The organism is Sphingomonas sp. GW821-FHT03E12, from assembly GCF_059420685.1.
In genome coordinates, this window is sequence record NZ_JBWKUF010000001.1 from 785,216 (window position 1) to 1,006,090 (window position 220,875).

At 66.8% G+C, this 220,875-nt stretch carries 225 protein-coding genes and 6 tRNA genes (2 of these 231 only partly in view); 117 read left to right on the forward strand and 114 right to left on the reverse strand.

Annotation, left to right across the window (positions count from 1 at the left end):
• The 5 genes in view from lepB (AC07TU_RS03805) to pyrE are tightly spaced (at most 25 nt apart) and all read right to left on the reverse strand, a layout consistent with a single transcriptional unit that may run on beyond the window.
• On the reverse strand, positions 1-369 hold the start of the coding sequence (gene lepB / locus AC07TU_RS03805; RefSeq protein WP_495186575.1) for a signal peptidase I. Its footprint begins 513 nt before the window's first position; only the first 369 of its 882 coding nucleotides appear in the window; it begins with the start codon at positions 367-369; its stop codon lies off the left edge, out of view.
• A 3-nt stretch (positions 370-372) separates the two neighbouring features.
• Positions 373-777 (reverse strand): holo-ACP synthase, encoded by a 405-nt coding sequence (gene acpS / locus AC07TU_RS03810; protein WP_495186886.1) that lies wholly within the window; start codon positions 775-777, stop codon positions 373-375.
• Between the two features lie 10 nt (positions 778-787).
• Positions 788-1,510 carry a pyridoxine 5'-phosphate synthase gene (locus AC07TU_RS03815; RefSeq protein ID WP_495186576.1) on the reverse strand — a complete coding sequence of 241 codons (723 nt, stop codon included), beginning with the start codon at positions 1,508-1,510 and terminating at the stop codon, positions 788-790.
• On the reverse strand, positions 1,507-2,577 hold the full coding sequence (locus tag AC07TU_RS03820; RefSeq protein WP_495186577.1) for a serine hydrolase domain-containing protein: 1,071 nt from the start codon (positions 2,575-2,577) through the stop codon (positions 1,507-1,509). Before AC07TU_RS03820 ends, AC07TU_RS03815 begins: the two co-directional genes overlap by 4 nt.
• Before the next feature lie 25 nt (positions 2,578-2,602).
• Positions 2,603-3,187, reverse strand: coding sequence for an orotate phosphoribosyltransferase (gene pyrE / locus AC07TU_RS03825; RefSeq protein WP_495186578.1), 585 nt, complete (start codon positions 3,185-3,187; stop codon positions 2,603-2,605).
• A gap of 207 nt (positions 3,188-3,394) precedes the next feature.
• On the opposite strand from pyrE, the gene coxB reads away from it, so the two are divergent.
• On the forward strand, positions 3,395-4,537 hold the full coding sequence (gene coxB / locus AC07TU_RS03830; RefSeq protein WP_495186887.1) for a cytochrome c oxidase subunit II: 1,143 nt from the start codon (positions 3,395-3,397) through the stop codon (positions 4,535-4,537).
• A 3-nt stretch (positions 4,538-4,540) separates the two neighbouring features.
• Complete coding sequence (ctaD, locus tag AC07TU_RS03835) at positions 4,541-6,217, forward strand: cytochrome c oxidase subunit I (protein WP_495186579.1); 1,677 nt, start codon at positions 4,541-4,543, stop codon at positions 6,215-6,217.
• A gap of 60 nt (positions 6,218-6,277) precedes the next feature.
• Here the strand turns inward: ctaD and AC07TU_RS03840 are convergent, their stop codons facing one another.
• Entirely contained in the window at positions 6,278-6,610 is a 333-nt protein-coding gene (locus tag AC07TU_RS03840) for a winged helix-turn-helix transcriptional regulator (RefSeq protein WP_495186580.1), read from the reverse strand.
• A 95-nt stretch (positions 6,611-6,705) separates the two neighbouring features.
• Between AC07TU_RS03840 and AC07TU_RS03845 the strand changes: the two genes are divergently transcribed.
• The 11 genes from AC07TU_RS03845 (at position 6,706) to AC07TU_RS03895 (ending at position 14,307) form a co-directional block, all read left to right on the forward strand.
• Complete coding sequence (locus AC07TU_RS03845; RefSeq protein ID WP_495186581.1) at positions 6,706-7,134, forward strand: GFA family protein; 429 nt, start codon at positions 6,706-6,708, stop codon at positions 7,132-7,134.
• A gap of 56 nt (positions 7,135-7,190) precedes the next feature.
• Positions 7,191-7,874, forward strand: a complete 684-nt coding sequence (locus AC07TU_RS03850; protein ID WP_495186582.1) for a YoaK family protein — start codon at positions 7,191-7,193, stop codon at positions 7,872-7,874.
• A gap of 10 nt (positions 7,875-7,884) precedes the next feature.
• Positions 7,885-8,787 (forward strand): heme o synthase, encoded by a 903-nt coding sequence (locus tag AC07TU_RS03855; protein ID WP_495186583.1) that lies wholly within the window; start codon positions 7,885-7,887, stop codon positions 8,785-8,787.
• Complete coding sequence (locus AC07TU_RS03860; protein WP_164513670.1) at positions 8,784-8,930, forward strand: cytochrome c oxidase system small membrane protein; 147 nt, start codon at positions 8,784-8,786, stop codon at positions 8,928-8,930. The genes AC07TU_RS03855 and AC07TU_RS03860 overlap by 4 nt, the downstream gene beginning before the upstream one ends.
• Positions 8,927-9,466, forward strand: a complete 540-nt coding sequence (locus AC07TU_RS03865) for a cytochrome c oxidase assembly protein (protein WP_495186584.1) — start codon at positions 8,927-8,929, stop codon at positions 9,464-9,466. The genes AC07TU_RS03860 and AC07TU_RS03865 overlap by 4 nt, the downstream gene beginning before the upstream one ends.
• An 80-nt stretch (positions 9,467-9,546) precedes the next feature.
• Positions 9,547-10,452 (forward strand): cytochrome c oxidase subunit 3, encoded by a 906-nt coding sequence (locus AC07TU_RS03870; RefSeq protein WP_495186585.1) that lies wholly within the window; start codon positions 9,547-9,549, stop codon positions 10,450-10,452.
• Positions 10,449-10,952, forward strand: a complete 504-nt coding sequence (locus AC07TU_RS03875; RefSeq protein ID WP_495186586.1) for a DUF3291 domain-containing protein — start codon at positions 10,449-10,451, stop codon at positions 10,950-10,952. Before AC07TU_RS03870 ends, AC07TU_RS03875 begins: the two co-directional genes overlap by 4 nt.
• Complete coding sequence (locus tag AC07TU_RS03880) at positions 10,945-11,331, forward strand: DUF983 domain-containing protein (protein WP_495186587.1); 387 nt, start codon at positions 10,945-10,947, stop codon at positions 11,329-11,331. Before AC07TU_RS03875 ends, AC07TU_RS03880 begins: the two co-directional genes overlap by 8 nt.
• Complete coding sequence (locus AC07TU_RS03885) at positions 11,328-11,972, forward strand: SURF1 family cytochrome oxidase biogenesis protein (RefSeq protein WP_495186588.1); 645 nt, start codon at positions 11,328-11,330, stop codon at positions 11,970-11,972. The genes AC07TU_RS03880 and AC07TU_RS03885 overlap by 4 nt, the downstream gene beginning before the upstream one ends.
• A gap of 43 nt (positions 11,973-12,015) precedes the next feature.
• Positions 12,016-13,413: a threonine synthase gene (thrC, locus tag AC07TU_RS03890; protein WP_495186589.1), complete on the forward strand. Its 1,398-nt coding sequence runs from the start codon at positions 12,016-12,018 to the stop codon at positions 13,411-13,413.
• A 9-nt stretch (positions 13,414-13,422) separates the two neighbouring features.
• Positions 13,423-14,307, forward strand: coding sequence for a class I SAM-dependent methyltransferase (locus AC07TU_RS03895; protein WP_495186590.1), 885 nt, complete (start codon positions 13,423-13,425; stop codon positions 14,305-14,307).
• A gap of 130 nt (positions 14,308-14,437) precedes the next feature.
• Here AC07TU_RS03895 and AC07TU_RS03900 read toward each other — a convergent pair whose 3' ends face one another.
• The 3 genes from AC07TU_RS03900 to AC07TU_RS03910 are packed head-to-tail and all read right to left on the reverse strand — an operon-like array spanning position 14,438 to position 16,067.
• Positions 14,438-15,082, reverse strand: a complete 645-nt coding sequence (locus AC07TU_RS03900) for a heme exporter protein CcmB (protein ID WP_495186591.1) — start codon at positions 15,080-15,082, stop codon at positions 14,438-14,440.
• Positions 15,079-15,663 (reverse strand): heme ABC exporter ATP-binding protein CcmA, encoded by a 585-nt coding sequence (gene ccmA, locus AC07TU_RS03905; RefSeq protein WP_495186592.1) that lies wholly within the window; start codon positions 15,661-15,663, stop codon positions 15,079-15,081. The genes AC07TU_RS03900 and ccmA overlap by 4 nt, the downstream gene beginning before the upstream one ends.
• Positions 15,660-16,067, reverse strand: coding sequence for a metallopeptidase family protein (locus AC07TU_RS03910; RefSeq protein WP_495186593.1), 408 nt, complete (start codon positions 16,065-16,067; stop codon positions 15,660-15,662). Before AC07TU_RS03910 ends, ccmA begins: the two co-directional genes overlap by 4 nt.
• Positions 16,068-16,106: 39 nt before the next feature.
• Between AC07TU_RS03910 and AC07TU_RS03915 the strand changes: the two genes are divergently transcribed.
• From AC07TU_RS03915 to AC07TU_RS03925, 3 genes are all read left to right on the forward strand, one after another.
• Positions 16,107-16,397, forward strand: a complete 291-nt coding sequence (locus tag AC07TU_RS03915) for a 4a-hydroxytetrahydrobiopterin dehydratase (protein WP_066581323.1) — start codon at positions 16,107-16,109, stop codon at positions 16,395-16,397.
• A gap of 89 nt (positions 16,398-16,486) precedes the next feature.
• Positions 16,487-17,263, forward strand: a complete 777-nt coding sequence (locus AC07TU_RS03920) for an SDR family oxidoreductase (RefSeq protein WP_495186594.1) — start codon at positions 16,487-16,489, stop codon at positions 17,261-17,263.
• A gap of 8 nt (positions 17,264-17,271) precedes the next feature.
• Complete coding sequence (locus tag AC07TU_RS03925; protein WP_495186595.1) at positions 17,272-17,847, forward strand: hypothetical protein; 576 nt, start codon at positions 17,272-17,274, stop codon at positions 17,845-17,847.
• Here the strand turns inward: AC07TU_RS03925 and AC07TU_RS03930 are convergent.
• From AC07TU_RS03930 to AC07TU_RS03940, 3 genes are all read right to left on the reverse strand, one after another.
• The gene (locus AC07TU_RS03930) at positions 17,844-18,467 is read right to left on the reverse strand and encodes a class I SAM-dependent methyltransferase (protein ID WP_495186888.1); all 624 of its coding nucleotides are present in this window, start codon (positions 18,465-18,467) and stop codon (positions 17,844-17,846) included. The genes AC07TU_RS03925 and AC07TU_RS03930 overlap by 4 nt on opposite strands.
• Positions 18,468-18,490: 23 nt before the next feature.
• Positions 18,491-19,726 carry a BtaA family protein gene (locus tag AC07TU_RS03935; RefSeq protein WP_495186596.1) on the reverse strand — a complete coding sequence of 412 codons (1,236 nt, stop codon included), beginning with the start codon at positions 19,724-19,726 and terminating at the stop codon, positions 18,491-18,493.
• Positions 19,727-19,811: 85 nt separating this feature from the next.
• On the reverse strand, positions 19,812-20,279 hold the full coding sequence (locus AC07TU_RS03940; RefSeq protein WP_495186597.1) for a hypothetical protein: 468 nt from the start codon (positions 20,277-20,279) through the stop codon (positions 19,812-19,814).
• 107 nt (positions 20,280-20,386) lie between these two features.
• Between AC07TU_RS03940 and rpiB the strand changes: the two genes are divergently transcribed.
• The 10 genes from rpiB to aguB all read left to right on the forward strand — a co-directional run bounded on the left by rpiB (position 20,387) and on the right by aguB (position 28,538).
• A complete protein-coding gene (gene rpiB / locus AC07TU_RS03945) occupies positions 20,387-20,824 on the forward strand; it encodes a ribose 5-phosphate isomerase B (protein WP_495186598.1) in 438 nt (145 codons plus the stop codon).
• Between the two features lie 13 nt (positions 20,825-20,837).
• A complete protein-coding gene (gene glyA, locus AC07TU_RS03950; RefSeq protein WP_495186599.1) occupies positions 20,838-22,145 on the forward strand; it encodes a serine hydroxymethyltransferase in 1,308 nt (435 codons plus the stop codon).
• Between the two features lie 125 nt (positions 22,146-22,270).
• Positions 22,271-22,747, forward strand: coding sequence for a transcriptional regulator NrdR (gene nrdR / locus AC07TU_RS03955; protein ID WP_495186600.1), 477 nt, complete (start codon positions 22,271-22,273; stop codon positions 22,745-22,747).
• A complete protein-coding gene (locus AC07TU_RS03960) occupies positions 22,744-23,469 on the forward strand; it encodes an RNA methyltransferase (RefSeq protein ID WP_495186601.1) in 726 nt (241 codons plus the stop codon). The genes nrdR and AC07TU_RS03960 overlap by 4 nt, the downstream gene beginning before the upstream one ends.
• A 70-nt stretch (positions 23,470-23,539) precedes the next feature.
• Entirely contained in the window at positions 23,540-23,770 is a 231-nt protein-coding gene (locus tag AC07TU_RS03965) for a hypothetical protein (protein WP_495186602.1), read from the forward strand.
• Between the two features lie 154 nt (positions 23,771-23,924).
• Positions 23,925-24,539, forward strand: a complete 615-nt coding sequence (gene rpsD / locus AC07TU_RS03970) for a 30S ribosomal protein S4 (protein ID WP_495186603.1) — start codon at positions 23,925-23,927, stop codon at positions 24,537-24,539.
• 127 nt (positions 24,540-24,666) lie between these two features.
• Positions 24,667-26,319, forward strand: coding sequence for a M28 family metallopeptidase (locus AC07TU_RS03975; RefSeq protein ID WP_495186604.1), 1,653 nt, complete (start codon positions 24,667-24,669; stop codon positions 26,317-26,319).
• 6 nt (positions 26,320-26,325) lie between these two features.
• The gene (locus tag AC07TU_RS03980) at positions 26,326-27,291 is read left to right on the forward strand and encodes an agmatine deiminase family protein (RefSeq protein WP_495186605.1); all 966 of its coding nucleotides are present in this window, start codon (positions 26,326-26,328) and stop codon (positions 27,289-27,291) included.
• A gap of 5 nt (positions 27,292-27,296) precedes the next feature.
• Positions 27,297-27,533 (forward strand): hypothetical protein, encoded by a 237-nt coding sequence (locus AC07TU_RS03985; RefSeq protein ID WP_495186606.1) that lies wholly within the window; start codon positions 27,297-27,299, stop codon positions 27,531-27,533.
• A 150-nt stretch (positions 27,534-27,683) separates the two neighbouring features.
• Entirely contained in the window at positions 27,684-28,538 is an 855-nt protein-coding gene (aguB, locus tag AC07TU_RS03990; protein WP_495186607.1) for an N-carbamoylputrescine amidase, read from the forward strand.
• A gap of 139 nt (positions 28,539-28,677) precedes the next feature.
• Here aguB and AC07TU_RS03995 read toward each other — a convergent pair whose 3' ends face one another.
• Positions 28,678-29,334, reverse strand: a complete 657-nt coding sequence (locus tag AC07TU_RS03995; protein ID WP_495186608.1) for a uracil-DNA glycosylase — start codon at positions 29,332-29,334, stop codon at positions 28,678-28,680.
• A gap of 23 nt (positions 29,335-29,357) precedes the next feature.
• Between AC07TU_RS03995 and folK the strand changes: the two genes are divergently transcribed.
• From folK to AC07TU_RS04010, 3 genes are all read left to right on the forward strand, one after another.
• On the forward strand, positions 29,358-29,831 hold the full coding sequence (folK, locus tag AC07TU_RS04000) for a 2-amino-4-hydroxy-6-hydroxymethyldihydropteridine diphosphokinase (RefSeq protein ID WP_495186609.1): 474 nt from the start codon (positions 29,358-29,360) through the stop codon (positions 29,829-29,831).
• A gap of 10 nt (positions 29,832-29,841) precedes the next feature.
• Positions 29,842-30,486: a M23 family metallopeptidase gene (locus tag AC07TU_RS04005; RefSeq protein ID WP_495186610.1), complete on the forward strand. Its 645-nt coding sequence runs from the start codon at positions 29,842-29,844 to the stop codon at positions 30,484-30,486.
• A 21-nt stretch (positions 30,487-30,507) separates the two neighbouring features.
• Positions 30,508-30,583 (forward strand) — tRNA-Lys (locus AC07TU_RS04010).
• Positions 30,584-30,603: 20 nt separating this feature from the next.
• Here AC07TU_RS04010 and AC07TU_RS04015 read toward each other — a convergent pair.
• The 7 genes from AC07TU_RS04015 to AC07TU_RS04045 all read right to left on the reverse strand — a co-directional run bounded on the left by AC07TU_RS04015 (position 30,604) and on the right by AC07TU_RS04045 (position 36,444).
• On the reverse strand, positions 30,604-31,530 hold the full coding sequence (locus AC07TU_RS04015) for a hypothetical protein (protein WP_495186611.1): 927 nt from the start codon (positions 31,528-31,530) through the stop codon (positions 30,604-30,606).
• Positions 31,531-31,662: 132 nt separating this feature from the next.
• Positions 31,663-32,544 carry a hypothetical protein gene (locus AC07TU_RS04020; protein ID WP_495186612.1) on the reverse strand — a complete coding sequence of 294 codons (882 nt, stop codon included), beginning with the start codon at positions 32,542-32,544 and terminating at the stop codon, positions 31,663-31,665.
• 37 nt (positions 32,545-32,581) lie between these two features.
• Entirely contained in the window at positions 32,582-34,015 is a 1,434-nt protein-coding gene (locus tag AC07TU_RS04025) for an NAD(P)(+) transhydrogenase (Re/Si-specific) subunit beta (RefSeq protein WP_495186613.1), read from the reverse strand.
• Between the two features lie 4 nt (positions 34,016-34,019).
• Positions 34,020-34,298: an NAD(P) transhydrogenase subunit alpha part 2 gene (locus tag AC07TU_RS04030; RefSeq protein WP_300497114.1), complete on the reverse strand. Its 279-nt coding sequence runs from the start codon at positions 34,296-34,298 to the stop codon at positions 34,020-34,022.
• Between the two features lie 19 nt (positions 34,299-34,317).
• Positions 34,318-35,100 carry a hypothetical protein gene (locus tag AC07TU_RS04035; protein WP_495186614.1) on the reverse strand — a complete coding sequence of 261 codons (783 nt, stop codon included), beginning with the start codon at positions 35,098-35,100 and terminating at the stop codon, positions 34,318-34,320.
• Between the two features lie 32 nt (positions 35,101-35,132).
• Positions 35,133-36,254 (reverse strand): Re/Si-specific NAD(P)(+) transhydrogenase subunit alpha, encoded by a 1,122-nt coding sequence (locus AC07TU_RS04040; RefSeq protein WP_495186615.1) that lies wholly within the window; start codon positions 36,252-36,254, stop codon positions 35,133-35,135.
• Position 36,255: 1 nt separating this feature from the next.
• The gene (locus AC07TU_RS04045) at positions 36,256-36,444 is read right to left on the reverse strand and encodes an aa3-type cytochrome c oxidase subunit IV (protein ID WP_495186616.1); all 189 of its coding nucleotides are present in this window, start codon (positions 36,442-36,444) and stop codon (positions 36,256-36,258) included.
• Positions 36,445-36,530: 86 nt separating this feature from the next.
• On the opposite strand from AC07TU_RS04045, the gene AC07TU_RS04050 reads away from it, so the two are divergent.
• Positions 36,531-37,961 (forward strand): sigma-54-dependent transcriptional regulator, encoded by a 1,431-nt coding sequence (locus tag AC07TU_RS04050; RefSeq protein WP_495186617.1) that lies wholly within the window; start codon positions 36,531-36,533, stop codon positions 37,959-37,961.
• 31 nt (positions 37,962-37,992) lie between these two features.
• Complete coding sequence (locus tag AC07TU_RS04055) at positions 37,993-38,760, forward strand: SDR family NAD(P)-dependent oxidoreductase (RefSeq protein ID WP_495186618.1); 768 nt, start codon at positions 37,993-37,995, stop codon at positions 38,758-38,760.
• 13 nt (positions 38,761-38,773) lie between these two features.
• Here the strand turns inward: AC07TU_RS04055 and AC07TU_RS04060 are convergent, their stop codons facing one another.
• Positions 38,774-39,325 (reverse strand): cytochrome b, encoded by a 552-nt coding sequence (locus AC07TU_RS04060; RefSeq protein ID WP_495186619.1) that lies wholly within the window; start codon positions 39,323-39,325, stop codon positions 38,774-38,776.
• Positions 39,326-39,436: 111 nt separating this feature from the next.
• On the opposite strand from AC07TU_RS04060, the gene AC07TU_RS04065 reads away from it, so the two are divergent.
• Complete coding sequence (locus AC07TU_RS04065) at positions 39,437-39,979, forward strand: hypothetical protein (protein ID WP_495186620.1); 543 nt, start codon at positions 39,437-39,439, stop codon at positions 39,977-39,979.
• On the opposite strand, the gene folP is transcribed toward AC07TU_RS04065, so the two are convergent.
• A complete protein-coding gene (gene folP, locus AC07TU_RS04070) occupies positions 39,976-41,061 on the reverse strand; it encodes a dihydropteroate synthase (RefSeq protein ID WP_495186889.1) in 1,086 nt (361 codons plus the stop codon). The genes AC07TU_RS04065 and folP overlap by 4 nt on opposite strands.
• 116 nt (positions 41,062-41,177) lie before the next feature.
• Positions 41,178-42,308, reverse strand: coding sequence for a site-specific DNA-methyltransferase (locus AC07TU_RS04075; RefSeq protein WP_495186621.1), 1,131 nt, complete (start codon positions 42,306-42,308; stop codon positions 41,178-41,180).
• 343 nt (positions 42,309-42,651) lie between these two features.
• Here AC07TU_RS04075 and AC07TU_RS04080 point away from each other — a divergent pair, with 343 nt between their 5' ends.
• On the forward strand, positions 42,652-44,247 hold the full coding sequence (locus AC07TU_RS04080; RefSeq protein ID WP_495186622.1) for an isocitrate lyase: 1,596 nt from the start codon (positions 42,652-42,654) through the stop codon (positions 44,245-44,247).
• Between the two features lie 191 nt (positions 44,248-44,438).
• Here the strand turns inward: AC07TU_RS04080 and AC07TU_RS04085 are convergent, their stop codons facing one another.
• From AC07TU_RS04085 to AC07TU_RS04105, 5 genes are read right to left on the reverse strand one after another with little or no spacing between them, the layout of a single operon-like run.
• The gene (locus tag AC07TU_RS04085) at positions 44,439-44,873 is read right to left on the reverse strand and encodes a VOC family protein (protein ID WP_495186623.1); all 435 of its coding nucleotides are present in this window, start codon (positions 44,871-44,873) and stop codon (positions 44,439-44,441) included.
• A gap of 40 nt (positions 44,874-44,913) precedes the next feature.
• Positions 44,914-45,543: a ribonuclease HII gene (rnhB, locus tag AC07TU_RS04090; RefSeq protein WP_495186624.1), complete on the reverse strand. Its 630-nt coding sequence runs from the start codon at positions 45,541-45,543 to the stop codon at positions 44,914-44,916.
• Positions 45,536-46,336 (reverse strand): bifunctional hydroxymethylpyrimidine kinase/phosphomethylpyrimidine kinase, encoded by an 801-nt coding sequence (gene thiD, locus AC07TU_RS04095; RefSeq protein WP_495186625.1) that lies wholly within the window; start codon positions 46,334-46,336, stop codon positions 45,536-45,538. Before thiD ends, rnhB begins: the two co-directional genes overlap by 8 nt.
• 42 nt (positions 46,337-46,378) lie before the next feature.
• Complete coding sequence (locus AC07TU_RS04100; protein WP_495186626.1) at positions 46,379-46,999, reverse strand: FMN-binding negative transcriptional regulator; 621 nt, start codon at positions 46,997-46,999, stop codon at positions 46,379-46,381.
• Between the two features lie 58 nt (positions 47,000-47,057).
• On the reverse strand, positions 47,058-47,948 hold the full coding sequence (locus AC07TU_RS04105) for an EamA family transporter (RefSeq protein ID WP_495186627.1): 891 nt from the start codon (positions 47,946-47,948) through the stop codon (positions 47,058-47,060).
• A 103-nt stretch (positions 47,949-48,051) separates the two neighbouring features.
• Here AC07TU_RS04105 and AC07TU_RS04110 point away from each other — a divergent pair, with 103 nt between their 5' ends.
• A complete protein-coding gene (locus AC07TU_RS04110; RefSeq protein WP_495186628.1) occupies positions 48,052-48,534 on the forward strand; it encodes an Lrp/AsnC family transcriptional regulator in 483 nt (160 codons plus the stop codon).
• Positions 48,535-48,536: 2 nt separating this feature from the next.
• Here AC07TU_RS04110 and AC07TU_RS04115 read toward each other — a convergent pair whose 3' ends face one another.
• Together AC07TU_RS04115 and AC07TU_RS04120 are read right to left on the reverse strand one after the other, a co-directional pair.
• Positions 48,537-48,905, reverse strand: coding sequence for a DUF6463 family protein (locus tag AC07TU_RS04115; RefSeq protein ID WP_495186629.1), 369 nt, complete (start codon positions 48,903-48,905; stop codon positions 48,537-48,539).
• 4 nt (positions 48,906-48,909) lie between these two features.
• Positions 48,910-49,134 (reverse strand): DUF1272 domain-containing protein, encoded by a 225-nt coding sequence (locus tag AC07TU_RS04120; protein WP_495186630.1) that lies wholly within the window; start codon positions 49,132-49,134, stop codon positions 48,910-48,912.
• Between the two features lie 95 nt (positions 49,135-49,229).
• Here AC07TU_RS04120 and AC07TU_RS04125 point away from each other — a divergent pair, with 95 nt between their 5' ends.
• Complete coding sequence (locus tag AC07TU_RS04125; protein ID WP_495186631.1) at positions 49,230-49,802, forward strand: hypothetical protein; 573 nt, start codon at positions 49,230-49,232, stop codon at positions 49,800-49,802.
• A gap of 32 nt (positions 49,803-49,834) precedes the next feature.
• Here the strand turns inward: AC07TU_RS04125 and glmM are convergent, their stop codons facing one another.
• Positions 49,835-51,175, reverse strand: coding sequence for a phosphoglucosamine mutase (gene glmM / locus AC07TU_RS04130; protein ID WP_495186632.1), 1,341 nt, complete (start codon positions 51,173-51,175; stop codon positions 49,835-49,837).
• Positions 51,176-51,246: 71 nt separating this feature from the next.
• Between glmM and AC07TU_RS04135 the strand changes: the two genes are divergently transcribed.
• On the forward strand, positions 51,247-52,584 hold the full coding sequence (locus tag AC07TU_RS04135) for a dicarboxylate/amino acid:cation symporter (RefSeq protein WP_495186633.1): 1,338 nt from the start codon (positions 51,247-51,249) through the stop codon (positions 52,582-52,584).
• A 33-nt stretch (positions 52,585-52,617) separates the two neighbouring features.
• On the opposite strand, the gene gor is transcribed toward AC07TU_RS04135, so the two are convergent.
• From gor to pgi, 3 genes are all read right to left on the reverse strand, one after another.
• A complete protein-coding gene (gor, locus tag AC07TU_RS04140; RefSeq protein ID WP_495186634.1) occupies positions 52,618-53,964 on the reverse strand; it encodes a glutathione-disulfide reductase in 1,347 nt (448 codons plus the stop codon).
• A gap of 694 nt (positions 53,965-54,658) precedes the next feature.
• Positions 54,659-54,958, reverse strand: coding sequence for an alkylphosphonate utilization protein (locus AC07TU_RS04145; protein WP_495186635.1), 300 nt, complete (start codon positions 54,956-54,958; stop codon positions 54,659-54,661).
• Positions 54,955-56,448, reverse strand: a complete 1,494-nt coding sequence (gene pgi, locus AC07TU_RS04150) for a glucose-6-phosphate isomerase (RefSeq protein WP_495186636.1) — start codon at positions 56,446-56,448, stop codon at positions 54,955-54,957. Before pgi ends, AC07TU_RS04145 begins: the two co-directional genes overlap by 4 nt.
• A 114-nt stretch (positions 56,449-56,562) precedes the next feature.
• Between pgi and lepB (AC07TU_RS04155) the strand changes: the two genes are divergently transcribed.
• From lepB (AC07TU_RS04155) to era, 3 genes are read left to right on the forward strand one after another with little or no spacing between them, the layout of a single operon-like run.
• The gene (gene lepB / locus AC07TU_RS04155; protein WP_495186637.1) at positions 56,563-57,429 is read left to right on the forward strand and encodes a signal peptidase I; all 867 of its coding nucleotides are present in this window, start codon (positions 56,563-56,565) and stop codon (positions 57,427-57,429) included.
• Positions 57,426-58,091 carry a ribonuclease III gene (gene rnc, locus AC07TU_RS04160; protein ID WP_495186638.1) on the forward strand — a complete coding sequence of 222 codons (666 nt, stop codon included), beginning with the start codon at positions 57,426-57,428 and terminating at the stop codon, positions 58,089-58,091. Before lepB (AC07TU_RS04155) ends, rnc begins: the two co-directional genes overlap by 4 nt.
• An 18-nt stretch (positions 58,092-58,109) precedes the next feature.
• On the forward strand, positions 58,110-59,015 hold the full coding sequence (gene era, locus AC07TU_RS04165) for a GTPase Era (RefSeq protein WP_495186639.1): 906 nt from the start codon (positions 58,110-58,112) through the stop codon (positions 59,013-59,015).
• 163 nt (positions 59,016-59,178) lie between these two features.
• Here the strand turns inward: era and AC07TU_RS04170 are convergent, their stop codons facing one another.
• On the reverse strand, positions 59,179-59,877 hold the full coding sequence (locus AC07TU_RS04170) for an NAD-dependent deacylase (RefSeq protein ID WP_495186640.1): 699 nt from the start codon (positions 59,875-59,877) through the stop codon (positions 59,179-59,181).
• Positions 59,870-60,199 carry a YnfA family protein gene (locus AC07TU_RS04175; protein ID WP_495186641.1) on the reverse strand — a complete coding sequence of 110 codons (330 nt, stop codon included), beginning with the start codon at positions 60,197-60,199 and terminating at the stop codon, positions 59,870-59,872. Before AC07TU_RS04175 ends, AC07TU_RS04170 begins: the two co-directional genes overlap by 8 nt.
• A gap of 62 nt (positions 60,200-60,261) precedes the next feature.
• On the opposite strand from AC07TU_RS04175, the gene AC07TU_RS04180 reads away from it, so the two are divergent.
• From AC07TU_RS04180 to pdeM, 3 genes are all read left to right on the forward strand, one after another.
• On the forward strand, positions 60,262-62,670 hold the full coding sequence (locus tag AC07TU_RS04180; RefSeq protein WP_495186642.1) for a ligase-associated DNA damage response DEXH box helicase: 2,409 nt from the start codon (positions 60,262-60,264) through the stop codon (positions 62,668-62,670).
• Between the two features lie 92 nt (positions 62,671-62,762).
• Positions 62,763-63,698: an aspartyl protease family protein gene (locus tag AC07TU_RS04185; RefSeq protein WP_495186643.1), complete on the forward strand. Its 936-nt coding sequence runs from the start codon at positions 62,763-62,765 to the stop codon at positions 63,696-63,698.
• 31 nt (positions 63,699-63,729) lie between these two features.
• Positions 63,730-64,392: a ligase-associated DNA damage response endonuclease PdeM gene (gene pdeM, locus AC07TU_RS04190; protein WP_495186644.1), complete on the forward strand. Its 663-nt coding sequence runs from the start codon at positions 63,730-63,732 to the stop codon at positions 64,390-64,392.
• A 20-nt stretch (positions 64,393-64,412) separates the two neighbouring features.
• On the opposite strand, the gene AC07TU_RS04195 is transcribed toward pdeM, so the two are convergent.
• From AC07TU_RS04195 to AC07TU_RS04220, 6 genes are all read right to left on the reverse strand, one after another.
• A complete protein-coding gene (locus tag AC07TU_RS04195; protein WP_495186645.1) occupies positions 64,413-65,114 on the reverse strand; it encodes a head GIN domain-containing protein in 702 nt (233 codons plus the stop codon).
• A gap of 104 nt (positions 65,115-65,218) precedes the next feature.
• Entirely contained in the window at positions 65,219-65,944 is a 726-nt protein-coding gene (locus tag AC07TU_RS04200; protein WP_495186646.1) for a head GIN domain-containing protein, read from the reverse strand.
• A 109-nt stretch (positions 65,945-66,053) separates the two neighbouring features.
• The gene (locus tag AC07TU_RS04205) at positions 66,054-66,587 is read right to left on the reverse strand and encodes a CarD family transcriptional regulator (RefSeq protein ID WP_495186647.1); all 534 of its coding nucleotides are present in this window, start codon (positions 66,585-66,587) and stop codon (positions 66,054-66,056) included.
• Positions 66,588-66,841: 254 nt separating this feature from the next.
• Positions 66,842-67,183 carry a ferredoxin FdxA gene (gene fdxA, locus AC07TU_RS04210; RefSeq protein ID WP_495186648.1) on the reverse strand — a complete coding sequence of 114 codons (342 nt, stop codon included), beginning with the start codon at positions 67,181-67,183 and terminating at the stop codon, positions 66,842-66,844.
• A 103-nt stretch (positions 67,184-67,286) separates the two neighbouring features.
• Positions 67,287-67,592, reverse strand: coding sequence for an RNA-binding S4 domain-containing protein (locus AC07TU_RS04215; RefSeq protein WP_495186649.1), 306 nt, complete (start codon positions 67,590-67,592; stop codon positions 67,287-67,289).
• Positions 67,585-70,071, reverse strand: coding sequence for a helicase-related protein (locus tag AC07TU_RS04220; protein ID WP_495186650.1), 2,487 nt, complete (start codon positions 70,069-70,071; stop codon positions 67,585-67,587). The genes AC07TU_RS04215 and AC07TU_RS04220 overlap by 8 nt, the downstream gene beginning before the upstream one ends.
• 233 nt (positions 70,072-70,304) lie before the next feature.
• On the opposite strand from AC07TU_RS04220, the gene AC07TU_RS04225 reads away from it, so the two are divergent.
• Both AC07TU_RS04225 and AC07TU_RS04230 read left to right on the forward strand, forming a co-directional pair.
• On the forward strand, positions 70,305-71,792 hold the full coding sequence (locus tag AC07TU_RS04225; protein WP_495186651.1) for a M23 family metallopeptidase: 1,488 nt from the start codon (positions 70,305-70,307) through the stop codon (positions 71,790-71,792).
• A gap of 10 nt (positions 71,793-71,802) precedes the next feature.
• The gene (locus tag AC07TU_RS04230) at positions 71,803-72,498 is read left to right on the forward strand and encodes a LamG-like jellyroll fold domain-containing protein (protein WP_495186652.1); all 696 of its coding nucleotides are present in this window, start codon (positions 71,803-71,805) and stop codon (positions 72,496-72,498) included.
• Here AC07TU_RS04230 and AC07TU_RS04235 read toward each other — a convergent pair whose 3' ends face one another.
• The 6 genes from AC07TU_RS04235 to rpoZ form a co-directional block, all read right to left on the reverse strand.
• Positions 72,499-74,082: an ATP-binding protein gene (locus AC07TU_RS04235; RefSeq protein WP_495186890.1), complete on the reverse strand. Its 1,584-nt coding sequence runs from the start codon at positions 74,080-74,082 to the stop codon at positions 72,499-72,501.
• Between the two features lie 158 nt (positions 74,083-74,240).
• Positions 74,241-75,008, reverse strand: a complete 768-nt coding sequence (locus tag AC07TU_RS04240; protein ID WP_495186653.1) for a TIGR02186 family protein — start codon at positions 75,006-75,008, stop codon at positions 74,241-74,243.
• Positions 75,005-75,919 (reverse strand): sulfite exporter TauE/SafE family protein, encoded by a 915-nt coding sequence (locus AC07TU_RS04245; protein ID WP_495186654.1) that lies wholly within the window; start codon positions 75,917-75,919, stop codon positions 75,005-75,007. The genes AC07TU_RS04240 and AC07TU_RS04245 overlap by 4 nt, the downstream gene beginning before the upstream one ends.
• A gap of 61 nt (positions 75,920-75,980) precedes the next feature.
• Positions 75,981-76,982 carry a hypothetical protein gene (locus AC07TU_RS04250; protein WP_495186655.1) on the reverse strand — a complete coding sequence of 334 codons (1,002 nt, stop codon included), beginning with the start codon at positions 76,980-76,982 and terminating at the stop codon, positions 75,981-75,983.
• Complete coding sequence (locus tag AC07TU_RS04255; protein ID WP_495186656.1) at positions 76,979-78,352, reverse strand: glycosyl transferase family protein; 1,374 nt, start codon at positions 78,350-78,352, stop codon at positions 76,979-76,981. The genes AC07TU_RS04250 and AC07TU_RS04255 overlap by 4 nt, the downstream gene beginning before the upstream one ends.
• Before the next feature lie 144 nt (positions 78,353-78,496).
• Positions 78,497-78,841, reverse strand: coding sequence for a DNA-directed RNA polymerase subunit omega (gene rpoZ, locus AC07TU_RS04260; protein WP_066578961.1), 345 nt, complete (start codon positions 78,839-78,841; stop codon positions 78,497-78,499).
• 124 nt (positions 78,842-78,965) lie between these two features.
• Between rpoZ and AC07TU_RS04265 the strand changes: the two genes are divergently transcribed.
• The gene (locus AC07TU_RS04265) at positions 78,966-80,186 is read left to right on the forward strand and encodes a phospholipase D-like domain-containing protein (protein ID WP_495186657.1); all 1,221 of its coding nucleotides are present in this window, start codon (positions 78,966-78,968) and stop codon (positions 80,184-80,186) included.
• Between the two features lie 45 nt (positions 80,187-80,231).
• On the opposite strand, the gene AC07TU_RS04270 is transcribed toward AC07TU_RS04265, so the two are convergent.
• The 4 genes from AC07TU_RS04270 to AC07TU_RS04285 form a co-directional block, all read right to left on the reverse strand.
• Positions 80,232-80,552, reverse strand: coding sequence for a hypothetical protein (locus AC07TU_RS04270; RefSeq protein WP_495186658.1), 321 nt, complete (start codon positions 80,550-80,552; stop codon positions 80,232-80,234).
• 61 nt (positions 80,553-80,613) lie between these two features.
• Entirely contained in the window at positions 80,614-81,459 is an 846-nt protein-coding gene (locus AC07TU_RS04275) for a metallophosphoesterase (protein WP_495186659.1), read from the reverse strand.
• A gap of 49 nt (positions 81,460-81,508) precedes the next feature.
• A complete protein-coding gene (locus tag AC07TU_RS04280) occupies positions 81,509-83,557 on the reverse strand; it encodes an NAD(+) synthase (protein WP_495186660.1) in 2,049 nt (682 codons plus the stop codon).
• A gap of 43 nt (positions 83,558-83,600) precedes the next feature.
• Entirely contained in the window at positions 83,601-84,320 is a 720-nt protein-coding gene (locus AC07TU_RS04285; RefSeq protein WP_495186661.1) for a murein L,D-transpeptidase catalytic domain-containing protein, read from the reverse strand.
• Between the two features lie 248 nt (positions 84,321-84,568).
• Here AC07TU_RS04285 and AC07TU_RS04290 point away from each other — a divergent pair, with 248 nt between their 5' ends.
• Positions 84,569-85,336, forward strand: a complete 768-nt coding sequence (locus tag AC07TU_RS04290) for a L,D-transpeptidase family protein (protein WP_495186662.1) — start codon at positions 84,569-84,571, stop codon at positions 85,334-85,336.
• A gap of 17 nt (positions 85,337-85,353) precedes the next feature.
• Here AC07TU_RS04290 and AC07TU_RS04295 read toward each other — a convergent pair whose 3' ends face one another.
• The 7 genes from AC07TU_RS04295 to AC07TU_RS04325 all read right to left on the reverse strand — a co-directional run bounded on the left by AC07TU_RS04295 (position 85,354) and on the right by AC07TU_RS04325 (position 89,792).
• Entirely contained in the window at positions 85,354-86,259 is a 906-nt protein-coding gene (locus AC07TU_RS04295) for a lysophospholipid acyltransferase family protein (protein WP_495186663.1), read from the reverse strand.
• A gap of 41 nt (positions 86,260-86,300) precedes the next feature.
• Entirely contained in the window at positions 86,301-86,723 is a 423-nt protein-coding gene (locus AC07TU_RS04300) for a Fur family transcriptional regulator (RefSeq protein ID WP_066578943.1), read from the reverse strand.
• Between the two features lie 254 nt (positions 86,724-86,977).
• Positions 86,978-87,394, reverse strand: coding sequence for a Ros/MucR family transcriptional regulator (locus AC07TU_RS04305; protein ID WP_066578940.1), 417 nt, complete (start codon positions 87,392-87,394; stop codon positions 86,978-86,980).
• Between the two features lie 110 nt (positions 87,395-87,504).
• Complete coding sequence (gene rimI, locus AC07TU_RS04310) at positions 87,505-87,981, reverse strand: ribosomal protein S18-alanine N-acetyltransferase (protein ID WP_495186664.1); 477 nt, start codon at positions 87,979-87,981, stop codon at positions 87,505-87,507.
• Positions 87,978-88,637 (reverse strand): tRNA (adenosine(37)-N6)-threonylcarbamoyltransferase complex dimerization subunit type 1 TsaB, encoded by a 660-nt coding sequence (gene tsaB, locus AC07TU_RS04315; protein ID WP_495186665.1) that lies wholly within the window; start codon positions 88,635-88,637, stop codon positions 87,978-87,980. The genes rimI and tsaB overlap by 4 nt, the downstream gene beginning before the upstream one ends.
• Complete coding sequence (locus tag AC07TU_RS04320; RefSeq protein ID WP_495186666.1) at positions 88,630-89,220, reverse strand: malonic semialdehyde reductase; 591 nt, start codon at positions 89,218-89,220, stop codon at positions 88,630-88,632. Before AC07TU_RS04320 ends, tsaB begins: the two co-directional genes overlap by 8 nt.
• Positions 89,220-89,792, reverse strand: coding sequence for a NifU family protein (locus AC07TU_RS04325; RefSeq protein WP_495186891.1), 573 nt, complete (start codon positions 89,790-89,792; stop codon positions 89,220-89,222). The genes AC07TU_RS04320 and AC07TU_RS04325 overlap by 1 nt, the downstream gene beginning before the upstream one ends.
• A gap of 153 nt (positions 89,793-89,945) precedes the next feature.
• On the opposite strand from AC07TU_RS04325, the gene infA reads away from it, so the two are divergent.
• The 5 genes from infA (at position 89,946) to AC07TU_RS04350 (ending at position 92,007) form a co-directional block, all read left to right on the forward strand.
• Positions 89,946-90,164: a translation initiation factor IF-1 gene (gene infA / locus AC07TU_RS04330; protein ID WP_066578926.1), complete on the forward strand. Its 219-nt coding sequence runs from the start codon at positions 89,946-89,948 to the stop codon at positions 90,162-90,164.
• Between the two features lie 42 nt (positions 90,165-90,206).
• Positions 90,207-90,776, forward strand: a complete 570-nt coding sequence (locus tag AC07TU_RS04335; RefSeq protein WP_495186667.1) for a Maf family protein — start codon at positions 90,207-90,209, stop codon at positions 90,774-90,776.
• On the forward strand, positions 90,769-91,707 hold the full coding sequence (locus tag AC07TU_RS04340) for a ribonuclease (RefSeq protein ID WP_495186668.1): 939 nt from the start codon (positions 90,769-90,771) through the stop codon (positions 91,705-91,707). Before AC07TU_RS04335 ends, AC07TU_RS04340 begins: the two co-directional genes overlap by 8 nt.
• Entirely contained in the window at positions 91,704-91,898 is a 195-nt protein-coding gene (locus AC07TU_RS04345) for a DNA gyrase inhibitor YacG (RefSeq protein ID WP_495186669.1), read from the forward strand. Before AC07TU_RS04340 ends, AC07TU_RS04345 begins: the two co-directional genes overlap by 4 nt.
• A gap of 33 nt (positions 91,899-91,931) precedes the next feature.
• Positions 91,932-92,007, forward strand: a tRNA-Phe gene (locus AC07TU_RS04350).
• A 56-nt stretch (positions 92,008-92,063) separates the two neighbouring features.
• Here the strand turns inward: AC07TU_RS04350 and AC07TU_RS04355 are convergent.
• From AC07TU_RS04355 to AC07TU_RS04375, 5 genes are all read right to left on the reverse strand, one after another.
• A complete protein-coding gene (locus tag AC07TU_RS04355) occupies positions 92,064-92,636 on the reverse strand; it encodes a hypothetical protein (RefSeq protein ID WP_495186670.1) in 573 nt (190 codons plus the stop codon).
• Positions 92,633-92,917, reverse strand: coding sequence for a hypothetical protein (locus AC07TU_RS04360; protein WP_495186671.1), 285 nt, complete (start codon positions 92,915-92,917; stop codon positions 92,633-92,635). Before AC07TU_RS04360 ends, AC07TU_RS04355 begins: the two co-directional genes overlap by 4 nt.
• Complete coding sequence (locus tag AC07TU_RS04365; protein ID WP_495186672.1) at positions 92,914-93,090, reverse strand: hypothetical protein; 177 nt, start codon at positions 93,088-93,090, stop codon at positions 92,914-92,916. The genes AC07TU_RS04360 and AC07TU_RS04365 overlap by 4 nt, the downstream gene beginning before the upstream one ends.
• Before the next feature lie 170 nt (positions 93,091-93,260).
• Positions 93,261-94,184: a serine O-acetyltransferase EpsC gene (epsC, locus tag AC07TU_RS04370; RefSeq protein ID WP_495186673.1), complete on the reverse strand. Its 924-nt coding sequence runs from the start codon at positions 94,182-94,184 to the stop codon at positions 93,261-93,263.
• A 167-nt stretch (positions 94,185-94,351) separates the two neighbouring features.
• A complete protein-coding gene (locus AC07TU_RS04375; protein ID WP_495186674.1) occupies positions 94,352-97,141 on the reverse strand; it encodes a TonB-dependent receptor in 2,790 nt (929 codons plus the stop codon).
• A 282-nt stretch (positions 97,142-97,423) separates the two neighbouring features.
• On the opposite strand from AC07TU_RS04375, the gene AC07TU_RS04380 reads away from it, so the two are divergent.
• Positions 97,424-98,755, forward strand: coding sequence for an MFS transporter (locus AC07TU_RS04380; RefSeq protein WP_495186675.1), 1,332 nt, complete (start codon positions 97,424-97,426; stop codon positions 98,753-98,755).
• Positions 98,752-100,581, forward strand: coding sequence for a DUF8034 domain-containing protein (locus tag AC07TU_RS04385; RefSeq protein ID WP_495186676.1), 1,830 nt, complete (start codon positions 98,752-98,754; stop codon positions 100,579-100,581). The genes AC07TU_RS04380 and AC07TU_RS04385 overlap by 4 nt, the downstream gene beginning before the upstream one ends.
• Before the next feature lie 133 nt (positions 100,582-100,714).
• Here the strand turns inward: AC07TU_RS04385 and AC07TU_RS04390 are convergent, their stop codons facing one another.
• From AC07TU_RS04390 to AC07TU_RS04410, 5 genes are all read right to left on the reverse strand, one after another.
• The gene (locus AC07TU_RS04390; RefSeq protein WP_495186677.1) at positions 100,715-102,259 is read right to left on the reverse strand and encodes a carboxylesterase/lipase family protein; all 1,545 of its coding nucleotides are present in this window, start codon (positions 102,257-102,259) and stop codon (positions 100,715-100,717) included.
• Positions 102,256-103,182 (reverse strand): LysR substrate-binding domain-containing protein, encoded by a 927-nt coding sequence (locus tag AC07TU_RS04395; RefSeq protein WP_495186678.1) that lies wholly within the window; start codon positions 103,180-103,182, stop codon positions 102,256-102,258. The genes AC07TU_RS04390 and AC07TU_RS04395 overlap by 4 nt, the downstream gene beginning before the upstream one ends.
• 20 nt (positions 103,183-103,202) lie before the next feature.
• Entirely contained in the window at positions 103,203-104,129 is a 927-nt protein-coding gene (kdgD, locus tag AC07TU_RS04400) for a 5-dehydro-4-deoxyglucarate dehydratase (RefSeq protein WP_495186892.1), read from the reverse strand.
• A gap of 143 nt (positions 104,130-104,272) precedes the next feature.
• The gene (locus AC07TU_RS04405; RefSeq protein ID WP_495186679.1) at positions 104,273-104,761 is read right to left on the reverse strand and encodes an asparaginase domain-containing protein; all 489 of its coding nucleotides are present in this window, start codon (positions 104,759-104,761) and stop codon (positions 104,273-104,275) included.
• Positions 104,762-104,943: 182 nt separating this feature from the next.
• Positions 104,944-105,855, reverse strand: coding sequence for an SH3 domain-containing protein (locus AC07TU_RS04410; protein WP_495186680.1), 912 nt, complete (start codon positions 105,853-105,855; stop codon positions 104,944-104,946).
• 191 nt (positions 105,856-106,046) lie between these two features.
• On the opposite strand from AC07TU_RS04410, the gene AC07TU_RS04415 reads away from it, so the two are divergent.
• The 12 genes from AC07TU_RS04415 to AC07TU_RS04470 all read left to right on the forward strand — a co-directional run bounded on the left by AC07TU_RS04415 (position 106,047) and on the right by AC07TU_RS04470 (position 122,533).
• Positions 106,047-108,206, forward strand: coding sequence for a chondroitinase-B domain-containing protein (locus AC07TU_RS04415; RefSeq protein WP_495186681.1), 2,160 nt, complete (start codon positions 106,047-106,049; stop codon positions 108,204-108,206).
• On the forward strand, positions 108,203-110,377 hold the full coding sequence (locus AC07TU_RS04420) for an alginate lyase family protein (RefSeq protein WP_495186682.1): 2,175 nt from the start codon (positions 108,203-108,205) through the stop codon (positions 110,375-110,377). The genes AC07TU_RS04415 and AC07TU_RS04420 overlap by 4 nt, the downstream gene beginning before the upstream one ends.
• On the forward strand, positions 110,374-111,645 hold the full coding sequence (locus tag AC07TU_RS04425; protein WP_495186683.1) for an MFS transporter: 1,272 nt from the start codon (positions 110,374-110,376) through the stop codon (positions 111,643-111,645). The genes AC07TU_RS04420 and AC07TU_RS04425 overlap by 4 nt, the downstream gene beginning before the upstream one ends.
• A gap of 9 nt (positions 111,646-111,654) precedes the next feature.
• On the forward strand, positions 111,655-112,407 hold the full coding sequence (locus AC07TU_RS04430; protein ID WP_495186684.1) for an SDR family NAD(P)-dependent oxidoreductase: 753 nt from the start codon (positions 111,655-111,657) through the stop codon (positions 112,405-112,407).
• The gene (locus tag AC07TU_RS04435; RefSeq protein ID WP_495186685.1) at positions 112,407-113,255 is read left to right on the forward strand and encodes a rhamnogalacturonan acetylesterase; all 849 of its coding nucleotides are present in this window, start codon (positions 112,407-112,409) and stop codon (positions 113,253-113,255) included. Before AC07TU_RS04430 ends, AC07TU_RS04435 begins: the two co-directional genes overlap by 1 nt.
• 103 nt (positions 113,256-113,358) lie before the next feature.
• A complete protein-coding gene (locus tag AC07TU_RS04440) occupies positions 113,359-116,235 on the forward strand; it encodes a TonB-dependent receptor (RefSeq protein ID WP_495186686.1) in 2,877 nt (958 codons plus the stop codon).
• A 92-nt stretch (positions 116,236-116,327) separates the two neighbouring features.
• Positions 116,328-117,074 (forward strand): FadR/GntR family transcriptional regulator, encoded by a 747-nt coding sequence (locus AC07TU_RS04445; protein ID WP_495186687.1) that lies wholly within the window; start codon positions 116,328-116,330, stop codon positions 117,072-117,074.
• A gap of 177 nt (positions 117,075-117,251) precedes the next feature.
• A complete protein-coding gene (locus tag AC07TU_RS04450; RefSeq protein WP_495186688.1) occupies positions 117,252-118,826 on the forward strand; it encodes an aldehyde dehydrogenase (NADP(+)) in 1,575 nt (524 codons plus the stop codon).
• A gap of 148 nt (positions 118,827-118,974) precedes the next feature.
• A complete protein-coding gene (locus AC07TU_RS04455; RefSeq protein ID WP_495186893.1) occupies positions 118,975-120,039 on the forward strand; it encodes a fumarylacetoacetate hydrolase family protein in 1,065 nt (354 codons plus the stop codon).
• Positions 120,040-120,819 (forward strand): D-xylose 1-dehydrogenase, encoded by a 780-nt coding sequence (gene xylB, locus AC07TU_RS04460; RefSeq protein ID WP_495186689.1) that lies wholly within the window; start codon positions 120,040-120,042, stop codon positions 120,817-120,819.
• Positions 120,819-121,706, forward strand: a complete 888-nt coding sequence (locus AC07TU_RS04465) for an SMP-30/gluconolactonase/LRE family protein (protein ID WP_495186690.1) — start codon at positions 120,819-120,821, stop codon at positions 121,704-121,706. The genes xylB and AC07TU_RS04465 overlap by 1 nt, the downstream gene beginning before the upstream one ends.
• Complete coding sequence (locus AC07TU_RS04470; protein WP_495186691.1) at positions 121,703-122,533, forward strand: aldose 1-epimerase; 831 nt, start codon at positions 121,703-121,705, stop codon at positions 122,531-122,533. The genes AC07TU_RS04465 and AC07TU_RS04470 overlap by 4 nt, the downstream gene beginning before the upstream one ends.
• Here the strand turns inward: AC07TU_RS04470 and AC07TU_RS04475 are convergent.
• The 3 genes from AC07TU_RS04475 to AC07TU_RS04485 all read right to left on the reverse strand — a co-directional run bounded on the left by AC07TU_RS04475 (position 122,530) and on the right by AC07TU_RS04485 (position 126,834).
• On the reverse strand, positions 122,530-124,308 hold the full coding sequence (locus tag AC07TU_RS04475) for an IlvD/Edd family dehydratase (RefSeq protein ID WP_495186692.1): 1,779 nt from the start codon (positions 124,306-124,308) through the stop codon (positions 122,530-122,532). The two genes, AC07TU_RS04470 and AC07TU_RS04475, sit on opposite strands and share 4 nt — an antisense overlap.
• A complete protein-coding gene (locus AC07TU_RS04480) occupies positions 124,305-125,705 on the reverse strand; it encodes a sugar porter family MFS transporter (RefSeq protein WP_495186693.1) in 1,401 nt (466 codons plus the stop codon). The genes AC07TU_RS04475 and AC07TU_RS04480 overlap by 4 nt, the downstream gene beginning before the upstream one ends.
• Positions 125,706-125,784: 79 nt before the next feature.
• Positions 125,785-126,834: a LacI family DNA-binding transcriptional regulator gene (locus AC07TU_RS04485; protein ID WP_495186694.1), complete on the reverse strand. Its 1,050-nt coding sequence runs from the start codon at positions 126,832-126,834 to the stop codon at positions 125,785-125,787.
• Positions 126,835-126,968: 134 nt separating this feature from the next.
• Between AC07TU_RS04485 and AC07TU_RS04490 the strand changes: the two genes are divergently transcribed.
• Entirely contained in the window at positions 126,969-128,087 is a 1,119-nt protein-coding gene (locus AC07TU_RS04490) for a glycoside hydrolase family 130 protein (protein ID WP_495186695.1), read from the forward strand.
• Here the strand turns inward: AC07TU_RS04490 and pelA are convergent.
• Genes pelA through AC07TU_RS04515 form a run of 5 tightly spaced genes read right to left on the reverse strand, consistent with a single transcriptional unit; the run spans position 128,084 to position 134,664 of the window.
• Positions 128,084-129,355 carry a pectate lyase gene (gene pelA, locus AC07TU_RS04495; protein ID WP_495186696.1) on the reverse strand — a complete coding sequence of 424 codons (1,272 nt, stop codon included), beginning with the start codon at positions 129,353-129,355 and terminating at the stop codon, positions 128,084-128,086. The two genes, AC07TU_RS04490 and pelA, sit on opposite strands and share 4 nt — an antisense overlap.
• A 2-nt stretch (positions 129,356-129,357) precedes the next feature.
• Positions 129,358-130,551: a sialidase family protein gene (locus tag AC07TU_RS04500; protein ID WP_495186697.1), complete on the reverse strand. Its 1,194-nt coding sequence runs from the start codon at positions 130,549-130,551 to the stop codon at positions 129,358-129,360.
• Entirely contained in the window at positions 130,551-131,357 is an 807-nt protein-coding gene (locus AC07TU_RS04505) for a rhamnogalacturonan acetylesterase (RefSeq protein WP_495186698.1), read from the reverse strand. The genes AC07TU_RS04500 and AC07TU_RS04505 overlap by 1 nt, the downstream gene beginning before the upstream one ends.
• A complete protein-coding gene (locus AC07TU_RS04510; protein ID WP_495186699.1) occupies positions 131,354-132,415 on the reverse strand; it encodes a pectinesterase family protein in 1,062 nt (353 codons plus the stop codon). The genes AC07TU_RS04505 and AC07TU_RS04510 overlap by 4 nt, the downstream gene beginning before the upstream one ends.
• Positions 132,412-134,664 (reverse strand): glycoside hydrolase family 95 protein, encoded by a 2,253-nt coding sequence (locus tag AC07TU_RS04515; protein WP_495186700.1) that lies wholly within the window; start codon positions 134,662-134,664, stop codon positions 132,412-132,414. Before AC07TU_RS04515 ends, AC07TU_RS04510 begins: the two co-directional genes overlap by 4 nt.
• A 405-nt stretch (positions 134,665-135,069) precedes the next feature.
• Between AC07TU_RS04515 and AC07TU_RS04520 the strand changes: the two genes are divergently transcribed.
• From AC07TU_RS04520 to AC07TU_RS04540, 5 genes are all read left to right on the forward strand, one after another.
• Positions 135,070-138,498: a TonB-dependent receptor domain-containing protein gene (locus tag AC07TU_RS04520; RefSeq protein WP_495186701.1), complete on the forward strand. Its 3,429-nt coding sequence runs from the start codon at positions 135,070-135,072 to the stop codon at positions 138,496-138,498.
• A gap of 110 nt (positions 138,499-138,608) precedes the next feature.
• Complete coding sequence (pdxH, locus tag AC07TU_RS04525; protein ID WP_495186702.1) at positions 138,609-139,187, forward strand: pyridoxamine 5'-phosphate oxidase; 579 nt, start codon at positions 138,609-138,611, stop codon at positions 139,185-139,187.
• A complete protein-coding gene (locus tag AC07TU_RS04530) occupies positions 139,184-140,101 on the forward strand; it encodes a cation diffusion facilitator family transporter (RefSeq protein WP_495186703.1) in 918 nt (305 codons plus the stop codon). The genes pdxH and AC07TU_RS04530 overlap by 4 nt, the downstream gene beginning before the upstream one ends.
• Positions 140,102-140,103: 2 nt before the next feature.
• Complete coding sequence (locus AC07TU_RS04535; protein ID WP_495186704.1) at positions 140,104-140,895, forward strand: PhzF family phenazine biosynthesis protein; 792 nt, start codon at positions 140,104-140,106, stop codon at positions 140,893-140,895.
• Positions 140,892-141,569, forward strand: a complete 678-nt coding sequence (locus AC07TU_RS04540) for a GNAT family N-acetyltransferase (protein WP_495186705.1) — start codon at positions 140,892-140,894, stop codon at positions 141,567-141,569. The genes AC07TU_RS04535 and AC07TU_RS04540 overlap by 4 nt, the downstream gene beginning before the upstream one ends.
• A 9-nt stretch (positions 141,570-141,578) precedes the next feature.
• On the opposite strand, the gene AC07TU_RS04545 is transcribed toward AC07TU_RS04540, so the two are convergent.
• Together AC07TU_RS04545 and mnmA are read right to left on the reverse strand one after the other, a co-directional pair.
• Entirely contained in the window at positions 141,579-142,502 is a 924-nt protein-coding gene (locus AC07TU_RS04545) for a bifunctional helix-turn-helix transcriptional regulator/GNAT family N-acetyltransferase (protein WP_495186706.1), read from the reverse strand.
• A gap of 75 nt (positions 142,503-142,577) precedes the next feature.
• Positions 142,578-143,687 carry a tRNA 2-thiouridine(34) synthase MnmA gene (gene mnmA / locus AC07TU_RS04550; protein WP_495186707.1) on the reverse strand — a complete coding sequence of 370 codons (1,110 nt, stop codon included), beginning with the start codon at positions 143,685-143,687 and terminating at the stop codon, positions 142,578-142,580.
• A gap of 109 nt (positions 143,688-143,796) precedes the next feature.
• Between mnmA and AC07TU_RS04555 the strand changes: the two genes are divergently transcribed.
• The 3 genes from AC07TU_RS04555 (at position 143,797) to AC07TU_RS04565 (ending at position 144,827) form a co-directional block, all read left to right on the forward strand.
• Entirely contained in the window at positions 143,797-144,033 is a 237-nt protein-coding gene (locus tag AC07TU_RS04555) for a hypothetical protein (RefSeq protein ID WP_495186708.1), read from the forward strand.
• Positions 144,034-144,133: 100 nt separating this feature from the next.
• Positions 144,134-144,433, forward strand: a complete 300-nt coding sequence (sciP, locus tag AC07TU_RS04560) for a CtrA inhibitor SciP (protein WP_066578869.1) — start codon at positions 144,134-144,136, stop codon at positions 144,431-144,433.
• A gap of 130 nt (positions 144,434-144,563) precedes the next feature.
• A complete protein-coding gene (locus AC07TU_RS04565; RefSeq protein WP_495186709.1) occupies positions 144,564-144,827 on the forward strand; it encodes a GlsB/YeaQ/YmgE family stress response membrane protein in 264 nt (87 codons plus the stop codon).
• Positions 144,828-144,888: 61 nt separating this feature from the next.
• Here the strand turns inward: AC07TU_RS04565 and AC07TU_RS04570 are convergent, their stop codons facing one another.
• Complete coding sequence (locus tag AC07TU_RS04570; protein ID WP_495186710.1) at positions 144,889-145,602, reverse strand: SIMPL domain-containing protein; 714 nt, start codon at positions 145,600-145,602, stop codon at positions 144,889-144,891.
• Between the two features lie 90 nt (positions 145,603-145,692).
• Positions 145,693-146,082, reverse strand: coding sequence for a GlsB/YeaQ/YmgE family stress response membrane protein (locus AC07TU_RS04575; protein ID WP_495186711.1), 390 nt, complete (start codon positions 146,080-146,082; stop codon positions 145,693-145,695).
• 136 nt (positions 146,083-146,218) lie between these two features.
• On the opposite strand from AC07TU_RS04575, the gene AC07TU_RS04580 reads away from it, so the two are divergent.
• The 3 genes from AC07TU_RS04580 to AC07TU_RS04590 all read left to right on the forward strand — a co-directional run bounded on the left by AC07TU_RS04580 (position 146,219) and on the right by AC07TU_RS04590 (position 151,919).
• Positions 146,219-147,427 (forward strand): efflux RND transporter periplasmic adaptor subunit, encoded by a 1,209-nt coding sequence (locus AC07TU_RS04580; RefSeq protein ID WP_495186712.1) that lies wholly within the window; start codon positions 146,219-146,221, stop codon positions 147,425-147,427.
• Positions 147,428-147,448: 21 nt separating this feature from the next.
• On the forward strand, positions 147,449-150,583 hold the full coding sequence (locus AC07TU_RS04585; RefSeq protein ID WP_495186713.1) for an efflux RND transporter permease subunit: 3,135 nt from the start codon (positions 147,449-147,451) through the stop codon (positions 150,581-150,583).
• 130 nt (positions 150,584-150,713) lie between these two features.
• Complete coding sequence (locus tag AC07TU_RS04590) at positions 150,714-151,919, forward strand: DUF445 domain-containing protein (protein WP_495186714.1); 1,206 nt, start codon at positions 150,714-150,716, stop codon at positions 151,917-151,919.
• Positions 151,920-151,926: 7 nt separating this feature from the next.
• On the opposite strand, the gene AC07TU_RS04595 is transcribed toward AC07TU_RS04590, so the two are convergent.
• Positions 151,927-152,385 carry an ASCH domain-containing protein gene (locus tag AC07TU_RS04595; protein WP_495186715.1) on the reverse strand — a complete coding sequence of 153 codons (459 nt, stop codon included), beginning with the start codon at positions 152,383-152,385 and terminating at the stop codon, positions 151,927-151,929.
• A 48-nt stretch (positions 152,386-152,433) separates the two neighbouring features.
• A complete protein-coding gene (locus AC07TU_RS04600) occupies positions 152,434-153,153 on the reverse strand; it encodes an HAD family hydrolase (protein WP_495186716.1) in 720 nt (239 codons plus the stop codon).
• 52 nt (positions 153,154-153,205) lie between these two features.
• On the opposite strand from AC07TU_RS04600, the gene AC07TU_RS04605 reads away from it, so the two are divergent.
• From AC07TU_RS04605 to AC07TU_RS04625, 5 genes are read left to right on the forward strand one after another with little or no spacing between them, the layout of a single operon-like run.
• Positions 153,206-154,312 (forward strand): ABC transporter permease, encoded by a 1,107-nt coding sequence (locus tag AC07TU_RS04605; protein WP_495186717.1) that lies wholly within the window; start codon positions 153,206-153,208, stop codon positions 154,310-154,312.
• Positions 154,312-155,121 carry an ABC transporter ATP-binding protein gene (locus AC07TU_RS04610; protein WP_495186718.1) on the forward strand — a complete coding sequence of 270 codons (810 nt, stop codon included), beginning with the start codon at positions 154,312-154,314 and terminating at the stop codon, positions 155,119-155,121. Before AC07TU_RS04605 ends, AC07TU_RS04610 begins: the two co-directional genes overlap by 1 nt.
• 8 nt (positions 155,122-155,129) lie before the next feature.
• The gene (locus AC07TU_RS04615) at positions 155,130-156,101 is read left to right on the forward strand and encodes an MlaD family protein (protein ID WP_495186719.1); all 972 of its coding nucleotides are present in this window, start codon (positions 155,130-155,132) and stop codon (positions 156,099-156,101) included.
• Between the two features lie 8 nt (positions 156,102-156,109).
• Entirely contained in the window at positions 156,110-156,718 is a 609-nt protein-coding gene (locus AC07TU_RS04620) for an ABC-type transport auxiliary lipoprotein family protein (RefSeq protein WP_495186720.1), read from the forward strand.
• Positions 156,719-156,725: 7 nt separating this feature from the next.
• Complete coding sequence (locus AC07TU_RS04625) at positions 156,726-157,214, forward strand: GNAT family N-acetyltransferase (RefSeq protein ID WP_495186721.1); 489 nt, start codon at positions 156,726-156,728, stop codon at positions 157,212-157,214.
• A 5-nt stretch (positions 157,215-157,219) separates the two neighbouring features.
• On the opposite strand, the gene AC07TU_RS04630 is transcribed toward AC07TU_RS04625, so the two are convergent.
• The gene (locus AC07TU_RS04630; RefSeq protein WP_495186722.1) at positions 157,220-158,074 is read right to left on the reverse strand and encodes a peptidylprolyl isomerase; all 855 of its coding nucleotides are present in this window, start codon (positions 158,072-158,074) and stop codon (positions 157,220-157,222) included.
• Between the two features lie 85 nt (positions 158,075-158,159).
• On the opposite strand from AC07TU_RS04630, the gene AC07TU_RS04635 reads away from it, so the two are divergent.
• Positions 158,160-158,250, forward strand: a tRNA-Ser gene (locus AC07TU_RS04635).
• Between the two features lie 58 nt (positions 158,251-158,308).
• Here the strand turns inward: AC07TU_RS04635 and AC07TU_RS04640 are convergent.
• Positions 158,309-158,812, reverse strand: a complete 504-nt coding sequence (locus AC07TU_RS04640) for an SRPBCC family protein (protein WP_495186723.1) — start codon at positions 158,810-158,812, stop codon at positions 158,309-158,311.
• Positions 158,796-159,149: an ArsR/SmtB family transcription factor gene (locus AC07TU_RS04645; protein WP_495186724.1), complete on the reverse strand. Its 354-nt coding sequence runs from the start codon at positions 159,147-159,149 to the stop codon at positions 158,796-158,798. Before AC07TU_RS04645 ends, AC07TU_RS04640 begins: the two co-directional genes overlap by 17 nt.
• A 202-nt stretch (positions 159,150-159,351) precedes the next feature.
• Between AC07TU_RS04645 and AC07TU_RS04650 the strand changes: the two genes are divergently transcribed.
• The 4 genes from AC07TU_RS04650 to AC07TU_RS04665 all read left to right on the forward strand — a co-directional run bounded on the left by AC07TU_RS04650 (position 159,352) and on the right by AC07TU_RS04665 (position 165,899).
• Positions 159,352-161,301, forward strand: a complete 1,950-nt coding sequence (locus AC07TU_RS04650; RefSeq protein ID WP_495186725.1) for a TonB-dependent receptor domain-containing protein — start codon at positions 159,352-159,354, stop codon at positions 161,299-161,301.
• Positions 161,302-161,352: 51 nt separating this feature from the next.
• Complete coding sequence (locus AC07TU_RS04655; RefSeq protein ID WP_495186726.1) at positions 161,353-162,090, forward strand: LytTR family DNA-binding domain-containing protein; 738 nt, start codon at positions 161,353-161,355, stop codon at positions 162,088-162,090.
• A gap of 111 nt (positions 162,091-162,201) precedes the next feature.
• Positions 162,202-164,577 (forward strand): TonB-dependent receptor plug domain-containing protein, encoded by a 2,376-nt coding sequence (locus tag AC07TU_RS04660; RefSeq protein ID WP_495186727.1) that lies wholly within the window; start codon positions 162,202-162,204, stop codon positions 164,575-164,577.
• Positions 164,578-164,579: 2 nt separating this feature from the next.
• Positions 164,580-165,899, forward strand: a complete 1,320-nt coding sequence (locus tag AC07TU_RS04665; protein WP_495186728.1) for a dicarboxylate/amino acid:cation symporter — start codon at positions 164,580-164,582, stop codon at positions 165,897-165,899.
• A gap of 37 nt (positions 165,900-165,936) precedes the next feature.
• On the opposite strand, the gene AC07TU_RS04670 is transcribed toward AC07TU_RS04665, so the two are convergent.
• Positions 165,937-167,160, reverse strand: coding sequence for a dipeptidase (locus AC07TU_RS04670; protein ID WP_495186729.1), 1,224 nt, complete (start codon positions 167,158-167,160; stop codon positions 165,937-165,939).
• A 169-nt stretch (positions 167,161-167,329) separates the two neighbouring features.
• On the opposite strand from AC07TU_RS04670, the gene AC07TU_RS04675 reads away from it, so the two are divergent.
• The 6 genes from AC07TU_RS04675 (at position 167,330) to AC07TU_RS04700 (ending at position 175,617) form a co-directional block, all read left to right on the forward strand.
• Complete coding sequence (locus AC07TU_RS04675; RefSeq protein ID WP_495186730.1) at positions 167,330-167,941, forward strand: TetR/AcrR family transcriptional regulator; 612 nt, start codon at positions 167,330-167,332, stop codon at positions 167,939-167,941.
• 335 nt (positions 167,942-168,276) lie between these two features.
• Positions 168,277-168,684 (forward strand): hypothetical protein, encoded by a 408-nt coding sequence (locus AC07TU_RS04680; protein ID WP_495186731.1) that lies wholly within the window; start codon positions 168,277-168,279, stop codon positions 168,682-168,684.
• Entirely contained in the window at positions 168,681-169,952 is a 1,272-nt protein-coding gene (locus AC07TU_RS04685; protein ID WP_495186732.1) for an efflux RND transporter periplasmic adaptor subunit, read from the forward strand. The genes AC07TU_RS04680 and AC07TU_RS04685 overlap by 4 nt, the downstream gene beginning before the upstream one ends.
• Before the next feature lie 162 nt (positions 169,953-170,114).
• A complete protein-coding gene (locus AC07TU_RS04690) occupies positions 170,115-173,288 on the forward strand; it encodes an efflux RND transporter permease subunit (protein WP_495186733.1) in 3,174 nt (1,057 codons plus the stop codon).
• Positions 173,289-173,472: 184 nt separating this feature from the next.
• Positions 173,473-174,888, forward strand: coding sequence for an efflux transporter outer membrane subunit (locus tag AC07TU_RS04695; protein ID WP_495186734.1), 1,416 nt, complete (start codon positions 173,473-173,475; stop codon positions 174,886-174,888).
• Between the two features lie 123 nt (positions 174,889-175,011).
• Positions 175,012-175,617, forward strand: a complete 606-nt coding sequence (locus AC07TU_RS04700) for an aspartyl/asparaginyl beta-hydroxylase domain-containing protein (RefSeq protein ID WP_495186735.1) — start codon at positions 175,012-175,014, stop codon at positions 175,615-175,617.
• Between the two features lie 69 nt (positions 175,618-175,686).
• On the opposite strand, the gene AC07TU_RS04705 is transcribed toward AC07TU_RS04700, so the two are convergent.
• Positions 175,687-175,761: transfer RNA gene (locus AC07TU_RS04705), tRNA-Thr, on the reverse strand.
• Between the two features lie 103 nt (positions 175,762-175,864).
• Between AC07TU_RS04705 and AC07TU_RS04710 the strand changes: the two genes are divergently transcribed.
• Positions 175,865-175,999 carry a hypothetical protein gene (locus tag AC07TU_RS04710; RefSeq protein WP_495186736.1) on the forward strand — a complete coding sequence of 45 codons (135 nt, stop codon included), beginning with the start codon at positions 175,865-175,867 and terminating at the stop codon, positions 175,997-175,999.
• 57 nt (positions 176,000-176,056) lie between these two features.
• Here AC07TU_RS04710 and AC07TU_RS04715 read toward each other — a convergent pair whose 3' ends face one another.
• A complete protein-coding gene (locus AC07TU_RS04715) occupies positions 176,057-177,859 on the reverse strand; it encodes an aminopeptidase P family protein (protein ID WP_495186737.1) in 1,803 nt (600 codons plus the stop codon).
• A 245-nt stretch (positions 177,860-178,104) separates the two neighbouring features.
• On the opposite strand from AC07TU_RS04715, the gene AC07TU_RS04720 reads away from it, so the two are divergent.
• The gene (locus tag AC07TU_RS04720) at positions 178,105-178,767 is read left to right on the forward strand and encodes a L,D-transpeptidase family protein (protein WP_495186738.1); all 663 of its coding nucleotides are present in this window, start codon (positions 178,105-178,107) and stop codon (positions 178,765-178,767) included.
• A gap of 79 nt (positions 178,768-178,846) precedes the next feature.
• Positions 178,847-179,326: a methylated-DNA--[protein]-cysteine S-methyltransferase gene (locus AC07TU_RS04725; RefSeq protein ID WP_495186739.1), complete on the forward strand. Its 480-nt coding sequence runs from the start codon at positions 178,847-178,849 to the stop codon at positions 179,324-179,326.
• Positions 179,327-179,332: 6 nt separating this feature from the next.
• Here AC07TU_RS04725 and AC07TU_RS04730 read toward each other — a convergent pair whose 3' ends face one another.
• Positions 179,333-181,588, reverse strand: a complete 2,256-nt coding sequence (locus AC07TU_RS04730; protein WP_495186740.1) for a penicillin acylase family protein — start codon at positions 181,586-181,588, stop codon at positions 179,333-179,335.
• 208 nt (positions 181,589-181,796) lie between these two features.
• On the opposite strand from AC07TU_RS04730, the gene AC07TU_RS04735 reads away from it, so the two are divergent.
• From AC07TU_RS04735 to AC07TU_RS04745, 3 genes are read left to right on the forward strand one after another with little or no spacing between them, the layout of a single operon-like run.
• Complete coding sequence (locus AC07TU_RS04735; RefSeq protein ID WP_495186741.1) at positions 181,797-183,395, forward strand: hypothetical protein; 1,599 nt, start codon at positions 181,797-181,799, stop codon at positions 183,393-183,395.
• Positions 183,396-183,451: 56 nt separating this feature from the next.
• On the forward strand, positions 183,452-185,518 hold the full coding sequence (locus AC07TU_RS04740) for a S9 family peptidase (RefSeq protein WP_495186742.1): 2,067 nt from the start codon (positions 183,452-183,454) through the stop codon (positions 185,516-185,518).
• Between the two features lie 2 nt (positions 185,519-185,520).
• Positions 185,521-186,141, forward strand: coding sequence for a DJ-1/PfpI family protein (locus AC07TU_RS04745; RefSeq protein WP_495186743.1), 621 nt, complete (start codon positions 185,521-185,523; stop codon positions 186,139-186,141).
• Positions 186,142-186,165: 24 nt separating this feature from the next.
• Here the strand turns inward: AC07TU_RS04745 and AC07TU_RS04750 are convergent, their stop codons facing one another.
• Together AC07TU_RS04750 and AC07TU_RS04755 are read right to left on the reverse strand one after the other, a co-directional pair.
• The gene (locus AC07TU_RS04750; protein WP_495186744.1) at positions 186,166-186,867 is read right to left on the reverse strand and encodes a SecDF P1 head subdomain-containing protein; all 702 of its coding nucleotides are present in this window, start codon (positions 186,865-186,867) and stop codon (positions 186,166-186,168) included.
• A gap of 1 nt (position 186,868) precedes the next feature.
• Complete coding sequence (locus AC07TU_RS04755; RefSeq protein ID WP_495186745.1) at positions 186,869-187,051, reverse strand: hypothetical protein; 183 nt, start codon at positions 187,049-187,051, stop codon at positions 186,869-186,871.
• 150 nt (positions 187,052-187,201) lie between these two features.
• Between AC07TU_RS04755 and AC07TU_RS04760 the strand changes: the two genes are divergently transcribed.
• Complete coding sequence (locus tag AC07TU_RS04760) at positions 187,202-187,765, forward strand: thermonuclease family protein (protein ID WP_495186746.1); 564 nt, start codon at positions 187,202-187,204, stop codon at positions 187,763-187,765.
• Between the two features lie 106 nt (positions 187,766-187,871).
• Here the strand turns inward: AC07TU_RS04760 and AC07TU_RS04765 are convergent, their stop codons facing one another.
• From AC07TU_RS04765 to AC07TU_RS04780, 4 genes are all read right to left on the reverse strand, one after another.
• On the reverse strand, positions 187,872-188,213 hold the full coding sequence (locus tag AC07TU_RS04765; RefSeq protein WP_495186747.1) for a hypothetical protein: 342 nt from the start codon (positions 188,211-188,213) through the stop codon (positions 187,872-187,874).
• 222 nt (positions 188,214-188,435) lie between these two features.
• Positions 188,436-189,077 carry a dihydrofolate reductase family protein gene (locus tag AC07TU_RS04770; protein ID WP_495186748.1) on the reverse strand — a complete coding sequence of 214 codons (642 nt, stop codon included), beginning with the start codon at positions 189,075-189,077 and terminating at the stop codon, positions 188,436-188,438.
• Positions 189,078-189,129: 52 nt separating this feature from the next.
• Positions 189,130-190,656, reverse strand: a complete 1,527-nt coding sequence (locus AC07TU_RS04775; protein WP_495186749.1) for a M20/M25/M40 family metallo-hydrolase — start codon at positions 190,654-190,656, stop codon at positions 189,130-189,132.
• A gap of 107 nt (positions 190,657-190,763) precedes the next feature.
• Positions 190,764-191,105: a hypothetical protein gene (locus tag AC07TU_RS04780; protein WP_495186750.1), complete on the reverse strand. Its 342-nt coding sequence runs from the start codon at positions 191,103-191,105 to the stop codon at positions 190,764-190,766.
• 489 nt (positions 191,106-191,594) lie between these two features.
• Here AC07TU_RS04780 and AC07TU_RS04785 point away from each other — a divergent pair, with 489 nt between their 5' ends.
• The 9 genes from AC07TU_RS04785 (at position 191,595) to AC07TU_RS04825 (ending at position 198,708) form a co-directional block, all read left to right on the forward strand.
• On the forward strand, positions 191,595-193,529 hold the full coding sequence (locus tag AC07TU_RS04785) for a ribonucleoside-diphosphate reductase subunit alpha (protein WP_495186751.1): 1,935 nt from the start codon (positions 191,595-191,597) through the stop codon (positions 193,527-193,529).
• Positions 193,530-193,589: 60 nt separating this feature from the next.
• Positions 193,590-193,895 (forward strand): hypothetical protein, encoded by a 306-nt coding sequence (locus AC07TU_RS04790; RefSeq protein ID WP_495186752.1) that lies wholly within the window; start codon positions 193,590-193,592, stop codon positions 193,893-193,895.
• A complete protein-coding gene (locus tag AC07TU_RS04795; protein WP_495186753.1) occupies positions 193,895-194,440 on the forward strand; it encodes a hypothetical protein in 546 nt (181 codons plus the stop codon). The genes AC07TU_RS04790 and AC07TU_RS04795 overlap by 1 nt, the downstream gene beginning before the upstream one ends.
• Before the next feature lie 13 nt (positions 194,441-194,453).
• Positions 194,454-194,645, forward strand: coding sequence for a hypothetical protein (locus AC07TU_RS04800; RefSeq protein ID WP_495186754.1), 192 nt, complete (start codon positions 194,454-194,456; stop codon positions 194,643-194,645).
• Complete coding sequence (locus AC07TU_RS04805; protein ID WP_495186755.1) at positions 194,642-194,908, forward strand: hypothetical protein; 267 nt, start codon at positions 194,642-194,644, stop codon at positions 194,906-194,908. Before AC07TU_RS04800 ends, AC07TU_RS04805 begins: the two co-directional genes overlap by 4 nt.
• 16 nt (positions 194,909-194,924) lie before the next feature.
• Positions 194,925-195,977, forward strand: a complete 1,053-nt coding sequence (locus AC07TU_RS04810) for a ribonucleotide-diphosphate reductase subunit beta (RefSeq protein ID WP_495186756.1) — start codon at positions 194,925-194,927, stop codon at positions 195,975-195,977.
• Between the two features lie 3 nt (positions 195,978-195,980).
• Positions 195,981-197,606 carry a hypothetical protein gene (locus AC07TU_RS04815; protein ID WP_495186757.1) on the forward strand — a complete coding sequence of 542 codons (1,626 nt, stop codon included), beginning with the start codon at positions 195,981-195,983 and terminating at the stop codon, positions 197,604-197,606.
• Between the two features lie 73 nt (positions 197,607-197,679).
• The gene (locus AC07TU_RS04820) at positions 197,680-198,309 is read left to right on the forward strand and encodes a hypothetical protein (protein WP_495186758.1); all 630 of its coding nucleotides are present in this window, start codon (positions 197,680-197,682) and stop codon (positions 198,307-198,309) included.
• 36 nt (positions 198,310-198,345) lie between these two features.
• Positions 198,346-198,708 (forward strand): hypothetical protein, encoded by a 363-nt coding sequence (locus tag AC07TU_RS04825; protein ID WP_495186759.1) that lies wholly within the window; start codon positions 198,346-198,348, stop codon positions 198,706-198,708.
• A gap of 57 nt (positions 198,709-198,765) precedes the next feature.
• Here the strand turns inward: AC07TU_RS04825 and AC07TU_RS04830 are convergent, their stop codons facing one another.
• The 8 genes from AC07TU_RS04830 to AC07TU_RS04865 form a co-directional block, all read right to left on the reverse strand.
• Positions 198,766-199,098 (reverse strand): DUF1905 domain-containing protein, encoded by a 333-nt coding sequence (locus AC07TU_RS04830; RefSeq protein ID WP_495186760.1) that lies wholly within the window; start codon positions 199,096-199,098, stop codon positions 198,766-198,768.
• Between the two features lies 1 nt (position 199,099).
• Positions 199,100-200,707 (reverse strand): phytoene desaturase family protein, encoded by a 1,608-nt coding sequence (locus tag AC07TU_RS04835; RefSeq protein ID WP_495186761.1) that lies wholly within the window; start codon positions 200,705-200,707, stop codon positions 199,100-199,102.
• Positions 200,708-200,716: 9 nt separating this feature from the next.
• A complete protein-coding gene (locus AC07TU_RS04840; protein ID WP_495186762.1) occupies positions 200,717-202,108 on the reverse strand; it encodes a M20/M25/M40 family metallo-hydrolase in 1,392 nt (463 codons plus the stop codon).
• Between the two features lie 69 nt (positions 202,109-202,177).
• A complete protein-coding gene (gene fghA, locus AC07TU_RS04845; protein WP_495186763.1) occupies positions 202,178-203,017 on the reverse strand; it encodes an S-formylglutathione hydrolase in 840 nt (279 codons plus the stop codon).
• Positions 203,014-203,877 carry a formyltetrahydrofolate deformylase gene (purU, locus tag AC07TU_RS04850; protein ID WP_495186764.1) on the reverse strand — a complete coding sequence of 288 codons (864 nt, stop codon included), beginning with the start codon at positions 203,875-203,877 and terminating at the stop codon, positions 203,014-203,016. Before purU ends, fghA begins: the two co-directional genes overlap by 4 nt.
• Positions 203,874-204,272, reverse strand: a complete 399-nt coding sequence (locus tag AC07TU_RS04855; RefSeq protein WP_495186765.1) for a VOC family protein — start codon at positions 204,270-204,272, stop codon at positions 203,874-203,876. The genes purU and AC07TU_RS04855 overlap by 4 nt, the downstream gene beginning before the upstream one ends.
• Before the next feature lie 18 nt (positions 204,273-204,290).
• On the reverse strand, positions 204,291-205,403 hold the full coding sequence (locus AC07TU_RS04860) for an S-(hydroxymethyl)glutathione dehydrogenase/class III alcohol dehydrogenase (protein WP_495186766.1): 1,113 nt from the start codon (positions 205,401-205,403) through the stop codon (positions 204,291-204,293).
• A gap of 69 nt (positions 205,404-205,472) precedes the next feature.
• A complete protein-coding gene (locus AC07TU_RS04865; protein ID WP_495186767.1) occupies positions 205,473-206,096 on the reverse strand; it encodes a DNA-3-methyladenine glycosylase family protein in 624 nt (207 codons plus the stop codon).
• 78 nt (positions 206,097-206,174) lie between these two features.
• Between AC07TU_RS04865 and AC07TU_RS04870 the strand changes: the two genes are divergently transcribed.
• Entirely contained in the window at positions 206,175-206,492 is a 318-nt protein-coding gene (locus AC07TU_RS04870) for a 2Fe-2S iron-sulfur cluster-binding protein (RefSeq protein WP_495186768.1), read from the forward strand.
• A 34-nt stretch (positions 206,493-206,526) separates the two neighbouring features.
• On the opposite strand, the gene AC07TU_RS04875 is transcribed toward AC07TU_RS04870, so the two are convergent.
• Positions 206,527-207,201 (reverse strand): winged helix-turn-helix transcriptional regulator, encoded by a 675-nt coding sequence (locus AC07TU_RS04875; protein ID WP_495186769.1) that lies wholly within the window; start codon positions 207,199-207,201, stop codon positions 206,527-206,529.
• 150 nt (positions 207,202-207,351) lie between these two features.
• Here AC07TU_RS04875 and AC07TU_RS04880 point away from each other — a divergent pair, with 150 nt between their 5' ends.
• Positions 207,352-207,567 (forward strand): tautomerase family protein, encoded by a 216-nt coding sequence (locus AC07TU_RS04880; RefSeq protein ID WP_495186770.1) that lies wholly within the window; start codon positions 207,352-207,354, stop codon positions 207,565-207,567.
• 76 nt (positions 207,568-207,643) lie between these two features.
• Here the strand turns inward: AC07TU_RS04880 and AC07TU_RS04885 are convergent, their stop codons facing one another.
• From AC07TU_RS04885 to rlmB, 3 genes are all read right to left on the reverse strand, one after another.
• On the reverse strand, positions 207,644-208,849 hold the full coding sequence (locus tag AC07TU_RS04885; RefSeq protein WP_495186771.1) for a serine hydrolase domain-containing protein: 1,206 nt from the start codon (positions 208,847-208,849) through the stop codon (positions 207,644-207,646).
• 103 nt (positions 208,850-208,952) lie between these two features.
• Positions 208,953-209,720: a hypothetical protein gene (locus tag AC07TU_RS04890; protein WP_495186772.1), complete on the reverse strand. Its 768-nt coding sequence runs from the start codon at positions 209,718-209,720 to the stop codon at positions 208,953-208,955.
• A gap of 12 nt (positions 209,721-209,732) precedes the next feature.
• On the reverse strand, positions 209,733-210,491 hold the full coding sequence (gene rlmB / locus AC07TU_RS04895; RefSeq protein ID WP_495186773.1) for a 23S rRNA (guanosine(2251)-2'-O)-methyltransferase RlmB: 759 nt from the start codon (positions 210,489-210,491) through the stop codon (positions 209,733-209,735).
• Positions 210,492-210,585: 94 nt separating this feature from the next.
• Between rlmB and AC07TU_RS04900 the strand changes: the two genes are divergently transcribed.
• Positions 210,586-210,671: transfer RNA gene (locus AC07TU_RS04900), tRNA-Tyr, on the forward strand.
• An 18-nt stretch (positions 210,672-210,689) separates the two neighbouring features.
• On the opposite strand, the gene AC07TU_RS04905 is transcribed toward AC07TU_RS04900, so the two are convergent.
• From AC07TU_RS04905 to gluQRS, 5 genes are all read right to left on the reverse strand, one after another.
• Positions 210,690-210,914, reverse strand: a complete 225-nt coding sequence (locus tag AC07TU_RS04905; protein WP_495186774.1) for a hypothetical protein — start codon at positions 210,912-210,914, stop codon at positions 210,690-210,692.
• Between the two features lie 55 nt (positions 210,915-210,969).
• A tRNA-Gly gene (locus AC07TU_RS04910) sits at positions 210,970-211,043 on the reverse strand.
• Positions 211,044-211,112: 69 nt separating this feature from the next.
• Positions 211,113-211,682: a cob(I)yrinic acid a,c-diamide adenosyltransferase gene (locus tag AC07TU_RS04915; RefSeq protein ID WP_495186775.1), complete on the reverse strand. Its 570-nt coding sequence runs from the start codon at positions 211,680-211,682 to the stop codon at positions 211,113-211,115.
• A 123-nt stretch (positions 211,683-211,805) separates the two neighbouring features.
• Positions 211,806-212,036: a twin transmembrane helix small protein gene (locus AC07TU_RS04920; RefSeq protein ID WP_495186776.1), complete on the reverse strand. Its 231-nt coding sequence runs from the start codon at positions 212,034-212,036 to the stop codon at positions 211,806-211,808.
• Positions 212,037-212,046: 10 nt separating this feature from the next.
• Positions 212,047-212,889, reverse strand: a complete 843-nt coding sequence (gluQRS, locus tag AC07TU_RS04925) for a tRNA glutamyl-Q(34) synthetase GluQRS (RefSeq protein ID WP_495186777.1) — start codon at positions 212,887-212,889, stop codon at positions 212,047-212,049.
• Between the two features lie 98 nt (positions 212,890-212,987).
• On the opposite strand from gluQRS, the gene AC07TU_RS04930 reads away from it, so the two are divergent.
• The 4 genes from AC07TU_RS04930 to AC07TU_RS04945 all read left to right on the forward strand — a co-directional run bounded on the left by AC07TU_RS04930 (position 212,988) and on the right by AC07TU_RS04945 (position 219,586).
• On the forward strand, positions 212,988-213,554 hold the full coding sequence (locus tag AC07TU_RS04930) for an HNH endonuclease (protein WP_495186778.1): 567 nt from the start codon (positions 212,988-212,990) through the stop codon (positions 213,552-213,554).
• A 141-nt stretch (positions 213,555-213,695) separates the two neighbouring features.
• Complete coding sequence (locus tag AC07TU_RS04935) at positions 213,696-215,282, forward strand: serine hydrolase (RefSeq protein WP_495186779.1); 1,587 nt, start codon at positions 213,696-213,698, stop codon at positions 215,280-215,282.
• Positions 215,283-215,344: 62 nt separating this feature from the next.
• A complete protein-coding gene (locus tag AC07TU_RS04940; protein WP_495186780.1) occupies positions 215,345-217,402 on the forward strand; it encodes a S9 family peptidase in 2,058 nt (685 codons plus the stop codon).
• Positions 217,403-217,486: 84 nt separating this feature from the next.
• Positions 217,487-219,586 (forward strand): transglycosylase domain-containing protein, encoded by a 2,100-nt coding sequence (locus AC07TU_RS04945; RefSeq protein WP_495186781.1) that lies wholly within the window; start codon positions 217,487-217,489, stop codon positions 219,584-219,586.
• Here AC07TU_RS04945 and AC07TU_RS04950 read toward each other — a convergent pair.
• Positions 219,583-220,458 (reverse strand): bifunctional helix-turn-helix transcriptional regulator/GNAT family N-acetyltransferase, encoded by an 876-nt coding sequence (locus AC07TU_RS04950; protein ID WP_495186782.1) that lies wholly within the window; start codon positions 220,456-220,458, stop codon positions 219,583-219,585. The genes AC07TU_RS04945 and AC07TU_RS04950 overlap by 4 nt on opposite strands.
• Before the next feature lie 108 nt (positions 220,459-220,566).
• Between AC07TU_RS04950 and AC07TU_RS04955 the strand changes: the two genes are divergently transcribed.
• A protein-coding gene (locus AC07TU_RS04955) for a hypothetical protein (RefSeq protein ID WP_495186783.1) crosses the window boundary here: on the forward strand, positions 220,567-220,875 show its 5' portion. The gene runs 240 nt beyond the window's last position; 309 of the gene's 549 nt are visible here — the first part of the coding sequence; the start codon lies at positions 220,567-220,569; the stop codon falls past the right edge of the window.

Here is a 220,875-nt window from a genome sequence, read left to right on the forward strand (position 1 = left end):
CAGCTCGCCGGGCAGGCCGATCACCCGCTTGATATAGTCGGTGCGCGCGTCGGTCGGCGTCACGATCACGATGTCGCCGCGCCTGGGCACGCTTCCGAACAGTCGCCCCTTGATGAAGGGCAGGACGTGGAAGGTCGGGGTGACGTAGGAATAGCCATAGGGATATTTGGTCACCACCAGCCGGTCGCCGATCAGCAGTGACGGCATCATCGATTCGGACGGGATGTAGAAGGGCTTGGCGACCAGGCTGTGAAAGCCGAGCACCGCGACCACCAGCCAGAAGATGCCCTTGATCTCGCCCCACCAGTCGGTGCGGCTCTTGTCCGTCTTCAGATCCGCCTTCGCCGTCAACGCCAACTCCTCGGCCATTCCCTACGCCTCCGGCAGCGCTTCGATCACCACCAGTGCCTGCGCCCAGGGATGATCGTCGGTCAGCGTCAGATGCACCTTCGCGACGTGACCGGCAGGCGTCATGGCGTCAAGCCGGGCCTTCGCGCCGCCGGTCAGGGCCAGCGTCGGCGCGCCGCTCGGCGCGTTGACCACGCCGATGTCGCGCATGAACACGCCGGCCTTGAACCCGGTGCCGACCGCCTTGGAGAAGGCCTCTTTCGCCGCGAAGCGCTTGGCCAGCGTCGCGGCATAGTTGAGCGGGCGCTTCGCCGCCTTGCGCAGCTCGACATCGGTAAAGACGCGATTCTCGAACCGCATCCCGAACCGGTCGAGCGTCGACTGTATCCGCTCGATATTGCAGAGGTCGGAGCCGATACCGATGATCAAGGTGCCCACCTCATCTAGCTTCATCCATCAGCGCGCGCATCCGCTTCACCACCGGAGCCAACCCGTCGAAGATCGCTTCGCCGATCAGGAAATGGCCGATGTTGAGCTCGGCGAGTTGGGGGATCGCGGCGATCGGCACGACATTGTCGAAGGTCAGGCCATGCCCGGCATGGACCTCGATCCCGTTCTTGGCGGCCAGCGCGGCAGCGTCGGCGATGCGGCGCAGCTCGGCGGTCTGCGCCTCGCCCTCCAGCTCGCAATAGCGGCCGGTGTGGAGCTCGACCACCGGCGCGCCGAGCCGCAGCGCGGCCTCGATCTGCGCGGGATCGGGCTCGATGAACAGCGAGACGCGGATATTGGCGTTGCGCAATTCGGTCACCATCGGTGCGAGCAAATTGTGCTGCCCGCGCGCATCCAGCCCGCCCTCGGTCGTGCGCTCCTCGCGCTTCTCCGGCACGATGCAGGCTGCGTGCGGCTTGTGGCGCAGCGCGATCCCCAGCATCTCGTCGGTCGCTGCCATCTCCAGATTGAGCGGCACCGGCAGCTCGGCGGAGAGCCGGGCGATATCCTCGTCGGTGATGTGCCGCCGGTCCTCGCGCAGATGCGCGGTGATGCCGTCCGCGCCGGCCTGGGCAGCGAGCAGCGCCGCGCGGACCGGATCGGGATAGCCGCTGCCGCGCGCGTTCCGCACGGTCGCGACATGATCGATATTGACGCCAAGACGAAGTTTCATGACCGGCACGCTATTGCTGACAAAACATCATAGGCAAAGCCCTTGCCTTCCCAGGGATCGCCATAGTTGGCCGGGCGATGGCGGCCGAACAGGATCACGGCCTGCCCGGTGGCGGGGAGGAGATAGTTCCGCAGCTCGATCCCGCCGATCAGGCCCTGGCGCTCGACCACCTGCATCTCGCCCGCGCAGCCGGCCAGCTTCGCGGGGAAGATCCATTGCTGGAAACCGTAGAAGCCGTTGCTGCGGCTGCTCTGCCACATCTGGTCGCGCTGGACGGCGGGGAGGAGCTTGCCGGACAGTAGCGCGCGGTCGAACCGCCACAGATCGCCGATCGTGCCATAGGCGCCGCCCGACGCGCCATAGACGCCCAAATTGAGCAGCGGATCGAGGTTGGCGAATTCGCCATTGGGTGCGACCTGCGGATGCGGCCTGGCGAGTGTGAAGAAGCCGAAGCTCTTCATGCCGAGCGGCCTGGCGATCCGGTCGCGGACCAGCGTCTCGAACGGCTTGCCGGTGATGCGCGCCAGCAGCTGCGCCAGCACGATCGTATCGCAGTTGTTGTATTCGTACTTGGCCGGCGCAGCGGCGCGGGCGGGGCCGGCGCAATAGCCCGCGGCGGCCTGTGCGGGTGCGACCGCGGCGGAACGATAGAAGCCCGGAACCCCGTCCGCGTCGGCGCCGCTCTCGTCGGGCTGGGGCAGGCCGCTATTGTGCAGCAACAGGTCGCGGATGCGGATCGTGGCGGCGTTGGGCGCGTTCCATTCGGGCCAGTAGCGGGCGACCGGCGAGTCGAGGTCGAGTCTGCCCTTCGCCACTTCCTGCATCGTGATCACCGCGGCGATCTGCTTGGTGATCGACGCCCAGCGCCAGACCGCATCCGGCGTCACCGGATCAGGACCGGCGGTCAGGATGCGGGAGCTGCCGTCCTTCTCGCCTATCAGGATCGTGCCCTGAAACTTCGCTGTTTCGGCGTGGACGCGAATCGCTGTGATCGCCTGCTCCGGCGTGCCTGCGGCGGCCGGCGCGGCGGCAAGCAGCGTCAGCGCGAGGCAGGCAGCGCGGATCACGCTGGCCCCGGGGGCAGGGCCCCGTTCATGCCAGTGCGCGGCTCCCGGGCTTGATCGCGGGGATCGCCGCGAGCTCGGGCGGCAGCGAATCGGCTTCGTAGCTCGGCACGTCGAGCCGGATCAGCGGGAAGAAAGGGACGCCGAGATCGGCGGTGCCGTTGGAGCGATCGACCAGGGAGGCTGCGGCGATGACCTCGCCGCCGGCTTCGGCGATCGCCTTCATTGCTTCGCGCGACGACAGGCCGGTGGTGACGACGTCCTCCATCATCAGCACCTTCTGGCCCGGCTCGAGGCGAAAGCCGCGGCGCAGCTCGAAGGTGCCGGTCGGGCGCTCGACGAACATCGCGTCGACATTGAGCGCGCGCGCTACCTCTTGTCCGGCGATCACCCCGCCCATCGCGGGGGAGACGACCGCGCTGATTTCGCGGCGCAGCTCAGCGGGGATCTTCGCCGCCACCGCCTGCGCCAGCCGCCCGGCGCGCGCCGGGCTCATCAGCACGCGCGCGCATTGCAGATAGCGCGAGCTGCGCAGGCCTGAGGACAGGATGAAATGTCCTTCGAGCAGCGCTTCTGCAGCGCGAAATTCGTCCAGAACCTCTTCGTCGGTCATTCGTCTTCCCACCTAATTTTCGCGCCGTCCGCATCTAGGCGCGGCTCGCCTGCGCCGCAACCACGGCTAAAAAGAGGCGTGACAAGCTTGAGGACCGCGATCTTGCTGCTATAGGCCTGCGCCAACGGGCGAGTTGCGCCCGCACGACCGGAGACCCGGCGTGCCCCTAAAAAGGGGGGTGAAGGAAACATGGGGTTGAACGACAAGATGCGCATGCATGGATTGAAGGCGATCGTCCTGGCCGCCGGCCTCGCGCTCGCCGGCGGCATTGCCCAGGCCCAGACGGCTCCGGCCGCGGCGCCGGTTGCGCCTGCCGCCGAAGCGCCCAAGGCGCCCGCGCCGGTCGCGGTCGAATCGCCGGCACCGGCACCGGCTGCAGCCACCACTGAGGCTGCCGCGCCCGCCGCCGCGACGCCTGCGGACCCGACACTCAATCCGGACGGTACGCACAAGAACGGCCCGACCCCGGGCATCGGCCAGCCGGTCGACAAGCGTATCGGCATCCAGCCGCAGGTGACCAAGCTCGGCGAGAGCGCGGCGCATTTCCATAACTGGATCCTGCTGCCGATCATCACGATCATCTCGGTCTTCGTGCTGGTCCTGCTCGGCTGGACGATGCTGCGCTACCGCCGCAAGGCGAACCCCAATCCCTCCAAGACCAGCCACAACACGCTGATCGAGATCATCTGGACCGTCGTTCCGGTGCTGATCCTCGCGGTCATCGCCTGGCCGTCGATCTCGCTGCTCGCCAAGCAGTTCAAGCCGGCGCCCGATAACGCCGTGACGATCAAGGCGATCGGCAACCAGTGGTACTGGAGCTACGAATATCCCGACCATGGCGGCATCTCGATCACCGCCAACATGCTCAAGGAAAAGGGCGATCCGGCGCTGGCCAAGGGCGCACGCTTCCGCACCGATGTCGATGGTCCGCGCCTGCTCGCGGTCGACAACCGCATCGTCGTGCCGGTCGGCACCCCGATCCGCCTGATCGCCACCGCCAACGACGTGATCCACAGCTGGGCGATCCCGGCTTTCTGGATCAAGATCGATGCGGTCCCCGGCCGTCTCAACGAGACCAGCTTCATCGTCGACAAGCCCGGCGTCTATTTCGGCCAGTGCTCCGAACTGTGCGGCGCGCGCCATGCGTACATGCCGATCGTGGTCGAGGCGGTCGAGCCTGCCGTGTTCGCGCAGTGGATCGCGGCCAAGGGCGGCAAGATGCCCGAAGCGGCCAAGCCCGCCGCTGCGGCACCCGCTGCCCCGGCAGCCGCGGCCGCCGGCAACACGGCGGAAGCGCCTGCCGACAATGCGGCCGAAGCGGCCGCCACCACCAATCAAGCGGACCAGTAAGCCATGACCGACGTAGCCCGCGACGCCCACGCCTTCACGGCGCATGACGACCACCACCATGACGCGGATCACAAGCCCGGTTTCTTTGCGCGCTGGTTCCTGTCGACCAACCACAAGGATATCGGCACGCTGTATCTGATCTTCGCGATTCTCGCGGGGATCATCGGCGGCGGCATCTCGGGCCTGATGCGCCTCGAACTCGCCGAGCCCGGCATCCAGTATCTTCAGGGCTGGGCCAGCATCGTCCATCAGGGTCCGCAGACCTTCGACGAATCGCTCCACTTCTGGAACGTGCTGATCACCGCGCACGGCCTGATCATGGTGTTCTTCATGGTCATGCCCGCGATGATCGGTGGCTTCGGCAACTGGTTCGTTCCGATCATGATCGGTGCGCCGGACATGGCGTTCCCGCGCATGAACAACCTGTCGTTCTGGCTGCTCTGCCCGGCCTTCATCCTGCTGCTGGCCTCGCCCTTTGTCGGCGGCGGCGCGGGTACTGGCTGGACCGTCTATGCGCCGCTCTCGACCTATGGCGAGCCCGGACCGTCGGTGGATATGGCGATCCTCTCGCTCCACCTTGCCGGTGCGTCGTCGATCCTCGGCGCGATCAACTTCATCACCACCATCTTCAACATGCGCGCGCCGGGCATGACCCTGCACAAGATGCCGCTGTTCGTGTGGTCGGTGCTGATCACCGCCTTCCTGCTGCTGCTCGCGCTGCCGGTTCTGGCCGCCGCGATCACCATGCTGCTGACCGATCGTAACTTCGGCACCACCTTCTACGATCCCGCCGGCGGTGGCGATCCGGTGCTCTATCAGCATCTGTTCTGGTTCTTCGGCCACCCCGAAGTGTACATCATGATCCTGCCGGGCTTCGGCATCGTCAGCCAGATCGTTGCGACCTTCAGCCGCAAGCCGGTGTTCGGCTATCTCGGCATGGCCTATGCCATGGTCGCGATCGGCGTGGTCGGGTTCGTCGTGTGGGCGCACCACATGTTCACCACCGGCATGAGCGTGAACGTGAAGATGTACTTCACCGCCGCGACCATGATCATCGCGGTGCCGACGGGTGTGAAGATCTTCTCGTGGATCGCGACGATGTGGGGTGGCTCGATGAGCTTCAAGACCCCGATGGTCTGGGCGATCGGCTTCATCTTCATGTTCACCGTGGGCGGCGTCACCGGCGTGGTGCTCGCGAACGGCGGCGTCGACGATTACATGCACGACACCTATTATGTCGTCGCGCACTTCCACTATGTGCTCTCGCTGGGCGCGGTGTTCGGCCTGTTCGCCGGCTTCTACTACTGGTTCCCGAAGATGTCGGGCCGGATGTACAGCGAGTTCCTCGGCCAGCTGCACTTCTGGGTGTTCTTCATCGGCGTGAACGTGCTGTTCTTCCCGATGCACTTCCTGGGCCTGCAGGGCATGCCGCGCCGCTATCCGGATTATCCGGACGCCTTCGCCCACTATAACTGGATCGCGAGCTGGGGTTACGCCATCATGCTCGTCGGCATGGTGATCTTCTTCATCAACCTGTTCTGGTCGCTGTTCGCGGGCAAGAAGGCGGAAGGAAATCCGTGGGGCGAGGGCGCGACGACGCTGGAATGGACCCTGTCCAGCCCGCCGCCGTTCCACCAGTTCGAAACGTTGCCTGTCATCGACGACGACAAGCACCACTGAGTTTTCAGCGACGGCTGAAACGAAGCGCCCCGGGGGAAACTCCGGGGCGTTTTCGTTGGGTCAGGCGGCTGCCGCCACGCGCGCGCTGTGCGCCTTGCCCCAGGACGCCATCGTGCCGATCGCCTCGTTGAGCGACAGGCCGATATCGGTGGCGGAATATTCGACGCGCTGTACGGCTTCCGCATAGACGGTGCGGGCAATCAGACCGTCCGCCTCCATCTGACGCAGCTGCTCGGTCAATACCTTCTCGCTGATACCCGGCAGCAGGCGGCGCAGCTCGCCGAAGCGGCGCGGCTGGTCATGGATCTCCCACAGGATCGCCATCTTCCATTTGCCGCCGACCACGTTGAACGCGGTGGCAAAACCGCAATCGTCGGGCGGTAGGCGTTTCATCTCCGGAAGGTCCTTACTTCAAAGTGCGTAATTTCGGGGACGGGAGCGGAACGGTATCCGCCGCATCCAATATTCCAGCAACTTGGGAACCGAGAATGCCGATTGCCAGCCCCGAAACGAATCTGACCGAGTCCGGCCGCATCGCGCGTTGCAGCTGCGGCGCCCTGTCGCTGCGTCTTTCGGGGGAGCCGCGCCGCGTCTATGGCTGCGCCTGTATCGAGTGCCAACGCGCAACCGGCACCGCCTTCGCCTATCGCGTGATCTTCGCCGACGAAGCGGTGCGGGAGATTGTGGGCGAAGTACGCAGCTGGCGGCGCATCAGTGATGTGGGCCGCTGGATCGACCAGCATTTCTGTCCTGGCTGCGGCACCCTGCTCTACATGAGCGCCGAAGCGCTGCCCGGGGCGATCTCGGTGTCGATGGGCTGTTTCATCGAACGCGATTTCCCGGCGCCCGCAGCGATCCACAATCTGCATCGCGCGCCGCAATGGCTCGATCTGGAGGCATTCGCGCCGGCGGCGTGAGCGGCCGGGACTCCGCATCTCTCGCGTCCGAGTCGTTGACGGGCTAGAGCGGGCGCATGACCCGCCTCGATCGCCAGCGCCAGCGCGTTGCCATCGCCCTCTCCTTTCTGGCGGGCTATGTCGATGCGATCGCGTTCATTGCTTCGGGCGGGTATTTCGTGTCGTTCATGAGCGGGAACTCGACACGTCTCGGGGTTTCTGTCGCGGGTGGTGAGATCATCGGGATCGTCACGCTGCTGATCGCGGCATTCGTGGCCGGTGTCATCGCCGCGACGCTGGCTACGGGGCGGCGCCCGGGGCGCAGGCGACGGGTGATGCTGCTGGTCTGCGGCCTGCTTGCGGCGGCGGCGGGCAGTATCGGTTTCGTTCCCGCTCCGGTCACGCTCGCACTTGCTGCCGCGGCGATGGGCGCGGAGAATGGCGTGTTCGCCGAGGGCGGTGACACGATCGGCCTCACCTACATGACCGGTGCGCTGGTCAAGATGGGCCAGCGGATCGCGCAGGCGATGACCGGTGGCTCGCGATTCGGATGGCTGCCCTATGCGCTGCTCTGGAGCGGCCTGATCGCCGGCGGAATCGTCGGCGGCCTCGCTCATGCCGGCATCGGCCTTCATGCCCTGTGGCCGGCGGCCGCATATGCACTGCTGCTCCTTCCGTTCGTGGGGGAAGGCGCCGCCGAGTCTGCTCCGCAAACGGGGGCAGGTCAGCACCCTTCCCCCCAGCGTCAACCCGGCTTATAGGCCGCCGCAAATGTCTGTCGCCAACCATGCCCTGATCCTGCCCGCCGACTGGCGCGACTTCCTCGCGCTGACCAAGCCGCGGGTGATGACTCTGGTCGTGTTCACGGGTCTCTGCGGCATGCTCGCGGCCCCGGCCCCGATCCATCCGGTGATCGGCTTCACCGCGATTCTCTGCATCGCGCTTGGTGCTGGCGCGGCGGGGGCGCTCAACCAATGGTATGAAGCGGACCTCGATTCGAAGATGAAGCGGACCCAGAGCCGCCCGCTCCCCGCGGGCCGCATGGACCGCCAGTCGGCGCTGCATTTCGGCGTCGGTGTCGCGGCGCTCTCGGTCATCCTGATGGGGCTTGCGGTCAACTATGTCGCGGCGGGCATCCTGCTGCTGTCGATCCTGTTCTACGTCCTCGTCTACACCGTCTGGCTCAAGCGCCGCACGCCGCAGAACATCGTCATCGGCGGCGCGGCGGGCGCCTTCCCGCCGCTGATCGGCTGGGCGGCGGCGACCGGCGATGTCGCCTTGCTTCCGGTGCTGCTGTTCGGCCTCGTCTTCCTGTGGACCCCGCCGCATTTCTGGGCGCTCGCGCTGTTCGTGAAGACCGACTACGCCAATGCCGGGGTGCCGATGCTTCCGGTGGTCGCGGGCGAGAAGGCGACGCGCGTGCAGATCGGCCTCTACACCATCCCGATGGCGGTCGCTGCGATCGCACCCTGGCCGCTCGGCCTGACCGGCGCGCTCTACGGCGTGACTGCAGTGGCGACGACCGCGCTGTTCGCGCTCTTTGCGCTTCAGGTCGCGACGCGCATGGCGGGTGAGGGCGATGCGATGAAGCCCGAAAAGCGGCTCTTCGCCTATTCGATCTCCTATCTGTTCATCCTGTTCGCGGCAGTCGCGGCAGACCGGTGGCTGGCATGACTCCCGAAGAAGAAGAAATCGTCCGCGCGCGGCAGAAGTCGCGCGCCCGTGTGATGGCGCTGCTGCTGCTCGCCTTCGTGGTGCTGGTCTTCGCGATCAGCATCGTGAAGATCAGTCAGGGCATCCCGTTGAGAGCGACATGAGGATCGACCGCAAGCTGCGGACCGCCCTGCTCGCGGTGCTGGGCGTCTGCACCATGACCGGCGTCGCCTTTGCCAGCGTGCCGCTCTACCGGCTGTTCTGTCAGGTCACGGGCTTCGGCGGCACGACGATGCGCGCGGAGGCCGCGCCGGGTGCGGTGGATGCCAAGATCACCGTCGCGTTCGACAGCAATGTCAGCCCCGCGCTGACCTGGAAGTTCAAGCCCGAAATGGCGTCGGACACGATCGCGATCGGCGCGCGCGACATGGCCTTCTACACCGCGACCAATACCGGCACTGTGCCGGTGACCGGCACCGCGACCTACAATGTGACGCCCGAGGCCGCAGGCAAATACTTCAGCAAGATCCAGTGCTTCTGCTTCACCGAGCAGACGCTGAAGCCCGGCGAGACGGTGCGGATGCCGGTGATCTACTTCGTGGATCCCAAGATCCTGACCGATCCGGACACCAAGGATATCGAGAAGATCACCCTCTCCTACACCTTCTATCCGACCGACAAGTCCAAGCCGAAGGGCTGAGGGCGCTCAACCACCATTGCACCCGCCCAGCTCACCCCTTAGGGGAGGCTGGAAACACGCCATTAGAACAGGGACGGAAAATGGCCGGCGCCAAGAACCACGATTACCATATTCTCCCGCCCAGCCCGTGGCCGATGCTCAGCTCGCTCGCCGCATTGTGGCTGGCGACCGGCGGCCTGATGTGGATGAAGGCGCATCCGCACGGCATGTGGGTGTTCCTCACGGGCCTCGCCGCCGTCGTGTTCTGCATGGCGTCCTGGTGGGTCGACGTGATCAAGGAAGCCAATTCCGGCGATCACACCCCCGTCGTCCAGCTTCATCTGCGCTACGGCATGATCCTGTTCATCGCTTCGGAAGTGATGTTCTTCGTCGGCTGGTTCTGGGCGTGGTTCGATTTCGCGCTCTTCCCCGCGGCGATCGCGGTGAGCGGTGAGCATGCCAGCGTCGTCGAGATTCTCGAGGGTGCAGTCGCGACCTTCCCGCCCAAGGGCATGGAAGTGCTCAATGCCTTCCACCTGCCGCTGCTCAACACCTTCATCCTGCTGCTGTCGGGCACCACCATCACCTGGGCGCACCATGGCCTGATCCACAATCAGCGCGGCGGCGAGATGAAGGGTCTGTGGGGCTTCATCGGCGTCGGCGAGAACGACGTGGTGAAGAAGGGCCTGTGGCTCACCATCATCCTGGGTCTGATCTTCTCGACCATCCAGGCGTACGAATATGCCCATGCGCCGTTCGTGTTCGGCAAGTCGAACTATTCGTCGGCCTTCTACATGGCGACCGGCTTCCACGGCTTCCACGTCATCGTCGGCACGCTGTTCCTGATGGTCTGCCTGCTGCGCGCCTATAAGGGCGACTTCACCCCGCGCCAGCATTTCGGCTTCGAAGCGGCGGCGTGGTACTGGCACTTCGTCGACGTGGTGTGGCTGTTCCTGTTCGTCGTCGTGTACGTCTGGGGCAGCGCGGGCGCACCGGTCCACGGGTGACGGGCTGGCATCTAGCCCAGGCCAATATCGGGCGGCTGCTGGCGCCGCCCGAACACCCGCAGGTCGCCGGCTTCTTTGCCGAGCTCGATTCCGTCAATGCCCTCGCCGAAACCAGCCCAGGCTTTGTCTGGCGGCTGACGGGCGAGGGCAATGACGCCACCGACCTGCAGCCCACCCCTGACCCGCTGCTAATCGTCAACCTGTCGGTGTGGGAAAGCGCCGAGGCGCTGTTCGACTATGTCTATCGCAGCCAGCACACCCAGGTGATGGCGCAGCGCAAGCAGTGGTTCGCACGCTTTGACGGCCACTACCAGGTGATGTGGTGGATCCCTGCGGGCGAGCTTCCGGCTGTGACCGACATCTTCGCCCGGCTGTGGATGCTCGAACGTTTCGGGCCAAGCGCGCATGCCTTTACCTTCAAGGCGCGTTTTCCCGCGCCCGGCCTGTCCGGTGCCCCGATCGACATGCAGCCCGACCCCTGGTGCGAAGGCCGTGCCTGAGCCTGTGGCCGCCACCGGGTCATCGGTGATCGATTCGGCGGTACGAGGGGCCTGCCCGCGTTGCGGCGCGCGCACGCTGTTCGCCGGCTGGGTCCGCTTCGCTCCACGCTGCGGCCAGTGCGGGCTCGACTATGCCGCATTCAATGTCGGGGATGGACCGGCGGCCTTCCTCACCCTGATCGTCGGCACGATCATCGTCGTGCTCTCGATCTGGCTCGAACTCACCGTCGGTCCGCCGGTCTGGGTCCATCTGTTGCTGTGGATTCCGCTGACGACGATCCTTGTCATCGTTTCCCTGCGCTGGGCCAAGGGCGCGCTGCTCGCGCTCGAATACCGCAACGGCGCGCGTGAGGGACGCATCAGGGAGCCGGACGCATGAAGCTGCCCATTATCCCCACCCTCATCGTCGCGCTTGCCGTTGCTGCGATGATCGGCCTTGGCATCTGGCAGCTCGACCGCCGCGGTCAGAAGGAAGCGATGATTGCGCACTATGCGGGCAATAATGCGCTGCCCGTCATGGCCTTCCCGCGCCCGCCGGTCGGCGACGAGTACCTGTTCCGCCGTGCCAGCGCGATGTGCCTGGAGGTTGTCGGCTGGAGCGAACAGGCTGGCCGCGCCGAGAATGGCGCAAAGGGCTGGCGTCATATCGCCGAGTGCCGCACCGGCGTCGAAGCGCTCACCACCCGGTTCGACATGGGTGTCAGCACCGTCCCCGGCGTGGTCCCGGTGTGGAAGGGCGGGGAAGTGACCGGCAGCATCACCCAAGCCCCCGACGCCACCCCGCTGATTGCTTCGCTGTTCGGAAAGCGCGGTCCGCGAGCGCTGATGCTTGTCGCAGAGGCCCCGGCGCCGGGCCTTGCGGAGAGCGCGCGGCCCGATCCGTCGAGCGTTCCCAACAACCATCTCGCTTATGCCGTGCAATGGTTCCTGTTCGCGCTGGCGGCGGCGGTGATCTATTTCCTCGCGCTGCGCTGGCGCGAACGGAAAGCCGCTTCGCCATCCACCCCGCCGCAAAGCTAGACTTTCTTGCCGCCCGGCGCCCGCGCGGCTAGTCCGCGCAGCCATGCGCTACCAGAGCACGCGCGGCACCGCGCCCGAACTCGATTTCCGTGATGTCACCCTTGCCGGGCTGGCCAAGGATGGCGGCCTCTATGTCCCGGTCGAATGGCCGCGATTCACGCCGGATCAGATCGCCGGCCTGGCCGGTCTTTCCTATGTCGAGACCGCTGTCCGGGTGATGGCGCCCTTCACCGCGGGTAGCCTCAGCGAGGCCGAACTGCGCGAGCTGTGCACCGCCGCCTATGGCCGCTTCAGCCACGACGCGGTCACCCCGCTCGTCCAGCTCGATCACCGCCATTTCCTGCTCGAGCTGTTCCATGGGCCGACGCTCGCCTTCAAGGACGTTGCGCTCCAGTTGCTCGGCCTGTTCTTCGAGCGCTTCCTCAAGGGCACCGACCAGCACCTCACCATCGTCGGCGCGACCAGCGGGGACACCGGCTCTGCCGCGATTGATGCGGTGGCGGGGCGTGAGGGCATCGACATCTTCATGCTCCACCCGAACAAGCGGGTGAGCGACGTCCAGCGCCGCCAGATGACCACGGTGCTGTCGCCCAACGTCCACAACATCGCCATCGAAGGGAGCTTCGACGACGCCCAGGCGATGGTGAAGGCGATGTTCAACGACGCCGACTTCGCCGGGCGGTTCCAGGTGACCGCGGTCAACTCGATCAACTGGGCACGGCTGATGGCGCAGGTGGTCTATTATTTCTACGCCGCCGTCCGCCTTGGCGCCCCGAATCGCGAAGTCGCGTTCAGCGTGCCGACGGGCAATTTCGGCGACGTGTTCGCGGGCTATGTCGCGGCGCGCATGGGGCTTCCGGTGGCAAAGCTGATCGTTGCCACCAACGTCAACGACATCCTCCACCGCGCGCTCTCCGCCGGTGACTATTCGACCGGCACGGTCACGCCCACCGCCGCGCCGAGCATGGACATCCAGGTCAGCTCGAACTTCGAACGGCTGTTGTTCGACCTCGCCGGCCGCGACGGCGCCGCGCTCGCCGAGCAGATGCGCGGGTTCGAGGCAAGCAAGGCGATGCGCCTGACGAACGCGCAACAGGAAGGTGCCGCCAAGCTGTTCGCCAGCGACCGGATCGACGCGGCGGAGATGGCGCAGGCCATGGCCTGGGCCGCTAGCCGCGCCGACGAGATCCTCGACCCGCACACCGCGATCGGTCTTGCCGCCGCGCGCCGGGCGGACGTCGCCGCGGACGTGCCGATCGTCACCCTCGCCACCGCGCATCCTGCCAAGTTCGGCGATGCGGTCGAGCGCGCCACCGGTATCCGCCCGACGCTCCCGCCGCGCATCGGCGACCTGTTCGACCGCGAGGAGCGCTATGATGTGCTTGCGGCGACGTTCGATGCGGTGACGGGATATATCGCGGAACGCGCGCGTCCCCGCTAAGGGGGGCAAATGAACCTCGTCACCCTTACCGGCGAACCCTGGGCCGATTACGGCCTTGTGGATTCGGGCCATGGCCGCAAGCTCGAACGCTATGGCGACTATCGCTTCATCCGCCCCGAGCCTCAGGCGATGTGGGCACCCGCGTCCGAGGACTGGGAGGCACATGGCGAGTTCATGCCTGCCTCCGATGACGAAGGCGGCGGTCGTTGGGTGTTCGGCCATAGCGGCCTCGATCAGCCGGTCCCGCGTGAGGGCTGGCCGCTGGCGTGGAACGAGGCGAAGTTCACCGCCCAGACTACGCCGTTCCGCCATCTCGGCTTCTTCCCCGACATGGCGCCGGTGTGGAGCTGGATGCGCGAGCAGGTCGCGGGCGTCGAGGCGCCGACAGTGATGAACCTGTTCGGCTATACCGGCGTCGGCACGCTGGCGATGGCCGCATCGGGCGCGCAGATGGTGCATGTCGACGCGTCCAAGAAATCGGTCGAGGCCGCCAAAGGCAACGCCGCGCTCTCGGGCATGGCCGACAAGCCGATCCGCTGGATCATCGACGATGCCGGCAAGTTCGTCGCGCGCGAGGTGCGCCGCGGCCGCCGCTACGACGGCATATTGCTCGATCCGCCCAAATATGGCCGCGGCCCGACCGGGGAAGTGTGGCAGCTCGAACAGGATCTGCCCGGCCTGATCGCCAATTGCCGCCAACTCTTGGACGGCGATTCGCGCTTCCTGTTCCTCACCGTCTACGCGATCCGCATGTCGGCGCTGGCGATCGGCGAACTGCTCAACCAGCATTTCGCGGACCTCGGCGGCAAGATCGAATGCGGCGAACTCGCGGTGCGTGAGGAGGCGAGGGGGCTGCTGCTGCCGACCGCGATTTTCGCGCGATGGAGCCGGTAGCCTGACCCGTCATCCCGGCCTTGTGCCGGGATCCACAGTGCCGCACGCGATGCGATCGAACCTCTAGCTCATAGCTCGCATCGCAGTGGATCCCGGCACAGGGCCGGGATGACGAGAAATGGTAGAGGTTCTAGCCCCGCCCCATCCGCATCGCCGCGCCCGCCACGAACGGGCATCCCGCCACTAGCACCAGGCTCACCGCCCCCAGCAGCTTCATCGCGCTCGCGTCGCCCGTCATCGCGCCCGCGCCGAAGATCAGCAGCGGTACCGCGAAGGGCAGCATCACCAGCCCCGCCACCGCGCCCGCGCCGCGCAACCCTGCGGTCAGCGCCGCAGTCGCCACACCCAAGGCCGCCAGCCCCGGCGTGCCGATCAGCAGCGCGATCAGCGCCGCGCACGTCTGATCGAGTGAGAGGTTGAGCAATGCCGCCGCGATCACCGTCGCCATCAGCAAGGTCGGCGCAAAACCCAGCCAATGCCCCAGCGTCTTCGCTGCCGCCACGCTCGCATCCGTCCAGCCGCGCACCGCCAGCTGATCGAGCACGCCGCTCTCCAGGTCCGGGTTCACCAGCCGCTCGACCGGCAGCAGCGCCGCGAGCAAGGCTGCCGCCCAGATCACTCCGCCGCCGACGCGCGCGAGCAGCTTGCCCTCCGGCCCGATCGCGAAGGGGAACAGGATGGCGACGAGCAGGAAGAAGGCGACCGGCAGCGTCAGGCCGCCAGCCGCCCATGCCCGCCGCAGCTCGCGCCAGACGAGGGAGGCGAAGCCGCTCATGCCGCTTCCCCGATCACCACGCCATGCGCGCCGGGGATGTGGATCGGCAGATGCGTCGCGACCACGACGATCCCGCCATTCAGCCGATGCTCGGAAATCAAATGACCCAGCATCGCGACCGCCGCCTGATCCAGCCCGTTGGCCGGCTCGTCGAGCAGCCACACCGGCGCCCCGCTTGCCACCACGCGCGCGATGCCGACGCGCCGCCGCTGCCCGGTCGACAGCAGCCGCACCGGCACCGGTGCCAGCTCCGTCAGCCCGACCGCCTCCAGCGCCGCCTCGGCTGCATCGCGCCGTCCGTCCAGCCCCGCCCAGAACCCCAGCGCCTTGACCACGGACAATTCGGGATCGAGCGCCGCCGCCTCGGTCAGCAACGCGCGCTCACCCTCGACCGTCACCACGCCCGCCGCCGGCTTGAGCAACCCGGCCGCGACCCGGATCAGGCTCGACTTGCCCGCGCCGTTCGGCCCGGTCACCAGCGCCGCGCCGCCTTCCTCGAGCGTGAAGCTCAGCCCTTCGAACAGCAGCCGCCCGCCGCGCAGGCACGCCACGTCCTCAAAGGCGAGCCGGGGACCGGTCACCCGACGCTGTCCTCCAGCGCGTGCATGTCGTCGTCCGACAGCCCGAAATGATGCCCCACCTCATGCACCACGACATGCGTCACCAGCGCCTCCAGGCTCACGCCGGTCTCGACCCATTCGTCGAGCAGCGGGCGGCGATAGAGGTGGATCGTGTCGGGCTGGGGCAGCTCGCCCATGAACCCGTCCTTCTCGCCCACCGGCCGCCCGGAATAGAGGCCGGTCAGTTCGAACGGATCCTCCATCCCCATGTCGCGCAGCGTCTGCTCGTCGGCAAACTCCTCGATCACCAGCACCACATCGGCCAGATAGGCCGCGAAGGGCTCGGGAATCCGTGCCAGCGCGGCGCGGGCCAGCGCTTCCATCTGCGCGGCGCTGGGGGCGAAGGTCTCGGTTTGACTGGTCATTGCCCTGCGCTATGCCCCACCCAACGAAGGAGTGGAAGAATGGTCGAGCAACTGAGCCAGGCGGAACGTGAAGAAGCGCTGGAGGGGCTGCCCGAATGGGATCACCAGGCTGAGCGCGACGCAATCACGCGCAGCTTCACCTTCGACGATTTCAGCCAGGCCTTCGCCTTCATGACTCAGGTCGCGCTGCTGGCGGAGAAGTCGGACCATCATCCCGAATGGTCGAATGTATGGAACCGGGTCGACATCCTGCTCACCACCCACGACGCCGGCGGCCTGTCGGGCCGCGATATCGACATGGCGCAGGCGATCGACGCGCTGGTGGAGTAACGTCTGCTTGCAAAAGCCGGTTGGCTCTGCTCCCCTGTATCTGAAGCCGATTTCGATAGAGCGGTACGGCGAATCTTAGGGGAGGGGTCATGCAGTCGATCTTCATCACCGGCGGCGGATCGGGCATCGGGCGGGCGGTCGCAGTGCTGTTTGCGTCGCGCGGCTGGCGCGTCGGTCTTGCCGACATCAACGACGCCGGCATGGCGGAGACCGCGCGGCTGCTCGGCGGGGCGCCGGTCACGGTCCACAAGCTCGACGTGCGCGATCGCGCGGCCTGGGACGTCGCGCTGGCGGAGTTCGTCGGCGAGAGCGGCGGGCGGCTTGATGTGCTGTTCAACAATGCCGGGGTCGGGGTCGGCGGCAATTTCGCGCAGACCACGGTCGAGGAACTCGACCGCTGCGTCGACATCAACCTGATGGGCGTCGTCTATGGCGCGCATGCCGGCTACCGCTATTTGAAGGCATCGGGCGGCTGCCTGCTCAACACCGCGTCGGCCGCCGGTATCTATGGCACGATGGGGGTCGCGATCTATTCGGCGACCAAGTTCGCGGTGCGCGGCTTTACCGAAGCGCTCGACGCCGAATGGCATGGCGAGGGCATCCGGGTCCGCGCGCTGCTGCCCAGCTTCATCGATACCGCGATCCTCGACGGCACGCCGGTGGGCAGCAACGAGACGATGCGCGATCGCGTCCGTTCGGCGCAGCTAGAATTCACGCCCGTCGAACAAGCGGCGCAGGCGGCATGGGACGCGGTGCATGGCGATACGCTCCACACCCTGGTGGGCAAGACTGCACGCCGCATGTGGTTTGCCGCGCGCTTCCTGCGCGGATCGATGCGCAAACAGGCACGCGGCGCCGCGAAGTGAGGAATGGAATGAAGCCTCTTGTTGCGGTCGTCGCGTTTGCGGCATTGTCCGGTTTCGCACCAGAGCCCGCCAAACCCGCCGATACCTTCATGGCGCGGCTCGCGCCGCTGTGCGGCAAGGCGTTCGCGGGCCGGGTCGTCACCAACGATCCCGCCGACTCCGCCTTTGCCGACAAGACGCTGGTGATGCATGTCGCGTCGTGTGAGCCGGGCCGGGTGCGCGTCCCTTTCCATGTCGGCGAGGATCGTTCGCGGACCTGGGTGGTGACCCGCACCGCGACCGGCGTCCGCCTCAAGCATGATCACCGGCATGAGGACGGCACCTCCGACAAGCTGACCATGTATGGTGGCGACACCAAGGCTCCGGGCACCGCGACGCGCCAGGAATTCCCGGTCGATGCCGAATCGATTGCGCTGTTCCGGTCGCTGAATGCCGAGCGGTCGGTGACCAATGTCTGGGCGATCGAAGCCGACGGCGCTCGCTTTGCCTATGAGCTGCGCCGCCCCGGCCGTCATTTCCGCGTTGAGTTCGATCTCACCCAGCCGATCGTGCCGCCGCCGCTGCCCTGGGGCTGGCAGGGTTAGGCGCGCCGCAGGCTCCCGCTCCACGCATAACCGCGGAGCAAGGGCTCAAAGCCGAGTTCCAGTCCGTTCGCCATCGCGGTGTGTCTGAGCGCTACCGGCAGCTCGCGCCGCGGGGTGACGTGGAAGCGTTCAAGCCAGGCGAACAACGCGCGCCGCCACCAGCCCGGCAGCTTCTCCTGCTGCCCGAAATCGACGACGCGCAGCGCCCCGCCCGGCGCCACCGCCTTGGCCGCCCGCTCGATCGCCGCGGTCCAATCGGGGATCATCGAAAGGGTATAGCTCAGGAATACCCGGTCGAACCCGTCGATGCCGAACAGATCGCGCGCGCTGAACTTCGCCGCGTCGCCCTGTGCCAGTGTGATGCGATCCGACAGTCCGGCAGCCGCCACCTTGGCGCGCGCCGTCGTAAGCATCGCCTCGGAAATATCGAGCCCGTAGAAATGCGCTTCGGGCCAGCGCCGCGCCGCAGCGATCAGGTTGCGCGCGGTGCCGCAGCCGACCTCGAGCACGGTCCCGCCTGTCGGCGGTGCCAGCTCGGCGATCAGCCGGTCGCGCCCGAGCAGATAATATTTGCGGGTGAGGTCATAGATGTGGCGCTGCGCCGCATAGACGCCGTCCATTCGCGCGGCGTGGGACTCTCCGCTCACGGCTTCAGGCGATAGAGGTGGACGCCGCCATAGATGGCCGACCGGTCGCGCGCGGTGAAGTCGAGCGACTCGGCTTCGGCATAGTCCCAGCGATCGAGAATCGCATCGGCGACGCGACCCGGGAGCAGTGTCGGTGCCGCCGCGGTACGGAACAGCACGCGCGCCTCGGGCTTGGCGGTGCGGGTGATCTCGCCCCAAAGGCGATTGAGCTGCGCGTCGGTCATCCAGTCCTGCGCGTCGAGCAGAATGTAGCGGTCGAGCGAGGCGGCGGGCATCGACTCGAGATACTCGACGAAATTCTGGTGGCGCACCTCGACCCGCTCGGCGCGCTCGCGCACTATCGGGTGGTTCGCGGCCTGCAGATAGGGCGGCAGCGGGGCGTCCATGCCTTCGCCATAGCCACGCCCGAACGCCTGCCAGGCGAAGTAATTGTCGGAAAGATCGAAGTCGCAGGCGAGCTTTTCGAGCCGGCGGCGCAGCACCGCACCGATCCCGCGCGGATCGTCGGCGGCCAGCGCCTCATATTGCGCAGGTGGAATGCCGAGCCCGAACAGCGAAGCGGGCTGATCGATCAGCCAGCGCACGAACTTCTTGTCGAACACCGGGGCGAGGCGCCGTTCGAAGATTTCGCGCTGCTCCTCGGGCGTCTTCGCCGCGAGCAGTTCGCGCGGGTCGATGCGGTAGAGCTTGGCGAGCAGATGCGCCGCGCCGATGAACCCGCCGAGGAGCCCGCGCTTGTAGAAGCCCCCGGCAAAGCCCTTGATCCGGCGGCGTCCGGCCAGATCGCGGCCCTCCCAGTAGCGCCGCGTCGTCTCGTCGAGGTGCGGGGCGAGCAGGTTGCGATACGCGGCGACATTCTCGGCGCGGTTCGCCTGGCCGAAGAAGCGATGGAACGCGGCGTGATCGGGCATATGCCGCGCCGCCGCCACCTTCAGCTTGTTGAGCGCGATATGCGCGGTGTTGAGGTCGACCGCGATGATCTTGGCCGGATCGGCGGTGAGGTAGGAGAGGACGTTGCACCCGCCGCTCGCGATCGTCACGACATGGCAGTCGGGCGTGATCGCCAGCGCTTCCATATCGACCGCGGGGTCTTCCCAGATCTGGGCATAGACCAGGCCACGGAACGCGAAGGTGAAGGCACGCTCAAGCAGGCCTTCCTTCGAAAGATGTTCGTGGCGATGTACGGCGGTGCGCACCGCGCGGTTGCGCGGCTGGCTGGCAATCGAACCCATGGTGATGGCTCCCGGGAATTTCCCGGCCCGTAGGTCGCTCGCATGTCAGTCGCGTGACGCCCGGCGTCACGCAACGGTCACATCTTCAATCCCGGCAATAGCCCTCGCCGACGCTCACCGTCAGGCAGTCCTTCTTGCCGTCGAGATATTTGAGGCCGGTCGCTGCACCATCGGTCGCGCGCAGCACCTTCGCGCCGTCGGGGCGCGTAAAGGCGATGCCTTCCTCGGATGCCACCCCGGCAAAGGTGCCGGTCGCGCCCTCGTCCAGGCTATAGGTGTTGATCAGCCGATAGCGGCCCGGCCCCGACGGATCCTTCTCGATCGTCAGCACCAGACCCTCGACACCCACCCATTTGCCGACCCAGGAATCGCGGCTGGGCGCTTCCGCCGCCTTCTCGGCCTTCTCCGCCTCGGCGGTGACATTCTCCGCGATCGCCTGCGCATTGGCGACCGCATTCTCGACCAGCGCCGCCTGTGTTTCGTTGCTCATCTCACCGCACGCCGAAAGCGCCGCCGCGCCTGCCAGCATCGTTCCAACTGCCCAAAGCCGCATGATGGCCTCCCCCAAGAGAAGTTTCGTGCATCCGGTGTAGCCTTTGCCGCGCCAAGCGCCTAGAGAGCCGGGCATCCGCTCATCTCAAGGAATGAACCGCTCTTCCAATGCGAATCGCCATCGCTTCGGATCACGCCGCCTGGGAACTCAAGTCCGCGCTCGCCGAATGGCTGCGCGGCGAAGGACACGAGGTGCTCGATCTGGGCACCGATGGCCCGGCGAGCGTCGATTACCCCGACTTCGGCCTTGCCCTGGGCAAGGCGATTGCGGAAAACCAGGCCGAGCGCGGCATCGCGCTGTGCGGCTCCGGCATCGGTATCTCGATCGCGGTCAACCGCGTGCGCCAGGCCCGTTGCGCGCTGGTTTCGGAACCGCTCTCCGCCCGGCTCGCGCGCGAGCATAATGATGCGAACGTCATCGCCATGGGCGCCCGGCTGATCGGCCCCGAAATGGCCAAGGCCTGCATCACCGAATTTCTCGCCACCGGCTTCGGCGGCGATCGTCATCAGCGCCGGGTGGACAAGCTGACCAACCCGGCCCTCTGAAGGACCAGAGACCATGAGCACCAATCCGATTTCCGCCGTCCAGCCCGACGGCTTCTTCACCAACGATCTCGCCGCCGCCGACCCCGCCGTGTTCGCGGGCGTCCGTCACGAGCTGGAGCGCGAGCGCTACCAGATCGAACTGATCGCTTCGGAGAACATCGTCTCCAAGGCCGTGCTCGAAGCACAGGGCAGCGTCTTCACCAACAAATACGCCGAAGGCTATCCCGGCAAGCGCTACTATCAGGGCTGCCATCCCTCGGATGAGGTCGAGACGCTCGCGATCGACCGCGCCAAGGAACTGTTCGGCTGTGACTTCGCCAACGTCCAGCCGCACTCGGGCGCGCAGGCCAATGGCGCGGTGATGCTCGCGCTCGCCAAGCCCGGCGACACGATCCTCGGCCTCAGCCTCGATTCGGGTGGCCACCTGACGCACGGCGCCAAGGCGGCGATGTCGGGCAAGTGGTTCAACGCGGTCCAATATGGCGTGAAGCCCGACACCCATCTGATCGACTATGATCAGGTCGCGGAGCTCGCCCGCGCGAACAACCCGCGCATCATCATCGCGGGCGGCTCGGCCTATCCGCGCCACATCGATTTCGCGAAGTTCCGCGAGATCGCCGACGAAGTGGGCGCGATCTTCATGGTCGACATGGCGCATTTCGCGGGCCTCGTTGCCGGCGGCGTGCACCCGACTCCGTTCGGCCACGCCCATGTCGTCACCACCACCACGCACAAGACGCTGCGCGGCCCGCGCGGCGGCGCGGTGTTCACCAATGACGAGGCGATCGCCAAGAAGATCAACTCGGCGGTGTTCCCCGGCCTTCAGGGCGGCCCGCTGATGCACGTCATCGCGGCCAAGGCGGTTGCGTTCGGCGAAGCGCTGCGTCCCGACTTCAAGGCCTATGCCGCCGCGATCGTCGAGAATGCCAAGGTGCTGGCGGCGACGCTGACCGAGCGCGGCGCGGCCGTGGTCTCGGGCGGCACCGACACGCACCTCGCGCTGATCGACCTGACCCCGCTGGGCGTCACCGGCAAGGACGCCGATGAGGCGCTCGAGCGGGCGGCGATCACCTGCAACAAGAACGGCATCCCCAACGATCCGCTTCCGCCGGTCAAGACCAGCGGCATCCGCGTCGGTTCGCCCGCCGGCACGACGCGCGGTTTCGGCCCGGCCGAGTTCCGCGAGATCGGCAACATGGTCGCCGACGTGCTCGACGGGCTGCGCAAGAATGGCGAGCAGGGCGACGCCCAGGTCGAGGCGAACGTCCGCGAGCGCGTCCGCGCGCTGTGCGAACGCTTCCCGATCTACCCGGAGGCGTGATGTCCGATCTCCCTCTCCCCTCAGGGGAGAGGGCCGGGGAGAGGGGGAGTCGTCTCACCGAGACCGGCCTCTCTGCGAGCCCTCGGCCCCTCACCCAACCCTCTCCCCTCAGGGGAGAGGGCTAAATGCGCTGCCCGTTCTGCGGCCATGAGGCCAGTCAGGTAAAGGACAGCCGCCCCACCGAAGACGGGGCGGCGATCCGTCGCCGCCGCCAGTGCGAGGCGTGCGCGGCGCGCTTCACCACCTTCGAGCGGATCCAGCTGCGTGAGCTCACGGTGCTCAAGAGCGAGGACAAGCGCGAGCCGTTCGATCGCGACAAGCTGATCCGCTCGGTCTCGCTCGCCTGCCGCAAGCGGCCGATCGACGCGACCCAGATCGAAAAGCTCGTCTCGGGCATCCAGCGCCAGCTCGAAACGCTCGGCGATGGCGAGATTCCCTCGAAGCGCATCGGCGAGATGGTGATGGAGGGGCTCAAGGGCCTCGACTCGGTCGCCTATATCCGCTTCGCCAGCGTCTATCGCGATTTCCGCGAAGCCAAGGATTTCGAGGCGTTCGCGAGCAGCGTGAACGCGGTGGGCCATGAAAGGGCGCGGGGCGAGTGAGCGCGCCGTCGCCCGTCATCGTCTTGGTTCGCCCGCAGCTTGGCGAGAATATCGGCAAGGCGGCGCGCGCGATGCTCAATTTCGGGCTGACCGAAATGCGGCTGGTTTCTCCACGCGACGGCTGGCCCAACCCCAATGCCGGCCCGGCGGCGAGCGGCGCGGACATCGTCCTTGAACAGGCGCGGGTGTTCGACAGCGTCGCCGATGCCGTCGCCGATTGCGAACATGTCTATGCCACCACGGTACGCAAGCGCGGCGTGACCAAGCCGGTGGTAACCCCGGTCGAGGCCGCGAGCGCGATCCACACCGCGCCGGGCCGCAGCGCGATCCTGTTCGGGCCGGAGCGTTCGGGGCTGGAGACCGAGGATGTGGCGCTCGCCCGCGCAATCCTGACCGTGCCGATCAACCCCGAATTCGGCTCGCTCAACCTCGCTCAGGCAGTGATCCTCGTCGCGTATGAATGGTCGAAGGGCCGTGAGCTTGCCCAGCCGCCGCGGGTCGACCTCGATCCTCCCGCGCCGCAGGTCGAACTTGAAGGGCTGATCGGCCATCTCGAGGCATTGCTCGAGGAAAGCGGCTATTTCTATCCGCCCGCGCGCGTACCCACGACCAAGCTGACGCTGCGCAACCTGCTGACCAAGCCCGGCTGGACCGAGCAGGAACTGCGCACGATGCGCGGGGTGCTTTCGGCGCTGGAAGGCAAGAAGCGCGCGCGGCGATAGATGTGGGCGATTGCCCGCCCTGCGAACTCCGATTAGACTTTGGTCCGCAAAAGGTAATCAAGGAGCTCATATGTTGTTGACGTCAGCGTTCCTGCTTTCGCTCGCCGCGGCGCCTGCCGTGTCGGAGCAGCCCGCCAAGCCGGAGAGCGAGAAGAAGATCTGCAAGGTCGCGGTCTCGACCGGCTCGCGCATGGCGCGTGCCAAGGTCTGCAAGACCCAGGCGCAGTGGGATGAAGACCGCGAGAACAATCTGGAAGACGCGCGTCGGCGCAGCAACACGGTCGAGTCGACCGGCCGTTGACTTGACGGGCGTGTTCCGTTAGGCGCGCGCCTTCGCAATCGGCCCCGCACTCCGGTGAAGCGGCGGCCCTGTGCCTCGTGCACAGGCGATACCGGAATCGCGATCAGGCAGGAAACTGCCGGGTCAACGTCGTAGCAATTGTAAGGAAGTTCACATGTCGAAGCGCTCCAGCGCCAAGTACAAGCTCGATCGCCGCATGGGCGAGAACATCTGGGGTCGTCCCAAGTCGCCCGTCAACAAGCGTGAATATGGCCCCGGTCAGCACGGCCAGCGCCGCAAGGGCAAGATGTCGGACTTCGGCATCCAGCTGCGCGCCAAGCAGAAGCTCAAGGGCTATTACGGCGACATCACCGAGAAGCAGTTCAAGCGCTCGTACGAAGACGCTTCGAAGATGAAGGGCGACACCGGTCAGAACCTGATCGGCCTGCTCGAAATGCGCCTCGATATGATCGTCTATCGCGCCAAGTTCGCGCCGACGATCTTCGCCGCCCGCCAGCTGGTCAACCATGGCCACGTCAAGGTGAATGGCGAGAAGTGCAACATCGGTTCGCGCCGCATCAAGCCGGGCGAGACCGTCGAGCTGGGTTCGAAGGCGCAGGAAATGGCGCTGGTGATGGAGGCGCAGAGCCTCGCCGAGCGTGACATCCCCGATTACGTCGCTCCGGACGGTGCGTCGAAGGTCACCTTCACCCGCGTGCCGACCCTCGACGAGGTGCCGTACCCGGTGAAGATGGAACCGAACCTCGTCGTCGAATTCTATTCGCGCTAAGGTCCGGCTTCAGCCGAAACAGCAAAGGGCGGTCCTCCGGGGCCGCCCTTTTCGTTTGCGCGCCGCTTGCCCCCCGCGCCGCCCGCTGCCACAAGTCGCGCAACGAAATTACCCGGAGACGATGTCGATGCGTTTCGCCCTTCTTGCCCTGCTGGGCCTTGCCGCGTGCAGCGGCGGCCAGTCGTCAGCGCCCGAGCCGGCGCTGCCCGCAATGCCGATGGAGACGTTCAAGGAGGCGACGCGCGTCCTGTCTTCCGACGAATTCGAAGGCCGTGCGCCCGGCACTGCGGGTGAGAAGAAGACGCTCGACTACCTCGTCCAGCAGTTCCAGAAGGCGGGGCTCCAGCCGGGCAACAATGGCAGCTGGTTCCAGGACGTGCCGCTGGTCGCGATCACCGCGAAGAATGTCTCCGATCTTTCCTTCACCGGCGGCAGTCAGCCGATCAGCCTGAAATATGGTCCGGAATTCGTCGCCGGCACCTATCGCGTGACTCCGAAGATTGCGGTCAAGGACAGCCCGGTCGTCTTTGTCGGCTACGGCATCAACGCGCCCGAAAAGGGTTGGAACGACTATGCCGGGGTGGATGTGAAGGGGAAGACGGTGGTCATCCTCGTCAACGATCCCGACTGGCAGACGGCGGAGGCCAAGGGCGAGTTCAATGGCCGCGCGATGACCTATTACGGCCGTTGGACCTACAAGTTCGAGGAAGCTGCGCGTCAGGGTGCCGCCGCCGCGATCATCGTCCACCAGACCGAACCCGCCGCCTATGGCTGGAACGTCGTCCAGTCGAGCTGGACCGGCGAGCAGCAGGTGGCCGATGCCGCCAATGGCCATGCCGACCAGTCGGCAGCGATCGGCTGGATGCAGCTCGACAAGGCGAAGCAGCTGTTCGCGTCGGGCGGGCAGGATTTCGACAAGCTCGCTGCCGCCGCCAAGGTGAAGGGCTTCAAGCCCGTCGCGCTCGGTGCCGTGAAGGCGTCGATCAGCTTCGACAACGACATCCGCAAACATGCCTCGAAGAATGTGATCGGCATTCTGCCCGGTAAGGCGCGCCCGGACGAATATGTCCTCTACACCGCGCATTGGGACCATCTTGGCCGCTGCGAGGCGGCGCCCGACGGTGACGACATCTGCAACGGCGCGGTCGACAACGCCACCGGCACCGCGGCCCTGGTCGCGCTCGCCGAAGCACAGGCCAAGGCCGGTGCGCCCGACCGCAGCCTCGTCTTCCTTGCGGTAACCGCCGAGGAATCGGGCCTGCTCGGCTCGAAATATTATGGCGACAACCCGGTCTACCCGCTCGCGAAGACCGTGGGCGGCGTGAATATGGATGCGCTCAACATGACGCCCCCGGCGAAGAACGTCATCGTGATGGGCAAGGGCAAGTCGCAGCTCGACGCCTATCTTGAGCGCGCGCTGACCAGGCAGGGCCGTGTCGCGAGCAACGAGCCGACGCCGGAGAAGGGCTTCTACTACCGCTCCGACCACTTCATGCTCGCCAAGCACGGCGTGCCGATGCTCTATTTCGACGCGGGCGACGATCTGGTCGAGGGCGGCACTGCGGCGGGCAAGGCTGCAGCGCAGGACTATGAGAAGAACAAGTACCACGGCCCCAAGGACGAGTTCGATCCGAACTGGAACTGGGCGGGCGTGGAGAAGGACCTCCAGGTCTATTACGCCGTCGGCCGCGCGCTTGCATCGACCACCGACTGGCCCAACTGGAACGAGGGCGACGAATTCCGCGCTGCCCGCGACAAGAGCCGCCAGGGAGCGAAATAAGCATCTATGAAGCCGACGCCGCCGCCCGAATGGGCCAAGCACAAGGCCGTGTGGATCGGCTTCCCCAGCCATCCCGAGCTTTGGGAATCGCTGAATGCCGCCCGGGCGGAGGTCGCCGCCTTTGCCCGCGCGGTCCATGCCGACGGCGCGGGCGAGCAGGTGCTGCTCGTCGCTGCGGATGAGGAAGCGGCCGCCGCCGCGCGCCTGCTCGCGGGCGATGCGGCCAAGGTGGTCGTTGCGCCCTTTGGCGATATCTGGCTGCGCGACACAGGCGTGATCGTCGATAGTGACGGCGTCGGCCACGACTTTGAATTCAACGGCTGGGGCGGCAAATATCACTACGAGGGCGATGTCGAGGTCGGCGCGCTGCTCGCCGAGAAGCGCCGCATGGAGGTGCAGCCGCACGACTGGGTGCTCGAAGGCGGCTCGATCGACTGGGACGGCACCGGGCTGGTCGTCACCACCGAGCAATGCCTGCTCAACCGCAACCGCAACCCCACCCTCTCGCAGCGCGAGGCGGAAGAGCGGCTGTACAATGATCTGGGGTTCGACCGCGTGCTCTGGCTGGGCAATGGTCTGGCGATGGATCACACCGACGGCCATGTCGACAATCTCGCCCGTTTCGTCGGCGAGAACCGCCTCGCGATCCCCATGCCGGAAGAGAACGACCCCAACTGGCTCGTCTATGCCGATGCGAAGCGCCGCGCCGAGGCATTCGGGGTCGAGGTCGTTCCGATCCCCTCGCCCGGCCGCGTGATCCATGGCGACGAAGTGGTCCCGGCAAGCTACATGAATTTCTACATCGGCAATGCCGCGGTGGTGGTGCCGGTCTATGGCCAGCCCAACGACCGCAAGGCGGTCGAGGTCATCGGCGCGCTCTTCCCCGGCCGCGAGGCCGTGGGCCTGCGCGCGGACCATATCCTGACCGGCGGCGGCAGCTTCCACTGCATCAGCCAGCAGATTCCGAAGTAGGGATGATGACGACGCCCTCCTTCTTCACTGTCGCACCGGCGAATGAAGTCGAGGCTGTTGCACATCTGACCGCGAAGGGATTTCCACCCTCCCGAATCGAGAAAGATGCGGACGGCATGCTCGTCCTCGTCTTCGCAGATATCCCGGAGGAGCGGATGTATGAGTTGGCACAAGCGCTGCCGGTTCACCTTAGCGCGAAGGTCGGTATCGTGATGGGCGATCAGCCACCGTTCGGCGCCTGACCTCCTCTTCTACCGTCACCCCGGCCTTGTGCCGGGGTCCACCGCGCCGTCAGCTTTGTCTTCACCCTCATGCCGCGCCACCCGTCGCTCCGTGGACCCCGGCACAAGGCCGGGGTGACGAAGAGGGACGGGCCGTCTAAATACGCCGCCATGACCCAGATCACCGTCGCCGCGCTCCAGCTCGCCTTCACCAACGACATGGCGGGCAACATCGCCAACGTCACCGACCTCGTCCGTGAGGCGGCGGGAAAGGGCGCACAGGTCGTTCTTCCGCCCGAATTGTTCGAGGGCGAATATTTCTGCCGCGTCGAGGATGAGGCGCTGTTCGCTCAGGCCAGGCCGCTTGCGAGCCATCCCGCGGTCACCGCGATGCAGGCGCTCGCCGCCGAGCTCAAGATCCACATCCCGACCAGCTTCTTCGAGGCGGACGGCCCGCATTTCTACAACAGCCTCGCGATGATCGGCCCCGACGGCAAGGTCGCCGGGGTCTACCGCAAGAGCCACATCCCCGACGGGCCGGGCTATGAGGAGAAATATTATTTCCGCCCCGGCAACACCGGGTTCAAGGTGTGGGATGGCCCCGCGGCGGACGCGACGCTCGGTGTCGGCATCTGCTGGGACCAATGGTATCCCGAAACCGCGCGCACGATGATGCTGATGGGGGCGGAGCTGCTCTTCTATCCTACTGCGATCGGCTCGGAGCCCTATGACGCCGATCTCGACACCAGCCGCATGTGGCGCCGCGCGATGATCGGCCATGCCGTGTCGAACGTCGTCCCTGTCATCGCCTCGAACCGCATCGGTACCGAGGGCGATCAGCGCTTCTACGGCCACAGCTTCATCTGCGACGAATGGGGCGACATCGTCGCAGAGTTCGGCGCGACCGAAACCGGCGTGCTCACGGCGACACTCGACCTCGACCGCGCGCGGAAACACCGCGCCGGCATGGGCTTCTTCCGCGACCGCCGGCCGGAGCTGTACAAGCGGATGGTCGAGGATGTCTGAGCGTCTCGTGGCCTTGAAATGTAGGAGTTGATTTGCTCCATCCTGATCGATGGAACAGAGACTCCCCGAAGGCGCACCGAACTGCCCTCGCGCGCGTGGCAGTGTGACTTTTGGGACTTTCCGCAGCTCAGGCCGCGACTCAGACCATGCCGCGCAGTTCCAGCGCCCGTTCGAATACCGCCTCGAACATCGCCGCCGTCAGCCGCCCGGTATTCTGGTTGTAGCGCGAGCAGTGATAGCTATCGATCAGCACACGCCCGTCGGGCATGCGGTGTTCGGCGAGATGCGCGAAGCGGCATTTGGGCAGCTTGCCGCCCAGCACCTTCACCGCGCTCTGGTGCGCGATCTGGCCGAGCGCGATGAAGATACGCGCAGGGATCGCATTGGCCTGCGCGCCGGCAAAGGGGCGGCAGTTGCGCGCCTCCTCCGGCGTCGGCTTGTTCTCGGGCGGCAGGCATTTGACCGAATTGATGATGATCGTGCCCTTGAGCTGAAGCCCGTCATCGGCTCGCGATTCATAGCTGCCCTCGGTGAAGCCGAATTTGGCGAGCGTCGCGAACATGAGGTCGCCCGCAAAGTCGCCGGTGAAGGGCCGTCCCGTCCGGTTCGCGCCGTGCTTGCCCGGGGCGAGACCGATGATGCCCAGCCAGGCCTGCGGATCGCCGAATGCTGGAACCGGCGCGTTCCACCAGTCCGGGTGCCCGGCGCGCAATTCGGTGCGCAGTCCCACCAACCGCGGACAGCGCGGGCAATCATGGGGAGGTTCGGTTTCGGGAAGCGGGCTTGGCGGAACCATGCGCCAGCGATAGGCCGTGCAGCGTGACGCGCTCAACCCCTGTCTGCCATTACGTCATTGCTCTCGGTTCCAACCGCCGTGGCCGTCACGGTGCGCCGGAGGCGGAGGTTCGTGCCGCGCTTGAGGCGATCGGCGGCGTGGCACATGCCTCTCCGATCATCGCCACCGCCCCGCTCGGCCCGTCGCGCCGCCGCTTCGCCAATGCCGCCGCACTAATCGAGAGCGATGAGGCGCCTCCCGAACTGCTGCGGCGTCTCAAGCGGATCGAGCGTGATTTCGGCCGCCGCCGCGGGCGCCGCTGGGACAGCCGGGTGATCGATCTCGACATCATCCTGTGGTCGGGCGGGGCGTGGGCGAGTCCCGGCCTTATCGTCCCACACCCCCAGTTCCGCCACCGAGGGTTCGTGCTTCAACCGCTGAACGCGATCGTGCCCGACTGGCGCGACCCGCTTACCGGCCGTACGGTCCGGCAGCTCGCGGCGCTGGCTGACGGGTAGGGAGATAGCGATGCCGATGATGATGTTGCCGCTCGTGCTGGTTGCGTTTCAGACCACCCCGGCACCTCCGCCACCCAGCACCGGCGTCTACCGCCTGCCCTATGGCGACGGGACGCAGGTGAAGGTGTTCGACGACACGCGCACCCATCGGCCGCGCGCGCGAATCGACCTGTTCGCGGTCGGCGGCCCGAAGCCCTACCGGATCGTCGCCGCCGCGTCCGGCCGGGTGATGGCGATCCAGGACAGCTATGGCGAGCGGCAGACCGGCCGACCCGCGAGTGAGTGCCGCAACAACTTCGTCTGGATCGCGCATCCCAATGGCGAATGGACCGGCTATTCGCACGTTGCGAAGGGCTCGGCGACCGGCACGGCAAAACTCAAGGTCGGTCAGAAGGTGCGTGCCGGGCAACTGATCGGGATCGAGGGCGATGTCGGCTGCTCGATGCTGAACCACCTCCATTTCGAGGTGGCGGTGCCCGATCCGGCGAACCCGGTCGATGCGGGCGGGTTCCTGACCGACAACGAAGGCGGCAAACGTAACCGCGAGCCACGCTTCTGCGACGTCAAAGGGACCGTCAACAAGGATGAGGAGCATGCCGCCCGACGTTGTCTTCCCTCGCTCTCGCCGGTTGACCGCGGCGGATCACGCCCTTAGGTGCACCCCACCCTCAAGTGCGGGCTCGTAGCTCAGTTGGTAGAGCAACGGACTTTTAATCTGTAGGTCTCGGGTTCGAGCCCCGACGAGCCCACCACTTGAGGCCTGTCCTTCAGATCAGGCCGGAACAAGCCCAGCCCGCCCCGCGGCGCCGAAATAGCCGCGCATCGCTACCGCTGCCCGATCGGTCAGCGTGATATGCGCGCGGCGCTTGTCCGTTGGATCGGCCTCGCGGCCAAACAGGTCGGCGTCGTGCATCGTTCCGATCCAGCGCAGCGCGGTGGTCGGCGGCACCGCTGCGGCGATGCACAGGCTGGAGACCGAGACGCGGCGCCCCTCGAGCCGCGCTGCATAGAGGTCGAGCAACATGTCCCAGGCGGGATCGGCAAACAGCTCCGACGCGAAATGCTGGTCGCGCAATCGCCGCGCCCGGATCGTGGCGCGGATGGCGCGCGGGTCGGGATCGGGCTCCGCCGCCTCGCTGCGATAGCCGGGCGTCCGGTCGCGCACGCCGCCCCCGCCGGGCGGAGCGGAGGTGAGCTGGCTCAGCACTTCGGCCAGTCGGGCGACTTCCTCATTGAGCAGGCGCAACCGCTCGGCCTCACGCTCCCGCGCGGCGTCGTGCAGCCGCGCCGTGCCACCCGGCAGCGCTCCGGCCAGTGCCGCTAGGGCTTCGGCCGGGCCGGCATCGCAGAGCAGAATGGCGTCCGCCGCCAGCATCGGCCCGGCAACCGCATCGATCGACGCGGTATCGAACAGGGCGATCGTCCGGCAGTCGCGCTTCGCCGCCATCCCGGCGATCTGCGCCGCACTATCCGCCGCCTGCTCGATCGAAAGCCCGGCCGCATCGAACACCAGCAGATCCAGGCTGATCTGGTCGGCCAGCCGCGTCGCCGCCTGCTCGGGCGCCACCGCGCCGAGCAGGCGCACGCCTGACGCCTCGACCAGTTGCTGAAGCGCTACCATCCGCTCCGGCATGGCAACGATCAGTGCGCCGCCATCCAGAGCAGCGGAATAGAGGGCAGGAGCGATCGTCTCATGCATCGAAACCTCCGCTTTGCATTGCATTGCGGATGTTTCACCGGTTCGTGCCGCCGACGTAAGCATAAATGCCTCCGTTCCCAATCCGTTTCGGATGAACTATCTCCGGAACGGATCAAGAACGCAAGCGGTAAGTCAGCCGAACACGTCCTCCGCGTCGCTGAACTCGTCCTCGACCAGCAACCGGGCGGCGGTTGCGGCGCTGCCGCCGCTCAGCGCGATCCAGACCGATACGACCGCACCGCCTCCGATCGACTGGAGAAAGAAGCGCATGTCGAAGCTGCCCGCTCCCGCCCTTTGCGGCAGGACGATCTGCACGGGTGTTCCGTTGTCCGCTGCCGACGTGTCGCCGAGCATCGCCAGCAGATCGGCGAAATGGCTGCCCGCAGTGACGAGGTTGACGGCTACGGACGCGACCAGTCCGATCAGTGTGACCGCCAGCGCGGCGGCGAACAGCTTCCAGAAATGCCCGCGGCTCCGCTTCCAGGCCTCGCCGATCGCAAAGGCGCCGCGATGGAGCGTCAGCGGAAAGGCGAGCGAGAAGCGGATGACGAGAAAGGCCACGATGCCGAACAGGACGAGCCCGACGAGCAGCGACAGGAATGGCCTGAGCAGCACGGAGTCGGTGCTTTCCGCCAGCCTGCCGCCAGCCAGGCCGATTGCAAGCAACAGCACGAAGCCCGCGATGCCGAAGATCAGGCACAACGCCAGCATGCGCAGTTCGTCCGGGCCGAACCGCAGAAAGGCGATGCCGCTGGTATCGGGCCGCAGCACCGATCGCATCGACGCAGTGTAGAGGATGACCCCGACGATTCCGAACAACAGGCCGATCAGCCATACCGGTCCCATCGCCGTGACCGACCAGCGCGGATCGGTATCGGAGATTACCACCGGCTGCATCGCCAGCGCGACGGCGATGTTGAAGGCGCAATAGATGCCGCCCCAGATCGCCACAGCGACGAGATTCTCGCGGAAGGCGCCGAACGCGCCCTCCAAGATCCGCCCGACACTGATCATCGCCCCGGCCCCAGAACTGGCCGGCCGGGGCGCCCGATCAGTCGAGCGATTTCACGATCTCTTCGACCATCTTCTTGGCGTCGGCCAGCAGCATCATCGTGTTGTCCTGGTAGAAGACATCATTGTCCACCCCGGCATAGCCGACGCCGCCCATGCTGCGCTTGATGAACAGCACGGTCTTGGCCTTGTTCACGTCGAACACGGGCATGCCGTAGATGGGCGAGGACTTGTCGGTCTTGGCCGCCGGATTGACCACGTCGTTGGCGCCGATGATGAAGGCGACGTCGGTCTGGCTGAACTCGCTGTTGATGTCCTCCAGCTCGAACACCTCGTCATAGGGGACGTTGGCTTCGGCCAGCAGCACGTTCATGTGCCCGGGCATGCGCCCCGCAACCGGATGGATCGCGTACTTCACGCGAACGCCATGCTCCTTGAGCTTGTCGGCCATCTCGCGCAGCACGTGCTGCGCCTGCGCTACCGCCATGCCGTAGCCGGGAACGATGATGACCTGCTCGGCCTGGCTCATCAGGAACGCCGCATCCTCGGCCGATCCGCGCTTCCACGGGCGATCGGTTGCTGCGGCAGCCGCGCCGCCGCCGCTGTCGCCGCCAAAGCCGCCCGCGATCACGCTGATGAAGCTGCGGTTCATCGCACGGCACATGATGTAGCTGAGAATCGCGCCCGAGCTGCCGACCAGCGCGCCGGTGATGATCATTGCGGTGTTGCCGAGCGTGAAGCCCATCGCGGCTGCTGCCCAGCCCGAATAGCTGTTGAGCATCGACACCACGACCGGCATGTCCGCGCCGCCGATCGGGATGATCAGCAGGAAGCCGATGGCGAAGGACAGCGCCAGCACCGTCCAGAACACCCATACCGGTGCCTGAAGCTCGATCGTGTAGAAGGCGATCAGACCGAGGATCGCGGCCAGCGTGCCGAGGTTGATGACGTGGCGTCCCGGCAGCATGATCGGCTTGCCGCCCATATTGCCGTTGAGCTTGAGGAAGGCGATGACCGAGCCCGAGAAGGTGATTGCGCCGATCGCGACGCCCAGGCCCAGTTCGATCCGGCTGACCGGAAGGATCAGGCCGGCGAACTTCGAGGTCTCGGGAAAGACGATCCCGAACGCTTGCGGGTTGAGATAGGCAGCGACACCGACCAGGACGGCGGCGAGACCGACGAGCGAGTGGAAACCCGCCACCAGCTGCGGCATATCGGTCATCGCGATCTTGCGAGCGACGATCCAGCCGATGCCGCCGCCGATGGCGATGGCGCCGACAATCTCGGGCAGCGATGCGATCTCATGCGTGACGAGCGTCGTCACCACGGCGATCAGCATGCCAACCATGCCGAAGCGGTTGCCACGACGGCTGGTCGCGGGTGAGGACAGGCCACGCAGCGCGACGATGAAACAGACGCCCGCGATCAGATAGGCGAGTGCAACCCAGGGGTTGACGGGAGCAGCCTCGTGCATCGGCTCAGCCCTTCTTCTTGTACATGGCGAGCATGCGCTCGGTGACGGCGAAGCCGCCGAAGATGTTCACGCTGGCGAGCGCAACCGCGATCAGCCCCAGCCATTTGGCGGTCTCGCTGCCGGCTGCGGCCGACGCGATCAGCGCGCCGACGATGATGACCGAGGAGATGGCGTTGGTGACGGCCATCAGCGGCGTGTGCAGCGCCGGCGTGACCGACCACACGACATAATAGCCGACGAAACACGCCAGCACGAAGATCGACAGGATCGAGATAAAGTCCATGTGCGAGTCCTTCCGCGACTCAATAGAAACTGTAGCTGGTGGTTTTCACGATGCCGAACGGCTGCTGCGGCATCGCTGCCGAAATACGGACCAGCATCTTGCCGCCGCTTTCGGAGATTGCGGTGAATTTGGCGCCCATCACGCTCAATTCCCGCGGCATCTCCGATGATTTGAACGCGATCGGCGCGGTCAGCCGCTCGAGCTGCCCCTCACGCCCGAAGACGATCATGAAGCTTTCGCGGCTGTAGATGTTGAAATAATTCCGGCGCTCGATGGCGACGAAATAGGTGTCGCGCATGGTGCCCGGCGGAACCTCGCGATAGCCGGTTTCGGCGATCGGCTTGGGTTTCTTCGGATATCGCCCGGAGAGCGTGAGCAGGCCCTTGGTCTGGCTGTAGCCATTGAACCATCCGTCGAAGTCGCCGTCGCTGTCCGAATCGATCAGGCAGGGCTGAGACGACGCGCCCAGCAGCTTCTGCTTGGCGACATCGGTCACGCAGAAGATCTTCACACCCTCCGCGGTCGCCGCGACGAGTTGCGTGCCTGCGGCGAATGTCGTCGTGCCGAGCGCTACGTCGGCGCCGAGCTCAGCCAATCCAGTCGGCAACAAGCGTTGCTTGAGCACGAAATCGCCGCCCGCCAGCAGGCGATCGCCTTCAGGCACGGCGATCGGCTGAACGACCCACAGGCTCTGCAGGTCCCGCGACTGGGCGATTGCCGCCGGGGACGCTGCCAGAGCCGTCGCAGCAATGCACAGCTGCGTGACCGTTGTGGCCCGCCTTTTGGTCCGATTTCCGTTCACTGGCATGCTCCCCCTGCCACGCGCCGGCCGCTTCAGCCGTTCAGCCTCTCGTTCACCACCTTGCCCTCGCGGGTCAGCCGGATCGCGTCGCCGATCTCCTCGTCGAGGATCGGCTTGCCCGTTTCCTTGTCCCAGAAGGCGGAGAGGAAATTGTAGAGGTTGCGCGCGAACAGCGCCGAGGCGTCCGCAGCGAGGCGCGAGGGCACGTTCCTGTGCCCGACGATCTTCACCCCGTGCTTCTCGACCACTTCGCCCGCGACCGCGCCCTCGACATTGCCGCCGCTTTCGACCGCGAGGTCGACGATGACCGATCCCGGCCGCATCGACGCGATCTGCGTGTCGCTGATCAGGCGCGGGGCAGGGCGCCCCGGGATCAGCGCGGTGGTGATGACGATGTCCTGCTTGGCGATGTGCGAGGAGACGAGCTCGGCCTGCGCGGCCTTGTACTCGTCGCTCATCTCGGTCGCGTAGCCGCCTGAGCCTTCGCCCTCGATCCCCGCGACGGTCTCGACAAAGATCGGTTTGGCGCCGAGCGACTGGATCTGTTCCTTGGTCGCCGAACGCACGTCGGTTGCCGAGACCTGCGCGCCCAGGCGCCGCGCGGTCGCGATCGCCTGAAGTCCGGCGACGCCGACGCCCATCACGAACACCTTGGCGGCCGAAACCGTGCCCGCCGCGGTCATCATCATCGGGAAGGCGCGGCCATATTCGGCGGCGGCGTCGAGCACGGCCTTGTAGCCGGACAGGTTCGATTGCGAGGACAGGATGTCCATCGACTGCGCACGCGTGATGCGCGGTATGAACTCCATCGCCAGCGCCTCGATCCCGAGTGCGGCATAGGCATCGACCCGCGCGCGTTCGCCGAACGGGTTGAGGCCCGCGGCCAGCCAGGCGCCGGGCTTGATGCCGTTCAGGCTCGCCGGGTCCGGTCCCTGCACGCCGAGCACGATGTCGGCATTCGCGAGCACATCGGCGCGCGAGCCGACCTTCGCGCCGACGGCTGCAAAGGCGTTGTCATCCAGGGAAGCGGTGTCACCCGCCCCGCTCTCGACAGCTACTTCAGCGCCGAGCGAGACGAACTTCTTGACCGTTTCCGGCGTCGCGGAGACGCGCCGCTCACCGGCGGCGGTCTCCTTGAGGACGGCGATCTTCACTTCAGGAAGCGATCAGCCAGACGACCAATGCGGCGATGATCACGGTGACGATGGTGCCGATCTTCATCATCCGCATGAACCCACCATAGGTGTTCTCATGTGCCTTCATGTCGGCGCTGTGTGCCATGCGTAGCTTCCCCTCTGACGCGTTGTTGGCAGCTTCATTAGACGGCGTATCCCCGCCTCTCAAGCCCCGCGCGCTTGGGCAGCCTTAAGCCGGTCTTTACCCAACCCGATTATCCCGGGTGACCGATTTAGGGACAACAGGGACAGAAAATGACGCGCAACGGCCAGCGCCTCCTGATGCTGATCGACGACGAACCGGCCCAGCGGCGGCTGGTGACGGCGATCGCCGCACGCCGCGGCTGGCGCACGGTGTGTGCGAGCGACGGCGAGACCGCGCTCGCGACCCTGGGGACGCCGGACGGCATGGCATTGGATGCGATCGTGCTCGATCACTGGGCGCCCGATTTCGACGCGGCGAAGCTGATCGCCGAGCTGCGCGCAAACCGGCCGATGCTCCCCATCCTGCTACTCACCGCCAATGGTTCGGTTGCGGCAGCGGTCAGCGCGATGCGCGCGGGCGCGACCGATTTCCTGGTCAAGCCGCTCGCACCCGAACGGCTGCTCGCTGCGCTCGACACCGCGGTCGGTGCCAAGGTTGCGGGCGAGCTGCGTCCGCTCACCGAAAAAATGGGCGCGAATCTGGCGTTCGACGAGATCGTCGGTTCGGCGCCGCAATTCCGTGCGGCGCTCGCCATCGCGGCCAAGGCGGCACGTGCCCGCGTCCCCGTGCTGATCGAGGGCGAGAGCGGCGTCGGCAAGGAAGTGGTGGCGGAGGCGATCCACGCCGCCTCCCCCCGCCATGCCAAGCCGGTCGTGCGCGTGAACTGCGGCGCGATTCCCGCGAACCTCGTCGAATCGGAGCTGTTCGGCCACGAGAAGGGCGCCTTCACCGGCGCCTTCGAACGCAAGATCGGCCGTTTCCAGGAGGCGGACGGCGGCACCATCCTGCTCGACGAGATCGGCGAGATGCCGCTCGAGGCGCAGGTGAAGCTGCTGCGGGTGCTGCAGTCGGGCGAAGTGCATCCGATCGGCGCGCGGCACGTCAGCGAAGTCGATGTCCGCGTGATCGCGGCCACCAACAAGACCTTGCTGACCGAGGTCGAGGAAGGCCGGTTCCGCGAGGATCTCTATTACCGCCTCAACGTCGTCCAGGTGACGATCCCGCCGCTGCGTGAACGCGCCGGCGACATCGCCCCGCTTGCGCGCCATCTGCTCGCGCGCATCGCCGAGCAGCCGGGTTTGCGTCCGCTCGGCATCACCGATGATGCGATCGCCTTGCTCGCCAGCTATGATTGGCCGGGCAATGTCCGCCAGCTCCAGAATGCGCTCTTCCGCGCCGCGGTGCTGTGCGACGGCGACGCGCTGACCCGTGCGGATTTCCCGCAGATCGCGCAGCTTTCGGAAGGCCGCCCTGCAGCTGGCGGTGCTGCCCATGGCGGCGCGGCATCGGGAGCGGGGATCACCCTGTTCCGTGCCGACGGCAATCTGCGTGCGCTGGACGAGATCGAGGCGGACGTGATTCGCCTGGCGATCGGTCATTATCGCGGCCGGATGACCGAGGTTGCGCGCCGGCTCGGCATCGGCCGCTCGACGCTCTACCGCAAGCTCGGCGAACTCGGGATCGACCAGAACGCGGCCTGACTTGCGCGCCATGCGCGGCTAGAAGGCCCGCATGGCTTCATTCAAGGGCAAGACCGCACTGATTACCGGCGCGGCATCGGGTATCGGCCGCGCGGTCGCGGAGCATCTGGCATTGCAGGGTGCGAAGCGCCTGATTCTGATCGATCGGGATAGCGATGCGCTGGAACGGCTGATGCTGCCGCCCTGCGAGACCACTCTGGGCTTCGGCGATGTGCGCGAGGAGACGCTGTGGGACGCGATCGAGCCCGAGCTGGGCCAACTCGACCACGCCGTGATCAATGCCGGCGTCGCCGGCGCATCGACCATTGCCGATCATGATTTCGATCAGTGGCGCTACATCCTGTCGGTCAATCTCGACGGCGCCTTCCTGTCGCTGCGCGCGGCCATGCGGGCGATGCGCGCCAACTCCAAGCGGCGCGGCGGCAGCATCGTGCTGACGGCATCGGCAGCCGGCGTGAAAGCGGAACCCGGCGTTGCCGCTTATGGCTGTTCCAAGGCGGCGCTGATCCATCTCGCCAAGGTGGCGGCCAAGGAAGGGGCGGCGGACAATATCCGCGTCAATGCGATCGCGCCGGCAGGCGTTGAGACCCCGGTCTGGGATGCGGTGCCGATGTTCGCGCAGCGTGCAGCCGAAATCGGCCGCGATGCCGCCTTTGCCGAGATGGCGAAGCTCGCGACGCCGCTCGGCCGCTATGCCAGCGCGGAAGAGGTTGCCGCGCAGATCGCATTCCTGCTCGACGACGCGAGCGCACTGACGACCGGCACCGTGCTGCTCAGCGACGGCGGCTACACGCTGTAGAGCACGCCGCCGGTCAGATCTCGTCGTCCATATGGCTCTGCCGCAGACCCGGAAGCATGCGGTGGAACACCACATCTTCGTCGAAGAACTGGTGCTTCAGCGCGCCGCAGACATGGATGAAGATCAGCAGCACGAGAATGTAGATGGCCATTTCGTGGATCGCCGCCAGATTCGCCCGAAGTTCGGGGGATTTGGCGACGGGAAGATCGAACCACTGGATGCCGCCGAACACCTCGCCTGTGCCGCCGCCCGCCGACATCGTCGCCCAGCCGAGCAACGGCACCGCGAGCAGCATCAGATAGAAGGCGAGATACACCCCGCGCGCCAATGCGCGTTCCCAGCCCGGTACGCTGTCGGGAAAGCGTGGCCACGGATGGACCAGACGCCAGCCGATCCAGACGATGGTGAGCAGCAGGACGGCGATGTTGATCGACTTGTACCAGGAAAACAGGGCTCGATCGTTCGGCATGGTGATGGCGATCACGATGTTGATGACCACCAGTGCCGCCACGGTCCAGTGGATCAGGATCGATACGTTCGAATAACGGTCATAGGCTTCGCGCATGGCTCCTCTCCTGACGACCTATCGTCGTCAATCGCACGAAACGGCGGATTGTTCCGGCGGCGGCACACCTGATCTGGCGAAACCCCGGCGGCTTCCCATATAATGCCGACCATGCTTCGATTCCTGCTCGTGATCGCCGCGCTGGCGGCTCTGGCCTTCATCGCCTTCACGCTGTTCGTGGTCGGTGCGGCGGGGCTTGCCCTGTTCTTCGGCGCACGAAAGCTGCGCCAGCGCCTTGCCGGCGCCAAACTCAAGCGCATGAAGCAGGCGCGGCCTGCCGATCCGCTTGAGGCTGCCTGGGCCGAAGCCGCGGGTGAGGCGGACTGGGCGGTGAGCCGGATCGCCGCGGCGCGGACCAGCTGCGCGCGGTTGATCGCGATCGCCGATGCCGAGCCGCTCGCCGCCGACGCGGTCGACTGGGCCAATGTCGTGCGCCGCCGTGTGCCCGATCTGGTCGCTGCGTGCCGCAACGAATGCCGCGACGCGACCGGAGCGGAGCGCCGCCGCAACCTTGAGGATCTGGTCGAGAGCCTCGAGAAGATCGGTGCCGAAGCGGATCGCCGCCGCGACCGGTTCCGCGAGGCGCGGGTCAGCCCGTTCGCGGTGCAGCGCACCTATGTCGAGCAGCGTACCCGGCCCGATCCACTCGGCTAACGACCGATCAGCGCTGCATCGCGCATGCCGCGCCATACGCGCAGCGCCTGAACCGTTTCCGGCACGTCATGGACACGCAGTAGCTGCGCGCCGAGCTCCGCGCCCTTGAGCGCCAGCGCGAGCGAGCCGCCAAGGCGCTGGTCTGCGGGGGCCTCGTTCGACAGTGCGCCGACGATCCGCTTGCGGCTGGCGCCGAGCAGCAGCGGCACGCCAAGCCCGTGGAATAGCGCGAGGCCGTTCAACAGCGCGAGATTGTGCGCGAGCGTCTTGCCGAAGCCGATACCGGGATCGGCGATGATGCGGGCGCGATCGACGCCCGCCGCGACGACCGCATCGATCCGGCCTTCCAGCCAGTCATAGACCTCGATCAGCGAGTCGCCATAGCCTGCGCCGCCGTCCGCACCCTGTTTGGGGTCGCCGGCGTGCATCAGCACTACCGGGCATTGCGCGCGTACGACGATTTCGAGCGCGCGGTCGTCCCACAGCAGCGCCGACACGTCGTTGACGATATGCGCGCCGGCGGCGAGGGTGGCTTCCATGACGCCTGCCTTGCGCGTGTCGGCGGAGACGAGGGTGCCGCTGCGCGCCAGTCGTTCGATGACGGGGACGACGCGCTTGATCTCGTCGCCCTCCCACACTTCCTTTGCGCCCGGCCGGGTCGATTCGCCGCCGACATCGATCAGCGCCGCGCCTTCCGCCGCCATATCGACTCCCGCTGCGGCGGCGGCTTCGGGATCATCCGGGTGCTTCCCCCCGTCCGAGAAGCTGTCGGGGGTCATGTTGAGGATGCCCATTACCTGGGGCTGGTCGAAGCGCAGGACGCGCTCGCCGAGTGTCAGTGGCGTGCGCGGCGCGGTGATGCGCGCGGCGATCGCCTGGAGCCGCTCGTCATCGGGCAGGTCGGCGACGGGAATCGTGCGCTGGAGGGTGCGCTTGCCATTCTCGACCGCGATCAACTCCCAGGCCGAGAACCAGACCAGGCCGCCGGCGAGCCGTGCGACCTCGCCGTCGCGCTCGATCGGCGAATCGGCGAACTGCACCGGACGGAGATAGAGGCGAGCGGAAGCGGGAAGATCGAGGATCACAGGTCTCCGTCACCCCGGCCTCCGTGCCGGGATCCACGGTGCGGCAAGGGCCGCACGGACATGGTTTTGCGGCACCGTGGACCCCGGAACAAGTCCGGGGTGACGGCTATGGATCAGGGCTGTGTCGCCAGCAGATAGGTCTGGCGCAGCGCGTCGATCGGCTTGAGGCCGTTCTCCGCCTCATAATGCCAGAAGGTCCAGCCGTTGCATGAGGGCGCATTCTGAAGCGTCGCGCCGACCTTGTGGATCGATCCGGCGGTGCCGCAATCGGTGAGCAGCGAGCCATCGGCCTTCACCACCGCGCGCCAGCGGCGCTTGGTATCGGACAGTACCGTGCCCGGCGTCAGATAGCCGGTCTCGATCAGCGTGCCGAAGGCGACGCGCGGCGCCTGACGCGGCGCCATCATCGTGGTGACCGCGCTCTCGTCGAGCGGCAGCGCCGCGTCGATGCGCTCCTGCGCCGCCTCGATATAGGTGCCCTCGCGGTCGATGCCGATCCAGTGACGGCGCAGGCGCTTGGCCACCGCGCCGGTGGTGCCGGTGCCGAAAAAGGGATCGAGGATGACGTCGCCCGGCTTGGTGCAGGCGAGCATCACGCGGTAGAGCAGGGCTTCGGGCTTCTGGGTCGGGTGGACCTTGACGCCGTTCTTCTTGAGCCGCTCCTGCCCGCCGCAGATCGGGAACTCCCAGTCGCTGCGCATCTGAAGCTCGTCGTTGAGCGTCTTCATCGAGCGATAGTTGAAGGTGTATTTCGACTTCTCGCCCATCGACGCCCAGATCAGCGTCTCATGTGCGTTGGTGAAGCGCGTGCCCTTGAAATTGGGCATCGGGTTGGCCTTGCGCCAGATGATGTCGTTGAGGATCCAGAAGCCGAGATCCTGGATCGCCGAGCCGACCTTGAAGATATTGTGGTAACTGCCGATCACCCAGATCGTGCCGTTCGGCTTCAGGATGCGGCGCGCCTCCGCCAGCCAGGCGCGGGTGAACGCGTCATAGGCGTTGAGCGAATCGAACTTGTCCCACTCATCGGTGACCGCGTCGACGAAGCTGCCGTCCGGACGATTGAGGTCGCCACCGAGCTGAAGGTTGTAGGGCGGATCGGCGAAGATCATGTCGATCGACGCGGCGGGGAGCGCGCGCATCGCCTCGATACAATCCTGCTGGATGATCGTGTCGAGCGGCAGGACGTCGACCCAGCTGCGGGTGCGAACCTCTGCTTTCGCGACCTTCTCGATGACCCCCATTAACTACTCCATACCCCTGTTGAGGGGGCGAAACGCCATGAAAGGACGGAGTCCGTCAAGCGAACATTAGTTAACGAAAATCCCTGAGATTCCGTTAACTTGATGGAACATTCCAAGACCGGACCAGATGTTGAGTCTGAAAGTTATCCACAGGCCCTAGGGATGGGGTGTGGCGGGGAAGACTCAATTTGCGCCGAATTGAGTAGCGGATTTTGTCAGGAATTTACAAAAATACACAGGAATGGCGATGTCAGGCGACCCCTTCACCTCGTGATGTCGCAGTTTTGCAGGCATCACATGTGTAAAGATGAATAGACGCACCTCAAATCGAACGAGGTGCTCAATGACCTATCAAGACGAAATCGCCCGCGCCCAGACGCCTATCGCTGCCGAGAATGGCCGCTGGAACGGCATCGATGCTGAATCGGTTGCGCGGATGCGGTTGCAGAACCGGTTCAAGACCGGTCTCGACATCGCCAAATACACCGCGGGCATCATGCGCCGTGACATGGCGGCGTACGACGCCGATCCGGCGGCCTACACCCAGTCGCTCGGCTGCTGGCACGGCTTCATCGCGCAGCAGAAGCTGATCTCGATCAAGAAGCATTTCGGCACCACCAAGGGCAAGTACCTCTACCTCTCGGGCTGGATGGTCGCGGCGCTGCGCAGCGATTTCGGGCCGCTGCCCGACCAGTCGATGCACGAGAAGACCAGCGTCCCGGCGCTGATCGAGGAGCTCTACACCTTCCTCAAGCAGGCCGACGCCCGCGAGCTGGGGCTGTTGTTCCGCGATCTCGACAAGGCGCGCGACAGCGGCAACGAGGTCGAGGCGGCGCGCATCCAGAACGCGATCGACAATTTCGAGACGCATGTCGTGCCGATCGTCGCCGATATCGATGCGGGCTTCGGCAATGCCGAGGCGACCTATCTGCTCGCCAAGAAGATGATCGAGGCCGGCGCCTGCGCGCTGCAGATCGAGAATCAGGTCAGCGACGAGAAGCAGTGCGGGCACCAGGACGGCAAGGTCACCGTGCCGCATGAGGACTTCCTGGCGAAGGTCCGGGCGTGCCGCTACGCCTTCCTCGAGATGGGCGTCGATGATGGGATCATCGTCACGCGCACCGATTCGCTCGGCGCGGGCCTGACCAAGCAGATCGCCTATTCCAAGGAGAAGGGCGATCTGGGCGACCAGTATAACGCTTTCCTCGATTGCGAGGAGGTGACCGATCCTTCGACCCTGCGCGGCGACGTCGTCATCGAGCGCGACGGCAAGCTGATGCGGCCCAAGCGGCTGCCGTCGAACCTGTTCCAGTTCCGCGAGGGGACCGGCGCGGATCGCTGCGTGCTCGACTGCATCACCAGCCTTCAGCATGGCGCCGACCTGCTGTGGATCGAGACCGAGAAGCCGCATATCGAGCAGATTGCTTCGATGGTCGACCGCATCCGCGAGGTGATCCCGAACGCCAAGCTGGTCTACAACAACTCGCCAAGCTTCAACTGGACGCTGAACTTCCGCCAGCAGGTGTTCGATGCGTGGAGCGAAGCGGGCAAGGATGTCAGCGGCTATGACCGGGCGAGGCTGATGAGCATCGATTATGACGGGACGGAGCTGGCGGCGGAGGCGGACGAGAAGATCCGGACGTTCCAGCGCGACGCTGCGGCGCGCGCGGGCATCTTCCATCACCTGATCACGCTGCCGACCTACCACACCGCGGCGCTGAGCACCGACAACCTCGCCAAGGAGTATTTCGGCGACGCGGCGATGCTGGGCTACGTCAAGGGCGTGCAGCGCGAGGAGATCCGGCAGGGCATCGCGTGCGTGAAGCACCAGAACATGTCGGGCAGCGACATCGGTGACGACCACAAGGAGTATTTCGCCGGTGAGGCCGCGCTCAAGGCGGGCGGCGCACACAACACCATGAACCAGTTCGCGGCGTGACGCGGGCAGCCGCAGCGCAAGCTGCGGCCACCTCGCGGCACGCCCGGCCGGCGGCGCCGTAGGCGACCGACCGACGACGCGGCTTTGCCGCGGCGGCTAGCCCGAGAAAGAGTTTCCTGGGGAGGAAAGGAGGTCCGTCGTCACGCCCTTGCGTGGCGGCGGACCTTTTCTTTCATGTCAAAGAGCAACGCTCACATCTCGAACTCGACCAGGACCGAATCCGCGCTTTTCCGCGCCGGGCCGTGATAGACCGCCTCGATATTGTTGCCCGCGGGATCGAGCAGGAAGGCGCCGTAATAGCCGGGATGATAGGGCCGCTCGCCCGGTGCACCATTGTTGGTGCCGCCGGCGGCAAGGCCCGCCTTGTAGAACGCGTCGACCATGTCGCGGTCCTTCGCCTGAAAGGCGAGGTGGTGGTAGCCAGTGAGCTTGCCCAATGCCGCCTCGCTGTCGGCGGTCGAGATGAACAGCTCATCGGCCCAGAGATAATCGGCGCCGCTGCCCGCGACCGGGATGCCGAGCGTGTCGAACACGGCGGTGTAGAAGCGGCGGCACGCGTCGAGATCGGCGACGACGAGCTGGATATGATCGATCAGGCGGCCGCGGTGAAGCTGCTGGGTTTCCATGGGGAGTCCCTTGTGGTTGGCGGCACCGGACCGCGCCGCTTCAAACGATCACACCCCCAACCGCCGGGCCGAAATCGAGTTCCGCCTGCGCCACCGGTGCGAAGCTGCGGCGGTGGTGCGGGGTGGGGCCGAGCGTGCGCAGCGCCTGCTGGTGGATCTTGGCGGCATAGCCCTTGTTGCTCGCCCAGCCATAGCCGGGGTGGAGCGCATCGAGCTCGATCATGACGCGATCGCGATGCTGCTTGGCGATGATCGAGGCGGCGGCGATCGACAGGCAGCGCGCGTCGCCGCCGACCACGGCTTCGCTGGCATGCTCCCAGTCGGGGCAGCGATTGCCGTCGACCAGCACGAAGCCGGGGCGCAGGTCGAGCGCGGCGACCGCGCGGGTCATCGCCAGCATCGTCGCCCAGAAGATGTTGAGCCGGTCGATCTCCTCGACGCTGCAGATGCCGATGCCGACGCGCGCGCAACCGAGGATCGAATCGTGGAGTGCGGCGCGCTTGGTGGCGGTGAGCGCCTTCGAATCGTCGATCCCCGGCGGGATGCAGGCGGGGTCGAGAATCACCGCGGCGGCGACCACCGGGCCGGCGAGCGGGCCGCGCCCGGCCTCATCCACCCCGGCGACGGGGCCGTGAATGCCGTGGCGCGTCTCGAAGCTGAGATCAGGCATCGTCGGCGAGCCGGTCGAACGGGATCGTGCCGAGCGCATGGCCGATCGGGCCATGGCCGGCGCCGAGGCCGGGGGCATGGCGGATCGCGACGCGGACATAGCGGACGGCGCGGGTGAAAGCGTCGGCGACGGGTAGCCCGGCGCCGAGGCCGGTGGCGAGCGCGCTGGCGAAGCTGCACCCGGTGCCATGGGTGTGAGGCGTGTCGAAGCGCGGCTCGACCATTTCCGCGACGAGGCCACCGTCGGGGGCGAAGAGCTGGTCGTGGACGCTGTCGCCCTCGGCATGGCCGCCCTTTTCGGCGAGATGGCAGCCATGGGCGAGTACGGCATCACGGCCGCCGAGCGCGGCGAGCTCGGGGAGGTTGGGGGTGACGACCGCCGCAAGCCGCATCAGCCGTTCGAACGCCGCGATCGTACCTGCGTCGGCGAGGATCGAGCCGCTGGTGGCGATCATGACGGGATCGAACACGATGGGGGCGCCGGGCAGGGCTTCGAGCCGGTCTGCCACCGCGTTGGCGATGTCGGCCGAGCCGATCATGCCGATCTTCACCGCATCGACGCCGATGTCGGAGACGACGGCGTCGATCTGGGCGAGCACCATGTCGACCGGGACCGGGTGAACGGCGGTGACGCCGAGCGTGTTCTGCGCGGTGATCGCGGCGATCGCGGTCATGGCGTGGCCGCCGAGCATGGTGACGGTCTTGATATCTGCCTGAATGCCGGCGCCGCCGCCTGAGTCAGAACCGGCGATGATGAGAATGCGGGGGATCGGGGTGCGCGGAGCGGGGGACATGGGCCTGCCATTGCACAGGGCGGGAGTGCGGGGAAGCTTCGCCTATCGCGCCATCGCCGCCGCCATGAGCGAGGCGGGGTCCTGCTCGCGCAGCCCGGCGACGACGCCTTCGCGATTGGCCGCGGGCTGGTTCTGGCTCGCCTTCCACTTCCCCTCGATCCGATCGACCGCGATCTCGACACCTGCAATGCCCTTGAGCTGTGCAGCGACATAGTCGGACGGAGCGTCGGTGACGGCCCAGGGATCCTGGCGATCCGCCTCCTGAAGATTGGTCAGCGCGTCGATCTGGGCGCGGAGCCAGTCGGCGTCGTCGATCACCCGGGGCCGGCCGTGCGCCTGGACGAGGATATAGTTCCAGGTCGGCACGACCTTTCCATGCTCGCGCTTGGACGGGTACCAGGACGGGGTGACATAGGCCTGCGGGCCCTGGAAGATCACCAGAGCCTCGCCGCCCGCACGCAGATCGGCGAGCTGCGGATTGGCCTTGGCGAGATGCGCGCGGAGCAGGTCCGGGCCGTTCTCGTCCGGCACGAGCGTGAAGGGCACGAGGTTGGCGATGAGGCCGGACGGGCCGTGGGTGACCAAAGTCGCCAGCGGATGCGCGCGGATCGCGGCGTGGAGAAGCTCGGGACGATCCTCGCGGAACGCGGGGGGGCGGTACATTGCAGGTCCTCGCTGGAATGAACGGTGCGCTGCTACACCCGATCGGCCCGCGGCGCCATCAGATCGGCGCGGGTTCCTCGAGCGGCCGCTTGCTGCCCAGTGCCGCGCCGACCGAGGCGAAGACGACCAGCAGGATCGCGAACCACTGGAGCGGCAAGAGATGCTCGCCGAGCAGCAGGACGCCGACCATCGCCCCGATCGCGGGCTCGGCGCTGATCATCGTGCTGAAGGTGTTCGAGGGAAGACGGCGCAGCGCGATCATCTCGAGCGCGAAGGGGATGGCGCTCGACGCGATGCCGACGGCGAGGCCGAGCATCAGGATCTCAGGCCGGAGCAGCGCGGTACCGGCATGGGCGATGCCGACCGGTGCGGCGACCAAGGCGGCGACGATCATGCCGCCCGCGACCGCGCCCGCGCCATGCTCTTCACCCGCACGCTTGCCGATCAGGATATAGGCCGCCCAGCAGGCGCCCGCGATGAGCGCGAGGACGATGCCGCGCCAGTCGAGCTGAGTCGTGCCACCCCAGAGCGGGAGCAGGAGGAGCAGGCCGGCGACGGCGAAGCCGATCCAGACGAGGTCGGACTTGCGCCGCGAGGTCAGCACCGCGACCGACAGCGGCCCGATGAACTCGATCGCGATGGCGATGCCGAGCGGGATGAAACTCAGCGATTTGTAGAAGGTCAGGTTCATCAGCCCGAGGACGAGGCCGTAGCCGGCAAGGGAGCGCCAGCCGCCGCGCCAGTCCAGCCGCCACGGCCGGAAGATCGCCGAAAGGATGAGCGCGCCGATGATGAGACGCAGCGTCGTCGCGCCCTCCGGCCCGACCGAGGGGAAGAGGGTCTTGGCGAAGGACGCGCCGGCCGCGACCGAGATCATCGCAGCGAACAGCGTCAACAGGGCGAAGACGTCGACGCGCGCGGGCGCCGGCCGGGAAGCAAGGACGGTCATCGAACTCTCACGGGGAAATAATTGTCATGGGCGTTCTACCGATGGGCTTTGACAAAGGCGCTCGATTTTGACGTTATGTCGATAATTTTTATCGACCGATCGGATGTTCGCGATGCGAAATGACGCGCTGGACCCATTTGACCTCAAGCTGCTCGAACTGATGCAGCAGGACACGCAGCGGCCGATGGCTGCGGTCGCGGAAGCCGTGGGGCTGTCGGTTCCGGCCTGCTACCGCCGGATGCGGCGGCTGCGCGCCAATGGTGCGATCGCGCGTGAAGTGGCGATCGTGCGGCCAAAGACACTGGGCTGGCCGCTGTCGATGCTCGTCATGGTAACCTTCGACCGCGAGGATGCGCGGACCACGCAGGAGATGATGGCGATCCTGCGCGCCGAGCCCGAGGTGATCGAGGCGTGGAACGTCACCGGCGATTTCGACATCGCGGTGCGGATGATCGCGCGCGACATGGAAAGCTATGACGACACGGTGGTGCGGCTGTTCTCCGCCAACCCGCGGGTGCGCGCGTTCCAGACCCTGGTGGTGATCCGCGAGCTCAAGGAGATGAGCCCGATCCCGGTGGCCGGATGAGCTCAGCCGCTGCGGGCGCGCAGCAGCAGGGCGATGACCGGCGGGAAGAGCAGCCACGCGCCGTTGGCGGGCATCACCGCGACCATGGCGACCAGCGTGAGCAGCAGGAGCAACGCGGCGGCGAACGGAACCGGGACGCGGCGCGCCTCCATCGCATCGACCAGCAGGCCCAGCACCGTGAGAACGGGCGCGAAGGCGAAGAACCAATAGGCGGTCGCGCGCAGCGAATAATCGTCGGCGGTGGCGATCAGCCCGGCGCCGGCCATCTCCTGCAAGGGCGCCGGATAGATGAACAAGGCGCCGATCGCGTGGAGCAGGCCGACGACGACGATCCAGCGGCCGATCCAGCGACGGGGCGACGGCGCCTCCATCCGCTTAGCCCTTGAACATGCGTTTGGTACTTGCCGGGTTGCGCTTGAGCGCATCGCCGACGCGCGCGGGCCGGTCGAGCAGCTCGCCGCCGCAATTGGGACAGACCTCGTCGAGCCCGTCGGCGCAGTCCGCGCAGAAGGTGCATTCGAACGAGCAGATGAACGCGCCGCCCTGATCGGCGGGAAGGTCGGTGCCACAGCGTTCGCAATCGGGGCGCATCTCAAGCATGACCGGCGACTAGCGTCCTTTGCCGGAGGCAGGAAGCATGATTGCACTGCGCGCGGTGCCATTTTATCCCCGTGTCGCGGGTGGGAGGACAGGGCATGCGGAATGCATTCGGCGCGGCGATCGGGTTGCTCCTGCTGCCGGCACCGACAAGCGGCCAGACCGCTGTTGCTGCGCCGTGGATCGACGCGGGGGCTGCCGATCCATTCTCGCCGCTCGCCGCTTATCTGGGACGCAGCCCGCAAGAGCTGAAGCGCGCTTTTCCGGGCGGCAAGGGCACGGCATTTGCGGCGCAATGTGCGGCCAGGCTCTACAAGCGCGATCGGGGAGGTGCGGTCTATACGATCGATCTGCAGATCAAGGGGGCGGGCTGCTACGATCTCGGCATGCAGGCGCTGGAGCGAGTCTATGGCAAGCCGAACGCCGATGGCGGTTACGGCTATGCCGCCGCGCTCGCGGCGGGCGGCAGCGTCAGCACCCTGTACCGCACGACCATGGTGTTGAAATGGTGCCCGGCCGGTTTCGACGTGCTGGTCGTGCAGCCGGCGGGCTGGCGCGACGGCCTGAACCTGACCGTGGCGCTGCCGGGTGCGTGGAATCCCAAGAACGGAAAGCGGGTGGCGCCCGACTCGCCCGAACAACGGGCCTCCTGCCCCGCCCGGAACGGTTAGCCGGTGCCGCCCCAGCGCAGCTGAATCATACGCTAGGCCGCCGCCTTGCGCACCGCGTCGCAGATGCGATCGACCACCGCTTCGACCTGTTTGGGATCCTCGCCCTCGGCCATCACGCGGATCACCGGCTCGGTGCCCGAGGCGCGGATGAGGACGCGGCCGGTGCCGTTCAGTTCGGCCTCGGCGGCGGCGATCACCGACTTGACCGTGTCGTTCTCGAGCGGCTTGCCGCCCGCGAAACGGACATTCTTGAGCAACTGCGGCAGCGGGTCGAAGCGATGGAGCACCTCGCTCGCCGGTGCGCCGGCACGGACCAGCTCGGCCAGCACCTGAAGCGCGGCGACGAGGCCGTCGCCGGTGGTGGCATAGTCCGACAGGATGATGTGGCCCGATTGCTCCCCGCCGACATTATAGCCGCTGGCACGCATCGCTTCGAGCACATAGCGGTCGCCGACCCCGGTGCGGACGAGGCCGAGGCCTTGCGCGGCGAGATAGCGTTCGAGCCCGAGGTTGGACATCACGGTGGCGACGATGCCGCCGCCCTGGAGCCGTCCCTGCCGCGCCCAGCCCGCGGCGATCGTCGCCATCAGTTGATCGCCGTCGACGATCTCGCCCTGCTCATCGACCACGATCAGCCGGTCGGCGTCGCCGTCGAGCGCGATGCCGATATGCGCGCCCGATGCGACCACAGTCTCGCACAGGGTCAGCGGCGCGGTCGAACCGACCTGATCGTTGATGTTCTTGCCGTTGGGCGTGACGCCGATCGCGACGACCTCCGCGCCCAGCTCCCAAAGGGCCGAGGGTGCGACCTGATAGGCGGCGCCGTTGGCGCAATCGACCACCACCTTGAGCCCGTCGAGACGCAGATCCTCAGGGAAGGTCGATTTGGCGAAGTGGATATAGCGGCCGCGCGCATCCTCGATCCGCTTGGCGCGGCCGATGTCGGGGGCGGGGGCGAGCGGGATCTCGCCGTCGATCAGCGCTTCGATCGCCAGTTCGTCGGCGTCGGACAGCTTGTAGCCGTCAGGGCCGAACAGCTTGATGCCGTTGTCGGCATAGGGATTGTGGCTGGCGGAGATCATCACGCCCATATCGGCGCGCATCGAATGGGTGAGCATTGCCACCGCGGGGGTCGGCATCGGGCCGACCAGCACCACGTCCATCCCCACGCTGGTGAAGCCCGCGACCAGCGCATTCTCGATCATATAGCCCGACAGGCGGGTATCCTTGCCGATCACCACGCGGTGCTTGTGATCGCCGCGGCGGAAATGCGCGCCCGCGGCCATGCCGACCTGCATCGCCATCGCTGCGGTCATCGGCGTGACATTGGTCTTGCCGCGAATTCCGTCGGTGCCGAAATATTTCCTTGCCATATCCGCCCGCTTTGCGACCTTGCGCCGATTCCTGCGGGGCGTGATAGCGCCGCTTTCTCTCAAGGGCGAGCATGTCGCTGATTTTCCGAACCCTCGCCGCACTGGTCAGCATCGTGCTGGGACCGTCGAACCGCGCACAACCGGTGCGCATCCTGATCGCGCTGGTGGCCGCTTTGGTGATTGGCGTAGGCGCCGCCGCCACGGCGCCGGATCGTGCGCTGGTCGCCGCCGACTGGATTGCGCCGATCGGGACGATCTGGCTCCACGCATTGCAGATGACGATCATCCCGCTGGTCGTCTCGCTGCTGATCACCGGCATCTCTGCGACCGCGGAAAAGGCGCGCGCAGGGCGGCTCGCGGGCCGCGCGTTCATGACCTTCATCGCGCTGTTGTGGGTTTCCTCGGCGCTCGGTGGCGCGCTGACGGTCTTTTACCTCGACCTCTTCCCGCTCGCCTCGTCCTCGGCGCAGGCGCTGCAGGGCGCGCTGGCCGAGAAGACGCCCGAGATCGGCACGATCCCGCCCTTTGTCGACTTCATCATCGCGATGGTGCCGTCGAACCCGGTCACCTCGGCCGCCAATGACGCGTTCCTGCCGCTGATCCTGTTCACCACGGTCTTCGCCTTTGCGCTGACCCGGCTGCCCAAGGAGCAGCGCGAGACGCTGACGCGCTTCTTCGAGGCGCTGGGCAATACGATGCTCGTCGTCATCAACTGGGTGCTGTGGCTGGGGCCGATCGGCGTCGCCGCGCTTGCCTATATGGTCGGCGCGCGCGCAGGAACCGCGGCGTTCGGCGCGCTGCTCCATTATGTGGCGATCCTGTGCGGCGTCGGCTTGGTGATGTGGCTGCTCGCCGCGCCGTTCGGGATCATCGCCGGCCGTGTTGCGCCGATGCGCTATATCCGCGCGGTGGCGCCGTCGCAGGCGGTCGCCTTCTCGACCCAGTCATCGCTCGCCAGCCTGCCCGCGATGCTCAAGGCGACCGAGACTCTGGGCGTGCCCGCGGCGCATTCGGGCGTCGCGCTGCCGATCGCAGTGGCGATCTTCCGCTGGACCGGCCCGGCGATGAACTTTGCCGTCGCGATCTATGTCGCGCATCTGCTCGGTATCGAGCTCGGGCCGAGCCAGCTCGCCGCGGGCTGGGTGGTCGCGGCGATCACGACGATGGGCGCGGTGGGCCTGCCCGGGACGATCAGCTTCGTCAGCTCGATCGCGCCGATCGCGACCGCGATGGGCGTGCCGCTGCCGATGCTCGGCCTGCTGGTCGCGGTCGAGACGATCCCCGACCTGTTCCGGACCCTGGGCAACGTCGCGATGGACGTCAGTGCGTCACGCGTGGTGAGCTTGCGCACCGGTGGCGGCGCGGAGCTGGACGACGAGACCGACCGGCTGCTCAGAAACGAGGGCTGAGCATCGCCCCGGCGCAAGCCGGGGCGGCGCGGCTCATTTCATGAGCACCAGTTCCTCGGCCATCGACGGATGCAGCGCCACCGTCTGGTCGAAGTCCGCCTTGGTCAGCCCGGCCTTGACCGCGATGGCGGCGGCCTGGAGGATCTCCGGCGCGTCGGGGCCGATCATGTGCAGGCCGAGCACCTTCCCCGAATCCGCCTCGCACACCATCTTGTACAGCGCGCGCTCGTTCCGGTTGGCGAGGACGTTCTTCATCGCCCGGAAGTCCGATGTGTAGACGCGGACCGAGCCATATTTCTGCTTGGCCTGCCCCTCGGTCAGGCCGACGCCGGCGATCGGCGGGTGGCTGAACACCGCGGCGGGGATGCAGTTGTAGTCGACCGTGGTCGGCTTGTTGCCGAACACGGTGTCGGCGAAGGCCTGACCCTCGCGGATCGCCACCGGGGTGAGCTGGACGCGGTTGGTGACGTCGCCCACGGCGTAGATCGAATCGATCGAGGACTTGTTGTCGGCGCCGACGACGATTGCGCCCTTCTCGTCGAGCTCGACCCCGGCTTCGGCAAGGCCCAGCCCCTCGGTATTGGGGACGCGGCCGGTGGCGAAGAGGACGAGGTCGACCTCAAGCGGCTCATGGTTGGTCATGCTGACCTTGAGGCTGCCGTCGGCCTGTTTCTCGATCCCGCGGAATTCGGCGTGGAAGCGGAAGTCGATGCCCTTGGTCATGCTGATCTGGAGCAGGCGGTCGCGGATTTGCTCGTCATAGCCGCGCAGGATCACGTCGGAGCGGTTGATCAGCGTGACCTTCGACCCGAACTCGTTGAAGATGCCGGCGAATTCATTGGCGATGTAGCCGGCGCCGGCGATCAGCACGCGCTTGGGCAATGCGTCGAGGTGGAACACCTCGTTCGAGGTGATGCCATGCTCGCTGCCCGGGCAATGCGGGACCGCGGGGCGGGCGCCGACCGCGATCAGGATCTTGCCGGCGGTGATCGTCTTGCCGCTGGCCAGCGTCACCTCATGCGGGCCGGAGACGGTGGCGCGTTCATGGACGATCTCGACTCCGTGATTGTCGAGCGTGTGGGTATAGGCGCCGTTGAGCCGGTCGACCTCGGCCAGCACATTGTCGCGCAGAACCGCCCAGTCGAAGTCGCAATCGGGGACGTTCCAGCCGAAGCGGCGTGCGTCCTTGAGGTCCTCGGCGAAATGCGCGCCATAGACGAGCAGCTTCTTGGGTACGCAGCCGCGGATGACGCAGGTGCCGCCGACGCGATATTCCTCGGCGATCGCGACCTTCGCGCCGTGCGCGGCGGCAACGCGGCTGGCACGGACGCCGCCCGAGCCTGCACCGATGACGAAGAGGTCGTAGTCGTAATCGGCCATGGGGTGCTCCTGCTCATGCGCCCGTCGCGCAGGAGCGGGAGATAGGGGCGCGGAGGGCGGATGCCAACGGAGAGTGGGCGGCAACCCCCTGGTAGCGGACGGTCCTATTTGGGACTTTGATAGCCCAACATGTTCAGAGGCTCGCATTTGGCAGTTGCCGATGCGCTAGCGAAAGTCTGGCTTGGACCTCGGAACTCCGCTTGGAAGGACCAGCCGTCCCGTTCGTACATGATCTGGTTAGCTGGGTTAGCGCAGGCAAACTTGTCGGCGGTCCGCTGCGCCGACTGCGCCAGCTTCACCTTCTTGCTTTTGACTGCAAACACGCGGGTGACCGTGCGCGTCTCACAATCGACCCTCTGCTCGACGGTGCTGACGGACTCTCCTGTATCGGGTTTGCGTGCGGCGATTCGCTTCGCATCGCTCTGGACAAGCCGACAAGCATAATCATGTGTGGGCCATGGGTCAGGAGCGGGTCTGATGACAGGCTGAGTATCGGGTCTGGTCAAAACTTGTAGCAAGATCAAGGTGAGCATGTGCGAGTCTCAATCCGTCAGGATCAGGTAAAGAAGTGTGCAGCAGAAAGAGGCGCGATAGCAACTACGCCCTTGGCGATGAGCGCTGCATAGATGGTTCCGAGAGCGCTCTCCTTCTGCTCTCCATTGGGCCATTGAGCGTTCAATTGCTCGCTCCGCCCCTACCGTTTCCGTACGAACTCCGCCCGCAGCACCAGCCCCTTGATGCCTTCATATTTGCAGTCGATTTCCTGCGGGTCGCCGGTGAGGCGGATCGACTTGATGAGGGTGCCGCGCTTGAGCGTCTGGCCCGCGCCCTTGACGGTGAGATCCTTGATCAGCGTGACCTGATCGCCGTCGGCGAGCAGATTGCCGACAGAATCGCGGACTTCGACGGTCTCGTCCGCAGATGCGGAGGCGAGCTGCGAGGCGGGGACCCATTCCCCGCTCGCTTCGTCATAGACGTATTCGTCGCCGCTCATCCGAATGCCCTGCGGATCAGGTCGTCGGTGGAGGGATCGAAATCCTGTCCGCCCTTGTCTGCGGCCTTGGCCATTTCCTTGCCCAGCTCGACCCCGAACTGGTCGAACGGGTTGATGCCGAGCAGCGCGGCGTTCACGAAGGTGCGCTGCTCATAGAAGGCAATCAGCGCGCCCAAGGTGCGCGGGTCGAGCTCGTCGAGCAGGATCGTGGTCGAGGGGCGGTCGCCCGGATAGGCGCGCGCGGGATCTTCATTGGCGCGGCCGGCCATCAGCGCGGCGCCCTGCGCGAAGGCGTTGATGAGCAGCTGGCGGTGATGATCCTCGGCCAGGTCGTCGCCCGGCTCGATCACCGCGACGAATTCGAGCGGGACGAGGTGCGTGCCCTGGTGCAGCAGCTGGAACACCGCGTGCTGCGCGTCGGTGCCGACGCCGCCCCAGGTGATCGGCGCGGTCGGGCGCTCGACCGGCTGCCCGTCGGCGGTGACGCCCTTGCCGTTCGATTCCATCTCGAGCTGCTGGAGATAGGGGGGAAGCAGGCGCAGCCGCTCGTCATAGGCGAACACGCCGCGCGTCGCGCATCCGCGGTTCTGGGTGTAATAAAGGTCGGCGAAGGCGGCGAGGACCGGGGCGTTGCTCTTGAGGTCGGTCAGGCGGAAATGGCGGTCCATCTCGGCCGCGCCTTCGAGCAGCGCCTCGAACGCGTCCCAGCCGAGCGCGAGCGCGGCGGGGAAGCCGATCGACGACCAGAGCGAATAGCGGCCGCCGACCGATTCCGCGAAAGGCAGGACGCGGGTTTCGTCGACGCCCCATTCGATCGCCTTGTCGGGCGCGGCGGTGAGCGCGATGACATGGCCATAGGGATCCTCGACGCCATGCTCGCGCATCCAGTCGAGTGCGCTTTCGGCGTTGAGCAGGGTTTCGGTGGTGGTGAAGGTCTTGGACGCGACCGCGATCAGCGTGGCGTGCGGGTCGAAATCGGCGATCGCCTCTTCGAGCGCGCAGCCGTCGACATTGGAGACGATGGCGACGTCGTAATGCGCGCCCTCGCGGCCGAGTGCGTCGATCAGCAGCTCCGGCCCCAGCGCCGAGCCGCCGATGCCGATGTGCAGGATGTGGCGGATCGGACCGAGCGCCCCGGCCTCGATCGCGTCGATCAGGCCGCGCATGCGGGCGTGGAAGGCGGCGGCACGGGCGACGCTGTCGTCCGACCCCTCACCGCGCTCGGCGGTGTGTTCGGCGGCGCGGCCCTCGGTGACGTTGACCGGCTCGCCCGCGAACAGCGCCTCGCGCTTGCCGGCAAGGTCCGCCGCCTTGGCGAGCGCGGCGAAGGCATCGAGCGCGGTGGCGTCGAGATGCGTCTTCGAGAAGTCGAAATGGATGCCGGCGACATCGGTGGTGAGCAGCGCCAGGCGGTTCGCATCGCCGGCGAACATGTCCTTGAGCGGGATGCGGGGCAGTGCCTCGATTGCAGTCCAGTCCGCGTTCGCCATTGCCTGTCTCCCGTTGAATCGGGCGCCATGTAGCGTGCCATTTCGAGCATCGCCAGATGGGGCCGTGTGCACCACCGCCTTGACGCTGCCACATGGCCCGCGCAGAGCAGCAACATGGACGATACCGCGCCTGCCGATTCCGGCACCAAGCCTGCCCACACCCCCAAGCCGCGTTCGGAATGGCGCGACACGCTGAGCTTCCTCATCAAGCTCGCGATCCTGGTGTTCGTGGTGCGCAGTTTCATCTTCGCGCCCTTCAGCATTCCGTCGGGATCGATGCTGCCGCGGCTGCTGGTGGGCGACTATCTGTTTATCACCAAATGGAATTACGGCTATTCCAAGCATTCGCTGCCGTGGAGCCTGCCGCTGATCCCCGGCCGCATCTTTGCCGAGGATCCGACGCGCGGCGACGTGGTGGTGTTCAAGGCGCCGCCGAGCAATGACACCGACTGGATCAAGCGCGTGATCGGCCTGCCCGGCGATACGGTGCAGATGCGCAACGGCCAGCTGCTCCTCAACGGACAGGCGATTCCCAAGGAACGGATCGCCGATTTCGTGATTCCGATCACGCCGAACTTCCCGGTCGAAGGCCCGGGCACGGGCGGCGGGTGCAACCCGATGTTCGTCGAGCCGGGGCCGAACGGTACGCAGGCCTGCCGAATCCCGCGCTTCCGCGAGACGCTGCCCAGCGGCAAGAGCTATGAAGTGCTCGACGAGGGCTATCGCCCCGACGCAGACGATACCGAGCTGTTCACCGTGCCCGCCGGTCATGTCTTCCTGATGGGCGACAATCGCGACGATTCGGCCGACAGCCGCTTCCCGCAGCCGCCCGAGGGCAATGGCATCCGATTCGTCCCAATGGAAAATCTGCAGGGCAAGGCGGTGGTGAGCTTCTGGTCGACCGACGGCGGCGCACAATGGCTGCTGCCCTGGACCTGGTTCACTGCGGCGCGGTTCGATCGGATCGGGGAAGGTTTTTGACCGAGAAGCTGGCCGACTGGCTGGCGCGGGTTCTGGGTGATCCGCCAGGCGATCTGGCGGGCTATGAGCGCGCGCTGACGCATGGCAGCCAGGGCGCGGCCAATTACGAGCGGCTTGAGTTCCTGGGCGACCGGGTGCTCGGGCTGACCGTCGCCGAATGGCTGTACGAGCGCTTCCCTGACGAGCCCGAGGGCAAATTGTCGCGCCGCTTCAACTCGCTGGTGACCGGGCAGGTCTGCGCCGAGGTGGCGCGCGAGATCGGCGCGCCCGCGCATCTGCGTCTTGGCAAACAGGCGCGCGACGATGGCGCGGCGTCGAGCGACAATGTGCTGGGCGACGTGATGGAGGCGCTGATCGGCGCCCATTTCCGCCAGCACGGGTTCGAGCCGGCCAAGGCGCTGGTGCGGCGGCTGTGGGACAGCCGGATCGATGCGCAGGCTTCCGCGCCCAAGCATCCCAAATCGGCGCTGCAGGAATGGGCTGCGGCGAACAACCGCCGTCCGCCCGAATATGAGCTGGTCGAGCGCTCGGGCCCGGGGCACGCACCGCGCTTCAAGGTGCGTGCGGTGATCGGCAAGCTGGCGGAAGCCGAGGGCGAGGGCAGCTCGAAACAGGAAGCGGAGACCGCCGCGGCGGCGGCTTTGCTGGCGGCGGTGAGCTAGGACCGCTACGGAGAAGACGTGAACGAAGTTACGGAACAACGCTGCGGCCTGATCGCCGTGGTCGGCGCCCCCAATGCGGGCAAGTCGACATTGGTGAACGCGCTGGTCGGCCAGAAGGTGGCGATCGTCAGCCCCAAGGCGCAGACGACGCGCACGCGGCTGATGGGCATCGCGATCGAGGGCGACGCGCAGCTGCTGCTGGTCGATACGCCGGGCATTTTCGATCCCGCGCGGCGGCTCGACCGGGCGATGGTCGCCGCGGCGTGGGAAGGCGCCAAGGACGCCGACCTGATCGCGCTGGTGGTCGATGGCAAGGGCGGGGTCGGGCCGAAAGTGCGCGGGCTGGCCGAGAGCCTCAAGGATCGGCGCGAACGCAAGCTGCTGATCCTCAACAAGGTCGATATCGCCGACAAGCCGCGCCTGTTGGGCCATGCCGCGACGCTCAACGACCTGGGCGCGTTCGACGATACCTATTTCGTGTCGGCGGCGACCGGCGATGGCGTGCCCGAACTCAAGGCTGCGCTGGCCGCGAAGCTTCCGCAAGGCCCGTGGCATTTCCCCGAGGATCAGGTGTCCGACGCGACCGACCGCATGCTCGCGGCCGAGATCACGCGCGAGCAGCTCTACCTCCAGCTCCATGCCGAGCTGCCCTATGCCAGCGCGGTCGAGACCGAGCAGTATAAGGAGCGCGAGGACGGATCGGTCGAGATCCACCAGCAGATCCTGGTCGGGCGCGAGACGCAGCGCGCGATCGTGCTGGGCAAGGGCGGCAGCCGGATCAAGGAAATCGGCGCGCGGGCGCGGGCCGAGCTGGCCAAGCTGATGGGGGTCAAGGTCCACCTGTACCTGCACGTCAAGGTGCGGCCGGGCTGGGAGGACGACCGCAGCCTGTATCGCGATATCGGGCTGGACTGGGTCGAGTAGGTCGAAGCTGTCTTCACCCGCCTGACTACCGTCCGTCATCCCGGCCCTGTGCCGGGATCCACCGGGAGGCGAGGACTGCAGACGAGGCTCGAGCTCAGCCCGGGAGGCTGAGTGGACCCCGGCACAGGGCCGGGATGACGGAGATTTCAGATGCCGGGCTACCCTAGCCCAGCAGCGAGTCCACCCATAAGGGGACGAGCGTGCCCGCTGGACCGAGACGGCTTTCCTCGAACCACGCGCTGCCTTCGGAACGGTCGAGATTGAGCTCGAGCGTGTCGGCGCCGTGATAGCGTGCGGTGCGCACGAAGCCCGCGGCGGGATAGACCGCGCCCGAGGTGCCGATCGACACGAACAGGTCGGCGCGCGAAATGGCGGCGTCGATCGCGTCCATCGAATAGGGCATCTCGCCGAAGAAGACGATGTCTGGGCGCAGCGATGGCGCGCCGCAGGTCGCGCAGCGCGTGCGCGGCGGGAGGCTGTCGATCCATGGCACGCGCGCGTCGCATTCGGCGCAGAGCGCGGAATTGAGTTCGCCATGCATATGGATCAGCCGCTTCGACCCGGCACGTTCGTGCAGGTCGTCGACATTCTGGGTGACCAGCAGCAACTCGCCCGGCCACGCCGCGTCGAGCCGGGCGAGCGCGTGGTGCGCGGCGTTGGGCGCGACGGTCGGCAGCTTGGCGCGACGCTCGTCGTAGAAGCGGTGGACGAGCACCGGATCGTGCTCAAGCGCCTCGGGCGTGCACACGTCTTCGACGCGATGCCCCTCCCACAGCCCGCCCGGGCCGCGAAAGGTGGCGACGCCGCTCTCGGCGGAGACGCCTGCGCCGGTGAGGATGACGATGTTGCGGATGTCAGGCACTGGCGCTCCTCGGTCCGAAAAGGATGATCGCGGTGCCGGCGAGCGCGACCGCGCCGCCGATCACGTCCCAGCGGTCGGGCCGCGCGCCCTCGACCGCCCAGAGCCAGGCGATCGCCGCGGTGATATAGATTCCGCCATAGGCGGCATAGGCGCGCCCGGCATGGCTGGTCTCGATCAGCGTCAGTGCCCAGGCGAAGACGATCAGCGCGGCGACGCCGGGGATCAGCCAGAGCGGCGACTTGTCGAGGCGAAGCCAGGCCCAGAAGGCGAAGCAGCCGGCGATCTCGGCCAGCGCGGCAAGGACATAGGCGAAGAGCGTCATCGCGCCCGGCCTTAGCGCAATCGGTGGCGGGCGCGTAGCCGTGACGGCTATAGGGGAAGCGGATGAGCGCGCTTCCCCCCGTCCTTGAGCAATGGTTCGCGTCGCGCGGCTGGACGCCGCGGCGGCACCAGCTCGATATGCTCGCCGCGGGGCGGGCGGGGCGGCATGCGCTGCTGGTCGCGGCAACCGGCGCGGGCAAGACGCTGGCGGGGTTTCTGCCGACGCTGGCCGAGCTGATCGAGGCGCCGGGGGAGGGGCTGCACACGCTCTACATCTCGCCGCTGAAAGCGCTGGCGGTCGATGTGCAGCGCAACCTGCTGACCCCGATCGAGGAGATGGGGCTCGACATCCGCGTGGAGACTCGCACCGGCGACACGTCCCACGAGAAGAAGGTGCGCCAGCGCGCGCGGCCGCCACAGATTCTGCTGACCACGCCCGAATCGCTGAGCCTGTTGCTGTCCTATGAGGACAGTTTCCTGATGTTCGCGGGGCTCAGGACCGTGGTGGTGGACGAGGTGCATGCCTTCGCTACCGGCAAGCGCGGCGACCTGTTGGCGCTCGCGCTCGCCCGGCTCCAGACGCTGGCGCCCGGCATGCGCCGCGTGGCGCTGTCGGCGACGGTCGCCGATCCCGATGGCTATCGCGCCTGGCTGGCCCCGCAGGGCGAGATCGACGCGGTGGAGCTCGTTCGAGGCGAAGCGGGCGCGGACCCCGATATCGCGATCCTGCTGCCCGAAGGCCGCGTGCCCTGGTCGGGCCATTCGGGCCTCTATGCAATCCCGCAGGTGATGGCAGAGATCGAGACGCACAAGACGACGATCGTCTTCTGCAACACGCGCGGCCTTGCCGAACTGGTCTTCCAGACTCTGTGGAAGGTCAATGAGCTCAAGCTGCCGATCGGGGTGCATCACGGCAGCCTCAGCCTCGAAGCCCGGCAGCGCGCCGAGCAGGCAATGGCCGACGGCAAATTGCGCGCACTGGTCGCGACCGCGAGCCTCGACCTCGGCGTCGACTGGGGCGATGTCGATTGCGTGATCCAGATGGGCGCGCCCAAGGGCAGTTCGCGCCTGTTGCAGCGGATCGGGCGCGCCAATCACCGGCTGGACGAACCGTCCGAAGCCGTGCTCGTGCCGGGCAACCGCTTCGAATATCTGGAGGCGCGCGCGGCCCTCGATGCGGTCGAGGCGGGCGAACTGGACCCCGATATCTTCCGTCCGGGCGCGCTCGACGTGCTGGCGCAGCATGTAATGGGCCTTGCCTGCGCAGCGCCTTTCGATGCTGCGGAATTGCTGCGCGAGGCGCGCGCTACGCTTCCCTATTCGGCGCTGGACGAAGCGGTGTTCGAGCGGGTGCTGAACTTCATCGCCGACGGCGGCTATGCGCTGCGGGCGTACGACCGGTTCAAGCGGCTGACCGTGGGGCGCGACGGGCTGTGGCGCGTGACCAAACCCGCCTTTGTTGCGCAGCATCGGCTCAATGCCGGGATCATCGTCGAGGCGCCGATGCTGGAGGTGCGCTTCAAGAACGGGCGGCGGCTGGGCAAGGTGGAGGAAGCGTTCGGTGCGACGCTCTCGCCCGGCGACACCTTCACCTTTGCCGGCATGGCGCTGGAGGTCGAGCGCGTCGAGGTGACCGACATCATCGTCCGCGCAACCACCAAGCATGCACGGTTCGTGTCGTACATGGGCGCGCGGCTCGCGATCACCACGACCCTTGCCGCGCGCGTGCGGCGCTTCTTTGCCGACCCCGCGCAATGGACGCGGTTTCCGGCGGATGTGCGCGAATGGCTCGAAGTGCAGGCCCGTCGCTCGCGGCTCCCCGCCCCGGGCAGGCTGCTGGTCGAGACCTTTCCGCACGAAGGGCGGCACCATATGGTCGCCTATTGCTTCGAAGGGTGGAACGCGCACCAATCGCTCGGCATGCTGGTGACGCGGCGGATGGAGGCGATGGGGCTGAAGCCCACGGGCTTCGTCGCCAACGACTATGCGCTCGCGGTCTACGGCCTCGAGAAGATCGAGGATCCCGCCCCGCTCTTCTCGCCCGATATTCTCGAGCATGAGTTCGTCGATTGGGTACAGGGATCGGCGCTGCTCAAGCGCGCGTTCCGTGAGGTGGCGATCATCGGCGGGCTGGTCGAGCGCCAGCAGCCGGGCAAGAAGAAGACCGGCCGTCAGGTCACCTTCTCGACCGACTTGATCTATGATGTGCTGCGCAAGTATGAGCCGGACCATCTGCTGCTGGGCGCCGCATGGGCCGATGCCCGCGCGCGGATGACCGATATCGGGCGGTTGGCCAACCTGCTCGAAACCGCGGCGGAGCGGATCGAGCATGTCGATCTCGATCGCGTCAGCCCGATGGCGGTACCGGTGCTGATCATGATCGGGCGCGAGAACGTCGCCCAGGGCGCGGCGGAGGACGCGATGCTGATCGAGGCCGAGGCGCTCGCGGCAGAGGCCATGCGGATCGATTAGGGCCGCTCCCAAACGCCGCGATCATTCGACCAACGACATTTGCTGCGCAGCACGAACAGGCGTATCATGCATGGGCTATGCAGCTCCGCCTGTTGACGCCTCTCCTGATCGCGCTCGCCGCGGCCCCTGCGGCGACACAGGAGACTGCGGCGCCGGCAGCCCCGGTCGCCGACGACGGAAGCGGTACGCTGGCGCTGGGTGCGATTGCCAATCGCATGACGGTTCCGGTCTCGATCAACGGCAGCAAGCCGCAACCCTTCATCATCGATACCGGGGCCGAGCGCTCGGTGATCTCGCGTCAGTTCGCGGGATCGCTGAAGCTTGCGGCTGGGCCGCAGGTCACGCTGACGACGATGACGGGAAGCACCAGGGTGCCGACGGTGGTCGTCCCGTCGCTCACCATGGGGCCGGTGCGCGACGCAGAGGCCTTCAATGCGCCTGCGCTCGAGGCTGTACATATGGGCGCCCACGGCCTGCTCGGGATCCAGCAGCTGCGCACGCACATGGTGTCGATCGATTTCGACAAGGAACTGATGACGGTGCGCCGTTCGCGCCGTGCGGGTGGCAGGTTCACGCCGCGCCCAGCCTTTACCGACGAGATCGTCATCACCGCCAAGAACCGGATGGGGCAGCTGATCGTCACCGAAGCGTCGTTCGAGGGTACCAAGGTGACGGTGGTGCTCGATACCGGATCGCAGATCAGCATGGGCAATCTGGCGTTGCAGCGCAAACTGCGGCGGATCCGGCTCAAGGGGCCGATCACGATGACGAGCGTTACCGGTGAGTCGCTGACCGCCAACTACCATATCGCGCATCGCGTCGAGCTGGGCGATATCACCCTGCGCGAACTGCCGGTGGCATTCGCCGATATTCCGCCCTTCAAACGCTTCGACCTGGAGGATAGCCCGGCGCTGATGCTGGGCATGGACGCATTGCGCGGATTCCGCCGGGTCGAGATCGATTTCCCCGACCGCAAGGTTCGGTTCCTGCTGCCGCGCCCCGGCAGAACGGGAACGCGGCTCGATTGACCTGGCCGCGCGGTGCGGCGATAGCAGGTGCATGGTTCCCTTTTCGTTCGCTGGTCATGCCTTGTGTGCGCTCCCGGAGGGCGCGCTTTACTGGCCTGCGCGGCGGGCGTTGATCGTCGCCGACCTGCATTTCGAGAAGGCGAGCTGGTTCGCCGCCGGCGGACAGATGCTGCCACCCTATGATTCGCTCGCGACGCTGAAGGCCCTGACCGCGCTGGTCGAGCGGACGCAGCCGCGGGAACTATGGTGTCTGGGCGACAGCTTTCATGATTCGGAGGGGTGCGATCGGCTGCCCGGTGCGGCGCGTGCAGCGCTGAGTGCGCTGACGGGATCGCTGCGCTGGGTATGGATCACAGGAAACCATGACGCCGCGCTCACCGGTGACATCGGCGGCGAGATCGTCGAGGAAGCGGAGGTCGATGGGCTGCTGCTGCGGCATGAGGCCGAGCCTGGCGAAACGCGGCCCGAACTGTCCGGGCATTTCCATCCCAAGCTTCGGGTGCGGCTCCGCGGGCGGCATGTCGCGCGGCGCTGCTTCGTCGCCACGCCGGCCAAGCTGATCCTGCCCGCTTTCGGTGCGCTCACCGGGGGGCTGGACGCGCAGCATCCCGAAATCATCCGTGCCGTTGGCCGGGGTGCCGAGGCGCTGATTGCGCTCGAAGACCGGCTGCTGCGGTTTCCCCTGGCCGCCTAGCGGCGTTCTGACTTGCCGGCCTAGCGTCCCTCGGTCTTGCCGGCGCAACTCGCAGGGCCCGGGCCGGCGAGCCGGCAGGCGGCGCTGCCTTCGACCCGGATCGAACCGGTGCCCAGCGCCGACACGGTGGCCGTGAAACGTGCGGTGAAGCGGCTGTCGCCCGCGCTTTGCGCGTGGACGGTCAGATCATTGACAGTCAGGCCGGTGGCGTCGATCGATCCCGCGCCATAGGAAGTGAAGCGCGCGGTGCGGGCGGTGCCGCCGGTCAGGCGGACGATCCCCGTGCCGTTCAATGTGGTGGCGAGCTGATCGGCGGCGAGGCGCAATACCGTCAGCGATCCCGCGCCATTGACGCCGAGATCGACTCGCTGGCCCGTAATGTCCGCGATCTCCAGCTTGCCGCCGCCATTGAGGTTCGCCGCGCGCAGCCTGGGTACGGTGACGTTGATCAGCGCCTGTCCGTCCTTGTCGCGCCAGCCGTCCTGGGTCGCGAGGCCGGCGCTGATCACCAGCACGCCGCTTTCGCTGCGGATATTGACCCGGTCGATCGCACGGCGATCACCGGTGACGGTCGCCGCGGGCGATCCGGCAGCCACGCGCACCTCGAACGGTCCGTCGATGCGGATCCGGTCGAAGCCGGTCAGCATGACGCGGCGTTCCTCGGGAGCGGGTGCGAAGCCCGCGGCAAACAGGGCGAGCGGGGTCAGCAGGGCGATGCGCATCACCGGTGAATCGCATCAATCCACCGGTATGCGCAAGCGTGGTGCTTGCCTGGCAGACGGTACCGGCCAGTTCCCCCGTCCGGTACCGCTTCGACCAGAACGGGTCAGCTGCAGCGCGCCTCGCCCGACCCCATCGTGCTGACCGAGCATTTGGCGCCGCCGGTCAGCACGACATCGCCCGACCCGACGATCGAGATGTCCGCTTCGCCGGTCACCTGCGCGCGAAGGTTGCCCGAACCCGCGATCGAGATGTCGCCGCGCGCAGCCTTGAGTCCGGCGGCATCGATATCGCCCGATCCGGCGATCGATGCGTCGATCTCGCTCGCCTGGCCTGCCGCGATGCGCAGGTCACCCGACCCGGCGATCGACAGATCGGCCTTGCCGCCTGCGAACTGCGCAATGCTGAGATTGCCCGACCCGGCAATCGAGGCGTCGAAGTTGCCGTCGGCGCGATCGACGGTCATGTCGCCCGATCCGGCGACGCTGGCGCTGAGCAATTTGGGGAGCGTGACGATGATCCGCGCGCCCTTGTCGCCGCCCCATTTCCAGTCGCCGTCCTTGCGGCCGATGCGCAGCGTGTCGCCATCCTTGCGGATTTCGAGCTGGTCGAGCAGTGCGCTGTCGCCCTCCGCGGTGACCTTGAAGGCCGGACCGTTCCTGACCTCGACATCGTCGGCGCCGCGCAATGACACTTCGGTAAAGCCGGAGACGTCGAAATTGCGGCTGGTGCCCGATCCGCTGGGCTGGACGACGTCGCCGCTCATTCCGTTGGCGAAGTTGCACGCGGTGAGCGGGAGGGCGGCGGCAGTAATGGCAAGGGCGAGCTTCATCGCGACTCTCCTATGTGTGTTGCTGTAATAATACACTTGCCGTGACGGCGGTGCAAACAAAAAGGGCGGCCGCTGCGGGCCGCCCCTTTCGGTTCGACGTGGCGCAGCCTCAAGCCGGCGCCTTGTCCTTGTTGTAGATCGCTGCGGCGGCGCGCAGGATGTCGAGCAGCTTCTCGAGCGCGGCCTTCTCGTCGATCTGTTCCATCGCGGCGAGCTCACGGGCGAGGCGCGACGCGGCGGCTTCGAAGATCTGGCGCTCCGAATAGCTCTGCTCGGGCTGGTCGTCGGCACGGAACAGGTCACGGACCACTTCGGCGATCGACACCAGGTCGCCCGAGTTGATCTTCGCTTCATATTCCTGCGCGCGGCGCGACCACATGGTGCGCTTGACCTTGGGCTTGCCCTTGAGCGTATCGAGCGCTTCGCGGAGCGTCTTGTCGCTCGAAAGCTTGCGCATGCCGACGCTCTCGGCCTTGTTGGTCGGGACGCGGAGCGTCATCTTCTCTTTTTCGAAGCGGAGCACATACAGCTCGAGCTGCATGCCCGCGATTTCCGATTTCTGGAGTTCAATCACACGGCCCACGCCGTGCTTGGGGTAAACGACATAATCGCCGACATCGAAGGACAGCGCCTTGGCAGCCATGTGGGGGAAGCCTTTCTAATCAACGTGGCCCCTTTTGGATTGCACCGCCTGCCCGGTCAGGTTACCGGGGCAAAGACGCCGCTTCGGGGCAAATCAACAACGGTCTCCAGTACCGAAACGCGATTCCTCGCGTCCGGCGCGCTGTTTAACACAGATGAAATAAAATTACCACCCCGGAATCCGTAGATTCCCGGATGCTGCGCCGCGGGCCGGTACCGCAGCCGGTCGTCAGACCGGCTCAGACAAGAGAGACCTTAGTCGCCCGCACCGGGCTCCGGCGAGAAGTATTTGTCATACTTGCCCTCGGCGCCCTTGAACTCGTCGGCATCCGCCGGGGTCTGACCGGCGTTGCGCGTGACGTTGGGCCATTGCGCCGAGAAGGTGTTGTTGAGCTCGAGCCACTGCTCCAGCCCGCTCTCCGTGTCGGGCAGGATCGCTTCGGCCGGACATTCGGGCTCGCACACGCCGCAATCGATGCACTCGTTGGGATTGATGACGAGCATGTTCTCGCCCTCGTAGAAGCAATCGACCGGACACACCTCGACGCAATCCATATACTTGCAGCGGATGCAGGCATCGGTGACGACGTAGGTCATGGCGGTCTCAGGCCCCTAGAGCGCCCCTGCGGGCGGTGAACCTCTTCCTGCTATGCCCGCGTTCGGGGCGCGTCAATCAAGAGACGCTTTCTGCGATACATTCTCAGTTTTCAGGCCTTTCCGCGGGTGCGACAGGGCCGGGGAGCAGTTCCTGATAGAGCGCGGCGGCCTCGGGAGCGGGGCCACGGCGGCGCGGCAGCGCTTCGACCCGCAGCACGCGCACACGGCCGCGGAGCGGAAAGGCGATGACCGAGCCGATACGGACCTGTGCGGAGGAACGCTCGATCCGCCGCCCGTCGAGTCGCAACGTCCCCGCCTCGGCCATGTCCTGCGCAGCGGTGCGGGTTTTCACAAGGCGTGCAAACCACAAGAAGCGGTCGAGCCGCATCGCGCCTTCAGACTCACTCATCGACCAGTTCCGCGAGCGCGGCGAAAGCCCGGCCCATCGAGGTATCGCGCGGCGGCGGCTTGGGCTTGGCGAGCGGGGTCAGTCCCTTCCACACCCAGCGCTGCGGCTCTCCCTTGGGCGTGCGCACGCTCTGGAAGCCGATCTGCGCCATCAGCCGGGCAAGCGTGTCCGGCGTCAGCCCCATCGAGGTCGCGAGTGCGGGATCGGGGGCAAAGGGTCCGCGCCCCTTCCGTGCGTCATGCGCGGCATGCGCGATCCGTTCGGCAAGGTCGACCCGCACCGCCTGCGCGCCAAAGGGGCGGAAGCCGAATTCGAGCGCGGCGCCCGGCGTGGAACGCGGCAGGACCGTGGCACCCTCGGGCGGCGCATCGCCGAGGCCGAGCAGCGCGCGGCGTGCTGCGGCGGCACGGGGCTTGAGCAGCGCAGGTACGAAGATGTCGAGCGTGCCGATCGTCACCCCCGCCTTGCGCAATCGCTTGCGGTCATGCGGGTCTAGCACCTCGACCTGCGCGCCTGCAGCGCGGCGCGGCAACAGCCCGCCCGCCTCGACCAGCAGCCCCGCGAGCGCGCGAACCCGCCCGCCGGCCGCCGCGTCGTGGCTTAGCGCATCGAGCGCCGCCAGGCCGGGAAGATCGGCGGCGATCCGCTCGGCGAACCAGCGCTCGATCCGCTCCTGCGCCGCAGCCCGGAGGCGCGCGTCGAGGATGTCGAGCGACCGGTCGAGCCTGATCCGCGGCCGGACCGGGTTTCCGGTTGTCTCGATCGATGCGACGGGCACACCGCGCCAGGCCAGTGCGGCGCCATCGATCGCCATTTCCTCGTCCGGTGCCGCCGCCAGCGCCTCGCCCCGCCGCCGGAGCTCGCCCGCCAGTCCTTTCTCGGCAGCGGCGAGCAGCATGCGTTTGTCGGCTGCCCGAGCGTCCGGTTCGACCGCGAAGCGGAAGCCGTGGAGCTGCCCCAGCACCTGCTCCTCGACGCTCACCTCGCCCTCTGGTCCGACCACCACCGGCAGGTGCGATGCGCCCGCGCCGATCTGCCGCAGCAATACGGTCGTGCGTTTGTCGACGAAGCGCTGGGTCAGGCTGGCGTGGAGCGCGTCCGACAGCTTCTCCTCCAGCGCCTGGGTGCGTTCGGCCCAGTGAAGCGGCTCGGCAAGCCAGTCGGCGCGCTGGGCGATATAGGCCCAGCTGCGCGTGGCGGCGATGCGCCCGGCGAGCGTTTCGACATCGCCGTCCATGCGGTCGAGCCGGGCGATCTCGTCGGCGAACCATTGGTGCGGGATATGGCCGCTGTCTTCGCTGAGGTGCTTGAAGACGCGCGCCACGAAGCGGGCATGCGGGTCGGCGCCGAGCTTGCGGAAATCGGGGAGGCCGCAGGCAGCCCAGAGGCGCGCGACGGCACGCGGGGAGCGGACGCGGTCGCGCACCCAGTCCTCGCCCGCCAGCCGCTTGAGCACGCCCATGTCCACCGCCTCCGGCGCGGCGCGCAGGACGGGGGAATCGGGCTTGCGTTCGAGGCTGGCGATCAGCGTGTCGATGCTCGTCAAATCCGGAGTGCTGTCGCGCCAGAACAGGTGATCGAGCGCGGGGATGTGGTGATCCTCGATCGCGTGGATCTCTTCGGGGGTGAAGGCGCCGGGCCCTTCCTCGACCAGCGATCCGAAGGTGCCGTCGCGCTGGTGCCGTCCGGCGCGGCCCGCGATCTGCGACATTTCGGCGATGGTCAGCCGGCGCTGGCGATGCCCATCGAACTTGGAGAGCGAGGCGAAGGCGACATGGCCGACATCGAGGTTGAGGCCCATGCCGATCGCGTCGGTGGCGACGAGATAGTCGACCTCGCCCGACTGGAACATCGCGACCTGAGCGTTGCGGGTGCGCGGGGAAAGCGCGCCCATCACCACCGCGGCGCCGCCGCGAAGCCGTCGCAGCGCTTCGGCAACGGCATAGACCTCCTCGGCCGAGAAGGCGACGATGGCGGAGCGTTTGGGCAGGCGCGAGAGCTTCTTGGCGCCGGCATAGCGGAGGGTCGAGAAGCGCGGGCGCGCGACGATCTCAGCCTCGGGCACCAGCTTCCTGAGCACCGGGCGCAGTGAATCCGAGCCGAGGATCATCGTCTCGTCGCGGCCGCGGGCGTTGAGGATGCGGTCGGTGAAGACATGGCCGCGCTCGGGATCGGCACCGAGCTGGCCCTCGTCGATTGCGACGAACCCCACCTCCCTGTCGGCCGGCATCGACTCCGCGGTGCACAGGAACCAGCGCGCGCCGGGCGGGACGATGCGCTCCTCGCCGGTGACCAGCGCGACTTCCTTCGGCCCCTTCATCGCGACGACGCGGTCATAGACCTCGCGCGCGAGCAGCCGCAGCGGGAAGCCGATCATCCCGCTCGAATGGCCGCACAGCCGCTCGATCGCGAGATGGGTCTTGCCGGTGTTGGTGGGACCGAGCACCGCGGTGACCGGGCTGTTCGAAAAGCGGCTCATTACCGGTTCAAGATCGGGCGATGATGCGGGCCGCGCAAGGGCCTGAATGTCTTGTTCCGGTACGCTGCACACCCTGTCCCCGTCACCGCACGATTCGCCGCAACTGCCGAAATATGATAGGTACTTAATTTGACTTTAGGGACTCGGTTCCACAACGATTCCACACAGCTGCCGGTTGCCGGCGGCAAAGGAGTTGGGGGCAGCGCACCTTGTTTCTGCGCAACGATCATGGGGTGGAGCAAGCAGGCGGTGCCAATGCCCGCTCGTTCGGCCGTGCGCTCGTGGTTCGCAAGGCGACGCTGGGCGACAAGTTTCGTGAACGGTTTCCCGATTTCGATTTCGCCCCGGACCTCGGCTCACGCATCGGTAGCGGTGAATGGTTCCGCGGCGTTGCGACCTGTGCCGGGCTATGTGCAGCGGCGGTGCTGCTTGCGCCGGGGTTCGAACGGCCGATCTATGCGAGCGTCCCTGCTGCGCTGACCGGCACCGATGCCGATATCGCGCGGGCGCAGGCGATCGCGCCGATGGCGGCCGGGTCCGCGACCGGGACGAAGCTTGGCGCGACCAGCCTGGTCGCCAACCTTACCGACACGCCCGAACGTCCGATCCTGCAAAGCACGGTGACTTTGGGCAGCGGTGGCGCGCTCCAGGCCGCGCTGACGCGTTCGGGCGTCGGCAAGGACGATGCGGCACGCGTGGCCGATCTGGTTGCGGGCGCCGTGACGCTGGGCGACCTCAAATCGGGCACGCAGCTCGACCTCACGCTCGGCCGCCGGATCGACAAGGCGCAGCCGCGCCCGCTCGAGAAACTGGCGTTTCGCGCGCGCTTCGACCTGAGCCTCGAGCTGGTGCGCAGCGGCGGCGGGCTGGCACTCCATGAAATCCCGATCGCGATCGACCATACCCCGCTGCGCATCCGTGGCCGGGTGGGGGAGAGCCTCTATCGTTCGGCGCGCGCCGCAGGGGCGCCGGCCAAGGCGGTCGAGGCCTATATCCGCTCGATCGCGACGCGCGTGCCGATCGGCCGCGTCGGCGCCGACAGCGAATTCGACATCATCGTCGAGCAGGCACGGGCTGCGACCGGCGAAGTGCAGATGGGCAATCTGCTCTTTGCCGGCCTCAACGGCGGCGCGGGCAAGCTCCAGCTGGTCCGCTGGGAAGAAGATGGCCGCATCACTTGGTATGACGGGCGCGGGACGGGCGAGCGAAAGGGGCAGATGGCGATGCCGGCGGCGGGCCGGATCAGCTCGGGCTTCGGCCTCAGGCGCCACCCGGTGCTGGGCTTCTCGCGCATGCACAAGGGGCTGGATATCGCCGCGGGCTATGGTTCGCCGATCCGCGCCGCCAATGACGGCACGGTCGCCTTTGCCGGGCGCAACGGCGGCTACGGCAATTTCGTGCGGCTCAACCATAGCGGCGGCATGGGCACCGGCTATGGCCATATGAGCCGGATCGCGGTGAGCGGCGGCCAGCGCGTCACGCGCGGACAGGTGATCGGCTATGTCGGGTCGACCGGCATCTCGACCGGCCCGCACCTCCATTACGAGCTCTACCGCAACGGCGTCGCGATCAATCCGCGCTCGGTTTCCTTCTCGGTCGTCCAGGCGCTGAGCGGCGGCGACCTGCGCGAGTTCAAGGCGAAGCTCGCGCAGCTGCTGGCGGTGCCGGTGGGTGGAACCCGAAACAAGAAGACAGAGAATAACGAAGCCAGTGCGAACTGACCGACGCACAGTGTTGATCCGCGCTGGGCTGATCGGCGGCGGCGCGCTGCTGGCGGGCCTGTCGCCCGTTGCGGCGAAGAAACGCGATACCGAAATCTGGACCTTCGATTCCCTGAGGCGGATCGGCGGCCTCAAGCCGCGGATCGAGGGGGCGCCGAAGCTGATCGACAGCCCGCTGGGCAAGGCGGCCGCGTTCGACGGCGCGAAGGATGTGCTGTTCCTCGACCGGCATCCGCTGGCGGGCGCGGCGCGCTTCACCTTCGAGGCGCTGTTCCGCCCCGATGGCGGCGCGTTCGAGCAGCGCTGGTTCCACCTCGAGAGCGGCGCGGACACGGATCCGACCGCGAAGACCGGCACGCGGATGCTGTTCGAGATCCGGGTCGAGGGCGGCGACTGGTATCTCGACACCTTCATCCTTGGTCCCGGCTATCGTCAGCCGCTGATCGTGCCCGAAAAACGCTTTCCCGTCGGCCGCTGGCATCATGTCGCGCAAAGCTATGATGGGACGACCTATCGCGCCTTCGTCAACGGGGTGCTTCAGGCGGACGCCGCGCTGGCCTTTACCCCGCAGGGGCCGGGCCGTGCGTCGGTCGGCATGCGGATGAACAAGGTCAGCCCGTTCCGCGGCGCGGTGCGCCAGGCGGCGTTCACCCGCGGCGAGGCACTGGCACCGGACCGGTTTGCGTTGCCCCTGCCGAGGGGCTGATCAGCGCCCCTGCGCGCGCCAGCGCTTGATCGTGCGTTCGAGGCTTACTTCCTCGCCGCCGGTATGGCGCCACAGTTCGGAGAAGAGCGGGTCGCTCGACGCAGGCCGCTTGGCCTCTTCGAGCGAATCGAATGCGACGCGCACCGGGGTGGCGACGCCTTCGCCGACCATGATCGCCTCGCGGTTGCGCAGAGCCGGGATCGAATCGAGGAAACCGCGCGCGCCTTCGGGCATCGCCGCGCGCACGAACGCCTGGTCGCGGTCGTTGTTGAGGCGCATCGCGATGATCGTGCCGCACTGCGAGAGCACGCCTTCGGCGAGGTCCGACGGACGCTGGGTGATCAGACCCAGCGAGACGCCGTATTTGCGGCCTTCCTTGGCGATCCGGCTCAGGATACGGCCGACCGAGGAGCCGTCGGCGTTGCGCTCGTTTGGCACGTAGCGGTGCGCCTCCTCGCAGACGAGAAGGATCGGCCGCTGCGATTCGCCGCGCGACCAGATCGCATAGTCGAACACCATGCGGCTCAGGACGGCCACGACGACCGACGTGATTTCGCTGGGCACGCCCGACACGTCGATGATCGAGATCGGCTTGCCGTCGCCGGGCAGGCGGAAGACGCGGCTGATGAAGCTCGCCATCGTATCCGCGACCAGCATGCCCGAGAACATGAAGGCATAGCGCGGATCGGCCTTGATCTCGTCGATCTTGCCCTTGAGCCGCAGATAGGGGGCGGTGTCGGTCGCCTTGTCCATCTTGCCCATCTCGTTCTGGATGATCTGGGTGAGGTCGGACAGGAGATAGGGGATCGGCGCATCGACGGTGAGCTTGCCGAACTCGGCGGCGAGCCGGTTCTTCTGCTTGGCCATCAGGATGCACTTGGCGAGGATGTCGCCATCGACCTGGCGGTCGGAGCCCTCGGTGGTCAGGAAGACCTCGCAATGCTCCTCGAAGTTCATCAGCCAATAGGGCATGGCCAGATTGCTGACGTCGAACAGGGCGCCATTGGTCTTGAACGCGGCGGAATATTCGCCGTGCGGGTCGATCATCACGATATGGCCCTGCGGCGCGAGCTCGCAGATACGGTGCAGGATCAGGGCGGTGCTGGTCGACTTGCCGGTGCCGGTCGAACCGAGCAGCGCGAAATGCTTCCCCAGCATCGCGTCGATATAGAGCGCTGCGCGGATGTCCTTGGTCGGGTAGACATTGCCGACCTCGATATGCGGACGGTCGTCGGCGGCGTAGATCTGGCGCAGATCGGCGGTCGATACCGGGAAGACGCTGGTGCCGGGCGCGGGGTAGCGCGTGACGCCGCGGCGGAAGCCGTAGAGCTTGCCGGTCAGCTTCTCCTCGACGCCTTCGCCGAGAAAGTCGACCTGGGCGATGATCCGGCCGGTCTGGTCATCGAAGCGCAGCGCACGGACATTGGCCACCAGCCAGGTCGCGCCCGAACGCATCTTTACCTGGCTGCCGACAGTGCCGGCATTGGCGATCGCGAGATCGGCGCTGCCCGTGAGCGACTCGAGCGCCGTGGGGTCGAGCGCGATCTCGCTCGACGCACCACCGATCGCGAAGACCGCGCCGATACCGGTGAGCGGTGCGCGAGCTGGCGCCGCGGCATCGGATGCCGGACGGGTGCTCTCGAAATGCTGTCCGCCCAGATCGTCGGTCGTCAAGGCAAGCTCCCCCGGTTCAACCGAACCGATATGGAGTATTCAAAGTAAAGAATAGGTTCGCAAAGCGTCTAGAATCGGCGCCAGATCGCGCCTGCTGCCCAGCCGAAGAACACCGAGAGGAAAACCGCCGCAAGCCCGTAGAGGACCGAAGAACGCTCCGCCGCATGGGCGATCCAGCGTTCGAACCCCGATTTGCGGATATCGATGTCGCGCACGGCCGCGGCGAGGACGCGCCCGTCGCGGATCAGGAAGGTTTCGGCGGTGAAGCGTCCGACGGGCACGCGCGCGGGAATATTGACGCGGCCCCGATAGAGCACGCCGTCCGAAATCTCGACGCTGCCGGGCGCCTCGTAATAGAGGCCGGTGCGCTTCTTGAGGTCGACCAGCCCGGCGTCGAACCGTGCCTGAACCGCCGGCACCGCGCCCGAGGCGGGGGAAAGCTGGAGGCTGTCGAGACCGAGCTCGTAGATGGCGCGGGTGCGGGCGTCGACGATGTCGCGGATCGGGCGTGACGAGGCGACCGCGTAGAAGGATGGCGCCGAGCGATAGCGTGTGCGGTCGGCATTGACCCAGATGCCCGCGATCTTCTGCTTCTCGCGCACCAGCACCGATTCAGTCGGCCCCTTGACGACGACGACGATATCGGCGGGCGGCTCACCCGGTTGTGGCGCGCTGCCGCCCGCATGGACGATCGCGCCGAACAGCAGCAGGTCTGCGCCGGTGAACGAATAGGCGATCTCGATCTCGCGCTGGGACACGTCCGGCACGAGGACGGGCTTGGCCTGGCCCATCAACAGCGGTGCGGCGAGCGCGATAGCAAGCGCGAGCCTTCTCATCCTGGCGTCACCGTGAAGATCTCGTCGGGACGCCAGGCGAGGCCGAGCACCATGCGCAGCGCCACCAGCAGCACCATCACGGCGAGGACGAGGCGGAGATATTCGGGCTTGGCCTTGGCGGCGAAGCGCGCGCCGAGCTGTGCGCCGACCACGGAGCCGAGCAGCAGCAGCACGGCGAGGACGATGTCCACCGCCTTGGTCGTCACCGAATGGACCATCGTCGCGGCGGCGCTGACGAACAGGATCTGGAACAGCGAGGTGCCGACCACGACCTGTGCCGGCATGCCGAGCAGGTAGAGCATCGCGGGAATCAGGATGAACCCGCCGCCGACGCCGAGCAGCATCGTCAGGATGCCGGTCGCGAAGCCGAGCAGCAGCGGCGCGAGCGGGGAGATGTAGAGGCCCGAGCGGTAGAAGCGCCAGCGCAGCGGCAATGCCGCGACCATCGGGTGATGCCGCCGCCGCCGCGCTTGCGGCGCTACGCCCGTACGCTGCGCACGGATCGCGCCGAGCGATTCGGAGAGCATCAGCCAGCCGATCGAGCCGAGCATCAGGACGTAGAGGATCGCGATCACGGTATCGATCTGCCCGCTCGCCTGGAGCAGCCGGAACAGCAGCGCGCCTGCACCCGAGCCGAGAATCCCGCCTGCGATCAGGACCGCCCCCATATGGAGATCGACGCCCTGACGGCGCAGATGCGCGAACACGCCCGAAACGCTCGCGCCGGTTACCTGGCTCGCCGAAGAGGCGGCGGCGACGGTGGGCGGAATACCATAGACGATCAGCAGCGGCGTGGTGAGAAACCCGCCGCCCACCCCGAACATCCCCGACAGCAGTCCGACGCCCAGCCCCAGCATCACGATCACGACCGCGTTGACCGAAAGATTGGCGATGGGGAGGTAGAGATCCATGGGCACGCCATGCCTAGCCCCTGAACGGGGCGTGCGGAAGGCGGATGCGAACGAAAGTTTTCTAGAAATCGGCACCGAGACTGAGCGCAGGGCCGGAGCCGGGTCGCGCGTCCCCGGCCACCCGCTCGCGCCAGTCGATCGCGATGCGTACCGCGCGCTCGCCGACGGGCAGGCTGGCGACCGCGGTCGGCCCGATATCGAGCCGCTCAGCGCCGCGTTGCGCCGCGCCCCACGCGCCCGCACCGACGTCGAGCCGGGTCCGGCCGGTGGCGGCGATCTGGCGCGTGACGCGCAACGCGCCGTCGGCGAAGGGGTCGACCTTGCCGCGTGCGATGGCACCGGCCTGACCATAGGCCTCAAGGCTGAAATCGAGCGGCAGCGGGACGGCATAGACCCCTGCGACAACCCCCAGCGCCGGGCCGCCCGGCGCGCCGTCGAGGCCCGCGCGATATTCGGCGATCACGCGGACCGGCGCGGCGGTCGGCTGCCATTCGATTCCGGCAGCCGCCTCGCTGCCCCGGCCGGCGAGCGGCGCCGTCAGCCGCGCGAAGAGCGCGATCCGGCCGCTGCCCGGATGATAGGCGACGCGCAGTCCTGCCTGATCGCCACCCAACAGCGGCCCGCCGGTCGTGGCGCCGCGCCGGGTAACGAACCAGGTGCTTGCCGACCATCGCGACGGCTGGGCGGCATAAGGGAGCGGCGCCGGCGGTGCGCGCGGCGGCAGGACACCGGGCGGCACGCCCAGCACCTCCTCACGGCCGAAGGCGACGAGGCCGAGCATGGCGAGATTCACGCGCGCAGGATCGCCGCGTTCGGCCATCGGACCGGGTGCGATGGGCGGAGGCGCGACCGTCAATGCCATGACCGCGTGTCGGGACCTGGCGGAGGCCGTCACAGTACCGGCCTGTGGCGCGGAGGCGGCCTGGGCAGCGCGGAGCGGGAACGCCGCCTCGATCGCCCGGGGCAAGCTTGCCCCTTCGGGCCAGAGCATGACCGTGCGCGCACTCGCCCAGCCAAAAGCGACCAGCGCAACGAAGCGCAGCGGCCGCCCGCGTCCGTTCATGCCACATCGCCTTCGCCGGGGAAGTGGTGGGCGGTCTTGTCCCAGACCGGCGGTTTGCCGCGCAGCGTGGGCAGGTAGATCGCCATGGCCCGTCGTGCCGCAAGGAGCGCGACAAGGTTGGCGACGAACAGTCGCGGGATCGAGAGCAGGGCTTCGACCGGACCGAATGCGCGGGCGGTGAAGAGCATCCGCATTGCGATGCGCCAGCCGAGCAGCGCAAAGTTGGCGGCAAGCAGTGCCTGCAACGTGCGGTCGGGGGCTGGCGGAGGGACGCCGGTTGCCAGATGAACGCCGAGCGAGATCCCCCAGGCGACGAGCGCCAGATAGGCGATGGCGAGAACGGGGATCGCCAGCGTCGCGCGGCGATCGCGCATCCGCATCCAGTGCTCGCCGATCGAGCCGCCCTGCGCCCAGCCGGTCCGGTCCCATCCGGCAAGGGCGATTCCCGTCATCCACCTTGCCTTTTGCCGGACCGCGGCGCCGAGCGAGGCGGGGAAATAGGCGCGGACCGCGATCGGCGCGCCGTTGCAGTCGCGGCTGCGCACCAGCCGGGTCCGCCCGCCCATCGCCGCGACGGTAAGACCGAGCTCATAATCCTCGGTCAGGCTCGATTCGTCGAACGGCGCGCCGTCCCGCGCTGTGGCGATGCGCCCGAGCAGCGCGCGGTCGATGGCGCAGCCGACCCCGGCGAAGGGCATGGCCGCACCCAGCGCCGCGCGGACCGGGAGCGTCTTGCCATGGGCCTCTGCGAACTCGTCGAGATAATGGCCGGCAATCAGCGGCGAGCGCGGATCCGGGAGCGGAAGCACGGGAATCTGTACCGCCTGATGATCGCTCAGCCAGGCCGCCATCACGCCAAGTTCGTCGGGATGCACGACATCCTCGGCGTCGTGAAGAACGACCGCCCGGACAGGTCCTTCCGCAGTCTCGTCGCGCAGCAGCGCACGCCACAGGGCGTTGAGGCAATCGGCCTTGGTCGTCCCGCCCGGGCGGGGATTGACCACCATGCGGATGCGCGTGTCGACGGCAGCGACTGCACTCACCGCGGCAATGGTCCCGGGATCGTTGGGATAGACACCGACATAGATGCGATAGTCGGTGTAATCGTACCGGCCGAGCGCGGTCCGCAGCATCGGGCCGATCACCGCCGCTTCATCCCAGGCCGGAACGAATACCGCCATGCAGCCGCCATTGCGCAGCGGCGCGCGTTGCGGATCCCGCCGCAACCAGGTGCGGAGCCGCGTGCAGAAAAAGACCCAATCGACCGCGAGATCGTCGATCCCGCCGATCAGGAATCCGATCGCGGCGAACAGCACGGCCTCGTGCGCGACGGCGCCGATCGCCGGAATGATCCCTTCGATTCCCGGCAACGGCTTCCCCCCGAGTCGGATGGTTAATTGTCCGATTCGGAGAGGAAAGGATCAAGTGGCTGCAATGACTCCGGAAAATACGAAAAACGCCGGTATCCCTTGAGGATACCGGCGTCCGGATTTCGCTGATTGATCCGAAGCGGATCAGCCGTCGTAGTCGGCGCCCAGATTCTGGTTGCGCGGCGGCGCAGCGGCGGTGAGGCGCAGCGCCTCGGCCGATGCGGCGAGCGAGCCGACTTCGTCCGGCGCTTCCTCGTCGTCGATCTGAACGCGCTGCAGGCTGCCGACCAGCGACTCTTCGAGATTGTCCGGACGGACGGTCTCTTCGGCGATCTCGCGCAGGGCGACGACCGGGTTCTTGTCGCGATCGCGCTCGAGCGTCAGTTCGGCGCCGCCCGAGATCTGACGCGCACGCTGTGCGGCAAGCAACACCAGATCGAACCGGTTCGAGACCTTGTCGACGCAATCCTCGACTGTGACGCGCGCCATGAAACGCTTCCTTCGGGCAGAGATACAGGAAAGGGGGCCAATTAGGGATGCGCCCCGCCAGAGTCAAGAAAATCGGGAGGGCGGGGCTGGCGATGCCGGCGCGCTTGGTGCAATCCCTGACGCGATGGAGCAGGCCGAACCGATCCAACCCCCAGTTCCTGCCGGTCTGCCTGCCGAACCGCCGCCACAGCCGGTCTTCGCGATCGACGGCAACCGGCTGACCCTGCTCGACACGGGTCCGCGCCGGCTCGACACATTGCTCGACCTGATCGCGCGCGCGCGCCGGTCGCTGCGGCTGCTCTATTATATCTACACCGACGACGGCGTCGGCGAACGCGTGCGCGATGCGCTGGTGGCCGCAGTCGCGCGCGGGGTCGAAGTGAAGCTGATCGTCGATGGCCTCGGCAGCGACCCCGCCTATGACAAGGACTTCTTCGCGCCATTGCGCGCGGCGGGCGGCCATGTCTGCTTCTTCGTGCCACGCCTGGGCCGCCGCTATCTGCTGCGCAACCACCAGAAGGTCGCGTTGGCGGATGCCGAGACGGCGGACGCGCGGATCGTGATCGGCGGGTTCAACATCCAGGACGATTATTTCGAAGGGCCGGGCAGCGACGGCTGGCGCGACCTGGGGCTGCTGGTTGAGGGGCCGGAGGCGGCGCAACTGGCCGGCTATTTCGATGCGCTGTGGCGCTGGGCGAAGCGGCCGCGCGCGCCGCTGCGCGTGCTGCGCCGGGCGCTCGCCGAATGGAGCGAGCCCGAGGGCAAATTGCGCTGGCTGCTCGGCGGGCCGACGCGCAGGCTGTCACCCTGGGCGCGCGCGGTGCGGCGCGACCTCAAACATGCGCGGCGGATCGATATCCTTGCCGCCTATTTCTTCCCGAGCCCGGCAATGCTGCTGCGGCTGGGGCGGGCCGCGCGGCGCGGCGGGCAGGCGCGTGTGGTCGTACCGTCGATCACCGACAATTATCTGACACTCTATGCGGCGCGTTTCACCTATCGCGGGTTGTTGCGGCGCGGGGTCCGGGTGTTCGAATATCTGCCGACCAAGCTGCACACCAAATTGTTCGTGATCGACGATGCGGTGCAGATCGGGTCGGCCAATTTCGACATGCGCAGCCTGTTCCTGAACCTGGAAGTGATGCTGCGGATCGAGGACCGCGCCTTTGCCGCGCATGTCCGCTCCTATGTCGATGCCGAAGTGGCACGCTCGCTGGAGATCACGCCCGAACTGCACCGCGAACGCACGGGCCTGTGGACGCGGATCAAGCAGGCGGCGGTGTATCTGGTGGTCGGCGTGCTCGACTATCGCGTCACGCGCTTTCTCAATTTCGGGCCGCGCGATTAGCGCGCCAGCCATTGGCCCGGGCGGGGTTCGCCCGGGCATCCGGCATTACTTGATCGCGGCGAGGTTCTTCTCGGTCTTGGCGAGTATTTCGGGCGTGAGCTTGTCCGCGGCATAGCTCGAAAGCTGCTTGAGGCTCATGCCCTTGAACATCTCGTAGGACTCATGGGTGGACAGGCCCGGGAGATCGGCGTCGAGCACCGCCTTGGCCTTGGCATCGGCGACGATGTCCTGAATCGGCGTGTCGAGATTGAACTTGGCGGCAGCAGCGGCGGTCGCGGGAGCGGCGGGTGCCGAACCGGCGTCCTGGGCGATGGCGGCGGGCGCGAACGTAACGGCCGCAAGCGCGGCGAACAGGGCAGTCTTCATGCGGAAAATCCCTCCCAACGGCGCGCGCGAATCGCGGCCGGCCCATGGGGCGGCGCAGAGCCTAGCGCGGCGGCACGGCGGGCGCGAGAGGGCCTAGCGTCAACAGCCACAGATCAGGCGGCGCATTGAACCGGAGCGGCAGGCTGCCGCCCACGCCGCCGGTGACAATCACCGTGCGCGGGCCTTCGCGGATGATACCGCAGCGATAGCGGTCCTGATAGCGTGAGACCGGATCGAGCGATCCGTAGAACGGGATCACCGCTTGCCCGCAATGCGTGTGTCCGGCGAGGAGCAGTGTGAAATCCGGCGGCAATTGTGGGGCGATGTCGGGCGAATGGGTGAGGATCAGCCGCGCGCCCGCTAGCCGGCGCACCGCCGCGACGGTCGCAGCTGCGCGCGCATGCTGCGAATAATCGTCATCGACGCCGCCGATCGCCAGCGGGCCACGGACGATCGCCTGATTGGCGAGCAGGGTCACGCCGGCCGCTTCAAGCGCACTGCGCACGGCGCTCAGCCCGGTCCAGTGATCGTGATTGCCCGGCACCGCGAGCACGCCCAGCCGCGCGCGGAGTGCCTTGAGCGGAGCAAGTGCCGTGGTCACCGTCGCGACGTCGATTGGATCGTGGCCGGGGGTGAAATCGCCCGCGATCAGCACGAGGTCGGGCTGCAATGCGTTGATCTGGCCGACGATGCGCGCAATCCGCTCTGGCCCGGTCGCGAGCGTGCCGGCATGCATATCGCTCAATAATATCACACGAACCGGTGCTGCCCCGGCCGGCCAATCGCGTAGCGAGATATCGGTGCGTCGAACGACCGGGTCGGCGCGCGCTTCGGCGAAACACCAGACCAGCAAAGCGATCAGCCCCAGCGCCAGCCCCGGAAGCAGAAATTTCGCGATCCGCGCCATCGCAAGCGGTTCTAGCCGGGTTGTGCCGCCTCCGCCATGTCCGCCCCCGTCACCCAGGGACGTTGGCGTCCAGCTCGTCGAGCCAGGGTTTGGCGCTGCCGTCCGACGGCGCACGCCAGTCGCCGCGGGGCGAGAGCGCGCCGGCGGGCGAGACCTTGGGACCGTTGGGGATCGCGCTGCGCTTGAACTGGCTGGTCACGAAGAAGCGGAACAGGAACTTCTCGAGCCAGGCGCGGATCGTCGCGAGATCATATTGCGCGCGTGCGCCGGCCGGGATGCCGGCGGGCCATTCGCCGGCCGCGGCGTCCTTCCACGCATGCCAGGCGAGAAAGGCGATCTTGGACGGCGGGGCGCCCTGGCGGATGGTGTAGTGAAGGAAGAAGTCGTTGAGCGCATAGGGCCCGATCTTCTCCTCGGTGCTCTGCAGCGCGCCGTCGGTGCCGGCGGGAACGAGTTCGGGCGAGATTTCCTGCGCGAGGATCGCTTCGAGCACCTTGTCGGTCTCGCGATCGAACTGGTCGGTGGCGACGCACCAGCGGATCAGGAACTGGATCAGCGTCTTGGGCACGCCCGCGTTGACCGCATAATGCGACATGTGGTCGCCGACGCCATAGGTGCACCAGCCGAGCGCGAGTTCGGAGAGGTCGCCGGTGCCCACCACGAACGCGCCGCGCTGGTTGGCGAGGCGGAAGAGATAGTCGGTGCGCAGCCCCGCCTGAACATTCTCGAACGTGATGTCGTAGACCGGTTCCCCGTCCGCATAAGGATGGCCCATGTCGGTGAGCAGCTGGTTGGCGGCGGGGCGGATGTCGATCTCTTCCCCGGTGATGCCGAGCGCCTTCATCAGCGCCCAGGCGTTGCTCTTGGTCCCCTCGCCGGTCGCGAAGCCGGGCATGGTGAAGCCGAGGATGTTGGCGCGCGGCAGGCCGATCCGGTCCATCGCCTTGGCAGCGACGATCAGCGCATGGGTCGAATCGAGCCCGCCCGAGATGCCGATGACGAGGCGTTGCGAGCCGGTCGATTCGATGCGCTTGCGCAGCCCCTCGACCTGGATGTTGAAGGCCTCGTAGCAATCCTCGTCGAGCTTTTCGGGCGTGTTCGGAACGAAGGGATAGCGGCGCACCTTCCGCTGCAGCCCGATATCGTCGAGCCCGCCCTTGTGTGCGAAGCCGATGCGGCGGAATTCGCTCTCCGGATGCCCGGTCGCGGCGGCGCTGTCGTTGAAGGTGCCGACCCGCATCCGTTCCTGCCGGATCCGGGCGACGTCGATATCGGCGAGGATCATCTCCTCCTCGACATCGAACCGGCCCGATGCGGCGAGCTGCTGGCCCAGTTCATGGATCAGGCTCTGCCCGTCCCAGGCGAGATCGGTGGTGCTTTCCCCCGGCCCGGAGGCGGAGAAGATATAGGCCGCGATCGCGCGCTCGGACTGCGCCGCGCACAGCATCGCGCGCTGGCGCGCCTTGCCGATCGTGACGTTGGAGGCGGAGAGGTTGCAGAGGATCGTCGCGCCCGCGAGCGCGCCATAGGTCGAGGGCGGGATCGGCGCCCAGAAATCCTCGCAAATCTCGGCATGGAAGACGAAATCGGGCAGGTCGTCCGCGGCGAAGATCAGGTCGGGACCGAAGGGCGCGGTCTGGCCCGCCAGCTCGATCTCGCCCGACAGGCCCAGGCCCGAGGCGAACCAGCGCTTCTCATAATATTCGCGGTAATTGGGCAGGAAGGTCTTGGGGACGACGCCCAGCACCCGGCCGCGCGCGATCACCACCGCGCAATTATAGAGGCGGTTGTTGCGTTCGAGCGCGGCGCCGACGACAAGCGCGGGCTTGAGCTTCGCGCTCGCGGCAGTGAGGTCGGCGAGGCCTTCGCGGGTCGCGCGCAGCACCGCATCCTGCAGATGCAGGTCATCGAGCGCGTAGCCGGTGATGCCGAGTTCGGTGAAGACCAGCAGATCCGCGCCCGTTGCATCGCCCTGTTTGGCCAGCGCGATATGCGAGGCGGTGTTGGCGGCGATATCGCCCGCGCTCGCATGCGGCGTGCAGGCGCCGACGCGCACCAGCCCGTGCGAATGGATCGAATAGAAAGGATGCTTCGCCATGACCCCGGCTTTAAACGCTACCGGGCAAACACGCTACTGAAGGCTAGGCGGTCTTCTCGGCGTAGATCATCCGGCCTTCGCCGAGCAGCGTGAAGACCTTGTCCAGCTCGTTCTCGCCGACCGCGAAACAGCCCTGGCTGCGGCCGAGCTTGCCGTGCTTGGCGATCATGTCGGCGTTCGAATACCAGGCCGCATGGATCACGATCGCACGATCGAGTGCGTTGTTGTTGGTGGCGTCGAGGCCGATCAGCCGCTGCGAAAGCTGGTGCTTGCCGACATAATAGTTGGAGGCGAGGAACGCGCCCTCGCAGGTCGCTTCCGAATTCACCTCGTTCGAGAAGCGCTGAAGCATCCCGGTATGCTCGGGATCCGATCCGATGCCGTGCGAGACGAGCATCGACCGCGTCGCGCCATTGTGCAGATCGACGAAGTGGAAGCGCAGCCGCGAGGAAGGCAGCGAGAAATCGGCGATCGCGATCCGGTCCTGCTGGCGAATGCGGCTGCCGTGGCGCTGGAGCGCGGCCATGGCACGCTCGAACAATTCGGGACGGATACCCCGCGGGGCGGTGGTGATCTGCGCCGGCTGAACGATCGGCGTGGCGACCGGCGGGGCCGGAACCGGGATGGGCGCGGCGGGCGCCGGAACGGCGGCCGTGGTGACGGTGCGCGCGGCGCACCCTGCAAGCAACCCGGTACCCGCGACCGCAGCCGCCGACTTGAGAAAAGCGCGGCGCGAAGCCACCGCGTCGATCAGTTCATTCATGCGCTGCCTGCGCCCCGACTAAAACTCGCTCTGGGACAGAATATAGCAAATGAATCCTCCGATTCGCCTGAACAAGTTCCCGCAAAGACACCGGTTCACCCCGTCTGCGGCCCGGTTTGTCGTTCGGGCACGGTCCGGAACGGGACCCGACCGGAAAGGGATTCAGCTTTGAAACTGGCGGTTTGCATGGCACCCGTTTGGACAAGTCGCCGTTAACCATCGGCGAGTCGAGGCGGAGTTGAGGCGCGGTGCGGGCAGGGTTGCGGGTGATTCTGGCAGGCGGAATGGGCATCGCGCTCGCCCTTGCGACTCCCGCTGCCGCCCAGCAGATTCGCGCTTCGGGCGACGAGGAGCTGCTGCTGCGCAACGGCCAATGGGCGTGGCTGGAAGAAGCCGCATTCCAGAAAATCGGCGGACCGGCCGCGGTCTCGATCCTCATCAGCCTGCCGGGCCAGATCGCCTATGTCTATCGTGACGGGGTGCTGATCGCGGCCTCCACGGTTTCGACCGGCAAGCGCGGCAAATCGACCCCGGCGGGCGAGTTCACCATTCTGCAGAAGCGCGAATTCCACCGCTCCAACCTCTACAGCAACGCGCCGATGCCGTTCATGCAGCGGCTGACCTGGACCGGCATCGCGCTGCACGCCGGGGTGCTGCCCGGCTATCCCGCCTCGCATGGCTGCATCCGGTTTCCGCGCGAATTTGCGCGGCGGCTGTTCGAGATCACCGAACTGGGCGGTCAGGTGTCGGTGGTGAATTACGAGATCGAGGATCCGCGCGTGCGCCGCGGCGTGCCCCGGCTGGTGGTGGCCGAACAGGTGGCAAAGGCGCCCGATCCGCTGCCTTTCCTGAGCACCGATCCGGCGATCTTCCAGACCGGCGCGTTCGATCAGGTCACCGCGAGCAACGACGTCATCATTCCGGTGGTCGAGACGCGCGACGTGGTGAGCGACGGCGGCGTCGCCTTCGCGCCGCTGGAGCCTGTGGTGCAACCGCTGCCCGGGAAGCAGCGCTAGGGTTTTCCCGGCTTCGCTCAGGCTGTACCAGCCCGCTCCCCCGCCGGCGGTGTGTAGCTGACCGGCGCGACAGACCAGGCGAAGGGGCGCAGCGGACCGCCAAGCGCTGCGACCAGGGCTTCCTCGATCCGGCGGCGGCTTTCGGCGGCGATCGCCTTGCGGCCCGGGAAATCGCGCGGATCGAACGGCTCCAGAAAGCTGATGCGCAGCGGGAAACTGTGTCTGCGCGCGAGCACGCGGCGGGCATTGTTGATCCCGCCCTCGTCGCCGACCCAGCCGATCTCCTCGCCCACCGCGCCATAATCGAGCAGCACCGGCTGGACCATCACCCCGGGCGGCGGCGGTTCGAGCACGCGCAGCATCGGCGTCTTGAAGGGGAGCAGCGACTTGCCGTCGGTGGTCGTGCCTTCGGGAAAGACGGTGATCGCCCAGTTTTCGGCGAGCGCGTCCCGCAACTCGTTGATCTGTTCGGCGACACCCATGCGGTTCTCGCGCTTCACATAGACGGTGCGGTTGAGTCCGGCGAGCCAGCCGACCACCGGGGTCGCGCCGATTTCGGCCTTGGCGACGAAGGCGGTGCCGCTCGCGCCGCCGAGCGCAAGGATGTCGATCCACGACAAATGGTTCGAGATGTAGAAGACGTCGCGGCGCAGCGGCGTGCCGATCACCTCGGCACGCGCGCCCGCGATCCGTCCGGCGCGGCGCAGGAACCAGCGCGGCCAGGGGGAGGGCAGGCGCAGCAGCCGCCACAGATAGTGCATCGGCACATGGGTGATCACGGCCAGCAACAACAGGCCGACGCGGCGCCAGAAGCGGAAGGCTTCCGATGGACTGAGTTGCGTGGGAATGCCCTTCGCGGCGTCGAGCCTGCGCGGGTCGGCAACAGCGTCCAGCTCAGCGGTGCCCGTCAAGGCGTCGGCCAACAGGCTTACGGTGCCTTCTGTCGAGGCTTTGGCCAACAGGCCTACGCCTTGCGGTCGAGCGCGACGCCGTAGAGTTCCATGCGATGGTCGACCAGCCGGAAGCCGAGGCGTTCGGCGATCTGCTTCTGGAGCAGTTCAAGCTCGGGATCGACGAACTCGATCACCTTGCCGGTCTCGACATCGATCAGGTGATCGTGATGCGCTTCGGGAGCCGGCTCGTAGCGCGCGCGGCCGTCGCCGAAATCGTGGCGGTCGAGGATGCCGGCTTCCTCGAACAGGCGGACGGTACGATAGACCGTCGCAATCGAGATGCCGGGATCGATCGCTGACGCGCGGGCATAGACCTTCTCGACATCGGGATGGTCCTCCGCTTCGGAAAGGACGCGAGCGATCACCTTGCGTTGCTCGGTGATGCGGAGACCCTTTTCGTGACAAAGGGCTTCGAGATCGATCTTGCGGGCCATGGCGGTGATGTAGCGACAATCGGCCTGAGAAAAAAGGGACCAAGAACGAACAACGCCGGCCCGGGCACAGGCCCAGACCGGCGTTTTCTGTTTGAGTGGCGGCACCGGCCCGCTCCCCCACCCAGTGTGAGGTGAGCAGCGCCCCGCGCTGTTCAGGTCATGCCGGGGGCATGACCGGCCTCGCACTCCCATATCATGCTACCGCTGGGTGGCCGGGTGGGGGAACGGGCCGGTACCGCCTAAATCAAGAAATCTCAGCGCTTGCGGCGCTTGGTGCCGAGACCGATCTTCTTGGCGAGGCTGCGGCGCTGTTCCGCATAATTGGGTGCGACCATCGGATAGTCGGCGGGGAGGTTCCACTTGGCGCGATACTGTTCCGGCGTCATCTGATAGTGTGTCATCAGGTGGCGCTTGAGCATCTTGAGCTTCTTACCGTCCTCAAGGCAGACGATATAGTCGGGCTTGATCGACGAACGGATCGAAACCGCCGGCTCCTGCTTCTTCGCTTCAGGTTCGGGCGCCTTGGTGCCAAGACCGGCGAGTGCACCGTGAACATTCGCGATCAGCAGCGGAAGGTCCGAGACTGCGACACTGTTGTTGCTGACATGCGCCGCGACGATATCCGCGGTCAGCGTGACCAGCGTTTCCTGCATGTCGTTCTGGGCGTCCATGGCGATCCTTTCGTACGGGTGCCGCGGCCGCAAGATTACACGCCGCGTAGCGGCGCTATTGATCGGGAAGCGGGCGATTGCAAGACCAGTTGCAATGCTGTTCGTCGATTTCAGCCGATCTGTTTTGAAAAGGTGTGTGCGTCGAATAGTTTGCCGTCGTTGCCACGATAGTAATCGCGCCGCTCGCCGATCTTCTTGAAGCCTTCGTTTCGATAGAGTCGAACGGCTTCATTGTTCGCGCGCACCTCAAGATGCAGCACATCGGCACCGCGTTCGTGCGCGTCGGCGGCGATCGAGCGCAGCAATGCTGTGCCGATACCGCTGCGGCGGGCTGCCGGCCGGATGGCGAGCAGCAACAGCTCCGCTTCGTCCGCGACCGTGCGGGCAAGCGCGAAGCCGACCGGCCGGTTGCCGCTCCAGGCGATGCTGAACCAGACGCCGGGGAGTGCGATCATCCCCAGACACTGGCTGGGCGTCCACGCCTCGCCGAAGCGTGGATCGAAGGCGTCGGCCATGATCGCGTTGAGCGTTGCGATATCGGCCGGCGTGCCGTGGACAATCTCGACGATCTGCGGCGCCGTGCTCATGTCGCCAGTGGCTTGGCGGGCAGAGGTTGCGTAGGCAGGGGTTTGGCGTCCGGCGCGCGGCCATAGATCGGGCGCGGGGCAAGGGCGGTGAAGCCAGGGTCGAGCAGCGTGGCGTCGGCCGCGCGGGGCAGGGCTTCGCGCAGGTCGAGGGCGGGGTCGAGCGCGGCGAGGTGGCGGACGCCGTTGCCTGCCGCGGCGGCGGCGCCGAGTGCAGCCAGCGCCGCCTCGGGCTTGAGCGAGGCGAACGGACCCGTTTCGGTCAGCGGGCGGGTAAAGCGCTGCATGAAGACCTCACCATGTCCCCCTTCGAGGACGGCGGCAAGCGCGGACAGTTGCGGGTCGGCGGCGAACGCGGCGGCGGCAACCAGCGGAAGTGAGGAGAAGCCTGCGACCGGTACGCCCCAGCCAAGGGCAAGCCCCCGCGCCGCGGCGATCCCGACCCGGATGCCGGTGAAGCTGCCCGGCCCGCAATCGACAAGGATTCGGTCCGCGCGGCCACCATCGGGCAGTTGCGCGATCATCGGGATCAGCCGCTCGGCATGGCCGCGGCCGACCTCCTCATGGCGCTCGGCGATGAGCACTCCGCCGCGGATCAGCGCGACGGAGCAGGCGGCAGTGGCGGTTTCGATGACGAGGGTGAGCGGCGCGTCAGGCAATCTGGTTGAACTGCCCGAATTCGGGCCGCGGGCTGCGGCCGAAGATGCTCGCGGGGTCCCCCTTGCCGAGCGTCGCGATGAAGTTGACGCGGACCGAAGGCTGGTCGGCGAAGAAGGCGGCGTCGACTGCCGCGGCGTCGAATCCCGACATCGGCCCGGTATCCCAGCCCAGTGCACGCGCGGCGATCAGGAAATAGGCGCCCTGGAGCGAGGAATTGCGCAGGGCATGCGCCTTGCGCGCCTCGGCATCGGGGAACCAGCTTTTCGCGTCGGTATGCGGGAACAGCCAGGGCAGCTGCTCGTGATAGTCATAGTCCATCCCGATCACGACGGCGGCGGGTGCGGTGCGGATCTTGGGTGCGTTCGTCGCGCTCGCGCAATCGGCGAGCTTGTCCTTCGACTCCTGCGACAGGCACCAGACGAAGCGCGCAGGCTGCATATTGGCCGAGGTCGGCCCCATCTTGAGCAATTCATAGATGGCGCGGATGTCCGCTTCGGTCACGTCGCCGGGCAGATAGCCGTTATAGGTGCGCGCGGTGCGGAAGATCGTGTCGAGGCCTGCCTCGTTCAGCGGCGCTCCCATCAGACGGCGCGCACTTCGGTGACTTCGGGGACGTAATATTTGAGCAATTGTTCGATCCCGTTCTTGAGCGTCGCGGTGGAGGAGGGGCAGCCGGAGCAGGCGCCCTGCATCTGGAGATAGACCTTCCCCTTGTCGAAGCCGCGATAGACGATGTCGCCGCCGTCATTGGCGACCGCGGGGCGCACGCGGGTCTCGATCAGCTCCTTGATCTGGGCGACGATGTCGGCGTCCGCGGGATCGTCGGCGAAGCTCTCTTCGGCGGGAACCGAGAAGCCGGCGGCGGTGCCCTGACGGAACAGCGGCATGTTCGCGCTGAAATGATCGAGCAGGATGCCGAGCACATCGGGCTTGAGGCCGGCCCAGTCGACGCCGGGCGCCGCGGTCACCGAGATGAAGTCGCGGCCGAAGAACACGCCGGTGACGTCACCGAGGTTGAACAAAGCTTCGGCCAGCGGCGAGGCTTCCGCCTCCTCCGGAGTCGCGAAATCGCGGGTGCCGGCGTCCATCACGGTACGGCCGGGCAGGAACTTCAGGGTCGCCGGGTTGGGCGTGGCTTCGGTCTCGATAAGCATGAGGCCCATGTGGCCCCGAATGCGCCCCGCATCAAGCGAACAGCGGGAAAGTCATTGTTGCCTTCCGTGTGCTTCAAACTGTCCCGCTTTCCTTTTGCGTCAGGGAAGAGTAAGGCACCGCGTCTTTTTCCCGCTCCATCGCTAGAGGTTTGTTTGGCCAAGGAAGAACTGCTTGAAATGCGCGGCCGTGTTGTGGAGCTTCTCCCCAACGCCATGTTCCGCGTCCGGCTCGAGAATGATCACGAGATTCTCGGCCACACCGCCGGCAAGATGCGCAAGAACCGCATCCGTGTTCTGGTGGGCGACGAAGTGCTCGTCGAACTGACGCCCTATGACCTGACCAAGGGCCGCATCACCTATCGCTTCAAGTGATGGCCCTCCCCGCATAGGCGGGGATCCACGATAGGAACGCCCATGCGGCTCGTGCTCGCTTCGACTTCGCCGCGCCGCCGCGACCTGCTCGCGCGGATCGGCGTCACGCCCGATTCCATCGCTGCCCCAGATATCGACGAAGCGCCGCTCAAGGACGAGCTGCCGCGCGCCTATGTCCAGCGCATCGCGCTCGGCAAGGCGCTGGCGGTGCCGCGTGCGGGGGACGAGATCGTGCTCGCGGGCGACACCAGCATCGCGGTGGGGCGCCGCATCCTGGGCAAGCCCGAGGATGAGGCCGATCTGCGCCGCATGCTGGGATTGCTGTCCGGGCGGCGGCACCATTGCCTTTCTGCCGTCTGCCTGATCGACACCAGCGGCAAGGCGCGGATTCGCCTCAGCGACACGATCGTGACGTTCAAGCGGCTGACCGACGCCGAGATCGGCGCCTATGTCGCGAGCGGCGAGGGCATGGGCAAGGCGGGCGGCTATGCCATCCAGGGCCGTGCCGAAGCGTTCGTGCGCTTTCTGGCGGGCAGTCATTCGGGTGTGGTCGGCCTTCCGGTGTTCGAGACGCGCGCATTGCTCGAGGCGGCGGGTTACCCCCTTGGCTGAGTGGCTCTACGAAGCCGGGATCGGCGAGAATCGCGCGGCATTGGTCGCGCGCGGCGTGATCTGGAAAGCGGCGATCGAGCTGCCCGGCGGCGTCCTGGCCGGCACCGTCGCCCGCGCGCGCCTGATCGACCGGGTCACCGGCAAGATCCAGCTCGATACCGGGGAAGAGGCGCTCTGCGACCCGCTTCCGCCCGGCATCACGCAAGGCGCGACCTGCACCGCGCGAATCGTGCGCGAGGCGATCGCCGAGGCCGGGCGTGCCAAGCTGCCCAAGGCGGTGCCCGCCGATGCGCCGCCGATGCCCGGTCCCGATCTGCTCACCCGGATCAAGGCGACTGACCTGCCCGTGCGCCAGCTGCGCGCGCACGAGCCCGACCTGCTCGAGGATGCGGGCTGGTCCGAGCTGCTCGAGGAAGCGGCCACGGGCGAGATCGCCTTTGCCGGCGGCGCGCTGCGCATGGCGGTGACCCCCGCGATGACCCTGTTCGACGTCGATGGCGCGGCACCGCTGGGCGCCCTGTCGATCAGCGCGGCGCACGCGATCGCACAGGCGATGGAGCGGATGGAGATCACCGGATCGGTCGGCATCGACTTTCCGACGCTCGCCAACAAGAATGAGCGCAACGCGGTGGCCGAGGCGATCGACGCCGCGCTCCCGCAGCCGTTCGAGCGGACGGCGATGAACGGCTTCGGCTTCCTCCAGGTCGTGCGGAGGCGGCAGCGGATGTCGCTGCCCGAGCTGATCGCCGCGGATCCCGCAGGCGCTGCACTGCGCGCCGAGCTGCGGCGGCTGGAACGCCTTCCCCCGCCCGCCCCGCATACCCATATGCTGCATCCGGCGCTGCTGCGGCGGCTGGAACGCGAGCCCGAATGGGTCGCAGAACTGCACCGCCGTACTGGCGGGCGCACCGAATTTTTGGAGCAAAAGTGAAACGCGACGATTGCCCGATCTGCGGCAAAACATCTGACCCGGCATGCAAGCCCTTCTGCAGCCGCGGCTGCAAGGATCGCGACCTGCTGCAATGGCTGGGCGAGGGATATCGCCTGCCCGGCGCGGCGATCGACCCTGACGATGTCGATGGTGCACAAAGCGGGCTGGACAGGGGCGAAAGCGCCGACTAAGAGCGCGCCTTCCGGCGTTGCCCGGACCCGTGTGCCCGGGTAGCTCAGTTGGTAGAGCATGCGACTGAAAATCGCAGTGTCGGCGGTTCGACTCCGTCCCCGGGCACCATTCTCTCCATAGACATAGAGATTGCCGCTCAACGCCTCATTCGCGATGCGGGCAGGCTATCGGTGCCGCGCTCCGATGTGCTCGATCAATGAATCGGCGATCCCGACATAATAGGCCCCCGCCTCGGCGACCTCTCCGTCGCTGAGGCGAAGGCGATCGCCGATAGCGACCTGACGCAGCGCCCGCGCACCCTCTTGCCACCAACCGATGGTGAGCTGGTTTGCGCCCGATCGATCGCCGCGCGCGACATGGCCCGAGGTGTAAAGGAGACAGGCGCGCGACCGGCCGAGCGCCAGCAGGCGTGCGTGGTCCCGCGTCGCGGCCGGCTCATGCTGCCGAAAGCTCGTAAGCTTGTTCGCCGTGTTGCGGATTCCGGGGGCTGGTGGACGGCCACATACGGCCTGAGTCTCGTCGATCAGCAAGTTGAGGAAGCGGTCGAGTTCGCGCAGGGCATTGCCGATGACCCGGCAACGCAATTGCTCCGCGGAAAGCGTGCCCGCAAGGTCGCACCCTGGATGCCAGCCGCGGTCGAAGACGGACGCGCCGCGCCGGATCGCAAAATAGACGTCAACGAGCGATTGCGGTGCGCTAGGCTCAATGAAGAGCCGGGCAGGCGCGCTGTCCGTCAACGTTCCCGTTTGACCATGACATCGATCGCCTGACGGATCTGCGCCAGTCCGGCCGCGCTCGCTGTCGCGATCTCGAGCGGCCGGCCGCCGAGCGTCGCATCGGGGGTGTTGAGGAATCGAAGCGCTTCATCCCGGCCGAGCGCCAGAAATGCCTCGGTCGATATGCGACCCTGCCGCTCCTGGGCCTCGGGCAAAAGCCGAGGGGTATCGAACCGCCTTCGAAACAGCTTGGGGCGCGGACCTGCCTCGGTGTTGGCGAGCGGGTCTGTTGCAGCGCTCAACGACCCGTTTCCTGCAGCGGGAACCCGGCATTCAATTCATGGCGAAGCGTCGCGATCCTTGCTGCATATCCTGCGGCAAGACCTTCATGGGCGATCCTGGCTTCCGGGCAAGCCGCAACACCGGCTCGCATCAAAGACACCTGATGGCGATGAAGTAACTGGTTCAGGTCCATCGTGCAGCTCCCATTGCGTAAGCGGGAGCACGATGGTCTCTCGGTCGCCAGCGCCTACGAGCGGAACTGCTGACGATGAACCCGATATAGGGGATGCCGTGCGGAGTTATAACCCTGCACGATGATATCACCGGAGGCGCCCCGCCGCCCTTGCCGAATCGCGATCGGGTCTAGTCGAGCGGGCGCACGCGTGGCGCGGGCAGTTCGACCAGGCTGTCTTCGGCTACATCGGTGCGCAGCCAGACATTGCCGCCGATACGGCTGCGCGCGCCGACGCTGATCGGGCCGAGCAGCACCGCGCCGGGGAAGATCACCACATCGTCGCCGATGCTGGGGTGCCGCCTGATGCGCCGGCTGGCAGCATGCGCGGCGCCCGCCGCGACCGGCTCGCCGCCCAAGGTCACGCCCTGATAGATGCGCACGCGATTCCCGATCACCGCCGTCTCGCCGATCACGATGCCGGTGCCATGGTCGATGAAGAAGCTGCGCCCGATCTGTGCGGCGGGGTGGATGTCGATCCCGGTCTCGCCATGCGCCACCTCGGCGATCACCCGTGCGACCAGCGGCGCGCCGAGCGCGTGGAGCCGGTGCGCGAGCCGGTGGTGGATGATCGCGGCGATCGAGGGATAGGAGAGCAGCACTTCGTCCACGCTGCGCGCGGCGGGGTCGTTGGCATAGCCCGCGGCGACATCCTCATCGAGCAGGCGGCGGATGCCGGGCAGGCTTTCGGCAAAGTCGGTCAGGATATGCTCGACCGCATATCCTTCCTCGATTCGCGAGATGCCGGGGCGGGCGATGCGCAGCTCAAGCTCGATCTGCGCGCCGAGCTGCGACAGCGTGGATTCGAGCGTCGCTTCGACCCAGGCATTCTCGTTGCTCGCGGTCAGTTCGGGCGGGCCGAGGCGCAGCGGGAAGAGCGCGGTGCCAAGCTCGCGCAGCAATCGTGCGAGTACGCGGCGGGAGGGGAATTCGATCCCCTGCTCGGCATGCCGGTCATGCCCCTTGCGCCAATCGCTTCGGGCTTGCCTCAGACCGGCAACCACCCGTTCGAGGTTGCGCGGATAGATCTCCACCGCCGCCTGTTGTCTGCCCATCGTCCATCCTCCGCTATTCACATAGCAATTTGATGGGAATTAGGCGGCACGGGAAGATAGATTTGGTTCGCGTGCCCAAAACGGTTCGGGGCGCCAAAAGAAACGGCCAGCCGCTTGCGGGCGGCTGGCCAGGGAATGTGCGCGGGCGTTCTGTAAGAGGAGGAGGATCAGAACGCCACGCGGGCACTCAGCACGAACTGGCGGCCGCTGTGCGTCAGCACGTTGAGCCGGTTGGTCTCGTCCACGAACTGGTCGTTGAGCTCGTCGGTCAGGTTGATGCCTTCGAGGCTCAGCTTGATCTTGTCGGTGACGTTGTACGAGATCTGCGCGTCGATATTGGTCGTCGCGTTGGTGCCGTTATAGGCGTTGCCCTCGGTTCCCGGCACCGCGGTCAGGTACTTTGAGCGATAGGCGATCGAGCCGCGGATCGAGAATTTCTCGGTCTCGTAATAGAGCGTCGCATTGGCGGCGTGCTTGGACAGGCCGAGCAGGGTCGCGGTGACGCTGTCGGTGCCGGTCGCCGACAGGCGATATTCGATGTCGGAATCGACGTACGTATAGTTCGCCAACACGCCGAAATTCTTGAGGAATCCCGGCAGGAAGGTGAAGGGCTGCTGCACATTCACCTCGAACCCGCGCAGCATGCCGCCCTTCGAATTGACCGGCTGGCTGACGATGAAGATGTCCGACGGGGTGGCGGTGGTGCCGGTGAGCAGCGAGTCGGGCAGGCCCAGGCTGGAGAAGGGAACGCCGGTGCTGAGCGTCTGGACGAAGCTGCCGATATCCTTCTGGAAGGCCGAGACGGCATAGATCGCGCCGCGGGTCGGATACCATTCGATCGACGCGTCGAGATTGGTCGATTCGGTCGGCGTCAGGTCCGGATTGCCCGAGCTGAAGGTGCGGTTGCCGCCCGACACGTTCAGGTTTCCGCCCGGAGAGAGCGAGCCGATGCCGGCGCGCGCGATCGTCTTGGCCGCGGCAAAGCGGACGAGCAGCGTGTCGGTGACGTCGAAGACGAGGTTGGCCGAGGGCAGCCAGCGATCGTAGCTGCGATCGGCGGTGACGAAATTAACCGTGCCGCCCTGGCTGGCATAGCCGGTCGAGAGCTGGTCGGTCTTGACGTAGCGCACGCCGACATCGCCGCGCAGCGGGAAACCTGCCTCGGCAAGGTTGAACTCGGCCATGCCCCACACGCCCAGATCATCCTCGCGCACCGTGACGAAGGATCCGCGCGCGGTCGCGTTCTCGATCCCGCCGGTGGCGTAGGTGGGGTTGGTCGGGGCGTTGAGGAAGGAAAGGAAGGCGTCGAGATTGGGGACCACCCAGCCGGTCGGCGTACCCGACGGCACGTCGAGGCCGCGGCCGAAGCCGGTGAACTGGCTGACCAGCGGCGCGATCTGCGCGGCGGTGAGGGTGGTCACGACGGTCTCGCCCGACAGCCGCCGCCGCTCGCTCGAATCATATTCGAAGCGCCGCCAGTCGGCCCCGGCCTTGAGCTTCAGCACCGGGCTTGCCGTCCATTCGAGGAAGCCCTTGGCGTTGGTGAAGCTGTTGTCGACCGATTGCGGGCGGATGCGGACTTCGGACGTGCCGTTGGTGAAGGCGAAGGTTGCGGGGTTGCTGATATCGACGCCCGGCTTGATCGTCGGGAAGCGCGTCGAGAAATCGTAGAAGAAGCCGTTGGTGTTGGCCGCGTCGAGCGTCACTGTGGTCTGGACCGGGTTGCGGAATTCGGAGCGCGAATAGCCGAAAATGCCCTCGAACCGCAGATTGTCGCCGAACTTCTGCTCGAGCGTGCCGGTGAGCTGGTAGAAATCGGTCTTGAGCTCGTCGTAGCGGGCCTGAACGCGCAGATCGACCGCGTCGAACGTACCGCTGATGATATTGTTGTTGGCATCGACAATGCCCGAACGGATGATCGTCTGGGGCTTGCCGGTGCCCGAACGGCTGAATCCGATCGCCTGAAACTGCGCTTCCCTGCGCGTGCCGTCGAGGCGCGAATAGAGGCCGTCGATCGAGATCAGCGTCGCGTCGCTCGGACGGTATTGCAGCGCGATCGCGGCGCCGAGGCGCTTCTGCTCGATATCGTAGCTGACCAGGCCCGGAATGCGCGGGTGATAGAGTGCGGTTTCGGGATTGGTGTCGTTGATCTGCGCGATCGTCTTGCCGGCGATGGTGGATGCCGCGTTGAAGCCGCCGTTGAACCCGCCATAGGTCCAGCGCGTGATGTTCGCGCCCTCCTCGACCAGCCGGCGCTCCTCGTACGCGATCGAGACGAGCGCGCCGAACTTGCCGTCCGGGCTGGTCGTGGTGAGCAGGGCGGAGACGCGCGGCGTCGCCTTCTGCGCAAGGTCGTTATAGCTCACCCCGGCGGAGAAGACCGCGGTCGGCTCGCGATAGTCGAACGGGCGCGCGATCTGGAGATCGACGGTACCGCCGAGCGATCCTTCCTCGACATCGGCGGTTGCGGTCTTGCGGACGGTCAGGCTGTTGAACAGGTCCGACGAGAAGATGTTGAAGTCGAAGCCGCGGCCGCGATTGACGCCGCCCGAATTGTCGGTGCCGCCGGTAGTGCCGATCGCCTCCATGCCGTTGATGCGGACGCGGCTATACTCCGGGCCGAGGCCGCGGATCGAGATGCTGCGGCCCTCGCCATTGACGCGGCTGATCGCGACGCCGGGGATGCGCTGGAGCGATTCGGCGAGGTTGAGGTCGGGGAACTCCGCGATATCCTCGGCCTTGATCGCATCGACCGCGGCGGTCTCGCGCTTCTTGAGGTTGAGCGCGCTGCTCAGGCTCTCGCGAAAGCCGGTGACGATGACTTCCTGACCGGCGTCGGCGGGCGCTGCGGCCTCCTCGGGGGCCTGATCCTGTGCGGTCTGGGCGTTGGCGGCGGAAAGGGCGGTGACCGCAGCCGACAGCGCGAACACGGACTTCAGGACATGGATACGGGACATTTCAGACTCCCCTCGATCAGGCTGTGTACGGCTTCGTGGACGAGCCGATTGCGATGTTCTGCTAGGCGCGACCGGGGTGGCGAGGCCAACGCCAATCGGACATGAATCGATGCACGACACGCACTGATCGGCGCCGGCTGTCGGCAGAGTGGGTTTGGATCGAGCCAGTTTCTGGCTTGATCGTCCCGTTCTTTGCCTTGGACCGCTTTCGTCGCGCCGGGTAGCGGTGTTGGAATAAGGATCGCGTGCACCCGATGCGCGGACGAGTGAGGAGAGCGACGCGTGACCGACCAGCGCACCCCGGCAGCCGATATGCGTCCGACGCATGTGCGGCATGCGATCATTGCGCTGATCTTCATCATCACCAGCGTCAACTATGCCGATCGCGCAACCTTCTCGATCGCGGGCAGCGCAGCGGCACACGAGCTCGGGCTGAACGCGATCCAGACCGGGTTCATCCTCTCCGCCTTCGCCTGGGCCTATGTGCTGGCGCAGGTGCCGGGCGGTCTGCTGCTCGACAAGTTCGGCACCAAGCGCGTCTATGCCGCCGCGATCGCGCTCTGGTCGGTGTTCACCGCGCTGCAGGGGTTTGCGGGGATGATCGCCTTTCTGCCCGCGGTGGCGATGCTGTTCGCGTTGCGCTTCCTCGTGGGCCTCGCCGAAGCGCCGTCCTTCCCCGGCAACGCCCGGCTGGTGGCGTCCTGGTTCCCCTCGGCCGAGCGCGGCACTGCCTCGGCGATCTTCAATTCGGCGCAATATTTCTCGCTCGTCGCCTTCGCGCCGTTGATGGGCTGGCTTGCGCACAGCTTCGGCTGGCGGTCGATCTTCTGGGTGATGGGCGTGCTGGGGCTGATCGCGACCGCGGTGTTCCTGCGCTACATCCACAGCCCCGCGCGACACCCGTCGATCAACCAGGCCGAGCTCGATCATATCGAGGCGGGAGGCGGCCTGATCCATATGGAGGATGGCGGTGCGGGCAGCACGGCGGCCTTCGACTGGGGCAATGTCGGCAAGCTGGTCGCCAACCGGATGATGCTGGGCATCTATCTGGGGCAATATTGCATCAACGTGCTGACCTATTTCTTTGTCACCTGGTTCCCGATCTATTTGGTCAAGGAACGCGGGCTCAACATCATGGAGGCGGGATTCGCCGCCGCCGCGCCGGCTTTGTGCGGTTTTGTCGGCGGGCTCGCCGGGGGCTATGTCTCCGACCTGATCCTCAAGCGCACCGGGTCGCTCGACCTGGCACGCAAGGGGCCGCTGACGGTAGGCATGCTGCTCGCCACCGCGATCATCGCCTGCGTGTGGGCGGAGCAGGAGTGGCTGGTGGTGACGCTGATGTCGGTCGCCTTCTTCGGCAAGGGCGTCGCCTCGCTCGGCTGGGCGGTGATGGCCGATGTCGCGCCCAAGCGGCTCGCCGGGCTTTCGGGCGGGGTGTTCAACATGTTCGGCAACATGGCGGGGATCGTCACGCCGATCGTCGTCGGGTTCATCGTTGCGGCAACCGGCTCGTTCGACTGGGCGCTGGTATTCGTCGGCGCGCATTGCCTGATGACGATCTTTGCCTTCCTCGTCGTCGCGGGTCCGATCCGCCGGATGCAGATCGGCGAATGAAGGTGGATCGGCGAGGACTGCTGCTGGGTGGCGCGGCGGCGGGGCTGGTTCCTGCCGCGGCGCGGGCGGCGCGAGTGCAGCTCAGGGCCGCGACCCCGATGGCCGCACCCGAATGGGCATTGCTCCAGCGCAAACTGATCGCCCGCAATGCCGAGGCGTGCGAGGCCTTCTACGCCAAATATGTCGATAAGCGCGACCGTCTGCTGGTGTTCGAGCGCTGGGGCGCCAATGACGGCCCCGACGACGCCGCGGAGGCGACCAACGACTGGGCGATCCTGCATGCGCTTGGCGCGCCCGACCGCATCCTGACGCTGACCCAGCGCTTCTGGGAAGGGCATCTGCGGCAATATGCGGCGATGCGGACGGTCGATGTGCCGATCGCGAGGGCCGGCATGTACCACCGCGACTTCCCGGTGCAGATGGACTGGCAGCACAATGCCGAGGGGCTGACGACCTTCAACGTCCTGGGCCTGTCCGCGCCGCGCGACCCTGCGCTGATCGCCCGCACCCGGCGCTTCGCCGACTTCTACACCGGGCACGACCCGAGCGTCCGCAACTACGACCCCGAACGCCGCATCATCCGCAGCGTGATGAACGGCAGCCGCGGGCCGATGCTGCGCGCTGCGACCGCGCTCGACTGGGCAGGCGACCCGTTCGAGGCGGGCGAGCGCTTCCATATGGAGCATGGCGAGTCGACCTATCAGGAAACGCTCGACCATTATGTCGAGTACACGGATGTCGTCGGCGACAACCCGCTCAACCTGCAGGCGACGACGCTGGCGCTCAATGCCTATGCGCTGGGCGGGGGCGAGCGCTACCGCCGCTGGGCGCTCGACTATCTCGACGCCTGGGTGAGCCGCGCCAGTGCCAACAACGGCATCGTGCCGAGCAAGGTCGGGCTCGACGGCAAGGTCGCGCCCGACTGGTGGGGCGGGGTCTATGGCTGGGGCTTCTCCCCCGTCGTGCCGCAGACCGGCAAGCGCGAGGATCGCAACCGCGTGCCGCGCTCGATCACCGCCTTCCTCAACGGCACGCTGCTGACCGGCGATAGCGCGTACATCGAGGTGTGGCGGCGGCAGAATGCGCGGATCAACAATGCCGGGCGCCAGCGCGACGGCAAGTTCGAGACGCCGACCATGGTTGGCGCGGACGGCTGGTACGGCTGGAAGCCCGGCCCCTATCGCACCAACGGGTTCGAGATCTGGTACGTCACGCAGCGCGCGGGCGATCTCGAACTGGCGGGCGAGAATCCGTGGGTGTCGTTCCTCCACGGCAGGAATGACGGCTATCCGGTCGAGGCGCTCAATGCCGATCTCGCCCGCGTTGCCGAGCGCGAGAAAAGGATGCGCGAGGACACCACCACGCGCGACACGCGGCTCGCCGACTGGCCGCTCGACAAGACCCCGGCGAGCGTCAAGAGCCTGATCCAGCTGATGACCGGCGGGATGCACATCGCCCGCCCGCCCTGGTCCTCGACCTCGCCCAATCAGGGTGGCGTCGTGCTGCACTGCCGGTTGCGCTATTTCGATCCGGAGAAGCGGCGGGCCGGGGTGCCGGAGGATGTCGCGGCTTTGATGCACGCGCTGGGCGATGCTTCGGCCGAAGTGACGCTGGTCAATCTCGGCAAGGCCGCGCGGACGGTGACGATCCAGGGCGGCGCCTATGCCGAACACCGGATCGATCGGGTGACGCTGGAGGGGCAGGACGTGGCCGTCGGCGGGCGCGACTTCACGCTGCGGCTTGAGCCCGGGTGCGGGGCACGGCTGAAGATCGCGATGCGGCGCTACGCCAATGCTCCGACTCTGGCGTTTCCATGGGACCGGTAGGTGGTTGTTGAAGCCGTCATCCCGGCCTTGTGCCGGGATCCACGGTACCGCACGCGATGCGGGTGAGCCTCTTGTTCTATCGCTCGCATCGCGGTGGATCCCGGCACAAGGCCGGGATGACGAACCAGAGTCCTCACCCGCCCGGCTTGATATAGGGCGCGACCGACCACAACAGGCGTTCCGCGCGGCGCGGGTCCGAAACCACCCGCGTTTCGGTGTCGAAGATCATCGTCTGCCGCCCCTCCAGCGCGAACTTCGGCCATGCCGGCACGCTCGCGCAATTGGGGTCGCCGGTGCGGGCAAAGGCGATGAAGGCGTCGGCCATGCGTCCCGCCAGGCGGTGTGCGGCCGGGGTGTCGCCGGTGCGCGAGCCCTTCGCCGCGGCATTGTCGAACACCAACGGAATATCGAGCGTGTGGAAGGCGCCGAGCACCCCGCCCGCCTCGGGCGATGGGAAATCGAGCTGGTACATCCAGGTCGGCGCACCGATCTTCGCCCGCTCCTCGGCCTGGATGAGATGGCCGGGCCAGGACCGGCCCGCGGTGGTGGCCGCAAGCAGGATCTGGCCGGGGGTCTTCTCGGGATAGATCTCGCGATAGCGCTGAACGACCCAATCGGGCGCAACATCCTTGGTGATCTGCGCGCCGATCCGGTCGGCCAGATTGTCCCAATTGGTGTCGCCGCGTTTGAGCTGCTCGGCGATCCAGAGGCCCGTCTCGTCATGGGTGTTGCCGATAATCAGCGGGATATGCGCCGCCTCGCGCGGCGCATCCGGGACGAAGGGGTGGCGCGGCAGGACATGATGGTCGAGCGTCGAGACGAAGCTGATCTCACCCTTGCGCTCGATCGGGTCGGTCATCGCCATCGCCTCGACCAGGCGTTCGACGGGGAGCGCCTTCAGCTCCGCGACATTCTTTGCCCCTGCTTTCTCCATCCACGCTCGCGCCCGGATCGTCGCGTTGCGCGGACCCGCAGCGGTGACGTGCTGGCCGCTCATCGTCGCGGCGCGGTGGAAGAGCGGGCGCGCCTCGGGCATCGCCATCAGCGTCACCGCCTTGGCACCGCCGCCCGACTGGCCGAAGATCATCACCCGATCCGGATCGCCGCCGAAGCCCGCGATATTGTCGCGCACCCATTGGAGCGCGAGGACGATGTCGAGATTGCCGGCATTGCCCGATTCCGCCGGGCCGCCAAGCTGGGCGAGATAGGCATAGCCGAGGCCTGCGAGCCGGTGGTTGAGCGTCACCACCACGACATCGCCGCGGCGGACCAGATTGGCGCCGTCATAGAGCGGGTCCGATCCCGATCCATGCGCATGCGCGCCGCCGTGGAAATAGACCATCACCGGCCGCCGCCCGCGATCGAGCGCCGGTGTCCAGATATTGAGGAACAGGCAATCCTCGCTGACCGGCTCCTCCGCGCGGGTCTGCGGAGCGGCCGGCGGGTAATGCAGCGCATCGACGATATCGAGCCAGGGGCCGGGCGGCAGCGCACGTTCGAAGCGGCGCGGCCGCGTGTCGGCGCCATAACGGATGCCGCGAAACACCAGTATGCCGCGCTCGCTCAGGCCGCGCAGGCGGCCATATCGGGTCGTCGCCACCGGATCGCTGCGCTGCATACCCCATGCCGCCGCCGGGATCAGCAAGGGCGCGCCGAGCAGCGCGCGGCGGGCGATCATGCCCCCGCCATCTGCGCGCAGAGCAGGCGCATCGGCTCCAGCGCCGGATTGGCATTGTCGCGGCGCCACGCCATGTGCAGTTCGACCGGCGTCTCGGGCTCGGTGCGCAGCGCGCGGAACTGGACGTCCATCAGGTGCAGCCCCGATGCCGATTGCGGGACGATCGCCGCCGCCAGCCCGGCATGGACAAGGCCGAGCATCGAATGGATCTGCGTGACATGCTGGACATAGCTCGGCGTCACCCCGGCATCGTCGAACAGGCGGACGAGCATGTCGTGGAAATAGCCCGCGCCCTGGCGCGCATACATGATCAGCGGCTCGCCATCGAAGGCGTCGAGCGACAGCGCCGGCTCGCCCTGCCGCGGATCGCCGGGCGGGAGCGCGACCAGCAGCGGCTCGCGCAGCACGCACAACGTATCGAATTCGTGCCGGTCGACCGGCGGGCGGACGAAGCCGATATCGATCAGGCCGGTGAGCAGCGCATCGACCTGATCGCCGCTCACCATCTCGCGCAGCTCGAGGTCGATATTGGGCAGGCTTGCGCGGGCCTGCGCCACGATCTGGGGGACGAGGCTGTAGCCCGACACGGCGGTGAAGCCGATCGCGACCTTGCCCGCATCGCCCTTCGCCACGCGGCGTGCGGAGAGCGATGCGCTTTCGGCGAGGCGGACGATGCGCCGCGCCTCGATCAGGAAGACATGGCCCGCGGGGGTCAGGCTGACCTGGCGGCTGGTGCGTTCGAGCAGGGTGACGCCCAGGATTCGCTCGAGCAGCTGGATCTGCCGGCTGAGCGGCGACTGCGTCATGTTCAGACGCTGCGCCGCGCGGCCGAAATGGAGTTCCTCGGCCGCGGCGACGAAGCAGCGGAGCTGGCTCAATTCGAACATCGCGCCGGTGTAGCGCGGCGCGGCAAGTCCTGTCACGCCGGGCTGCACCGGGGCCCTCAGGCGGCCTTGGCGATCGAGCCGGATGCCCGCTCGACCAGCGCGCGCAGCTCATCGGTCTCTTGCGCGGTAAGGTCGGTAAGCGGGCTGCGCACCGGCCCGGCATCGCGGCCGATCACCCGCATCCCCGCCTTGACGATCGACACCGCATAGCCGCGCCCGCGGTTGCGCAGCGTGAGGTAGGGCATCACGAAATCGCGCAGCTGCTTCTGCACCGCTTCATGGTTGCCCGCGCGCACCGCGGCATAGAAGGCCAGCGCCCATTCCGGCATGAAGTTGAAGATCGCCGAGGAGTAAGTGGTGACGCCCATGGTGAGGTAGGGCGTGGCAAAGGTCTCTGCGGTCGGCAGCCCGCCGATATAGGTGAGGCGATCGCCCATGCGCAGGAAGATGCGCGTCATCAGCTCGATATCGCCGACGCCGTCCTTGAACCCGACCAGATTGGGGTTGCGTTCGCACAGGCGCGCGAGCGTCTCGTCGTTCAGCACGGCGTTGTCGCGGTTGTAGACGATCACACCGAGCCCGGTGGAGCGGCACACCGCTTCGACATGCGCAGCCAGGCCTTCCTGGCTCGAACCGACCAGATAGGGCGGCAGGAGGAGCAGGCCGTCGGCGCCTGCGGCCTCGGCGCCGCGCGCGATTTCGGTCGCGATCGCGGTGCCATAGCCGCAGCCCGAAATGACCGGGAGCTTGCCGGCGCCGACATCGACGGCGGCCTTGACCACCTGAACCACCTCGGCCGGGGTCAGCGAGAAGAATTCGCCGGTGCCGCCCGCGGCGAACAGGCCGGCTAGGTCATGTTCCAGCATCCATGCGCAATGCGCGCGATAGGGAGCTTCGTCGAACCGGCCGTCGGCGTCGAAATGCGTGACGGGGAAGGAAAGAAGGCCCTGGCCAAGGCTGCGGCCCATATCGGCCGGGCTCATCGTCGTCACATGCGTCTCCCAAGCTCACGGTCTCGCATTGATGCGCGAACCGCTTCGAAGGGTGTGACTATTGGGTCAGGCTGCGGGCGTCCAAACCAAAGCCGCCATCGATCGATGCGCGGCTTGGATCGATCGGCAGCAGGTCAGATGGCGACGAAGCTGTTGCGCGCGCGGTCCTTGCGCACGCTGCCTGCGGCGAAGACGGTGCCGTTCATCGCGATCCATACCCCCGGCTCGGCCGCGACCTGGACGGTGGCAAAGGCCATGCCGAGGTTGAAGGTCGCGTCGCTCTCCGCGAAGCGGGCGGGGGCGAGCGCGCCGAGCAGCGCGATCCGCTTGCCGGGGATGTCCATCAGCGCCGCCGCGGTATCGGTCATCGTGTCGGTGCCATGGGTGATGACGATGCGATCCTCGGGCGCGTCGCGCACCGCCTTTGCGATTGTGGCGCGATCGGCATCGGTCAGTTCCAGGCTGTCCTTGCGCATCAGTTCGACCACGCGGACGTCGAGCGCCGAGCGCGCGACGGCGAGCAGGCGGGCGACGACGCTGTCGCCGATCTGATATTCGCTCAGCGCATCGAAATAGAGTTTGTCGATGGTGCCGCCGGTGGTGAGGATCAGGATGTCAGCCATGCGCGCGCCTATAGCGATCCGCGGCGTCACGGCAAAGACGGCGCGTCGGGATTCGGCTTCAACTGCGTTGAAGCGCGGCACCAGCCCGCTCCCCCTCCCGGCCACCCATATGATACTGCCGTTGGGTGGCCGGGAGGGGGAGCGGGCTGGTGCCGAACCGGTTCAGCCTTGCTGAACCAAAGCTAGCGGCAGCGTCCCTGATAGCGGATCGCGTAATTCGCCGCGCGCGCCTCGCACGCATTGCCGAAGGTCTTGTACTCGCGGCCCAGCTGGCCGCAGACGGGCACATATTCCTTGGTGCAGATGGCGGGCGTCGGCATGCCGCTGCCCTCACCATGGGCCGGTCGGACCGAACGAAGCCCGCGGCCGCCCAGCTCGTCAAGGTTCGAGCAGCTCGGCGTGGTCGAGGTGCAGACGCCGTTATAATTGGTGCCGACGCACAGCTGCCACCCGTCGCGGCTGACGTCGCCCGTGCCGCCGATGACGCGCGCGGAGCGGACCGGGTAGTTGAGATTGGGCACCGCTTCGAGGGTCGAATAGGTGTTGCCGCGGCAATTGCGCTCGGTGAACATCTGAAGCTCGGAGCGGCGGCCGGGCTGGGGCGGGCGCGGGTTGTTCCAGTCGCCGCGATCGAGCATCCGGCTGGCGACCCAGCCGCGCCGGAAGCCGGCGGCGACGTTGCACCATTGCTGCTGGCAGCGGATCACGTTGACACGCGTGCCGGCCTGAAGCGTGGCCAGCGCCTGATATTGCGTGCCCGGTCCCGCCCGCAGCCGTGCCTGGCTGGTCAGCCGCGCAGTCTCGTTGCCCGCGGGCAGGTTGAGGTTGACCGCCGCCATCCATCCAGCGCGCCGTTGGAACTGGACGCGGCACCATTGATCGGCGTTGCAATATTCAAGGCTGAGCGTTGAGCCACGCGGAACCGTGGCGAGGATCGCCGACTGCGGATTGGGTGCCGCCTTGAGCGGGGCATTGTTCTTTGCGGTGATCCTTTCGGATTGAGCCCCTGATTGAGCGATGCCGGGTACGACGATGGCTGCTGCGATGCCGGTGGCGATGACGGATACGATGCCGAACGAAGCCGTTTTGCGCATGTCTCTCTCTCCCTGCCGAAGCGTGCGCATGCCGCGCCCGTTCGGCGCAAAAGTCAATGCACTGCCTGTGGCGGGCAGGCTCCGGTCAAAGCGTAACATACCAATTGAGATGAGTGGTATAATCACCTCTTGAACAGTTCATGCCACTTGGTTAGTCCAATGTGCAGAACAGATCGAAGGGAGTGGACGGCATGCGGGCAATGGGAGCGCTGATCACCTGCGTGCTGCTGGCGCCGGCTCCGGTTCTGGCCGCCGACCATCTGGTCCGCGATCAGGCTGCCTATGCCGCCGCGGTCAAGAAGGCCGCGCCGGGCGACCGCATCCTGCTCGCCGATGGCGAATGGCGCGACTTCCAGATCGTGTTCACGGGGCAAGGCACACAGGCGAAGCCGATCACGCTCGCCGCGCAGACCCCGGGCAAGGTGATCCTGTCGGGTCAGTCGAATCTGCGCATCGGCGGCGCGCATTTGGTGGTGTCGGGCCTCGTCTTCCGCAACGGCTGGTCGCCCACCCGCGAGCTGATTGCCTTCCGCCGCGACTCGAAGACGCTGGCCAGCAATGTGCGGCTGACCGAAATCGTCGTCGATAATTTCACCAATCCCGATCGCCGCGCCGAGGATATCTGGGTCGCGATCTATGGTGCCGACAACCGCGTCGATCACAGCTGGTTCGCGGGCAAGGGCAATGCCGGGGTCACCCTCGCGGTGATCCGGCCCAAGGGCCAGCCCGATGCGAACCGCGCGCGGATCGACCATAACTATTTCGGCCCCCGCCCCCCGCTCGGCTCCAACGGCGGCGAGACGATCCGCATCGGCACCAGCGACGAATCGCTCAGCGAGTCGAGCAGCGTCATCGAGAACAACTGGTTCGAGCAATGCGACGGCGAAGTCGAAATCGTCTCGATCAAGTCAGGCGCCAACATCATCCGCGGCAACATGATCATCGAGTCGCAGGGCGCGATCGTGCTGCGCCACGGCAACGGCAACCTGGTCGAGCGCAACGTCTTCCTCGGCAAGGGCAAGCCCAGCACCGGCGGCATCCGCGTGATCAACCGCGACCAGATCGTCCGCGACAACTATCTGGAGGGCGTCACCGGCACCTCGTTCCTCAGCGCGATCGCGGTGATGAACGGCGTGCCGAACTCGGTGATCAACCGCTATCATCAGGTCGCCAACGCCCGGATCGAGCGCAACTCGATCATCGAGGCGGCACGCATCACCTTTGGCGCGGGCGCCGATGCCGAGCGCAGCGCCCCGCCGATCAACAGCTGGTTCGAGCGCAACCTGATCGCCAATGCCGACGGCAAGGACATCGTGCGCTTCGAAGGCGCCGTGACCGGCATCGCGTTGGCCGGGAATGTGAAGCAGGCCGTCAAGCTCGAGCGTGCCGCCAATGGCCTGCTCTATCCCGCCGATCCGTCGGTGAATGCGGGCGCCCCGCGCGATCTGGTTGTGCTGAAGCGTAGCGAGACGGGCCCGGCCTGGTATCCGAAGGATGCGCCCGCCACCGCGGCGGGTCACGAGATCGCGGTCCCGGCCAGCGAAGGCGCATTGGCCAAGGCTGTCGCGACCTCTTCCGCCGGTGACACCGTCAGCGTCGCCGCCGGCACCCATCGCGTGACCCAGCCGATCGCGATCGCGCACCCGCTGACGATCGCCGGGCCGCGCGAGGCGGTGATCGAAAGCGCAGCCTCCACCCTGTTCCAGCTGCTCCCTGGCGGCAGCATCGTCCTTCGCGGCGCGACCCTCTCCGGCGCCGCCTCACCGACCGCGGCGGGCAACGCGCTCGTGCGTGCGCCGCAGTCGGTGAGCACTTTGAATTACAGCGTGACGCTCGACAGCGTGGCGGTGCGCGACCTTACCACGCCCGGCTATGATGTGTTCGCCGCGACGCCGGCGACCTTCGCGGACAGGGTCGAGATCCGCGCGTCGAGCTTCGCCAAAGTCTCCGGCGCGGTGGTCGCCGCGGCGGCCGAGACCGGCAGCAAAGGCCTCTACAGCGCCGAGCGGGTCGAGATCGCCGACAACAGCTTCGCCGACGTTGCGACCATCGCCGATGTCGCCAGGCTCGGCACCGACGAAAGCACCTTCGGCCCGCGCTTCATCATGACCGGCAACGCCGTGGTGACCGGCGGTGCGATCCGCCTGTCGGGTGTCCAGTGGGTCGAGATCGCGCACAACCGCTTCGCCGATGCGGCCGGCATCGATGTCGCCAACAGCGTCGGCGCGCCGGTGGTGCGAATCGCCGACAACCGCTTCGCCGCGACGCCCGAACCGCGCGTCACCAACCTCTACAAACAGGGCAAGCCCGACGTGACGCTGAGTGGCAACATCGCGGTGGCGCGGCCATGATCCGCGCCGCCTTCCTCGCCGCGCTGCTTGCGACTGCCGCGCCCGCCCTGGCGCAGGACGCCGCCCCGGTCCTCGCCAGCACCGAAGCCTATCGTGCCATGGCGATCGAGGGTGCCCGCGCGCCGCTGTTCGCGCGCGAGCTGGCGTCGGCGAAGAAGTCGGTCGAGGCGGGGATCCGCGCCGGGATCGACGTGCCGGTGCCCAAGGATCGCGGCGGCGGGCCGACGCATGAGCGGCACAAGGCTAATTACAAGCTGATCCAGATGGCCGGGACGCTCTATCGCGTCACCGGCGACAAGCGCTACGCCGACTATGTCCGCGACATGCTGCTGGCGTACGCCAAGCTCTATCCCGGCCTCGGCAAACACCCCGCCGCCGCCAATCAGGTGCCCGGTCGGCTGTTCTGGCAGAGCCTCAACGACAGCGTGTGGCTGGTCCATGCGATCCAGGGCTATGACGCCGTGCGCGGCGAACTGACGCCGGCCGATCGCAAGACGATCGACGACAATGTCTTCCGCCGCATGGCCGCGTTCCTGACCGGCGAGCCGACCACCTTCGACCGCATCCACAACCATTCGACCTGGGCCAATGCCGGGGTCGGCATGACCGGCTATGTGCTGCGCGACAAGCTGCTGGTCGAACAGGCGCTCAAGGGCAGCGACCGCTCAGGCAAGGTCGGCTTCCTGCGCCAGCTCGACCTGCTCTTCTCGCCCGACGGCTATTATGCCGAAGGGCCCTATTATCAGCGTTACGCGCTGCAGCCCTTCGTCGTGTTCGCACAGGCGATCGCGGACAATGAGCCCGAGCGGAAGATCTTCGACTATCGCGGCGGCATTGTGCTCAAGGCGATCCGCACTGCGGTGCAGACGACCTACGCGGGCTATTTCTTCCCGATCAACGACGCGATGCCCGACAAGAGCCTCAAGACCGAGGAACTCTATCAGGGCGTGGCGATCGGCTACGCCGCGAGCGGGGACGCGGGGCTGCTCGGGATCGCGGAGTGGCAGAACAAGGTCGCACTTTCGCCGCAGGGGTTCGCGGTCGCGCGCGATCTCGCCGCGGGCAAGGCGAAGCCCTTCGCCTTCGCCTCGACGCTGCTGCGCGACGGCCCCGACGGCAAGGACGGCGCACTCGCCATCCTGCGCTCGGGGGCCGAGGACAAGGCGCAGGTCGTCGTCGCCAAGAACACCGCCCAGGGCATGGGCCATGGCCATTTCGACAAGCTCAACTGGCTGTTCTACGACAATGGCAATGCGATCGTGACCGATTACGGCGCGGCGCGCTTCCTCAATATCGAGGCCAAGGACGGCGGGCGCTATCTGCCCGAGAATGACAGCTGGGCGCAGCAGACCATCGCCCACAACACGCTGGTGGTGAACGAGACCAGCCATTTCGAGACCAAGCTCGCGCCCGCCGAAAAGGCGGCGCCGGTCCAGTTGGCGTTTCAGGGCGAGGGGCCGGCCCGCTATTCGATCGGTGAGATGGCCGGCGCCTATCCCGGCGTCAGCTTCCTCCGCGCGCTTGTGCAGCTCGACATGGGCAAGAGCGCGCCGCTGGTGCTCGACTTGCTCACCGTGAAGAACGCGGCCAAGGCAACCTACGACCTGCCGCTGCACTTCGCCGGGCACATCATCGACACCGATTTGAGGCTCGCCTCGAACGTTGCCGCGCGGCCGGTGCTGGGGAAGGCGAACGGCTATCAGCACCTTTGGGTCGATGCGACCGCGCCCCTCGCGAACGGGCAGGGCCGGGTGACCTGGATCACCGATGGCCGCTTCTACACCTATCGCATGGCGACCGCGGGCGCGCAGGTGATCCTCGCCGAGAGCGGCGCCAGTGATCCGCGCTTCAACCTGCGGCGCGAGCCGGTGGTGATCCAGCGGCTTCAGGGCGTGGGCGATGCGGTGTTCCTCAGCCTGATCGAACCGCACGGCCGCTACGACGCCGCGACCGAGACCACCACCAACAGCCGCAGCGCGGTGGCCGGCCTCAGCATGACCGAGACCAGTGGCGCGCGCATCGCGACGATTTCGCTCACCGGCGGGCGGCAGATCCTTGTCGCCATCGCGGCGGATACCACAGCGGACGAGGCGCACAGCGTCACCGTGAACGGGCGCAAGCTCGAATGGCGCGGACCGGTCGGCCGGTTCGACGGAGAGGCAGGCAAATGAAATCGGGTTTCCGCTGGTGGATCATCAGCCTGATCGCGGTCGCGACCGTGATCAATTACATCGACCGCAACGCGCTCGCCGTGATGTGGCCCGCGGTCGCCAAGGATATCGGCGCCGGCAAGGAAGATTATGCGCTGCTGGTGACCATCTTCATGGTCTTCTACGCGCTCGGCCAGTCGCTGTTCGGCAAGATCTTCGACGTGGTCGGTACCCGCATGGGCTTCGCCATCTCGATCATCGTCTGGTCGCTGTCGATCGCGGCACATTCGATGGTCCGTTCGATGGCGATGCTCGGCGTGCTGCGCGGCACGCTCGGGATCAGCGAAGCGGGCAACTGGCCCGGCGCGGCCAAGGCCAATGCCACCTGGTTCCCGCGCTCCGAACGCGCCTTCGCCCAGGGTATCTTCAACGCTGGCGCCTCACTCGGCGCGATCGTCTCGGCGCCTTTGGTCGCGATCCTGTTCGGCTTTGTCGGCTGGCGCACCACCTTCCTGATCGTCGGCGTGCTCGGCTTCCTGTGGCTGCTGCCGTGGCTGTGGGTCTACAAGTCCGATCCCGACGCGCATCCGTGGCTGAGCAAGACCGAGCGCGAGCATATCCTCGGCGCAAACGAGCGCGTCGATGGCGACGCCAGGCCCGCGGGCTACGCGCCGTCGATGGGCCAGCTGCTGCGCCACAAACAGGCCTGGGCGGTGATGGCCGGGCGCTTCTTCCTCGACCCGATCTGGTGGCTGTTCGTGTCGTGGCTGCCAATCTACCTCAACGAAAGCTTCGGCTTTGACGTCAAGCAGATCGGCATGTTCGCCTGGGTGCCGTTCGTCGGCGCGATGGCGGGATCGCTCTCGGGCGGCTGGCTGTCGGGCAAGCTGATCCAGCGCGGCTGGAGCGCGGACAAGGCGCGCAAGCTCGCCATCACGCTCGGCTGCATCATCATGCTTCCGGCGCTGCTGCTCACCGCGACCGCATCGACCCCGCTCTATGCGGTGCTGCTGATCGCGGCGATCCTGTTCGGCTTCCAGGTCGCGATCAACAACATCCAGACATTGCCGAGCGACTGGTTCGGCGGCGGCGCGGTCGGCTCGCTCGCGGGGATCAGCGGCACTGCTGCGGTCGCGGGCACGCTGGTCACCACCTGGCTCGTGCCGGCGATGACCAAGACGAGCTTCGCGCCGATCTTCATCCTGGGCGCGGCGCTCGTGCCGCTCTCGCTTCTTTGCATCTGGCTCGGCGGCCGGATCGAACCCGTTCAACCCAAAACCGAAGAATAAGGGGCTTACATGCGTTTCAAGGACAAGGTCGCGATCGTCACCGGCGGTGGACGCGACATCGGCAAGTCGATCTCGCTGCGTCTCGCCAGCGAGGGCGCCAAGGTCGTCATCAACTATCGCAGCGACGAGGCGGCGGCCAAGGCGACGCTCGACGAAATCGAGGCGGCGGGCGGCACCGCACTGCTCGCGCGCGCCGATGTGACCAAGGCCGATGAGGTGGCTGCGCTGGTCAAGGCCGCGACCGACGCGTTCGGCGGCAAGGTCGACATCCTCGTCAACTGCGCGGGCGGCATGGTCGCGCGCAAGACGCTCGCCGAGATGGACGAGGCGTTCTTCGACACGGTGATGGACTTGAACCTCAAATCCGCCTTCCTCGTCACCAAGGCGGTGCTCCCGCACCTCGAAAGCGGTGCGGCGATCGTCAACATCGCCTCGCAGGCCGGGCGCGACGGCGGCGGGCCGGGCGCGAGCATCTATGCAGCGTCCAAGGGCGCGCTGATGACGCTGACGCGCAGCTGGGCGAAGGAGCTGGGGCCGCAGGGCATCCGGGTCAACGCGCTGAACCCGGGCCTGATCGGCACCAGCTTCCACGACATCTTCTCCAAGCCCGAGGGCCGCGCCGCGGTCGCCGGCAACACCCCGCTGCGCCGTGAAGGCCATCCGGACGAGGTCGCGGCGGCGGTCGCCTTCCTCGCCTCGGGTGACGCCTCGTTCCTGACCGGCACGAACGTCGACATCAACGGCGGGCTGGCTTTCTCGTGATGCGGGTTGCGCTCGCCGCCGCCGCACTGGCCCTGGCTCCCGCCGCGCTCGCGCAGCAGGCGCGCGAGCGCACCGACGCGCCGCCGCTCGAACCCTACAAGGTCGTGCTGGTCGGCGATTCCACCATGGCCCCGGCCAGCGGCTGGGCCTCGATCTTCTGCGCCCGGCACGTCAAGTCGTCGGTCGCCTGCCTCAATGTCGGGCGCGGCGGCCGGTCGACGCGCAGCTATCGTCAGGAAGGAAGCTGGGGAATCGCGCTCGCCGAGGCCAAGGTGCCCGGCTACCGCGCCAGCTATGTCCTGATCCAGTTCGGCCATAACGACCAGTCGACCCGGCCCGAGCGCTGGACCGACCGGACGACCGAGTTCCCCGCGAACCTGCGCAAGATGGTCGAGGAGGTCCGTGCGGCGGGCGCGATCCCGGTTCTCGTCACCCCGCTGACGCGGCGCGAGTTCAAGGACGGCAAGCTCGACAACACGCTCGACGCCTGGTCGGAGGAGGTGCGCAAGGTCGCGCTCGAGACAAAGGCGCCTCTGGTCGATCTCAACCGGCGCAGCGCGGCGGTGGTGCAGAAGCTGGGCGCCGAGGAGTCGATGGCGCTCGCCCAGGCCGAGCCGACTGAGGAGGAGCGCGCCGCGGCCAAGGCAGGGACGACGCTCAAGCCGCGCGCGGCCGAGGAAGCGCGGCTGCCCGATGCGCCGGTCAAGGCCGGCGGGCCGCGCGGCCAGCACACGCGCAAGTTCGACTACACCCATGTCGGCGAGACCGGCGCGGGCGTGTTCGCGAAACTGGTCGCCGACGATCTCGCGCGCGCCGTTCCGGCGCTGGCCTCGCAACTCGTGCCGTAAATTGGTAGGACCAATTTACCGATAGTGGCATGAGAGATCGGTTGACAACTGGTTGGCAACCGGCAAGTGTGAATTGACAAGATTGGACTCAGGGAGAGGACGAATGGGTAAGCCGGCAACCGCCGTGCGCTCGGCGCAGCTTCGCGCTTGGTTGATGGGAGGCGCGGCGCTTTCGCTGTTCGCCGCGACGCAGGCGATGGCGCAGGACGCGCCGCCTGCCGAAGCCCCGGCGGACGAGGAAGAGCTGGTCATCACCGGCATCCGCGAGACCCTTCGGACCTCGATCGACGTCAAGAAGCGCGAAACCGCGATCGTCGACGCGCTGTCGACCGACGAGATCGGCGACCTGCCGGCGCTGTCGGTGGGTGAGGCGATCCAGACGATCACCGGCGCGACCACACACCGCGAAAAGGGCGGCGCGTCGGAAATCGCGCTGCGCGGCCTTGGCCCGTTCCTCTCCAATTCGACCTTCAATGGCCGCGACGCCACCAACGGATCGGGCGACCGCTCGGTCAACTTCAACCAGTTCCCCTCGGAGCTGGTCAACAACATCAAGATCTACAAGACGCAGCAGGCCAATCTGGTCGAGGGCGGCGTCGCCGGCACGATCGACATCGGCACGCTCCGCCCGCTCGACTTCGGCAAGACCCGCATCCAGGCCGAGATCAAGGGCAATTACAGCCCCTATCAGGACAAGGTCGTCGGCTCGTCAGCCTGGGGCTGGCGCGGGACCTTGTCCTATGTCGACCAGTATAAGCTGGGCGGGCTGGGTGAGATCGGCATCGCGATCGGGGTGCAGCGCAACAGCACCAACAACCCCGAAGAGACGGTCGCGGGCAGCTCGACCTGGACCGCATGCAATGCGACCATCGTCGTCGCCAACAACAATTGTACCGCGGTCACGCCGGCACAGGCTGCGGCGGGGACGCCCTATTTCCTCGCCCCCAATGCGATGACCTGGCGCCAGATCAGCGAGACCGATCAGCGCGACGCGGTCTTCGGCGCGATCCAGTGGCGCTTCTCGGACTCGCTCGAGCTCAATATCGACGGGCAATATTCGGACCGCACGTTCGTCGAGAACCGGCGCGACCTGAACATCTCGGAGATGCGCTACGGCCTCACCAACGTCGTCTATGATTCGAACGGCGTCATCCAGAAGATGAATGGCCTCAGCTCGATCGAGTCGACCGCGTCGAACCTCGAGCGGTCCGAGGAATATCTCGGCGGCGGTGCCAATCTGCGCTGGAAGGCGACCGACCGGCTGACCCTGGCGCTCGACGGTTCCTATTCGCGCACGATCCGCACCGAGATCGAACGGCAGGTGCGCCTGCGCACCGACCCGTTCGACATGAACGGCACGCGCACCGCGATCAACAACCAGCGCATCCCCTACACCTATGAGGTGAAGCCGGGGAACTACGCGCCGAGCATCACCTTCGATCCGCGCTTCGATCCGAACAATCACGCGCTGTTCTGGGACGATGCTCGCGCCCGCCGCGACGAATCGCGCCGCCAGAACGAGATCTGGGGCGTGCGGCTCGACGCTGACTACAAGCTCGACGGGTTCCTCACCAACATCGCGGTCGGCGGGCGCTGGGCGCAGCAGACCTATGCCGATTACGACGTGCGCAACGAGTTCAACCTGAACCCGTCGGGGCCGCCCCAGGCAGGCCGTGAGGATGCGCGGATCAACATGCTGTGCCGCACGCAGTTCCCGCAGACCGGCTTCCTCGAACAGGCGCGCGGCAACACCATCACCAGCTGGGCGACCTTCGACCCGCTGTGCCTGATGCGCGAATATACCGGGTCCGAGGATCCGGGCCGCCCCGCCGAAATGCGCTCGCCGGTCAATCGCGATGTGACCGAGAAGACGCTGGCCGGCTACATCATGGCCGAATATGCCGGCGACCTCGGATCGATGCCGGTTCGCGGCAATTTCGGCGTGCGCGTCGTCAACACCAAGGTGACCTCGATCGGCCTGCGCAGCGCCTTCACCGTGGTCAACAATCCCGATGGCACCATCTCGCTCACGCCGACGCCGAACACGTTCGACACGGTGACACTGCAAAGCGAGACGACCCGCTTCCTGCCGAGCGTCAACGCGATCTTCGAGCTTCAGCCCAACCGGCTGCTGCTGCGCGCCGCCGCCTATCGCGCAATGTCACGCCCCGCGCCGAGCGCGCTGGGTGCGGGCCGCACCTTTGTGCTCGATTCGAGCGGCACGACGATCGAGGATGCGATCAACGAGATCCGCGCCAATGGCAGCCCGGCGCTGCGGCCGCTGATGTCGTGGAACGGCGACCTTGCGCTCGAATATTATCCCAACCGGGATTCGCTCTTCTCGGCGACGGTCTATTTCAAGGAGTTCAGCGGCGGGTTCATGCCCGTGGTCGGCAACGAGACTTTCAGCATCGGCGGCCGCGACGTCAGCGTGCCGGTGATCCAGACCGCCAACAGCCCGGACAAGAGCCAGCTCTGGGGCGTCGAGATCACCCTGGCCAACCGCTTCTCGTGGCTGCCCAAGCCGCTCGACGGGTTCGGCGGCAAGGTCAGCTACAATTATGCCGACACCAATTTCGAGAATGAGGACATCCTGCTCGGCGAGATCTTCAACCCCGTCACGGGGGTGACGACGCCGCGGATCGTGCCGCCCGCCGCCCTGTCGGGCTATTCCAAGCACGTCGTCTCGGCCCAGCTCTATTACCAGCTCAAGGGCTTCTCGGTTCAGGGCATCTACAACTACCGGTCGAACTATTATCAGGACTTTGTCGGCGGCAATACGCAGCTGCGCTACGTCCGCGGCAACGAGACGTTCGATCTGCGCGCCTCGTACGACATCAATCGCAACGTCTCGCTGCGGTTCGAGGCGACCAATATCTTCGACTCGCCCAAGATCACCGACATGCCGGTGCAGGGCAGCATCCGCCAGTATCATTATTACGGACCGCGTTACTTCATCGGCGCGCGCGTCCGGCTCTAACGCCGTGTCCGGCCTTCCGAACCAATTGCCTATTCCAAACGGCGTGCGGGTAAGGCATTCGGAAGGCCGGATCGGATCGAACAGAGGAATACATGGCCGAACGCCGCCTGTTTCAGGAAGTCGCTGAGCGCATCGCCGCGATGATCGAAGGGGGAAGCTATCCCCCCGGATCGCGGCTGCCCGGCGAGCGCGAGATCGCCGAGCAGCTCGGCGTCAGCCGCGTCACCGTGCGTGAGGCGGAGATCGCGTTGCAGGCGCGCGGGATGGTGACGATCAAGACCGGATCGGGCGTCTATGTCACCGACGCCAAGGCCGCGCGCGGCGACGAGCCCCCCGCGGTCAGCGCGTTCGAGTTGACCGAGGCGCGGTCGCTGTTCGAATCCGAAGCGGCGGCACTGGCGGCCTCGACGATCACGCCCGAAACGCTCGACCGGCTCGATGAGCTGCTCGAGATCATGGGCCGCGACGATGGCGATGATGCCAAATCGACCGAGGCGGATCAGGAGTTCCACCTGCTGATCGCATCGGCGTCGGGCAATCAGGCGATCATCCATGTCATCAAGTCGCTCTGGCGGATGCGGACCGAAGTGCCCGAAGTCCGCACCACCTATGCCAGCGTCTGCCAGCATGACGGCCGCACCCGCCAGCGTGAGCATGGCGCGATTGTCGATGCGCTGCGCGCCGGGGATCCGGGTGCGGCGCGCGTCGCGATGCGCGGGCATTTCAACCGGCTGCTCGAAGCGATGCTCGATGCGACCGAGGAGCGCGAAATCTCCGAATTGCGGCGCAAGGCGGCCGAAAGCCGCGAGCGTTTCCTGATGAGTGCCCGGTTGCGCTGAAACCAGCGCTGAAAACGCAACGATCGCATACTGGCGCCGCGCCCGCGCAGAGGCTAGAATGTGATAGCGCTATCATGCGCGCCCGCCCGGCTTGAAAATTCGTATGATGTTTGTAGATGGGCGGGGTGAATGAGGCCGTGCGCGTTGGCCCGCGGCCGTCCTGCGACGGAGACGATCATGGAATTGACGGGCGGACTCTTCATCGGCGGCGAGCGCCGTCAATCGGATGCGCGCTTCCACGCCTATGATCCCGCCACCGGGGCTGACATCGCTGATGCAGGCTTTGCGGGCGCCAGTGAGCAGGACGTGGCGGACGCCTGCGCCGCTGCCGAGGCTGCCTTTCTTCCCTATTCGAGCAAGCCGCTGGAGGAACGTGCCCGCTTCCTCGAAACCATCGCCGACGAGATCGAGGCGCTGGGCGATGCGCTGATCGAGCGCGCTTGCCGCGAATCGGGCCTGCCCGCCGCGCGCATCACCGGCGAGCGCGGACGCACCGCCAACCAGCTTCGCCTGTTCGCGAAGGAAGTGCGTGACGGCGCCTGGCAGAAGCTGCGCATCGACCATGCCGATCCGGCGCGGACCCCGCCCAAGCCCGACCTGCGCCTGCGCATGATCCCGCTCGGGCCGGTCGTGGTGTTCGGCGCCTCCAACTTCCCGCTCGCTTTCTCGACCGCAGGCGGCGACACCGCCTCCGCGCTGGCGGCGGGCTGCCCTGTGGTGGTCAAGGGCCACCGCGCGCACCCCGGTACCGCCGAGCTGATCGCGACCGCGATTGCGCGCGCGGTCGAAAAGTGCGGCATGCCCGCGGGCACCTTCTCCATGGTCAACGGCACCTCGCGCAGGGTGGGCGAGGCGCTGGTGGCCGATCCGCGCATCCAGGCAGTGGGCTTCACCGGATCGCGCGGCGGTGGCGAGGCGCTGATGCGCATCGCTGCGGCGCGGCCGCGCCCGATCCCGGTCTATGCCGAAATGGCTGCGATCAACCCCGTCATCCTGATGCCCGAAGCGCTCAAGGCGCGCGGCACCGCGCTGGCCGAAGCGTTCGTCGCCAGCCTGGCGATGGGCGCGGGCCAGTTCTGCACCAACCCCGGCCTCGTGATGGGCGTGGACGGACCCGAGCTTGACGCCTTCATCGCCCGTGCCGGCGAAGTGCTCTCGGGTCAGGCAGCGCAGGTGATGCTGACCGACGGCATCTGGGAGGCGTTCGAGAACGGCAAGGCGAAGCTCGCGGGCAGCGCGTTCGTCACGACGGTCGCCGAGGGCGTCGCGCCCGAGGGGCCGAACCGCGGCCGTGCGGCGCTGTTCAGCGTGGCGGGCAAGGACTTCCTCGCCGATCCGGTGCACCTGCACGAAGTGTTCGGCGTCTCTTCGGTCGTGGTGCGCTGCGCGAGCCTCGACGAACTCAAGGCGGTCCTGGGCGAGCTGGAAGGCCAGCTGACCGCGACGCTTCAGGTCGATGCGGGTGACTATGCCGCGGCGCAGGACCTGTTGCCGGTGCTCGAGCGCACCGTCGGCCGTGTCATCGCCAATGGCTGGCCGACCGGCGTCGAGGTGACGCATGCGATGGTCCATGGCGGCCCCTATCCCTCGACCTCGGACCCGCGCAGCACCTCGGTCGGGACGCTGGCGATCGACCGCTTCCTGCGGCCGGTGAGCTATCAGGACATGCCCGACGCGCTGCTGCCTGCAGCGTTGCGCGAAGGCGGGCAGACCGGCACGGTCGCGCGGATCGACGGCGCCTGGACGATCTGAAGTCGCGCCCCCTTGCGGGCGGGCAGGAGTGATGATAGCGCTATCATCACCCGTTTCCAAACGGGCGAAGGAGAGAGTTGTGCCTGAAGCTTTTGACGTGTCGGCGCTGCCCGCGGATGCCGGGCAGGCGGTGCTTGCCGGCCGGGTGATGCTGAGCGACGGTCCGGTGCCGGTTATCGTGCGCGAAGGCCGCGTCTATGACGTGTCGGCGGTGGCCGCGACGACCGCGGATCTGTTCGACCTGCCCGATCCGGCAGGCGCTGAGGGCCGCCATCTCTGCGATGTGACCGATCTGACTATCGGCGGCGGTGCCTATGCGCTGCTCGCGCCGATCGATCTCCAGTGCGTCAAGGCGTGCGGCGTGACCTTTGCGGTTTCGGCGATCGAGCGGGTGATTGAGGAGCGCGCGCGCGGCGATGCGAGCCAGGCCGCGGCGATCCGCGCCGAACTGGAGGAGAAGATCGGCGGTGGCATCCGTTCGGTCGTGCCGGGTAGCGAGGACGCTGCGAAGCTCAAGGCCGCGCTGATCGAAGCAGGCATGTGGTCGCAATATCTGGAAGTCGCGATCGGCCCGGATGCGGAAGTGTTCACCAAGGCGCCGGTGCTGTCCTCGGTCGGCTGGGGCGCAGAGATCGGCATCCGGTCGGATTCGAGCTGGAACAACCCCGAGCCGGAGGTGGTCGTCATCGCCAACGCCGCGGGCAAGGTGATCGGCGCGACCTTGGGCAACGACGTGAATCTCCGCGATTTCGAGGGGCGCAGCGCGCTGCTGCTCGGCAAGGCGAAGGACAATAACGCCGCCTGCGCGATCGGGCCGTTCGTGCGGCTGTTCGACGGCAGCTTCACCATCGACGACGTGCGCAATGCCGAGCTCGATCTGCTGATCGAGGGGCCGGAAGGCTATCGTCTCGAGGGGCACAGCTCGATGAACCAGATCAGCCGCGATCCGCTGGAGCTGGTCCGGCAGACCTTGTCGGAGCATCAATATCCCGACGGTTTCGCGCTGTTCCTCGGCACGTTGTTCGCGCCGGTGCAGGATCGCGACGACCCCGGCCGCGGCTTCACCCACAAGGTCGGCGACGCGGTGCGAATCCATTCGCCGAAGCTCGGTACGCTGGCCAACCGCGTCACCACGTCGAAGGATGCGGCGCCCTGGACCTTCGGTATCCGCGACCTTTATCGCAGCATCGCGGCGCGGCGGGAGACGGTCTGAATGACCCACCCGGCAGCCAGGTCCGCCGCTGCGGTCTATCCGAGCCTCAAGGGCAAGCGGGTGCTCGTCACCGGCGGCGGTTCGGGGATCGGCGCGGGCATTGTCGAGGGGTTTGCGCGGCAGGGCGCCGACGTCACCTTCTTCGACATTGCCGAAACGGAGTCGCAGCTGCTGGTCGAGCGGTTGAGCGCTGACGGGCACAAGGCGTGCTTCGAACGCGTGGACCTGACCGATGTCACGTCGCTTCAGGCGGTGATCGCCCGGCTGATCGATCGGTCGGGCGGGTTCGACATTCTCGTCAACAACGCCGCCAATGACGACCGCCATTCGATCGACGAGATCACCGAAGCCTATTGGGACGAGCGGCTGAGCGTGAATCTCAAGCACATCTTCTTCTGCGCGCAGGCCGTGGTGCCGGCGATGCGCGCGAAGGGCGGCGGGGCGATCATCAATCTCGGCTCGATCTCCTGGCACCTCGGTCTCAACGACCTCGTCTTGTACCAGACCTGCAAGGCCGCAATCGAAGGGCTGACGCGCAGCCTGGCGCGCGATCTCGGCCGCGACGGCATCCGCGCGACCTGCGTCATCCCCGGCAATGTCCGCACCCCGCGCCAGCTCAAATGGTACACGCCCGACGGCGAAGCCGAAATCGTCACCGCACAATGCCTTGACGGACGCCTCGCGCCCGAAGACGTTGCGGCGATGGTGCTGTTCCTCGCCTCCGATGACGCGCGTCTGGTGACCGGGCACAGCTATTTCGTGGACGCGGGCTGGCGCTGATGGGCGTCGTGCTGAGCGCTCCTCGATCGGTCTGGGGGCTCGGGGCGCCGTTGCTCGAAGGACCGGTCTGGGTGCAGCGCGACGCGGCCTTGTGGTTCGTCGATATCAAGTCGCGCAAGATCCACCGGTTCGATCCCGCGAGCGGCGACAAGCGCAGCTGGGACGCGCCTGCACAGATCGGCTTCTGCCTGCCCGCCGCCAACGGCAAGTTCGTCGCGGGGCTCCAGACGGGGCTTGCGGTTTTCGATCCCGCCGATGGCAGCTTCACGCCGCTGACCGATCCCGAACCTGCCTTGCCGGGCAACCGGCTCAATGACGGCACGGTCGATCCCGCCGGGCGGCTATGGTTCGGCACGATGGACGATGGCGAGCGCGAAGTGACCGGGTGCATCTATCGCCTTGGCACCGACGGCCGCTGCGTCGCGGAGACGGCGGCGGTGAGCATCTCGAACGGTCCGGCGGTGAGTCCGGATGGGCGGATGCTCTACCATGTCGATACGCTGGGCGGGGTGATCCATGCCGCGGCGGTCGGCAGTGACGGAACGCTGGAGGATTCGCGCGTGTTCGTGACGATCCCGAATGCGGAGGGCTTTCCCGATGGCCCCGCGGTGGATGCTGAGGGCTGTGTGTGGGTCGGTCTCTACAATGGCGCGGCGGTGCGGCGCTATTCGCCGGCGGGTGAACTGCTGGAAGTGGTCGAGTTCCCGGTCGGCGCGATCACTAAGGTCGCGTTCGGCGGGCCTGACCTGCGCACCGTCTATGCCACCACTGCCAACAAGCATCTCGATGCGGACGGCCGCGCGGACCAGCCGAATGCAGGCGACCTGTTCGCGTTCGAGGTGTCCGTTCCCGGCGTGCCGGGAACCGAGGTTTCGGTCGGGCTGTGAAGCTTGAGGCGCATGGCTGGGAACTGAGATTGTTGCCGGAGGTCGGCGGTGCAATCGGGGCGTTGCGGCACGAGGGGTATGATGTGCTGCGCTGCGCTCCTGAGGGCACAACGGATGTGCTCGCCACCGGCTGTTTCCCATTGGTCCCCTATGCCAACCGGATCGCGTATGGGCGGTTCGAATTTGATGGGCAGCCTTATTCGCTGCCGCTCAACTTTGGCGATCATCCGCACAGCCTGCACGGGCTGGGCTGGCAGTCCGACTGGGCGATCGCGGAAGCGGCTCCGGATCGCGCAGCACTGGTTCATGCGCATGACGGCGGCGCGGGCTGGCCCTGGGCTTACCGGGCGGAACAACGCTTCGTGCTGGCCCCGGGCGAGATGCGGGTAGAGCTGTCGCTGACCAATTTGGCAGATACGCCAATGCCCGCAGGACTTGGACTACATCCCTATTTCCCATGCGATGCGGACACCTGCCTGACCTTCAGCGCGGAGCGGGTGTGGCTGGCGGACGAGACGATGCTGCCGATTGAGCCGGCAATGGCGGAACATTTCGGTGAGTGGTCGGTGACCGCGCCCGTCGCGGGCGTGACGTTGATCGATAACGCCTATGATGGTTGGGACGGGGTTGCGGGGGTCGGACAGCGCTGGGGCGGGTTTGCGATGTCCGGTGAAGGCGCGAACGTGCTGCACCTCTATCGCCCGCCGGGCGCGGACTTCTTCTGCGCCGAGCCGGTGAGCCATCTGCCCGATGCGATCAATCACGGCGGGATGGGCCGCCTCCAGCGCGGTGAGACCTGCGCGATGGCGATGAGGTTGCGCGCCTAGTGGTTGTGCCGCGGTACCTTCTCCGAGGTGCCGCGATATTTGACCGCAAACTCCAGCACGCCGCCGGTCGACAGCTGGCCCGTCTTCTCGCGGTACAGCTCTTCCCACGGCGTCTGGCTTGCGGGGACCGGGGGCGCGGGCTCGGTCTTGCGGCGGGCGATCTCGGTTTCGTCGACCAGCGCGTCGCAGCTGCCGGCGTTGAGATCGATCCGGATCATGTCGCCGGTGCGCAGCCAGGACAGGCCGCCGCCCGCCGCGCTTTCGGGCGAGGCGTTGAGGATCGACGGGCTGTCCGACGTGCCCGACTGGCGCCCGTCGCCCAAGGTCGGGAGACTGGTGATGCCTGCCTTCAGCAGCGCGTCGGGCGGCTGCATGTTGACGACTTCGGCCGAGCCGGGCCAGCCGAGCGGGCCCGAGCCACGGATCACGAGGATGCAGCCGGCGTCGATGTCCAGCGCGGGATCGTTGATGCGGTGGTGATAGTCGTCCGATCCGTCGAACACGATCGCGCGGCCCTCGAACAGCCCTTCGCGGCCGGGGACCGAGAGGTAACGGGCACGGAACTCGTCGGAGATCACGCTGGTCTTCATGATCGCGAAGTCGAACAAATTGCCCTTGAGGACGAGGAAGCCCGCAGCCTGTCTGAGCGGGGCGTCGAAGGGCAGGATCACCTCTCGGTCGGTGGCGGTGCGGCCCGCGAGATTCTCCGCGATCGTCCGGCCAGTGACGGTCAGCGCCGATCCGTCGATCCTGCCCGCATCCAGTAGCTCGCTCAGTACCGCCGGGATGCCGCCCGCACGGTGGAAACGCTCGGACAGATATTTGCCAGCCGGCTGCATGTTGACGAGCAAGGGCAGGTCGTATGCCGCCATCCAGTCCTCGGCGGTGATCTCCACGCCTGCGTGCCGTGCCATGGCGACGATATGCGGCTGGGCGTTGGACGAGCCGCCGATGGCGGTGGTCAGCGCGATCGCGTTGCGGAAGGCGGCGGGGGTCAGGATCTTCGACGGGCGCAGGTCCTCATACGCGATCTCGACTGCGCGGCGGCCGGTCTCGTAGGCGATCTGCCCGCGTTCGCGATAGGGCGCCGGGATCATCGCGCAGCCGGGCAGCGACAGACCGAGGCCCTCGGCGATCGAGTTCATGGTCGATGCCGTGCCCATCGTGTTGCAATGGCCGGCCGAGGGCGCGGAGGCCGCGGCGGCGTCGAGAAACTCGTCCTCGCTGATCTCGCCCGCGCCGAGCTTGCGCCGGGCGCGCCAGATGACGGTGCCCGAGCCGACCAGCTCGCCGTCATGCCAGCCGTCGAGCATCGGACCGCCCGACAGCACGATCGCGGGGATGTCGACAGTGGAAGCCGCCATCACCTGTGCGGGCGTCGTCTTGTCGCAGCCGGTGGTGAGCACGACCGCATCGATCGGATAGCCGTTGAGCAGCTCGACGAGCCCCAGATAGGCGAGGTTGCGGTCGAGCGCCGCGGTGGGCCGGCGGCAATTCTCGAAGATCGGATGGACCGGAAATTCCATCGGGATCCCGCCCGCGTCGCGGATGCCGTCGCGCACCCGCTTTGCCAGATCGAGATGGATGCGGTTGCACGGGGACAGGTCCGACCCGGATTGCGCGATGGCAATGATCGGCTTGCCCGAGCGCAATTCCTCGGGCGTCAGGCCATAGTTCATGAACCGCTCGAGATAGAGCGCGGTCATGTCGCTGCGGCCCGGCGCGGCGAACCATTCGCGCGAGCGGAAGGGGCGTGCCGGGGTGCGTGTCGTCATCCCTGCATGTCCTCGAGCTCCACGCCCTTGGTCTCATGGATGAACTTCTGGACGAGGAAGAAGCTGATCACCGCGCATACCGCGTAGAAGCTGTAGCTGACGGCAAGGCCGAGGCCCGCGGCCATGATCGGGAAGCTCTGCGCGATGAGATAGTTGGAGAACCATTGCGCGAAGCCGCACACGGCGAGTGCCGATCCGCGGATCTGGTTGGGGAACATCTCGCCCAGCATCACCCACATCACCGGACCCCAGCTGACGTTGAAGAAGATGACGTAGAGATTGGCGGCGATCACTGCGATGATGCCGAGCTGCTGCGACAGCACGAGCTTGCCCTGCGCGTCGAGCGAACCCTGGCTGAACGCGAAGACCATCGCGAACAGGGCGACGGCCATGCCCGCCGATCCGATCAGCAGCAGCGGCTTGCGCCCGATCCGGTCGACCAGCGCGACGGTGACGAAACAGGCCGCGATCGAGACGAGACCCGAGCCGATGTTGATCAGCAGCGCGTCATTCTCGGTGAAGCCGGCGAGCTGCCAGAGCGTCGCGCCGTAATAGAAGATGACGTTGATGCCGACGAGCTGCTGGAACACGGCGAGCAACAGACCCGCCCAGACGATCGGCCGCACACCGCCCTTCACCGGGTCGAGGATATCGCGCAGCGTGGGGCGGTGGTCCGAAAAGCTCGCCTGGATTTCGGTGAGCTTCCTCGCCGCAGTCTCCGCCCCGAACAGGCTGGTGAGGACGCGTGTCGCCTCTTCGTTGCGACCCTTGGAGACGAGGTAGCGCGGGCTTTCGGGGATGAAGAACAGCGCGATCAGGAACACGGTCGCCGGGATCGCCTGCATCCAGTACATCCAGCGCCACGCCTCATACCCGCCCCAGAAAGGGTTGGTGGAGGCGCCCGCGGTCTTCGCCAGCCAATAGTTCACCACGAACGCGGCGGTGAGGCCCGAAATGATCATGATCTGCTGGACCGTGGTCATCCGCCCGCGGATATTCGCCGGGGCGACCTCGGAGATATAGGCGGGCGAAAGCACGCTCGCCGCGCCCACCGCCATGCCGCCCGCGATCCGCGCGACGACGAAGATCCATTGTTCGTGGCTGAATCCCTGGATCAGCGCGCCGATCAGGAACAGCACGGCAGTCAGGATCATCACGTTGCGGCGGCCGATCAGGTCGGCAAGCCGGCCGGCGAGGAAGGCGCCGATGAAACAGCCGATCAGCAGCGACCCGACGGTGAAGCCCAGGCCGCCCTCGCTCAGGGCAAAGGTTGATTTGAGGCCGTCCTGGGTGCCGTTCACGGCGCCGCTGTCATAGCCGAACAACAGGCCGCCGATCGTCGCGACCGCGACGATGGCGATGATCAGCCCCATATTGGCGCGGCTTGCCTCGTTCATCCATCCCTCCCGACTGCGCTTGACCGCGCATTGTTAGCGGTAACTTATGTCGCCGCAGCGATCCGCCGGCAAGTGCAAACTAACGGGTGTGCGGTCCTGCGGATTCGCGCAGCACGAGTTCGTAGGGCAGCACCTCTTCCTCGGTCGCCTCGGTCTCGCCGGGCCGCTCGCGCACGCGGCGCAGCAACATGGTGATCGCGGCCTCGGCCATCGCTGAGATGGGCTGGCGGATGGTGGTGAGCGCAGGCCAGATGCTGGTGGCGATCGCGGTGTCGTCGAAGCCGACGATGCTGAGATCGCCCGGCACGTGCAGCCCGTGGCGGTGCGCGACCCCGACTGCGGCGGCGGCCATATCGTCGTTCGACGCGAAGATCGCGGTCGGCGCGCCGGGCGCGGCAAGGATTCGCTCGGCGGCGTCGATGCCCGATCGATAGGTGAACAGCCCCTGCTCGATCCGCGCGGATGCGGGGTCGATCCCTGCTTCTTCGAGTGCCGCGACGAAGCCGCGGTGCCGCTCGGCGCTCGCGACCTGATTGGGATGACCCTTGATGAAGCCGATCGTGCGATGGCCAAGCTCGATCAGGTGGCGGGTCATCGCGCGCGCGGCCTCGAAATCGTCGATCCGGACGTTGAGCGTGCCCGCCTCCTGCGATCCCATGGCGATCGCTGCCCAGGGGATTCCGGCCTGGGCGAGTGCGGTGCGCACCACCGCGGATTCGGAGAGCGGCGGCGGAAGCACCACGCCGCGCACCCGGGCATCGATCAGCTGGCGTACCGCCTCTGCCTGTGCCTGCGCGCTATCGTCCTCGCAGGCCTCGAGCACAAGGTGGCTGCCCGCGCGGCGGGCGGTCTCCAGCGCGCCGATCAGGAACTGGCTGAGATAGCCCGCTGACGGGTTCGCGTAGAGCAGGCCGATCTGGGCAGCCCCGCCTGCCGCGAGCGAGCGCGCGGCGGCGTTGGGGCGGTAATCGAGCTGTTCGACCGCGGCGAGCACGGCCTTGCGCGTGTCCGCGCGCACATTGGTGCCGCCGTTCATCACGCGCGAAACGGTCATCGCGGAGACGCCCGCGGCGCGGGCTACATCCTGCACGGTTACGCCGCCCATGGTCTTGCGTGTCGAACGGCTCATTCAAATCTCCCGCGCACGGAATATGGGCGCGATGCGGACATTGCAATCGGGCGGCCCGGGATGGAACCTGCGGCACTGTGGCGGCTTGAAGTGGGAACCGCCGCAATGGAGCCACCGATGCCGGATGCCGCTGCATGACCCGATTTGAGATCGACCGGCTCGTCTTCGGCCCGGCTGATGTGGATCTGGCACGTTCGCCACTCGCCGGGCAGCTCGATGCCGAAACCTATGTGCTCGGCGCGTTCAACCCCGCGCTGATGCGGCTGCCCAATGGCAATCTGCTGATGATGGTACGCATCGCCGAGGCGCTGCGCGAGCCGGTCCGCGACGGGCATGTCCATGCGATCCGCTGGCAGGACGGGCGCTATGTCCTCGATGCCTGGCCGCTCGAACTTGCCGACACGGCTGATCCGCGGAAATTCATGCTGCATGGCGGGGGCTGGAAGATCATGGCGCTGACCTCCCTCTCCTGGTTGCTGCCGGTGGAGCTGTCGGCGGACGGGCTGGAGGTGGTTGCAGTCCATTATGACCGGGCGATCGCGCCACAGCACAATGTGCAATGCTACGGCGTCGAGGATGCGCGGATCAGCCGGGTCGGGGACGAATGGCTGATGACGACCTGTTCGGTCAGCCCGGAGCGCCATTCGACCACCCTCTACGCTTCGGACAACGGCACCGACTGGCGGTTCGAGGGGGTGGTGCTCGATCACCAGAACAAGGACATGCTGATCTTCGAGGGCAAGCCCGGTGGGCAATATTGGGCGCAGACGCGGCCGCTGGGCGACCTGTATTTCGCCTATCCGCCCGGCAGCGAATGGCGCGCAGGGCCGTCGATCAACCTCGCCACCTCGCCCGACGGGCGGCACTGGAAGCCGCATCTCGACCCCGGCATCCGTCCGCATGCGGGGACGGTGGCGACCGCGCGGATCGGTGGCGGGACGCCGCCGGTCCTGACCGACATGGGCTGGCTGACCCTGTGGCACGGGGTCGAGCCCCAGGAAGTGGTCGGCATCTACCGCACCTATTGGTCGCTGCTCGACCGCGACGATCCCTCGATCACCCTGCGTACCGGCGATGCACCGCTGCTTGAAGCCAGTCCCGAACTCACCGCGCCGCTCGCCGATCGCATGTACATCCACGACGTGGTGTTCACGACCGGCATTGCGGGTGCGGGCGATCACTATGTCGTCGCGTCGGGCGAGGCGGACCTGGCGTGCCGGATCACGCATATCCCCAAGGCCGTGTTCGCCTAGGGCGCCCTCGCCGACCATTTCCGGTACATGGCGATCGCCTTGGCCGGGCCGGTGCCCACCCAGCTATAGCCATCGCGCCGTTCGGGGATGAGCTGGTTGACGTCGCTCAGGATGCGGCGGTCGCGATCGCCATAGATCGGCGTCTGCGTGTCGAGGCTGTAGAAGCGCGACCAGAGCGGTCCGGCGCCCGGCATGGCGATCAAACGGCGGCCGGGCTTGGGCGTCCAGCCGATGTCGCGCAGCGCATGCGCTTCGAGCCAGGCGATGCCGTCGCGCACTGCCGCCTCGACCGCGGACGATCGACCGGGCTGCTTCATCAGGAAGATCAGCAGATCGGCGCTTTCCTCACTCGCGAGCGACCTGGGCTCGAAATTGCGCGCGCCGGTCGGGGCGAGGGTGAGCGCATCATGCTGCTGGCCCCAGATGGTGCGCTTGCCGCCGATCACGACCTGGCTGCGCAGGATCGCGTCGCGCGCCTTGTCCGCGGCGTCAGCCGCTTCCTTCGCCAGTCCGGCCGGGACAAAGGCGAAATCGCCCTTGCGCGCGCCGGTATCGAGCATCAGTTGCGCCGCGCGCGACACGGCGTCGTCGTTGAAGGTCACCGCATCATGATAGCCGCCCTGCAGCGGATAGATCTGCGGCCACCCGCCATTGGGATATTGCGCGGAGAGAACATAGCGCAGCCCCTTGAGCACGGCAGCGCGATACGCCTCGCCTTCCTTGCCCGGCAGCGCCGCCTGAACCCGGGCGAGGAAACGGATTTCCGCAACCGTCGCATTGTTGTCCAGCGTGCCGACATAGCGCCAGCCCTTGTCGAGCGAGACGATGTCGTCTGCAGCCTGGGGCGGGAGGGTCTCGGCGATGACGAAGCTCTGCCCGCGCAGTCGCGGCGGTGCGTCGCGATCCTGGTTCTTGCCCCAGCCGCCCGCGGGGGTCTGGAAGCTCACCACGCTGACGGCGATGCGGCGCGCCTCGGCACCGGCATACCAGGCGGCAGGCCTGTCCATCGGCATCCCGCCGCCGCCCGAGGGGCCGTTGGGCGGCGGGGGCGGGACGGTCGCGAGTCCCTTGCGCTCGGCGAGCAGCGCCGCCTTGTCCGCCGCCATCAGCGCGGATGAGCGCGCGAGATAGGCTTCCCACGCCGCACGCTCGGCGGCGGGCAGCGTGGCGACGCGTGCGCCGGTGAGCGGTTCGGCCGGGGTCATCTGCCCGATCACGTCCGCCGAGGCGGGAACGGCCAGCACCAACGCAATCGCAAGCAGACGCATCCTCATCTCTCCTTGGGGTCAGCGGGGCAGCGCGGAAGCGGAGCGCCGGAGTTGGGGGCGAGCGACGCGAGCGGAATGCGCGTCAGCTGCGCATCCTCCTTGTTCGCGGCGTACCCGACATAGAGATGCCCGTTCCAGATCACGCTCTTGGGGTAGGAATAGCCGGGGCGCTTGAAGGTGCCCTGTGCACGGAGCGGCTGAAGGTCGCCCCTGCCGCGCAGCAGGAAAGCGCGGTCGAAGCAGCGCCCGTCGCCGCTCAGCGTAATGGCAAGCGGGATGCGGATGCGGTCCGCATTGGGGGCATTGACGAGAAAGGCGGTGCCGTCGGGCAAATTCCCCGCGCTTTGCTTGGCGCGCGAGTCCGGCATATCGGTGAGCACGGGGCGCGACCAGTTCTCGCCGCGGTCACAGCTTTCCGAGCCGATCTGCCGGAAGCTTTCGGCATGGTCGCGGAACACCATCACCGCGCAACGCCCGCGCAGGAACAGGCTCGGCTCGATCTCGCGGCTGAACTTGCCCGCATCGGGTCCGTCGAGCGGCAAATTCTCCATCCGCCCGCGCACCCAGCCCGATATGCCGAGCGGATCGTCGGTGAAGAAGGGCGCGACGATCAGCCCGGGCCGGGTATGAAAGGCGGTGACGATCCGCCCGTCCGGCAGTCGATGCGGGTCCTGCTCGATCACCCCCTCGACCGGCTTGCCGTCGCGGCCCATGACCCGGCGCGGCGCGCTCCAGCGCTCGCCGTCGGTGCTGGTCATATAGTCGGTGTAGCCGCCCGCCTTGGACTGAAAGCCGGTCGGCCAGACGTTGATATAGGCGACCAGCGTCTTGCCGTCGGTCCACCAGCCGCCGTTCGAGTGCATGACGCCGCCGCTGCCCGGCCCGCGCAATTTGCGGGGCGCACTCCATTTCAGGCCGTCGCGGCTGACGGCATAGGGCACCCAGGTGTCGGCGCTATCCTCGTGCAGCGCCGAGCTTTGCCACTGGGCGTAGAGCCGACCCTTGAAGCCGATCAGCACCACGCCGTTGGAGAAGCGGTCGCCGCTCTCGCCAGGAGCGTAGATGGTCGCGGTCTCGAGACCCCTGGGCGGCTCGAGGCCGAGATCGACCTTGGCGGAATCGAACACCCCCGGCGCGACCGCATAGGGGGGCGTATTGGCGGCGGCGGAGAGGCCGAGCAGGAGCGCGAGCAGCATCACGGGATCAGCAGATGCCGCATCTCGGGGACCGCCTTCGCCAGCTCGGCGGTCACCATCGTCGCGAAATAGTCCGCGCCTTCGCGGCCAAGGTGCGTGCGGTCGAACGACAGTTTCGCGCGCGCCATCGGCTGGTCCTGCACTTCGGTAGCGTGCGGTGCATCCTGACCTGTCGGCGCCGATCCCTTGGGAAGCTGGGCGAAGCGGTCTGCGGCATCCTCGCCCATCGCCTGCACTGCGGCGGCGCTTCTCGCGTTGAGATCGACCAAGGCGACCTTCTTCTGCGCGGCGACACGGCGGATGGCTTCCGCCCAGGGCTCGAGGTCGTTCTGCAGTCTGCCGTCCTTGAAGCTGCGCCGGGTGAGCGGTGTCAACAGCACCGGGATCGCGCCGGCCGCGCGCACCTCATCGACATAGCGTGCGAAGTTGGCCGGGAATTCGGTGGCGAGATCGGTCGAGCGGCCGGGCTTGCCGGGCTGGTCGTTGTGACCGAACTGGATCAGCACCCAGGTCGCCTTGTAGCCGGGCGTGCGTGCCTCGGCGAGCGCGAGGTCCCATGATCCCTCGGCGCGATAGCTGCCCGAGCTGCGCCCGCCGCGCGCAAGGTTCACGCAGGCGGCGAAGGAGGTGACATGGAGGCCGCAGAAGCTCGGTCCCCAGCCGCCGACCACCGCGGTGGTGGAATCGCCGACCAGGACGATCTTGTACGGGGTGATCTTGCGCGGGGCTTCGGCGGGAGTGGGCGGTGTCTGTGCGGCGGCTGCGAGCGGCAGCAGCGCGGCGATCAGGGCAGATGAGCGGATCATGGCCTCTCCATTTCCTGTGCAGGTCGCCAGTCGCCGAACGCCTGTTCGCGACTGAACCACCGCAGATGCGCGCTGTCGAGCATCTTTCTGGTAGCGCTAGCATTGCCGGCACCGGGGCCGGTGCTGGCATGTTCGAACAGCCGGGCTTCGGCGGGCGTGAGCTGGCGGGCGACGCCGTCCGGATCCTTGTATCCCATCCAGGTCCAGCCATCGCGGCGGATATGCGCGTCCATCCAGCAGGCGTCGTAGAGCGCCGCGCCGGTCAGGCGCATGTTCCCGCCCGCGCGCCAGGGCCGGCCCAGATACACGCTGTCGTCGGGCAGCCCGGCTTCGCGCGTCAGGCGGCAGTTGCGGAAGATCAGGCCTGCGGGAAGCTCAACCGGCGTGCTCGGTGCGGCGACGAAGCCCTGCACCGGTGCGCCGGGCACGAAGCGCGACCGGATCTCGCACCCCTCGAACAAGGCCGTCGCGCCGCCGAAGATGAAATCGACATTGCCGCTGATCGCGCAACCGGTGAACCAGGCGCGGCAGCCCTCCTGCACGTAGAGCGTGTCTTGCCAGCCCTCGATCGCGCAGTTGCGGACGATCGCGCGGTCGGCGCCGCGGGCGATCGAAAGCGCCACCGCCTGCGCGCCGTCGACGGCGCGGGTGCGGGCGTTGTCGAGATAGTCGAAGCTGTTGCGGATGGTGAGGTTGGAGAGGGTGACGCCGGGCGCCGTGACGGTCAGCGTCGCCGATCCGCCGGTGCCCCATTTGCGGCCCTGCGGATCGACAAGGCCCGCGGCGGCGCCGAAGCTCAGGATCGTCGAAGGGCCGGTGCCCGAGAGTTGGAGGCCGGGAATGTCGAGCCTGAGCTTCTCTTCATAGACACCCGGTTCGACGCGCACCTGCGCCGGCCGGCCCAGCATGCGCGCGCGCTCGAACGCCGCGGCGAGCGTGGGAAGAGTGCCCGGGCGGCCCGACCTGCTCACCACGAATGTCGCGCGCGATGCAGCGTGCACGCCGGGGGCAACAGCGAGCACGGTGGCTCCAGTGATCAGCGTGCGGCGATCGATCATGCGAACTGCTCCGGACGCAGCGTGACCACGCGGCCGGGGGCGACGCGTATGGTGCGCCGTTTGCCGTGCAGGATCACGGTGCGGTTGCCTGCGATCCGTCCGGCGATGCGTGCGTGCTCCAGTCTGCCGTTGCGCCAGGAGAGATCGACCGTGCAACCGCCGCGGGTGCGCAGGCCGCGCACCGATCCGGCGGGCCATGCGGGCGGCAGGGCGGGGAGCAGCTCGATCGTCTCCCCGTGGTTCTGGACCAGCATCTCGACCATCCCCGCTGTGCCGCCGAAATTGCCGTCGATCTGGAAGGGCGGGTGCGCGTCGAAGAGGTTGGGATAGGTACGCGCGGGGCCGAGCAGGAAGCGCAGGATCTTGTGGGCGCGCGCACCGTCGCGCAGCCGCGTCCACAGATTGATCCGCCACGCCGTCGCCCAGCCGGTCGCCTCGTCGCCGCGGATTTCGAGCGTGCGCCTCGCTGCCGCGGCGAGTGCGGGGGTGCGATCGACATCGATCAGCCGGCTGGGGTGAAGGCCGTAGAGGTGGGAGACATGGCGGTGGTTGAGTTCGGCCGAGCTGCCGTCCCAGTCATAGGGCCATTCCTGAAGCTGGCCTTCCTTGCCCACCTTCATCGGCAACAGCCGTGCCCGGGCGGCGGCGACCTGGCGGGTCGTATCGTCCTCCTTGCCGAGGACGCGCGCCGCCGCGAGCGTCTGGTCGAACAGGTCCGACAGGATCTGCATGTCCATCGTCGGTCCGTGGATCAGCGATGAGCCGCGGCCGTGTCCCAGTTCGGGCGAGAGCGAGGGGTTGGTGACGAGGTGTCCGGTCTCGGGATCGGTCTGAAGCGTGTCGAGGAAGAAGAGCGAGGCGCCGTGGAGGATGGGGTAGATGCGCGTGAGGAACGCCGGGTCAGGGTTGTATTCGTAATGCTCCCACAGATGCGTGCACAGCCACGCCCCGCCGGTCGGCCACAGCCCGAACTTGGCGCCGTCGATCGGTGCGGTGGCGCGCCACAGATCGGTATTGTGGTGGGTGACCCAGCCGCGCGCGCCATACATGTCGCGCGCCATCTTCGCGCCGGTCTGCGCGATCTCGCCGACCATCCGGATCAGCGGCTCGACGCATTCGGGCAGCGCCGTCGGCTGGGCCGGCCAATAGTTCATCTGCGTATTGATGTTGATCGTGTATTTGCCGCCCCAGGGCGGGCTGGGCTTGTCGTTCCAGATGCCCTGCAGGTTGGCGGGCTGGCTTCCGGGACGCGAGCAGGCGATCAGCAGATAACGGCCATATTGGAAGTAGAGCGCGGCGAGGGCGGGGTCGTCCGCCGTCTCCGACTGGCGCACACGTTGATCGGTGGGGAGCGCGGCGGCGGGCGTGGTGCCAAGATCGATGGTGACGCGGCGGAACAGGCGGCGATGCTCGGCGGTCGCGTCCGCGGCGATCCGCGTGAAGGGCTTGCGCGACGCCGCGGCGATCTGGGCGCGGGTGATTGCGACGGGGTCGCCGGATACATCGTCATAGCGGCGATAGCTGGTCGCCATCGCGATCAGCAGCGTGACTTCGTCGGCGCCGTCGATCGCCAGACTGTCGCCCGCACCGGTGACACGTCCTCCGCGGGGGATCGCCCTGAGCCGTGCCTCGAAGCGCAGCGCGCCGGGGATCGCGAAATGATCGTTGTTGCGGCCGGACAGGATCAGGCTGTCGCCACCCTCCACTGCTACCTGCCAGCGCTTGAGCGGACAGGTGAAGCGCAGCTTGGCGGAGATCGCGGCGGGGCGGTCCGCGGTGAGGTGCACGGCGATCACCTGGTCAATGGGCGATGCGATCACGCGGCGGCGGTATGTCACGCCATTGGTGGTGAAGCGCGTCTCCGTCATGGCGCTGTCGATGTCGAGCGCACGGCGATAGCCGGTCGCTTTGGTGACACCCGGCATCTCGATCATGAGGCTGCCGACGGTCTGATACGCCGCCTGCCGCAACGGCGTCGCCATGACATTGGCGTTGGCGAAGGCTTCGGCCTCGGCATATTTCCCGTCGAAGATCAGCTTGCGCAATTCGGCCATGCTGGCTCGGGCGCGCGGGTTTGCAGGATCATAGGGCCCGCCTGCCCAGAGCGTATCCTCGTTGAGCTGGAGCTGCTCGGTCGTGGTCCCGCCATAGACCATCGCGCCGATCCGGCCGTTGCCGACCGGAAGGGCTTCCACCCACTCGCTTGCAGGCGCGGGATACCAGAGTTCGTGCGGATTGGGTGCAGTCATCCGGGCGTATGACACCGGTAACACAGGCAGCAACGGCGTCGCCGCCAGCGCGGAACCCCCTTGAATCAGGTGACGGCGCGATACGCCGCGGGGTTTCGACTCGCTGCTCAAACAGCCTCTCCCTTTGTTCGGCCCGCTGATTCGCCAGTGATGACGATTTCAATCAAACCATTGTTTTATATGCAATTATCAGCGGATTCTTGAGATATTGCGCTTATGACACCGGTGGACTAAGGTAACGCTAACATACGGCGCAGTCCACAATCGAAAACGGGGCGCGGCGGATGTTGGGAGGAGAGGATCGGGCGGCGAAGGCAGGGCGCAGCAGTCCTTGGGACTGAAGACAGCCATGCCGCGACGCCGGGATACGGCTCTCTCCTCCGGGCCACGAACGAGGAGGGGATTATGATCGACATCAACCGTCAGGCGCGGTGTGCGCTGGGCAGCGGAATTTCCCGCGGCGCGCTGGTGATCGCGGCGGTGCTGGCCGCAGCGCCGGCATTCGCGCAGACCACGTCCGCCGCACCGCCCGCCGAGGACCCGGAGACCGAGGAGGTTCTGGTCCAGGGCTATCGTGCCTCGCTGCGCAGCGCGATCAACGAGAAGCGGACTGCGACGGTCCAGATCGATGCGATCAATGCCGAGGATATCGCCGATTTCCCGGATACCAACCTTGCCGAATCGCTCCAGCGCCTGCCGGGCGTGTCGATCGATCGCGACAATGGCGAGGGCCGCTCGATCACCGTTCGCGGCCTGGGCGGCGACTTCAACCGCACCCGCCTGAACGGGCTGGAAGCGCTGTCGACCGCCGGGTCGAACGATGCCGGCACCAGCCCCAACCGCAGCCGCAGCTTCGACTACAACACCTTCGCTTCGGAGCTGTTCAGCTCATTGAAGGTGCAGAAGACCCCGTCGGCGGAGACCGACGAAGGATCGCTCGGCGCGACCATCGATCTCCAGACCGGGCGCCCGTTCGACTATAAGGGCAACAAGTTCGCGCTGTCGGCCGAGGGCAGCTATCAGGAGAACAGCAAGAAGTGGAACCCGCGCCTCGCGGGCCTCGCCTCGACGCGCTTCCTCGACGACACCATGGGCCTGCTGCTCTCGGTGGCATGGAGCAGGTCGAAGAACGAGCTCGACCAGTATCGCCGGTCGCCGGGCGCATCCGACTATGTCTATCGCGGCACGCAATGGGCAGGGAACGAGAACCCGCAGCGCGCCGGTTTCGCTGCGCCCACCGGCACGAGCTTCGGCACCCAGGTGACCAATCCCGATGCGATCGCGGCGCTGACCGGGTCGGACCCTGCGGCCTATGCCAAGCTCTATCCCGGCGGCGCGTTCAACACGCCCGGCCGCTTCGACGACTCGCTGGTGCGGATCCCGGCGCTGGCGGCGGTCGAGCAGCAGGATGTCGAGAATGAACGGATCGGCGTGACGCTCGCCTATCAGTGGCAGATCGGCGACCGCACCCGCCTCAGCCTCGACGGCGCCTATTCGAAGTTCGAGAACACCAGCACCTATAATCAGGTCTCGTCGGTCGGCCTCAACCGCAACAACACCAACGCGACCTACAATACCGCGACCAACACGATCACGCCCGCTGCTGCGCGCGCGCTCTATCCGGGTCTGTGCGTTCCCGGCGGGCCCTCGGCGCTGACGCCCGAGCAGGATTGCGGTCAGGCGCTCTACGGCACCACGCCGGCCTTCGCGACCGCGGTCAATGCATCCGGCGTCGTCGTCCCGTCGATTCTGGGTACCGCGGCCGTGGTGCCAGGCGGGACCAGCCCGGGAACGGCGAATATCTTCAGCACCAACCCGTTCAACCTCGACCCGTATGACTATTACAACAACCCCAATTCGGTGGGCTACATCCCGAGCAGCAACCGTCTCGCCTTCCGCGGCGCATTGATCGGCCGGCCGGCGGTCGAGGTGCTCGACGCCAACGTCACCAACGGGCTTGCCGACTATCTCGTGCTGCGCAACGTCGACTTCCGCTCGGCGGCGGATCAGAGCCGCTACACGACCCAGTTCAAGCAGGGATCGTTCGATCTCACCCATGAATTCTCGGACCGGTTCAAGGCGCAGCTGATCGCCGGCGCGTCCGAATCGACCAACTTCACCCAGGGACTGCTGGTCGAGTTCAACCGCATGGATAGCCCGGGCCGCTTCGTCTATGACGAGCGCGGCGGCGGCAAGATGCCGGTTATCGACTTCGGCTTCGACGCGGCCAATCCGGCGAACTGGGAGGTGGTGAAGGGCTTCTCGGCGATCCGCCACTATCAGCGCTTCGTCAAGAACACCTACAAGCAGGCCAAGGTCGATTTCGACTGGCAGGTGAATGAGGAACTCAACCTCGGCTTCGGCGCCAACTACCGCAAGTTCGGCTTCGAGACCGAGCTGTGGGAACGCAACAACGACCTGCTCAACCCGACGCTCAAGGAAGCGGGCGTCAGCACGTCGAGCGTGTCGCGGGTCATCAATTTCGGCCAGGGCCTGAACGTACCCGGCGGGACGATGACCAGCTTCCTCGTCCCGAGCATTTCGGGCTTCCAGCAGCTGTTCGACTTCACCTGCAACTGCATCAACAAATGGGGCGACTGGCGCCTGACCAACAAGCGCAATGGCGGGCGCGAGAATTTCGCGGTGACCGAGGAGGATCTGGGCTTCTACTTCCAGTTCGACTGGAACACCGAGCTGTTCGGACGCCCGTTCCGCGGCAATGCCGGCACCCGCGTGGCGGTCACCGATGTGACGTCGAACGGAACGACCCCGGCGGGCCGCGGGCTTACCGGAACCAACCGCTACACCGATTATCTGCCCTCGATGAACCTGGTCTACGAGCCGATCGACAATCTGCTGGTGCGCTTCGGCGCGTCGAAGGTGATGGCGCGCCCGCTGCTCGGCAACCTGTCACCCTCGATCACCGCGATCTCGGTGCCCAATACCGGCGCGACCAGCGGTGCGACGCTGACCATCGGCAATCCCGAGCTGGCGCCCTTCCGCTCGACCAACCTCGACGCCAGCATCGAATGGTATTTCGCGCCGGGCGGGCTGCTGTCGATCGCGGGCTTCCAGAAGCAGATCGAGAGCTTCCCTCAGACCGTGCTCTATTCGGCGTCTCTGTCGCAATTCGCCGATGCGGAGACGATCGCGGCGATCCGCGCGCAGTTCACCAATGCCGCGCAGCTCGCCTATCTCGACGGCGGCTACGACTTCGTCGCGCGCCAGTATCGCGATGCGCCGGGCGGTTGGCTGCGCGGGTTCGAGGTAAGCTTCCAGATGGACTTCACCTTCCTGCCGGGCTTCCTCAAGAATTTCGGCGCACAGGTGAACTACACGCACATCGCGTCGGAGCTGAACTATATCCTCGACCCCGGCACGCGATCGGCGGCGAACCCCGGCGGCACGCCGCCGGTCACGGGCAAGGGGCCGTTCCTCGGCGTATCGCCTGATGCGATCAACGCGACGCTCTATTTCGAGACCAAGAAGTTCCGCGCGCGCGTTTCGGTCGCACATCGCAAGGGCTATTCGACCACCTATCCGATCGCGGCGGGTGCGTGCAGCCCGGGCCTGACCAACAGCCCGGCGACGCCCGCCGATGCGGGCACCGAATGCAACGGCCCGCTGATCAACGATTTCGTCTACAGCCGGTCGACGACCAACGTCGACGCTTCGGCCAGCTACAAGATCACCCCCTGGGCTTCGCTTACGGTGGAAGGGCTCAACCTCACCAACCAGCCGAGCGAGCGCTACGCCTATCAGGGTCAGGAAGCCGTGACCCAATATGCCAGCTCGGGCCGCATCTATCGCGCGGGCGTTCGGTTCAGCTTCTAGGCGCTAGGCCACCTTCCGCCCCGGGGCCTCCTCTCAGGCGGAGCGCCGGCACGGGCTTCGGCCCGGCCGGCGCCTTTTTATATGCGGCGTGAACGGCTATGGCGCCGCCTATGACGACCGATCCCTTTGCCCTGTTCGATCAATGGTATGCCGAGGCGCGGACGACCGAGCCGAACGATTCGAACGCCATGGCGCTGGCGACGGTGGATGCCGCGGGACAGCCTTCGGTACGGATGGTGCTGCTCAAGGGGCATGGTCCCGACGGTTTCGTCTTCTATACCAACCGTGAGAGCCGCAAGGCCGGCGAGCTGGGGGCGGTGCCCAAGGCGGCGTTGCTGTTCCACTGGAAGTCGCTGCGGCGGCAGATCCGCATCGAGGGGCCGGTCAGCCTGGCGAGCGACGCCGAATCCGATGCCTATTTCGCCAGCCGCAGCCGCGATTCCCAGCTCGGCGCCTGGGCGAGCGACCAGTCGCGCCCGCTGCCCGACCGCGCGACCTTTGAAGCGCGCTACGAGGAAATGCGCGAGCGGTTCGACGGGCAGGACGTGCCGCGCCCGCCGCATTGGGGCGGCTATCGCGTGACGCCGCAGCGCATCGAATTCTGGCAGGACCGCGAACACCGGCTGCACGAGCGCCGCGTCTTCACCCGCACGGCCGACGGCTGGAGCGAAGGGCTGCTCTACCCGTGAGCAATCTTGCCCGCCGCGCCGCGATCGCCAGCGTCTGCGCGGCGGTGCTGCTCGGCGCGCTCAAGGCCTGGGCGGCGTGGCGCACCGGATCGGTAGCGATGCTCGCCAGCCTTGCCGACAGCTTGCTCGATCTGGTCGCGTCGCTGGTGACGCTCGCGGGGGTGCATATCGCCGCACAGCCTGCGGACGCCGAACACCGCTTCGGCCATGGCAAGGCGGAGGCGCTGGCGGCTTTGTTCCAGGTCGCGCTGATCTCGGTATCGGCCTGCCTGATCGCGGTGCGCGCGGTGCAGCGGCTGAGCTCGGGCGATGTCGCGGCGGATGCGGAATCGGGGATCGCGGTGTCGGTCGCGGCGATCGTCGTGACCTTGCTGCTCACCGCCTATCAACGCCGCGCGATCGCTGCGACCGGATCGGTCGCGATCAAGACCGACCGGCTGCACTATCAGTCGGACCTGTTCCTCAATGCCGCCGTGATCGTCGCGCTGGTGTCCGATCAGTATCTTGCCTTCACCGGTGCCGATCCGCTGTTCGGCATCGCCATCGCTGCCTGGTTGCTCTGGGGGGCCTGGCACGGCGCGAGCGAGGCGATCGGGCAATTGATGGACCGCGAATGGCCCGATGACCGGCGCCGTGCCTTTGTTGAGGTCGCGGCGCGCGAGCCGGGGCTGGAAAGCCTGCACGATCTGCGCACACGCACCAGCGGCTCGCAGGATTTCGCGCAGTTCCATATCGCCCTGCCCGGCACCACGTCGGTCGCCGACGCGCATGCGCTGGTCGAAAAGCTCGAGGCCCGGCTTGAAGCGGCGTTCCCGGGCACCGAAATCCTGATCCATGTCGATCCGGCGGGGCATGTCGATCATCCCGGCAACACCCTGCGGGAGGCCGACGAGATCGAACAGTTGAAAGAGTAACGATGCAGCTTCCCTTCGCCCAGATCGACGCCTTTGCCGACCGTCCCTTCACCGGCAATCAGGCGGGGGTGATGCCGCTCGATACCTGGCTGGACGATGAGGTGCTGCAGGCAATCGCCGAGGAGAACAACCTCGCCGAAACCGCCTTCATCGTGCGCGATACGAGCGGCGAGGCCGACTGGGAACTGCGCTGGTTCACGCCGGCGGTCGAGATCGCCCTGTGCGGTCACGCGACGCTGGCGAGCGGCCATTATCTGCTGACGCGCGATCCTGCGCTGGAACAGGTGCGGTTTCGTACCCGCAAGGCAGGGATCCTCACGGTGACGCGCGAAGGGGACGGCTATGCGCTGGCGCTGCCCGCCTATCCGCCCGAACCTGCCGAAATCCCCGGCCTGCTCGAAGCGCTGGGCGTATCGCACGGCACGGTGCTGCATCACCCCAGGGGCTATGATCTGACCGTGCTTGAGAGCGCCGAGGCGGTGCGCGCGCTTGCGCCCGATTTCCGCGCGCTCGCTGCGCTGGGTGATACGCTCAACATCGTCACCGCGCCGGGCGACGGGACCGATGTCATCAGCCGGGTCTTTGCGCCCGCTGCGGGGATCGACGAGGATCCGGTGACCGGCTCGGCACACAGCGTCCTGGTCCCCTATTGGGCCGAACGGCTGGCGCGCAACCGGTTCACTGCGTTCCAGGCGAGCAAGCGCGGCGGCTATCTCGACTGCGAGGCGGCGGGCGATGAAGCGATCCTGCGCGGTACCTGCGTCACGGTGATCGAGGGGGTGTTCACGCTGTGAGCCATCCGCTCGATCGTCCCGTCTGGACGGCGCTGAGCGGGCGACAAGCGCAGTTCGCCGCCGGCGGCTCCCTGGCGCTGCGCTATCGCCCGGAAATCAACATTCTCGCAGCGGCGGCCGATGACACGACCGAGGCATTGGCCGCGCTTGCCGCGCTGGTCCCGCCGGGCGGGAAGATCGCGACGGTCGAGGGGGCGGAGACCATGGTTCCGCCGGGTCTGACGGTGGTGAAGCGGGCGATGCTCGCGCAGATGGCGCTGGAGCGCCCGGCCCCGGCGGAGCCGGTGGACTATCTCGACCTTGGCGATGCCGATGCGCCCGAGATGCTCGCGCTCGCGACCCTGACCGAGCCCGGCCCGTTCGTGGAGGCGACGCACCGGCTTGGCGAATTCATCGGCATACGCGTCGACGGGCAGCTGGTGGCGATGTCGGGCGAGCGGATGCGCGCGCCGGGCCTGACCGAGGTCAGCGCGGTCTGCACCCATCCTGACTGGCGTGGCCGGGGTCTTGCCGGCAAGCTGATGCGCGTCGTGATGGATCGCATCGTCGCGCGCGGCGAGACGCCGTTCCTGCACAGCTATGCCAGCAATGCGGGCGCGATCGCGCTCTACGAGAAACTGGGCTTCCGCGTGCGGCGAGAGGTGATCGCGACCTTCCTCGAACGGCCGGCCTGAAGCGAAGCGCTACAGGGCCAGCGACCAGGTCTGGCCGACGAGGTCCTTGCCGAAGCTGTGGTGCGGTGCTTCGTCGATCAGCCTGAATCCGGCTCGCTCATAGATATGGCGCGCGGCGGTCAGGATGCTGTTGGTCCAGAGATCGAGCCGGGCATAGCCAACCTCGCGGGCGCGGGCGATGCAGGCTGCGACCAGCATCTTGCCGACTCCTGCCCCGCGTGCCGCCGGTTCGACATAGAGGAGGCGCAGCTTGCCGACATCCGGCGTGTCCCCGCGGACGAGGAAGATCGAGCCCGCCATCCGTCCGTCGATGTCTGCGATCCATGCGGCCTCCCGTGCCGGATCGAAGTCCCGGTCGAAATCGGCGAGGATGCGCGCGACCAGCGCCTCATACTCGCTGTTCCAGCCATATTCGCCGGTATAGAGGATCGCCTGGCGCGCGATCACCTGGCCCAGGTCGCCCGGTTGCAAGCCGCGCAGCACCGGGCGGGGCGGGGTCTCATCCTCGAAGATGCGGGTGATGGTCGCGGCGGCGACGAGCAGGCCTTCACGCCGGAAGGGCGGCAAACCGTCGAGCAGTGTGCCGACCGCTGTCTTGGTGCCGGCCTCCAGCGTGGCGAACACCGCCCGGCCTTCGGGCGTCAGCGCCAGCAGCTGGTGGCGGCCATGCTCCGGGTCCTCCCGCGCTTCGACCAGGCCGCGCGCGGCGAAGCGCTTGAGCGTGCGGCTGATCTGCGCCGGGTCGAGTTCGAGCGCGCGGGCGATCTCCGCGCCGGTCGGGTCGGTGCGATGCGCCAGCTCATAGAGGATCCGTGCCTCGCTGAGCGTGAACGGACTCTTGTCGAGATGCGCTTCGAGCAGGCCGAGCCGCCTTGTGTAGGTGCGGTTGAAGGCGCGCAGGGCCGCCACATCCGCCGCATCGTCGCTTGTCATGCTCCGCCATCCGATAGTGTTGACTGAATCAACATTACCGAATGTTGACTGAGTCAACAAGTGGGTTTGTGGCGTTCAGGCCGTCGCCAGTTCCGCCCGCTCGGTTTCCTTGATCCAGCCGCCGCCCAGGACGCGTTCGCCGGCATAGAGCACCGCCGCCTGGCCGGGGGCCACGCCATATTCGGGCGTTTCGAACACCACGCGGCCGTCTTCCATCCGGGCCGGGGCGGGCTTGGCCATCGAGCGGACCTTGGCGGTCATCGGCCCGTCATAGCTTCCGCCGAGCCAGTTGACGCCCTCGATCCGCGCGGCGCGCACGGCGAGCGCGGTCTTGGGGCCGACCACGACTTCGCGGCGCTCGGGGTCGAGGCGGATGACGTAGAGCGGCTCGGGGCTGCCGCCGATCTCGAGCCCGCGGCGCTGGCCGACGGTGAAGTGGATCAGCCCGCGATGCTCGCCCAGCACATTGCCGGCCTCGTCGACGATTCGGCCCGCAGTGTCGGCTTCGGGCCGCAATTTCTTCACCAGCCCGGCATAATTGCGGTCGGGTACGAAACAGATGTCCTGGCTGTCGGGCTTGGTTGCGACGCCGAGGCCGATCTCGGCCGCGATCTCGCGCACCCGGCTCTTGGGCATCGCGCCGAGCGGGAAGCGCAGGAAATCGAGCTGGTCGCGCGTGGTGGCGAACAGAAAATAGCTCTGGTCGCGCGCGGGATCGGCGCCCTTGTGCAGTTCCGGCCCCTCCGGCCCGACAACGCGCTGCACATAATGGCCGGTCGCGAGGCAGTCGGCGCCCAGGTCGCGGGCGAGCGCAAACAGGTCGGTGAACTTGGGCCCCATGTTGCATTTCACGCACGGGATCGGCGTGCGGCCGGCGAGATACTCGTCGGCGAAATCGTCGATCACCTGTTCGCGGAAGCTGCTTTCATGGTCGAAGACATAGTGTGCGATGCCGAGCCGGTCGCACACGGCGCGCGCGTCGCGGATGTCGCGGCCCGCGCAGCAGCTGCCCGAACGGCCGGTCGCTTCGCCATGATCATAAAGCTGAAGCGTCACGCCGATCGTCTCCGCGCCGGTGCGCGCAGCGAGTGCGGCCACGACCGAGGAATCGACGCCGCCGGACATGGCGACGACGATCCGCCGCTTGTCCAGCGGTCCGCTCAACTGAAAATCGGGTCCGGTCATCGCGCCGCCACATAGGGATTTGCAGGCCCGGATGCAAAAATCGGTCGGCGTTTACTCCCCCTTCAACCTTCGGGCTTATCCAAAATGGGTGGATTTGACCTCAAGGTGAGTGGCGTACGTGGACCTGAGCTTCCGATTCGACCGGGACGTTGCGGTGATGACCGCCATCCCCACCGAACTCGCGGTGCTGATGGTTGGCATCGCCGCCCGTCAGGCGGCGAGTCCTACCGCGCAGCTTCAGGCGGCGCTCGACCGGCCCTTGCCGGTCGGTGCGCTGTTCACTCCGGTGCACGGTGCGTTCAACCGCGCCGTGGAAGTCGCGCTAACCGGCTGGAAAGAGCAATGAAGGCGGCGTTTACCGTGCCGCTTAGCCGATGCTCAAGCCGGGACGACTATGGTCGTTACAGAACAAAGACGGGGACCCCCCGCCCTGATCGAGGTAGGTAATGATTGAAAACCAAAAGATCCGCCCGGCAAAGGTGATCGGACCGCTCGGAGAGCCGCTGACGCTCGACACGCTGCCGCCCCCTGAAACGACCCGTTGGGTGGTCCGCCGCAAGGCGGAGGTGGTCGCGGCCGTCAATGGCGGCCTGCTCACTGTCGATGAAGTGTGCGACCGCTATGGTCTCACCGTCGAGGAATTTGCCGGCTGGCAGCGCGCGATCGACCGGTCGGGCATGCCGGGGCTGCGCGTCACGCGCATCCAGCACTATCGCTCTCTGTATGAGCGGCAGCAGAAATACTGACCGCATAGCGGCCATTCGAGTTCTCCCATCCGCCCGCGCCTCAAAACGCGGGCGGAACCATTTTGGGCGCTGACGAGTCTGTTCTCCGCAAGCGCCCGCAGCGATGCGGGTGCAAAGATGGAGGAAAATCATGGACCTCGTCGGAATCATCGTGTGGTTGGTGATCGGCGGCGTCGTCGGCTGGCTCGCCAGTCTGGTGATGCGGACCGATGCGCAGCAGGGTATCCTGCTCAATATCGTCGTCGGTATCGTCGGCGCCTTTATCGGCGGTCTGATCTTCAGCGGCGGCTCGATCAATCAGGGGCTGTCGGTGTACAGCTTCATCGTGTCGCTGGTCGGTGCGATCATCCTGCTCGCGATCGTCAATCTGGTCCGCCGCGGTTCGGTGCGTTGAGCGTTCCACCGTGACCTGAAGCAAATAGGGCCGCTCCCCTCAGAGCGGCCCTTCTTGATTCTTACTTCAGCAGGAAGCGCACCCGGATCGTCACGCCGACGCGCTGCTCGCCCGGCACCAGTTGGGTCGAATCCTTGGCTTCGGCACGGGCCATCATCACCGGCATCGGGCCGGGCATGCCGCCATCACTTCCCTCGCTCAGCGACACCAGCCGCTCGACCCGCATGCCCAGCGCCCGGGCATAGAGGTCGGCGCGCGCGCGGGCGCGCTTTACAGCGTCGGTTCGGGCTTCGTCCTGCGCCGCCTCGATCTGGTCGATCGACAGGTTCGGCCCATCGATCTGGTTCGCACCCTGCTTGACCAGCGCGTCGAGGATGTTGCCGCTCTTGGCGATGTCGCGGAACTTGACCGAGACGGTGTTCGACGCCTGATAGCCGGTGATCACCGGCGGCTGGTTCTCGGCATAGCGATATTGCGGGTTGAGCGAGATGTTCGCCGTCTGCACGTCGCGGTCGGCGACGCCCGCGGCCTTGAGCGCAGCGATCACGCTCTTCATCTGCGTCGCGTTGGCGGCGAGCGCGGCGGCGGCGGTCGGCGCCTGCGTCACCACGCCCGCGCGGATCGTCGCGATGTCGGGAACGCGAGTCGCCTCGCCCTCTGCGACGACATCGAGAAGCGTGCCGTCAGACACGGACGCACCCGGCGCCGCCACCTGCGCAGCGGCGGTCAGGGGAAGCGCGGCGGCAACGGCCGCGAGAGTCAGCAATCGAACCATTTAATGGGGCCTTTCCAGCTTGTTGTTCCGCCGCGCTAACGGTCGGCGGAACAACGGAAGCTGAACGGACCCAATGAAGGAAACCCGTAATCAGGCCGCCCGACGGGCAATGACGACACGGTACAGCGCCAACAGCACGACCGCGCCGATCGTGGCGGCGATATAGCTGGCGAACTTGCCGGTCAGGGTGATGCCGATGGCCGGCGCGATGAAAGCTGCGAGCAACGCGCCCGCGATACCGATCAGGATGGTCACGATGATGCCGCCCGGATCCTTGCCGGGCATGATCAGCTTGCCAAGAGCGCCTGCGACGAGGCCGATGAGGATCCAACCGATAATACCTTCGGGCATGCCTTCCTCCTGTTCTGCGGTTTCCGCCAAGGGAAACGCGGGGAACTTGCCTGAGGATGGCGGCGCTGCAAACCCCGATTCGACAACGCACCGCAGCATGGATTCGCGGCCTGTCCCCTTGCGGAACAAGACGAAAACGGGCAGTTAGTCGCGCACGGATCCGGGTGGGGTGACGACGGCTCTTGAGGCCGGTGATTTATTCAGATAATACAGCGCGACGGAAAAGGCCCGTTCAGGCCGTCTATGGCCGGGGAAGGGGTCGCGCATGAACTATGAGGCACGGATGTTTGGCAGGGACGAGCAGCTGGCGATTGCCGGTGAAGGGGAAGTGCGGTCGCGTCGGCGCTGGTGGATCATTGGCGGGCTGATCGCGCTCGCGGTGCTCGCTGCCGCCTGGTTTGCCTTCGCCTCGGGCAAGGCTGACGGGGAGAAGGCTGGCGCCGCCGCCAAGGGCGCTGGGGGCGAAGGCGGCGGGCGCCAGCTTCCTGTGGTGAGCGTCGCCGTGCCCGGCCGCCAGGAGATTGACCGTGTGATCAGCGGCACCGGCTCGCTCGCTGCGCGTCGTGAAATGCCGGTCGGTGTCGCGGGCGAGGGGGGCGAGGTGACGCGCGTGCTGGTCGAGCCGGGGACCTGGGTCGCCGCCGGCCAGGTGCTCGCGACCGTCGATCGCTCGGTCCAGTCGCAGACTGCGCAGTCGCAGGCCGCCGGGATCCGCGTTGCACAGGCCGATCTGGGCATCGCCCAGGCCGAACTCGACCGTGCCAAGCAACTGGTCGCGCGCGGGTTCGTCTCGAAGGCCGATATCGACCGCAAGACCGCGACCCGCGATGCCGCGGCGGCGCGCGTCCGCGTCGCGCAGGCGCAGCATTCGGAAACCGCCGCGCGCAATCGCCGGCTCGATATCCGCTCGCCGGCCGCCGGTCTGGTCCTCACACGTGCGGTCGAGCCGGGGCAGATCGTCAGCGCCGGTTCGGGCACGCTGTTCCGCGTCGCGCAGGGCGGCCAGTTCGAGATGCGCGTTCAGCTCAGCGAAGCCGATCTTCAGCGCGTTCCGGTCGGCGCGCGCGTCGATGTGACGCCGACTGGTACCGAGGAGAAGTTCGCGGGCCAGGTGTGGCAGGTCTCGCCGGTGATCGATCCGCAGACCCGTCAGGGCATCGCCCGCGTCGCGCTGTCCTATAACAAGGCTTTGCGTCCCGGCGGCTTTGCCAGCGCAACCATCCATTCGGGCGGGCAGGTCGCGCCGATGCTTCCGCAATCGGCGATCCAGAGCGACACCAAGGGCAATTTCGTCTATATCCTGAATGCCAAGGACGAGGCCGAGCGCCGCCCGATCACCACGGGCGACGTTTCCGACGCGGGCGTGGCGATCACCTCCGGCCTGCAGGGTACCGAGCGGGTCGTGCTGACCGCGGGCGCCTTCCTCAATCCGGGGCAGAAGGTGAAGCCGAACCTCACGAAGCTGCAGCGCTGACGCGGATCTAAGGACACAGCCATGGGTTTTCGCAACATCTCGGCCTGGTCGATCCGGAACCCGGTTCCGCCGATCGTTCTCTTCATCGCACTGACGATCGCAGGGTTCGTCAGCTTTGCGCGGATGGACGTGAACAACGATCCGGACATCGATTTCCCGATCGCGATCGTCACGATCAGCCAGCCGGGTGCCGCGCCGACCGAGCTTGAGACCCAGATCACCCAGCGCGTCGAATCCGCGGTGCGCGCCCTGCAGGGGATCGACCAGATCGAATCGAACGTGACCGAGGGCAATTCGACCACGGTCATCCAGCTCGATATCGGTACCCCGATCGACCGCGCGGTCAACGACGTGCGCGAGGCGATCAACCAGATCCGCGGTCAGCTGCCCGACGGCATCCTCGAGCCGCAGGTGTTCCGCGCCAACACCACCGACAACGACATCGCCAGCTTCACCGCCATCGCCACCGACATGACGATGGAAGAGTTGAGCTGGTACGTCGACAACTCGGTGACCAAGGAATTGCTGTCGGTCTCCGGCCTGACCGCGGTCGATCGTGTCGGCGGCGTCAACCGCGAGATCCGCATCATCCTCGATCCCGCCAAGGTCCAGGCCTATGGCCTCACCGCGAGCCAGGTGAACCAGCAGCTGCGCCAGGTGAACCTCAACGCCGCGGGCGGCCGCGCAGAGATTTCGGGTACCGAACAGTCGGTGCGCGTGCTCGGCAACGCTGCGAACGCCCATGCGCTCGGCCAGACCCAGATCGCGATTGGCGGCGGCCGCACCGTGCGCCTGTCGGACATCGCGCAGGTCAAGGATCTCTATGCCGAGCTGCGCAGCAATGCCGAGTGGAACGGCAACCAGGTGCTCGCCTTCGACATCAAGCGCGGCAAGGGCGCTTCGGACGTCGCAGTCTTCCATCAGGCCGAAGAGAAGCTCAAGAAACTGCAGGAGAGCAACCCCAAGGTTCGCTTCGAGGTGCTGTTCAACAACACCGAATATGCCGAATCCCAGTATAAATCGGCGCTTTGGGCGCTGATCGAAGGGTCGGTCCTCGCGCTGATCGTGGTGTTCCTGTTCCTGCGCGACTGGCGCGCCACGCTGATCTCGGGCCTGGCGATTCCGCTGTCGGCGATCCCGACCTTCTTCTTCATGGAGCTGCTCGGGTTCAACCTGAACCAGATGACCTTGCTCGCGCTCAGCCTGGTGGCGGGCGTGCTGGTCGACGACGCGATCGTGGAGATCGAGAACATCGTCCGCCACATGCGTATGGGCAAGACCGCCTATCAGGCGTCGATCGACGCGGCGGACGAGATCGGCGTTGCAGTGGTCGCGACCACCATGTCGATCGTCGCGGTGTTCCTGCCCGTCGGCATGATGCCGGGCATTTCGGGCCAGTTCTTCAAGAATTTCGGTCTCACCGTCGTCGCGGCGGTGCTGATGAGCCTTGCCGTCGCACGCCTCATCTCGCCGATGATCGCCGCCTATTTCCTCAAGGCGAAGGGCCACGCCACCCATGGTGAAGGGTGGATGATGGACCAGTATATGAAGATCCTGCACTGGACGCTTCGCCACCGCTGGTCGGCGATCGTCGGCGGGATCGTCAGCCTTGCGCTCACGGTGATGTTCTTCGCGATCCTGCCCAAGACCTTCCAGCCGAATCTCGATCAGGATGCGGTGACCGCGAGCATCGAGATGGTGCCGGGTACGACGCTTCAGCAGACCAAGGTTGTGGTCGACCGCGTCCGCGACCTGCTGGCCAAGCAGGAAGGGGTCGAGAACACCTATTCGCGCTCGTTCGTCGGCAATGGCCGCGTCACCGCGATGCTCGCCGACAAGCGCCACTTCAAGAGTGATGAGTTCGAACGCCGGATGACGCCGGCGCTGGCTGCCATTCCCGACGCCCGCGTCTCGTTCCGCAACCAGCAGGGCTGGGGTGGGTCGGGCCGCGCGCTGACGATCACCCTGGGCGGTGAGGATCCAGCGCTGCTGACCCGCACCGCGCAGAAGATCGTCGAGGAGATGGAGGGGCTCAAGAACGTGGTCGCGCCGCGTATCTCGGGCGATCTCCAGCGACCTGAGATCGTGATCCGCCCGCGGATGGACCTTGCCGCCAATCTCGGCGTCACCACCGCGGCGCTCTCCAGCGCGATCCGGATCGCGACCCTGGGCGATATCGACCAGAACAGCGCGCGCTTCTCGCTCTCGGATCGCCAGATCCCGATCCGCGTCGCGCTCGAAGAGGATGCGCGCGCCAAGCTGTCGACGATCCAGAACCTGCCGGTTCAGACCCAGTCGGGCGGATCGGTGCCGTTGAGCCTGGTCGCCGATATCGGCTTCGGTGCGGGGCCCACCCGTATCGACCGGATCAACAAGCAGCGGCGCATCATGATCGGTGCCGACCTTGCCCCCGGCGTGGTCAGCGGCGACGCGATGAAGCAGATCGACGCGCTGCCGACCATGAAGAACCTGCCGCTCGGTGTCGGCAAGCTCGAGGTTGGTGCCGCCAAGTGGCAGGCGGAGATGATCCAGAACTTCATCATCGCCGTGGTGGCTGGCATCTTCCTCGTCTTTGCGGTGCTGGTGCTGCTCTACCGGCGCTTCGTGTCGCCGCTGGTCAACATGGGATCGCTGCTGCTCGCGCCGCTGGGCGGGCTGTTCGCGCTGTGGATCGCGGGCCAGCCGATCTCGATGCCGGTCTATATCGGCATCCTGATGCTGCTCGGCATCGTCGCCAAGAACTCGATCCTGCTGATCGACTTCGCGATCGAGGAGATGGAGAAGGGCGTCGACAAGATGACCGCGATCGCCGATGCCGGGCACAAGCGCGCCCAGCCGATCGTGATGACCACGGTGGCGATGGTCGCGGGCATGGTGCCGACCGCCGTCGCGCTCTCGGGCGACGCCGCCTGGCGTGCGCCGATGGGCGTCACCGTGATCGGCGGTCTGATCCTGTCGACCATCCTGACGCTGCTGATCGTTCCGGCGAGCTTCAGCCTGGCGATCGGGGTCGAGAAGTGGATGGGGCCGCGTCTGCGCCGCCGCCTGCTCACCTACACGCCTGGCGACGAGCATGGCCCGCAGGGCGGCGCCGTGATCGAGCAGCAGGGGCGTCTCGGCCATCAGGGCGGGGAGGGACCGCAGCCTGCCGAGTGAACCAATTGCGCGCGGGGGGATTGTTACGGGTATGAACCCGTCTCCCCGCGCGTTTTCGGGCCGCGCGCGCGCTGCCCCCCTGCTCAATGGTCGCCTGCGCCGCGAGCCCGCACCACCGGGTTTGCGGCGGATGCGTTTCATCGCGACCGGCCTGCTGGTGGCGATGGCTGCCGTCTATCTGGCTGCGCGGCATTATGAGCCGCTTCATCCGGCTGCGGGGTTCATCCGCGCCTTTGCCGAGGCTGCAATGGTCGGTGGCCTTGCCGACTGGTTCGCGGTCACCGCGCTGTTCCGCCACCCGCTCGGCCTCCCGATCCCGCACACCGCGATCATCCCGCGCAACAAGGAACGGATCGCCACCGCGCTCGCCAATTTCCTGCGCGACAATTTCCTGGTCCCGCGCGTGGTCGCGCGGCGGATGAGCGGGGTCGATGTCGCGGGCGCAGCAGGCAAATGGCTGGCGCAGCCGCCTGAAAGCTCGGGCCGCCTGCGCCGTGGCGCATCGCGCATGGCTGCGAGCCTGCTCGAATCGCTCGACCAGGAGCAGCTTGGCGGCATGATCAAGAGCGCGGTCGCCAATCGCCTGCGCCAGACCGATGTGGCCCCGCTGATCGGCCAGGCACTGGGCGCGGCCATGGCCGAGGGCCGCCACACGCCGCTGATGGACGGCATGCTGCGCTGGCTTGCCAAGGTGATCGACCAGAACGAGGCGCTGATCCGCAAGATGGTGCACGAGCGCGCCGGCTCGATCATGCGCTGGACCGGGCTCGACGAGACGCTGGCCAATGCGATCATCGACGGCCTCTACAAGCTGGTCGCCGACGTCGCCGAAGATCCCGGCCACCCGCTGCGCGCCAAGGTCGAGGAGGGGCTGGAAAAGCTCGCCTTCGACCTCCAGTTCGACATTCCGACGCGGATGAAGGTCGAGGAGTTCAAGTCCGATCTGCTCGACAATCCTGCGCTCGCACGCTGGATCGAGGGGATGTGGGAGCAGGGACGTGCGGCCTTGCTCCGGGTCGCGCGCGATCCCGATGCTGCGCTCGCGGGCAAGCTCGGCGACGCGCTGCGCCAGCTCGGCGAGACCCTCCAGAACGACCCGCGGCTCAGCCACATGATCAACCGCTTTGTCCGCCGCGCCGCGGTGGGCACCGCGGCAGACTATGGCGACGGCATCGTGCGACTCGTCTCCGACACCGTCCGCGGCTGGGATGCGCGGACGATCACCGGGCGGCTGGAGAATGCGGTGGGGCAGGACCTGCAATATATCCGCATCAACGGCACGCTGGTCGGCGGACTGGTGGGGCTGGCGATCCACACGCTGCACACGGTGCTGTAAGTCGGGCTCAGGCCGGCAGCACGACCTCGAACCGTTCGCATGCGATCAGCAGGTCGCCGTCGACCGGGGTATCGCTGCCTACCAGCACGCGTTCGTAATAGGCTTGGTGGGCAGCGCGCCACCATTCGAGCGTCAGATCGCCCTCGCCCTCGTCACGCGCGAAGTCAGCATCGACGTCGGCGAACTTGCAGATGTCGACCGAAGTGGTCCGGATCACCGCGCGCGCTTCACCGTTCCAGCCGGTGATCACGGCATAATCGCCGGCCTGGGGCATCGGGATGTTGTCGCGTTCCAGTTCGGCAAGCGACGATGCGGTCGCGCGCTTCTGTCCCGCGACGACCAGATCGGCGCAAGCGTCCGCATCCTCCTGATTGTCGCAGAAATGATAGACGGCCTGCGCTTCGACAGGCGCGGAAGGATCGACAAGGCGGTAACGCTGCCACAGCGCGGATACGGACGGGTTCATGCGCTTGAGTTATCAGCGGAATCCAGCGCACTCAACCTGGGCCCGCTGTCACCCCTCCCAGTCCAGCACGGTCCATCCCCGCGCCGCTGCCAGCTTGCGCAGCGGCCCATGCGCGTTGACCGCGAACGGCTCGTCCGCCCACTCCAGCACCGGTGCGTCGGAGACATGGTCGCTGTAGAAGCGCACGCGCAGGTCGCTGCGCGCGATCCCCTCGCGCGCCATCCAGGCCTTGATGAGGCGCAGCTTGGCGGGGCCGTAGCAATTCTCGCCCTCGATCCCAGCAAGGACGTTGCCGTTGGTATCGCGCCGTGCCTCGGTCGCGATCACCTGTTCGATGCCAAGTCGCGCGGCGATGGCGCGGGCGTAATAGCCATGGCTGGCGGTCGCCAGCACCGGCTCCCAGCCGCCCGCGCGATCCGCCTCGACCCGCGCGCGCGCGTCGGCGAACATGTTGGACGCCGCGACGCTGTCGGCAAAGGCCTGCGCCACCGCTTCCAGATCATTGGGCGGGATGGTGCGGCCGAGCATCAGCCGGTGAGTGACCTCCTTGAGCTTCGCGCGGTCGATCGCCTTTGCGAGATACAGGAGCGATGCGATTCCGGCCGCGGGCAGCAATGCCAGCCGCCAGGGCGCGCGGGCGATCGCGGCATGGATCAGGAACGGCGTCCAGGTCGCCTTTCGCGTGATCGTCTTGTCCATGTCATAAATTGCAACACTTCGCATCGGAACCTTCGCGGCGCTTCCGGGATTGGGTCGGAGACGAAACATCTGTAAAGGCAAGCGCTTGCCGTACCAGCCCGAATAACCCATGGATGAGCGGATGAGCGCGCCAGCCGACTTCCAGCACGACGTGGCCGACGGGGGGACGCTCCGCTTCAGCGGCAATCTGTCGCTGCGCGCGATCGGCGACCTGCCCGAGCGGCTGGCGGCAGTGCAGGGCCCCGTCGCGCGGCTCGACATGAGCGGGATCGACCGGATCGACACGGTCGGCGCCTGGCTGGTCCACCGCTTTGCACGTGATCATGACGCGGCGGTATCGGGGCTGGGCGCGGATTCGCAGCATCTGTTCGACCAGGTCGCAGGCGCCGACCGGCCGGTCGAGATGCGGCCGGGCCAGCTCGGCGCCTTCCAGCGCCTGCTCGCCGAGATCGGCGAAGCGGTGATCCAGGCCTTCCGGACGCTGTACGGCCTGCTCGGCTTCATGGGCGCGACCGCGATGGCGTTCGGCCGGGTGCTGCTCAACCCGAGCAGCTTCCGTTTCCATGCGACCGTCCACCGGTTCGAAGTGGTGGGTGTCACCGCGCTCGGCATCATCGGGCTGATGAGCTTCCTGATCGGCATCGTCATTGCTCAGCAGGGTGCGGTGCAGCTTCGCCAGTTCGGCGCGGAGGTGTACACGATCAACCTGCTCGGCCGGCTGACCTTGCGCGAGCTTGGCATATTGATGACCGCGATCATGGTCGCGGGACGGTCCGGATCGGCGTTCGCGGCGCAGCTCGGCACGATGAAGCTGACCGAGGAAATCGACGCGATGCGCACCATCGGCGTCAATCCGATGGAGGCGCTGGTGCTGCCGCGCGTGATCGCGGCGGTGGTGATGCTGCCGCTGCTCGGCTTCTATTCCTCGGTCATCGCGATGATCGGCGGCGGGCTGCTCTGCTGGATCTCGCTCGACATTCCGCCGATCACCTTCGTCCAGCGCCTCCGCGAGGTGGTGCCGATCACCGATCTTTATGTCGGGATGGTCAAGGCGCCGGTGTTCGCTGCGATCATCGCCATCGCCGGCTGCTATCAGGGGATGCAGGTGGAGAGCGACGCCGAGCAGGTCGGCACGCGCACCACCACCGCGGTGGTCCAGGCGATCTTCCTGGTGATCGTGCTCGACGCCTTTTTCGCCGTGTTCTTCACCGAAGTGGGGTGGAACTGATGACGGCGCCGACCTTTGCGGGCGATGCGGTCATCCGCGTGCGCGGCTTGCGCAACAGCTTCGGCGAGCAGGTGGTGCACGAGGGGCTCGACCTCGACGTGCGGCCGGGCGAGATCCTTGGCGTGGTCGGCGGATCGGGGACCGGCAAGTCGGTGCTGATGCGGTCGATCATCGGCCTGCAGGAACCCGATGCGGGATCGATCGAGGTGTTCGGTGAGGATGTGCGCCATCTCGATACCGACGAGGCGATCGAGCTGCGCAAGCGCTGGGGCGTGCTGTTCCAGGGCGGCGCGCTGTTCTCGACCCTGACCGTGGCGGAGAATGTCCAGGTTCCGCTCAAGGAATTCTACCCGGCATTCGACCAGGCGCTGCTCGACGAGATTGCGGCGTACAAGGTGGTGATGACCGGGCTGGCGCCGGACGCCGGCCCCAAATATCCGGCTGAGCTGTCGGGCGGCATGAAGAAGCGCGCGGGCCTCGCCCGCAGCCTTGCGCTCGACCCCGAACTGCTGTTCCTCGACGAGCCGACCGCGGGGCTCGACCCGATCGGCGCAGCTGCGTTCGACGAACTCACGCTGGCGCTGCAGCGGACGCTGGGGCTGACGGTGTTCCTGATCACCCATGATCTCGATACGCTCTATGCGATCTGCGATCGGGTGGCGGTGCTGGCGGACAAGCGGGTGATCGCGGTCGGCACCATCGACGAATTGCTCGCGCTGGATCATCCGTGGATCCAGGAATATTTCAACGGCCCGCGCGGCCGCGCCGCAGTGAGCAGCGTGGAACGCGCGGAGGCCAGGGCGACATGAGGCACTAGATGGAAACCCGGTCAAATCATGTGCTGGTCGGTGCGGTGGTGCTGATCCTGCTCGCCGTGCTGGCGTTGTTCACCGTGTGGCTGGCGCGGCTCAACACCGCTGCGGAGAAGGAATATGATATCTTCTTCAAGCAGGCGGTCGATGGCATCGCCAAGGGATCGTCGGTCGCCTTTTCGGGCGTGCCGGCGGGGCAGGTCAAGGAAATCGCGCTGTTCCCGCCCGACCCGAGCCTGGTGCGCGTGCGGATCAGCGTGAACAAGGAAGTGCCGATCCTTCAGGGTACCACCGCGACGATCCAGGGCGTGGGCTTTACCGGGGTCAGCCAGATCCAGCTCGACGGCGCGGTCAAGGGTGCGCCGGTGATCGAATGCCCCGAGGTCAATCCGCGCAGCGTCTGCCCGCTCGGCGTGCCGGTGATCCCGACCAAGCAGGGCGGGCTCGGCGCACTGCTCAACACCGCCCCGCGGCTGCTCGAGCGGCTGTCGACGCTGACCGAGCGGCTGACCGAGCTGCTGTCGGATCGCAACCAGGCGTCGATCGCCGGCATCCTCGAGAATACCGACAAGATGACGGCTGAGCTCGCCAAGGGCGCGCCCGACCTGCGCGCCGCGATCGCCGAGCTGCGCAACACGGTGAAGCAGGCCGGCTTCGCCGCCGAGCAGATCGGCAAGCTTTCGGGTACCACCGATCAGGTGCTGGCAAACGAGGTCGGCCCGGCGATGAAGGACCTGCGCAAGGCAATCGCTTCCGCCGACGGGAGCATGAAGGCGCTTGAGCGTACGCTGGGCAAGGCCGATGCAGGGCTTGATCAGGTGTCGGCGCAGACGATCCCCGAGGTGAACCAGCTGATCCAGGACCTGCGCGGAATGGCGATTGCCCTGCAGTCGGTCGCCGAGAAGGTTGATCGCGGGGGCGCCGGATCGCTGATCGGCGGACCCAAGCTGCCCGAATATGAACCCCGGAAGAAGTGAGCCAGACGATGAAGAAGCTCGCCCCCCTCGCGCTCGTGCTGCTCCTTGGCGGTTGCATCCGCTTCGGTGCCGACGCCCCGCCCTCGCTGCTTACTCTCACGTCCGACGCGTCGATCGCCGTGGGCGAGACGGCGAGCTCGGCGACGGCAAAGTCGATCAGCGTCGCCACGCTCAACGTGCCGCAGGAACTGGTGGTGGCGCGGGTACCGGTGCAATCGAACGCGACCAGCATCGCTTACCTCAAGGACGCGCACTGGGTGGAAGCGCCTAGCCGGCTGTTCGCGCGGTTGCTTTCGGACACGGTTTCGGTCCGCACCGGGCGTGTCGTGCTCAGCCTGCGCCAGTCGCTTTCGGATCCGGGCGCGCGGCTCGGTGGTGATTTGCGTGCGTTCGGGATCGATGCCACGACCAATGAGGCGGTGGTGACCTACGACGCGACGCTGGTGCGGGATCGCCCTGCGGAAGCCAGCGGCGCGCGTGCGCCGCTGACTTTCGAGAAACGCCGCTTCGAGGCACGCGTGCCCGTTGCCGCGATCGACGCGGCATCGGCAGGCACGGCACTCAATCGTGCGGCCAATCAGGTCGCGGGGCAGGTCGCCGACTGGGTCGGGCGCTAGACCGGCCATGCGCTGGCGCGCGATGACCGGAGCGGATGTGGCGCGGGTGGGCGCGCTCACCAAGATCGCCCATGAGGAATATTGGGAAGATACCGCGATTTTCGCCGCCTGTTTCCGCCTCTATCCGGCGGGCTGCCATGTCGTCGACATCGGTGACGGGGAGCTTGGCGGCTATCTGATCGCGCATCCGGGACGCTTCGATACACCATCGGTGCTCCATGTCCCGCTGGCGCGGCTGCCCGAACCGGCGGATTGCTACTATCTCCACGATCTGGCGCTCGCGCCGGTGACGCGCGGACACGGCTTGGCCGGCGCTGCTGTGGAGATCGTCCTTGCCGACGCACGCCGCGCCGGGCTCGACACGATCGCGCTGATCGCAGTCGGCGACGCGCATGATTTCTGGCGTCATCAGGGCTTCGTTCCGCTCGGCGACGGGCTGGTCGATCCGGCGAAGGGCTATGGTGCCGAAGCGCGCGCGCTGATCCGCAGGATCTGAGCCGCTCAGGGCGCGCGGCGCACCGGCGGCATCACATTGCAGATATCTGCCCCGCCCGAGGGCAGGTTGAAGAAGGGCGGCTCGCGATTCTCGCGCGTCTTCACCCAGGCGGCGAAGCGCGGATTGTCGGCGGCGCGATACTGGAAATGCGGGCGTTCGGCGGCGGGCAGCTCGCTGGCAAGGCGCACGCTGACGATCGGCACATATTGGCCCTTGTCCTTGTAGAGGCCAAGGCCGCCTTCGGTGCCGCGCGGCAGCGACGAGAGATGCTCGATCCCCTCGAGCACGCGGCCGACGATCGCGATGTTGCGGTCGAGATGCCGCGGGGCATGACCAATGACCGCGTAAAGATCGCCGCCGCTCCCGGTGCTCGGTGCCATATCGCGCGCCACGCCGACCATCCCGTAGCAATGCGGGAGCCAGGCGACCTTGCCGTTGGTGGCGAGCGGCCAGCCATCGGCACTGTGCCCCGCGGCGGTCGAATAGGGATCGGTACGGGTGAGCTTGGTCACCGCGTCATAGCGCTGCCAGTCATATTCGGCAGGCGGCTGGGCGATCACGCCCGCGGGCAGCGCCTTCTTCTCGGTCGGATCGCCCCATTGCACGACATAATTGTCGTGGACGCGATAGACGCTCTCGCCGTCCCACCAGCGTGCCGCGGCGAGCTTGCGGATGTTGGCGACATGCATCGGCGTGTAGCGCGGCGCGAGGCGGATATAGACGCGCCGGTCGCCGGCCAGCGTCATCACCAGCAGCTCGTCATCGGGCACCGGCTTCCAGTCGGCGGGCAGCGGATCGGACGGCTTGGGCGCCACGGCTGGAGCGGCCTGAAGAGCGAGCGCTAGGGCAAGGGTCAGCATGGCGCACAGGCTGGCACGGAGGCCGGCTGCGCGCAACGCTTGCGGTGATCGCCGCAAATCACTAGGGCAGCGCCTCCTGGCATGCGGAGCGGTGGCCGAGTGGTCGAAGGCGCTCGCCTGGAAAGTGAGTATACGTCAAAAGCGTATCGAGGGTTCGAATCCCTCCCGCTCCGCCATTTGCCGCCGTTTCCTGCCCAAGAGCAGGCCGTCCAGCGCCGAATTTTCCGGCCAGCGCTACTCGCTTATGCTGGAAAGCAGTTCGTCGAGCTGTTCCATCTGCTCCGGCAATCCGGCCGCCGAGCCCTGCAATGCTTCCTCAAGCGCCTCCGCAGACGGATAGACCTCGTGGAAACTCAGTAGCGTCCTCCCGTCCTGGTCTTCGAAAGTCACAGTGGTGATCGCGCCTTCCTCGCCTTCGTCATTGGTCCAGACGATGCGCTCGTTCGGCACCACTTCGAGATATTTGCCGTAAAAGGCCATGGTCTCTGATCCGCCGGCGCTGAATTCCAGCCGGTATTTGCCGCCGGTGCGGACATCCATATCGCACGATACCAGTGAAACGCCGGTCACCGATTTGGGCATCCACCAGCGCCGGAACAGCTCGGGCTGGCTCCACGCCCTGTAAACGATACCCGGCGGCGCATCGAATGTCCGCGTCACGACGAGTTCGCGATCCCCCTTGCGCTCGACCAATGTGCGATTCTGCGCACCGTCTGCACCGCTAGCTTGCTGATCCATCGCTTTCCTCCAGTTTCAGTTCGCTGATGATCTCGTCCAGCGCATCGAAGCGATCCTCGAAGAGCTTGCGGTGCGCCTCGATCCACTCGGCCTCTGCCTTGAGGCCGCGGCTCCCGAGCTTGCAGCTTCTCACCCGTCCGACCTTCTGCGTGACGACGAGCCCCGCACGCTCGAGAACCTGGACGTGCTTCTTCATGCCGGTCAGCGTCATCTGGAACCTGTCCGCGAGGCTGGTGATCGACGCCTCCCCTCGCCCAAGCTGATCGATGATCCCGCGGCGGGTCGCATCGGACAGCGCCGCAAACGACAGGTCGAGGGAAGGGCTATACTGAACCATATGGTTCAGTGTTTAGCGTGCCCGCGCAGGCAGCGCAAGCGTCACTCGCTTTCCGCGCCCCGGGCAAGCCGTTCGAGCTTCTGTGTGGGTGCGCGTTCGTCCCTTCGTCACAAGTTTCGTCCCGCCGCACCGGCGCGATTGCTGGCCGACGGTCGGCTGCGCAAGCGCTGCCCCGGATCATTTCCATCAGGATGTTCCGGCCATGTCACTTTTCACGTCCCTTCCTGCCAGGGCCCGTTTCGGCACGATCGCGGCCATGTTGTTTGCCGCTGCCTCAGCCGCCGCGCAGAATGGCGACAGCGCGCCGGAAGCGCAGGACAGCGCAGCCGGCTCTGCCGAGGATGCGTTCGGCGCCAGCGTCGGGATCAATCAGGTCGGGCTCTATAGCCCCTATCAGACGCGCGGGTTCGACCTGATCTCGACCGGCGGTTCGTTCCGGATCGACGGCTTCTACTTCCATCCCGCGGCGCTGCCGTCGGAATCGCTGGTTTCGGGGTCGTCGATCAACGTCGGCATCGCGGCGACCGCGCTCGACCTGCCCATACCGACCGGCGTGGTCGGCTACCGGCTCCGCGAGCCGGGCGAGCAAAGCGCGCTGTCCGTCACCGCGGGCACGCGCGGGTTCGGCTCTCCCAGCGTCGAGGCGCTGGGAAGCCTGGTGAGTGGCAACGGCGAATGGGGATTGGTCGCGCACAGCTTCGTCGGCCCGGACGAGAAATGGTCGACCGGTCAGGACGGCGCGCGATACGATGTGGGAGCCGTGTTCCGCTGGAAGCCCGCGCCGGCAACGCGCCTGCGCGTCTTCGGCGGGATCAGCCGCCAGTCGCATGACGGGGATCTTGCGGTGCTCGCGCAGGGCAGCGCGATGCCGCCGCCGCTCCGCGACCGACACAATTACAGCCCCGACTGGGCGCGGGCGCGTGTCCTGAGCCGCAATTTCGGCGCGCTGTTCGAACACCGCGCGGGCGGCTGGACGCTGGGGGCTTCAGCGGTACGATCGATGCGCGATTCCGGCCGCAGCGACACGACGGTGCTGGCCATCGACCGCGCCGGCAATGTCACGAGTACCCTGTACCATACGCCCATCGCCGACGCGCGGTCGGACTCGGTCGAGGTGAAGGCGTTCCGGACCTTTGCGCTTGCCGGCGCGACGCATCGCGCCGGGCTCGCGCTCCGGCACCGCAACTCGGTCAGCCATCGTGCCGACGCGATCGCTGTTCCTGCAGGACGCTTCACGGTCGCGGACGGGCCGGTCGCCGTGGCGCGGCCGGTTCTGCCGGCGAATGCACCTCTGAGCCGCGACCAGGTGGACCAGACCATTCTGAGTGCGACCTATGAGCTCGCCGCCGGCGAGGCGTTCGAGCTTCGCCTGGGCGCGCACCGCAACCGCTATGCGAAGAGCTTTCGCGATACGCGTGGGGCACGATCGGCACAGACCGACGAAACCTGGCTCTACAGCGCGTCGGCACTGTGGCGCCCGGCTGCGAGATGGCGGATTTTCGCCAGCTATGTCTCGGGGTTGGAGGAATCGGGGATCGCCCCTGACGCCGCGGCCAATCGCGGCGCGGTGCTTCCCCCGGTCGAAGCCCGCCAGTACGAGATCGGCGCGCGGTTCGATATCACGCCGGGCCTCGGTTTCATCCTGGCCGGGTTCGACATCCGCAAGCCGATCTACGGACTGCGCCCGGACTCGGTCTATGCGCCGGTCGGCACTGTCCGCCATCGTGGCATCGAGGCTTCGCTCACCGGACAGCTGACGCCGGCGACCACAATCGTGCTGGGCGCCAATGTACTTCAGGCACGAGTTTCCGGCGCGCTGGTCGATGCCGGGACGGTGAACCCGATGGCGCCGGGCGTATCGCGCTTCAACGCGACGATCGCGTTCGAACACAGGCTGACCGATCGCTGGAGCCTCGACGCCTATCTGCTCTACGAGGGTCGCCGCCGTCGCGACAATGTGAGCACGATCGAGGCCGCGGGCGTGCCGTTCGGCTATCTCGGCGCGCGCTACGACTGGACCGGCACCGGGCTTTCGCTGCGGACGCAACTGGTGAACATGTTCGACCGCAAAGGCTATTACGCGACGCCCTATGGTCCGCTGGTGCCGGTGACGGGACAGCATTGGCGTATTTTGGTAACCAAGCGGTTCTGAAATGGTAATAATGCGGCGCGGTCGTGCGGTACCGGAAGGAGCGCCTGAGCAATGACAGAGGGAGTTGCGCGTTTTTCAGGGGTTCGGCGCGGAACGACGCCCGGGCTGGCCCGGTTGCTCGCGCCGCTGGCCTTGTTTCCGGCCGGGGCGGCCTATTGCATGCTTTCCGAACTCGCCTTCACCGACGATCGATCGGGGCTGGCCGGGAGCCTGATCTGGGCGCTGGCGACGCTCAGCCCCTGGGTGGCTGGGGCAATGATCTTTGAACGCGGCGCACGCATGGCGCGCAGGCGGACGCGTCTGCTCCTCATGGCACTGGCGCTTGGCTGCGTCGCCTATGCGGCGAGCGGTGCCATCGCGTTGTGGCTGGGCTCGGACGCGAAGGGGGCCTTTTTCAGCCGGCTGCCCTTGCTCGGCGCGGCCATGCTCGGGGCGCTGCTCTATCCGCTGCCGCGGATTGAGCAGGCCGGGCATGGCCTGACTCCGGCGGCGGATGATCCGCCGGTGGCGCCCGCCGATATTCTGTTCGCGAGCGCGGCGGGAAACTATGTCGAGCTCTATACCGAGCAGCGCATCGTGGTGTGGCGGCAGACCATGGGCAATGCCGAACGCGTGCTGCGCAAGGCCGGCTTCGTCCGGGTCCATCGCTCCTATCTGGTGCCCTGGCGCAGTATCGACGTGCTGGTGCGCGACCGGAAGGGCGTGGTCGAGGTCGCGCTGCTCAACGGCCGCAGGCTGCCGGTGTCCAGCCGTTATGCGAACAATCTCGCGGATCGAACGCTGCAGTGAACCCGGCGGGTGCCGCCCGGCAAAGCTCGCATTGACGGCGGCACATCTTTTCTAGGCTTCAAATCCCATCTTCGAAGTATGATTTCGGGCCCTTCATCGAAAGGGGTTCCCATGCGTAGACTCAAGTTCCAGCTCGCCGCGACCGTCGCCCTGGTGGCGTTGGCGCCCGCCTATGCTGCCGCGCAGGAAGCGGAGAGCGATTCTGCGGCCGGCCAGGCAGGCTCCGGGGAAGAGATCGTCGTGACCGGCACGCGCGCCGCCGGACGCTCGCGGCTCGACACCGCTGCGCCGGTCGATGTGCTCTCGGTCAACGGCCTCCGCCAGCAGGGAACCACCGAGCTCGCCCAGGCGCTGTCCAACGTCGCCCCCTCGGTCAGCTTCGCGCGCCCGGCGGCGACCGACGCCACCGATGCGATCCGCCCCGCGACGCTGCGTGGCCTCTCACCCGATCAGACTTTGGTCCTGATCAACGGCGTTCGCACCAACGCGTCCGCCTCGCTCAACGTCAACGGTACCGTCGGCCGCGGCGCGGCGGCAGTCGATCTCAACACCGTGCCGACTGCGGCGCTCGACCGGGTCGAGGTGCTGCGCGATGGCGCCTCGGCGCAATATGGATCGGACGCGATTGCCGGCGTCATCAACCTGCGGCTGCGCGAAGCACGCTCGGGTGGCGGCGCGACCGTCACCTATGGCTTCTACAACACCGATGTGAACACCGCGCGGGCAAACCGCCATGTCAGCGGTGAATCCACCGTCACCGCCGCCGGCTGGCAGGGCATTGCGCTCGGCGCCGAAGGCTTCCTGACGCTGTCGGGCGAATATGTGCACCGCAACCCGACCAACCGCTCGGACATCCCTGCCGCCAATGCGCCGACCGGCGCGAATGGCATCGCCCCGCAGGGCCGCTTCGGCGATCCCAAGGTCGATCAGTACACGCTGTTCGCCAATGCCGGCGCGCCGCTCGGCGGCGGCTGGGAGGTCTATGGCTGGGCCGGCTACCAGCAGCGCGACACGTCGAGCGCGGCCTTCCCGCGCCCGAACAATGCCGCCGCTGTCCAGTATCTCGCCGCGGTCGGCTATCCCAACGGCTTCCTGCCGCTGATCGAGACGCGCTCTGAGAATCTCACCTCGGCGCTCGGCATCAAGGGCGAGGTCGCGGGCTGGTCGGTGGACCTGACCGCGGGCTATGGCCGCAACAAGGTCGGCTTCCGCACCGAGAATTCGGCCAATTTCTCCTGGGGCGCCGCGTCGCCGCACAGCTTCTACGATGGCGCGGTGATCTACGACCAGTGGACCGCGGGCCTCGACGTGGCGCGCCAGTTCGACGTGCTGGGATCGCTCAACGTCGCCTGGGGTCTCGAAGGGCGGCGCGAGGGCTACAAGATCACCCCGGGCGAGCCGGCTTCCTACTCGGCCCCCACAACCGGCGCGGTTCCCGGCGCACCGACGATCGCGCAGGGCTTTGCCGGCTTCTCGCCGCTCAACGCGATCGAGCGCAGCCGCCGCTCGGGCAGCATCTATCTCGATCTCGAAGCGCAGCTCACCGACAGTTTCCTGATCGGGCTGGCGGGCCGCGGCGAAACCTATTCGGACTTTGGCGAGATCGCGACCGGCAAGGTCTCGGCACGCTACGATATCACCCCCGGCATCGCCCTGCGCGGCACCGTTTCGACCGGTTTCCGCGCGCCGTCGCTGCAACAGCAATATTTCACGTCGATCTCGTCGGTCATCTCCGGCGGCAACGTGATCGAGACCGGGACCTTCCCGTCGAACGACCCGCGGGTCGCATCGCTCGGTGCGCGTGCGCTCAAGCCCGAGCGTTCGACCAACTTCTCGGCAGGCACGGTGCTGCGCTTCGGCGGGTTCGACCTCACCGTCGACGGCTATCTCATCAAGCTGCGCGACCAGATCGCACTGTCGGAGAATATTCCGGTCACGACGCTGCCCAACATCAGCGCGGCGCGCTTCTTCATCAACGGCCTGCGTTCGACCACCAAGGGTATCGACGTCGTCGCGCGCTACAAGCTGCCGACCGCGGCGGCCGGTACCTTCGACTTCACGCTCGCCGGCAATTTCAACGATGTCGAGCTGACCCGCCGGCCCACCACCGCACTGTTCGGACGCAACCGCGTGCTGACGCTGGAAGAGGGCACGCCGCGCGAGAAGGTGTCCGGTGCGATCGACTGGGCCCAGGGGCCGTTCGGGGTGACGGCGCGCGCGACCTATTATGGCGACGTGACGCAGCCGGGAACCACTCCGGCGGGCGACATTCACACCGGCAAGCATACGATCACCGATCTCGAGCTGCGCTATCGTGCGCAGAAGGGGCCTGAGATCGCGCTCGGCGTGAACAACCTGTTCGATGTCTATCCGGACCGGGTGAGCGCGGCGCTGAACGCATCCAGCGGTGTGCTCGGCTTCCCCTATTACTCGCCCTTCGGGTTCAATGGCCGCTATCTCTACGCGCGCCTCGGCCTGAGCTGGTGAGCATGGCGACGGCAGCCGGTGCCCGGCGGCGGCTGCCGTCGTTCGGGGTCCAGGTGCTCGCGGGCATGGCGCTCGGGCTGCTGCTCGGGCTCGCCGCGCGGGCGCTTGGGCCCGACCAGATCGCGGGTGCGGCGCTGGGGGAGGGGCTGCGCACGATCGGCCAGATCTTCGTCCAGCTGCTGAAGGCGCTGGTACCGCCGCTGGTCTTCACCGCGATCGTCGCGTCGATCGCGGCGTTGCGCGATCTCGACAATGCCGCGCGGCTCGCGTGGCGGACGTTGTTCTGGTTCGCGGTCACCGCGCTGATCGCAGTCACGATCGGCATCATGCTCGGCCTTGTCATCCAGCCGGGGCTCCATGCCGGGATCGATCCCGCGGCGGCCAGGGTACCCGCCACCAGCGGGTCGTGGCTCGACTTCCTCAAGGGACTGGTGCCCGCCAACTTCCTCGGCATCACCGCTTCGACCGCGGTGGCCGATGGCCGCGCGACCACGGCGCTGTCGTTCAACATCCTCCAGATCATCGTCGCCGCGGTCGCGGTCGGTGCGGCGGCGGTGCGCATCGGCGAGAAGGGGGAGCCCTTCCTCGCCTTCAACGCCTCAGCGCTCGCGCTCTTCCGCCGTCTGCTGTTGTGGGTGATTGCGCTGACCCCGATCGGCAGCGCTGCGCTGATCGGCGATGCGGTCGCGCGCTACGGCTGGGACGCGCTGTCGGCGCTCGGCGCGTTTGCGGGCGCGGTCTATCTCGGCCTGCTGCTGGTGGTTGCTGTGGTTTACCCGCTGCTGCTCGTGGTGAACGGCCTCAATCCGCTGCGCTTCTTCGCCGGGGCATGGCCCGCGATCCAGCTCGGCTTCGTCTCGCGTTCGTCGATCGGGACGCTGCCGGTGACCGAAGCCGCGGCCGAGCGGCTGGGCGTCCCGCGCGCCTATGCCGCCTTCGCCGTTCCCCTCGGCGCGACGACCAAGATGGACGGTTGCGCCGCGATCTATCCCGCGATCGCCGCGATTTTCGTCGCGCAATTCTACGGGATCGCGCTGACGCCGGCGAGCTACGCGCTGATTGCCTTCGTTTCGGTGATCGGATCGGCGGCGACCGCGGGGCTGACCGGCGCGACGGTGATGCTGACGCTCACCCTGTCGACGCTCGGCCTCCCGCTTGAGGGTGTCGGGCTGTTGCTTGCGATCGATCCGATCCTCGACATGGGCCGGACCGCGGTGAACGTCGCGGGACAAATTCTGGTGCCGGCGATCGTGGCCAAGCGGGAGGGCGTGCTGGACGACGCGCGTTTCGACGGCGCGGAACCGCTGCCTCAGCCCGCATAGAGCGACGGGCCGCCCCGGCGGGCGGCCCGTCCTGCATTTATCTGGCGCGCGCAGCCTGCGCCGCTCCCCAGACACGCAGGAAATTCCCGCCCCAGATCGCGTTGATCTGATCGGCGGAATAGCCGCGCTTGAGCAGTTCCGCGGTAACGTTGGGCGCTTCGGCCTCGCTGTCGAAGCCGGTCACGCCTGCGCCATGGTCGAAATCGGTGCCGATCCCGACATGCTGCCAGCCGATCCGTTTTGCGACATAGTCGATATGGTCGGCATATTCGGCCAGCGTCGCGCGCGGCGCCGCGGCGCTGGCCGCGTCGAGATAGGCTTCGCGCTGTGCGGGCACGAGCGTGTCGCTGTCGTCATAGGCGGTCTTGTACGCAGCCGGCAGGCCGAATTTCACGCGGACCTGTGAGACCCTGGCGCGCTCGGCCTCTGTTGCGACGTGCAGATAGGCGGAAAAGGGCGTGAGCTGGACGATCCCGCCATTCGCCTTGATCGCGTCGAGCTCGGCGTCGCTCAGGTTGCGTGTGTTGTCGATCAGCGCGCGGGCGTTGGAATGGGTCGCCGCGACCGGCGCCCGGCTGAGCGCGAGGGTCTGGCGCAGCGCATCGGTCGAGAGCTGCGACACATCGATCAGCGCGCCGAGATCGTTGAGCCGTTTCACCGCTTCACGCCCGAGCGGGGAGAGGCCGTTATGCTCGGCCACCGGTTCCTTGTCGGGCCGCGAACTGTCCGAGAAGGCATTGTGCCCGGCATGGTTGAGCGCGAAGACGCGCACGCCGTCGCGATAAAAGGCGTCGAGCTGCGTGACGTCGCTGCCGATCGAGCGCGCATTCTGGAAACCGATGATCAGCGCGATCTTGCCCTGCGCGTGCAGCGTCTCGACCTCGGCAGGCGAGCGGGCGATCCCGACCGCTGCCGGGTTGTCGGCGGCAAGTTTCCGGATCAGGTCGAGCTTGGCATCGGCTTCCTTGCGTGCCGCAGCGACGCCCGCCGCATCGCGCGGGCCGGGACCGACCGCGACCGACAGCACCACCGCATCGACTCCGCCGGCCTTGAGGTGCGGAAGATCGACGCGCGATCCGCCGCCCGGCAGATAATAGCGTCGCGGTGTTTCGGGCAGCAGCACATCGGCATGGCCGTCCAGAACCAGTGCCTTCGCATGCACCCCGGCAGCGACCGGAGCGGGGGCGTCCTTGGCATTTGCCGCGGGCAACAGCGCCAAGGCCGTCGTGCCGATCAATCCCGTGAGTAGAAGCCTGCGCATCGAATCGTTCCTCCGATAGGTTCAGGCTCCGCGCTAAATCTATATCTATTCAGTAGGAGTTATGCAGAAATTCGGCTTTCAACGGGTGAAGTCAGGCCATTGGCCGGAACTGTTACGGTCCGTCTCCGCAGTTGTATTATAGGTCGCTGTGATTTATATACCGTCCGATATGGAAAGCGTTCTGACCCTGCCCACCAAGGGGCGCCCGCGTGAATTCTGCGTCGATGCGGCGCTCGCCGCGGCGCTGCGTGTGTTCTGGAGCAAAGGCTATGAAGGCGCCTCGCTCAACGATCTGACCGAGGCGATGGGGATCACCCGTCCCAGCCTCTATGCTGCGTTCGGCAACAAGGAAGCCTTGTTCCGCAAGACGCTCGACCTCTACGAGCAGGAGAAGCTCTGCTATATCGGTGCCTCGCTCGAGCAGCCGACGGCGCGTGAGGTCGCGCGGCATCTGCTCAACGGAAGCATGGAAAACCAGACTAGCAAGAGCGAGCCGCATGGCTGCCTTGGCGTGATCAGCTCGGTCGCGTGTGGCGAGGAGGCGGAATGCATCCGTCAGGAAGTGCTCGAGCGCGGCAAGGTCGCGCGCCGCGCGCTGGTCGAACGGCTCGAGCGCGCCAGGGTCGAGGGCGATCTCCCGGAGACGGCGGATGTCGAGGGGCTGACCAGCTTCATCTATGCGATCATGCAGGGAATGGCGGTCCAGGCCGGAGCCGGTGCGACGCGCACCGACCTCGAACGGCTGATCGAAACCAGCATGGCGATGTGGCCGTCCAAATAAGGACTTTCAGCCGCCATCGATAAAAATATATCGAGCGGTACGAAAAGCCATTGACGCAACGCAGCACGATTTCTATACCGTGTGGTATAGAAGATGGGCGAGCCTCCCCGGAGCGCCCCCTGGCATCGAAAGGGAAACGATGCGGCGATGTACGATTTTCTGAGGACTGACATCGGGCGCTGACGCCCGGTCCATCCGACATCCAGTTCCGGCCGCAGTCCGGCGAGCATGTGCTTCGCCGCATGAGGCTGCGCATCCGCCGGACCGCAAATCTGAAAACACCGCGTGCCGGTGAGCGATGACGTTCGCCCGGCGCGCAGAGAGGAGACACGACCATGGCCTATCTCGCCTTTGCCGAAGCCGGTGCCGGCCTTCCCGCTGCCATCGCCCCTGCGGCTCCGTCCCCCAAGACCGCCAACCTCGCTGCACGCGCGCAGTTCACTGCGCTCGAATGGTCGGTGGTCGCCCTCGCCGAGCGCGATCCGCTCTCCACCTTGCGGAACCCCAGCCGCATGGCGGTCGCGCTCGGCAACCTTTTCGGGGATACCCGCAATCCCAAGCTCGCCGACCCGAAGCTCGAGGCGCTCCGCCGTCTCGCGGTGCTGACCTGGCACCACGGCTATCGCGTCGCCGAATCCGCCGTGCGTGCGTTCGTCGCCGCCGGTTTCACCCTGCAACATTACGAGCTGCTCGCGGGCAGCATCGTCAGCGCGCGCGTCAAGCGCCGGAGCAATTCGCGATGAACATGATCACCCGTATCGAACCCATCGAAGACCTTCCCAAGCGCCGTTTCCGTGACCTGCCTTTGTGGCAGCGCGCGTCGGCGGTGGTGCTGCCGCTCGTCGCCATCGGCGTCGGTGTCGGCGTCTTCAACCGCGAGAGCCCGGCGATCGCCGGGCCGCCGCCGCCCACCGTCACCGTCGCGACGCCGCTGGCACGCGACCTGACCCAGTGGGACGACCATGTCGGCCGCTTCGAGGCGTCGAAGAGCGTCGAGGTGCGTCCGCGCGTCTCGGGCGCGGTGACCGCGGTGCACTTCACCGACGGCGCGATTGTTCAGAAGGGGCAATTGCTCTTCACCATCGATCCGCGTCCTTTCACCGCCTCGCTCAACGAGGCGCGAGCAGGCGTGGCACAGGCACAGAGCGATCTCGCTCTGGCCGATGCCGATCTCGCCCGCGCCAGCCGGTTGCTGACCGAGGATGCGGTGTCGAAGAGCGACTATGATCGCCTCGCCGCCCGCGTCCGTGCGGCCCGCGCTTCGCTCGCCGCAGCGCAGGCCCGGGTCGGCGGCCGTGCGCTCGACGTGCAGTTCACGCAGGTCCGTGCGCCGATCACCGGCCGCATCTCCGACCGCCGCGTCGATGCCGGCAACCTCGTCTCCACCGCAGATGCGGGCGGCGGCACGCTGCTGACCACGATCAACGCGCTCGACCCGATCTATTTCACCTTCGACAGCTCCGAGGCGCTCTACCTCAAGGCGCAGCGCGAGCGGTCGAAGTCCGGGGCGGCGGCGCAGCAGGTCGAGATCCGGCTGCAGGACGAAAGCGGCTATAACTGGAAGGGCCGGGTCGACTTCACCGACAACGGGATCAGCGCCCAATCGGGCACGATCCGCGCGCGTGCGGTGATCGACAACCCCGATTACTTCCTGGCCCCTGGCATGTTCGGCAATATGCGCCTGACCGGCGGATCGCCCGAGCGTGCGCTGCTGGTTCCGGACGCTGCCGTCCGCACCGACCAGGCACGCAAGGTCGTGTTCGTGGTCGGCAAGGACGGCACGGTTGCCGCCAGGCAGGTGACCCCGGGTCCGCGCATCGGCAACCTCCGCACCATCCGTTCCGGCCTCGCGCCGACCGACAAGGTGGTGATCCAGGGGCTGCAGATGATCGCGCCGGGCGCCAAGGTGACCGAGCGTGTGGGCAAGATCGAACTGCCCCGCGCCCCGGCTGCCCAGCCGGCCACGCAGGTCAACGAACCCGCGGCGTCGCAGGCAACCCTCGCGCGCTGAGAGACTTTTTGATGCGGTGCCAGCCCGCTCCCCCGCCCGGCCACCCATAGGGTAGCTTCGCCCGGTGGCCGGGCAGGGGAGCGGGCCGGCACCGCCAACATCAAGCGAATGAACCAACTCCGCTCGCGGCTCCGCGGGCGGAGCTAGCCAAGGCTTTGCCCGATGCGCTTCAGTCATTTCTTCATCCGCCGCCCGATCTTTGCGGGCGTGATCGCGATCCTCATCACGATCATCGGCGCCTTTGCCTATTTCGGGCTGCCGGTGTCGCAATTCCCCGCCGTCGTTCCGCCGACGGTCACGGTCAGCGCCAATTATCCGGGTGCGTCGGCCGAGACCGTCGCGGACACCGTTGCCGCGCCGATCGAACAGCAGATCAACGGCGTCGACAACATGCTCTACCAGTCGTCGCAGTCGACCGGTGACGGGCGGGTGACGATCACCGTCACCTTCAAGCTCGGCACCAACCTCGATACCGCGCAGGTGCTGGTGCAGAACCGCGTCGCGCTCGCCGAGCCCAGCCTGCCCGAGGAAGTCCGGCGGCAGGGCGTGGTGGTGCGCAAGACATCGCCGTCCTGGCTGATGGCGGTCAACGTGCTGTCGCCCGACAACTCGCTCGATCGCGGCTATGTCTCCAACTATGCGCTGACCCAGATCAAGGACCGGCTGACCCGCATCGACGGGATCGGCGACGTCCAGGTCTTCGGCGCGCGCGACTATGCGATGCGCGTATGGATCGATCCGGGCCGCACCTCGGCGCTTGGCCTCACCGCAGGTGAAGTCGTTGCCGCCCTGCGTGCCCAGAACATCCAGGTCGCCGCCGGTACGGTCGGCCAGCCGCCCTTCGACACCGGCGCCGCGCAGCAGCTCAGCGTCGAGACGCAGGGCCGCTTCAAGACCGCCGACGAATTCGCCGACATCATCGTCCGTACCGATGTCTCGGGCGCGATCACCCGCGTCCGCGACGTCGCGCGCGTCGAGCTCGGCGCCGAGGATTATGGCGTGAACGCCTATCTGTCGGGCCAGGACTCGATCATCATGGGCATCACCCAGCGGCCGGGCACCAATGCGCTCGCCGCGGCGGAAGGCGTCAAGGCCGAGCTGGCCGAGGCGTCCAAGAGCTTCCCCAAGGGGCTCGAGTACCGGATCATCTGGAACCCGACCGAGTTCATCAGCGAATCGATGGACGCGGTGGTGAAGACGCTGTTCGAAGCGGTGCTGCTCGTCGTCCTCGTCATCCTCGTCTTCCTGCAGAGCTGGCGCGCCGCGGTCATCCCGATCGTCGCCATTCCGGTCTCGCTGATCGGCACCTTCGCGGTGCTGGCGGGGCTTGGATACTCGCTCAACACATTGTCGATGTTCGGCCTGGTGCTCGCCATCGGCATCGTCGTCGACGACGCGATCGTCGTGGTCGAGAATGTCGAGCGCAACCTCGAACACGGCCTCTCCCCGCGCGAAGCCTCGCACAAGTCGATGGACGAAGTGTCGGCCGCGCTGGTCGCGATCGTGCTGGTGCTGTGCGCCGTGTTCGTTCCGACCACCTTCCTCACCGGCATCACCGGCGAGTTCTATCGCCAGTTCGCGGTGACCATCTCAGCCGCGACGATCATCTCGCTGATCCTCTCGCTCACCCTCTCGCCCGCACTCGCCGCGCTGCTGCTCCGCCCCAAGGCGGAAGAGGCACCGGCAAGCGGCTGGCGGCGCGTGGTGTGGCGCGCGGGCAACTGGTTCAACCGCAACTTCGATCGCCTCGGCGACTGGTATGCCGGGATCACCCGACGCTTCGCCTCCGCCCCCAAGCGGATGTTCGCCACCTATGCCGGCCTTGTCGTCGCGACCGGTCTGATCTTCACCGCGACTCCGGCCGGGTTCATTCCCGCGCAGGACCAGGGCTATGCGCTCGCCGCGATCCAGCTTCCCGCGGGCAGCTCGATCGAGGAGACCGACCGTGTGCTCAAAAAGGCGGTGAAGAAGCTGCTCGAGGTGCCCGGCACCGAGGCGGCGGTGATGTTCTCCGGCTTCGACGGCGCATCGGGTACCCAGGCGTCGAACGCCGGGGCGGCCTATGTCACCTTCAAGCCCTTTGCGGAGCGTGCCGGTACCGATCGGACCGAGCTCAACATCGAGAACGACATGCGTGCGGCCCTTGCCGACATGAACGAGGCGTTCGTCTTCGTCATCCCGCCGCCCGTCATCCAGGGCGTCGGCAATGGCGGCGGCTATCGCATGATGGTGCAGGACCGCAGCGACGCCGGCTATCAGGCGCTCGAAGCGGCTGCAGGCGGCGTGATCGGGGAGGCGCACAAGAGCAAGGAACTCGCCAACGTCTTCACGCTCTACAACACCGCCACGCCGCGCATCTATGCGAACATCGATCGCGCCAAGTCCGACATGCTCGGCGTGCCAGCGAGCCGCGTGTTCGAAGCGATGCAGGTCTATCTCGGCTCGTCCTACGTCAACGACTTCAACCTGCTCGGCCGCACCTTCCGTGTGACCGCACAGGCGGATGCCCCGTTCCGTGACGATCCGGCGGACATCGCCCAGCTCAAGACGCGTTCCAATGCGGGCGGGATGGTGCCGATCGGCGCCGTCGCGACCTTCGAGGACCGCACCGGGCCGTACCGCGTGACACGCTTCAACCTCTTCCCCGCGGTCGAGGTCGATGGCGACACCGCGCCGGGCTATTCGACCGGCCAGGCGCTGGCGAAGATGGAAGTGATCGCCAAGAACCTGCCGCAAGGGTTCGCGGCGGAGTGGACCGATCTCGCCTTCCAGCAGAAGGCGGCGGGCAATGTCGCGGCGCTGATCTTCGCGCTGTCGGTGGTGTTCGTCTTCCTGGTGCTGGCGGCGCAGTTCGAAAGCCTGATGCTGCCGATCTCGATCATCCTGATCGTGCCGATGACGCTGCTGGCCGCGATGCTGGGCGTCAACTTCCGGGGGCTGGACAACAACATCCTCACCCAGATCGGCCTGATCGTGCTGATCGGCCTTGCCGCGAAGAACGCGATCCTGATCGTCGAATTCGCCAAGCAGGCCGAGGAACGCGGCGCCACCGCGCTCCAGGCGGCGGTCGAGGCGGCACGGGTCCGGCTCCGCCCGATCCTGATGACCAGCTTCGCCTTCATCCTGGGCGTGCTGCCGCTGGTCACCGCCTCGGGTCCGGGCTGGGAGCTGCGTCAGGCGCTGGGCACGGCGGTGTTCTACGGCATGATCGGCGTCACCGCCTTCGGCCTGATCTTCACCCCGACCTTCTACGTCGCGTGCCGCGCGCTCGCCGACCGGATCAAGCGCCGCCCCCGCGGCGGTGCCCCGGTGGCCGAAGTGCAGCCCGCCGAGTGATGTCGATGTTCGTCGTCTCTCATTCCTCCCCCAGCTCGCTGGGGGAGGGGGACCGCCGCGAAGCGGTGGTGGAGGGGCGGCGGTGGAACACCGCCGTGCTTCGCCCGGCGACCCCTCCACCAGCCTTCGGCTGGTCCCCCTCCCCCGTGCTGGGGGAGGAATTGAGAAAGAGAAGGAGCAAGCCATGCTTCGCAATCTGATGATCGCCGCGTCGGCGCTGGCGCTCGCCGCCTGCGCCACCGGCCCCGACTATGCCGCCCCCCAGACGCCCTCGGCGGCGGCGGGCAAGTTCGTCGCCGCCACCAGCCCTGCGGTCGATCCGCTCGCGCCGGTGCAGGGCGAGTGGTGGAAGCTGTACGACGATCCGGTCCTCGACCAGCTGATCGCCGACGCACAGGCGGCCAACACCGACATCCGCGTCGCGGTCGCCCGTCTCGACCGGGCACGCGCGGCGCTGCGTGCGGTGAAGACCGACCGGCTGCCCGAGGCAGGCGTCAGTGCCGGCGCCAATTATGGCCGCTCGCCCGCCGGGCAGCGCGCGCCGGGCTCGCCGCGGGAGGACTGGTCGATCGATGCGGGGCTCGAAGTCTCCTATGAGGTCGACCTGTTCGGCCGCGTCTCGCGCGGCGTCGAGGCGGCACGCGGCGATCTCGGCGCGGCGGAAGCCGATGTCGAGGCGGTCCGCGTCGCGATCACCGCCGAGACCGCACGCGCCTATGCCGATGCCGCGGCGACCGCTGAGCGGATCGCGGTGGCCGAGCGGATCGTTGCGCTGCTCGACCGTTCGCTCGCTCTGACCGAGCGGCGGCATCAGGTCGGGCTGACCACCAGCCTCGACACCGCCCGGATCGCGACGCTGCGCAACCAGCGCCGTGCCGACATTCCGGCGCTTTCCGCCGAGCGCGACGCGGCGCTGTTCCGCCTAGCCACGCTCACCGGCCGCGCACCCGCCGATCTGCCCCAGATCGCGGGTCAGCGGGTCGCGACGCTGCGGCTCGACCAGCCCATCCCGGTCGGCGACGGAGCGCAATTGCTCGCCCGCCGCCCGGACGTCCGCGCCGCCGAACGGCGCCTGGCTGCAAGCACGGCACGGATCGGGGTGGCGACCGCCGACCTCTATCCGCGGGTGACGCTCGGCGGGTCGATCGGATCGACCGGACCGGACATTGGCGACGTATTCGGCGGTGGGCCGCTGCGCTGGTTGCTCGGATCACTGATCAACTGGTCGTTCACCGGCCATGAGCGTGCCCGCGCTCAGGTCGCCGGAGCGGAAGCGGACAGCCGCGCCGCGCTTGCCGAGTTCGACGGCACCGTGCTGCGCGCGCTGCAGGAGACCGAGACGGCGCTGTCGGCCTATGCCCGCACGCTCGACCGGCGCATCGCGCTTCAGGCCGCGCGCGACGCTGCCGAGAAGGCAGCACGCATCGTCCGCGCGCAGCAGCGTGAAGGGCAGGTCGACGGCCTCGTCCTGCTCGACGCCGAGCGCAGCTTCGCCGAGGCTGAGGCCGAGCTGGCGGCGATCGATGCCGGGATCGCAACCACGCAGATCAACCTGTTCAAGGCGTTGGCGGGCGGCTGGGGAGCGCGCGCGGTCAGCTGATCCCTCGCGTTTCAAGGCAGTAAAGAGGTCAACCGCTGCCCCTAATAGCTGCCGCGCCGCACGATCCGCCTAGGCAGGATGGCGCGGCGCGGATAGGCTTGCGTCCGGAAGGGGCGCAGGGGAATGCAGGTTGAACCGATGATGCCGGTATTGTCCGGCGTAGACCTGCCCGACCGCGTGCGCCTGCCCCTTACCTTCGATGTGGACCGGCTGCGCGCGGACCTGGAGGTGGTGGATCGCGACTGGATCGATCACAGCGTGCGCCAGAATTACGAAGGCAACTGGTCAGTGCTCCCGCTGCGGCACAAGGCGGGCGCGACGCATCCGGTGATGATGATCTATGCTGATCCCGTCGCGACCGAATTTGTCGAGGGCCCGCTCCTCGCGCGGACGCCTTATTTCCGGGAGGTGCTGGCGCAGTTTCGGTGCCCGCTCCGCGTCGTGCGACTGATGCGCCTGACTCCGGGATCGGTGATCAAGCCGCATTACGACCATAACCTCGCCGCCGAATGGGGCACGGCGCGCGTCCATGTCCCGATCACGACCAATCCCGATGTCGAGTTCCTGCTCAACGGGACGCCGCTGGCGATGGCGCCGGGCGAAACCTGGTATCTGCGACTGGCCGATGAGCATGCGGTGGCCAATCGCGGCACCACTGATCGCGTGCATCTGGTGATCGACTGTATCGTCGACGACTGGTTCGCCGCGATGCTGCGTGATGCCGCCTAGCGCACGGGCCGACTGCCGCACCGCAGGGACCGGCCAAGCCGGTCCCGCGGTTTCATGCGGAAGGAAAAATGGTGCTGCCGGTGAGGATTGAACTCACGACCTCAGCCTTACCAAGGATGCGCTCTACCACTGAGCTACGGCAGCACTCGGCGGGCAGGGCCCGCGCGGGAGCGGCCCTTTTGCGCAGGGCCAGCCGGTTGTCAACCCGGTTGTCAGGGCGCGTGTGCCGGGTCTATCGCATCGCGCCATGAACGACGCCGAGAAGAAGGCCCGCCTCGCCGCCGCGCTTCGCGAGAATCTGCGCAAGCGCAAGGCGCAGGCGCGGGCGACGGGAGAGGCAACGCAGACCAGCTCCGAACCGAAGGACGGATCCTCCGACTAAACCCTTCGTCATCCCGGCCCTGTGCCGGGCTGACGGGTAGGAAACAGCGGGTTGCGACTATCTGGCCGTGATCGGCCGGCACTTTGCCTCCAGCCACACCCGTTCCTCGGGCGAAAGCTGCGGCCCCAGCACCTCAAGCACCTTCGCATGATAGGCGTCGAGCCAGCGGCGCTCGTCCTCGGTCAGCAGCGCGGGCTCGATCAGATCGCGCTCGATCGGGGCGAAGGTCAGCGTCTCGAAGCCGAGCATCGGCGATTCGGCGCCGGGAATGTCCTTGTCGATCACCAGCACCAGATTCTCGATGCGGATGCCGAACTCGCCGGCTTTGTAGTAGCCGGGCTCGTTGGACAGGAACATGCCCGCGCGCAGCGGCTCGGCCGGGCCGCCGCCCGGATAGTTGGGCTTGGCGATGCGCTGCGGCCCTTCGTGCACCGACAAATAGGCGCCGACGCCATGGCCGGTGCCGTGCGCAAAGTCGCAGCCGACTTCCCAGAGCGGGCGGCGGGCGAAGCTGTCGATCTGACCGCCGGTGGTGCCCGCCGGGAACACCGCGGTGGCGATCGCGATATGGCCCTTGAGCACGCGGGTGAAGCGGTCGCGCATCTCCTGCGTCGGTTCGCCCACCGGGATCACGCGGGTGACGTCGGTGGTGCCGTCTTCATACTGCCCGCCCGAATCGACGAGGTAGAGCTGGCCATTCTCTACGGCCAAGCTCGACTCCTCGGTCACCTTGTAATGCGGGATCGCGCCATTGGGGCCGGTGGCGGAGATGGTGTCGAAGCTGAGATCCTTCAGAACGCCGGTCTCCTCCCGGAACGCCTGGAGACGGTTGGCGGCCGCAATCTCGGTCACCCCACCCTTGGGCATCTCGGCTTCGGCCCATTTGAGGAAGCGCGTCAGCGCCGCGCCGTCACGCGCCTGTGCGGTGCGGTGGCCCGAAATCTCGGCCTCGTTCTTGATCGCCTTGGCCAGCACCACCGGGTCGCGCACCGCCAGGATCTTGGCGCCGCCCGCGTCGAGCGCGTCGAAGATCGCCGCCACCGACCCGGCCGGGTCGGCCGCGACGCGCTTGCCCGCGAATTGCTGGAGCGCTGGGGCAAAGGCGCTGCGGTCATGCACGCGCACCGCATTGCCCAGATGCTTGGCGACATCCTCGCCCACCTTGTCCTTCGCCACGAACAGGTCGGCGGTGCCGTCCGAATTGACGATGGCATAGGCGAGCGCGACCGGTGTGTGGCTCACATCCTTGCCGCGCACGTTGAACGCCCAGGCGATCGAATCGAGCGCGGAGAGGACCACGGCATCCGCCTTGCGCTCGCTCAGCCAGTCGGCGATCCCCGCGCGCTTGGCGGCGCTGGTCTGTCCTGCGGCATCGTCGCCCTGCACGGCAAGCCTGGCGTCGGAGGGGAGCGGCTGGTCGTCCCACACCGCATCGATTGGGTTGCTGGTCACCGCGACCAGCTCGGCGCCCTTCTCGGCCAGCGCCTTGCGCGCTTCCTCGACCCAGCCACGCGTGTGCAGCCAGGGATCATAGCCGATCCGCCCGCCCTGCGGCGCATGCTCGCCCAGCCAGCTCGCGATGCTCACCTGCGGCACCGGGACATAGTCCCAATGATTGCCGTCGACCTGCTGGCGCACCTGAAGCGTGTAGCGGCCGTCGGTGAAGATCGCCGCGGCCTCGGGCAGCACCACTGCGCTGCCCGCGCTGCCCTGAAAGCCGGTGAGCCAGCTCAGCCGCTGCGCATAGGCGCCGACATATTCGCTCATATGCTCGTCGGTCAGCGGCACGACGAACCCGTCGAGCTGCTCGCGCTTGAGCTGCGCGCGCAGTGCGTTCAGGCGATCGGCATAGGTGGACATGGGGTGTTCCTCAAAAAAGCGCGGGTCCGGCGGCTCCTTCTGCCCAATCTGGGGGCGGCATGCCCGCCTGTGAAGCCGTCCGGGTAATGGCGAATGGCTAGGCCGATCGCGCGGCTTTTGGAAGGCCGATCGGACGCCGGTTAACGGGCCTCAAGGCTGTGCCAGCATGGAACGTCGCCAAATCGGGGGTGGCCCCGGTCGCTCGAATCGCGGATCATGGCGGGACAGTTTCAGGGAGTCGGCACGTGCGTTGGAGTGGTTGGGCGATCAGGACGGGGCTTCTCGTCGGCGGTGTGGCCGCCGCGGTGGGTGCGGCCGCACTGGTGCCCGGCAAGTCGCCCGCCGCCGCGCCCGCAAAGCCCGTTGCCGCGGTTGCCCCGCAGCCCAAGGCGGCGGCTGCAAAACCGCCCGCGCCCAAGCCCGCTGAGCCCGCCCCCGAATCGCAGCTGGTCGTCAGGCGCATCCTCGACATCCCCGGCCCGATCCGCTTCGGCGAATATTTCTGGGACGCCGAGGGCATTCCTGCCGACGGGCCGCTGATCATCACGATCGACCTCGAGGCCGAGACGATGTCGGTGTTCCGCGACGGCTATGAGATCGGCGCCACCGCGATCCTCTATGGCGCGGACGAGAAGCCGACCCCGCTGGGCGTGCACAAGATCACGCAGAAGAAGGTGCACCACATCTCCAACCTCTACGGTGCGCCGATGCCGTACATGATGCGCCTGACCAATGACGGGGTCGCGATCCACGCATCGGAGGTCGAGATGGGCGCGGCGACGCATGGCTGTATCGGCGTGCCCAAGCCCTTTGCGAAGCTGCTGTTCGCGCAGGCCAAGCTCGGCGACCGGGTGATCATCACCCGGGGCAAGCGGCTGGGCATGGGCGGGGTGATTTCGGGCCATTGATCGCTTTGCCCGCAAGCCGCGGGAAGCGACGCTTGCGCGTCACGCCTATCTTGCGGAGCATATCCGCAGGAGACTTCCGATGACCCTTGTTCACAAAGATATCGCCTCGCCGGTCGGCACGCTGCGCCTCGTCGCGAGCGGCAAGGGGCTGGTCGCGATCCTCTGGCCCAATGAACGCCCCGGCCGCGTGCCGCTCGGCCCGACGGTCGAGGATGAAGCGCATCCGATCCTTGTCCGCGCCGCCGCGCAGGTCGACGATTATTTCGCGGGCCGGCTTCGTGCCTTCGACGTGCCGCTCGATTTCCGCGGCACCGATTTCCAGCGCAGCGTGTGGCAGGCGCTGCTCACCATCCCGTTCGGCGAGACGCGCAGCTACGCGCAGATCGCGGACCAGATCGGCCGCCCCACTGCCAGCCGTGCGGTCGGTGCCGCCAATGGCCGCAACCCGGTCTCGATCATCGCGCCGTGCCATCGCGTGATCGGCACCAACGGCACGCTCACCGGCTTTGCCGGCGGGCTCGAGGCCAAGCGGATGCTGCTCGACCTCGAAGCCGCGTGATGCCGCCTATTCCTTGATCGTCACCGCTTCCCCCACCTTTGCCGCTTCGATCTGCGCGGGGGTGAAGGGGAAGCGGACCCACGCCTTCTTGGCGTAGAGCCGCGTCTGGTCGGCATACCAGGGCGATGCCGGGTCGGGCGACTGGGAGTAGCTCAGCACCGTGTCCGCGACCGGCCCCTGCGCGTCGAAGCCGACCACCTGCACATAGCTTGATCCGTGGCGCGGGCTGACGCCGCCGGGCGCCGGGTCGGACATCTGCACGTTGAGCACGCCCAGCTGTCCGTCGCCGCCATGCACCGGAATCCGCTCGGCCCCGCGCTGGGCATATTGCACATCGCCCCAGCGTGCATCGAGCGCGACGCCCGCCTTGGTCACCTCTTCCGCAGCGGCCTTGAGCGTCGCGATCAGCTTGGCGCCCGTATCGCCCGCCGTCGTGAAGTCACGCGGGGTGTTGATCGGGTCCTTCGCGTCGAACGGCACCGCCCAGATGCCGGCGACGCTCCGCGCCTTCATCCAGAAACGGTCGAACAGCCATGCCCCGCGGCTGTCATTCTCGAACCGTCCGTCCCATTTGCCCAGCGCCGCGCAGGCTTCGGCCACCTCGGCCTTGTCTCCGCACAGCGCCAACAGCGGCTTCAGCACCAGATCGGCGGCCAGGCTCTTGTTGGCGAAGGCCATCGCCTGCGCCCGGGCATGATCGACCTTGCCGCCCGCGATCAGCGCATCGGTCTCGATGAAGCCCGATCGCGTGCGCAGCGACACCTGCTGGCCGTTTGCGCCCAGGATCGGCGACAGCGGTGCGTGGGGCACGCGCGGATTGCTCAGCCAATAGCTGTCGTTCATGTTCGCGACGTAATCGCGGCGCTGGTAGATCGCCTGATCCTTTGCGGGCATCAGCCCCGGCACTGCAGTCCCCGCCGCCGCGTCCCAGGCACAGGCCGATTTCGACCCGTCGAGCAGCACTGCCGCGCGTGCCACGGCGGGCGACAATGGCGTCGCGCAGGCCTTGATCTTCTCGGCCGAGACATTGGGTACCGAGGTCACATCGGCGTGCAGCGCGTCGCCATATCGGTCGGCGGCGATGGTGTTGACCCAGGGAATCGCCAGGCTCTGCGTCACCGCGTCGCGGATCTCACCGACATTGCGTGCCCGCGCGATCTTCAGCCAGGTGCCGATCGCGCGCTGGTTGCCACGATTGGCGTCGCGCAGCGCGAACGCCATCTTGTCGGTCCAGTTAGCCATCGCCTGCGGCATCGCCACCACCGGCCCGAAGCGCGTCGAATAGAGCGTTCGCTCGACCGATTTCCCGTCCGGCATCGGCACGCGGACGGTTTTCGCGGTCATCTTCTCCGCCTTGCCGTCGACCAGATAGCGGGTCGGGTCGGCGGGATCGAGCGCGAGCTGATAGAGGGTGAAGTGCCGCGCCGCGGTGACGGTGTGCGTCCAGGCGATGTCGCGGTTGAAGCCCAGGGTGGGGAAGGGCGTTCCAGCGATCCCCGCACCCGCCGCGTCGATCTTGCCGGGGATGGTGACGTGCATCTCCCAGAAGCGGCTCGGCCCGTGCCAGGGAAAATGCGGGTTGCCGACCAGCAGCCCCTTGCCGTCGGCGGTGACGTCGCCGCCGAACGCCCAGCCGTTGCTCGCAATCTCGAGCTTGTCGAAATCGGGCAGCACCGCGCGGCTCAAGGCGGCGGGCTTCGCCGTCCCCGGCGGCACCGCATTGGCGATGCCCGGCGCCAGCGCCAGCGAGCTGGCCAGCAGCATCTGCTTCTCGTTCAGCCGCAGCGTATCGTCCGCCGTGATCGGTCGCACCCACGCCTTGCCGCGGCATTCGGCAGGCACGCCTTGGGGCCCGATATCGCGGAGGTAGCGGTTATAGCCGGCGATATAGCCCTGGACGATCGCCATCGCCTCGGGCCCCTGTGCCCGCACGCCCTTGCGCAGCGCGGGCAGGTCGATCGCGCTGCGGAAGAAGATGTCGGAGGTGAGGTTGTCGACCGGCTGGAAGCCCAGGGTTGCGCGGTTGGCCGCACCGAAATGCAACGATCGTTCGCCCGCGACGGTCGCGAACTCCTCGGCGATCATGCACAGATTGTCCTGCGCATAGGCATAGCCGATGCCATAGCCCGCCCCGCGCCAGTCCTTGGCGCTGATATGCGGGATGCCGTGCTGCGTGCGCACGATCGTCGCTTCATAGCGCTGCGCCTGCGCCGTTCCCGCCAGCGCCACCAGTGCCGCGCCCGCCAACCATGCCCGATTCATACGCCCACTCCCGTTCGTTTCGGCCATGATGGCGCGAAGCTTACGTTCGCGGCAAGTGCATAAGGCGGGTAAGCGCGAAGGCGCGGGCAGCGCGCAATGCGTCCGTTCCGGTGTCTTCGAACCGGCTTGCGGTGCCCTGCGGCTTGACTCGTTTCGGTACTCAAATGAAACTCCGCGGCGGAACAGCCTGGCATTGAGGGGGGAAACAATGCCGAAGCCCGCTTGTCTGCTCGCCGCATCGGTTGCGGCGCTTTGTGTCGCGCTGCCGGCGCATGCCGGGCAGGAGAGTGCTGCGCAAACCGCTCCGGTCAGCGAGGTGCGCTTGCGAGAACTGATCCGCGAGGCGGAACTGGCGCGTGCCGAGGCACTGGCGGCATTGAAGCGCGCCGATACTGCGCTGGCCGCCGCACAACGCGCGCTCGACGCGGCCCCGGCGCCCCGGTCCGCACAGACGGTGGCAACCGGCGCGCCGACGCCCGCCGCGCACCGCTGCGACATGGCGGTCAGCGACGGAACGCAGCCGTCGACCGCCCAATGGGCGATCAAGCCCGACAAGCGCGAAATGGACAATGCCGGCGAGCGGGTGACCGGCCTCAACCTATATGCACGGGACTGCCTCAAGCTCAGCCAGGCCAAACAGTATAAGAACACCACCGATCTCGGCCTTCAGCTGACCGGCACCAAGGGCGACGGCGTTCTCGACGTCGTCGTGTCGCGGACCTTCCGCACCTTCACCAGGATCGGCGGCGCCGACGATGCGCCAGCCGACGATGACAAGTTCCGGTCGAGCTACACCCGGATCACCGGCGGCGGCTTCGCGGCGATCGGCACCACCGGTGACGCATCGCTCTTCAACCTCACCGACTTCGAATTCAGCACCGGCATCGGGTTTCAGCTCGGCGTCGAATGGGGCCGCTCGGCGACGAAGACCCGCACCGAGCTCGCCAAGTCGTTCAACGCCGGCATCGCCAAGGCGCGGCGCGAGTGCATCGCCTATCATGGCACGCTCGACCCGATGCTGAACGATGCGAAGACGCCCGACACCAATGTCCGCGAGGTTGTGCGCAACCCCGATCCGATCGCCCGATGCCAGGGACAGGGGCTGGTCGACTGGATGAAGGACCCATCGCGCAATTCGGGTTACTGGTCCGAGATCGTCGCCCCGCTCTGGGGCTACAAGCAGGACGCAGAGGTCTTTGGCGGCTGGCTGTTCCGCTACGGCTATTCGGACGTCACCTATCGCCCGATCAAGGATCCGCTGACCGGCGCGGTGGTCGCGACCACGCTGCTGCCCGGTGAGGTCAAGCTTCACACCGAACCCTTTTCGATGAAGGCCTATGCCGGGTTCATCGATCCGATCGGCGGCGGTTTCCTCACCGGCGGGAAATGGGGCGGCACGCTGTCGCTGACCTGGCGCCGCGAATACAGCTTTGCCGACAAGACCAAGGACCAGCAGATCTGCTCTCCGGCGGCGGCCGGATCGCCCTATGATCTGTGCACCAAGGCCAATCTGGCGGCCCCCTATGAACTCGACGGGCTGGTCGCCGGCGGTTCGATCAACCTCCAGATCCCGCGTTTCTGGTATCTCCCGTCACTCGCGATGAGTCTGCGGCCAAGCTACGCCCTCGACACCGATCGCTTCGGCCTGGAGGTGCCCTTCTTCCTGCTCACCGACACCGAAGGAAAACTCAACAGCGGGTTCAAGATCAATTGCCGATTCAAGGGGCGTACGCGGCAGGGGATCGACCTGCCCGAGGAATGCGGTGTCGGCATCTTCGTCGGCACGACGTTCGATCTGACCAAATAGCCGCACCGGCGCGCGAAGGGGTTCGAAAACGTCGCGGGCTTCGCTAAGCCGCGCGGATGACCGATCTTCCCAAGCCCCCGATGGCCGCCACCCGTCCCCACAGCTTCGAGCGTCACGGCGTTCGAATTGAGGATCCGTGGAACTGGTTGCGCGATCCGGGCTATCCCAACGTCACCAGCGAGGAAGTCCTTTCCTACCTCAAGGAAGAGAACGCCTATTACGACGCGGTGATGAAGCCGCTGAAGCCGCTCGCCGACACGCTGTTCGCGGAGATGCGCGGCCGCATCAAGGAAGACGACGCCACCGTCCCCCAGAAGGACGGCGACTGGCTCTACTGGGCCGATTTCGAGCAGGGCGGCGAATATCGCCGCTGGTGGCGCAAGCCGCTCGCGGGGGGCGAGGACGTCCTGATCCTCGACGAACCCGCGCTGGCCAAGGGCAAGGAATATTTCCGTCTCGGCGGCTTCTCGGTCTCGAACAATGGCCGCTGGCTCGCCTATGCCTATGACGACAATGGCTCGGAGCGCTTCCTGGTCCGGGTCAAGGATCTCGAGACCGGCGAGCATCTGCCCGACGAGATCCCCGGCATGCTCTCCGATATCGTCTGGGCCGCCGACGATTCCGGGTTTCTCTACGGCCTCGCCAACGACCAGTGGCGCACCGACAATGCCCATTATCACCGGCTCGGCAGTGATCCTGCCGACGATGTCGAACTCTATCACGAAAAGGATGAGGGCTATCGCGTCAGCGTCGGTGAGACCCAGTCGCGCAAGTGGATCGTCATCTCGACCGGCGACCATGTGACCAGCGAGGTGCGCCTGCTCCCCGCCGACAATGTCTTTGCCGACCCGATCCTCGTCGCCCCGCGCCAGGAAGGGCGCGAATATGATGTCGAGGAGCATGACGGCACGCTCTTCATCCACACCAACGACACGCACACCAATTTCCGCCTGTGCACCGCCGGCATCGATGCGCCGGGCGAGTGGGTCGAGCGGATCGCGCCCTCGCCGCATTTCTACATGACCGGGGTCACCACCTTCGCCGACTTCCTTGTCGTCGAAGGGCGCGAGGACGGGCTCGATCAGATCGAGCTGCACCAATATGCGGGCGGTGAAGGCAAGCGCATCGCCTTTCCCGAGGCAAGCTATGTCGCCGCGCTCGGCGACAACCCCGAATATGCGATGGATGTGCTGCGCATCGGCTATGAATCGATGGTCACGCCGGGCACTGTCTATGACTATCACGTCGCGACGGGCGAGTTGGAGACGCGGAAGGTCCAGATCATCCCGTCGGGCTATGATGCGTCGAAATACGCGACCGAACGCCTGAAGATCGTCGCACGCGACGGCACCGAAGTGCCCTGCTCGATCGTCTATCCCAGGGACTTCCCGCGCGATGGTTCGGGGAAAGTCTATCTCTATGCCTATGGTGCTTATGGCATCGCGATCCCGCCGGGCTTCTCGACCTCGCGCATGTCGTTCCTCGACCGCGGCGTCGCCTTCGCCATCGCGCATATCCGCGGCGGCGACGATCTCGGCCAGCAATGGTATCTCGACGGCAAGCTCAAGAAGCGCACCAACACCTTCAACGACTTTGTCGATGTCGCGAAGGGGCTGATCGCGCGCGGCTTCGCGCACAAGGGCGGCATCGCCATTGCGGGCGGATCGGCTGGCGGCGAGCTGATGGGCGCGGTGATCAACTCCGACCCGGACCTGTGGGGCGCGGTGGTCGCCGACGTACCGTTCGTCGACGTGCTCAACACCATGCTCGACGATACGCTGCCGCTGACCCCGGGCGAATGGCCCGAATGGGGCAACCCGATCACTGACGCCGAGGCGTTCGAGCTGATCCGCGGCTATTCGCCCTATGACAATGTCAGGCCTCAGGCCTATCCGCCGATCTTCATCTCGGGCGGCCTCAACGATCCGCGCGTCACCTATTGGGAGCCTGCCAAATGGGCAGCCCGGCTGCGCGCGACCAAGACCGACGACAATATCCTGCTGCTCAAGACCAATATGGGCGCCGGGCATGGCGGCAAGTCGGGCCGCTGGGAAAGCCTGCACGAGGCGGCGGAGGAGAATGCCTTCGTCCTGTGGCAGCTTGGTTTGAGTGAAGTGGAGTAACCATGCAGATCGCCGTCCTCACCCTCGAAGGCTATAACGAGCTGGACTCGTTCATCGCCGCCGCGATCCTCAACCGGATGCGGGGCAAGGGCTGGGCGGCGTACATCACCTCTCCGGCCGACGAGGTGACGTCGATGAACGGCGTCACCGTCCGTGCCCAGCGCGGCCTCGACTTCGTGGGCGAAGCCGACGCCGTTCTGATCGGCAGCGGCATTCGCACCCGCGACCATGCCGCCGACGGCGATCTGCTGGGCCGTATCCGGCTCGATCCCGCGCGTCAGCTGATCGGGGCGCAATGCTCGGGCACCTTGCTGCTCGCGAAGCTCGGGCTGGTCGGTGACCTCCCCGCGTGCACCGATCTCACCACCAAGCCCTGGGTGATCGAGGCGGGGGTAAATGTCATCGATGCGCCCTTTGTCGCGCACGGCAATGTCGCGACGGCGGGCGGCTGCCTGTCATCGCAATATCTCGCGGCGTGGATGATCGCCCGGCTGGGGTCGTTGCAGGATGCCGAGGAAGCGATCCACTATGTCGCCCCGGTCGGCGAGAAGGCTGCATATGTGGACCGCGCGCTGGGGGTGGTGCGGCCGTTCGTTGCTCAGGCGTCCGCACAGGCGGCTTAGCCGCGCAGAGAGAGCGAAAGGCCGCTAACAGGCGTCCGCGACCAGCACACGGGCACGCTCCAGCGTCTGCAGATCGCGCGCCTGAAGATAGAATCTGCCATCTTGAATCGGCTCGTTGATGTGCGGCTCGAAGATGACACGGCCATCGACGAGAACCGCGAGCTTGAGTCCGACGGCACGTTCAGTCAACGCCGCGAAGCTTCCCCGGCTTTCAGCGGTCAACGTGATGTGCAGCACCGGCTCATCTTGCCAGCCGCCCGTACCGATCTCCGCCCGCGACACGGTGTCCCGGCACAGCCGAAACGCACCGACCCATGCGCCCATGCGTTGCTGCGCGGCAGCTGACGAGAGGCTCTGCTCGATCTCGGTCAGCTTGGCGTTCGCATGGTCGAGTGCGGCCTGGACCTGCGCCTTGCCGCAGCGGCGACGCTTCTCGGGAAAGAAGGCCTCGTTGAAGAAGTATTGGGAGATCGCGGCGGAATCTTCGGCCGATCCCCAGATCGCATGGACCTTGCGCCGGGTATCCCAATATCGGCGGTTGAGCCGCTTGAAGCGCGCATCGGTACGATCCCCGTCTCCCGGATCCAGGCAGTTGCCGAGGAATTCGACCTCGATCGCGATGGTCGTGAAGGTGCCGATCAGCTGATCCGGGGGGCGGATATGCGGATTCGGCGTCGTACCTTGCAGAAGCAGGCCGGTCGCGACCGACAATGCCGCACCCGCCATCCTAACGCCCCTCTACCCCGCGTTCCTCCAGCTGCGTCCGCCGGTGGCAGCGGTGGCAGAAGGCGTAGTCGAACATCTCGGCCAGCACCCAGGCCTGGCGCTCCACGTCCCACGCCGCCCAGGCCTCCCGCGTCACGCCGGGGGTGCCGCAGCCCTCGCACACAAAGATGATCCGTTCGCTCATGCGCGCAGCGTTAGCGCGGGATCGCGCCGCTTTGGGGATAGTCCGCTCCGGAACGGATGCATCGCGGCCGGTCCGAAATGGCGGCAAGCCGCTCCGGATCCGTGCTGTCCCGAAAGGATTTGGTGAAGCCGGGCGGCTAGATTCACGGCCATGAACTTCGACAATCGCTGGCATCATGAGCATCGCACGCGCCGGACCTGGCGTGGTGCCCGACCCCGCCGCAGTTGGCGTTTCGGGCTGATCGCGGCGGCGGTTGCGGGAATGTTCGGCGGATTCGGCTGGGTGGCGTTCCCGCTGATGTCAGGCGCGGCGCCCGCGGCAGCGGATGCGCCCGTTGCGCTGTTTGGCCGCCCCGCTGCGACCCGCACCCGCTTCACCTTGTGCCACAGCGGCGGGGGCAGCAATTGTGTGGTCGATGGCGACACCTTCCGGATGGGCGGGGAGAAGATCCGCATCGCCGATATCGACACCCCCGAAACCCACCCCGCCCGCTGCGTCCGCGAGGCGGAGCTGGGCGCGGCGGCGACGCGGCGGCTGCATGCCCTGCTCAATTCGGGCGCGGTCTCGCTCGAGACGGCGGGGCGCGATGCCGATCGCTACGGGCGCAAGCTGCGGGTGGTTTCGGTCGATGGCCGCGGCGTCGGCGATGTGCTGATCGCCGAAGGGCTCGCGCGGCGTTATGCGGGCGGCTATCGCGAAGGCTGGTGCGACTGACCTGCAGCTAAAGGGCGGAAGCCGCATCCGCGAGATGCTGTCCGCGCGGAGGTTGCTCCCGCCCTCCCGGACCCGGTGGGTGGCCCGGACCATGTAACTCAGCTCATCAGCGCGGCGACAGCATCGACACCTCGGTCTCGACCGTCACGCGGCCCGCCGGGATGCGGATGCCCCGCTCGGCCATCTCCTTGCGGAAATCCTTCTCGGCATCGGCGACCTCGGCCTCGTACTCGGCATAGGCATCGACCCGGTCGGCTTCGTCGTCGGCGTCGGCCAGATCCTTGCGCAGCTCGCGCTTCGCCTCGCTGATCGACGTCTTGTAGTCGAGATAGTGGCTGTTGCTGTCGTCGAAGACCGGTTTCGACCGGTCGCGTGCCAGCGCCGGGCCATTCAGCACTGGCACACTCAGCATGGCCAGCGCCGCGGCGGTCAGGGTCAGGGTTCGCATCGTTCGTCTCCTCATGTTGCCATGAACCGGGGAGAGGAACGGCTGCCCGCACCGCCCGGTTGCTGTTGGAAACGAACGCCGCGACGGGTTTCTATGAGCGTGCCGGGGCGAAGCGTGGCGGGGAAGGGACGGGCCGAACGCGCTTGAAAAGGGCCGCGGACGGGCCCCTTCACCCGGGGTTCAGCCCGCCGCCGCATTACTGCCCGAATTGCCGCTCCGCGATCAGCCGCGCGCCAGCACCAGATGCAGTGCCTGCTCGCCCGGCACGCTTTCGATGACGCGATAGCCGAGCGCGGGCAGGTCGATTCCCTCGAACAACGCCTCGCCCTTGCCCAACAGCGACGGCGCGATCGCGATGTGCGCTTCATCGATCGCGCCCGCCTTCAGATAGTGGCGCACGGTCGTGACCCCGCCGCCGATGCGGATGTCCTGATCGCCTGCTGCCGCGCGCGCCAGTTCCAGCGCCTTGTCGGGCCCTTCGGTGATGAAGTGGAACACCGTGCCCCCCTCCATCTCCAACGGCGGGCGGGCATGGTGGGTCAGGACATAGACCGGGCAGTGATAGGGCGGGTTGTCGCCCCACCAGCCCTTCCACTCGCCGTCGGGCCATGGCCCGCGCACCGGGCCGAACATGTTGCGCCCCATCACCCAGGCGCCGAGCCCGGCCATGGATCGCTCGGCAAAGCCGTTGTCGATGCCGTCCTTGCCGCCGTCCTGGCCGACCATCGCCTTGAAGTAGCGGCTTTCGACCAGCCATTGGTGGAAGTTGGCGCCCTTGCCCAGCGGATGTTCCAGGCTCTGCTCTGGCCCGGCGCCAAAGCCGTCGGCCGAAATGCTGAACCCGTTCACGCGCACCTTGCTCATCATCCGTCTCCAAACTGCCGCGCGTTCCCAACGCACGGCGCCATCGGGTAGATCAGGCGGTCGCCGCAACCTGATAAAGGAAGTCGACGAAGCCGAATGTGGCCGCGTCCATCCCCATCACCTTGGGATTGCTGCTCTCGATCACGAAATACTCGTTGGGGGCATGCGCGCCGCTGCCATGGCCGAAGCCGAACTGGCCGGCGGGCAGGTTGAGCGGCGGGCCGGTGAAGATCACCCCCGGCCAGCTCCCCGCCAGCCGCGGATGCAATGTCGCCGGCACGCCGAGCCGCGCGCAGGTCGCCAGTTCGGCACGGATCAGCGCGCTGTTCTCGTCGGTCTGGGTCGGGCCGTATCCGCCCGTCACGTTGATCTCGACGTCGCTGAAGCCGCGCTTGTCGAGATGCGCGCGCAGCTTGGCCAGCGTGTCGTCCTTGGTCATGTCGGGCACCAGCCGCATTTCGATCTTGGCGGTCGCCTTGCCCGGCAGCACGGTCTTGCCGCCCGGGCCCATATAGCCCGACACCAGCCCCTGGATGTTGACCGTCGGCACCTGCGCCAGCCGCACCATCGACTCTTCCCAGCTCAAATCGTCGATCCAGCGCGACACGCCCAGCGCCTTCTTCGCATCCTCCTCGCGCGTGTTTGCGGCGGTCTGGGCGATCAGCTGGCGCTGCCGGGCCGTCAGCGGCTGAACCTTCTCCTGGATGCCGTCGATCATGACGGTGTTGCCGTCCTTGGAGACGAGCGTGGAGAGCGCTGCGACCAGCCGCCAGGGCGGGCTGTCGACGCGCGCCTTCTCGCTCGAATGGATGTCGCCCTTGGGGCCGCGGCCCCATTTTTCGCCCGATACGGTCAGTTCGAACTCGACCGCGCCCTTGGCGCCCAGTGCCAGCGTGACGCCGCCCGTCGCCGGGCTCTGCCAGCCGGTCGGGATGATCACGCCGACGGTCTTCTTGAGCGCGGCGGCGACCTGCGGCGCGGTCACGATCTCGTGGAAATTGGGGGAGGCGATCTCCTCCTCGCCCTCGGCGATGAGGACGAGATTGACCGGCAGCTTGCGCCCCGCCGCTTTCATCGCGTGGAGCGCTGCAAGGAAGGTCGCCTGCGGCCCCTTCTGGTTTACCGCGCCGCGGCCCATCACCACCTTGCCGAAACCGGGCTTGTCGACCAGCCGCGCCTCCAGCGGCGGATTCTCCCATTCCGCCGGGTCGAACTGCTTGACGTCGTACATGAAGTAGATGCCCAGCGTCTTCTTCGCGCCCGCGTCCAGCGTCGCGAACACGCCCGGCTTGCCCTTGGACGGCACGATCTCGGCATGCTGGAAGCCCGCGTCGAGCGCGAGGCGCTTCATATAGTCGGGGCCTTCGGGATAGCCGCGATTCTCCGCGGCGATCGACGGAAGCTTGATCCAGTCCTGCAGCCTCTTCACCGCGGCGTCGTGGTTGGCGGCGATCGCCTTCTTCACATCCGCCATCTTGTCCGTGGCGGCGAGCGCCGCGCCCGGCGCGGTCAGCGCTGCGCCTGCCGCTGCGGCCTTGAGCATTGCGCGCCGTCCGATGGCGCCATTCCCGTCGTGCATCGCTCACCCCTTTTTTGCTGATTTTGCGGCAGCCTAGCGGGGCGTGAGCGGACTGCAATCTCTCACCCGTCACCCCGGCACAAGGCCGGGGGGACGATGGGCTGGGGCTAGCGGCCGCCGCTCCGCTTCGCGCCGGTCACGCTGCGCAGCGCCGCGACTCGCGACGCCAGTTCGGCGCGCTCGGATTCGGAAAGGCCGCCCCGCGCGTACCGTTCCTCCAGCACCGCGATCTGGCGGCTCTCGCGGCGCAGCGCCCGCGCCTCACGCCGGGAAAGCTGGCCGCTTTCGCGCCCCTCGCGGATGCTGCGGTCGGTCTGGCCCAGTTCGCGCGCCACGCCGGGCAGCGCCGGACGCGGTGCGGGCCAGCGTATCCCGCCCGACGGGTCGCGGATCTGCGCTGCGGCGGACGTGCTCAGCATGGCGATGGCGGCAAGCAATGCGATTCGCATGGATTCGGCCCTCCGGCCCCGGACGGGCCATGGATCCGGATCATTCACCGCCCATGCTTTCGCGAAGCTGACCGTCCGGCCTCAATATCTTGTGCCAGATTCCTGTGGATGAATCGGTGCATGAAAAATTTGTGAGTTCCGCCTTCGTTCTCTTGTCTTTTGAAAAGGCGAGGAAGGTCCGCGCGTCGCGTACGATAAACCGTGGTCAGGCGCCGGTGAACCGACTCAAATCAGCGACGAAACGAGTCTTCAAACTTTCATTTACGGTCTTGCCTCCGACGCCGATCTGCCACAATCTCTAGTGGTCACACAGGGGGACAAACCCAAGCACTGGTGGAACACCGCCCGCGAACCTATATTCGCGGCAGGGCTTCCTACGTGCCTGGCAGGGCGGATGGACATCTTTTGTTCTCACGCCCGCGCGCGTGCGGTGGTACCATCGCCGGATGCCCCCGAGTCGTGATCTGGACGGTTTAGGGACGAGCGACGATGGACTTCAGGGAACAGCAGGAAGCAAGCGTGAGTGAGACCGTGACCGATACCGCAGAGGCCATTGCAGAGACCAAGGCCCAGCCCGAAAAGGCTGCCCCCAAGGCCAAGAAGAAGCTCGACACCAAGTCGGTCGCTCCGCGCATCTTCCCGGTCGAGGTCGATCATTCGCGCGACGCGCTGCTCACCGAATTCGGCAAGGAAACGCTCAAGGATCGCTATCTGCTGCCCGGTGAGAATTTCCAGGATCTCTTCGTCCGCGTCGCTTCGGCCTATGCCGACGATGCTGCGCACGCCCAGCGCATCTACGACTATATCTCGCGCCTGTGGTTCATGCCCGCCACCCCCGTTCTCTCGAACGGCGGCACCGGCCGCGGCCTGCCCATCTCGTGCTTCCTGAATTCCGTGCCCGACAGCCTCAACGGCATCGTCGATACCTGGAACGAGAATGTCTGGCTCGCCTCGCGCGGCGGCGGCATCGGCACCTATTGGGGCAATGTCCGCGGCATCGGCGAGCCGGTCGGCCTCAACGGCAAGACCTCGGGCATCATCCCGTTCGTCCGCGTGATGGATTCGCTGACGCTTGCGATCAGCCAGGGCAGCCTGCGTCGCGGTTCGGCCGCCTGCTATCTCGACATCTCGCACCCGGAGATCGAGGAGTTCCTCGAGATCCGCAAGCCGTCGGGCGACTTCAACCGCAAGGCGCTGAACCTGCACCACGGCGTGCTCATCCCCGACGCGTTCATGGAAGCCGTGCGCAACGGCGAGGAGTGGACGCTGCGTTCGCCCAAGGACGGGTCGGAGCGCGGCACGGTCAACGCCCGCGCCCTCTTCCAGAAGCTGGTCGAGACCCGCCTCGCGACGGGTGAGCCCTACATCGTGTTCGCCGATCACGTGAACAACAACATGCCCAAGCATCACCGCGATCTGGGCCTCAAGGTCTCGACCTCGAACCTCTGCTCGGAGATCACGCTCCCCACGGGCAAGGATCATCTCGGCAACGAGCGGACTGCCGTGTGCTGCCTCTCCTCGCTCAACCTCGAAACCTGGGACGAGTGGAAGGGCGAAAAGGGCTTTATCGAGGACGTGATGCGCTTCCTCGACAACGTCCTTCAGGACTATATCGACCGTGCCGAGCCGGGCATGGAGAAGGCGGCCTATTCCGCCGCGCGCGAGCGTTCGGTCGGCCTCGGCGTGATGGGCTTCCACTCCTTCCTTCAGGCGCGCGGCCTGCCCTTCGAAGGCGCGATGGCCAAGACGCACAACCTGCGCATCTTCAAGCACATCAAGGCGCAGGTCGACGAAGCCTCGATGCAGCTCGCGGTCGAGCGCGGTCCGTGCCCCGACGCCGCCGACATGGGCGTGATGGAGCGGTTCAGCTGCAAGATGGCGATCGCGCCGACCGCGTCGATCTCGATCATCTGCGGTGGCACCAGCGCCTGCATCGAGCCGATCCCGGCCAACATCTACACCCACAAGACGCTGTCGGGCAGCTTCTCGGTCAAGAACCCCTATCTCGAGAAGATCTTCATCGAGAAGTCGAAGAACTCCGACAATGTCTGGAACTCGATCCTCGAGCGCGGCGGTTCGGTCCAGCATCTCGACTTTCTGAGCCAGGAAGAAAAGGACTGCTACAAGACCAGCTTCGAGATCGACCAGCGCTGGCTGCTCGAACTCGCCGGCGACCGCGCGCCCTATATCGACCAGGCCCAGTCGCTGAACCTGTTCATCCCGGCCGATGTCGAGAAGTGGGATCTGCTGATGCTCCACTTCCGCGCGTGGGAACTCGGCATCAAGTCGCTCTACTATCTCCGCTCCAAGTCGGTGCAGCGTGCCGGTTTCGCAGGCGGGGTCGAGGCCGACAACACGATCGACGCGCCGCAGTTCAACCTCGGCGAGAGCACCGATTACGATGAGTGCCTGGCTTGCCAGTGAGCGCCCGCACGCGCTGAGCGCCTTCTCCCCGGCGGGGAGGGGGCGGCAGGAGACTGTCCTATGACCCGATCCCTCCGCCTTCTGCCTCTCGCGGCATTCGTCCTGCTCGCGGCCTGCGCGCAGCAGGTGTCGACCGCGGTCGAACCCGGTGCGCCCGGCTTCCTGCTCGGCCTGTGGCACGGCTTCATCTTCCCCGTCGCCTGGGTCCTGTCGCTCTTCATGCCCGACGTTGCGGTCTATGCCGTGCCGAACAATGGCGGCTGGTACGACTTCGGCTTCTTCCTCGGCATCTGCGTGTTCGGCGGCGGCGCATGGCGCGGCAAGAAGGTCGTGGTGCGCGAGAAGATCGTGAAGGTCCGCGACTGATGCGTGCGGTTTCCCCCGACATTGTCTGGGCTGGTGCCGCCGGCGCCGTGGTGTTCGTCGGCGCGCTCGCCGCGCCGTTCGTGCATCGCTGGCGCATGCGCCGCCATGCACTCCGGCTCGAAGCCCGGCAGCATCGCGGCTATGACCGTTATTATGAGGAATTGCGCGACCTTGAGGCATGGCCGCCGGAAGGGCGGGCGGCGTTCGACGCCAAGACCATCCTCGGAGCGCTGTTCGCGGGCGGTGTCCTGGCGCTGATGGTCTACACCTGGCGTCGTCCTGATGCCGAGTATCTGATGCAGATTCTGGTGCTTGCGGCCGCAGCCTTCGGCTTGGTCGCTGCGGCATGGAAGGGGTTCCGTATCTGGCGCGACGCCCAGCCCGATCCGCGGCGGCAGATCATGTCCCCGGCACCGGGCGACGCCAACGCGCGTGAGCGCCGCATCGAGCTGTGGCGGCAGATCGGTTCGACTGCGGCGCTGGCCGCTGGATCATTCGTGATGGCCCTGCTCTCCGCGGACAAGGTGCTGGAGCGGCTGCCATGACGAGCCTTCTGCCATGACCCGCGCCCTCGCCCTCCAGGCCGGCATCGGCATCGTCAGCGGCGTCGCGGGCCTCGTCCTGCTGCGCCGCCGCGTCGCCACCCCCGAGGGCATCTACGCCACGCGCATCGCCGGCATGATGCTGGTCGCGCTGTGCTTGTTCCTCACCGGCTTCGCACTGGTCTTCAGCATCGCGAGCGCGGCATGAACGCGGCGCTGATCATCCTCGTCCTCGCGCTGATCGCGGGCGGGCTGGTGTGGTATGTCTGGGAGCTGGTGCGCGACTTCCTGATGGTGGTCGACCCCGAGGGCGAAGCCGATCGCATCCTCGTCGAGCAGCATGGCGACGATCCCGTCGCGCTCGACGCTGCCCGCGACCGCTTCGACGCCAATCGCGTGCGCAATCTTTCCGCCATCAGTGCCGGCGGCGCCGTCGGCCTGTTCGGCACCCTGTTCATTCTGTTCGCTTAAGCCAAGGACCGTTCCAATGCCTCTTCTCGAAGCCCGCAAGACCTACAAACCCTTCGAATATCCCTGGGCGTTCGAGTTCTGGAAGCGCCAGCAGCAGATCCACTGGCTGCCCGAAGAGGTGCCGCTGGGCGAGGATTGCCGCGACTGGGCGCAGAAGCTGACCGATCATGAGCGCAATCTGCTCACCCAGATCTTCCGCTTCTTCACCCAGGCCGATGTCGAGGTGCAGGATTGCTACCACGAGAAATACGGCCGCGTGTTCAAGCCGACCGAGATCAAGATGATGCTCGCCTCCTTCTCCAACATGGAGACGGTGCACATCGCCGCCTACAGCCACCTGCTCGACACGATCGGCATGCCCGAGAGCGAGTACGGCATGTTCCTCGAATATTCGGAGATGAAGGACAAGCACGACTATCTCCAGAAGTTCGGCGTCGAGAATGACGAGGATATCGCCAAGACGCTCGCCATGTTCGGTGGATTTACGGAAGGCCTTCAGCTCTTCGCCTCGTTCGCGATGCTGATGAACTTCCCGCGCTTCAACAAGATGAAGGGCATGGGCCAGATCGTCTCCTGGTCGGTCCGCGACGAGAGCCTGCACTGCGAAGGCATCACCCGCCTCTTCCACGCCTTCGTCAAGGAGCGCGACTGCCTGACCAAGGCGGTGAAGGACGACATCATGGACGTCTGCCAGACGACCGTGCGGCTCGAGGATGCGTTCATCGACCTCGCCTTCGAGCAGGGCCCGGTCCCCGGCATGACGCCCAAGGAGATCAAGAAGTATATCCGCTTCATCGCCGACTGGCGCCTCAACCAGCTCGGCCTCAAGCCGATCTACATGATCGACGAACACCCGCTCCCCTGGCTCACCCCGCTCCTCAACGGCGTCGAGCACGCCAACTTCTTTGAGACCCGCGCCACTGAATATTCGAAGGGCGCGACCAAGGGGAACTGGAACGAGGTCTGGGATTCGTTCGACAAGCGCCAGAAGGCGAAGGTCGTGCCGGCGGCGAACGAGGATGGCGGCGCCGAGGGCGGGCTGTTTGATGGGACCGTGGCGGCGGAGTGAGGAATGGCAGGGGGGCTTGCTGAAGAGCTACGACGGATAGGACTCGCTGCGCCGCAGCACGGGCGGCGCTTGCCTGTGTCACGGGCAAGCTTCACCTTGACGGACAGATCGGCGTTCGATGATGCCGTACAATTGGCCGTCGCTTGGGCAGCCAAGACGGCAGCGGCAAGGTTTCCGGACGATGCAGCGGTAGGCCAGGGTTTCACCTATGCCACCCCGGATGACCGGGCGCAGGTTTCCGCACTGCGGGTGGACAATGAAGAGGGCCGGGTTTGGGCGGCCAAGGTCGTCTTTCGCGGCGACAGGATTCCTGGCCGGGAGTGGACGACCGATCTTTTCGTCGAACAGCGGCACGGCGCATTCGTCCGTTTTGGCGCCCAGCTTACCTTTCAATGTTCCGGCACCGATCCTGGATTTGAGCACAGCAGGCCGCGTGTTGTCCGTGACATTCTGGATCAGCTGGCTGGAGAGGCGGACGATGAGGCGCTTGGCAACGCCTTCCATTCCGTTGATCTGGCGGATGTGCAGGGGTTGGCAGGCCTGCTCTATAACCCGGCGCGACGCTTGCCGGTCATTGTTGTTTCAGTGGATGATGCCGGAGGCGCCCAGATCGATCTGGCGCGGTTGGCCACGCGCCTTTCCGGGACTGCCCATCTGCGCAGTATCTCCGTCGAAGAAAGTTTCGAACTCACTCGCCTGGTCGGTCGACGAATGTCGACATTCAATGGCGCGGTCCGCACCTACATGCCCGGGCTGGATCAGGAGACCGAAGACCCGTTCCAGCATCGTTTGTGGTTCGCGCCGCATTCCGGGAAAAACCCTCGTCTCATCAACCAGCTCGCGGCGCACATTTTGCCGCTTGGGTTTCGTGATCCGGAAGGGGATGCGCGATTCTGGCGTGTCAGTCTCATCCGACAGGCGACTTCGCGCGCCGCCGCCAACACGTCGACGGGTACGGAGGAGCAGAAGCTCCGCGCTGAGGTTGAGGCTCTGCACTTGGAGCTTGAGGAAGCCCGAGAGTCGGCGTCCTCGGCGGAGTCCCTGATGTATGAGGAAGCCAATAAGCTCACGGCCGCCCAAGCGGAGAATGCCAAGCTCGAAGAAGAGAATTATTCGCTGCGCGAACGTCTCAAGGCTATGGCGAGTGGCTCGGCGAAGAGTGCTCTTCCTCTTGAGCCTGACGATGTCAGGTCCATTTTCGACAACGATCCGACTTTGGAAACGAGCCTGAGAATGGTCGGGAACTTGTTTCCGGAAAGGTTGGTGGTTCTGGACAATGCAATCGAATCCGCACGCGATTCATATGCATTCAAATATCGGAAGAAGGCATTCGATCTCTTGTGGAGCCTTTCCACGGAATATTGGACCTCATTGGTCGAAGGGAATGGTGACGTTCGCGCAAGACAATGCTTCGGGAACGCCTTCGCAGCGAAGGAGGCGCAAACGATTTCCAGCGCTGGGCTGGGCCGGCGTACATTCACGCACAATGGGCGTGACATCCTCATGGAAAAGCATCTTAAAATCGGAGTAGCCGACAACAAGGCCGACACCTTGCGAGTCCATTTCGAATGGATCCCGGAGGAAAGGCTTATCATTGTGGGGCACTGTGGGGGGCATCTTGACTTCTAACCGTCCAGGCCCATTTTCCTACACGAACCAATTAGGTTAAATACCTCGACTCCCCTAACCAAAGGAGTCGACCATGAAACACGACCACCCCACCCCCGATACTACCGACGACCCGTTCGAGACCTACACCCCCATCTCCCTCCGCGCCCGTCACGACGGCTGGACCGCGGAGCGCCAGCGCGGCTTCCTGCGCGCGCTTGCCGATACCGGCTGCATCAGCGAGGCTGCGCACCTCACCGGCATCACCCCGCGCTCGGCCTATCGCCTGCGCCACCACCCGCAGGGCAAGGCGTTCGCCGCCGCCTGGGATCAGGCGCTTCAGCTCGCCGCCGCGCGGCTGATGACCACGGCCTATGAGCGCGCGCTCAAGGGCGGCGTTCGCGAGATGTGGCGGGACGGCAAGATCGTCGCCGAGGTACGGGAGCCTTCGGACCGGCTGCTGGTGTGGCTGCTCGACCGCGCGGCGCTCACCGCCGGGGTCCATGCCGCCGGCTACAAGCCGGCCAGCGTCATGAGCTGGAGCACCACTGCTCGCGCCGGGTTCGACGCCGCGCTCGATACGCTCGCCGACAGCGACGTTCCCGTCGAGCCGCTGACTCCGCTCCATTATCAGGCCGCGTCCATCGCCGACGGCCGCGAGGCGCTGTCCCCGCCCTGCGACGAGGATGAGGACGATTACGACTATGCCGGGGAAGCGGCGTGATGCAGCATGGGCCGACGCGGCCGGGGGATAAGACACATGATCGAGCGTATCTGCTGGACAATCCTGGCCCTGATCCACGCCATGCCCGCGCTCGCCGCCTTCCGGCCCGCGCTGATCTCACGGCTCTACGGCGTCGATCCGGGTGCGGACGTCTTCACGCTGCTGCACCACCGCGCCGCCTTGTTCCTCGCGGTCGTCGTGATCTGCGTCTGGGCGGCGTTCCGCCCCGAGGTGCGCCAGCTGGCCAGCGTCGCGGTGGGGATCAGCATGGCGTCCTTCGTGCTGATCTGGTGGCTGTCGGGCATGTCCCCCGCGCTCCGGACCATCGCGGTCGCCGACCTGATCGGCCTGCCGGTCCTGTGCTACGCGGCCTGGCAGGCGTTTCGGGGAGCGGCCTGAAGGACTCGCGCGCGTGTCAGTGTGACTTTTGGGACTTTTCGCGGATCGAACCGACCCTCAGAGCCAAAGCCCGACCGTGACCGTGTCGCCCTCGCTGACCCCGGCGGCCTTGCGCACCGCGGCCTTGACCGGGATCAGATAGCCGCCGCTGGTCTTGTGCGGAAAGGCGGAGGTCTCGAAGGGGGCGCCGTCGACGCTCGCCCGGATGCGCACCGATCCGAACCCGCGCGCGCCGCCCAATGCGCGCCGTTCGAAGCCCAATGCGCGGATCGCGTCGGCCGCTTCGCCGGTGATGGTCACGAAATACCAGCTCGCCTTGGCCGGCGGCTCGGGCGTCCAGCGCCACAGCTCGGCCTCGACCACGAACGAAGGATTGCTGTCATGGGACATGCTAGCGCCGCAGCCATCGCCCGATCAGCGACCGGTCGCGCAGGATTTCCTTCGCGGCATTATGCCCCGGCGCGCCGGTCACGCCCCCGCCCGGATGCGTCCCCGCGCCGCACATATAGAGGCCGTGGATCGGCCCGCGATAATCGCCATGCCCCAGCACCGGCCGCGCCGCCCAGAGCTGGTCGAGCGACATGCGCCCGTGGAAGATGTCGCCGTCGACCAGCCCGAACTTGCGCTCGAGGTCGGTGGGCGAATGGATCTGCCGCGCGATGACCGAGTCCCGGAAATTGGGCGCATGTTCGGTCAGCGTGTCGATGATGTCGTCCGCCGCCGCCTCGCGCTCGTCGTCCCAGCTGCGGCCATTGGGCAGGGTGGGCGCGAAATGCTGGCAGAACAGGCTGGCGACATGCGCACCCGGCGGGGCGAGACTGTCGTCGACCAGCGAGGGGATGGTCATCTCCACCACCGGCGCGTTCGACCAGCCATATGTCACCGCGTCGGCATGCGCGCGGTCCATATAGTCCATGGTCGGCGCGATGATGATCCCGCTGCGATGGTGCTCCCCGTCCTTGCCCGGCAGCACAGTGAAGTCGGGTAGCTCGGATAGCGCCACATTCATGCGGAAGCTGCCGGAGCCCGTCTTGAACCCTGCGATCCGCCGCCGGAAGTCCGGGTCCAGATCGCTGGCGTCGATCATCTGCCGGTACAGCAAGGCTGGCCCGACATTGGCGACGACCAGCTTCGCCGCAATCTCCTCGCCGCTCGCCAGCCGCACGCCCGCAACCTTGCCGCCATCCACCAGCACGCGGTCGACCGGCGTCTCCAGGCTGATCTCGACCCCGGCCTCGCGCGCCGCGTCCGCCATATATCCGGTGATCGCGCCCATCCCGCCGATCGGATGGCCCCAGGCGCCCTTCTTGCCGTTCACCTCACCGAAGACGTGGTGGAGCAGCACATATGCCGATCCCGGTGCCGAGGGACCGGCGAAATTGCCGACCACCGCGTCGAACGCGAACGCGGCCTTCACATGGTCGTTCTCGAACCACTGGTCGAGGAACTCGCGCGCCGACTGGACGAACAGCGCCAGCGCGTCGCGCTGCGCTTCGATGGGCATCTTCGCCAGCTCGCGGCCCTGCGCCGCGGCGGCAAGCAGCGCGGCGATTCCGCCCCCGGCATTAGGCGGGGTCTTGAGCGCCATCGCCCGCAGCATGTCCGCGACCCGCTCCAGCGCTTCCTCATATCCGGAGAGCGCTGCCGCATCTTTTTCCGAGAAGCGCGCAAACTCCGCCCGCGTCCGCTCCGCCCCGCCGCCGAGGATCAGATGCCCGTCCTCGAGCGGGAAGAAGTTGCTGACCGGCCGCTCGATGACGCGATATCCGCGCTCGACCAGCTTCATGTCGGCAATGACCCTGGGCTGGAGGAGGCTGACCGTGTAGCTCGCCGCCGAATTGCGAAAGCCGGGGTGAAATTCCTCGGTCACCGCCGCGCCGCCCACGACGCTGCGCCGCTCCAGCACCCGCACCTTCAACCCCGCCCGGGCGAGGTAGAAGGCACAGACAAGGCCGTTATGGCCTCCGCCGATGATCAGCGCGTCGTAGCGGGCGGTCACCTCAGCGGGTCACTTGGACAGCTCGGCCACCACACGCCGGAAATAGGTGACCGCCGGCGCCAGCTCGCTCAGCGGCGTGCGCTCGTTCAGGCCATGGGCGAACTGGTCGGACTGTTTCATGAAGATCGGCGCAATGCCGTAGCTCGGCACCCCGCGGCCGCGGAAATGCATCGAATCGGTCGCCCCGGCGGACATGCTCGGGATGACCTTCACCGTGGGGAAGCGGGCATGGATGCCGTCGGTCACGGCCTTCATCACATCGGGCCGCAGCGGCGAGGCAGGGCCGGGCTTGCCGCCGCTGTCGTCCTTGACGATCGTCAGGCTCGGTTCCGCGGCGATCTCCTTGAGCTTTGCCTGGATGCTCTCGATCGAATTGCCGGGGAAGATGCGGCAGTTGATGTTGGCGGTGGCGCGCTGGGGCAGGGCGTTCTGGGCATGCCCGGCATTGACCATCGTCGGGACGCAGGTGGTACCGATCTGGCCGACCAGCCCGTAATTGGCGCGCAGCACCTTGAGCGCGGCTTCGTCCTGCGGATTGGTCAGGAAGGCGCGGATCGCCGCGGCGTCCTCGGGCTTGGCGGTCTCCGCCGCGACGGCGAGCGAGGCCTTGGTGATCTCGTTCACCTCGGGCGCGAACTTGTAGTTGCCGATCCGCTCCAGCGCCCGAGCGAGCGTGACGATCGCGTTCACCGGCCGCGGCGCGCTCGAATGGCCGCCCGGATCGGTGACGGTCAGGGTGAAGTCGGCATAGGTCTTTTCCGCCGCCTGCAGCCCGTAATATTCGGCCTTGCCCTCGGGCGAGTAGCGCCCGCCGCCGGCATCGATGTTCAACAGCAGCTCAAGGCCGGTGTACTTCTCCGCCAGCGCGGCGGTGGTCTTCATGTCGGTCTCCTCGTCGCCGGAGGCGAGGAAGAGGATGTCGCGCTTCGGCTTGAACCCGTCCTTCTTGAGCTGGATCAGCGCCGCGACCATCGCCGACACGCTGAACTTGTTGTCGGTCGAACCGCGGCCGAAGATATAGCCATTCTCGATCACCGGGGTGAACGGATCGCGCTCCCAATCCTTGGGGTCGGCGGCGACCACGTCCATATGGCCGATAATGCCGATCGGTTTGACGGTGCCGGGCTTGGCGGTGCCGCGATAGCGGGCGACGAGCATCGCGGTTCCAGCCAGCGGTTCGACGGTCACGTCCTCCGCCGCGAAGCCACCTGCGACCAGCGCGTCGCGCAGATAGTTGGCATAGTCGGGTGTCTGGTTGCCGGGCCCGTCGACGGTGCGATAGGCGATCGCCCGCTTGAGCAGCTCCAGCGCCTGCGCATCCGCCTCGGGCGCCGCCTTCTGTGCATGGGCGACCCCTGCACCTGCCACTGCCATCGCCAACACCGCAACCATCGTCCGCATACGCCAACCCCTTTGCTGTTTGCGCGCACGCTAGTGGCGCGAAGCGGGATCAGCAATGCGGGCGATGCGTCATTTCAGCCGCGCGGCGTGCCAGGCGATATGATCGGGAAGGAAGGTCGAAATGAAATAATAGCTGTGGTCGTATCCCGGCTGCATGCGAAGCGTCAGATCGATCCCCGCATCGCGGCACGCCTTCTCGAGCAATTCGGGCTTGAGCTGTTCCGCGAGGAACACGTCGGCATCCCCCTGATCGACCAGCAGCTCGGGGACCTTGAGGCCATCCTCGATCATCGCGCAGGCATCATAGGCACGCCAATCCTCGCGATTGTCGCCGAGATAGCCGGTCAGCGCCTTCTCCCCCCAGGGGCATTGGCTCGGCGCGCAGATCGGAGCGAAGGCGCTGACCGAGCGGAACCGGTCGGGGTTGCGAAGCCCGATGGTGAGCGCGCCATGCCCACCCATCGAATGGCCGGTGATTCCCTGCCGCGACAGATCGGCCTGCGGAAACTCGCGCAGGATCAGCGCGGGCAGTTCGTCCTCGATGTACGACCGCAGCCGGAAATTCGTCGCCCATGGCTCTTCGGTTGCATCGACATAGAAGCCCGCGCCCTTGCCGAAATCATAGCCCTCGTCATCAGGCACCTCGTCGCCGCGCGGACTGGTATCCGGCGCGATGAAGATCACCCCATGTTCGGCGCAGGCGGCGCGATGCTCGCCCTTCTCGGTGACGTTGGCATGGGTGCAGGTCAGGCCCGACAGATACCACAGCACCGGCAGTTTCGTGCCTTCGGCATGATCGGGAATGAAGACCGAGAAGGTCATCGGCGTCCCGGTGGCCGTGCTCGTATGGCGATAGACGCCCTGCATGCCGCCATGGGCCTTGTTGGTCGAAAGCGTTTCGAGGGTCATCTGAACACCAATGTCCGGTTACCGTTGAGGAACAGGCGCCGCTCACCCAGCGCATCGACGGCGCGGGCCAGCACCTGCGCCTCGATATCGCGGCCGATGCGGATCAGGTCGTCGACGCTGTCGCGATGGTCGACCCGCTCGACCGCCTGTTCGATGATCGGCCCTTCGTCGAGGTCGCTGGTCACGAAATGCGCGGTGGCCCCGATCAGTTTCACGCCGCGCTCATGCGCACGATGATAGGGACGGGCGCCCTTGAAGCCGGGCAGGAAGCTGTGGTGGATATTGACGCACCGTCCCGCCAGCCGGTCGGCGAACTCCGGGGTCAGCACCTGCATGTAGCGGGCAAGGATCAAGTACGGGGCGCCAGCCGCTTCCATGACCGCCTCGATCGCCCGTTCCTGCGCGATGTTGCCACCCTCGCCGACGGGCAGGTGATGATAGGGCACGCCATGCCATTCGGTCAGGCTGCGCAGCCTGTCATGGTTGGAGACGACCGCGACGATCTGCGCCGACAGCGTTCCCGATTGCTGGCGGTGGAGCAGGTCGTTGAGGCAGTGCGATCCCTTCGACACCGCGACGACGAGTTTGGGCTTCTCGTCCGACGCCGACAGGCCCCAGTCGAGTTCCAGCTCTGCCGCGATCGGCGCGAACGCCGCCACCAGCGCCTCCCGCCCCTCGGGAAACGCCGGTCCCCCGGCCGTGAAGACGACGCGCATGAAGAAGCGCCCCGTCTCCAGATCCGCATATTGCTGGCTGTCGAGGATGAAGCCCTGGTTCCGTGCCAGGAACCCGGTCACCCCCGCGACGATCCCCACCCGGTCCACACAGATGAGGGTGAGGATCCAGCCGCGTTCGCTCATGCCGGGCGGAAGATCGCGCAGAGCTTGTTGCCGTCCGGGTCGCGGACATAGCTCAGATACATCGGGCCCAGCGGGCTGCCGGTGCGCAGGCCGGGCGGATCTTCGATCGAGGTGCCGCCATTGGCCACCGCGACATCGTGGAACAGCTGCACCTGCTCGGGCGAGTCGCACTTGAACCCGATCGTTCCGCCATTGGCGCAAGTCGCCGGCTCGCCGTCGATCGGCTCGGACAGGCATAATGTGCCGCCGTCATGGCGATAGAACAGGCGGGTCTGCCCGCCCGCCGACTGGTTGCGGAACGCCTGGCCGTCGAAGCCCAGCGTGCCGAGCACCGCGTCGTAAAATGCCTTGGACCGGTCGATATCGTTCGACCCCAGCATGATGTGGTTGAACATGGCTCCTCTCCTTTGGTGTCAGTAGACGACGACGCTGCGGATCGACTCGCCCGCATGCATCAGGTCGAACCCCTTGTTGATCTCCTCGAGGCTCAGCACGTGTGTGATCATCGGGTCGATCGCGATCTTCCCGTTCATATACCAGTCGACGATCTTCGGCACGTCGGTCCGGCCCTTGGCGCCGCCGAACGCGGTGCCCTTCCACACCCGGCCGGTGACCAGCTGGAAGGGGCGGGTGGCGATCTCCTTGCCCGCTTCCGCCACGCCGATGATGATGCTCTCGCCCCAGCCGCGATGGCAGCATTCCAGCGCGGTGCGCATCACCTCGGTATTGCCGGTCGCGTCGAAGCTGTAGTCGGCGCCGCCATCGGTCAGCGCCAGCACTTCCGCGATCACATCCTCGCGGCTCTTGCCCTTGCCGTTGATGAAATGGGTCATGCCGAACTTGCGGCCCCATTCCTCGCGGTCGGGGTTGATGTCGACGCCGACGATCACGTCGGCGCCGACCATTCGCGCGCCCTGAATGACGTTGAGGCCGATCCCGCCGAGGCCGAACACCACGACCGTCTCGCCGACCTGCACCTTGGCGGTGTTGACCACCGCGCCGACCCCGGTGGTGACGCCGCAGCCGATATAGCAGCTGGTCTGGAAGGGCGCGTCCTCGCGGATCTTCGCCACTGCGATCTCGGGCAGCACGGTGAAGTTCGAGAAGGTCGAGCAGCCCATATAATGGAAGACCGGCTGCCCCTTGTAGCTGAAGCGCGTGGTGCCGTCGGGCATCAGCCCCTTGCCCTGCGTCGCGCGGATCGCGGTGCACAAATTGGTCTTGCCGCTGAGGCAGGATTTACACTGGCGGCATTCCGGCGTGTAGAGCGGGATGACATGGTCGCCCGGCTTCACGCTGGTGACGCCGGCGCCGACCTCACGGACGATGCCTGCGCCTTCATGTCCCAGCACGCTCGGGAAGATGCCCTCGCTGTCGAACCCGTCGAGCGTGTAGGCGTCGGTGTGGCAGATGCCCGTCGCCATGATCTCGACCAAGACTTCGCCGGGCTTGGGCCCTTCCAGATCGAGCTCGACGATCTCGAGTGGCTTCTTCGCCTCGAAGGCGACGGCGGCGCGGGTCTTCATGGTCTGGGGCCTCCTTGCTGTCCCGCGCTCTTTGGCAAGGGACGAGCAGGGGCGCCAGCCCTAGATGCCCTAGATGACGTCCATATCCGCCTTGTAGTGATGCCAGGCCAGGATTGCGGCCGCGCCGCGATGCGGGCGCCAGGGTTCGGCGATCTCTCGCGTGAGCTTCTCGGACGGACGTTCGGCATGGCCCATGATCCGCCCGACCTCGATCTGGACGGCGAGGTCGCCGGCGGGCCAGATGTCGGGCCGACCCTCGGCGAAGAGCAGATAGATTTCCGCCGACCAGCGCCCGATGCCCTTGATGCGGATCAGCTGGGCGATGGCTTCTTCGTCATCGACGGGAAGGTTGCCAAGATCGAGCCGCCCGCTCGTCACCTCGTCGGCCAGGCTGCGGGCATAGCTTGCCTTCTGCCGCGAAAGACCCGCCGCGCGCAACGCATCGTCGGATGCCGCGGCCACGATTTCCGGGCTGGTCAGGTCGCCCAGCGCGGCGCCGAGCTTGGTCCAGATCGATGCCGCCGCCGCGACACTCACCTGCTGGCCGATGATCGTGCGCAGCAGCGTCTCATAGCCGCGGTCGCGGATGCGTGGCTCGGGATAGCCCACGCGTCCGACCGCCACCGCGATGAGGGGTTCGGACGCCGCAAGCGTATCGAGCGAAGTGCGAAGTTGTTCGGCGCTAAGGCCCATCAGGTGAAACCTTTGAAGAGGGAAACTTGAAAGCCGGGGCGTTCCCCGGCATTGGCGCGACATAGACAGGAGAATCCGATGCCCAAGCTTATCGTCGTCACGCGTGAAGGAGAAGAACGCGAGGTCGAGGGCGAAGTGGGCCTGAGCGTCATGGAAGTGATCCGGGACAATGGGTTCGACGAACTGCTTGCGCTGTGCGGCGGCTGCTGCTCGTGCGCGACCTGCCACGTCCATGTCGATCCGGAGTTTGCGGGCAAACTGACGCCGATGAGCGAGGACGAGAACGACCTGCTCGACAGCTCGTCGGACCGAGACGAGCGCTCGCGCCTGTCGTGCCAGATCCAGTTCACCAGCGCACTCGACGGCCTCAAGGTAACCATCGCCGCGGAGGATTGATCCTTCGCCGGCGAAGACCTTTCTCGGGGTTGGGCTAGGCGGTCGCGAAGCTGCTGAGCTTCATCCAGCGCGAGAGCGTGCGGACGAGATCGGGGTCGCCGGTCAGCACGATCCGGCCCGCCGCCACCTCGTCGTCCATTTTCGACATGCCCATCCAGGCAGAGGTCATCGCCTTCAGGTCCGCGGTGACGTACAGATCCACGTCGAATCCGGGATCGATGGAGCAAAGCTCCGCGCCCGTCGAAGGCGAGACGATCAGCCAGTAATGGCGCTTGTCTTTCGCCAGTTCGGGGTAGCTGAATTCGACGACGACCCGCCGGAGCGGGAGCGGGTTGGGATCGATCTTGCGCCGCATGTTCCACATCAGCAGCTGGGCATCGAGATTGGCCAGCGCGCATTGATGATCTACCCAACGCATCGACCAGTCGCCGAGCGCACGGATCACCGGCGCAAGATCGTGGCCGGCCTCGGTCAGCCGATATTCGGTGCCGTGCGCGGTCTCGGCGCGCCGGACGACACCATGCGCTTCCAGTTCCTTGAGACGCTTTGAAAGCAGGGCGGGCGACATGCGCGGGACGCCGCGCCTGATCTCGTTGAATCGGGTCGAGCCCGATTGCATCTCGCCGAGCAGGACGAAGGTCCAACGCGAGGCGAGGATCTCGGACGCCATGGCGACCGGACAGAACTGACCATAGCCTTCTCGTGCCATGCCGGCAGCCTCTGCCCACACCCGATCACCGTCAACTACAGAAACTATACCGGGGGCGGTTCAGACAGCGAACTGGCCGACTGCGGTGGGGCAGCCGACAACGGCAATACGGCGCAATCAGGCGCGCGAACGATGTGAGGGAATTATCTCATGCCGCTTGTCGATATTCAGGTCATCAACAACGTCTTCACGCCCGAACAGAAGGGGCAACTCATCGAGAAGGTCACCGAAGCGATGGTATCGGTCGAGGGAGAGGCGATGCGCGGCGTGACATGGGTGCGGATTCACGAGGTCGAAGAAGGGAATTGGGCTATCGGCGGCACACGCCTTTCCGCGGCGGACGTACATCGAATGGCCCGGGGCTGATTTTCACCCCAGCCCGCTTCGATCCCTATCCGGGTGCGAAGCGGGCGGATTTCCATTCAACGCAACGAAGCTGCGATCACTTTCCGACGGGCATATCCGGAATGTACAGCGCGGCGATCTTGTCGGCGAACTTCTCGGGTCCCGCGCCCATCAGGTTCGTCAGAACGACAACCGTAAGGTCGTCGTTGGGGTAGATGAACACGGTTGCGCGTGCGCCGCCGGTGAGCGTGATCGGGGCATGCTCGGCGCGCCGGATCGATGGCCACCCCAGGCCATAGCCGTTGATCGTGGCATTCAGTCCGCGGATCGTTCCATCCGCCAGCACCTGCGGCTTCCAGAGCTGTTCCACGCTGTTCTTGTCGACCAGCTTCAACTTCTGAACCGCGATCGCCCATTTCGCCAGATCGGTGGAATTGGTCTGTATACCACCGGCGGGGAAGACATATTCCGAGAACGGTTCGTGACGCACGAACGGAACCTTGCTGCGTTCTACGCCGACGGTCTTCATATCTTCGACCCGCAGCGTCACATGGGTGTAGAGCTGGGCCGCGTGAGGCTGGACATTGGCGGCGCCGGCAAAGCCCGTCTGCTTCATGCCCACCGGGTTGAACTGTCGGGCGCGTACGAAGTCAGCGTAGGGCTTCCCCGTGAGCTTCTCGACGATCTTCCCGATCACGACATAGTTGGTCTGGGTGTATTCGAACTTCGTCCCGGGTGTGAACTTCAGGGGAAGTTCCTGCACCTTTGCCCAGGCGGCAGCGGGTTCGGCCCCATCGCGCCACCGCACATTGTCGTCGATGATCTCGGGCAAGCCGGACACATGGGTGAGAAGCTGGCGGACGGTAATGTTCTTCCAGGCTTCGGGAAGCCCGTCGAGATAGGTTGTGAACGGGGCATCGAGATCGAGTTTGCCGGCTTCGACCAACTGCATCGCCGCAACGCCTGCAACCGCCTTGCTGATAGAGTTGATGGGGAAGGTCGTCTGTTTGGTGACGGGCGTCGCCGTCTCGGCATTCGCCTGGCCATAAGCCCCGGTAAACACGATCTTGCCGCGCTGGACGATCGTCAGCTGGGCCCCGGGAATGCCGCGCGCCGCCATCTCGCTTTGAACCAGGCGCTCGATTGCGACGGCCTTGTCTTCCGCCTCGGCGGCGGCCTGCGGGCGCGCACTTGCGCTGCCACCAACGGCGCTCATGACCGCAATCGCGCCGATTGCGGCAGAAATTCTATTCAGCATTGTTCGGGTGATCCGCGGGTTAGGAAGTGTGACCGCGTATCGCATATCGACACATCGTTACGGGTGCAACTATTCGCAGGGAATGGCAGTAAAGGACGTATTCCTCGTTACTTGCCGCTATCCTGCCGCCGGTTTGCGCCGACCGGTCTCAGGGCAGCGGCGCGACCCTCACCACCGCCATCGGCGCATCCTTGCTGAGCGGAGTGGCCTTCCAGACCACGGTCTTGCGGCCGCCGGTACTTGTTGCGCCATCTTCATTGTTCTGGCTCACCAACTCGCCGTCGGTGACGAGGGTGAAGGTGCCGTCGAGCCTGGCCTTGCTGTCGTCGCCCTTGCCCTTGGCGGGCGAATCATTGTCGCCGAAGGCGGGCGCCTTGACGCGCACCTGATCGCGTCCGCGCATCTCGACGACCACGAAGGGAAAGATCACCTCGGCGTCGATATTGTAGGGCCACAGGAAATTGTGAGTGAGCTTGCCGCTGATCTGATAGTCGATCAGGAACACGCCCTTGCCCTTGTAGGTGACCGACCGATAGCCGGCCTCCTTGGTCAGCGCGTCGCCGATCGCCTTGAACTTGGCCTCCTTCTTGGCCTCGTCCTCGGCGGAATCGTCCTCGCCGCCCGGCTTGGCCTCGTTCCCGGCATCCTTGTCCTGCCAGGCCGCCGCGCGCAGCAGCGCGGTCGTGCTGGTGCCTTCCTTCTTGTCCTTGTCGTCGTCCTTGAACGCGTCGCCCATGCCCTTCGCCATCTCGCTGGCCAAGTCGACGGCGATCACCTCGCCCTGATAACTGAAGGTGAAGCTGCGATCGGCGAGCAAAGTGAGCGAAGAGGTGAACTTGCCCGGGCTGAACGCGCAGCCGACCAGCACCAGCGGCGCGACCAGCACCAGCGCGATGCCCCTGAATCGTTCAAACATCGCTTTCCCCTCTCAGCGCGAGACCGCGGCGTACAGCGCGATCGCGGCGGCGTTGGATACGTTCAGGCTCTCGACCCTAGGAGAGATCGGCAGCCGCGCAAGCTCGTCGCAATGCTGCGCAGTGTTGTGGCGCATGCCCTCGCCCTCGGCGCCGAGCACCAGCGCGGGGCGCGTGTCGCCCATCACTTCGGCGAGCGTCCCCTTGGCTTCGCCCGCCAGCCCGATCCGCCAGAAGCCCGCCTCGCCGATCTCGTCGAGCGCGCGGGCAAGATTGACCACGCGGACCCATGGCACGATCTCCAGCGCGCCGGATGCCGAGCGCGCCAGCGTCCCTGATTCGGGCGGCGTATGCCGATCGTGCGTGACGATCCCCAGCGCATCGAACGCCGCGGCCGAGCGCAGGATCGCGCCGACATTGTGCGGATCGGTGACATGGTCGAGCACCAGCAGCGGCCGCCGGTCGTCCGCGCCCGATTCGAGCAAGTCGCCCAGCCAGATTTCCTCGAGCGGGTCGACCTCGATGACGATCCCCTGGTGCGGCGCGTCGCCGGGGACCATCCGGGCGAGATCCGCTACGTCAGCATAGGTGATCGGCAGCACCGGCGGCAGCTCCAGCGCCGCCAGCGCCTCGCGCGTGCCCCAAACCTTCCGCACCGTCCGTTCCGGATTGGCCAGCGCCGCGGTGACGGCGTGGCGGCCCCAGAAACGGGGGCGGTTGCTGTTGCCCGAATTGCCCGATGGGCGATGCCCGCGACGTGGTCCCTTGCTCATCGCGAGACGCTAGGCGGCACAAATCTCCCGCGCAAGGCGTTGACAGGGGCGGCGCGCTTCGGCAATGGGCCGCACTCGCTTCGGCGTGCCGCATGGAAGGGTGGCCGAGTGGTTAAAGGCAGCAGACTGTAAATCTGCCCGCGTGAGCGTACACTGGTTCGAATCCAGTCCCTTCCACCATCTCCTCCGATCTGCGGATCAGCGTTCGGAGTCCTTCTCAGGGACATAGGTGATGCGCAGACGGCGCGAGCTGCCGATCAGCCAGTCCCACGCACGCTGATGAGCGATGTTGCGAATCCGCTTTTCACGCCGCCGGACAGAGCGTTCACGTTGCGCGCGGCGGCGCAGATTTCGGATGACGAACCACGCTGCAACAGCCAGCGGCACGCCAATCCAGCCATAGCTGAGGATCATATCGCGCATGGTTAACGCGTATACACCGTCCATGACGGTTTCGTAACGATCGGTGTCAGGGGGCTGGAGCGGGTAGCGGGAATCGAACCCGCGTATTCAGCTTGGAAGGCTGCTGCACTACCATTGTGCTATACCCGCGTTCCCGGCGGACCGGCCGGTTGCCACAGCCGCACGGTCGCGGTCAACCTTTTCGCGACGATAGGATGGTCAGCGGTTCGCGCCGGGCTTCCACAGAACGTCCCCGCCGCGGCCGAGATTCGCCTCCCGCGCGAGAACAAAAAGCAGGTCCGACAGGCGGTTGAGATAGGCCAGCGCCTGCGGGTTCAGCGAAACCTCGCGCGATGCCGCGACCGCGGTGCGCTCCGCCCGGCGCGTGATCGCGCGGGCAAGGTGGATCGCCGCCGCGCGCTCCGATCCGCCGGGCAGGATGAAGCTGCGCAGCGGTTCGAGCCTGGCATTGGCCTCGTCGATCGCTGCTTCGATCCGCGTTACCTGCGCCGCCACGATGCGCAGCGTCATCTCGCCGGGCGTGAAATCCTCGCCCGGCGTCGCCAGGTCGGCGCCCAGGTCGAACAGGTCGTTCTGCACGGTCTCGAGCAGATCGGCGGGATAGCCGCCGCCGATCGCCGCGATGGCTACACCGATCGCACTGTTCGCCTCGTCGACATCGCCGATCGCCGCCATGCGCGGATCGTGCTTGGCGACGCGCGATCCGTCGACAAGGCCGGTGGTGCCGTCGTCGCCGGTGCGGGTGTAGATCTTGTTGAGCTTGACCATGCGCCTTCGTCATCCCGGACTGGTTCCGGGATCCACGGAGCCGCAGACGATGCGGCCGGAGCCTCGGACGGGTCCGTTTGCCGCACGGAGGCCCCTGGCACAAGGCCGGGGTGACGCTTGCCCTTAGCTGTTGCTCGCCATGATCAGCAGCAGGGCAACGATCGCGATCGCGATGCCCTGGAACAGGATGCGCTGCTGCATCATCTTGTTCGACTTGAGCGCCGACGCGCTCGGGCCGTTGCCGCCCTTCAGATCCGCCTCGGTGACGCGCAGGAAGGTGATGATCCCGCGAACCAGCGCGACGACGGTCGCGATCATCGCCGCGATCAGGAGCAGGATGAGGAAAAGTTTCATGGATGTGACTTTAGGCCTTTGCGGCCGCGAATCCAATCGGGAGTTCGCCCCGGCGCAGCGTATCCGCCAGCGCCCGCCCGTCCTCTCCCGCCTCGCGGAGCGCGGCGAGGGTGGGTGCGCCGTGCCGCTTGGCGAGCCGCTCGCCATCCGCGCCGGTCAACAGCGCATGGTGGTGGTAACGCGGTACCGGCAGGCCGAGCAGCGCCTGTAGCAGCCGGTGGACATGGGTCGCGGCGAACAGGTCTTCGCCCCGGACGATATCGGTGACGCCCTGCGCCGCATCGTCGATCGTGACCGCGAGGTGATAGGAGGCGGGCGCATCCTTGCGGGCGAGCACGACATCGCCATGGGACAAGGGGTCGGCATCGACTATGCCGCGTCCCGAATCCTCGAACGTCAGCGGGCCGGCGATCGAGGCGACCGCCTTTGCCATATCGATCCGCCAGCAATGCGGCCGCGACAGACCGGGCGCCGCCAGCCCGCGGCAGGTGCCGGGGTAGATGGCCCCCTCCGGCCCGTGCGGGGCGCTCGCGCTCGCCGCGATATCGGCGCGGGTGCAGAAACAGGGATAGAGCAGCCCTGCCGTTCTAAGCCGGTCCAGCGCCGTTTCGTACAGCTTCAGCCGCCGCGACTGGAATACGACTTCCCCGTCCCAGTCGAGCCCCAGCCATTCGAGATCGCGCAGGATCGTCTCGACATGCTCGGGCCGGCTGCGTGTGCCGTCGATATCCTCGATCCGCAGCAGGAAGCCGCCATTGTGCTCCCGCGCAAAGTCGTGCGCGCGGATCGCCGAGAAAGCGTGGCCCAAATGCAACCGTCCGGTGGGACTTGGCGCGAAACGCGTGACAATCATGAACGCGGCCCTTGACCGCGAGTCGCGGCATATGTTGTCATGACGGCGTAACGCTTCGTGGCGAGAGGCGGAAAGGCGTAACGGGCACGAGGGGGACCATGTACCATCCCGATCTGATCCGCCATCCCGACGGGTGTCCCGCCCTTGTGCTGAATGCCGATTATACCCCGCTCTCCTATTATCCGCTGAGCGTGTGGCCATGGCAGACGGCGATCAAGGCGGTGTTCCTCGATCGCGTCGATATCGTCAGCCATTACGAGCGTGAGGTGCGCAGCCCCTCCGCAGCGATCAAGCTGCCTTCGGTGATCGCGCTCAAGCAATATGTGAAGCCGTCGCAATTCCCGGCCTTCACCCGTTTCAACCTGTTCCTGCGCGACAAGTTCGAATGCCAATATTGCGGCACCCAGCGCGATCTGACCTTCGATCATGTCATCCCGCGCGCGCAGGGCGGGCGAACGACCTGGGAGAATGTCGCGACCGCCTGTGCGCCGTGCAACCTGCGCAAGGGCGGGCGCACGCCGCGGCAGGCGGCGATGCCGCTGCACGTCGCGCCGATCCGGCCGACCAGCTGGCAACTGCAGGAACATGGCCGGCGCTTCCCGCCCAACCATCTGCACGAGACCTGGCACGACTGGCTCTACTGGGATGTCGAGCTCGAAGCCTGAGCGCTCCTCTCCCGTCACCCCGGACTTGTTCCGGGGGCCGCCTGTCGGCAAGATCAGCCATTAAGGCTCTCGTGCTGTGCTCGGGGGAGCCGCAGACCCCGGTACAAGGCCGGGGTGACGGCTGGTTTCTGGAGGGGTTCAATGAGTGGTTTGACGATCGACCGGCGCAGCGCGCTGGTGCTTGGGCTGGGCGGTGTTGCCGGGCTGGCACTGCCCGCCTGGGCGCAGACACCGGCCGGGCTGGACACTGCGGTCGACGCGATCGTCGCCAATTTCATGAAAGCGTTCGAGACCCCCGGCATCGCCGTTGCGGTGGTGCGCAAGGGGCAGGCGCCCTGGCTCAAGGGCTATGGCGTGCGGACGATGGGCAAGCCCGACCCGGTCGATGCCCACACCCGCTTCGGCATCGCGTCGAACTCCAAGGCGTTCACCGGCGCCGCGCTGGCGATGCTGGTCGAGGAGAAGAAGATCGGCTGGGACGAACCGCTGGTCAAATACTTGCCCGAGTTCAAAATGGCCGATCCAGCGGTGACGGGGATGTTCACCGTGCGCGACCTGCTGGTTCACCGGTCCGGGCTGCCGCTGGGGGCAGGCGATCTCATGTATTTCCCGCAGTCGAGTGCGGATACCGCGCAGGTCATGCGCGCGCTCCAGTTCCTGCGTCCGGCGCGCGGCTTCCGCGCCGGCTATGATTACGACAACATCCTCTACATCGTTGCGGGCGTGCTGATCGAGCGGATGTCGGGCCTGTCGTGGCGCGACTTCATCGCGACGCGCATCCTCCAGCCGCTTGGCATGGCCGATGCGGTACCCTCGCGTGAGCTGCTCCGCACGGCCAATGTCGCAGGAAGGCACGCGCGGCTCGGACCGCCGGCGCGCGGCATCGGGCCGATGAAGGTGATCCAGCCCGACGAAGGACCGCTCATCGATGCCGCGGGCGGGATCAATGCCAGCGTCGCGGACGTCGCCAAATGGCTTGAGGTGCAGCTGGCGCTGGGTGCGCTGCCGGACGGCAAGCGACTGTGGACCGCGGAGTCGGCGGCGGAAATGTGGAAGCCGCAGGTAATCGTCTCGTCGAGCGACGGCGGGATCGACATCAATCCGGCGCGCCCCGTCATGTCGGGCTATGCGCTCGGCTGGTTTGTGCAGGACTATCGCGGCCGCCGGCTGGTCAGTCATTCGGGCGGGCTGTCGGGGCAGGTGACCCAGACCGCGATGATCCCCTCGGCCGGGATCGGCGTCGTGGTGCTCAGCAATACCGAAGACAGCGTCTCGGGCGGGATCCGCAACGCGATCCTCGATCATCTGCTTGGCGCCCCGGCCTATGATTGGGTGGCGAGCTATGTCGTGCGCAACAAGCAGGCGCAGGACAGTGCGGTCGCGGGGCTGGCTGCGGGCGAGGCCAAGCCGCCGGAGGGCGCGCCGAGCCTGCCGCTGGCCGCCTATGCCGGGCGCTATCGCGATGTCTGGTACGGCGACATTGTCGTTACCGCGAAGGGTAAGGGGCTGAGCATCCAGTTCGTGCCGACCCCCGTGTTCAAGAGCGCGCTGGAGCCGTGGGGGACCGATACGTTCCGCACGCGTTTCCCCGTCGGGGCGGGCGAAGACGCGGTGGTCAGCTTCGCGGTCACCGACGGCAAGGTCACCGGCGTCAAGATGAAGGCGCTCTCACCGCTCGCCGACTTCAGCTATGATTTCCACCATCTCGACTTCGTGCCGGTTCGATAGGCGTGTTATTGCATTAACACACTGGCGGGTTTAGTCTCGCCGGATCAACGGAGGGATCATCGATGAAACGACTTGCCATTGCGTTGTTGTCCGGTGCCGTACTGATGAGTGCAGGAGCCGCCGTCGCCACGCCGCCGCAGGGGCGCGCGGGCACGCTCATTCCCCGCGCGAAGATCTTCGGCAATCCCAGCCGCGCCGGCGGGCAGATCAGCCCGGATGGCAAGCATGTCAGCTGGCTTGCGCCGGTGGGTGGCGTGATGAACGTGTGGGTGGCGCCGATCGGAAATCTCGGCGCCGCCAAGGCGGTGACCAAGGAGAGCAAGCGCGGGCTCCAGGCCTATTTCTGGGCCCCTGACGGCGCACACATCATCTATCTGCAGGACAGCGGCGGGAACGAGAATTTCCGCGTCCACTCGGTCGAGATCGCGACGCTCAAGGATACCGCGCTGACCAAGGCGGGCGACAAGGTCCGCGCGCAGATCCAGGGGGTGAGCAAGGAACGCCCCGATGTCGTGCTGATCGGTCTCAACGACCGCAATCCGCAATTCTTCGATCTTTACGAGGTCAACTACAAGACCGGTGCGAGCAAGCTGGTGATGCAGAACCCCGGCTATGGCGGGTTCGTCACCGACAACCAGCTGAAGCCGCGCTTTGCCTTCCAGCAGGTGCCGGGCGGCGGGAGCAAATATTTCCGGCTCGGCGCGGATGGCAAATGGGCCGAGGCGTTCGCCATCGCGAACGAGGATTTCTTCACCACCAATCCCGTCGGTTTCAACAAGGACGGCAGCGTCCTCTACTGGGCGGACAGCCGCGGCCGCGACAAGGCGGCGCTGGTCAAGATGGACGTCGCCAGCCTCAGGAGCGAGGTGATCGCGGCGAGTGACAAGGCGGATATCGCCGGGCTGCTCACCGATCCCGAGACCTATGAGCCGATCGCCTATTCGGTGAACTATCTGAGGAACGAATGGACCCCGCTCAATGCGCAGGCGAAGGCGGATCTTGCGTTCCTGAAGTCGAAGCTGCCGGGCGAGGTCGCGATCACGTCGGCGACCGATGACGGGTCGAAGCTGATCGTTGCGGCGAGCGCGGCCGAAAGGCCGGCGACCGCCTATATCTACGACCGCAAGGCGAAGACGCTGACCAAGCTCTACGAGACGCGGCCTGATCTCTCCGCCTACAAGCTGCAGCCGATGTGGCCGGTCGAGATTCCGACCGGCGACGGCAAGACGCTGGTCAGCTACCTGACGCTCCCCGCCGGGGCCGATGCCAATGGGGATGGCAAGCCGGACAAGCCGGTGCCGCTGGTGCTCAACGTCCATGGCGGCCCCTGGGCGCGCGACAGCTACGGCTATAACAGCGCCCACCAATGGCTCGCCGACCGCGGCTATGCGGTGCTGTCGGTCAATTATCGTGGCTCGACCGGCTTCGGTAAGGGCTTCATCAACGCCGCGATCGGCGAATGGTCGGGCAAGATGCACCAGGACCTGCTCGACGCGGTCGATTGGGCGGTGAAGGGTGGCGTCACGACCAAGGACAAGGTCGCGATCTTCGGTGGTTCCTATGGCGGCTATGCGACGCTGGTGGGCCTCACCTTCACCCCCGACAGCTTCGCCTGCGGCGTCGATATCGTCGGTCCGTCGAACCTCAAGACGCTGATGGAGAGCTTCCCGGCCTATTGGCGCCCGATCCTCGAAGGTACCTTCTACAAGCATATCGGCGATCCTGGTAAGCCCGAGGACCTCAAGCGGATGATGGCGCAGTCGCCGATCAGCCGGGTGGATGCGATCAACAAGCCGCTGCTGATCGGGCAGGGCGGCAACGATCCGCGCGTGGTGAAGGCGGAAAGCGACCAGATCGTCGCGGCGATGAAGGCCAAGAACCTGCCCGTCACCTACATCAACTATCCCGATGAAGGGCATGGCTTCGTCCGGCCCGAGAATCGGCTGAGCTTCTTCGGCGTCACCGAAGGTTTCCTCGCCAAGTGCCTGGGTGGCAAGGCGCAGCCGATCGGCGGCGACTTTGCCGGATCGAGCCTTCAGGTGCTCGAAGGCGCGGCCTATGTGCCGGGCGTCGCCGAAGCCGCGCCCAAGGTCGCGGCCGAAGCGCCGGCGGCCAAGTGATGCAAATGCCCGCTGCCTTGCCCGGTGCGGGGCGGCGGGTGCTTGTACCTGCTGTCGTGGCGGGGTAAAACAGTGGCCGGTTCCATGCGCTACGACACACTTTATCCCGAGGTCGCGGATCCCCGCGCGCCCGCGGTACCGCCCTCCGATCCCTTTGACGGCCTGAGCGGCGGCGGCGACGTTCCGCCGCCCGGCCCGCGGCTTCCGCTCCGCCGGCGTCCCTGGTGGCGCTGGACGATGCGCGGGCTCGCCGCCTTCATCGTGCTGTTCGTCATCACGATCGGCTGGCTGGTCTTCACCGCGCCGCTCTCGAAATCGCTCGAGCCGCCGGTGCCGCCGTCAATCACCTTGCTCTCGGCCGAGGGAACGCCGATCGCCAAGACCGGCGCCGAGGTCGGAAAGCCGGTCGATGCGACCAAATTGCCCGCCCATGTCGTCGATGCCTTCATCGCGGTTGAGGACCGGCGCTTCCGCAGCCATTGGGGCATCGATCCCCGCGGTATCACGCGCGCCTTCGTCAACAACGTCTTCACGAGCAAGAGCTCGCAGGGCGGCAGCACGATCACCCAGCAGCTCGCCAAGAACGCGTTCCTGAACTCCAGGCGCACCTTCGGCCGCAAGTTCCAGGAGGTGCTGATCGCCTTCTGGCTCGAAGCCTGGCTGACCAAGGACGAGATCCTCTCGCGCTATCTCTCCAACGTCTATTTCGGCGACAACCAATATGGCCTCGACGCTGCGGCACGCCATTATTTCAGCCGCCCGGCGACCCAGCTGACTACCGGACAGGCTGCGATGCTCGCAGGCCTGGTCAAGGCGCCCTCGCGCCTCGCACCGTCGGGCAATCTCAAGGCTGCGCAGGAGCGGCAGGCGGTGGTGGTCGGCACGATGGTCGATGCCGGATTGCTGACAGCGGCGGAGGCGAAGACGGTTGCGCCCGCACGGCTGCGGCTCGCGCGGAGCAAGGCGTTGCCGAGCGGCACCTATTTCACCGATTGGGTACTGCCTGAGGCACGCGATCAGGCGGGCGAACTGGGGGCGGTGCGCGAGGTGACGACCACGCTCGAAACCCGGATGCAGCGCGCCGCCGAGCGTGCGGTGCGCAATGCGGGCCTGCGCCAGTCGCAGATAGCGATCGTCGCAATGCGCCCCGACGGCCGCGTCATCGCGATGGTCGGCGGCAAGAATTACGGCGAATCCCCCTTCAACCGCGCGACCCAGGCGCGGCGTCAGCCGGGCTCAACCTTCAAGCTGTTTGTCTATCTCGCTGCGCTGCGCAGCGGAATGACGCCCGATTCCACCGTGCTCGATGAACCGGTGACGATCGGTGAGTGGCAACCGAAGAACAGCGACGGCCGCTACCGGGGCGAGATCACCCTGCGTCAGGCCTTCGCGCGGTCAAGCAACGTCGCGGCGGCACGCCTGATCAAGGATGTGGGCCCCAAGGCGGTGATCCGTGCGGCGCGCGACCTCGGCATTTCGACTCCGATCCCGGAGGAGGCTTCGATCGCGCTCGGTACCTCGACCGTGTCGCTGCTTGAACTCACTGCTGCCTATGCCGCGATCGCCAATGGCGAGGCGCCGGTGCGTCCGCGCGGCCTGTCCGCAACCGACGAACCGGGCTGGCTCGACCGTTTCACCGGATCGCAGCGTCCGATCGGAAGCCGGGAGCTGGCGGGGATGCGCGAGCTGCTCGGCGCATCGGTGAACGAGGGTACCGGCCGCGGCGCTGCGCTGTCGGTCGAAACCTTCGGCAAGACCGGTACGACGCAGGATAATCGCGACGCATTGTTCGTCGGCTATGCCGATGGGATCGTCACTGCCGTCTGGATGGGCAATGACGACAACACCCCCAATCCCGGCCTTGCCGGCGGCGGCGCACCCGCGCGGGTGTGGCGCGACTTCATGGCGCAGGCGCTGGGTGTCGCGGTTCAGGCAAGGCCGGAGCCGGTGGTCGAGAATCTCTCCGACGTCATCGACGATGTTGGAGAGAATGTTATCGACGAGCCGATCGAGATCGAGGGCAGCTTTGGCGGCCAGTCGGTCGGTGTGCGCGTCAACCGCGACGGCAGCCTCGAGATGACCCGGCCCGGGCGCGATCCGGCGGAAGAACAGCAGCTGGATCCGCCGCCGCCGCCTGAACGCGACCGGCGCCGGCGTGAGCCCATACCCGGCGAGGGTCTCTAGAGCCGCTTCTCGAAGAAGATCTCGGCATAGGGATTGTCATTGTAGCGCTCGATCTCGGTCCAGCCCGCGGTTCGGTAGAAGCGTTCGGCTTCGGGTAGCGCGCGGTTGGTGTCGAGCCGAAGGGTATGGATCTGGAGCGCGCGGGCGATGTCCTCGGCGGCGGCCATCAGCCGCTGGGCGAGGCCCAGTCCGCGCGCGCCGCGATCGACCCAGAGCCGTTTGATCTCCGCGCAGCCTTCTCCCTCACCTTTCAGGGCCACGCAGCCGACCGGCAGCCCGTCCGACGTGGCGACGAGAAATGCACCGCGCGGGCGGATCATGTCCTTCGCATCCGGGTCGCACGATCGCGACACTTCGAACCCGGCGGGAAAGCGCGCATTGAGCTCGGCATAGTAGCGCGTCAGGCAATGGTGCGCCGCTTCGTCCGCAGGATCCACTTCATCGATCGCAATCAGATCGCGGCCAAAGGCGGCCGCGATCAGGTCCATCGCGTCGAGCAGGGCATCGCGGTTCGATGCGCGGTCGAGGAACGATGCCGCACGGGTGTCGGACAGCGCTTCATAGGCGTGGAACTCATTCATTCCGGCCGTGGTCAGAGCTGCGACCCGGCGCCGCGCATCGTCCGGATGCGGTGTCGTCCGGATCAGGCCTTCGTCCTCCAGTCCACGCAGCAAGCGGCTCATCAGCCCCGAATCGAGATCGAGATAGGTGCGCAGTTCAGCGACATCGGTGCGGCCCGATCCGATTGCGTTGATCACGCGCGCCGAGCCCAATGGGCGCCCGCGGCCGAGAAACGACGTGTCGAGCGCGCCGACCTCACGGGTGACGGCACGTGCAAAGCGGCGGAAGCGGCTCACCGGGTCTATGATCATTTATCTGACTTAGGTCAGATAATCGATGCGGGTCAAGCGAGCAGATACGGGCTGGCAGCGTCCACGACGTTATGCGAAGGAACGCGTGCCAGAGCGGGAGTAGCGTAGATGACTGCCATTGCGATGATCGCGTCGATGCTTCTGGCCGTAGCGCCCCCGGCGCAGGATGAGGCGGCAGCCCTCCGGGCCGGAACCGTGGCGATCGAACCCGTTGCCGATGAAGCCGTCCCCGCTTCGGCCCGGCAGGTGTTCGCCGATGCGGTGGAACGGGCATTGTCGGATGCACGCTTCATCGCGCTGCCAGCGACCAGCCGCAGCCGCTACATCGCACGGGTCAAGGTGACGCGCACTGCGCGCGGCGCGGTGACATCCAAGGGGAAAGAGCCCGGTCCGGCCGCTGCGGTCGGCAATTGGGGC

What these genes read in the sequence shown, in the direction of transcription:
- AC07TU_RS04920 (WP_495186776.1), bottom strand. Translation starts at nt 212,036, where the DNA reads ATGAAACTTTTCCTCATCCTGCTCCTGATCGCGGCGATGATCGCGACC.
- AC07TU_RS04480 (WP_495186693.1), bottom strand. Translation starts at nt 125,705, where the DNA reads ATGAACGAGGCAAGCCGCGCCAATATGGGGCTGATCATCGCCATCGTC.
- AC07TU_RS04885 (WP_495186771.1), bottom strand. Translation starts at nt 208,849, where the DNA reads ATGCGATACGCGGTCACACTTCCTAACCCGCGGATCACCCGAACAATG.
- AC07TU_RS04200 (WP_495186646.1), bottom strand. Translation starts at nt 65,944, where the DNA reads ATGAAGCTCGCCCTTGCCATTACTGCCGCCGCCCTCCCGCTCACCGCG.
- AC07TU_RS03920 (WP_495186594.1), top strand. Translation starts at nt 16,487, where the DNA reads ATGCAGTCGATCTTCATCACCGGCGGCGGATCGGGCATCGGGCGGGCG.
- AC07TU_RS04100 (WP_495186626.1), bottom strand. Translation starts at nt 46,999, where the DNA reads ATGTACCGCCCCCCCGCGTTCCGCGAGGATCGTCCCGAGCTTCTCCAC.
- AC07TU_RS04785 (WP_495186751.1), top strand. Translation starts at nt 191,595, where the DNA reads ATGGACTTCAGGGAACAGCAGGAAGCAAGCGTGAGTGAGACCGTGACC.
- AC07TU_RS03865 (WP_495186584.1), top strand. Translation starts at nt 8,927, where the DNA reads ATGAGGATCGACCGCAAGCTGCGGACCGCCCTGCTCGCGGTGCTGGGC.
- AC07TU_RS04455 (WP_495186893.1), top strand. Translation starts at nt 118,975, where the DNA reads ATGCTGAGCGACGGTCCGGTGCCGGTTATCGTGCGCGAAGGCCGCGTC.
- AC07TU_RS04520 (WP_495186701.1), top strand. Translation starts at nt 135,070, where the DNA reads ATGATCGACATCAACCGTCAGGCGCGGTGTGCGCTGGGCAGCGGAATT.
- AC07TU_RS04620 (WP_495186720.1), top strand. Translation starts at nt 156,110, where the DNA reads ATGAAGAAGCTCGCCCCCCTCGCGCTCGTGCTGCTCCTTGGCGGTTGC.
- AC07TU_RS04810 (WP_495186756.1), top strand. Translation starts at nt 194,925, where the DNA reads ATGCCTCTTCTCGAAGCCCGCAAGACCTACAAACCCTTCGAATATCCC.
- AC07TU_RS04085 (WP_495186623.1), bottom strand. Translation starts at nt 44,873, where the DNA reads ATGGAAACCCAGCAGCTTCACCGCGGCCGCCTGATCGATCATATCCAG.
- AC07TU_RS03885 (WP_495186588.1), top strand. Translation starts at nt 11,328, where the DNA reads ATGAAGCTGCCCATTATCCCCACCCTCATCGTCGCGCTTGCCGTTGCT.
- AC07TU_RS04700 (WP_495186735.1), top strand. Translation starts at nt 175,012, where the DNA reads ATGCAGGTTGAACCGATGATGCCGGTATTGTCCGGCGTAGACCTGCCC.
- AC07TU_RS04780 (WP_495186750.1), bottom strand. Translation starts at nt 191,105, where the DNA reads ATGCGAATCGCATTGCTTGCCGCCATCGCCATGCTGAGCACGTCCGCC.
- AC07TU_RS04775 (WP_495186749.1), bottom strand. Translation starts at nt 190,656, where the DNA reads ATGCACGACGGGAATGGCGCCATCGGACGGCGCGCAATGCTCAAGGCC.
- pdxH (WP_495186702.1), top strand. Translation starts at nt 138,609, where the DNA reads ATGACGACCGATCCCTTTGCCCTGTTCGATCAATGGTATGCCGAGGCG.
- AC07TU_RS04110 (WP_495186628.1), top strand. Translation starts at nt 48,052, where the DNA reads ATGTTCGCGATGCGAAATGACGCGCTGGACCCATTTGACCTCAAGCTG.
- gor (WP_495186634.1), bottom strand. Translation starts at nt 53,964, where the DNA reads ATGGCCGATTACGACTACGACCTCTTCGTCATCGGTGCAGGCTCGGGC.
- AC07TU_RS04500 (WP_495186697.1), bottom strand. Translation starts at nt 130,551, where the DNA reads ATGCTGCTCGCGCTCCTGCTCGGCCTCTCCGCCGCCGCCAATACGCCC.
- AC07TU_RS04675 (WP_495186730.1), top strand. Translation starts at nt 167,330, where the DNA reads ATGGAAAGCGTTCTGACCCTGCCCACCAAGGGGCGCCCGCGTGAATTC.
- AC07TU_RS04265 (WP_495186657.1), top strand. Translation starts at nt 78,966, where the DNA reads ATGGAGCAGGCCGAACCGATCCAACCCCCAGTTCCTGCCGGTCTGCCT.
- AC07TU_RS04180 (WP_495186642.1), top strand. Translation starts at nt 60,262, where the DNA reads ATGAGCGCGCTTCCCCCCGTCCTTGAGCAATGGTTCGCGTCGCGCGGC.
- epsC (WP_495186673.1), bottom strand. Translation starts at nt 94,184, where the DNA reads ATGGGCAGACAACAGGCGGCGGTGGAGATCTATCCGCGCAACCTCGAA.
- AC07TU_RS03985 (WP_495186606.1), top strand. Translation starts at nt 27,297, where the DNA reads ATGACGACGCCCTCCTTCTTCACTGTCGCACCGGCGAATGAAGTCGAG.
- AC07TU_RS04055 (WP_495186618.1), top strand. Translation starts at nt 37,993, where the DNA reads ATGGCTTCATTCAAGGGCAAGACCGCACTGATTACCGGCGCGGCATCG.
- AC07TU_RS04645 (WP_495186724.1), bottom strand. Translation starts at nt 159,149, where the DNA reads ATGGTTCAGTATAGCCCTTCCCTCGACCTGTCGTTTGCGGCGCTGTCC.
- AC07TU_RS03910 (WP_495186593.1), bottom strand. Translation starts at nt 16,067, where the DNA reads ATGACCAGTCAAACCGAGACCTTCGCCCCCAGCGCCGCGCAGATGGAA.
- AC07TU_RS04665 (WP_495186728.1), top strand. Translation starts at nt 164,580, where the DNA reads ATGGCGACGGCAGCCGGTGCCCGGCGGCGGCTGCCGTCGTTCGGGGTC.
- AC07TU_RS03840 (WP_495186580.1), bottom strand. Translation starts at nt 6,610, where the DNA reads ATGAAACGCCTACCGCCCGACGATTGCGGTTTTGCCACCGCGTTCAAC.
- AC07TU_RS04570 (WP_495186710.1), bottom strand. Translation starts at nt 145,602, where the DNA reads ATGGTTCGATTGCTGACTCTCGCGGCCGTTGCCGCCGCGCTTCCCCTG.
- AC07TU_RS04280 (WP_495186660.1), bottom strand. Translation starts at nt 83,557, where the DNA reads ATGGCGAAGCATCCTTTCTATTCGATCCATTCGCACGGGCTGGTGCGC.
- AC07TU_RS04020 (WP_495186612.1), bottom strand. Translation starts at nt 32,544, where the DNA reads ATGATCAGTGTCGGGCGGATCTTGGAGGGCGCGTTCGGCGCCTTCCGC.
- AC07TU_RS04015 (WP_495186611.1), bottom strand. Translation starts at nt 31,530, where the DNA reads ATGCATGAGACGATCGCTCCTGCCCTCTATTCCGCTGCTCTGGATGGC.
- AC07TU_RS04760 (WP_495186746.1), top strand. Translation starts at nt 187,202, where the DNA reads ATGAACTTCGACAATCGCTGGCATCATGAGCATCGCACGCGCCGGACC.
- AC07TU_RS04275 (WP_495186659.1), bottom strand. Translation starts at nt 81,459, where the DNA reads ATGGCGCGGATCGCGAAATTTCTGCTTCCGGGGCTGGCGCTGGGGCTG.
- AC07TU_RS04025 (WP_495186613.1), bottom strand. Translation starts at nt 34,015, where the DNA reads ATGCACGAGGCTGCTCCCGTCAACCCCTGGGTTGCACTCGCCTATCTG.
- AC07TU_RS04335 (WP_495186667.1), top strand. Translation starts at nt 90,207, where the DNA reads ATGCGGCTCGTGCTCGCTTCGACTTCGCCGCGCCGCCGCGACCTGCTC.
- AC07TU_RS04385 (WP_495186676.1), top strand. Translation starts at nt 98,752, where the DNA reads ATGAAGGTGGATCGGCGAGGACTGCTGCTGGGTGGCGCGGCGGCGGGG.
- AC07TU_RS04565 (WP_495186709.1), top strand. Translation starts at nt 144,564, where the DNA reads ATGGACCTCGTCGGAATCATCGTGTGGTTGGTGATCGGCGGCGTCGTC.
- AC07TU_RS04205 (WP_495186647.1), bottom strand. Translation starts at nt 66,587, where the DNA reads ATGGCTGCCAAGGCGCTGTCCTTCGATGTCGGCGATTATGTCGTTTAC.
- AC07TU_RS04855 (WP_495186765.1), bottom strand. Translation starts at nt 204,272, where the DNA reads ATGTTCAACCACATCATGCTGGGGTCGAACGATATCGACCGGTCCAAG.
- AC07TU_RS04505 (WP_495186698.1), bottom strand. Translation starts at nt 131,357, where the DNA reads ATGATCCGCTCATCTGCCCTGATCGCCGCGCTGCTGCCGCTCGCAGCC.
- AC07TU_RS04930 (WP_495186778.1), top strand. Translation starts at nt 212,988, where the DNA reads ATGTACCATCCCGATCTGATCCGCCATCCCGACGGGTGTCCCGCCCTT.
- AC07TU_RS04030 (WP_300497114.1), bottom strand. Translation starts at nt 34,298, where the DNA reads ATGGACTTTATCTCGATCCTGTCGATCTTCGTGCTGGCGTGTTTCGTC.
- rimI (WP_495186664.1), bottom strand. Translation starts at nt 87,981, where the DNA reads ATGAGCACGGCGCCGCAGATCGTCGAGATTGTCCACGGCACGCCGGCC.
- thrC (WP_495186589.1), top strand. Translation starts at nt 12,016, where the DNA reads ATGCGCTACCAGAGCACGCGCGGCACCGCGCCCGAACTCGATTTCCGT.
- AC07TU_RS04865 (WP_495186767.1), bottom strand. Translation starts at nt 206,096, where the DNA reads ATGGGCCTTAGCGCCGAACAACTTCGCACTTCGCTCGATACGCTTGCG.
- lepB (WP_495186637.1), top strand. Translation starts at nt 56,563, where the DNA reads ATGGACGATACCGCGCCTGCCGATTCCGGCACCAAGCCTGCCCACACC.
- AC07TU_RS04050 (WP_495186617.1), top strand. Translation starts at nt 36,531, where the DNA reads ATGACGCGCAACGGCCAGCGCCTCCTGATGCTGATCGACGACGAACCG.
- AC07TU_RS04735 (WP_495186741.1), top strand. Translation starts at nt 181,797, where the DNA reads ATGCCGAAGCCCGCTTGTCTGCTCGCCGCATCGGTTGCGGCGCTTTGT.
- gluQRS (WP_495186777.1), bottom strand. Translation starts at nt 212,889, where the DNA reads ATGATTGTCACGCGTTTCGCGCCAAGTCCCACCGGACGGTTGCATTTG.
- AC07TU_RS04325 (WP_495186891.1), bottom strand. Translation starts at nt 89,792, where the DNA reads ATGCTTATCGAGACCGAAGCCACGCCCAACCCGGCGACCCTGAAGTTC.
- AC07TU_RS04115 (WP_495186629.1), bottom strand. Translation starts at nt 48,905, where the DNA reads ATGGAGGCGCCGTCGCCCCGTCGCTGGATCGGCCGCTGGATCGTCGTC.
- AC07TU_RS03975 (WP_495186604.1), top strand. Translation starts at nt 24,667, where the DNA reads ATGCGTTTCGCCCTTCTTGCCCTGCTGGGCCTTGCCGCGTGCAGCGGC.
- AC07TU_RS03860 (WP_164513670.1), top strand. Translation starts at nt 8,784, where the DNA reads ATGACTCCCGAAGAAGAAGAAATCGTCCGCGCGCGGCAGAAGTCGCGC.
- purU (WP_495186764.1), bottom strand. Translation starts at nt 203,877, where the DNA reads ATGAGCGAACGCGGCTGGATCCTCACCCTCATCTGTGTGGACCGGGTG.
- AC07TU_RS03935 (WP_495186596.1), bottom strand. Translation starts at nt 19,726, where the DNA reads ATGGGTTCGATTGCCAGCCAGCCGCGCAACCGCGCGGTGCGCACCGCC.
- AC07TU_RS04245 (WP_495186654.1), bottom strand. Translation starts at nt 75,919, where the DNA reads ATGGATCTCTACCTCCCCATCGCCAATCTTTCGGTCAACGCGGTCGTG.
- AC07TU_RS04445 (WP_495186687.1), top strand. Translation starts at nt 116,328, where the DNA reads ATGGCCGAACGCCGCCTGTTTCAGGAAGTCGCTGAGCGCATCGCCGCG.
- AC07TU_RS03850 (WP_495186582.1), top strand. Translation starts at nt 7,191, where the DNA reads ATGACCCGCCTCGATCGCCAGCGCCAGCGCGTTGCCATCGCCCTCTCC.
- AC07TU_RS04215 (WP_495186649.1), bottom strand. Translation starts at nt 67,592, where the DNA reads ATGAGTGAGTCTGAAGGCGCGATGCGGCTCGACCGCTTCTTGTGGTTT.
- AC07TU_RS03895 (WP_495186590.1), top strand. Translation starts at nt 13,423, where the DNA reads ATGAACCTCGTCACCCTTACCGGCGAACCCTGGGCCGATTACGGCCTT.
- AC07TU_RS03900 (WP_495186591.1), bottom strand. Translation starts at nt 15,082, where the DNA reads ATGAGCGGCTTCGCCTCCCTCGTCTGGCGCGAGCTGCGGCGGGCATGG.
- AC07TU_RS04610 (WP_495186718.1), top strand. Translation starts at nt 154,312, where the DNA reads ATGACGGCGCCGACCTTTGCGGGCGATGCGGTCATCCGCGTGCGCGGC.
- AC07TU_RS04650 (WP_495186725.1), top strand. Translation starts at nt 159,352, where the DNA reads ATGTCACTTTTCACGTCCCTTCCTGCCAGGGCCCGTTTCGGCACGATC.
- AC07TU_RS04805 (WP_495186755.1), top strand. Translation starts at nt 194,642, where the DNA reads ATGAACGCGGCGCTGATCATCCTCGTCCTCGCGCTGATCGCGGGCGGG.
- AC07TU_RS04005 (WP_495186610.1), top strand. Translation starts at nt 29,842, where the DNA reads ATGCCGATGATGATGTTGCCGCTCGTGCTGGTTGCGTTTCAGACCACC.
- AC07TU_RS03815 (WP_495186576.1), bottom strand. Translation starts at nt 1,510, where the DNA reads ATGAAACTTCGTCTTGGCGTCAATATCGATCATGTCGCGACCGTGCGG.
- rnhB (WP_495186624.1), bottom strand. Translation starts at nt 45,543, where the DNA reads ATGCCTGATCTCAGCTTCGAGACGCGCCACGGCATTCACGGCCCCGTC.
- mnmA (WP_495186707.1), bottom strand. Translation starts at nt 143,687, where the DNA reads ATGACCGGACCCGATTTTCAGTTGAGCGGACCGCTGGACAAGCGGCGG.
- AC07TU_RS04430 (WP_495186684.1), top strand. Translation starts at nt 111,655, where the DNA reads ATGCGTTTCAAGGACAAGGTCGCGATCGTCACCGGCGGTGGACGCGAC.
- AC07TU_RS04465 (WP_495186690.1), top strand. Translation starts at nt 120,819, where the DNA reads ATGGGCGTCGTGCTGAGCGCTCCTCGATCGGTCTGGGGGCTCGGGGCG.
- AC07TU_RS03940 (WP_495186597.1), bottom strand. Translation starts at nt 20,279, where the DNA reads ATGCGGCTTTGGGCAGTTGGAACGATGCTGGCAGGCGCGGCGGCGCTT.
- AC07TU_RS04725 (WP_495186739.1), top strand. Translation starts at nt 178,847, where the DNA reads ATGACCCTTGTTCACAAAGATATCGCCTCGCCGGTCGGCACGCTGCGC.
- AC07TU_RS03965 (WP_495186602.1), top strand. Translation starts at nt 23,540, where the DNA reads ATGTTGTTGACGTCAGCGTTCCTGCTTTCGCTCGCCGCGGCGCCTGCC.
- AC07TU_RS04950 (WP_495186782.1), bottom strand. Translation starts at nt 220,458, where the DNA reads ATGATCATAGACCCGGTGAGCCGCTTCCGCCGCTTTGCACGTGCCGTC.
- AC07TU_RS04615 (WP_495186719.1), top strand. Translation starts at nt 155,130, where the DNA reads ATGGAAACCCGGTCAAATCATGTGCTGGTCGGTGCGGTGGTGCTGATC.
- AC07TU_RS04745 (WP_495186743.1), top strand. Translation starts at nt 185,521, where the DNA reads ATGCAGATCGCCGTCCTCACCCTCGAAGGCTATAACGAGCTGGACTCG.
- thiD (WP_495186625.1), bottom strand. Translation starts at nt 46,336, where the DNA reads ATGTCCCCCGCTCCGCGCACCCCGATCCCCCGCATTCTCATCATCGCC.
- AC07TU_RS04120 (WP_495186630.1), bottom strand. Translation starts at nt 49,134, where the DNA reads ATGCTTGAGATGCGCCCCGATTGCGAACGCTGTGGCACCGACCTTCCC.
- AC07TU_RS04755 (WP_495186745.1), bottom strand. Translation starts at nt 187,051, where the DNA reads ATGAGCGAACGGATCATCTTTGTGTGCGAGGGCTGCGGCACCCCCGGC.
- AC07TU_RS04285 (WP_495186661.1), bottom strand. Translation starts at nt 84,320, where the DNA reads ATGAATGAACTGATCGACGCGGTGGCTTCGCGCCGCGCTTTTCTCAAG.
- AC07TU_RS04625 (WP_495186721.1), top strand. Translation starts at nt 156,726, where the DNA reads ATGCGCTGGCGCGCGATGACCGGAGCGGATGTGGCGCGGGTGGGCGCG.
- AC07TU_RS04915 (WP_495186775.1), bottom strand. Translation starts at nt 211,682, where the DNA reads ATGGTCAAGCTCAACAAGATCTACACCCGCACCGGCGACGACGGCACC.
- AC07TU_RS04425 (WP_495186683.1), top strand. Translation starts at nt 110,374, where the DNA reads ATGAAATCGGGTTTCCGCTGGTGGATCATCAGCCTGATCGCGGTCGCG.
- AC07TU_RS03845 (WP_495186581.1), top strand. Translation starts at nt 6,706, where the DNA reads ATGCCGATTGCCAGCCCCGAAACGAATCTGACCGAGTCCGGCCGCATC.
- AC07TU_RS04220 (WP_495186650.1), bottom strand. Translation starts at nt 70,071, where the DNA reads ATGAGCCGCTTTTCGAACAGCCCGGTCACCGCGGTGCTCGGTCCCACC.
- AC07TU_RS04770 (WP_495186748.1), bottom strand. Translation starts at nt 189,077, where the DNA reads ATGAGCAAGGTGCGCGTGAACGGGTTCAGCATTTCGGCCGACGGCTTT.
- AC07TU_RS04640 (WP_495186723.1), bottom strand. Translation starts at nt 158,812, where the DNA reads ATGGATCAGCAAGCTAGCGGTGCAGACGGTGCGCAGAATCGCACATTG.
- AC07TU_RS03855 (WP_495186583.1), top strand. Translation starts at nt 7,885, where the DNA reads ATGTCTGTCGCCAACCATGCCCTGATCCTGCCCGCCGACTGGCGCGAC.
- AC07TU_RS04690 (WP_495186733.1), top strand. Translation starts at nt 170,115, where the DNA reads ATGCGCTTCAGTCATTTCTTCATCCGCCGCCCGATCTTTGCGGGCGTG.
- AC07TU_RS04880 (WP_495186770.1), top strand. Translation starts at nt 207,352, where the DNA reads ATGCCGCTTGTCGATATTCAGGTCATCAACAACGTCTTCACGCCCGAA.
- AC07TU_RS04175 (WP_495186641.1), bottom strand. Translation starts at nt 60,199, where the DNA reads ATGACGCTCTTCGCCTATGTCCTTGCCGCGCTGGCCGAGATCGCCGGC.
- AC07TU_RS04940 (WP_495186780.1), top strand. Translation starts at nt 215,345, where the DNA reads ATGAAACGACTTGCCATTGCGTTGTTGTCCGGTGCCGTACTGATGAGT.
- AC07TU_RS04600 (WP_495186716.1), bottom strand. Translation starts at nt 153,153, where the DNA reads ATGTTTCGTCTCCGACCCAATCCCGGAAGCGCCGCGAAGGTTCCGATG.
- AC07TU_RS04825 (WP_495186759.1), top strand. Translation starts at nt 198,346, where the DNA reads ATGATCGAGCGTATCTGCTGGACAATCCTGGCCCTGATCCACGCCATG.
- AC07TU_RS04375 (WP_495186674.1), bottom strand. Translation starts at nt 97,141, where the DNA reads ATGTCCCGTATCCATGTCCTGAAGTCCGTGTTCGCGCTGTCGGCTGCG.
- AC07TU_RS04365 (WP_495186672.1), bottom strand. Translation starts at nt 93,090, where the DNA reads ATGGACCTGAACCAGTTACTTCATCGCCATCAGGTGTCTTTGATGCGA.
- AC07TU_RS03915 (WP_066581323.1), top strand. Translation starts at nt 16,107, where the DNA reads ATGGTCGAGCAACTGAGCCAGGCGGAACGTGAAGAAGCGCTGGAGGGG.
- AC07TU_RS04080 (WP_495186622.1), top strand. Translation starts at nt 42,652, where the DNA reads ATGACCTATCAAGACGAAATCGCCCGCGCCCAGACGCCTATCGCTGCC.
- AC07TU_RS03980 (WP_495186605.1), top strand. Translation starts at nt 26,326, where the DNA reads ATGAAGCCGACGCCGCCGCCCGAATGGGCCAAGCACAAGGCCGTGTGG.
- AC07TU_RS04240 (WP_495186653.1), bottom strand. Translation starts at nt 75,008, where the DNA reads ATGAGAAGGCTCGCGCTTGCTATCGCGCTCGCCGCACCGCTGTTGATG.
- AC07TU_RS04065 (WP_495186620.1), top strand. Translation starts at nt 39,437, where the DNA reads ATGCTTCGATTCCTGCTCGTGATCGCCGCGCTGGCGGCTCTGGCCTTC.
- AC07TU_RS04795 (WP_495186753.1), top strand. Translation starts at nt 193,895, where the DNA reads ATGCGTGCGGTTTCCCCCGACATTGTCTGGGCTGGTGCCGCCGGCGCC.
- AC07TU_RS04250 (WP_495186655.1), bottom strand. Translation starts at nt 76,982, where the DNA reads ATGAACGGACGCGGGCGGCCGCTGCGCTTCGTTGCGCTGGTCGCTTTT.
- AC07TU_RS04815 (WP_495186757.1), top strand. Translation starts at nt 195,981, where the DNA reads ATGGCAGGGGGGCTTGCTGAAGAGCTACGACGGATAGGACTCGCTGCG.
- AC07TU_RS04405 (WP_495186679.1), bottom strand. Translation starts at nt 104,761, where the DNA reads ATGGCTGACATCCTGATCCTCACCACCGGCGGCACCATCGACAAACTC.
- AC07TU_RS04740 (WP_495186742.1), top strand. Translation starts at nt 183,452, where the DNA reads ATGACCGATCTTCCCAAGCCCCCGATGGCCGCCACCCGTCCCCACAGC.
- nrdR (WP_495186600.1), top strand. Translation starts at nt 22,271, where the DNA reads ATGCGCTGCCCGTTCTGCGGCCATGAGGCCAGTCAGGTAAAGGACAGC.
- AC07TU_RS04075 (WP_495186621.1), bottom strand. Translation starts at nt 42,308, where the DNA reads ATGGGGGTCATCGAGAAGGTCGCGAAAGCAGAGGTTCGCACCCGCAGC.
- AC07TU_RS04875 (WP_495186769.1), bottom strand. Translation starts at nt 207,201, where the DNA reads ATGGCACGAGAAGGCTATGGTCAGTTCTGTCCGGTCGCCATGGCGTCC.
- AC07TU_RS04655 (WP_495186726.1), top strand. Translation starts at nt 161,353, where the DNA reads ATGACAGAGGGAGTTGCGCGTTTTTCAGGGGTTCGGCGCGGAACGACG.
- AC07TU_RS04750 (WP_495186744.1), bottom strand. Translation starts at nt 186,867, where the DNA reads ATGGCGGGTGCGGCATTGTCGGTCGCGACCGGCCTGCTTCTGCAAGGT.
- AC07TU_RS04680 (WP_495186731.1), top strand. Translation starts at nt 168,277, where the DNA reads ATGGCCTATCTCGCCTTTGCCGAAGCCGGTGCCGGCCTTCCCGCTGCC.
- AC07TU_RS04830 (WP_495186760.1), bottom strand. Translation starts at nt 199,098, where the DNA reads ATGTCCCATGACAGCAATCCTTCGTTCGTGGTCGAGGCCGAGCTGTGG.
- AC07TU_RS04515 (WP_495186700.1), bottom strand. Translation starts at nt 134,664, where the DNA reads ATGACTGCACCCAATCCGCACGAACTCTGGTATCCCGCGCCTGCAAGC.
- AC07TU_RS04935 (WP_495186779.1), top strand. Translation starts at nt 213,696, where the DNA reads ATGAGTGGTTTGACGATCGACCGGCGCAGCGCGCTGGTGCTTGGGCTG.
- rlmB (WP_495186773.1), bottom strand. Translation starts at nt 210,491, where the DNA reads ATGAGCAAGGGACCACGTCGCGGGCATCGCCCATCGGGCAATTCGGGC.
- AC07TU_RS04440 (WP_495186686.1), top strand. Translation starts at nt 113,359, where the DNA reads ATGGGTAAGCCGGCAACCGCCGTGCGCTCGGCGCAGCTTCGCGCTTGG.
- kdgD (WP_495186892.1), bottom strand. Translation starts at nt 104,129, where the DNA reads ATGAGCCCGGCCGATATGGGCCGCAGCCTTGGCCAGGGCCTTCTTTCC.
- xylB (WP_495186689.1), top strand. Translation starts at nt 120,040, where the DNA reads ATGACCCACCCGGCAGCCAGGTCCGCCGCTGCGGTCTATCCGAGCCTC.
- AC07TU_RS04580 (WP_495186712.1), top strand. Translation starts at nt 146,219, where the DNA reads ATGAACTATGAGGCACGGATGTTTGGCAGGGACGAGCAGCTGGCGATT.
- AC07TU_RS04820 (WP_495186758.1), top strand. Translation starts at nt 197,680, where the DNA reads ATGAAACACGACCACCCCACCCCCGATACTACCGACGACCCGTTCGAG.
- AC07TU_RS04660 (WP_495186727.1), top strand. Translation starts at nt 162,202, where the DNA reads ATGCGTAGACTCAAGTTCCAGCTCGCCGCGACCGTCGCCCTGGTGGCG.
- fghA (WP_495186763.1), bottom strand. Translation starts at nt 203,017, where the DNA reads ATGACCCTCGAAACGCTTTCGACCAACAAGGCCCATGGCGGCATGCAG.
- rpsD (WP_495186603.1), top strand. Translation starts at nt 23,925, where the DNA reads ATGTCGAAGCGCTCCAGCGCCAAGTACAAGCTCGATCGCCGCATGGGC.
- AC07TU_RS04145 (WP_495186635.1), bottom strand. Translation starts at nt 54,958, where the DNA reads ATGAGCGGCGACGAATACGTCTATGACGAAGCGAGCGGGGAATGGGTC.
- AC07TU_RS04710 (WP_495186736.1), top strand. Translation starts at nt 175,865, where the DNA reads ATGAACGACGCCGAGAAGAAGGCCCGCCTCGCCGCCGCGCTTCGCGAG.
- aguB (WP_495186607.1), top strand. Translation starts at nt 27,684, where the DNA reads ATGACCCAGATCACCGTCGCCGCGCTCCAGCTCGCCTTCACCAACGAC.
- AC07TU_RS04060 (WP_495186619.1), bottom strand. Translation starts at nt 39,325, where the DNA reads ATGCGCGAAGCCTATGACCGTTATTCGAACGTATCGATCCTGATCCAC.
- AC07TU_RS04605 (WP_495186717.1), top strand. Translation starts at nt 153,206, where the DNA reads ATGAGCGCGCCAGCCGACTTCCAGCACGACGTGGCCGACGGGGGGACG.
- sciP (WP_066578869.1), top strand. Translation starts at nt 144,134, where the DNA reads ATGATTGAAAACCAAAAGATCCGCCCGGCAAAGGTGATCGGACCGCTC.
- AC07TU_RS04300 (WP_066578943.1), bottom strand. Translation starts at nt 86,723, where the DNA reads ATGGCCCGCAAGATCGATCTCGAAGCCCTTTGTCACGAAAAGGGTCTC.
- AC07TU_RS04545 (WP_495186706.1), bottom strand. Translation starts at nt 142,502, where the DNA reads ATGACAAGCGACGATGCGGCGGATGTGGCGGCCCTGCGCGCCTTCAAC.
- AC07TU_RS04945 (WP_495186781.1), top strand. Translation starts at nt 217,487, where the DNA reads ATGCGCTACGACACACTTTATCCCGAGGTCGCGGATCCCCGCGCGCCC.
- AC07TU_RS04715 (WP_495186737.1), bottom strand. Translation starts at nt 177,859, where the DNA reads ATGTCCACCTATGCCGATCGCCTGAACGCACTGCGCGCGCAGCTCAAG.
- AC07TU_RS04790 (WP_495186752.1), top strand. Translation starts at nt 193,590, where the DNA reads ATGACCCGATCCCTCCGCCTTCTGCCTCTCGCGGCATTCGTCCTGCTC.
- AC07TU_RS03870 (WP_495186585.1), top strand. Translation starts at nt 9,547, where the DNA reads ATGGCCGGCGCCAAGAACCACGATTACCATATTCTCCCGCCCAGCCCG.
- AC07TU_RS04590 (WP_495186714.1), top strand. Translation starts at nt 150,714, where the DNA reads ATGCGTTTCATCGCGACCGGCCTGCTGGTGGCGATGGCTGCCGTCTAT.
- glyA (WP_495186599.1), top strand. Translation starts at nt 20,838, where the DNA reads ATGAGCACCAATCCGATTTCCGCCGTCCAGCCCGACGGCTTCTTCACC.
- fdxA (WP_495186648.1), bottom strand. Translation starts at nt 67,183, where the DNA reads ATGACCTACGTCGTCACCGATGCCTGCATCCGCTGCAAGTATATGGAT.
- AC07TU_RS04415 (WP_495186681.1), top strand. Translation starts at nt 106,047, where the DNA reads ATGCGGGCAATGGGAGCGCTGATCACCTGCGTGCTGCTGGCGCCGGCT.
- AC07TU_RS04765 (WP_495186747.1), bottom strand. Translation starts at nt 188,213, where the DNA reads ATGCGAACCCTGACCCTGACCGCCGCGGCGCTGGCCATGCTGAGTGTG.
- AC07TU_RS04630 (WP_495186722.1), bottom strand. Translation starts at nt 158,074, where the DNA reads ATGCTGACCCTTGCCCTAGCGCTCGCTCTTCAGGCCGCTCCAGCCGTG.
- AC07TU_RS04450 (WP_495186688.1), top strand. Translation starts at nt 117,252, where the DNA reads ATGGAATTGACGGGCGGACTCTTCATCGGCGGCGAGCGCCGTCAATCG.
- AC07TU_RS04390 (WP_495186677.1), bottom strand. Translation starts at nt 102,259, where the DNA reads ATGATCGCCCGCCGCGCGCTGCTCGGCGCGCCCTTGCTGATCCCGGCG.
- AC07TU_RS04695 (WP_495186734.1), top strand. Translation starts at nt 173,473, where the DNA reads ATGCTTCGCAATCTGATGATCGCCGCGTCGGCGCTGGCGCTCGCCGCC.
- rpiB (WP_495186598.1), top strand. Translation starts at nt 20,387, where the DNA reads ATGCGAATCGCCATCGCTTCGGATCACGCCGCCTGGGAACTCAAGTCC.
- AC07TU_RS04510 (WP_495186699.1), bottom strand. Translation starts at nt 132,415, where the DNA reads ATGATCGATCGCCGCACGCTGATCACTGGAGCCACCGTGCTCGCTGTT.
- AC07TU_RS04435 (WP_495186685.1), top strand. Translation starts at nt 112,407, where the DNA reads ATGCGGGTTGCGCTCGCCGCCGCCGCACTGGCCCTGGCTCCCGCCGCG.
- pgi (WP_495186636.1), bottom strand. Translation starts at nt 56,448, where the DNA reads ATGGCGAACGCGGACTGGACTGCAATCGAGGCACTGCCCCGCATCCCG.
- AC07TU_RS04585 (WP_495186713.1), top strand. Translation starts at nt 147,449, where the DNA reads ATGGGTTTTCGCAACATCTCGGCCTGGTCGATCCGGAACCCGGTTCCG.
- coxB (WP_495186887.1), top strand. Translation starts at nt 3,395, where the DNA reads ATGCGCATGCATGGATTGAAGGCGATCGTCCTGGCCGCCGGCCTCGCG.
- AC07TU_RS04840 (WP_495186762.1), bottom strand. Translation starts at nt 202,108, where the DNA reads ATGCGGACGATGGTTGCGGTGTTGGCGATGGCAGTGGCAGGTGCAGGG.
- AC07TU_RS04135 (WP_495186633.1), top strand. Translation starts at nt 51,247, where the DNA reads ATGTCGCTGATTTTCCGAACCCTCGCCGCACTGGTCAGCATCGTGCTG.
- AC07TU_RS04485 (WP_495186694.1), bottom strand. Translation starts at nt 126,834, where the DNA reads ATGAGCCGTTCGACACGCAAGACCATGGGCGGCGTAACCGTGCAGGAT.
- rpoZ (WP_066578961.1), bottom strand. Translation starts at nt 78,841, where the DNA reads ATGGCGCGCGTCACAGTCGAGGATTGCGTCGACAAGGTCTCGAACCGG.
- AC07TU_RS04595 (WP_495186715.1), bottom strand. Translation starts at nt 152,385, where the DNA reads ATGAACCCGTCCGTATCCGCGCTGTGGCAGCGTTACCGCCTTGTCGAT.
- AC07TU_RS04490 (WP_495186695.1), top strand. Translation starts at nt 126,969, where the DNA reads ATGACCCGATTTGAGATCGACCGGCTCGTCTTCGGCCCGGCTGATGTG.
- AC07TU_RS04685 (WP_495186732.1), top strand. Translation starts at nt 168,681, where the DNA reads ATGAACATGATCACCCGTATCGAACCCATCGAAGACCTTCCCAAGCGC.
- AC07TU_RS04670 (WP_495186729.1), bottom strand. Translation starts at nt 167,160, where the DNA reads ATGCGCAGGCTTCTACTCACGGGATTGATCGGCACGACGGCCTTGGCG.
- AC07TU_RS03995 (WP_495186608.1), bottom strand. Translation starts at nt 29,334, where the DNA reads ATGGTTCCGCCAAGCCCGCTTCCCGAAACCGAACCTCCCCATGATTGC.
- AC07TU_RS03930 (WP_495186888.1), bottom strand. Translation starts at nt 18,467, where the DNA reads ATGGACGGCGTCTATGCGGCGCAGCGCCACATCTATGACCTCACCCGC.
- AC07TU_RS03925 (WP_495186595.1), top strand. Translation starts at nt 17,272, where the DNA reads ATGAAGCCTCTTGTTGCGGTCGTCGCGTTTGCGGCATTGTCCGGTTTC.
- AC07TU_RS04905 (WP_495186774.1), bottom strand. Translation starts at nt 210,914, where the DNA reads ATGCGCGATATGATCCTCAGCTATGGCTGGATTGGCGTGCCGCTGGCT.
- AC07TU_RS04535 (WP_495186704.1), top strand. Translation starts at nt 140,104, where the DNA reads ATGCAGCTTCCCTTCGCCCAGATCGACGCCTTTGCCGACCGTCCCTTC.
- pyrE (WP_495186578.1), bottom strand. Translation starts at nt 3,187, where the DNA reads ATGACCGACGAAGAGGTTCTGGACGAATTTCGCGCTGCAGAAGCGCTG.
- AC07TU_RS04105 (WP_495186627.1), bottom strand. Translation starts at nt 47,948, where the DNA reads ATGACCGTCCTTGCTTCCCGGCCGGCGCCCGCGCGCGTCGACGTCTTC.
- AC07TU_RS04305 (WP_066578940.1), bottom strand. Translation starts at nt 87,394, where the DNA reads ATGGACGCCCAGAACGACATGCAGGAAACGCTGGTCACGCTGACCGCG.
- AC07TU_RS04270 (WP_495186658.1), bottom strand. Translation starts at nt 80,552, where the DNA reads ATGAAGACTGCCCTGTTCGCCGCGCTTGCGGCCGTTACGTTCGCGCCC.
- AC07TU_RS04860 (WP_495186766.1), bottom strand. Translation starts at nt 205,403, where the DNA reads ATGAAGACCCGCGCCGCCGTCGCCTTCGAGGCGAAGAAGCCACTCGAG.
- pdeM (WP_495186644.1), top strand. Translation starts at nt 63,730, where the DNA reads ATGGTTCCCTTTTCGTTCGCTGGTCATGCCTTGTGTGCGCTCCCGGAG.
- AC07TU_RS04800 (WP_495186754.1), top strand. Translation starts at nt 194,454, where the DNA reads ATGACCCGCGCCCTCGCCCTCCAGGCCGGCATCGGCATCGTCAGCGGC.
- AC07TU_RS04890 (WP_495186772.1), bottom strand. Translation starts at nt 209,720, where the DNA reads ATGTTTGAACGATTCAGGGGCATCGCGCTGGTGCTGGTCGCGCCGCTG.
- AC07TU_RS04195 (WP_495186645.1), bottom strand. Translation starts at nt 65,114, where the DNA reads ATGCGCATCGCCCTGCTGACCCCGCTCGCCCTGTTTGCCGCGGGCTTC.
- AC07TU_RS04320 (WP_495186666.1), bottom strand. Translation starts at nt 89,220, where the DNA reads ATGGGAGCGCCGCTGAACGAGGCAGGCCTCGACACGATCTTCCGCACC.
- AC07TU_RS04125 (WP_495186631.1), top strand. Translation starts at nt 49,230, where the DNA reads ATGCGGAATGCATTCGGCGCGGCGATCGGGTTGCTCCTGCTGCCGGCA.
- AC07TU_RS04870 (WP_495186768.1), top strand. Translation starts at nt 206,175, where the DNA reads ATGCCCAAGCTTATCGTCGTCACGCGTGAAGGAGAAGAACGCGAGGTC.
- AC07TU_RS04730 (WP_495186740.1), bottom strand. Translation starts at nt 181,588, where the DNA reads ATGAATCGGGCATGGTTGGCGGGCGCGGCACTGGTGGCGCTGGCGGGA.
- ctaD (WP_495186579.1), top strand. Translation starts at nt 4,541, where the DNA reads ATGACCGACGTAGCCCGCGACGCCCACGCCTTCACGGCGCATGACGAC.
- AC07TU_RS04420 (WP_495186682.1), top strand. Translation starts at nt 108,203, where the DNA reads ATGATCCGCGCCGCCTTCCTCGCCGCGCTGCTTGCGACTGCCGCGCCC.
- AC07TU_RS04475 (WP_495186692.1), bottom strand. Translation starts at nt 124,308, where the DNA reads ATGACGACACGCACCCCGGCACGCCCCTTCCGCTCGCGCGAATGGTTC.
- AC07TU_RS04410 (WP_495186680.1), bottom strand. Translation starts at nt 105,855, where the DNA reads ATGCGCAAAACGGCTTCGTTCGGCATCGTATCCGTCATCGCCACCGGC.
- glmM (WP_495186632.1), bottom strand. Translation starts at nt 51,175, where the DNA reads ATGGCAAGGAAATATTTCGGCACCGACGGAATTCGCGGCAAGACCAAT.
- pelA (WP_495186696.1), bottom strand. Translation starts at nt 129,355, where the DNA reads ATGCGTCTGCTTGCGATTGCGTTGGTGCTGGCCGTTCCCGCCTCGGCG.